The sequence below is a fragment of the Flavobacterium psychrophilum genome, from assembly GCA_001708385.1.
Classification (GTDB): Bacteria; Bacteroidota; Bacteroidia; order Flavobacteriales; family Flavobacteriaceae; genus Flavobacterium; species Flavobacterium psychrophilum_A.
Window position 1 is genome coordinate 2,479,877 of record CP012388.1, and the last position, 230,686, is coordinate 2,710,562.

Annotated in this window: 199 protein-coding genes, 2 tRNA genes and 6 pseudogenes (2 of these 207 cut by a window edge); 109 read left to right on the forward strand and 98 right to left on the reverse strand. The window is 39.7% G+C overall.

The features are described from left to right. Together ALW18_10795 and ALW18_10800 are read right to left on the reverse strand one after the other, a co-directional pair. On the reverse strand, positions 1 to 1,117 hold the 5' portion of the coding sequence (locus ALW18_10795) for a hypothetical protein (GenBank protein ID AOE52958.1). Its footprint begins 209 nt before the window's first position; only the first 1,117 of its 1,326 coding nucleotides appear in the window; it begins with the start codon at positions 1,115 to 1,117; its stop codon lies beyond the left edge, outside the window. Positions 1,118 to 1,166: 49 nt separating this feature from the next. Continuing rightward, positions 1,167 to 1,634: pseudogene (locus tag ALW18_10800) on the reverse strand (hypothetical protein). A gap of 203 nt (positions 1,635 to 1,837) precedes the next feature. Here ALW18_10800 and ALW18_10805 point away from each other — a divergent pair. The 3 genes from ALW18_10805 (at position 1,838) to ALW18_10815 (ending at position 3,844) form a co-directional block, all read left to right on the forward strand. Beyond that, a complete protein-coding gene (locus ALW18_10805; protein ID AOE52959.1) occupies positions 1,838 to 2,506 on the forward strand; it encodes an RlfA protein in 669 nt (222 codons plus the stop codon). Between the two features lies 1 nt (position 2,507). Next, positions 2,508 to 3,014: a hypothetical protein gene (locus ALW18_10810; GenBank protein ID AOE52960.1), complete on the forward strand. Its 507-nt coding sequence runs from the start codon at positions 2,508 to 2,510 to the stop codon at positions 3,012 to 3,014. Between the two features lie 530 nt (positions 3,015 to 3,544). After that, positions 3,545 to 3,844 (forward strand): hypothetical protein, encoded by a 300-nt coding sequence (locus tag ALW18_10815; GenBank protein ID AOE52961.1) that lies wholly within the window; start codon positions 3,545 to 3,547, stop codon positions 3,842 to 3,844. Between the two features lie 362 nt (positions 3,845 to 4,206). Here the strand turns inward: ALW18_10815 and ALW18_10820 are convergent, their stop codons facing one another. The 7 genes from ALW18_10820 to ALW18_10850 form a co-directional block, all read right to left on the reverse strand. Then, positions 4,207 to 4,662, reverse strand: a complete 456-nt coding sequence (locus ALW18_10820) for a hypothetical protein (protein ID AOE52962.1) — start codon at positions 4,660 to 4,662, stop codon at positions 4,207 to 4,209. A gap of 4 nt (positions 4,663 to 4,666) precedes the next feature. Then, the gene (locus ALW18_10825) at positions 4,667 to 5,527 is read right to left on the reverse strand and encodes a hypothetical protein (GenBank protein ID AOE52963.1); all 861 of its coding nucleotides are present in this window, start codon (positions 5,525 to 5,527) and stop codon (positions 4,667 to 4,669) included. Further along, complete coding sequence (locus tag ALW18_10830; protein AOE52964.1) at positions 5,527 to 5,772, reverse strand: hypothetical protein; 246 nt, start codon at positions 5,770 to 5,772, stop codon at positions 5,527 to 5,529. The genes ALW18_10825 and ALW18_10830 overlap by 1 nt, the downstream gene beginning before the upstream one ends. A gap of 125 nt (positions 5,773 to 5,897) precedes the next feature. Then, on the reverse strand, positions 5,898 to 6,152 hold the full coding sequence (locus ALW18_10835; GenBank protein AOE52965.1) for a hypothetical protein: 255 nt from the start codon (positions 6,150 to 6,152) through the stop codon (positions 5,898 to 5,900). Between the two features lie 129 nt (positions 6,153 to 6,281). Then, positions 6,282 to 6,530 carry a hypothetical protein gene (locus tag ALW18_10840; protein AOE52966.1) on the reverse strand — a complete coding sequence of 83 codons (249 nt, stop codon included), beginning with the start codon at positions 6,528 to 6,530 and terminating at the stop codon, positions 6,282 to 6,284. A 183-nt stretch (positions 6,531 to 6,713) separates the two neighbouring features. Then, positions 6,714 to 6,938, reverse strand: a complete 225-nt coding sequence (locus tag ALW18_10845) for a hypothetical protein (protein AOE52967.1) — start codon at positions 6,936 to 6,938, stop codon at positions 6,714 to 6,716. A 46-nt stretch (positions 6,939 to 6,984) separates the two neighbouring features. Further along, positions 6,985 to 7,299: a hypothetical protein gene (locus ALW18_10850; protein ID AOE52968.1), complete on the reverse strand. Its 315-nt coding sequence runs from the start codon at positions 7,297 to 7,299 to the stop codon at positions 6,985 to 6,987. Positions 7,300 to 7,302: 3 nt separating this feature from the next. Here ALW18_10850 and ALW18_10855 point away from each other — a divergent pair, with 3 nt between their 5' ends. The 3 genes from ALW18_10855 (at position 7,303) to ALW18_10865 (ending at position 11,075) form a co-directional block, all read left to right on the forward strand. Then, positions 7,303 to 8,160, forward strand: coding sequence for a hypothetical protein (locus ALW18_10855; GenBank protein ID AOE52969.1), 858 nt, complete (start codon positions 7,303 to 7,305; stop codon positions 8,158 to 8,160). Between the two features lie 113 nt (positions 8,161 to 8,273). Then, positions 8,274 to 9,929 carry a hypothetical protein gene (locus tag ALW18_10860; GenBank protein ID AOE52970.1) on the forward strand — a complete coding sequence of 552 codons (1,656 nt, stop codon included), beginning with the start codon at positions 8,274 to 8,276 and terminating at the stop codon, positions 9,927 to 9,929. 15 nt (positions 9,930 to 9,944) lie between these two features. Continuing rightward, positions 9,945 to 11,075 (forward strand): hypothetical protein, encoded by a 1,131-nt coding sequence (locus ALW18_10865; protein ID AOE52971.1) that lies wholly within the window; start codon positions 9,945 to 9,947, stop codon positions 11,073 to 11,075. A 183-nt stretch (positions 11,076 to 11,258) separates the two neighbouring features. On the opposite strand, the gene ALW18_10870 is transcribed toward ALW18_10865, so the two are convergent. Further along, entirely contained in the window at positions 11,259 to 11,897 is a 639-nt protein-coding gene (locus ALW18_10870) for a disulfide bond formation protein DsbA (GenBank protein ID AOE54386.1), read from the reverse strand. A 115-nt stretch (positions 11,898 to 12,012) separates the two neighbouring features. Between ALW18_10870 and ALW18_10875 the strand changes: the two genes are divergently transcribed. Next, a complete protein-coding gene (locus tag ALW18_10875; protein AOE52972.1) occupies positions 12,013 to 12,378 on the forward strand; it encodes a hypothetical protein in 366 nt (121 codons plus the stop codon). Between the two features lie 86 nt (positions 12,379 to 12,464). Here ALW18_10875 and ALW18_10880 read toward each other — a convergent pair whose 3' ends face one another. The 10 genes from ALW18_10880 to ALW18_10925 form a co-directional block, all read right to left on the reverse strand. After that, positions 12,465 to 12,791: a hypothetical protein gene (locus ALW18_10880; protein ID AOE52973.1), complete on the reverse strand. Its 327-nt coding sequence runs from the start codon at positions 12,789 to 12,791 to the stop codon at positions 12,465 to 12,467. Positions 12,792 to 12,949: 158 nt separating this feature from the next. Further along, positions 12,950 to 13,360 (reverse strand): GxxExxY protein, encoded by a 411-nt coding sequence (locus tag ALW18_10885; GenBank protein AOE52974.1) that lies wholly within the window; start codon positions 13,358 to 13,360, stop codon positions 12,950 to 12,952. Positions 13,361 to 13,462: 102 nt separating this feature from the next. After that, a complete protein-coding gene (locus ALW18_10890) occupies positions 13,463 to 14,380 on the reverse strand; it encodes an esterase (protein ID AOE52975.1) in 918 nt (305 codons plus the stop codon). Between the two features lie 107 nt (positions 14,381 to 14,487). After that, positions 14,488 to 14,772, reverse strand: coding sequence for a hypothetical protein (locus ALW18_10895; protein ID AOE52976.1), 285 nt, complete (start codon positions 14,770 to 14,772; stop codon positions 14,488 to 14,490). Between the two features lie 312 nt (positions 14,773 to 15,084). Next, positions 15,085 to 16,716, reverse strand: coding sequence for a diguanylate cyclase (locus tag ALW18_10900; protein ID AOE52977.1), 1,632 nt, complete (start codon positions 16,714 to 16,716; stop codon positions 15,085 to 15,087). A 77-nt stretch (positions 16,717 to 16,793) separates the two neighbouring features. After that, positions 16,794 to 17,210 carry a hypothetical protein gene (locus ALW18_10905; protein ID AOE52978.1) on the reverse strand — a complete coding sequence of 139 codons (417 nt, stop codon included), beginning with the start codon at positions 17,208 to 17,210 and terminating at the stop codon, positions 16,794 to 16,796. A 190-nt stretch (positions 17,211 to 17,400) separates the two neighbouring features. Continuing rightward, positions 17,401 to 18,513 carry a hypothetical protein gene (locus ALW18_10910; GenBank protein ID AOE52979.1) on the reverse strand — a complete coding sequence of 371 codons (1,113 nt, stop codon included), beginning with the start codon at positions 18,511 to 18,513 and terminating at the stop codon, positions 17,401 to 17,403. A 111-nt stretch (positions 18,514 to 18,624) separates the two neighbouring features. Continuing rightward, positions 18,625 to 19,110 carry a hypothetical protein gene (locus ALW18_10915; GenBank protein ID AOE52980.1) on the reverse strand — a complete coding sequence of 162 codons (486 nt, stop codon included), beginning with the start codon at positions 19,108 to 19,110 and terminating at the stop codon, positions 18,625 to 18,627. A gap of 131 nt (positions 19,111 to 19,241) precedes the next feature. Next, entirely contained in the window at positions 19,242 to 19,772 is a 531-nt protein-coding gene (locus ALW18_10920) for a hypothetical protein (protein ID AOE52981.1), read from the reverse strand. A 68-nt stretch (positions 19,773 to 19,840) separates the two neighbouring features. Beyond that, positions 19,841 to 20,938, reverse strand: coding sequence for a hypothetical protein (locus ALW18_10925; GenBank protein AOE52982.1), 1,098 nt, complete (start codon positions 20,936 to 20,938; stop codon positions 19,841 to 19,843). 205 nt (positions 20,939 to 21,143) lie between these two features. Here ALW18_10925 and ALW18_10930 point away from each other — a divergent pair, with 205 nt between their 5' ends. Both ALW18_10930 and ALW18_10935 read left to right on the forward strand, forming a co-directional pair. After that, positions 21,144 to 24,575, forward strand: coding sequence for an isoleucyl-tRNA synthase (locus ALW18_10930; protein AOE52983.1), 3,432 nt, complete (start codon positions 21,144 to 21,146; stop codon positions 24,573 to 24,575). A 7-nt stretch (positions 24,576 to 24,582) separates the two neighbouring features. Continuing rightward, entirely contained in the window at positions 24,583 to 24,963 is a 381-nt protein-coding gene (locus ALW18_10935; GenBank protein AOE54387.1) for a molecular chaperone DnaK, read from the forward strand. Between the two features lie 476 nt (positions 24,964 to 25,439). Here ALW18_10935 and ALW18_10940 read toward each other — a convergent pair whose 3' ends face one another. Next, on the reverse strand, positions 25,440 to 25,751 hold the full coding sequence (locus ALW18_10940; GenBank protein AOE52984.1) for an endonuclease: 312 nt from the start codon (positions 25,749 to 25,751) through the stop codon (positions 25,440 to 25,442). Between the two features lie 564 nt (positions 25,752 to 26,315). On the opposite strand from ALW18_10940, the gene ALW18_10945 reads away from it, so the two are divergent. Further along, positions 26,316 to 26,912: a lipoprotein signal peptidase gene (locus ALW18_10945; protein AOE52985.1), complete on the forward strand. Its 597-nt coding sequence runs from the start codon at positions 26,316 to 26,318 to the stop codon at positions 26,910 to 26,912. A gap of 124 nt (positions 26,913 to 27,036) precedes the next feature. On the opposite strand, the gene ALW18_10950 is transcribed toward ALW18_10945, so the two are convergent. Together ALW18_10950 and ALW18_10955 are read right to left on the reverse strand one after the other, a co-directional pair. Further along, positions 27,037 to 27,603 (reverse strand): 5-formyltetrahydrofolate cyclo-ligase, encoded by a 567-nt coding sequence (locus ALW18_10950; protein ID AOE52986.1) that lies wholly within the window; start codon positions 27,601 to 27,603, stop codon positions 27,037 to 27,039. Positions 27,604 to 27,788: 185 nt separating this feature from the next. Next, entirely contained in the window at positions 27,789 to 28,757 is a 969-nt protein-coding gene (locus ALW18_10955; protein AOE52987.1) for a succinylglutamate desuccinylase, read from the reverse strand. 221 nt (positions 28,758 to 28,978) lie between these two features. On the opposite strand from ALW18_10955, the gene ALW18_10960 reads away from it, so the two are divergent. The 3 genes from ALW18_10960 (at position 28,979) to ALW18_10970 (ending at position 34,797) form a co-directional block, all read left to right on the forward strand. After that, positions 28,979 to 30,775, forward strand: coding sequence for an excinuclease ABC subunit C (locus ALW18_10960; GenBank protein AOE52988.1), 1,797 nt, complete (start codon positions 28,979 to 28,981; stop codon positions 30,773 to 30,775). 4 nt (positions 30,776 to 30,779) lie between these two features. After that, positions 30,780 to 32,981, forward strand: coding sequence for a patatin (locus tag ALW18_10965; protein AOE52989.1), 2,202 nt, complete (start codon positions 30,780 to 30,782; stop codon positions 32,979 to 32,981). Between the two features lie 181 nt (positions 32,982 to 33,162). After that, complete coding sequence (locus ALW18_10970; GenBank protein AOE52990.1) at positions 33,163 to 34,797, forward strand: amino acid permease; 1,635 nt, start codon at positions 33,163 to 33,165, stop codon at positions 34,795 to 34,797. A gap of 107 nt (positions 34,798 to 34,904) precedes the next feature. Here the strand turns inward: ALW18_10970 and ALW18_10975 are convergent, their stop codons facing one another. After that, positions 34,905 to 35,105, reverse strand: a complete 201-nt coding sequence (locus ALW18_10975; protein AOE52991.1) for a hypothetical protein — start codon at positions 35,103 to 35,105, stop codon at positions 34,905 to 34,907. A gap of 19 nt (positions 35,106 to 35,124) precedes the next feature. Between ALW18_10975 and ALW18_10980 the strand changes: the two genes are divergently transcribed. The 11 genes from ALW18_10980 (at position 35,125) to ALW18_11030 (ending at position 46,573) form a co-directional block, all read left to right on the forward strand. Further along, positions 35,125 to 36,282: a homogentisate 1,2-dioxygenase gene (locus ALW18_10980; protein AOE52992.1), complete on the forward strand. Its 1,158-nt coding sequence runs from the start codon at positions 35,125 to 35,127 to the stop codon at positions 36,280 to 36,282. Between the two features lie 135 nt (positions 36,283 to 36,417). Continuing rightward, positions 36,418 to 37,578 carry a 4-hydroxyphenylpyruvate dioxygenase gene (locus tag ALW18_10985; protein AOE52993.1) on the forward strand — a complete coding sequence of 387 codons (1,161 nt, stop codon included), beginning with the start codon at positions 36,418 to 36,420 and terminating at the stop codon, positions 37,576 to 37,578. Between the two features lie 301 nt (positions 37,579 to 37,879). Continuing rightward, positions 37,880 to 38,647, forward strand: coding sequence for an ATP-dependent exonuclease (locus ALW18_10990; protein AOE52994.1), 768 nt, complete (start codon positions 37,880 to 37,882; stop codon positions 38,645 to 38,647). A gap of 2 nt (positions 38,648 to 38,649) precedes the next feature. After that, a complete protein-coding gene (locus ALW18_10995) occupies positions 38,650 to 39,582 on the forward strand; it encodes a tryptophan 2,3-dioxygenase (GenBank protein AOE52995.1) in 933 nt (310 codons plus the stop codon). Between the two features lie 23 nt (positions 39,583 to 39,605). Further along, positions 39,606 to 40,844 (forward strand): peptidase M23, encoded by a 1,239-nt coding sequence (locus ALW18_11000; GenBank protein ID AOE52996.1) that lies wholly within the window; start codon positions 39,606 to 39,608, stop codon positions 40,842 to 40,844. A gap of 12 nt (positions 40,845 to 40,856) precedes the next feature. Further along, positions 40,857 to 42,497 (forward strand): glucose-6-phosphate isomerase, encoded by a 1,641-nt coding sequence (gene pgi, locus ALW18_11005; GenBank protein AOE52997.1) that lies wholly within the window; start codon positions 40,857 to 40,859, stop codon positions 42,495 to 42,497. A gap of 443 nt (positions 42,498 to 42,940) precedes the next feature. Further along, entirely contained in the window at positions 42,941 to 44,026 is a 1,086-nt protein-coding gene (locus ALW18_11010) for a fatty acid desaturase (protein AOE54388.1), read from the forward strand. Between the two features lie 209 nt (positions 44,027 to 44,235). Beyond that, entirely contained in the window at positions 44,236 to 44,676 is a 441-nt protein-coding gene (locus ALW18_11015; protein ID AOE52998.1) for a hypothetical protein, read from the forward strand. A gap of 80 nt (positions 44,677 to 44,756) precedes the next feature. Further along, complete coding sequence (locus ALW18_11020; GenBank protein ID AOE52999.1) at positions 44,757 to 45,272, forward strand: hypothetical protein; 516 nt, start codon at positions 44,757 to 44,759, stop codon at positions 45,270 to 45,272. A 6-nt stretch (positions 45,273 to 45,278) separates the two neighbouring features. Then, the gene (locus tag ALW18_11025) at positions 45,279 to 45,647 is read left to right on the forward strand and encodes a hypothetical protein (GenBank protein ID AOE53000.1); all 369 of its coding nucleotides are present in this window, start codon (positions 45,279 to 45,281) and stop codon (positions 45,645 to 45,647) included. A gap of 146 nt (positions 45,648 to 45,793) precedes the next feature. Beyond that, a complete protein-coding gene (locus ALW18_11030) occupies positions 45,794 to 46,573 on the forward strand; it encodes a hypothetical protein (protein ID AOE53001.1) in 780 nt (259 codons plus the stop codon). 108 nt (positions 46,574 to 46,681) lie between these two features. Here the strand turns inward: ALW18_11030 and ALW18_11035 are convergent, their stop codons facing one another. Then, positions 46,682 to 47,782: a DNA polymerase IV gene (locus ALW18_11035; protein AOE53002.1), complete on the reverse strand. Its 1,101-nt coding sequence runs from the start codon at positions 47,780 to 47,782 to the stop codon at positions 46,682 to 46,684. 258 nt (positions 47,783 to 48,040) lie between these two features. On the opposite strand from ALW18_11035, the gene ALW18_11040 reads away from it, so the two are divergent. Beyond that, positions 48,041 to 48,697, forward strand: coding sequence for a nucleoside-diphosphate sugar epimerase (locus tag ALW18_11040; GenBank protein AOE53003.1), 657 nt, complete (start codon positions 48,041 to 48,043; stop codon positions 48,695 to 48,697). A 235-nt stretch (positions 48,698 to 48,932) separates the two neighbouring features. On the opposite strand, the gene ALW18_11045 is transcribed toward ALW18_11040, so the two are convergent. The 4 genes from ALW18_11045 to ALW18_11060 form a co-directional block, all read right to left on the reverse strand. After that, the gene (locus ALW18_11045; protein ID AOE54389.1) at positions 48,933 to 50,927 is read right to left on the reverse strand and encodes a recombinase; all 1,995 of its coding nucleotides are present in this window, start codon (positions 50,925 to 50,927) and stop codon (positions 48,933 to 48,935) included. Positions 50,928 to 51,045: 118 nt separating this feature from the next. Beyond that, on the reverse strand, positions 51,046 to 51,609 hold the full coding sequence (locus ALW18_11050; GenBank protein ID AOE53004.1) for a hypothetical protein: 564 nt from the start codon (positions 51,607 to 51,609) through the stop codon (positions 51,046 to 51,048). Then, positions 51,609 to 51,965, reverse strand: a complete 357-nt coding sequence (locus tag ALW18_11055) for a DNA-binding protein (GenBank protein AOE53005.1) — start codon at positions 51,963 to 51,965, stop codon at positions 51,609 to 51,611. Before ALW18_11055 ends, ALW18_11050 begins: the two co-directional genes overlap by 1 nt. Before the next feature lie 6 nt (positions 51,966 to 51,971). Next, complete coding sequence (locus ALW18_11060) at positions 51,972 to 52,265, reverse strand: addiction module toxin RelE (GenBank protein AOE53006.1); 294 nt, start codon at positions 52,263 to 52,265, stop codon at positions 51,972 to 51,974. Positions 52,266 to 52,376: 111 nt separating this feature from the next. Between ALW18_11060 and ALW18_11065 the strand changes: the two genes are divergently transcribed. The 10 genes and pseudogenes from ALW18_11065 to ALW18_11110 all read left to right on the forward strand — a co-directional run bounded on the left by ALW18_11065 (position 52,377) and on the right by ALW18_11110 (position 66,049). Continuing rightward, on the forward strand, positions 52,377 to 52,850 hold the full coding sequence (locus tag ALW18_11065) for an adenylate cyclase (GenBank protein ID AOE53007.1): 474 nt from the start codon (positions 52,377 to 52,379) through the stop codon (positions 52,848 to 52,850). Next, complete coding sequence (locus ALW18_11070) at positions 52,838 to 53,815, forward strand: hypothetical protein (protein ID AOE53008.1); 978 nt, start codon at positions 52,838 to 52,840, stop codon at positions 53,813 to 53,815. The genes ALW18_11065 and ALW18_11070 overlap by 13 nt, the downstream gene beginning before the upstream one ends. Positions 53,816 to 54,018: 203 nt before the next feature. After that, a complete protein-coding gene (locus tag ALW18_11075; GenBank protein ID AOE53009.1) occupies positions 54,019 to 54,510 on the forward strand; it encodes a hypothetical protein in 492 nt (163 codons plus the stop codon). A 44-nt stretch (positions 54,511 to 54,554) separates the two neighbouring features. Then, positions 54,555 to 55,625: pseudogene (locus ALW18_11080) on the forward strand (secretion protein HlyD). A 96-nt stretch (positions 55,626 to 55,721) separates the two neighbouring features. After that, on the forward strand, positions 55,722 to 58,898 hold the full coding sequence (locus ALW18_11085; GenBank protein AOE53010.1) for a multidrug transporter AcrB: 3,177 nt from the start codon (positions 55,722 to 55,724) through the stop codon (positions 58,896 to 58,898). Between the two features lie 16 nt (positions 58,899 to 58,914). Further along, positions 58,915 to 60,336 carry a hypothetical protein gene (locus ALW18_11090; protein ID AOE53011.1) on the forward strand — a complete coding sequence of 474 codons (1,422 nt, stop codon included), beginning with the start codon at positions 58,915 to 58,917 and terminating at the stop codon, positions 60,334 to 60,336. Between the two features lie 235 nt (positions 60,337 to 60,571). Then, a complete protein-coding gene (locus ALW18_11095; GenBank protein ID AOE53012.1) occupies positions 60,572 to 61,018 on the forward strand; it encodes a hypothetical protein in 447 nt (148 codons plus the stop codon). 862 nt (positions 61,019 to 61,880) lie between these two features. Next, positions 61,881 to 62,948, forward strand: a pseudogene (locus ALW18_11100) (hypothetical protein). A gap of 1,412 nt (positions 62,949 to 64,360) precedes the next feature. Then, positions 64,361 to 64,795, forward strand: coding sequence for a hypothetical protein (locus ALW18_11105; protein ID AOE53013.1), 435 nt, complete (start codon positions 64,361 to 64,363; stop codon positions 64,793 to 64,795). A 198-nt stretch (positions 64,796 to 64,993) separates the two neighbouring features. Further along, on the forward strand, positions 64,994 to 66,049 hold the full coding sequence (locus tag ALW18_11110; GenBank protein ID AOE53014.1) for a radical SAM protein: 1,056 nt from the start codon (positions 64,994 to 64,996) through the stop codon (positions 66,047 to 66,049). A gap of 297 nt (positions 66,050 to 66,346) precedes the next feature. Here ALW18_11110 and ALW18_11115 read toward each other — a convergent pair whose 3' ends face one another. The 5 genes from ALW18_11115 to ALW18_11135 form a co-directional block, all read right to left on the reverse strand. Then, positions 66,347 to 67,777 carry a pyruvate kinase gene (locus ALW18_11115; GenBank protein AOE53015.1) on the reverse strand — a complete coding sequence of 477 codons (1,431 nt, stop codon included), beginning with the start codon at positions 67,775 to 67,777 and terminating at the stop codon, positions 66,347 to 66,349. Positions 67,778 to 67,781: 4 nt separating this feature from the next. Continuing rightward, positions 67,782 to 68,270, reverse strand: coding sequence for a hypothetical protein (locus tag ALW18_11120; protein ID AOE53016.1), 489 nt, complete (start codon positions 68,268 to 68,270; stop codon positions 67,782 to 67,784). 118 nt (positions 68,271 to 68,388) lie between these two features. Beyond that, positions 68,389 to 69,135, reverse strand: coding sequence for a ribonuclease III (locus ALW18_11125; protein AOE53017.1), 747 nt, complete (start codon positions 69,133 to 69,135; stop codon positions 68,389 to 68,391). A gap of 12 nt (positions 69,136 to 69,147) precedes the next feature. After that, complete coding sequence (locus tag ALW18_11130) at positions 69,148 to 70,401, reverse strand: 3-oxoacyl-ACP synthase (GenBank protein ID AOE53018.1); 1,254 nt, start codon at positions 70,399 to 70,401, stop codon at positions 69,148 to 69,150. Positions 70,402 to 70,607: 206 nt separating this feature from the next. Next, a complete protein-coding gene (locus ALW18_11135) occupies positions 70,608 to 70,844 on the reverse strand; it encodes an acyl carrier protein (protein AOE53019.1) in 237 nt (78 codons plus the stop codon). A gap of 177 nt (positions 70,845 to 71,021) precedes the next feature. Here ALW18_11135 and ALW18_11140 point away from each other — a divergent pair, with 177 nt between their 5' ends. The 4 genes from ALW18_11140 to ALW18_11155 are packed head-to-tail and all read left to right on the forward strand — an operon-like array spanning position 71,022 to position 73,085. After that, positions 71,022 to 71,585 carry a phosphoribosylglycinamide formyltransferase gene (locus ALW18_11140; GenBank protein AOE53020.1) on the forward strand — a complete coding sequence of 188 codons (564 nt, stop codon included), beginning with the start codon at positions 71,022 to 71,024 and terminating at the stop codon, positions 71,583 to 71,585. Positions 71,586 to 71,595: 10 nt separating this feature from the next. After that, positions 71,596 to 72,057 carry a hypothetical protein gene (locus tag ALW18_11145; protein ID AOE53021.1) on the forward strand — a complete coding sequence of 154 codons (462 nt, stop codon included), beginning with the start codon at positions 71,596 to 71,598 and terminating at the stop codon, positions 72,055 to 72,057. 39 nt (positions 72,058 to 72,096) lie between these two features. Continuing rightward, positions 72,097 to 72,573: a ribonuclease HI gene (locus tag ALW18_11150; GenBank protein ID AOE53022.1), complete on the forward strand. Its 477-nt coding sequence runs from the start codon at positions 72,097 to 72,099 to the stop codon at positions 72,571 to 72,573. A gap of 14 nt (positions 72,574 to 72,587) precedes the next feature. Then, complete coding sequence (locus ALW18_11155; GenBank protein AOE53023.1) at positions 72,588 to 73,085, forward strand: hypothetical protein; 498 nt, start codon at positions 72,588 to 72,590, stop codon at positions 73,083 to 73,085. Positions 73,086 to 73,170: 85 nt separating this feature from the next. Here the strand turns inward: ALW18_11155 and ALW18_11160 are convergent, their stop codons facing one another. Next, on the reverse strand, positions 73,171 to 73,662 hold the full coding sequence (locus ALW18_11160) for a hypothetical protein (protein AOE53024.1): 492 nt from the start codon (positions 73,660 to 73,662) through the stop codon (positions 73,171 to 73,173). Between the two features lie 302 nt (positions 73,663 to 73,964). On the opposite strand from ALW18_11160, the gene ALW18_11165 reads away from it, so the two are divergent. Both ALW18_11165 and ALW18_11170 read left to right on the forward strand, forming a co-directional pair. Next, positions 73,965 to 74,897 (forward strand): sugar kinase, encoded by a 933-nt coding sequence (locus ALW18_11165; GenBank protein AOE53025.1) that lies wholly within the window; start codon positions 73,965 to 73,967, stop codon positions 74,895 to 74,897. A 70-nt stretch (positions 74,898 to 74,967) separates the two neighbouring features. Then, a complete protein-coding gene (locus tag ALW18_11170) occupies positions 74,968 to 76,866 on the forward strand; it encodes an amidophosphoribosyltransferase (GenBank protein AOE53026.1) in 1,899 nt (632 codons plus the stop codon). 584 nt (positions 76,867 to 77,450) lie between these two features. Here ALW18_11170 and ALW18_11175 read toward each other — a convergent pair. Then, complete coding sequence (locus ALW18_11175) at positions 77,451 to 78,059, reverse strand: superoxide dismutase (protein ID AOE53027.1); 609 nt, start codon at positions 78,057 to 78,059, stop codon at positions 77,451 to 77,453. Positions 78,060 to 78,179: 120 nt separating this feature from the next. Between ALW18_11175 and ALW18_11180 the strand changes: the two genes are divergently transcribed. From ALW18_11180 to ALW18_11195, 4 genes are all read left to right on the forward strand, one after another. Next, positions 78,180 to 81,320, forward strand: coding sequence for an ATP-dependent helicase (locus ALW18_11180; GenBank protein ID AOE53028.1), 3,141 nt, complete (start codon positions 78,180 to 78,182; stop codon positions 81,318 to 81,320). 64 nt (positions 81,321 to 81,384) lie between these two features. After that, on the forward strand, positions 81,385 to 82,578 hold the full coding sequence (locus ALW18_11185; GenBank protein ID AOE53029.1) for a 2-amino-3-ketobutyrate CoA ligase: 1,194 nt from the start codon (positions 81,385 to 81,387) through the stop codon (positions 82,576 to 82,578). Between the two features lie 106 nt (positions 82,579 to 82,684). After that, positions 82,685 to 84,067: a cell envelope biogenesis protein OmpA gene (locus ALW18_11190; protein AOE53030.1), complete on the forward strand. Its 1,383-nt coding sequence runs from the start codon at positions 82,685 to 82,687 to the stop codon at positions 84,065 to 84,067. Positions 84,068 to 84,133: 66 nt separating this feature from the next. Then, positions 84,134 to 86,908 carry a hypothetical protein gene (locus ALW18_11195; GenBank protein ID AOE53031.1) on the forward strand — a complete coding sequence of 925 codons (2,775 nt, stop codon included), beginning with the start codon at positions 84,134 to 84,136 and terminating at the stop codon, positions 86,906 to 86,908. Positions 86,909 to 87,054: 146 nt separating this feature from the next. Here ALW18_11195 and ALW18_11200 read toward each other — a convergent pair whose 3' ends face one another. Both ALW18_11200 and ALW18_11205 read right to left on the reverse strand, forming a co-directional pair. Continuing rightward, the gene (locus ALW18_11200) at positions 87,055 to 87,837 is read right to left on the reverse strand and encodes an alpha/beta hydrolase (protein AOE53032.1); all 783 of its coding nucleotides are present in this window, start codon (positions 87,835 to 87,837) and stop codon (positions 87,055 to 87,057) included. 356 nt (positions 87,838 to 88,193) lie between these two features. After that, complete coding sequence (locus ALW18_11205; GenBank protein ID AOE53033.1) at positions 88,194 to 89,486, reverse strand: X-Pro aminopeptidase; 1,293 nt, start codon at positions 89,484 to 89,486, stop codon at positions 88,194 to 88,196. 142 nt (positions 89,487 to 89,628) lie between these two features. Between ALW18_11205 and ALW18_11210 the strand changes: the two genes are divergently transcribed. Then, a complete protein-coding gene (locus ALW18_11210; GenBank protein AOE53034.1) occupies positions 89,629 to 90,732 on the forward strand; it encodes a cell filamentation protein Fic in 1,104 nt (367 codons plus the stop codon). Here ALW18_11210 and ALW18_11215 read toward each other — a convergent pair whose 3' ends face one another. After that, positions 90,733 to 92,094: a hydroxymethylglutaryl-CoA synthase gene (locus ALW18_11215; GenBank protein ID AOE53035.1), complete on the reverse strand. Its 1,362-nt coding sequence runs from the start codon at positions 92,092 to 92,094 to the stop codon at positions 90,733 to 90,735. Positions 92,095 to 92,273: 179 nt separating this feature from the next. Between ALW18_11215 and ALW18_11220 the strand changes: the two genes are divergently transcribed. The 4 genes from ALW18_11220 (at position 92,274) to ALW18_11235 (ending at position 96,969) form a co-directional block, all read left to right on the forward strand. Next, the gene (locus ALW18_11220; protein ID AOE53036.1) at positions 92,274 to 93,125 is read left to right on the forward strand and encodes an iron-regulated protein; all 852 of its coding nucleotides are present in this window, start codon (positions 92,274 to 92,276) and stop codon (positions 93,123 to 93,125) included. 217 nt (positions 93,126 to 93,342) lie between these two features. Beyond that, positions 93,343 to 94,173, forward strand: coding sequence for a succinate dehydrogenase (locus ALW18_11225; GenBank protein ID AOE53037.1), 831 nt, complete (start codon positions 93,343 to 93,345; stop codon positions 94,171 to 94,173). A 15-nt stretch (positions 94,174 to 94,188) separates the two neighbouring features. Then, positions 94,189 to 96,195 carry a succinate dehydrogenase gene (gene sdhA, locus ALW18_11230; GenBank protein AOE53038.1) on the forward strand — a complete coding sequence of 669 codons (2,007 nt, stop codon included), beginning with the start codon at positions 94,189 to 94,191 and terminating at the stop codon, positions 96,193 to 96,195. Positions 96,196 to 96,207: 12 nt separating this feature from the next. After that, complete coding sequence (locus ALW18_11235; protein ID AOE53039.1) at positions 96,208 to 96,969, forward strand: fumarate reductase; 762 nt, start codon at positions 96,208 to 96,210, stop codon at positions 96,967 to 96,969. A 184-nt stretch (positions 96,970 to 97,153) separates the two neighbouring features. Here the strand turns inward: ALW18_11235 and ALW18_11240 are convergent, their stop codons facing one another. Continuing rightward, on the reverse strand, positions 97,154 to 100,072 hold the full coding sequence (locus tag ALW18_11240) for a hypothetical protein (protein AOE53040.1): 2,919 nt from the start codon (positions 100,070 to 100,072) through the stop codon (positions 97,154 to 97,156). 388 nt (positions 100,073 to 100,460) lie between these two features. Here ALW18_11240 and ALW18_11245 point away from each other — a divergent pair, with 388 nt between their 5' ends. From ALW18_11245 to ALW18_11265, 5 genes are all read left to right on the forward strand, one after another. Beyond that, the gene (locus ALW18_11245; protein ID AOE53041.1) at positions 100,461 to 103,394 is read left to right on the forward strand and encodes a hypothetical protein; all 2,934 of its coding nucleotides are present in this window, start codon (positions 100,461 to 100,463) and stop codon (positions 103,392 to 103,394) included. An 11-nt stretch (positions 103,395 to 103,405) separates the two neighbouring features. After that, positions 103,406 to 104,899, forward strand: coding sequence for a hypothetical protein (locus tag ALW18_11250; protein AOE53042.1), 1,494 nt, complete (start codon positions 103,406 to 103,408; stop codon positions 104,897 to 104,899). 22 nt (positions 104,900 to 104,921) lie between these two features. Beyond that, entirely contained in the window at positions 104,922 to 106,385 is a 1,464-nt protein-coding gene (locus ALW18_11255) for a glucan endo-1,6-beta-glucosidase (GenBank protein AOE53043.1), read from the forward strand. A 67-nt stretch (positions 106,386 to 106,452) separates the two neighbouring features. Further along, positions 106,453 to 107,880, forward strand: coding sequence for a glucosylceramidase (locus tag ALW18_11260; protein AOE53044.1), 1,428 nt, complete (start codon positions 106,453 to 106,455; stop codon positions 107,878 to 107,880). Next, positions 107,880 to 110,195 carry a glycoside hydrolase family 3 gene (locus tag ALW18_11265; GenBank protein AOE53045.1) on the forward strand — a complete coding sequence of 772 codons (2,316 nt, stop codon included), beginning with the start codon at positions 107,880 to 107,882 and terminating at the stop codon, positions 110,193 to 110,195. The genes ALW18_11260 and ALW18_11265 overlap by 1 nt, the downstream gene beginning before the upstream one ends. A 107-nt stretch (positions 110,196 to 110,302) precedes the next feature. Here ALW18_11265 and ALW18_11270 read toward each other — a convergent pair whose 3' ends face one another. Then, positions 110,303 to 110,506, reverse strand: coding sequence for a hypothetical protein (locus ALW18_11270; protein ID AOE53046.1), 204 nt, complete (start codon positions 110,504 to 110,506; stop codon positions 110,303 to 110,305). Here ALW18_11270 and ALW18_11275 point away from each other — a divergent pair. Beyond that, on the forward strand, positions 110,506 to 111,273 hold the full coding sequence (locus ALW18_11275; protein ID AOE53047.1) for an amidohydrolase: 768 nt from the start codon (positions 110,506 to 110,508) through the stop codon (positions 111,271 to 111,273). The two genes, ALW18_11270 and ALW18_11275, sit on opposite strands and share 1 nt — an antisense overlap. Here ALW18_11275 and ALW18_11280 read toward each other — a convergent pair. Both ALW18_11280 and ALW18_11285 read right to left on the reverse strand, forming a co-directional pair. Next, complete coding sequence (locus tag ALW18_11280) at positions 111,257 to 112,867, reverse strand: hypothetical protein (protein AOE53048.1); 1,611 nt, start codon at positions 112,865 to 112,867, stop codon at positions 111,257 to 111,259. The two genes, ALW18_11275 and ALW18_11280, sit on opposite strands and share 17 nt — an antisense overlap. A gap of 85 nt (positions 112,868 to 112,952) precedes the next feature. Beyond that, positions 112,953 to 113,633, reverse strand: a complete 681-nt coding sequence (locus tag ALW18_11285; protein AOE53049.1) for an amidophosphoribosyltransferase — start codon at positions 113,631 to 113,633, stop codon at positions 112,953 to 112,955. 192 nt (positions 113,634 to 113,825) lie between these two features. Between ALW18_11285 and ALW18_11290 the strand changes: the two genes are divergently transcribed. The 3 genes from ALW18_11290 to ALW18_11300 all read left to right on the forward strand — a co-directional run bounded on the left by ALW18_11290 (position 113,826) and on the right by ALW18_11300 (position 116,369). Then, positions 113,826 to 115,367 carry a glycyl-tRNA synthetease gene (locus tag ALW18_11290; GenBank protein ID AOE53050.1) on the forward strand — a complete coding sequence of 514 codons (1,542 nt, stop codon included), beginning with the start codon at positions 113,826 to 113,828 and terminating at the stop codon, positions 115,365 to 115,367. A gap of 96 nt (positions 115,368 to 115,463) precedes the next feature. Continuing rightward, entirely contained in the window at positions 115,464 to 115,889 is a 426-nt protein-coding gene (locus tag ALW18_11295) for a hypothetical protein (protein AOE53051.1), read from the forward strand. Between the two features lie 3 nt (positions 115,890 to 115,892). Next, positions 115,893 to 116,369: a hypothetical protein gene (locus tag ALW18_11300; GenBank protein AOE53052.1), complete on the forward strand. Its 477-nt coding sequence runs from the start codon at positions 115,893 to 115,895 to the stop codon at positions 116,367 to 116,369. 107 nt (positions 116,370 to 116,476) lie between these two features. Here ALW18_11300 and ALW18_11305 read toward each other — a convergent pair whose 3' ends face one another. From ALW18_11305 to ALW18_11330, 6 genes are all read right to left on the reverse strand, one after another. Further along, on the reverse strand, positions 116,477 to 119,467 hold the full coding sequence (locus tag ALW18_11305; GenBank protein AOE53053.1) for a hypothetical protein: 2,991 nt from the start codon (positions 119,465 to 119,467) through the stop codon (positions 116,477 to 116,479). Positions 119,468 to 119,762: 295 nt separating this feature from the next. Then, positions 119,763 to 120,827: a thiamine-monophosphate kinase gene (locus ALW18_11310; protein ID AOE53054.1), complete on the reverse strand. Its 1,065-nt coding sequence runs from the start codon at positions 120,825 to 120,827 to the stop codon at positions 119,763 to 119,765. A gap of 194 nt (positions 120,828 to 121,021) precedes the next feature. Next, positions 121,022 to 121,444: a hypothetical protein gene (locus ALW18_11315; GenBank protein AOE54390.1), complete on the reverse strand. Its 423-nt coding sequence runs from the start codon at positions 121,442 to 121,444 to the stop codon at positions 121,022 to 121,024. 113 nt (positions 121,445 to 121,557) lie between these two features. Beyond that, a complete protein-coding gene (locus ALW18_11320) occupies positions 121,558 to 121,980 on the reverse strand; it encodes a hypothetical protein (GenBank protein AOE53055.1) in 423 nt (140 codons plus the stop codon). 207 nt (positions 121,981 to 122,187) lie between these two features. After that, positions 122,188 to 122,874: a hypothetical protein gene (locus ALW18_11325; GenBank protein AOE53056.1), complete on the reverse strand. Its 687-nt coding sequence runs from the start codon at positions 122,872 to 122,874 to the stop codon at positions 122,188 to 122,190. Between the two features lie 86 nt (positions 122,875 to 122,960). Further along, positions 122,961 to 124,757: an elongation factor 4 gene (locus ALW18_11330; GenBank protein AOE53057.1), complete on the reverse strand. Its 1,797-nt coding sequence runs from the start codon at positions 124,755 to 124,757 to the stop codon at positions 122,961 to 122,963. A 1,095-nt stretch (positions 124,758 to 125,852) separates the two neighbouring features. Here ALW18_11330 and ALW18_11335 point away from each other — a divergent pair. After that, positions 125,853 to 126,839, forward strand: coding sequence for a nitrogen fixation protein NifR (locus tag ALW18_11335; protein ID AOE53058.1), 987 nt, complete (start codon positions 125,853 to 125,855; stop codon positions 126,837 to 126,839). 160 nt (positions 126,840 to 126,999) lie between these two features. On the opposite strand, the gene ALW18_11340 is transcribed toward ALW18_11335, so the two are convergent. The 7 genes from ALW18_11340 to ALW18_11370 form a co-directional block, all read right to left on the reverse strand. Beyond that, positions 127,000 to 127,614, reverse strand: coding sequence for a hypothetical protein (locus ALW18_11340; GenBank protein AOE53059.1), 615 nt, complete (start codon positions 127,612 to 127,614; stop codon positions 127,000 to 127,002). Continuing rightward, a complete protein-coding gene (locus ALW18_11345; protein AOE53060.1) occupies positions 127,604 to 128,107 on the reverse strand; it encodes an RNA polymerase subunit sigma-70 in 504 nt (167 codons plus the stop codon). Before ALW18_11345 ends, ALW18_11340 begins: the two co-directional genes overlap by 11 nt. Positions 128,108 to 128,138: 31 nt before the next feature. Then, positions 128,139 to 128,996, reverse strand: a complete 858-nt coding sequence (locus ALW18_11350; GenBank protein AOE53061.1) for a hypothetical protein — start codon at positions 128,994 to 128,996, stop codon at positions 128,139 to 128,141. A 173-nt stretch (positions 128,997 to 129,169) separates the two neighbouring features. Next, on the reverse strand, positions 129,170 to 130,594 hold the full coding sequence (locus tag ALW18_11355; protein ID AOE53062.1) for a multidrug transporter MatE: 1,425 nt from the start codon (positions 130,592 to 130,594) through the stop codon (positions 129,170 to 129,172). Between the two features lie 257 nt (positions 130,595 to 130,851). After that, a complete protein-coding gene (locus ALW18_11360; protein ID AOE53063.1) occupies positions 130,852 to 132,057 on the reverse strand; it encodes a hypothetical protein in 1,206 nt (401 codons plus the stop codon). Between the two features lie 20 nt (positions 132,058 to 132,077). Then, the gene (locus ALW18_11365) at positions 132,078 to 132,470 is read right to left on the reverse strand and encodes a ribosome-binding factor A (GenBank protein ID AOE53064.1); all 393 of its coding nucleotides are present in this window, start codon (positions 132,468 to 132,470) and stop codon (positions 132,078 to 132,080) included. Positions 132,471 to 132,638: 168 nt separating this feature from the next. Next, positions 132,639 to 133,043, reverse strand: a complete 405-nt coding sequence (locus ALW18_11370; protein ID AOE53065.1) for a hypothetical protein — start codon at positions 133,041 to 133,043, stop codon at positions 132,639 to 132,641. Between the two features lie 338 nt (positions 133,044 to 133,381). Here ALW18_11370 and ALW18_11375 point away from each other — a divergent pair. The 3 genes from ALW18_11375 (at position 133,382) to ALW18_11385 (ending at position 135,113) form a co-directional block, all read left to right on the forward strand. Next, positions 133,382 to 133,455: transfer RNA gene (locus tag ALW18_11375), tRNA-Met, on the forward strand. A 323-nt stretch (positions 133,456 to 133,778) separates the two neighbouring features. After that, complete coding sequence (locus ALW18_11380) at positions 133,779 to 133,973, forward strand: cold-shock protein (protein AOE53066.1); 195 nt, start codon at positions 133,779 to 133,781, stop codon at positions 133,971 to 133,973. Positions 133,974 to 134,207: 234 nt separating this feature from the next. Continuing rightward, positions 134,208 to 135,113 (forward strand): hypothetical protein, encoded by a 906-nt coding sequence (locus ALW18_11385; protein AOE53067.1) that lies wholly within the window; start codon positions 134,208 to 134,210, stop codon positions 135,111 to 135,113. 51 nt (positions 135,114 to 135,164) lie between these two features. Here ALW18_11385 and ALW18_11390 read toward each other — a convergent pair whose 3' ends face one another. From ALW18_11390 to ALW18_11400, 3 genes are all read right to left on the reverse strand, one after another. Then, a complete protein-coding gene (locus tag ALW18_11390) occupies positions 135,165 to 135,746 on the reverse strand; it encodes a hypothetical protein (protein AOE53068.1) in 582 nt (193 codons plus the stop codon). Positions 135,747 to 135,818: 72 nt separating this feature from the next. Next, entirely contained in the window at positions 135,819 to 138,176 is a 2,358-nt protein-coding gene (locus ALW18_11395; GenBank protein ID AOE54391.1) for a hypothetical protein, read from the reverse strand. A gap of 767 nt (positions 138,177 to 138,943) precedes the next feature. Next, entirely contained in the window at positions 138,944 to 140,110 is a 1,167-nt protein-coding gene (locus tag ALW18_11400; GenBank protein AOE53069.1) for a hypothetical protein, read from the reverse strand. A gap of 96 nt (positions 140,111 to 140,206) precedes the next feature. On the opposite strand from ALW18_11400, the gene ALW18_11405 reads away from it, so the two are divergent. After that, positions 140,207 to 141,037 carry a cupin gene (locus ALW18_11405; protein AOE53070.1) on the forward strand — a complete coding sequence of 277 codons (831 nt, stop codon included), beginning with the start codon at positions 140,207 to 140,209 and terminating at the stop codon, positions 141,035 to 141,037. Positions 141,038 to 141,048: 11 nt separating this feature from the next. Here the strand turns inward: ALW18_11405 and ALW18_11410 are convergent, their stop codons facing one another. Genes ALW18_11410 through ALW18_11420 form a run of 3 tightly spaced genes read right to left on the reverse strand, consistent with a single transcriptional unit; the run spans position 141,049 to position 146,346 of the window. Further along, positions 141,049 to 144,588, reverse strand: a complete 3,540-nt coding sequence (locus ALW18_11410; GenBank protein ID AOE53071.1) for a hypothetical protein — start codon at positions 144,586 to 144,588, stop codon at positions 141,049 to 141,051. A 1-nt stretch (position 144,589) separates the two neighbouring features. Then, positions 144,590 to 145,675, reverse strand: a complete 1,086-nt coding sequence (locus ALW18_11415; GenBank protein ID AOE53072.1) for a hypothetical protein — start codon at positions 145,673 to 145,675, stop codon at positions 144,590 to 144,592. A gap of 59 nt (positions 145,676 to 145,734) precedes the next feature. Then, complete coding sequence (locus ALW18_11420; protein AOE53073.1) at positions 145,735 to 146,346, reverse strand: hypothetical protein; 612 nt, start codon at positions 146,344 to 146,346, stop codon at positions 145,735 to 145,737. 534 nt (positions 146,347 to 146,880) lie between these two features. On the opposite strand from ALW18_11420, the pseudogene ALW18_11425 reads away from it, so the two are divergent. The 3 genes and pseudogenes from ALW18_11425 (at position 146,881) to ALW18_11435 (ending at position 149,531) form a co-directional block, all read left to right on the forward strand. Further along, positions 146,881 to 147,120, forward strand: a pseudogene (locus ALW18_11425) (hypothetical protein). A gap of 280 nt (positions 147,121 to 147,400) precedes the next feature. Then, the gene (locus tag ALW18_11430; GenBank protein ID AOE53074.1) at positions 147,401 to 148,663 is read left to right on the forward strand and encodes a radical SAM protein; all 1,263 of its coding nucleotides are present in this window, start codon (positions 147,401 to 147,403) and stop codon (positions 148,661 to 148,663) included. Between the two features lie 91 nt (positions 148,664 to 148,754). Beyond that, positions 148,755 to 149,531, forward strand: coding sequence for a DNA metabolism protein (locus ALW18_11435; protein AOE53075.1), 777 nt, complete (start codon positions 148,755 to 148,757; stop codon positions 149,529 to 149,531). A gap of 2 nt (positions 149,532 to 149,533) precedes the next feature. Here ALW18_11435 and ALW18_11440 read toward each other — a convergent pair whose 3' ends face one another. Both ALW18_11440 and ALW18_11445 read right to left on the reverse strand, forming a co-directional pair. Continuing rightward, positions 149,534 to 151,993, reverse strand: coding sequence for an AsmA family protein (locus tag ALW18_11440; protein AOE53076.1), 2,460 nt, complete (start codon positions 151,991 to 151,993; stop codon positions 149,534 to 149,536). Between the two features lie 151 nt (positions 151,994 to 152,144). Then, entirely contained in the window at positions 152,145 to 152,966 is an 822-nt protein-coding gene (locus tag ALW18_11445) for a hypothetical protein (GenBank protein AOE53077.1), read from the reverse strand. 131 nt (positions 152,967 to 153,097) lie between these two features. Here ALW18_11445 and ALW18_11450 point away from each other — a divergent pair, with 131 nt between their 5' ends. Further along, positions 153,098 to 153,391, forward strand: coding sequence for a hypothetical protein (locus ALW18_11450; protein ID AOE53078.1), 294 nt, complete (start codon positions 153,098 to 153,100; stop codon positions 153,389 to 153,391). A gap of 248 nt (positions 153,392 to 153,639) precedes the next feature. Further along, entirely contained in the window at positions 153,640 to 154,200 is a 561-nt protein-coding gene (locus tag ALW18_11455; GenBank protein ID AOE53079.1) for a hypothetical protein, read from the forward strand. A gap of 186 nt (positions 154,201 to 154,386) precedes the next feature. Here ALW18_11455 and ALW18_11460 read toward each other — a convergent pair whose 3' ends face one another. Both ALW18_11460 and ALW18_11465 read right to left on the reverse strand, forming a co-directional pair. After that, positions 154,387 to 155,145, reverse strand: coding sequence for a short-chain dehydrogenase (locus tag ALW18_11460; protein ID AOE53080.1), 759 nt, complete (start codon positions 155,143 to 155,145; stop codon positions 154,387 to 154,389). Between the two features lie 264 nt (positions 155,146 to 155,409). Beyond that, positions 155,410 to 156,000 (reverse strand): riboflavin synthase subunit alpha, encoded by a 591-nt coding sequence (locus ALW18_11465; protein ID AOE53081.1) that lies wholly within the window; start codon positions 155,998 to 156,000, stop codon positions 155,410 to 155,412. Positions 156,001 to 156,052: 52 nt separating this feature from the next. Here ALW18_11465 and ALW18_11470 point away from each other — a divergent pair, with 52 nt between their 5' ends. From ALW18_11470 to ALW18_11510, 9 genes are all read left to right on the forward strand, one after another. Then, positions 156,053 to 157,102, forward strand: a complete 1,050-nt coding sequence (locus ALW18_11470) for a 4-hydroxythreonine-4-phosphate dehydrogenase (GenBank protein AOE53082.1) — start codon at positions 156,053 to 156,055, stop codon at positions 157,100 to 157,102. A 136-nt stretch (positions 157,103 to 157,238) separates the two neighbouring features. Further along, on the forward strand, positions 157,239 to 157,784 hold the full coding sequence (locus ALW18_11475) for a DNA-binding protein (protein ID AOE53083.1): 546 nt from the start codon (positions 157,239 to 157,241) through the stop codon (positions 157,782 to 157,784). Between the two features lie 9 nt (positions 157,785 to 157,793). Then, positions 157,794 to 157,988 carry a 50S ribosomal protein L32 gene (locus tag ALW18_11480; protein ID AOE53084.1) on the forward strand — a complete coding sequence of 65 codons (195 nt, stop codon included), beginning with the start codon at positions 157,794 to 157,796 and terminating at the stop codon, positions 157,986 to 157,988. 159 nt (positions 157,989 to 158,147) lie between these two features. Then, complete coding sequence (locus ALW18_11485) at positions 158,148 to 159,146, forward strand: 3-oxoacyl-ACP synthase (GenBank protein ID AOE53085.1); 999 nt, start codon at positions 158,148 to 158,150, stop codon at positions 159,144 to 159,146. Positions 159,147 to 159,174: 28 nt separating this feature from the next. Next, a complete protein-coding gene (locus ALW18_11490) occupies positions 159,175 to 159,654 on the forward strand; it encodes an acetyl-CoA carboxylase (GenBank protein ID AOE53086.1) in 480 nt (159 codons plus the stop codon). Between the two features lie 85 nt (positions 159,655 to 159,739). Beyond that, complete coding sequence (locus ALW18_11495; protein AOE53087.1) at positions 159,740 to 161,086, forward strand: acetyl-CoA carboxylase; 1,347 nt, start codon at positions 159,740 to 159,742, stop codon at positions 161,084 to 161,086. A 115-nt stretch (positions 161,087 to 161,201) separates the two neighbouring features. Continuing rightward, positions 161,202 to 161,618 (forward strand): hypothetical protein, encoded by a 417-nt coding sequence (locus ALW18_11500; GenBank protein ID AOE53088.1) that lies wholly within the window; start codon positions 161,202 to 161,204, stop codon positions 161,616 to 161,618. A gap of 89 nt (positions 161,619 to 161,707) precedes the next feature. Continuing rightward, the gene (locus ALW18_11505; protein AOE53089.1) at positions 161,708 to 162,166 is read left to right on the forward strand and encodes a hypothetical protein; all 459 of its coding nucleotides are present in this window, start codon (positions 161,708 to 161,710) and stop codon (positions 162,164 to 162,166) included. Between the two features lie 362 nt (positions 162,167 to 162,528). Beyond that, positions 162,529 to 162,936 (forward strand): hypothetical protein, encoded by a 408-nt coding sequence (locus tag ALW18_11510; protein AOE53090.1) that lies wholly within the window; start codon positions 162,529 to 162,531, stop codon positions 162,934 to 162,936. A gap of 52 nt (positions 162,937 to 162,988) precedes the next feature. Here the strand turns inward: ALW18_11510 and ALW18_11515 are convergent, their stop codons facing one another. The 4 genes from ALW18_11515 to ALW18_11530 all read right to left on the reverse strand — a co-directional run bounded on the left by ALW18_11515 (position 162,989) and on the right by ALW18_11530 (position 168,612). After that, positions 162,989 to 164,569, reverse strand: a complete 1,581-nt coding sequence (locus ALW18_11515; GenBank protein ID AOE53091.1) for a glutamate synthase — start codon at positions 164,567 to 164,569, stop codon at positions 162,989 to 162,991. A gap of 185 nt (positions 164,570 to 164,754) precedes the next feature. Beyond that, a complete protein-coding gene (locus ALW18_11520) occupies positions 164,755 to 165,351 on the reverse strand; it encodes a hypothetical protein (GenBank protein ID AOE53092.1) in 597 nt (198 codons plus the stop codon). 70 nt (positions 165,352 to 165,421) lie between these two features. Then, positions 165,422 to 166,624, reverse strand: coding sequence for an aminopeptidase (locus ALW18_11525; GenBank protein AOE53093.1), 1,203 nt, complete (start codon positions 166,622 to 166,624; stop codon positions 165,422 to 165,424). 80 nt (positions 166,625 to 166,704) lie between these two features. Then, complete coding sequence (locus ALW18_11530) at positions 166,705 to 168,612, reverse strand: peptidase S9 (protein AOE53094.1); 1,908 nt, start codon at positions 168,610 to 168,612, stop codon at positions 166,705 to 166,707. 211 nt (positions 168,613 to 168,823) lie between these two features. On the opposite strand from ALW18_11530, the gene ALW18_11535 reads away from it, so the two are divergent. The 5 genes from ALW18_11535 (at position 168,824) to ALW18_11555 (ending at position 173,766) form a co-directional block, all read left to right on the forward strand. Then, entirely contained in the window at positions 168,824 to 170,053 is a 1,230-nt protein-coding gene (locus ALW18_11535) for a C4-dicarboxylate ABC transporter (protein ID AOE53095.1), read from the forward strand. Positions 170,054 to 170,086: 33 nt separating this feature from the next. Beyond that, entirely contained in the window at positions 170,087 to 170,824 is a 738-nt protein-coding gene (locus ALW18_11540; GenBank protein ID AOE53096.1) for an alkaline phosphatase, read from the forward strand. After that, positions 170,824 to 171,933, forward strand: a complete 1,110-nt coding sequence (locus tag ALW18_11545; GenBank protein AOE53097.1) for an FAD-dependent oxidoreductase — start codon at positions 170,824 to 170,826, stop codon at positions 171,931 to 171,933. The genes ALW18_11540 and ALW18_11545 overlap by 1 nt, the downstream gene beginning before the upstream one ends. A gap of 190 nt (positions 171,934 to 172,123) precedes the next feature. Further along, complete coding sequence (locus ALW18_11550; protein AOE53098.1) at positions 172,124 to 172,825, forward strand: peptidoglycan transglycosylase; 702 nt, start codon at positions 172,124 to 172,126, stop codon at positions 172,823 to 172,825. Next, complete coding sequence (locus tag ALW18_11555) at positions 172,822 to 173,766, forward strand: hypothetical protein (protein ID AOE53099.1); 945 nt, start codon at positions 172,822 to 172,824, stop codon at positions 173,764 to 173,766. The genes ALW18_11550 and ALW18_11555 overlap by 4 nt, the downstream gene beginning before the upstream one ends. Positions 173,767 to 173,978: 212 nt before the next feature. Here ALW18_11555 and ALW18_11560 read toward each other — a convergent pair whose 3' ends face one another. The 12 genes and pseudogenes from ALW18_11560 to ALW18_11615 all read right to left on the reverse strand — a co-directional run bounded on the left by ALW18_11560 (position 173,979) and on the right by ALW18_11615 (position 186,470). Next, the gene (locus ALW18_11560; protein ID AOE54392.1) at positions 173,979 to 176,084 is read right to left on the reverse strand and encodes a prolyl endopeptidase; all 2,106 of its coding nucleotides are present in this window, start codon (positions 176,082 to 176,084) and stop codon (positions 173,979 to 173,981) included. 64 nt (positions 176,085 to 176,148) lie between these two features. Then, the gene (locus ALW18_11565) at positions 176,149 to 176,526 is read right to left on the reverse strand and encodes a DoxX protein (protein AOE53100.1); all 378 of its coding nucleotides are present in this window, start codon (positions 176,524 to 176,526) and stop codon (positions 176,149 to 176,151) included. A 181-nt stretch (positions 176,527 to 176,707) separates the two neighbouring features. Beyond that, positions 176,708 to 177,277 (reverse strand): type 1 periplasmic binding fold superfamily protein, encoded by a 570-nt coding sequence (locus tag ALW18_11570; protein ID AOE53101.1) that lies wholly within the window; start codon positions 177,275 to 177,277, stop codon positions 176,708 to 176,710. A gap of 20 nt (positions 177,278 to 177,297) precedes the next feature. After that, positions 177,298 to 179,682 carry a hypothetical protein gene (locus tag ALW18_11575; protein ID AOE53102.1) on the reverse strand — a complete coding sequence of 795 codons (2,385 nt, stop codon included), beginning with the start codon at positions 179,680 to 179,682 and terminating at the stop codon, positions 177,298 to 177,300. Positions 179,683 to 179,907: 225 nt separating this feature from the next. Next, complete coding sequence (locus ALW18_11580; GenBank protein ID AOE53103.1) at positions 179,908 to 180,252, reverse strand: hypothetical protein; 345 nt, start codon at positions 180,250 to 180,252, stop codon at positions 179,908 to 179,910. 498 nt (positions 180,253 to 180,750) lie between these two features. Continuing rightward, positions 180,751 to 181,152, reverse strand: a pseudogene (locus tag ALW18_11585) (molecular chaperone Tir). 85 nt (positions 181,153 to 181,237) lie between these two features. After that, on the reverse strand, positions 181,238 to 182,227 hold the full coding sequence (locus ALW18_11590; GenBank protein ID AOE53104.1) for an aspartate-semialdehyde dehydrogenase: 990 nt from the start codon (positions 182,225 to 182,227) through the stop codon (positions 181,238 to 181,240). A gap of 154 nt (positions 182,228 to 182,381) precedes the next feature. Next, positions 182,382 to 182,780 carry a mechanosensitive ion channel protein MscL gene (locus tag ALW18_11595; GenBank protein AOE53105.1) on the reverse strand — a complete coding sequence of 133 codons (399 nt, stop codon included), beginning with the start codon at positions 182,778 to 182,780 and terminating at the stop codon, positions 182,382 to 182,384. A 57-nt stretch (positions 182,781 to 182,837) separates the two neighbouring features. Next, positions 182,838 to 185,267 (reverse strand): alanine racemase, encoded by a 2,430-nt coding sequence (locus ALW18_11600; protein ID AOE54393.1) that lies wholly within the window; start codon positions 185,265 to 185,267, stop codon positions 182,838 to 182,840. A gap of 8 nt (positions 185,268 to 185,275) precedes the next feature. Further along, a complete protein-coding gene (locus tag ALW18_11605; GenBank protein AOE53106.1) occupies positions 185,276 to 185,566 on the reverse strand; it encodes a hypothetical protein in 291 nt (96 codons plus the stop codon). Then, positions 185,563 to 185,808: a hypothetical protein gene (locus ALW18_11610; GenBank protein ID AOE53107.1), complete on the reverse strand. Its 246-nt coding sequence runs from the start codon at positions 185,806 to 185,808 to the stop codon at positions 185,563 to 185,565. Before ALW18_11610 ends, ALW18_11605 begins: the two co-directional genes overlap by 4 nt. 41 nt (positions 185,809 to 185,849) lie before the next feature. Then, positions 185,850 to 186,470 carry a thymidine kinase gene (locus ALW18_11615; protein AOE53108.1) on the reverse strand — a complete coding sequence of 207 codons (621 nt, stop codon included), beginning with the start codon at positions 186,468 to 186,470 and terminating at the stop codon, positions 185,850 to 185,852. 101 nt (positions 186,471 to 186,571) lie between these two features. On the opposite strand from ALW18_11615, the pseudogene ALW18_11620 reads away from it, so the two are divergent. Further along, a pseudogene (locus ALW18_11620) lies at positions 186,572 to 186,895 on the forward strand (hypothetical protein). A gap of 1,137 nt (positions 186,896 to 188,032) precedes the next feature. Next, positions 188,033 to 188,761, forward strand: a complete 729-nt coding sequence (locus ALW18_11625; protein ID AOE53109.1) for a 16S rRNA methyltransferase — start codon at positions 188,033 to 188,035, stop codon at positions 188,759 to 188,761. 115 nt (positions 188,762 to 188,876) lie between these two features. Here ALW18_11625 and ALW18_11630 read toward each other — a convergent pair whose 3' ends face one another. Continuing rightward, on the reverse strand, positions 188,877 to 189,068 hold the full coding sequence (locus ALW18_11630) for a hypothetical protein (GenBank protein ID AOE53110.1): 192 nt from the start codon (positions 189,066 to 189,068) through the stop codon (positions 188,877 to 188,879). 221 nt (positions 189,069 to 189,289) lie between these two features. Between ALW18_11630 and ALW18_11635 the strand changes: the two genes are divergently transcribed. Further along, on the forward strand, positions 189,290 to 190,987 hold the full coding sequence (locus tag ALW18_11635; GenBank protein AOE53111.1) for a recombinase RecJ: 1,698 nt from the start codon (positions 189,290 to 189,292) through the stop codon (positions 190,985 to 190,987). A gap of 96 nt (positions 190,988 to 191,083) precedes the next feature. Next, positions 191,084 to 191,437 carry a hypothetical protein gene (locus ALW18_11640; GenBank protein AOE53112.1) on the forward strand — a complete coding sequence of 118 codons (354 nt, stop codon included), beginning with the start codon at positions 191,084 to 191,086 and terminating at the stop codon, positions 191,435 to 191,437. 8 nt (positions 191,438 to 191,445) lie between these two features. On the opposite strand, the gene ALW18_11645 is transcribed toward ALW18_11640, so the two are convergent. Then, a complete protein-coding gene (locus ALW18_11645; GenBank protein AOE53113.1) occupies positions 191,446 to 192,198 on the reverse strand; it encodes a UDP-2,3-diacylglucosamine hydrolase in 753 nt (250 codons plus the stop codon). A 334-nt stretch (positions 192,199 to 192,532) separates the two neighbouring features. Between ALW18_11645 and ALW18_11650 the strand changes: the two genes are divergently transcribed. Both ALW18_11650 and ALW18_11655 read left to right on the forward strand, forming a co-directional pair. Then, positions 192,533 to 193,468, forward strand: a complete 936-nt coding sequence (locus ALW18_11650) for a hypothetical protein (protein AOE53114.1) — start codon at positions 192,533 to 192,535, stop codon at positions 193,466 to 193,468. 21 nt (positions 193,469 to 193,489) lie between these two features. Next, positions 193,490 to 195,355 (forward strand): cell envelope biogenesis protein OmpA, encoded by a 1,866-nt coding sequence (locus ALW18_11655; protein AOE53115.1) that lies wholly within the window; start codon positions 193,490 to 193,492, stop codon positions 195,353 to 195,355. A 256-nt stretch (positions 195,356 to 195,611) separates the two neighbouring features. Here ALW18_11655 and ALW18_11660 read toward each other — a convergent pair whose 3' ends face one another. After that, positions 195,612 to 196,064: a 6-pyruvoyl tetrahydropterin synthase gene (locus ALW18_11660; protein ID AOE53116.1), complete on the reverse strand. Its 453-nt coding sequence runs from the start codon at positions 196,062 to 196,064 to the stop codon at positions 195,612 to 195,614. Between the two features lie 107 nt (positions 196,065 to 196,171). On the opposite strand from ALW18_11660, the gene ALW18_11665 reads away from it, so the two are divergent. Continuing rightward, positions 196,172 to 196,798 carry an oxidoreductase gene (locus tag ALW18_11665; protein ID AOE53117.1) on the forward strand — a complete coding sequence of 209 codons (627 nt, stop codon included), beginning with the start codon at positions 196,172 to 196,174 and terminating at the stop codon, positions 196,796 to 196,798. Here the strand turns inward: ALW18_11665 and ALW18_11670 are convergent, their stop codons facing one another. Further along, positions 196,799 to 197,569, reverse strand: coding sequence for an enoyl-CoA hydratase (locus ALW18_11670; GenBank protein ID AOE53118.1), 771 nt, complete (start codon positions 197,567 to 197,569; stop codon positions 196,799 to 196,801). 120 nt (positions 197,570 to 197,689) lie between these two features. On the opposite strand from ALW18_11670, the gene ALW18_11675 reads away from it, so the two are divergent. The 3 genes from ALW18_11675 to ALW18_11685 all read left to right on the forward strand — a co-directional run bounded on the left by ALW18_11675 (position 197,690) and on the right by ALW18_11685 (position 199,453). Then, positions 197,690 to 197,763: transfer RNA gene (locus ALW18_11675), tRNA-Ala, on the forward strand. 357 nt (positions 197,764 to 198,120) lie between these two features. Next, positions 198,121 to 198,474: a hypothetical protein gene (locus tag ALW18_11680; protein AOE53119.1), complete on the forward strand. Its 354-nt coding sequence runs from the start codon at positions 198,121 to 198,123 to the stop codon at positions 198,472 to 198,474. A gap of 16 nt (positions 198,475 to 198,490) precedes the next feature. Continuing rightward, positions 198,491 to 199,453 carry a 23S rRNA methyltransferase gene (locus tag ALW18_11685; protein ID AOE53120.1) on the forward strand — a complete coding sequence of 321 codons (963 nt, stop codon included), beginning with the start codon at positions 198,491 to 198,493 and terminating at the stop codon, positions 199,451 to 199,453. 2 nt (positions 199,454 to 199,455) lie between these two features. Here the strand turns inward: ALW18_11685 and ALW18_11690 are convergent, their stop codons facing one another. From ALW18_11690 to ALW18_11710, 5 genes are all read right to left on the reverse strand, one after another. Beyond that, positions 199,456 to 200,217: a hypothetical protein gene (locus ALW18_11690; protein AOE53121.1), complete on the reverse strand. Its 762-nt coding sequence runs from the start codon at positions 200,215 to 200,217 to the stop codon at positions 199,456 to 199,458. Positions 200,218 to 200,394: 177 nt separating this feature from the next. Further along, positions 200,395 to 202,944, reverse strand: a complete 2,550-nt coding sequence (locus ALW18_11695; GenBank protein ID AOE53122.1) for a TonB-dependent receptor — start codon at positions 202,942 to 202,944, stop codon at positions 200,395 to 200,397. 223 nt (positions 202,945 to 203,167) lie between these two features. Continuing rightward, positions 203,168 to 203,878, reverse strand: coding sequence for a hypothetical protein (locus ALW18_11700; GenBank protein AOE53123.1), 711 nt, complete (start codon positions 203,876 to 203,878; stop codon positions 203,168 to 203,170). A 22-nt stretch (positions 203,879 to 203,900) separates the two neighbouring features. Beyond that, a complete protein-coding gene (locus tag ALW18_11705; GenBank protein ID AOE53124.1) occupies positions 203,901 to 207,491 on the reverse strand; it encodes a diguanylate cyclase in 3,591 nt (1,196 codons plus the stop codon). Between the two features lie 149 nt (positions 207,492 to 207,640). Next, the gene (locus ALW18_11710) at positions 207,641 to 208,918 is read right to left on the reverse strand and encodes a chloride channel protein (GenBank protein AOE53125.1); all 1,278 of its coding nucleotides are present in this window, start codon (positions 208,916 to 208,918) and stop codon (positions 207,641 to 207,643) included. A 252-nt stretch (positions 208,919 to 209,170) separates the two neighbouring features. On the opposite strand from ALW18_11710, the gene ALW18_11715 reads away from it, so the two are divergent. From ALW18_11715 to ALW18_11760, 10 genes are all read left to right on the forward strand, one after another. Next, entirely contained in the window at positions 209,171 to 209,575 is a 405-nt protein-coding gene (locus ALW18_11715) for a hypothetical protein (GenBank protein AOE53126.1), read from the forward strand. A gap of 119 nt (positions 209,576 to 209,694) precedes the next feature. Then, positions 209,695 to 212,502, forward strand: a complete 2,808-nt coding sequence (locus tag ALW18_11720) for a TonB-dependent receptor (protein ID AOE53127.1) — start codon at positions 209,695 to 209,697, stop codon at positions 212,500 to 212,502. 6 nt (positions 212,503 to 212,508) lie between these two features. Continuing rightward, complete coding sequence (locus ALW18_11725) at positions 212,509 to 213,567, forward strand: 3-phytase (GenBank protein AOE53128.1); 1,059 nt, start codon at positions 212,509 to 212,511, stop codon at positions 213,565 to 213,567. A gap of 285 nt (positions 213,568 to 213,852) precedes the next feature. Continuing rightward, entirely contained in the window at positions 213,853 to 214,248 is a 396-nt protein-coding gene (locus ALW18_11730) for a hypothetical protein (GenBank protein ID AOE53129.1), read from the forward strand. A gap of 13 nt (positions 214,249 to 214,261) precedes the next feature. Beyond that, the gene (locus ALW18_11735) at positions 214,262 to 215,107 is read left to right on the forward strand and encodes a hypothetical protein (GenBank protein ID AOE53130.1); all 846 of its coding nucleotides are present in this window, start codon (positions 214,262 to 214,264) and stop codon (positions 215,105 to 215,107) included. 1 nt (position 215,108) lies between these two features. Then, complete coding sequence (locus ALW18_11740; protein ID AOE53131.1) at positions 215,109 to 215,471, forward strand: hypothetical protein; 363 nt, start codon at positions 215,109 to 215,111, stop codon at positions 215,469 to 215,471. A 13-nt stretch (positions 215,472 to 215,484) separates the two neighbouring features. Next, positions 215,485 to 216,036 carry a hypothetical protein gene (locus ALW18_11745; GenBank protein AOE53132.1) on the forward strand — a complete coding sequence of 184 codons (552 nt, stop codon included), beginning with the start codon at positions 215,485 to 215,487 and terminating at the stop codon, positions 216,034 to 216,036. Between the two features lie 7 nt (positions 216,037 to 216,043). Then, on the forward strand, positions 216,044 to 216,568 hold the full coding sequence (locus tag ALW18_11750; protein ID AOE53133.1) for an ankyrin: 525 nt from the start codon (positions 216,044 to 216,046) through the stop codon (positions 216,566 to 216,568). 21 nt (positions 216,569 to 216,589) lie between these two features. Beyond that, positions 216,590 to 217,360 carry a hypothetical protein gene (locus tag ALW18_11755; protein ID AOE53134.1) on the forward strand — a complete coding sequence of 257 codons (771 nt, stop codon included), beginning with the start codon at positions 216,590 to 216,592 and terminating at the stop codon, positions 217,358 to 217,360. Positions 217,361 to 217,522: 162 nt separating this feature from the next. Beyond that, complete coding sequence (locus tag ALW18_11760) at positions 217,523 to 218,020, forward strand: hypothetical protein (GenBank protein ID AOE53135.1); 498 nt, start codon at positions 217,523 to 217,525, stop codon at positions 218,018 to 218,020. Here the strand turns inward: ALW18_11760 and ALW18_11765 are convergent. From ALW18_11765 to ALW18_11775, 3 genes are all read right to left on the reverse strand, one after another. Then, on the reverse strand, positions 218,017 to 221,436 hold the full coding sequence (locus ALW18_11765; protein ID AOE53136.1) for a hypothetical protein: 3,420 nt from the start codon (positions 221,434 to 221,436) through the stop codon (positions 218,017 to 218,019). The two genes, ALW18_11760 and ALW18_11765, sit on opposite strands and share 4 nt — an antisense overlap. Before the next feature lie 252 nt (positions 221,437 to 221,688). Beyond that, a complete protein-coding gene (locus ALW18_11770; GenBank protein AOE53137.1) occupies positions 221,689 to 222,942 on the reverse strand; it encodes an aspartate kinase in 1,254 nt (417 codons plus the stop codon). A gap of 12 nt (positions 222,943 to 222,954) precedes the next feature. Beyond that, positions 222,955 to 223,428 (reverse strand): GNAT family acetyltransferase, encoded by a 474-nt coding sequence (locus tag ALW18_11775; protein AOE53138.1) that lies wholly within the window; start codon positions 223,426 to 223,428, stop codon positions 222,955 to 222,957. Positions 223,429 to 223,539: 111 nt separating this feature from the next. Here ALW18_11775 and ALW18_11780 point away from each other — a divergent pair, with 111 nt between their 5' ends. Continuing rightward, a complete protein-coding gene (locus tag ALW18_11780) occupies positions 223,540 to 224,550 on the forward strand; it encodes a fructose 1,6-bisphosphatase (GenBank protein AOE53139.1) in 1,011 nt (336 codons plus the stop codon). Between the two features lie 147 nt (positions 224,551 to 224,697). Here the strand turns inward: ALW18_11780 and ALW18_11785 are convergent, their stop codons facing one another. Further along, positions 224,698 to 225,129: a fructose 1,6-bisphosphatase gene (locus tag ALW18_11785; protein ID AOE53140.1), complete on the reverse strand. Its 432-nt coding sequence runs from the start codon at positions 225,127 to 225,129 to the stop codon at positions 224,698 to 224,700. A 165-nt stretch (positions 225,130 to 225,294) separates the two neighbouring features. Between ALW18_11785 and ALW18_11790 the strand changes: the two genes are divergently transcribed. From ALW18_11790 to ALW18_11800, 3 genes are all read left to right on the forward strand, one after another. Next, entirely contained in the window at positions 225,295 to 225,885 is a 591-nt protein-coding gene (locus tag ALW18_11790) for a HupE / UreJ protein (GenBank protein AOE53141.1), read from the forward strand. Between the two features lie 61 nt (positions 225,886 to 225,946). Continuing rightward, on the forward strand, positions 225,947 to 226,393 hold the full coding sequence (locus tag ALW18_11795; GenBank protein AOE53142.1) for a CMP deaminase: 447 nt from the start codon (positions 225,947 to 225,949) through the stop codon (positions 226,391 to 226,393). Continuing rightward, a complete protein-coding gene (locus tag ALW18_11800; GenBank protein ID AOE53143.1) occupies positions 226,383 to 227,957 on the forward strand; it encodes a peptidase S41 in 1,575 nt (524 codons plus the stop codon). Before ALW18_11795 ends, ALW18_11800 begins: the two co-directional genes overlap by 11 nt. 111 nt (positions 227,958 to 228,068) lie before the next feature. On the opposite strand, the gene ALW18_11805 is transcribed toward ALW18_11800, so the two are convergent. The 3 genes from ALW18_11805 to ALW18_11815 form a co-directional block, all read right to left on the reverse strand. Continuing rightward, the gene (locus tag ALW18_11805) at positions 228,069 to 228,677 is read right to left on the reverse strand and encodes a pyridine nucleotide-disulfide oxidoreductase (protein ID AOE53144.1); all 609 of its coding nucleotides are present in this window, start codon (positions 228,675 to 228,677) and stop codon (positions 228,069 to 228,071) included. Positions 228,678 to 228,680: 3 nt separating this feature from the next. Continuing rightward, entirely contained in the window at positions 228,681 to 228,878 is a 198-nt protein-coding gene (locus ALW18_11810) for a hypothetical protein (GenBank protein AOE53145.1), read from the reverse strand. Positions 228,879 to 228,947: 69 nt separating this feature from the next. After that, a complete protein-coding gene (locus tag ALW18_11815) occupies positions 228,948 to 229,523 on the reverse strand; it encodes a hypothetical protein (protein AOE53146.1) in 576 nt (191 codons plus the stop codon). Positions 229,524 to 229,805: 282 nt separating this feature from the next. On the opposite strand from ALW18_11815, the gene ALW18_11820 reads away from it, so the two are divergent. Continuing rightward, complete coding sequence (locus ALW18_11820; GenBank protein ID AOE53147.1) at positions 229,806 to 230,393, forward strand: hypothetical protein; 588 nt, start codon at positions 229,806 to 229,808, stop codon at positions 230,391 to 230,393. 245 nt (positions 230,394 to 230,638) lie between these two features. Beyond that, positions 230,639 to 230,686, forward strand: partial view of a ribonucleoside-diphosphate reductase gene (locus ALW18_11825; protein ID AOE53148.1) — the 5' end (the start) only. 930 nt of this gene lie beyond the right edge of the window; only the first 48 of its 978 coding nucleotides appear in the window; the start codon lies at positions 230,639 to 230,641; the stop codon falls past the right edge of the window.

Here is a 230,686-nt window from a genome sequence, read left to right on the forward strand (position 1 = left end):
AAATTTCTCCGGCAAGCCTGTTGGTAATCATCTCAGCCATTTTAATGGAACACTGACTCTTCAGGTTATCAAAATTGGGTTTTACGAACGTTGTACCCTCACGCATTTCAAGAGGTGACGAGTTGTTGACAAATCCTTTGCATTTAAGAAAGTCGACAACGCCACCACCAACACCGTCTTCATCGGCAATAATGTTAGACAGCGCAATGCCGTGTTTCGACTGTAATATTCGTGCCCTGCCCACCACCTCGTCGAGTCCGCTTTTGGCAATTGATTCCCGTTTTATGCACACCCACCCGTGCCAGATGCGGAACACCGTTTTGTCCCTGCCCTTTCGGGCGACATCTATGGTCATGAATTTAGCACCGGAGGGCGAAAGGTGAGTTGGTGTGAAATAGTCGGCAATGCTGTCGTGGTCAATTAGGGTAGCCGGGTCATCGTCATACTCCCAATTGCCAAAATAAAGGCGTTCGCGACTGTTCTTGTCGAGTCGCAAAAGCGATTGCAGATAACTCGGGTGCAGGTACGGATTATCTGTCGGTAAGGACTGAATGAATTTGCGGTAGGGGGCAAGCCTGCTTTCGCGTGTGGTTTTGTAGAACTCTTTGTACGTCCAATTTTTGGCGGGGTTGCAACTGCCCAGCATTTTTGGGATGAGGTTAAATTCGGTAAGTTTGTACCTGATTCGGGATTTAACGATCTGCCATGCCGAATAGGCTACCTGATTGCATTCGTCTATAAAAGCACCTGTAATTTCCAGCGATCCCAAACTGTCGAAATTAGGATCTGAAGGATATAAAAACAGGTCTTTCAGAATGATCTCACTGCCATTTTTCCAGTAAACAATATGATCGGTCGACTTATACGTAAACTGACCGCCCAGCTTCAGCATCGTAGCCAGCTCAAAGAAGGTATTGAGCGTAGTTTCCTTTAGGGTTTTTAGCTTGCTTCTGCCCATAAGCCAGCGTGTGCCGGGGTATTTCTGGCACATTTCCATAAGCCAAAGGCAGCCCAGGGCACTCTTGCCGCCACCGGCAGCACCGCCGTAAAGTACCTCTTCGGTTACATTGTCTTTCAGAAAATAAATGGCATGTTCCTGCTTAATCAGCAGTTTCATAAGGATCAAGGCCGGAGCCCAGGTTCAAGGTCACGGCTTTATCGTGGGCATCGTCATCGTCAGAGTACTTGTCGCTCCACAATTTAGGGTTGCGGTTCTTAAGCCAGAACTGCTGACTCCTAAAGTCGGCCGGAATGTGTTTTTCTACTTCCACGATCTCTACGCGTTCCTTCTCTACGCGTTTGCCGTTATCGTCATAATAAATCTCTTTGCATTTTATAGCCTGCTTGGTGGTAATAACCCTGTCCAGCGTTGCCTGGTACAAACTGGCTGCGACTTCCATATCGGCGGCTTTTTTGCCGCGGTTAATAGCATCGGAGAAGTCGGCATAAGTGCTCTTCCAGTTGAGGATGGTCTTACGGCATACGCCGAAAAATGATGCAAGGTCACGGTCCTGAACGCCAAGCAAACACAGTTTATACGCCTGCGCCGGATATTCGTCGCGGTACTCGGTTTTGGGTCCGGTTTTGCGGGCTTTTCTAACAGGGGAAGCTTTTTGGATTATTGCTTCGTTCATTAGGTGGGGTTGAGGAAATATTGGGGGTTAATTATTTATTTTACGATTGATTTGGAATAGTATTTCAAAAATCCATATAATTTTTCTGAAGGTGGTCAAGTTTTAACCATAAACTTCTAAGATATTCTTCTCTATTTTAGTATTGCCTTTTATATTATATGATTGTTCTATATTTGATATTCTTAATATAAACTAAACTATAAATGAATAAGACATTTAATATATATTGTGACGAAAGTTGTCATATTGAGAACGATCATAAAGCTTATATGTTCCTAGGGTCAATAAGTGTTGCATATAATCAAGTTAGATTTCATACAGAACAAATTAATCAACTAAAGAAAAAACATAATTTTTATGCAGAAATAAAGTGGTCGAAAGTTTCAAAATCGAAATTAAGATTTTATTTAGAACTCGTAGATTACTTTTTTAATACAGATCTACAATTTAGATCTGTAGGTGTTAAAAAGGAAAAGATTAACAATGATGCATTTAATCAAACATATGATGACTTTTATTATAAAATGTATTATTATCTTTTAAATCATAATTTAAACAGTCTTTATAATTATAACGTATACCTAGATATCAAAGATACTCTAAGTGCGTATAAGGTTAATAGGTTGAAAAATATACTGAACACTAAATTTGGTGTTTTTAGAAATGTACAAAACATACGTTCTCACGAAAGTATTTTGATTCAAATAGCTGATTTTATGATGGGTGCAATTTCTTATTTGCACAATGACGAAAACAAGCAGAACTCTGCTAAGATGCAAATAATTGACAAAATCCGAAGTCACTGCAATGATCAATTAATGCAGACTAATTATTCAAATAAAATGAATCTTTTTTTTATAGAACTGAGATAATATGCCGTTGAATCTGCTAAAAAGATATAATGACTTGCTAGATATCACTGGCTTGCCACAAGGACAAAGAGTTGTTACTTTAAAAAGTGTTTTTGATAGAGATATTACTCATAATCAAAGATTCACCTTTTTAAATAAACAAATAACTCCTACACCACAAGATGGAAGAATCGAAATGGAAACATTGTTTAGACATTTAACAACAGTTGTTGTAGAACCTAAAACTAAACAAAGAGATTTCGATATTCATAGATCCCAAAGATTACATTGGGTTAAATTTCATATTGAATTAAAAAAAGCAGATAACATTCTTCATTTCACGGTAAAGGAACCTGAAGGGTATAGAACCTATATTTATGATATTGATGAAAAATATGTTATAGTGTTGGAGCCTAAATATAATAATACAATATATTTTTTATTGACAGCTTATCATCTTAGAGGGCGAGACGCAGAAAGAGATAAAATGCTTAAAAAATATAAACGAAGAATTGACGCAATATTATAAAAAGCAAAAAACGCAGAGCATCTAGGCTTGCGTTTTTCGATTTCCTTTTCTCAACTGAGAAATGAACTCATGTGCAAAAGTACACTTTTTATTTAGAGTACAAATTTTTATTATAAGTTTTTAACAATTTAAATTAAGCGCTTTATTTTTAACGGTTTACGATATATGATGAATTGCAAAAATTGTGCCGAATTCCTGTTTCAGTTTATGTATTTTTAATTTTTCAAATCATTATTAGTTGTAATTTGTTTGCTAAAAGATTAATATTTTGTTTAAACTTTCAGGAGATAGCTTGCTGTGATAGTTGGATACCATCCGCCGATTAGTCCGTACTTCGCGTTCCGTAATAGATCCTTCCTTTGTCAGGATAACAGAGCTGCCTGTTGAGATTGCCGCGTCGTTCCTCCTCGCAATGACAGCCTGTTGAATAGAAATTGCCACGCTCCGTTGTACTTCCTCGCAATGACAGCACGAATGTAAATCCGCGGTCATCTGCCCAGATCCGTGTCATCCGCGTTCCAATACAGTCTTTGTTCAGCATTTCCAGAACGACTACAACACCTATACTTTTTAACTTTTTTCATTTCGTCATAATTTTTTATTTTAGCTTTAAAGCTATTTACTATGAAGATAATATATGGTTTTATATACTGTTAGACGACGGTTTTGCTGTGCCGGGCGGATATATCCGCTGGGTTTGGCTGGGTCGTAAAGAACCCTTTATTGAATACATTAAACGCAATAGCGCGGTAAATTACGCTATAGGATTTATACTGCTGTTTTTGCTTTTCGCAGTTTGCTATATTGTAAAGACAAGATTTATATCGTAAACCCAAAAGGGGTTTAATTTTCCCATGCGGGAATAACTTTGTTGTTTCAGTATGTCAAAGAACTATCAATGCTTTTAAGTGTGCTGTGTCATTCCGAATGCAGCGCAGCGGAATCGAGACTTGAGGCTTTAGCCGACTGGCGAAGCAAATCTCTATTGAGTAGAGAGATCCTTCCTTCGTCAGGATGACAGAGCTGCCTGTGAGATTGCTGCGTCGTTCCTCCTCGCAATGACAGCGCGTAGATAATCAGCGGTTATCCGCCGAGATCCGCGTCATCCGCGTTCCTATTTGTCAGACATAGCAGTGCTACGTCTCTACAAGAAGCTTCCAACAACAAATAATTAAATCCACGAATAACCAAATCAACTTTTCTTACTCTTCGCTGTCCATATCCTTTGGAAGTTGCGGGAGTAATTGAACTCATCGCGACTGGCGAAGTCGGCATGGTATCGTAGTGCCTGTTTTTCGGCGAGGCGGCAACGTTCTTCAAAATAATCCCTAAAGAACGTGAGCACTTTGGATATCGACAGGCTCTCGTAAAACTCCCCGTAATGCCCTGCAATTATCTTTCGGAATAAAAAGGCAAGGTCGCTTATCTTAAGGCTGTAGAATTCGTCGGTTACCTCTATCGCACACAGTTCTATCTGGTCTTCGCTCATGGGTTTGTTCAGGTTCAATATGTCGTTTAGGTACACCAGCCAGCCCATTACGAGTCCGATCGTAAAATCACGGCTCTTTTCTCGCTGTATGGTGCCCAGTGTGGGGGCAGGGGCATTCATGGCAACGTCTATCGAGGTGAGCTTACCTGCGTGCAGCATGCAATTAACCGGACTGTATACGGCCAGCAATTTTTCCTTTGAAAGCATCGCTATAGGTAGCTTTGCCTTTTCCGGAAGGATGTTTTGTTCCATGCGGCTTCACTTCAAAAAATCCTTTCCAGCCGTTCGCCATGCTTTGGTGCATTATGGCTATGGCAGCGGCTTCATCATACTTTGAAAGATTACCAAGTTCTGATAGGGCGGCTTGTTCGCTGGCCATGGCTTTGTACTTAAAACCGTCTTCTTTGGCTCTGTACTCTTTCCATACGACCCATTGCTGTGCAAAGGTGTCGCTGTCAAACGGGTAAACAATTTGTGGTTTTTCCCCCGTACCCCCTTTTCCATTATCAATAACAATTGAATTTACAATTTCATCTACATCTCCATTTACATTTACTATATGTTCAAGCATAGCTTGAAGCAGGGTTTTTGGGTCTTGATGTTTAGTAATCCAATTAATATATAAATCCTCGTTGTTTAGGCATAATTTACCAATCTGAGTCTTTAACTTTTTCTGTTCACCTTTAGTCAAAAGTTTATAAGCTCTTTTATAAAACTGCCCTACTTTTCCATTTATAGACTGTCCTTCTTTAAAAGAATTTCTTTCTTCAGTAAGTATTTGCATTTTTCCGTTTTGCCAACCTGTATCGGTAAGTATAAACTTAGCTTCAAGGGTAGCTAGTAAGGTAGCTTCATCTATGCCTGAGCAGTACATTTTAAGCCTTTTTATATCGTTTGGAATATATCCATTATGCTGATGCTGATAAATCAATAAGTCGATAATACATGCTCTTTCTTCAGGAAGCATTGTCCGTGTGCCCTCATAGAAATCTTTACCGTAAAACAAAAAAGCAGGATCTTTCATTACACCCTTACTAAACTGTCAATTATCACATTATTGTATGTTCCTTTTGATCCCGAAATGTGGAATTCAAGCTCGGCCACATCGCCGGGTAAAAAGTCGCTTAGCACTTCTATTTTTGTGCCAAGGGCAGAGGGATAGAACATTCTGCCGGTTTCCTGTTCAAAGTGCAATTGCTGCACTGCTGTGCCTAATTTTGTTGTTTTTATGTCGCCTATGGCGGTGATAATGCCTTTTATTTTGTACATGATTTCCAGGTGTTTATTTGTTTATTTGGGGATTCGGTTATTCGTCCCCTGTTGAATTGTTTATGATATGATGTTTAGTAATTTTAAGTGAGTTTCAAATAACCAAAACCACGAATAACCGAATTTTACTCTTTCACAACTGCGTTCTGAAAACACAGCCTGTTGGCAATGTGGTTAAAGTCGAGCGTGCCAATTTCTTTTTGGGTTAGCTTGCTGTATACAACGGTGGGTACAAGGTTGGCCAGTGCGTGGAAAAAGTCGGCTGCATTGGCGTTGTCTTCCAGTTCTTTAAGGGCTATCCTGTTTTCGTTGCTATCTTCAAACAGCTGTTGCAGCTGGTCTAATATTTTTAAAGTATATTCTTCCTGTTTTGATTCCATAATCCTGACTTAAAGATTAATAATTGAAATATTGAATCCTCACCCCCAGCCCCTCTCCGAAGGAGAGGGGAGCAAGCTTCACTCAGTATGTCGATGAGGATGAGACTGCTGACTGCGACTGTAAACTGATTACTGAATTACCTCCTGCGCAACGAGGTTGTTGTACTGTATGCCGCTGTTTTTAGATATTTTACCTTCAAGGGTTACGTCTACAGCTATTTCGTCGTTTTCTTTGTAGCCGTTAAGCTCGTCCATACGCCTGCCGCGGAATTCTACAAATGCCCTCTGCCTGTGGTCGGGTACAAGGGTTACTACTTTTTTCTCATGTCCTGCGGTGTTGCGGTACTCAATGTTTTCGATGGTTCCTTTAATTGTCATGGTCTTTTTTGTTTAATAATTGAAAACTGAAGTCTTGATGTTGGTGGTTTGTTTTGGAATTCGGTTGGCCGAAGTCCGGTGTTTGTCGGTATGTCGTTCCGACGAATGAAGGAATCTCTTAATCCCGGTAAACTTGTTGAGATTCTTCGACTCCGCTGCGCTGCGCTCAGAATGACAGTGCCCTTAAGCAGTCAACTGCAAACTGTGACTGATCACTGAATACTTCCCCCTTAGCTTTTCGAGTTTTCTCATAACAGCGGCGATATCTTTTTGTTGTTCTGCCTGTTGCTTAAAAAGGGTATAGTAAGGCAGGGTTTTTAGGTTGTCAATCTGCTTTTCGCATTCGCGGATGCGTTTTAATAGTTTTTTCGGTGATATGTGAATTTGGTTATTTGGAGTTTCACTCATGCTTAACAGGTGTTCCGAAACCAGATAACCATATCCACAAATCCACTTATTCGGTAATGGTGAATCTCTTGTCTTTGTTAAAGTGGAGTATTGCATTTTTTTCATCATTGGTGTGTATAATGGTTGTTGTTCTTATTTTGCTGTATTTTAATTGTTTCTGACTGTTAATCAGTGTCTTTTCTGCGATAGATTCCAGATGTAATGCTTTTAACGTTTTTCCGATTTCGACTCTATTATGTTGTATTTGAGTGGTATTTTCCACTTCGGTTAAACTTCTGTGTGAAGCCAGGTAATGGTTGTATGCTGATAATATTGCACTTAGTTCCACAATTTCTTTAGTTATGATGTCTAAGTTTCGCATTTTATGTTTACCTTTGTTGAATACAGTGCAAAATTATGTGGAATATTCCACATTTCAAAATTAATCAATGTTAAATTTTACACTTTTGGTGTGAGTTTTCATTCTGCTATAGCTAAAGTTTTGATTATGGACGGATTACAGATTAAACAAAAACGCGAAGAGCTTGGGCTTACGCAAAAGGAATTGGCCGACTTAATTGGTGCCAGCCGCGAAACGATTATCAACTACGAAAAAGGAAAACCAATTCCGAAGTCGAAAAGTGAAATATTAAACAAAGTACTCGAGCAAGGTGCTGTGTATCGTAAAAATGTACAGCAGGAGGAAATAGTTCGTATTGCTGAAGATTTTGAGAACAAGAACGGCAACAAGTTCATAGAGCTGCCTAACGGTCAATACTATATGCTTATGCCGCTGGCAGAATTCAACATACAGGCAGGCTTTTTAAGCACCTATCAGGATGCCGATTTTCTGATGGACCTTAGTCAGCATGGTATATTGGTAGACAAGCCGGTGCAGGGGCGTTATGTTGCTTTTCGCGTTAATGGCGATAGTATGGACGATGGTTCCAGCCTTGCCATTACCCGAAACAGCATAGTATCTACGCGCGAGTTGCAACGCCATCATTGGAAGGGCAAGCTGCGATACCGCGATTTTCCGTACTGGGTTATTTATACCACCCAAAGTAAAATGCCGCTGCTTAAGGAAATTATAGATCATAATGTAGAAGAGGGTACCATTACCTGCCATTCGTTAAACGACAGTCCCGAGTTTACCGACTTCACCCTGCACATGAATGATATTCAGGCATTGTTTTATGTAATAGATGTAAACAGGACGGTAAGTAAGAAGAGTTTTTATTAGAAGGCTTTCGGTGGTGGTAAGTGGCAAATTATCAAAGGTTAATGTGTCAAAAGATTTTGAAATTAATCTTATTAATCCTACGTTTGCAGCAATTAAATACCAAACCAATCCCAATGAAAAAACTTTTACTAGCCGCTGTGGTTACACTGCTGTTTTCTTGCAGTAATGATGATAATGCTTCGGTAATCGATCCTGTAGAAGAAAACCCCGAATTTCCGGAAAATTGTATTTCAGATACAGGATATTTTATCAAAAGTCAGGCTGATGTAAATCTATTAGCTTTCAGCAGCATTTGCAAAATAGAAGGGGATTTGTATATCGGTTCAGATCTTAGATCGCCGGCTTCTGATATAACTGATTTATCTGGCCTAAGTACCATCCAGGAAGTTACAGGTAAATTAGTTATAGTTATTAACAATGAATTGCAAAATCTCCATGGCCTTGAAAATATTAAGAAAGTTGGGGCGTTAGAAATAATAGACAATAGTAAACTAACCAGTCTTGAAGGTTTAAGTATTGTTGAGATAACCGGAGTAACAGATAGCAATAATCAGAAGAGTGGTCTTTTGATACTTCGTAACGACGCGCTTACTAATCTTAAAGGTCTCGAAAATCTTACATCTGTACCATCCGTAAAATTAAGTCAGAATAAAGCTTTAAAAGATATCACTGCGTTAGCAGGATTAGAAAGTTTACCTGAATTAGAACTAATAGAAAATTACGCCTTAATTAATTTGGAAGGGTTTAACAACCTAACCAATGTTGGTAGCATTAGGCTGGAAAGTAATCTGTTGCTAAACTCATTAGGAGCTTTTGATAATCTTACTGATTTAGGTAGCTTTTATTGTGGAGGGAATCCAATGCTCCTATCTTTAAAAGGCTTTGAAAAACTTACCAAAATAAATGTGTTAAGTGTCTTACAATCTCAATTTACCTCTTTGGAAGGGATTCAAAATGTAAGGTCTATAGACTATCTAAGGATAGAGTCAAATCCAAAGCTTAATAATATTGCACAATTAGATAAACTTACCTCGGTTCATAGCGTGGATTTAAGAGATAATCAAAGTTTGGTGTCCCTTCAGGGTTTACACAACCTTAAATCATGTATATATAAAATAAATATTCAGGAAAACAACGCTCTTACTTCTGTTTCTGCGTTAAGTAGCCTTGAAAGTATCGATGAGCTAGAGATTAGAGATTGTAATGCGCTAACATCTTTACAGGGGCTTGGTGCCATTAAACAAATAAACAATTTAAGGATAATAGGTGTACCCCTGAGTTCTATTGATTATGTTGGAAATATACATTCATTGTCGATTCTACAGATATCCGACACACAAATTGCTTCTCTTTCAGGATTAAGCGGATTAACCGATTTAAAAATCTTTACAATGTATGATAATAACAATCTTACTTCATTAAGTGGCCTGGAAAACATTACAAGCTTAACAAGTCTATCAATCTCAAATTGCCCAAATCTTACATCCATACAGGCTCTTTCGAATGTAGATGCATTTTCCGAATATTTTTACGAAGGATTGTTACATAAAGGAGCAATATATATAACTAATACAGGCTTAGCATCTCTGGATGCCCTTAGTAACGTAACTAATAGCCCTTCAAATCTTGTAATAGAAAACAATCCCGAGCTTAGTAATTACTGTGGATTGGAAAATTTAAATATGGATACTCTGGAATATGTGAGTATTGTTAGTAATCAATATAACCCCACAGCAGAAGATATAATCGCAGGTAATTGCGCCCAATAATCCAAACCAACCTCAATGAAAAAACTTTTATTAGCCGCTATGGCTATGCTGTTGTTTGCTTGCAGTAGCGATGATAATGTGTCTAACGATTCATTGGCACAATGCGCATTCACAGGCGATGTTACCCTTACTACTCAGGCAGAAGTTGATGCTTTTGCTGCCAATAATTATTGTGTGGTAAACGGTAATCTAAAGATAGTATCTTCAAACTCTGAAGAAACAAACATAACCAGTCTTGAAGGTCTGGCAAGCCTTGTGAAGATTGAGGGAAACCTTGTAATAATCAACAACCCGTTATTAAATTTACATGGACTGCATAATATTAAGCAGATTCGTAATCTAGACATAGAGAGTAATAGTCACCTTATTAATTTACAAGGGCTTGAATCATTACAGCTTGTGGGTAATATTGGTGTTAACAATACAGCAGGTATTGTTGTAAAAAATAATGAGTTGTTGAAAAACTTACGAGGAATTGGGCCGGTAAAGGAGTTAAACTTTTTAGATGTTCAGGAAAATGCATCACTTTTAAATGTAAGTGGTTTAAATACAGTTACAAAAATATATCAAGGCTTAAGATTCTATAGAAATGATGAACTTGAAAATTTAGAAGGTCTTAATAATGTTACTTCTATTGATTTGGTGATGTTGATCAGCAATTTTAAGCTTGTTTCTATTGAAGCCCTTGCAGCGCTTGAAAATGTAGCAACATTACAAATTAATGATAATGATGCATTACTTACTCTTAGAGGACTTGAAAGTATTCTTGAAATTAAAGAACTGCAAATTACAAATAACTCATACCTTAAAAATCTAGAGGGATTGCAAAATCTAAAAAAAGCGGAAAAGTTTAAACTTATAAATAACTATCGTCTGACTTCAATAAGCCACTTAATTGGCTTAAAAACAATTGAAGGTGATGATGCTCCGCAATTTCATATTGACAGTAATACTTCATTAGAAACAGTAGACGGATTGCAAAATCTTGCTCTCATTAATGGCAATTTCCTGATACAAAATAATAGTATTACAGATTACTGTGCTATTACAAATCTGGTTTTGACTAATATCTATCCGATGTATTTTGTTGATAACACCTATAATCCAACCAAAAATGACTTTGCAGCGGGCAACTGTAGCCAGTAATAAAACGAAAAACCGCTTTTTTTCAGAGCGGTTTTTTATAGGTTTTTGTTATACTAATGCACAAAGCATCTATAATGCGCAGAGGTTTTCACTCCACTGTGTTATGTTCAGAAGGACAGAATGTTTCAATGCATACCACATACTGCACACTGCGACTGAAGACTGAACACTATTTATTGCAAACTATTTCCCTTCGGCGAATGCCTTTTCTAATGTATCAAGAAACACAGCAGTTTCCTGTGCACCGCTAATAGCATATTTACGGTTCAGTACAAAAAACGGAACCCCGCGAATGCCCAGTTCCTGTGCTTCGGTAATATCTGCCATTACATCTTTCGTATAAGCACCGCTGCCCATTACGTTGGCAAGTTTGGTTGCATCAAGGCCAAGCTCGGCGGCAAAAGCCAGTAGGGTTTGAGCATCGTCAATATTACGGCCTTCGGTAAAGTAAGCAGCAAATACTTTTTCTTCGGCTTCACTCTGTTTGCCATATTGTTTGGCGAAATGTATAAAGCGGTGTGCATTAAAGCTGTTGGCAACAACGGTCTTGTCAAAATTATAGGTCAGTCCCACTTTGGCAGCCATTTCTGCAACATAGTCGTTCATGCCTTTGGCTTCCTCAACCGAAATGTTCTTATGCTCGGCAAGCATCTGGTTAATGTTCTTAGAGGGGTCTGTTTTAAGCTCCGGAGAGAGCATAAAACTCTTCCATTCTATCTCTACCTCGCTTTTGTTGGCAAATTGCGCCAGTGCTTCATCAAATCGTTTCTTGCCTATGTAGCAGAACGGACACATAATGTCGCTCCATATTTCTATTTTCATCTGTATCGTATTTAATCGTTCTACAAAGGTCGCAAACATTTTGCAAAGCACATAGGTCTTTGTGTATTTCGGCTGTTTTTACTATATTTAATCTGTAAACCAATCAATTAATAAAATGAAAAAAGTTGTAACCCTGTTTGCCCTGCTGTTTGTCATAACAGCGGTAAACGCACAAACCGCCGAACAGCTCGTTGGAAAATGGAAACTCGTAAAGTGGACCAAAGGAGGCAAAGAAAAAGACATTCAGGATAAATTTAAAACTACCGAAGTGTACCAGGTTTTTGATGCCGATGGACATTTTACCAGCATAATTGCCGATAAAAGCCACGAGGGAAAATGGGAACTTAGTAAAGATAATAAAAAGCTGACCATTACTGTAGGGGTTATTGTAAGCGAAACTTTTACAATTGATTATTTTGATGCCAAACGAAGGGTTATCTCTCTTCCTTTGCTCGGTGTGCTTGAATATGAAAAGCAATAAATATAGAATTGTAAAAAACAAAATGCCATCCCGTTAAGAGATGGCATTTTGTTTTCGTGTGTTTTTATATTTTTTCAGGGCAGGTGTTACACAGCCGGAGCCTCTTCAGGTCCTTCGGTAATAACGTCTTCTTCAGCTTCAATAAGTGCTTCTTCTGCCTGGTTGTAAAGCATTTCAATTTCGTCTTCTGTTAAAAAGCGAACGTCTTTGTGTGCTACTTCAACAAGGCTTCCTGTGTTAGCATCTTCAATAAGGGCATAGAATTTCTCGTTTCCTTTTTTGTCGGCATTAGTACCCCAAATGTGGAAGTAACCAATTGCTTTTACTTTTTTAGAAGTCGATTTTTTGCTCTTTTTGGTTTTTACCTTTTTGGTTACAGAATATTGTACCAGTCTTAAGTCTGTCCTGTTCATGGTTGCGAGGGTTTTATTTACAATTACGTAACGCAAAATTAACATATCGTAACTGAAAAAGACCGTTTTCAATGTTAAGGATTACTGGGTAGTGCGAAACTTAACATTAGAATGAAATTTAAAATAAATGGGAACGCGGATAAAACGGATTAGGCGAATCAACGCGGATTTTTTAGCACTATATTCTTTTTATTACTGTTGCTGAAAATTTTACGAATAAACTCCGGTTCTTTCCCAAAATTAAGCAACAGACCAACTTCGCAATTGGTGCTTTTTAAATAATTTATGAGTTGATATTCAAATTCTTCTACGATATAATCGCAGGCTTTCAGTTCCAATATTACGGTATTGTTTACTATAATATCTGCGAAATAGTCACCTACCACAATTCCTTTATAGTAAACAACGATTTTCTTTTGAGCTTCAACATTGAATCCTCTGGATTGTAATTCTAAAAACAGCGCATTTTGATATACTCTTTCTAAAAAGCCATAACCAAGATCATTATACACATCGTAAAAGGCTTTTATTATTTCAGAGGTTAATTCTTTATGGAGTAGTTTATCCACGAATGTAAGATTTTAGCTAAACTAATAAAATTATCTTTTCAGAGGTATTAAAAATCTGCGCAAATTCGTACCATCTGTGTCATCCGCGTTCCAATACCGACTTTACCTGCAAAAATCATATTCAGCATATTTGCTGCACTCTTTTCCTGTAGCTACAATGGTATGGCTTTGCTGTTTTTCGCCTTTAAGCACGGCTTTCATAAAGTCGATGGATGGCTGATAGTCCTTCGTAAACAATTCGGCGCTGTATTCATGGCCTCCACCGCAAAACGTTACCAGTTTAACATTGCCTTTCAGGTCGGTAATATGGTTGAAAATAGAATACGATCCAAACAGCATCAGCCAGCCCGGAGTACCCGGTTCGCAATAATGGTGGGCTGCTGTTCCGTAAGGCACGGTAACATCGCAGCTACCGTGAAACAGCATGGTTGGGATGAGGTTTTTCGGCGTAATAAGATTGATATCCATAATTGCCCCGGCTCCCGAAATGATTCCTGCATATTTAAAGTCTGCCGGAAGCTGCCCCGGATACATTTTCATCATTTTTTTATCCCAGAAAGCGGCGTGAAGTACAGCTTCGGCACCGGCACTGCTTCCCGAAATAAAGATCTTTTTTGTGTCTATGTTGTAATTATCCTGATTCTTAATAAAGTAAACAACGGCCTGTTGCATTTGGTTGGCAGCAATTTGTATGGCTTTGATTTTTTCCGGTAATATACCGTCGCAGCTAAAGCTTTTACCCTTCATATACAGTGTGTAGCTAATGTTGGAAGCCACGAATCCCTGTGCTGCTGCCTGTTTTGTAAAAGCATGGTCCCATTTGCGTTCGCCAACAGCAAAGCCGCCTCCGTGAACGTGTACTACAAGCGGCAGTTTTTCTTTGCTTTTGTTTTTTGGGATAAAAATATCCATCTCCAGGGCAAGAGTATCGTTAGCAAAATAGGTAACGGTTTTAAATTCCTGCGCATAGGCAGATGTAAATAGTATAAAGGCGAGTAAAAATGTAAGGTGCTTTTTCATTTGAAAGAAGGATTGTTTTTACAAATTTACAATTTTGAATGCAGATGAACCAGGGAAGATCTGCGTCATCCGCGTTCAATTGAACTATATCGGTTTAAATGGCTACTCTAATGAAAATGCTTGTTCCAGTTTTGTCCCAGCCACGTCTTCATTTCAGACCGGGTATTTATCTTTTCGGGCATGTATTTACAGATCAATTTTTCGAGCCTGTGCATAGAACTCAATGCAAAGAGCCCGTTAAGTAATAAGAAACGGTTTATGAACTCGAGTATCTGGTAGCCGTTATTGCGGTCGATTACATCATCCAGATGTATAGATCTGAACGTTCTTGCAAGTGAATCTTCGTCCCAGTTATAGGTATATCTTAAGTCTTCTTTTTTAAATGGGGGCATAGTTAATGGTTTGAATAATACAATGGGGCTGTTGTAAATTCAGTAGTGGATGCATAACAAATGTACCATCTATATAATTTGTTTTTAGGCAAATAAAAGTTAAAAGGTGAAGATGAGAAACTTAAAAAATGTTTGACTTATATTATCCCCGGAAGGTATCGCAGTTTAGCTGTAATATGTAAAAAATAAATCCCCCAATGCAGTAGGGAAGCAGCGGGGGACAGGAGTAAATGATATTCGAGGGAATATATTTTAGTGCGCAAACATAGAACAACGAATCGGACTATGCTTACAAACGGTGTTTTGTTTACGTTAAACCAGCGGTAAGAAAATACTAAACTCCGTACCAATGCCCGGCTGACTGCTTACACTTATGCCGCCATTGTGGTTCTCTGTAATTTTTTTGCAAAGGGCAAGCCCAATACCTGTTCCCGGAGTATTGCCAAGGCGCTTAAACATTTTAAATACCTGGTCGCCATACTGCTGTTCAAAACCCTGCCCATTATCTTTAAAGATAATTTTAGTATAGGTTAATTTCGGCTGCAGGAATTGATGCTCCCCGAAATCTTGATCCGACGGACTTTGTGCCGATATACTAAGTACAGGATTTGCACTGCTAAATTTTATGGCATTGCTTATAAGGTTTGAAAAAAGCTGGTGCAGCTGAATGGGAATGCCTTTAATTGAGGGCAGATCGGTCATGTTTACAATTGCTTTTTTCTGGTCAAGTGCCAGGTCAAAGTCTTCCAGTACATATTGAAGTACTATGTTAAGATGGGTAGTTTCAAAAAGTTCCTCGGTACTGGAAAGCTGCGAATATTTAAGTACGTCTTTAATAAGAGTAGTCATTCGTGCTGCGCTGGCATTTATTTTATCGAGGTAGCGTTTAATAGTTTCAGGGTCATTAAGGCTTTCCTGGAGCATCTCGCCAAACACCTGTATTTTGCGCAACGGCTCCTGCAAATCGTGCGACGCTATATAGGCATATTCCTCAAGCTGTTTGTTCCTGAATTCTATATCGCGGGCATAAATGGCAAGTCGGTCGTCAGACAGTTTGCGTTCGGTAAGGTCGCGGGTTATTTTAGAGAAGCCTATAAGGTTCTTATTGTCATCATACATAGATGTTATTACCACCTGCGCCCAGAATTTGGTTCCGCCCTTGCGCAAACGCCATCCTTCGTTTTTGGCCCGGCCGTTTACCGAAGCCTTATGTATAAGCGTTTCCGGTAAATTGGCTGCAAGATCTTCGTCCATGTAAAAAATCCTGAAATTCTGCCCAATAATTTCCTGTTCAGAGTACCCTTTAATTTTCTCTGCACCTTTATTCCAGTTCAGTATGTAACCGTCGGGGTCGAGCATAAGAATAGCATAATCCTGCATCTCGTCGATCATCCTATGATAGCGTTCTTCACTCTTTTTAAGGTTCAGGCTTTTTTCTTCAACTGTTTTTTCCAGTGAGTCAGATATCTGCTTATAGTTTACAGCATCGTTAAGCGATGTGTGTTGCTCTTTGTTTTTTGCTGTGATATCTGTAAGTACATTTATAATTCCGGTTACATTACCTGCAGTATCATACAACAACGAAGGATTAGGCTGAACATTTACAAAAGTATTGTCGGGGCGTTCTAAGATAAAGGTATCCATCGGCAATACTTTACCAATGTTTATCATCTGCCCATAGGGGCAAAAATCTTCAGAAAGCAAGGTTCCGTCTTCTGTATAGCCTTTAAACCCGCCGCACCAACGGTCGTTGCCCAATGTAGGCTTACGTCCCCATAGCTTTAAAGCGGCATTATTAAAGTAGGTTATATATCCTTTATTGTCGCAGGTATATACTGCAACAGGCAAGGCGTTAAAAATAGAGGCATTAAAACCCGGACTCATGCTCGGCGCAAAAGTTTCGGTTTCTTTAACTGGGTCTTTAGTGCTTTCCATAATGAACATAATTTGTGTAGATAGGTAAAGATAGTTAATTTACCAGAACATAAATTTATTACGCTAAAAAATTGAAAATAAGTGTGTTAATTCACTTCTGAAAGCAAAAAAGGCAGATCGTTTTTCGTAAAAACATCATTTAATAACTGAGACAGAACGACAATGCTTGTGGGTTTAACGAGATAATGATCGGCACCCAGTTTTTTGGTGTCGTTAATATCTGTACTGTGCGACGATGTGGTATATACAATAATTGGAACACCTTCAAAACGTTTTACCCTTTTTAGGGCAGAAAGGCAATCGCGACCCGATACCATCGGCATGTTTAAGTCTATAAAAATATAGTTGGGTACAAAATCAGAATTTGCCACTATATCCAGGGCATCTCTTCCATTTTTTGCCATACTGCATACAAAATCGGCATTGGCCTTTTTAAGTGCCATTGCAAATATCTCGCGGTCATCTTCGTCATCATCAATCAAAAAGCAGGAGCGTTGGCTCATGGAGTTATTGTTTGGGGGCAATAGCCATTAAAAAGATTGTTAAAACAAATGTAATATAAACCTTTTTAATAAAAGAAGGACATTATTTACAATGTTAAAATAATCGACAAACGGAATAATAAATTTAATGTCAGTCCAAAAAAAAGCCCCTCATCGCTGAAAGGCCAGTGTACTATTTTTAAGATATCAATTAGTCGATACTGCAATTCGTGCCTGCCGCAACATCCTGTGCGGTTGGATTATACAGGTTCTTGTCTATAATCGGTGCTTTTTTCATGGTACCATTTGCTAAGATGTTTTGTGCATCGCAAAGGTTGGTAAGTGCAGCATTGTCACTTATCTGAACCTCGCCCGTAAAAGCAGTTATGTTCTGGAGGCCGTTTAATGAAGTAAGTTTGGCGTTATCCCTAATGTAAAAGTTATTTCCGCTAAAGCCTTCCTGTTGCATTATAGCTGTCATGCTGCTAAGATGCTCCAATGTTGTTAGCGAAGAATTACTCCAAATAGATATATCATTAACCGATGTAAGGTTATGAAGACCTTCAAGTGACGGAAGTATAAAGTTGAACTCTACTGCTAGTCGGCTTAAAGTTGTGATGCCTTCTAAACCTTTTAGTGATTGTAGTTTTTTATTGCCCGTTATTGCTAAGTTGTTTATTTTTCTCAGGTTGCTTAGTGGTAACACATCGGTCAGCTCAAAATTATCACTGATACTTATAGCATTTGCTTCAGACAATTGGTTTAGTCCATCTAATGAACTAAGAGCTTCATTGTATTTTAGCTGCATTTGTCCAACGGCTTTAAGGTTTTCTAATCCGTTAAGGTTATTCAGCAATTTATTATTTGATATGATAAGTTGGTCGGCATAAGTAAGGCTTTCCAGACCATGCAGTTCTGCCAACGATTTATTATAGCTAACAGTAATAGTATTTTCAAAATGCCCAAGGACAGGCATTCCTTCAAGGCTTTGCAACTCAGGATTAATGCTGATTTCAATAAGTCCTGCAATGCTTTTTATATTCTCCAGCCCATGCAGGTGCTTAAGTTTGGCATTATTGCGTACAACCAGTACACCTTCAATTTCTTTAATAGTGCTCAGTCCCGAAATATCTGTGATATCGCTGCTTTGCTCAATATAAACAGAGCCTGTTTTAGTATATCGTTTAGCGGCAAACTCGTCTACTTCTGCCTGGCTATGTAATGATATTGAATAATTGTACTCTGTTTCTGCGGGTTTAGTGTCGTCGTCGCTGCATGAAAATGCAAGAGCAGCTACAAAGCAAGTAAGTAATAATTTTTTCATTTGGTTTAGATTTGATTGTAGGTTTAGTTTTATGAATGTACAATTTTTATGCCAAATGATTTACAATGTGAGTGTTAAAAGAAAAGCCTTTCATTGCTGAAAGGCTTCCTGTTATATTTCTTTAGTAAACAGCAGTGCATTGTTGCGCCTGCCGTTTTCTTTAAATCCTGCGTCTTCGTAGGCTTTTATAATTGTGGTGTCTGCTGCAGGAACTTCTGCCCATACAATATCATGCCTGCGCTGCGCTGCAATTTCCAGTACACGGTTAATTACTTTGTTGGTTCCTTCGTCTGTAGACGGAATGGTTTTTTCTATAAACAGCGGTTTGCTTCCTTTAATCTCTGTAGGTATGTGCGCCGAAACCAGTTCTGCAAAAGAAAGCGGCTCTTCCTGCCTGTCTTCGTCTTCTCCGGTAACATCAAAGCTCATAAGCCACTCGCGGGTAAAGGAGTTGGCCTTATCCAGGAAGTTAAAAACCGAATATTCTTTATCGATATCTATATCTTTTACCACTTTTTTAAAGTGCTGTTTTGCTATCTGCGACACCTTGTGGGCGTTCTCTTCATTACTAACGATAAATTTTACTATAACGGGCATAGACTGTATTTTTTGGATTGTATCTATACAAAAGTAACAAATTATAACCGGCATTGCTTGCAGTACGCGGTGTATTATTTGTACAAATTACGCATTAACGGTATGGCGTGATAGTAAAAAACCGGCTGCGGTTACTTTATCAAAGCAAACGATGCGAAGAACTGTTTACAATCGGCGTTGTCTTTCTTTTTAACAGATGTATATACCATTAGCCCTACGTGATAGTCTTTTACAAAAAATGTTTTAGAGCGTATTATGGTGGTGCCGTTATTGGTAGTCATAACAGCTTCCATAGCCGGGCGGCCATCCATCATGATGCGCCTGGCATCTATAAGGGTGGCTTTATTGTTGCGTACCGATCCTTTTACGCCTTTCATTAAGGCGTCGTAAGTGTCTTCAATGTCGCGTGACCTGTTTTTAGGAACAGCGGTAATAGAGGCAAGATATTTTTTATTGGCTTCGGCATCCGATACTGCGTTATATACTGCAAAATGCGCCTTTAGAACGCCGGCTTTAGACGGTATGTCTTTTACCGTTGTGGCAGGCGCAGCAGGAAACCGAACCGTAAATACCTTAAACGGATCTTTGTACGTATGCCAGTCTCTCGCCGAAACGGTAAGCGATGTTAGTGCCAGAAACAATAACGGAAGCAGTTTTTTCATTACCCTTAAATTTTTGCAATAGTAATAAAAAATTTAAAATGAAAACCCCACTGTTAGGTGGGACTTTATTAGTTTAAGCTACAGTTACCGCCTTTTATATCTTCAATGGTTGGGTTAAATGGGTTCTCACTAATAGTTAAGTTAATGGAGTTACTATTGGCTACCATGTTTTTTAAAGCGCAGAAGTCGTTAAGCACTGTGTTATTACTAATGACGATTCTGCTAAATCCAGCCGTAGCGTTTTGCAACCCGTCCAAAGATTGCAATGCATTGTTATTGATTATATGCAGGTCAAAGTAATATTCGCCGGTACCCTCAATTTTTTTCAGCGATGAAAGGCTGCTTATTGATGTAAGTTTTTTGTTTTGTGTAACATGAAGCGTGTTAACAGTGTCTAGATTATCCAGTCCGTTAAACGACTCCAGGTAATCGTTACTGGATAAGCGAAGATATTTGAGTGTAGTAATATTTTCAAGTCCGGAGAGGTTTACTAATTGACTATTCATGATCTCTATAGTCTCTGCGATATTCACATTTGCTAACAGTTGCAGGGAAGATAATACACCGCCTTGTATGAAGATATTTTTTATATAAGTAAGGGAGTCAATCCCTTCTAGGGATAATAATTTATCGTTTAGTGTTATATTTAAAATATTTATAGTTACGAGGTTATTAATTCCCTGCAATGTGTTAAGATTGTTATTGTAGCTGATGTCAAGTTGATCGATAGATGTAATTCCCTCCAGACCTTGTAAATTAGTAAGGGCGTAATTAGAGTATAGGCCAAGACTCATAATGTCAGATAATTGGCGTAATCCTTTTAAGTCTTTAAGCGAAATATTGTTGTTAATTATCAGTGTATCAACTTTCTGTAGATTTTCCAGTCCTGCAAGATCTTTCAGGTTTGGATTTTCGACAATGTCAATTCTATTTGCTTTTTTGAGATGCTTTAAGCCTGCGAGAGATGTAATATCGGTTGCGCCTAAGCCAATAAATCCGATGCTAAGTTTTTCGTTAAGTTCAGTTAGTCCAAGGGCGGCAAATGCGTCAACTTCTGCCTGGCTTTTTAATACTATTCCTTTTGGATACTGATTGATAGTTTCTGAGTCATCACTGCTGCATGCTGCAAAAATCATAGCGATTGCTATAGCTAAAAGTTTTCTCATTTGGTTGTAAAATTGGTGGGCGCAAATATAATCGATTATCAGAATTATAAATCAAACATTTATTTTTAGAAAACTTTTACCGATTTAACAAAAATTCTCCGGCCCTTTTTACGAAACCGTTATTCTGCCTGTATATTTTTCTATTTCTGCTTTCGCAAAGAAAAAATTGTTACTTTCGCAAATCAATTTTTTTGAACGTAGTATAATGAGTAATAAGTTTACTGAGTATAAAGGACTTGACCTGCCTACAGTGGCTGGCGAAGTGCTTGATTTCTGGAAGAAAGAGAATATATTTGACAAAAGCGTTACTACCCGCGAGGGCAAACCGCAATATGTGTTTTTTGAAGGGCCGCCGTCGGCAAACGGCCTGCCCGGTATTCACCACGTGATGGCACGTGCTATTAAAGATATTTTTTGCCGTTACCAAACCCAAAAAGGATATCAGGTAAAACGTAAGGCAGGGTGGGATACCCACGGCCTTCCGGTAGAACTTGGTACCGAAAAAGAACTGGGCATTACCAAAGAAGATATCGGTAAAACCATATCGATAGAAGAATATAATGAAGCCTGTAAGCGCACTGTAATGCGTTACACCGACGTGTGGAACGACCTTACCGAAAAAATGGGCTATTGGGTAGATATGGAAGACCCATACGTTACCTACAAACCCAAATACATGGAAAGTGTTTGGTGGCTACTGAAACAAATTTACGATAAAGGCCTTCTTTATAAAGGCTACACTATACAGCCGTATTCGCCTAAAGCGGGTACAGGACTAAGCTCTCACGAGGTTAACCAGCCCGGTGCCTACCGCGACGTGACCGATACTACCATCGTGGCGCAGTTTAAAACCGTTGCCGATTCATTGCCTGAAGTACTTAAAGGCTTTGGCGATATCGACATCATGGCATGGACAACCACGCCGTGGACACTACCAAGTAATACAGCATTAACCGTAGGGCCAAACATTGATTATGTTTTGGTACAGACGTATAATCAATATACTTTCCAGCCTATCAATGTTGTTCTTGCTAAGAACCTTGTAGGCAAACAGTTTGGTAAAAACTTTGTGGAAACCAGCAACAACGCCGATTTCGACGCGTACAATGCTGGCGATAAAACAATTCCGTACCGAATAGTTGCAGAAGCAAAAGGTGCAGCTCTTGTTGGCATCCGTTACGAACAGTTATTGCCGTTCGTACTGCCTGCACAGAATCCGCAGGATGCGTTCCGTGTTATATCGGGCGATTTTGTTACTACCGAAGACGGTACAGGTATCGTGCACACCGCGCCTACTTTTGGTGCAGATGATGCCAAGGTAGCTAAAGAAGCTAAACCCGAAGTGCCGCCAATGCTTGTGGAAGATGAAAACGGAAACCTTATTCCTCTTGTAGACCTTCAGGGTAAATTTACGTCGCACCAGGGCACTCTTGACAATCCTAACGGACAGCCGCTTAAACTTGCGGGCAAGTACGTTAAAAATGAATATTATGATGCTGGCACTGCTCCCGAAAGATCGGCAGATGTTGAAATATCGATCTACCTTAAAGAGAACAACAAAGCCTTTAAAGTAGAGAAGTACGTTCACAGCTACCCACACTCATGGAGAACAGATGAGCCATTATTATACTACCCTCTTGACAGCTGGTTCATTAAAGTGACCGATGTTAAAGACCGTATGTTCGACCTTAACGATACGATCAACTGGAAGCCTAAAGCTACAGGTGAGGGCCGTTTTGGTAACTGGCTTAAAAACGCTAACGACTGGAACCTTTCCCGTTCTCGCTATTGGGGTATTCCGCTTCCGATATGGAGGACTGAAGACAAAACCGAAGAAGTGCTTATCGGTTCTGCCGAAGAGCTGTATAGCGAAATAGAAAAAGCAATTGCTGCGGGTGTTCAGGATACAAATCCGTTTGCAGGCTTTACACCGGGCGATATGAGTGATGCAAATTACGACCTTATCGACCTGCATAAAAACGTGGTAGACAGCATTACGCTGCTTTCGCCATCAGGCAAACCTATGAAGCGCGAAAGCGACCTTATAGACGTTTGGTTTGATAGTGGGGCTATGCCGTATGCACAATGGCACTATCCGTTTGAAAACAAAGAACTGATTGATAACAACGTTGCTTTCCCTGCCGATTTTATCGCAGAAGGGGTGGACCAGACACGTGGATGGTTCTATACGCTGCACGCTATCGGAACATTAGTTTTCAATCAGGTGGCGTACAAAAATGTTGTGTCTAACGGACTTGTACTCGACAAGAACGGACAGAAAATGTCGAAACGTCTTGGCAATGCCGTAGATCCTTTTACCACCCTTGCCGAATATGGCCCAGATGCTACGCGTTGGTACATGATTGCCAATGCCAACCCTTGGGATAACCTTAAGTTCGATATTGAAGGTGTGGCTGAGGTGCGCCGTAAGTTCTTTGGTACTTTATATAATACGTACTCTTTCTTTTCGCTTTACGCGAATATCGATGGTTTCTCATACGCAGAGCCGGAAGTGCCGCTTAACGAAAGGCCGGAGATTGACCGTTGGATATTATCTGAACTGAACACGCTTATAAAAGATGTAGACAGCTTCTACGCCGATTATGAGCCTACAAAAGCTGCCAGGGCTATATCTGATTTTGTTCAGGAAAATCTGAGTAACTGGTATGTGCGTTTATGCCGCCGCCGTTTCTGGAAAGGCGAGTATGCACAGGATAAAATTGCGGCTTATCAAACGCTTTATACCTGCTTACTGACTGTGTCTAAACTTGGTGCGCCAATTGCGCCATTCTTCATGGACAGGCTGTATAAAGATTTAACACAAGCTTCACAACAAGAATCTTTTGAAAGTGTACATTTGGCCGAATTTCCAGCGTATGGTGATAACTTTGTTGATAAATCACTTGAAAGCAGGATGCAGAAGGCGCAGACCATTTCGTCGCTTGTACTTTCGCTAAGGAAGAAGGAGATGATAAAGGTTCGTCAACCGCTGCAAAAGGTAATGATACCGGTACTTGACGCAAATCAGAAAGCTGAAATTGAGGCTGTTGCCGAACTTATTAAAGCTGAGGTTAACGTTAAAGATATTGAGCTTATGGATGATGCTTCGGGTGTACTTGTTAAGCAGGTTAAACCGAATTTTAAAGCATTAGGACCACGCTTTGGTAAAGATATGGGTCTGATTTCTAAAGAGATACAAAATTTTACTCAGGAGCAGATCAACACTATAGATAAAGAGGGTAATCTTGATGTTGTAGTGTCAGGAAAAAGTGTTAATTTAACATCTGAGGATGTAGAGATAACATCGCAGGATATACCGGGGTGGCTGGTAGCAAACGCAGGCGGTATTACCGTAGCGTTAGACATTACGCTAACCGATGACCTTAAGAAAGAAGGTATTGCAAGAGAGCTGGTTAACAGGATTCAAAACATCCGGAAAGACAGCGGCTTTGAAGTAACCGACAGAATTAAGGTAACCCTGCAGGACAATAAAATCTTACAGGATGCCGTTATGGCGAATGAAGATTATATTAAAAGTGAGACACTTACCGATGAGCTTATATTTGGACAGGATGTAGCTGACGGTGTGGAAATAGAATTTGATGACATTAAAACCTTATTATTAATTTCAAAATAGATTGACAATGGTAGATGAGCAAATACGATACTCTGATGCTGACCTTGCAGAGTTTAGGGAATTAATTAGCAAAAAAATTGAGAAAGCTAAAGCCGATTTAGACCTGATACGCAGCGCTTATATGAACGACCTTAACAACGGTACCGACGATACGTCGCCTACGTTTAAGGCTTTCGAAGAAGGCAGCGAAACAATGTCTAAAGAAGCGAACTCACAATTGGCTATCCGCCAGGAGAAGTTCATCCGCGACCTTAAGAATGCGCTAATACGTATTGAAAACAAAACGTATGGCATTTGCAAAGTAACCGGAAAGCTAATCAACAAAGAAAGGCTAAAATTGGTTCCCCATGCTACAATGAGCATCGAAGCTAAGAACATGCAACGATAACAAGATAGAAACCGCCCCAACAAGGGCGGTTTTTTGTTTTTATAAGGTTCGGTCATTCTGAATGCAGCGCAGCGGAGTGAAGAATCTCTGTTATTACGAATAGATCCTTCGTTCCTCAGGATGACAGACAGTGCGAGTTATAGGGTTCTGTCATTCTGAATGCAGCGCAGCGGAGTGAAGAATCTCTGTTATGACAAATAGAACCTTCGTTCCTCAGAATGACAATCAGTGCGAGTTATATGGTTCTGTCATTCTGAATGCAGCGCAGCGGAGTGAAGAATCTCTGTTGTACGAATAGATCCTTCGTTCCTCAGGATGACAAACAGTAAGTGTTATTGGGTTTTGTCATTCTGAATGCAGCGCAGCGGAGTGAAGAATCTCTGCTATTACGAATAAATCCTTCGTTCCTCAGGATGACAAACAGTACGTGTTATTGGGTTCTGTCATTCTGAATGCAGCGCAGCGGAGTGAAGAATCTAATCTATTTCATCATTCAGAAATTTCCAATCAGGATTAAATTCGCTTATTAAAGCATCCTTTTTCGCTCTTATCCACCCTTTTATTTCTTTTTCACGATCAATTCCGGTTTCTGCATCCTGATAATGCTCCCAATACACAAGGTGCCAACATTTATATTTGGCTGTAAAAGCTTTAGAGTGCGGCTCAGGATTCTGGTGATAATGAAGTCGGTTTTTTAATTTATTTGTAAATCCCGTATACAATACTGTTTTTGTTCTGTTTGTTAGTATGTAGACATAATAATTATGTGTGCCTAAAGTCTTTTGCATCAATTCTGGTTTAAAGTATAAAAATATAAAATTTTAGATTCTTCCTTCGTCAGAATGACAAACAGTACGTGTTATTGGGTTCTGTCATTCTGAATGTAGCGCAGCGGAGTGAAGAATCTCTATTATTACGAATAGATCCTTCGTTCCTCAGGATGACAAACAGTACGTTTTATTGGGTTCTTTTATTTTGAATGCAGCGCAACGGAGTGAAGAATCTCTGTTGTACGAATAGATCCTTCATTCCTATGGATGACAAACGGTGAGTGTTATTATGTTCTGTCATTCTGAATGCAGCGCAGCGGAGTGAAAAATCTCTGCTATTACGAATAGATCCTTCGTCCCTCAGAATGACAAACAGTAAGTGTTATTGGGTTCTTTTATTTTGAATGCAGCGCAGCGGAGTGAAGAATCTCTGCTATTACCAATAGATACTTCGTTCCTTAGGATGACAAACAGTGCTGTCGTAATGAATATTAAAAAGCCTATATAATTTTGTGCCAATTCATGTAATTTATAACTGCAATACAAATAATTCCATTATTTTTGCGGGTAAAATTTTAATAAATGTCCTTAAAGAAAGCCTATCTTATTGTCATTCTTATATTGGTAATAGACCAGATCTCTAAAATATACATCAAAACCAACTTTATGCTTAATGAAGAGGTTAAGGTTTTTGAGTGGTTCAGGATTCGCTTTATAGAAAATGAGGGCATGGCATGGGGTGCACAGATACCGGGATCTTACGGTAAACTGATACTTACACTTTTCAGGCTGGTAGCCGTTTGCGGAATTGGCTGGTGGCTGCACGATTCGGTTAAGAAAAGGCTTTCTCCGTACCTTATCGTTTCTATCGCTTTAATTCTTGCAGGTGCGTTTGGTAATATAATCGACTCTGTTTTTTACGGATTGATATTTGACCATAGCCACGGGCAGGTTGCCACGTTATTCTCAGATCATCCGTACGGAACCGTATTTCACGGTAAAGTTGTAGATATGCTTTATTTTCCGCTATTTGATGGTACTTTCCCATCGTGGTTTCCAATCTGGGGAGGTGAACACTTTAACTTCTTCAACGCTATCTTTAATATTGCCGATGCCGCTATCTCTGTAGCAGTTGGTATATTGATAGTGTTTAATAAAAAGGCATTCGCGAAGAGCTAGAATTAGTTGCCAGTTGATGGTTGTCAGTTAATAGATTTCCACAATTACGATCTTTACCGTCTTTCTCGCTATTCTTTGACTCATAGTAACTGATTGTCATCCGACAACCAGCAACTGACAACTATTAACCAAAAGAATACACTTTCAAAGGCGTTACACAGTAATCCATAGGTACATCGGTGGTATTAGTTTCAATAGCTTCTTCTTCGGCTTCAAAGAAGGATAAGCCGATTGTTACAACATCCTGTTTGCATTCGTTTAGGAAACGGTCGTAAAAGCCTTTTCCGTAGCCTACACGCTGTCCGTTATTGTCAAAAGCTAAAAGAGGCACAAACACCACATCAATCTTATTAGAAGGCACTTCTATACCATCTACAGGCTCTGGTATGCCGAACTGGTTCTTCATCAGGCGCGTATTATCCGTCAGCAGAAAATGAATCATAGTATGTGTTTCAAAATCCGAACGTGATACAATCACCTCTTTATCTTTTCCGGCAAGTATATTTAGGATGAATTCCGTATGCACCTCACGCTGTTCTTCCATTGTAAGGAACAGGTGAAAATAGATGTTATCCCATATATCCATCTTTAAAAGATTGTTGGCGATAGCAAGGCTTTTGTCTTCAATCTCATCAAGTGACAATGCCTGGCGCAGGTTTTTATAATGAAGGCGGAGGTCTTTTTTAAGCATTGTTTATTTGTAGATTCGTGGATTTGCTTATTTGTTGCACAGTTGTTTCACAAAGATACACGAAGAAGGCGCAAAGATTCGCAAAGAATAGGGGTTGGGGCGTGGGTACTTTTGATTGTAGGTGGCAATATTCTTAAAAGTCACAATCAAATCTATTAAATAACCGCATCACCAAATAACCAAACCTAAAATCTATAACTCTGCGTGATGTGAAAAATGGCATCGCCCTGATACACGATCGGAGCATCGTTGGCATTGATAATATAGCCGCTGTTTGGTGCTTTAACTTTGTGTTCTACTTTTCCGAAAGGGTCGGTTATAAGCGCAATTACATCGCCTTTGGTAACAAAATCGCCTGCAATAGCCCTGTGCTGGAATAACCCTGAAAAACGGGCACGTACCCATCCCGACTTATCAATGTAAATAGAATTGTTGTTGGCTACAGGTGCTTTCTTTTGCGGATTCAGCATATCGAAATGTTCAAGGAAACGCTTTGCTCCCTGAATACCTTCCTGTGTGATATTATTGTTAATATCCAGTGATTTTCCGCCCTCAAACAAAAGCATTTTAACGCCCAGTTTTCCGCAGGCACTTCTAAATGATCCGGTTATGTTCTTTGAATATAGCGTAAAAGGCGCATTAAATACGTCTGACAGTTCTTTCAATTCGGGGTTATTGGGTACAATGCGAATTTGTGGCGCGTTGAAACGGCTGGCACCACCGGCATGAAAGTCGATACAGTAATCTACATTCGGAATCACCTCTTTTAGCAGGTAATAGGCAAAGCGGCTGGCAAGCGATCCGTTTTTGCTTCCGGGGAAGACGCGGTTAAGGTCGCGACCATCGGGAAATTCCCGGCTTTGGTTTACGAATCCGAAAATATTAATAACAGGAATGCAGATAATCGTTCCGCGCTTAGGTTTGTTGATCTTTCGGGCAATCATCTGGCGGACAATCTCAATCCCGTTAATTTCGTCGCCATGCAGCCCGGCACTAAACAATACTGTTGGCCCTGCCAGTTTAGAACGCTCTACAATTATTGGGATTTTAAGTTTTGTCATGGTATGCAGGCGGGCAATTTCCATTGTAATGGTTCTGCTTTCGCCGGGTAAAACTTCTTCGCCAAGTATCGTGATGTTCTTATTTATCGCCATAGGGTAGTATGAAAGGATAAAAGTAAGGAATTTTTGAGATATGGAATATGATTGCAACGCGGATGACGCGGATCTGGGCAGATTTACGCGGATTGGTAATGTAGCGAAGCTGCTCCCTCTCCTTCGGAGACGGCATCCTGCTTAGGACTTTAAAAACAATTAACACAACTCTCTCACCATTCCACCGTCAAACATTCGCTATTTGTTTTTAACTTTGCAGTATGCGTACTCCTCTTGAACTTCAGATACAAACCCTGCCCGACAATCCGGGTGTTTACCAGTATTTTGACAAAGACGACAAGCTGCTTTATGTGGGTAAGGCAAAGAACCTTAAAAAAAGGGTGATGTCTTATTTTAATAAAGTGCACGACACCGGGCGAACTAACGTGATGGTGCGCAAGATCGTATCTATTAAACACATTGTTGTGCCTACCGAAAGTGAAGCCCTGCTGCTTGAAAATAACCTTATCAAGAAACTTCAGCCGCGCTACAACATCATGCTTAAGGATGATAAGACGTATCCGTGGATATGCATAAAGCGTGAGCCGTTTTCGAGGGTGTTCTCTACCCGAAAGGTGATAAAGGATGGGTCGGAATATTTTGGGCCTTATACCAGTTTCAAGACCGTGCATACGCTTTTGGATCTGATAAAAGAGCTGTATCCGTTGCGTACGTGCAATTACGACCTTAACGAGACAACCATACGTTCCGGAAAATATAAGGTGTGTTTAGAGTACCATTTAGGTAACTGCAAAGGTCCGTGTGAAGGTCACGAGCCATTGAGTGTGTACCAGGACCATGTAGATGCCATCCGTCAGATATTAAAAGGAAATTTTAAAGAATCGCTTAAGGATTTCCGCAAGCTGATGCAGGATCTGGCAATGGATATGCGCTTTGAAGAAGCCCAGAAAATAAAAGAAAAGATAGAAGTACTGGAAAATTACCAGGCACGAAGCACGGTTTTTAACCCTAAAATATCTAACCTCGATGTGTTTACAATAATTTCAGACGAAAGTATGGCCTATGTAAACTTCATTCAGGTGTCGCATGGTGCAATTATCCGTAGCCATACGATGGAAATTAAAAAGAAGCTCGACGAACCCGATGAGGAAATCTTAGAGCTGGCCGTGGTAGAACTGCGCGACCGTTTTAAACTGATGTCGAAAGAAATACTGGTTCCGTTTCCTATAAGTGTAGGCGAAAATATAACGGTTACCGTACCAAAGCTGGGGGACAAAAAACAGATTCTTGACCTTTCGGAGCGTAACGCGCGTTTCTTCCGAATGGATCAGCTGAAGCAGATTAAGATTGTTGACCCCGACCGCCATACCAACCGTATTATGGCGCAGATGAAAGCCGACCTTCGCCTGCCCGAAGAGCCACGCCATATAGAATGTTTTGATAACTCGAACATTCAGGGAACAAACCCTGTTTCGGCATGTGTGGTGTTTAAAGATGGTAAGGCAAGTAAGAAAGACTACCGTCATTTTAATATAAAAACCGTTGTTGGCCCCGACGATTTTGCTTCTATGGAAGAAGTTGTTTTTCGCCGTTACCGCAGGCTGCTTGACGAAAACGAACCATTGCCGCAGCTGATAATTATCGACGGTGGAAAAGGTCAGTTGTCCTCTGCATTAAAAAGTATAGATGCCTTGGGGTTGCGTGGGAAAATTACTATATTGGGCATTGCTAAACGATTGGAAGAAATTTTCTATCCGGGCGACTCGATTCCGCTGTATCTCGACAAGAAATCTGAGACGCTGAAGATCATTCAGCAATTGCGAAATGAAGCGCACCGTTTTGGTATTACCTTTCACCGCGATAAGCGAAGCAAGGCCGCGCTGCAAACATCGGTGGAAACCATACCCGGCATAGGCGAGAAGACTATGGTGACACTGCTGAAGCATTTTAAATCGGTAAAGCGGATGACCGCCGCACCCGAGGATGAAATTGCCAAAGTTGTGGGGCCGTCTAAAGCCAAAAAAATAACTGAGTTTTACAAAGACAAGAATAAATAACCCAATGAAAAAACTGCTTCTCCTGCTAGTATCGCTATCGGTTTTCGGTTCCGTCATGGGACAGGAGAAAAAGCACAAGCCAAAAGTGGGTGTAGTGCTTAGCGGGGGCGGGGCAAAAGGCCTTGCGCACATTGGTGTGCTTAAGGTGCTGGAAGAAGCAGGTGTTGAGGTTTCTTACATTGGCGGTACCAGCATGGGTGCTATTGTAGGCGGATTGTATGCTGCGGGATACTCTGCAAACCAGCTTGATTCTATTTTTAGCTCACTTGATCCCGATGCGCTGTTGCGCGACTTTACCCCAAGAAGCTCTAAGAACTTTTTTGAGAAGCGTAACGACGAGATCTATGCGCTTTCGCTTCCGTTTAAAGGATTTAAAATTGGTTTTCCTACTGCCTTTTCTAAAGGGCTTTACAATTATACTACCGTTTCAAGGCTAACAGACCATGTAAGGCATATCCGCGATTTTGATAAGCTGCCCATTCCGTTTGTGTGTATCGCTACCGATATAGAAACCGGACAGGAAGTAGTGCTTCGCGAAGGTGTGCTACCCGATGCTATTTTGGCAAGTGGGGCATTTCCGTCGCTATATTCTCCCGTTGCCATTGGCGAAAAACTGCTTATAGATGGCGGTGTTACTAATAACTATCCCATAGAACAGGTTAAGGCTATGGGGGCTGATATTATTATTGGGGTAGATGTTCAGGACCCATTAAAGAACCGTGACCAGATTAAAGGTGCTACCGGTATTCTTATCCAGATCAATAATTACCAGATGATCCAGAAGATGGAAGGTAAGCGCAAAGAGACAGATGTGTATATTAAACCCGATATTGCCGGGTTTACAGTTATATCTTTTGATGAAGGGCGACAGATAATTGATAAGGGCGAAGAATCTGCCCGCAAGATGATCGACAGGCTTAAAGCATTGGGCGTAGGGCATTCGCTTGAAAAGCAAAAAATACAGCCCCGTGACTCTATTTGTGTGGACAACATTCGCATAAGCGGACTTAATAACTACACGCGCTCGTACATAATTGGTAAGCTTAATTTTAAGCCCGGTACCAAGATCAGCTACAAAAAGCTCGATGACGGTATTACAAGGCTTAATGCTACCCAAAACTTTAATACACTGGGCTACAATTTTACTACAGGCGGCGATGGCGAAACGCTTCGGCTTAATGTTGTGGAGAACCCTATAGACCGTTACATTAAATTCGGACTGCATTACGACGGGCTTTATAAAAGCGCAGTGCTGGTTAATTATACCCATAAAAACCTGCTATTGCGTAACGATGTGGCATCGTTAGATCTTGTGCTTGGCGATAACTTCAGGTATAATTTTGATTATTATATAGATAATGGCTTTCACCTGAGCTATGGTGTGCACTCGTACTTTAGTAGTTTCAACAGGAATATTAAAGCCGATTTTTCTGCCGATGGTAGTTTTAGTAACATGCTGGGTACAGGTTCGGCCAATATCGATTTTACCGACTGGACAAACCAGGCGTACCTGCAAACCATTTTTGCCCAACGTTTTCTTTTGGGCGGAGGTGTAGAATACAAGCACCTGAAAGTAAAATCGGAAACGGTAGATGTAACGCCTGTTTTTGATAACAGCGATTATCTTTCGGTATACGGATATCTAAAGTTCGATTCGTATGACGATAAATATTTTCCCAGTGAAGGCTGGTTCTTTTCGGGAGAAGCCAAATCGTATCTCCTGTCTTCGAATTACACAGGCGGATTTAACCGTTTTAGTATCATAAAAGGTGAAATATCTACGGCGCAAAAATTGTTTAGCGGACTTACGGTAGAGCTTCAGGCTGAGTCTGGCTTTGCATTGGGCGAAGAAAGTGTACCTACCTTCGATTTTATTCTTGGGGGCTACGGATTTCACATGACAAATAGTTTTCGTCATTTCTACGGATACGATTTTCTAAGCATATCGGGTAATAGCTACATAAAAGGTGCGGCAACGCTGGATTGGGAATTCCTCAAGAAAAACCACCTTAATTTTACAGCTAACTTTGCCAATGTAGGGCGCAACCTTTTGGATGAGGGCGAAATGTTCTCTATCCCAAAATACAGCGGTTATGCTTTTGGCTATGGTATGGAAACCATTATTGGCCCAATAGAAGTTAAACATAGCTGGAGCCCTGATACTACAGAGCACTATACCTGGATAAGCGTTGGTTTCTGGTTTTAATAGCAGTGTGTTTGGTTATTTGGTTATTTGATAGGCGAATCTGTAGGTTTAGCTAGTGAAAACAAATAACCGCATTACCAAATCCCCGAATAAATCCTTATTAAAAAGACATTTTTCGTTAAAAACTTCATAATTTTTATAAAAACCCTATATTTGGGACTTCAAAAATTAAATATACTCTATGTCTATCTGGAAAAGAAAACCATTAAATGTCCTGTTGGACGAAGCTGGCGAGTCTGAAAAAGGTCTTAAAAAGACACTTACCGCAAGCGGTTTAACAGCGTTGGGAGTGGGCGCCATTATTGGTGCGGGTCTGTTTTCTATAACAGGTCTTGCCGCAGCGCAAAACGCCGGCCCGGCAATTACCATTTCGTTTCTTGTAGCGGCTTTAGGCTGTATTTTTGCCGGTCTTTGCTACGCCGAATTTTCGTCTATGATACCCGTTGCGGGTAGTGCCTACACCTATTCATTTGCCACTATGGGCGAATTTGTAGCGTGGATTATTGGCTGGGACTTAGTTCTGGAATACGCAGTGGGGGCTGCTACAGTATCTATAAGCTGGTCGCGGTACCTCGGTAAGTTTCTCGAGAGTTATGGTATTTATTTAGATAAAGACTACATGTTATCGCCGTTTGAAGGCGGTATTATTAATATACCTGCGGTATTCATTGTAATGGTAATGTCGTTTGTGCTTATGAGAGGTACAAAAGAATCGGCGTTTATCAATGGGTTAATCGTAATGCTTAAAGTAACTGTAGTTTTAGTGTTTATAGCACTGGGATGGCAGTATATAAGGCCGGAAAACTTTACACCTTATATCCCTGAGAATACAGGTACATTTGGTGAGTTTGGTTTTAGCGGTATTATTCGTGCGGCAGCTATTGTATTCTTTGCTTATATTGGTTTCGATGCAGTATCTACAGCAGCACAGGAGGCTAAAAACCCGAAAAGGGATATGCCAATAGGTATTCTTTTATCGTTAGGTATCTGTACATTACTATACATATTGTTTGCACACGTAATGACGGGAGTTGTAAACTACCAGGCATTTGCAGGAGCAGACGGTATTGCACCGGTGGCTATTGCGATTGACGCTATGGGTCCTGTTGGCCCAAGCGGATTGATAACGCCAGCATACCCGTGGCTAAACAGTGCAATTTTACTTGCTATTCTTGGTGGATATGCATCGGTAATATTAGTAATGCTTATGGGGCAGAGCCGTGTATTCTTCTCTATGAGTAAAGATGGGCTTATGCCAAAAGTATTCTCAGACGTTCACCCAAAATTCCGTACACCTGCTAAAAACAACATGTTGTTTATGGTTGTGGTAAGCCTTTTTGCAGCGTTTGTACCGGCAAGGGTAGTAGGAGAGATGACAAGTATTGGTACATTGTTCGCCTTTATTCTTGTATGTATTGGTGTGTTGATAATGCGTAAAAAAATGCCGGAAGCACCAAGAGCATTCCGTACACCACTAGTACCGCTAGTGCCTATTTTAGGTGTTGCAGTATGTTTATTCATGATGGTTTTCCTTCCGCTTGATACATGGATTCGTCTGATCGTTTGGATGATGATAGGATTTGATCTTTACCTTTTCTACGGAATGAAAAATAGTTTCCTTAATAAAGGGAATTTTACAGCAAGCAGCTTTAAAACCGTTTCGGCATCGGGTATTGGTATGGTTGTAGCACTTGCAATTGTGGCATTTATCCACCATCAGGGTGCTGATGATACAGGCTTGTACTATTTCTCTCTTGCTTTTGCAGCAATACATGCTATAGTATATGCTGTAAGCTATACAAAAACTAAGGCTTAAACAACAAACACATATATTGCTAAAAATCCCAATGCCGAAAGGTGTTGGGATTTTTTTGTGGTCTTAACCCAACCCATTTCCAAATACCGAGAGGGGTGGGGTGAGGCCTACTTTATAACTTTGCAGCTTTGTAACGTTGCAACTTCACGCTGTTTATTCATTTTTTCGCAAAAACTCAGCCATAAAATTAAATTTTTACGATATTTGTTGCTATGAATGTACAGTGGCATGGATTGCTGAGTTATCTGAAGTTCCTCATCAAGAGAAATCCTGAGTGAGGCGCTATGCGTTGGAATAAATTCATTCATTAACAAACAAATTTCTATTATGCCTATATATCACAAAGTGGGTAACATCCCGCAAAAGCGACATACGCAGTTTGAGAAACCCGATGGCGGCCTTTACTACGAGCAGCTGTTTGGTACAGAGGGCTTTCACGGGCACTCATCTTTACTGTACCATGTGCACAGGCCTACACAGGTAAAAGAGATTGTAAAATCATACTCTGTTGAGCCTAAGATTGCTATAGATAAAAACATAAAGTCGTTATTGCTTAAAGGTTTTGAATTAAAACCGGAAGACGATTTCCTGGATAGCCGTAAAGCTATGCTTGTAAACCGCGACTGTATAATAGGCCTTGCGGCACCAAGAAAATCGCTTCGCGAGTACTTCTACAAAAATGCCGATGCCGACGAAATGATCTTCATCCATAAAGGAACAGGAACGCTAAGAACGTTTATGGGTAACATACCGTTTGAATATGGCGACTACCTTATCATTCCGCGTGGTATGATCTATCAAATCGATTTTGATACTGAAGATAACCGCCTTTTCTATGTAGAAAGTATCGCGCCGTTCTATACGCCGAAGCGCTACAAGAACCAAAGCGGACAGCACTTAGAGCATTCACCTTTCTGTGAAAGGGATTTTAAACTGCCTACAGAAATTGAAACATTCGATGAAAAAGGCGATTTCCTAATTAAGATCAAGAAAGAAGGCATGATGCACGAGGTTGTATATGCTACGCATCCGTTTGATGTAATAGGTTGGGACGGTTATAACTTTCCGTACGGCTTTAGCATACATAACTTTGAACCAATAACAGGCAGGGTACACCAACCGCCTCCGGTACACCAGACGTTTGAGACATCTACATTTGTAGTATGTTCATTCTGCCCAAGGTTGTACGATTATCACCCTAAAGCTATTCCTGCACCATACAATCACAGTAATATAGACAGTGATGAGGTATTGTATTATGTTGATGGCGACTTTATGAGCCGTAACAACATAGAGCAGGGACATATAACGCTGCATCCTAAAGGAATTCCTCATGGGCCTGCACCGGGTGCTATGGAGCGAAGCATTGGTAAAACAATTACCGAAGAGCTTGCTGTAATGGTAGATACCTTCCGTCCGCTAATGGTAACGGAGGTTGCTATGGGCTTAGACGATGGGCAGTACTATAAATCGTGGGTTGAGTAAACCGAAAATCCTCACCTCAATCATCTCCTTTTGGGAATTTGTTGGGTGTGAGGCAAAAGAGCCTTCGGGCATGAATAAAAACAAAACAAAAACTAATACTTTTTCCGCGCAGGCGGAACAGAAATACAGAATATCATGAGCAACGAAATAAAAAACGTAGAATACGGACTTGAAAAGATATTTGAAGGAGCGCAGGATTTCCTTCCCCTAATGGGAACTGATTATGTAGAACTTATTGTGGGGAACGCTAAACAGGCGGCTCATTTTTATAAAACAGCTTTCGGTTTCCAGTCATTGGCATATGCCGGACTTGAGACAGGACTAAGAGACAGAACATCTTACGTTCTTGTGCAGGATAAGATTCGTATCGTGCTAACTTCACCACTTACGGCAGACTCGCCGCTTAACGACCACCTTGCAAAACACGGTGATGGTGTAAGGGTAGCAGCCCTTTGGGTTGAAGATGCAAGAAAATCTTTTGAAGAGACTACAAAGCGCGGAGCTAAAGTATTTATGGAGCCAACAGTTGAAACTGATGAGTTTGGTGAAGTAGTTCGCGCAGGTATCTATACGTATGGCGAAACAATACATATGTTTGTAGAGCGTAAAAACTATAATGGTGTTTTCTTACCGGGCTTCAGGGAATGGAAATCAGATTACAACCCGGCATCTACAGGTCTTAAATATGTAGACCACATGGTAGGTAACGTGGGTTGGAATGAAATGAATATATGGGTTAAGTGGTATGAAGAAGTAATGGGCTTTGTAAACTTCCTTTCATTTGATGACAAACAGATCAACACGGAATACTCTGCACTTATGAGTAAGGTAATGAGTAACGGCAACGGAAGGATTAAATTCCCTATCAATGAGCCGGCAGAAGGTAAAAAGAAATCGCAGATTGAGGAATATCTTGATTTTAATGGTGGACCGGGCATTCAGCATATTGCTATCGCTACTGATGATATCATTAAAACGGTATCAGACCTTAAGGCTCGTGGAGTAGAATTTCTTTCTGCACCACCGCAGGCTTATTATGATGCAGTACCAGGCCGTCTTGGTCAGCATAAAGATGCTTTTAAAGAAGATATTCAAAAAATTCAGGAGCTGGCTATCATGGTGGATGCTGATGAAGAAGGGTATTTGTTACAGATATTTACAAAACCGCTTCAGGACCGTCCTACGCTTTTCTTTGAAATCATTCAGAGAATGGGTGCCAGGGGCTTTGGTGCGGGTAACTTTAAAGCCCTTTTTGAGTCGATTGAACGTGAGCAGGAATTAAGAGGTACTTTGTAAAAAGGCTGAATTTCTGAGAATAATATAAAATAAGGCCAAAATTGAGAGCTGTTTTTGTGAAATATTTGTTAAAGTGAAATTTTAGCATATAAATTTGCAGAAAGTTAATACCTTTGCACTCGCAAAAAAGGAGGTGTTCATAGACCTCCGATTGAGCAAGGTAAATTTTTCATAATTTATAGTTTTTTGGTTGGTTAATAGCATAAAAACCCGGTCATTGTTTGACTGGGTTTTTTTGTTTTCTTAACTTTGGAACAGAAATTGCATTTATTGGCTCTAAACACCAACAAAAAAAATTAAAATGAAGAAACTGATTGCATTTTTATTGCTTTTTACTGCTTCTAATGCTTTTTCACAGAGCGCTTATACCACGGGGGAATACTTTAAGTTCAGGATACATTATGGCGTCGTGAATGCCGGGTATGCCACACTGGAGGTAAAAGATGCAGTAAAGGACAACAAGAAAGTGTACCATGTTGTAGGGAAAGGTTATACAACCGGAATGACGAAGTTTTTCTTTAAAGTGCAGGATGAGTACGAAAGCTATTTTGATAAGGTTACCAACAAACCTTACCAATATGTGCGAAAGATAAACGAAGGCGGATATACCAAGAACCAGGAAGGTTTTTTTAATCAGGATAACAACACGGTTACCGTTAAAGACTACAAGCACAAAAGCCAGAAAACATTTTCTGTAACCGAAAATGTTCAGGACATTGTATCTACCTTCTATTACTTAAGGAACCATCCCAAAGTTGATAAGCTTAATGTAGGCGAGTCGATAAATGTTGACATGTTTTTTGATGATGAGGTAGTAAAATTTAAGCTTAAATTCATTGGCAGGGAAGATTTAAAAACTAAATTTGGAACCGTTTCTACAATGATATTCAGGCCGCTGGTTCAGGCAGGCCGTGTATTTAAGGAAGAGGAGAGTTTAACTGTCTGGATTTCAGATGATGACAACAAAGTTCCGCTAAGGATAAAAGCAAGCCTTGCGGTAGGATCGCTTAAAGCCGATCTTGAAGAATATAAGGGGTTAACGCACCCGCTTAAAGTAAAAGCAAAATAATAATGGAGATTACAAACCCAATACAGGAAAAGATAGAGCAGCTGGATGAAAAGTTCAAAGCTATAAATCAAAAAACTGAAACCCACCTTGAAGGCCTGCTTTGGTCTAAACCTATTACTTATTGGGATTATATACAAACCGATGCCCTGCTTAACCTGCAAATACAACGCACTACGCTACCCGATGAAATGGTTTTCATCATGTACCACCAGGTTAACGAGCTTTTGTTTAAAATGATACTTTGGGAGGTAGAGCAGCTTTGCCACAATGCTGCACCTACTACCTCTTTCTTTACAGAAAGGTTAATGCGCATTAGCCGCTACTTCGACATGCTTACCACATCGTTTGATATTATGGGCGATGGTATGGAAATAGACCAGTACATGAAGTTCAGGAATACGCTTACTCCGGCAAGTGGTTTCCAGAGCGCACAATACAGGCTTATTGAATTTGCATCTACAGATCTTATCAACCTTATAGATTACCGTTTCCGTGCTACAATAGATCGTAATACGCCATACGAACATGCACTGGAGCATTTGTACTGGCAGGCAGCAGGTAAAGACCACAAAACAGGCGAGAAATCGTACCTGTTGGCAGAATTTGAGCGTAAGTACAAGGGCGAGTTCCTTCGCTGGATGGAAGAATACAACACGATTAACATTTGGCAGAAATTCAGGCAATTGCCGGAAGAGAGCCAAAACGACCCTCAGCTGGTTAAGGCAATGCGCCACTACGACTATACGGTAAATGTTACCTGGGTTATGGGACACCTTAACACCGCTAAGAAATATATTGAAAGCCAGTCTGGCCCGCAGGAAGCTACCGGCGGAAGTGACTGGAAGAAATACATGCACCCTAAATACCAAAGGAGGATATTTTTCCCTGAGCTATGGTCTGAAGAAGAGCTAAAGACATGGGGTGAAAATGTATAACCGATAAAACTGCACTACACAAATTGAAGTACTTAACCGTCATACTGTTACTATTTAGCTTAATCGCCTGTAAGAACGAGGAAAAAGATACCGCAAAACCCAAAAAAGCTGCCATAAAAAAGGAGCCTGTAATTAAAGAGTTTGGATTTACCCTAAACGACTTTAAAGTGGTGCACGACACCATAGAAACCGGCGACACTTTTGGTAAAATTTTGGGTGATGAAGGATATAGTGCTGCCCAGGTGCATGCTGTAACCGAAAAGATCCGCGATTCGTTTGCTTTAAGGGATATACGAATAGGTAAGCCGTTTACTTTACTTAAAGACAAGAAGAATCCAAACAAACTTCAGGTTTTTGTGTATGAACCCGATGCTACCAGTTATTATGTGGTAGACCTTCGTGACTCAATCGCAAAAGCGTATAAGCATGTAAGGCCAATGACCATTAAAAGAAGGCTTATCGTAGCCGAAATTGAAGGGTCGTTGTCTGAAACACTGGCAAATGCAGGGGCAACACCAGCCCTGGCACATGAACTTTCTGAGATTTATGCATGGTCTATTGACTTCTTTAAAATTCAGAAAGGCGATAAATTTGCTGTTGCGGTAAACGAAAAATACATAGACGGCACTACCTACGCCGGATTGCAAAATATTGAATCATCGTACTTTGAATATAAAGGAAAGCGTATTTATGCATTTCCATTTCAGCGTGACCCTAATTCTAAGAAAGTTGACTTTTATGACGAAGAAGGAAAAGTGCTTAAAAGCATGTTCCTGAAAGCGCCGCTAAAATTCAGCCGTATTAGTTCAAGATTTTCGCCGAGGCGTTTCCATCCCGTACAGGGACGTTGGAAAGCGCATAACGGTACCGATTATGCCGCTCCGCATGGTACACCTATTATGACTACCGCCAACGGTGTGGTAGAGCGTACAGGCTATACCGCCGGTAACGGTAACTTTGTTAAGGTTAGGCACAATGGGCAGTATTCTACCCAGTACCTGCATATGAGTAAAATACTCGTAAGGAACGGGCAAAGGGTATCGCAGGGCGATGTGATAGGTAAGGTTGGCAGTACCGGCCTTGCAACAGGACCGCACGTATGCTACCGCTTCTGGAAAAATGGGGTGCAGGTAGACGCGCTCAGAATGAAACTTCCAAGCTCTGAACCTATGAGCTCTAAAGATAAGCCGCGCTTTGAGGCGTATATGACTCCGCTTAAAAAGGAGTTAGACAGTATATCAGACATCAAATTCTCAAAATAAATTCACATTATAATGGCACTAGAAAACATCAATCCTTCGGGTACTGCTGCATGGCAGGAACTAACGCAGCATTTTGCGGAGATGCAGAATGCATCTATGAAAGACATGTTTGCTTCGGATAAAGGCAGGACAGCAAAATTCAATATTCAGTGGAACGATTTTGTAGTTGATTATTCTAAGAATATCATCAGCGAAAAAACAGTGCAGCTGCTTCAGGATCTTGCAAAACAGGCTAACCTTTCGGGTGCTATTGATGCTTATTTTGGAGGAGATGCTATAAACCGTACCGAAGGCAGGGCTGTATTGCATACTGCACTTCGTGCGCCTTCAACTGCCGATATTAAAGTAGACGGCGTTAATGTAATGCCGGAGATCTATTCGGTTAAAAACAAAATAAAACAGTTTTGCGATGCTGTCATCGGCGGAAGCAAAAAAGGATATACAGGCAAGGCGTTTACCGATGTGGTGAATATTGGTATCGGTGGATCTGATCTCGGCCCTGCTATGGTTGTAGAATCGCTTAAATTCTACAAGAACCAGCTTAATGTCAGGTTTATATCTAACGTAGATGGCGACCATGTTATGGAAAGCCTTAAAGGGCTTAATCCCGAAACTACATTGTTTGTAATTGCCTCTAAAACATTTACAACGCAGGAGACACTTACCAATGCAGAAACTGCAAGGGAATGGTTTCTTAAAACAGCTTCTCAGGAAGATGTGGCGAAACATTTTGTGGCGGTATCGACGAACATTCAGAAAGTAACCGAATTCGGTATTGCTGAAGACAACATTTTCCCGATGTGGGACTGGGTTGGCGGACGCTTTTCACTTTGGAGTGCTGTAGGACTTACAATTGCACTTGCAGTAGGTTTTGAAAACTTTGATAAATTACTGAAAGGTGCTAACGAAATGGACGAGCATTTCCGCACCGAATCACACGATAAAAACATTCCGGTAGTGCTGGCATTGCTTAGCATCTGGTACAACAACTTCTTTGGTGCCGAAAGCGAAGCGCTGATTCCGTATACACAATACCTTCAAAAGCTTGCGCCATACCTTCAGCAGGGAATTATGGAGAGCAATGGTAAGAGTATAGGCCGCGATGGCAAACCTGTTAATTACCAAACGGGCACAATTATCTGGGGTGAGCCGGGAACTAACTCCCAGCATGCTTTCTTCCAGCTGATTCACCAGGGTACAAAATTGATTCCAACAGATTTTATAGGATTTATTGAGCCGCTTCACGGCAATAAAGACCACCACGATAAACTAATGTCTAACTTCTTTGCACAGACTGAAGCGTTACTTAACGGTAAGACGGAAGCACAAGTACAGGCGGAGTTTGACAAAGCGGGTGTAGCTGCTGATAAAGCAGATTACTTACGTCCGTTTAAAGTGTTCAATGGCAATAAGCCAACAAATACATTATTAATTAAAAGGTTAACGCCGGAAACACTTGGTTCGCTTGTAGCCTTATACGAGCATAAGATATTTGTACAGGGTGTTATCTGGAATATATTTAGCTACGACCAATGGGGTGTAGAGCTTGGCAAGCAATTGGCAAACTCTATTCTTGACGAAATAAACTCAAAAGACATCAAAACACATGACAGTTCTACAACTTTCTTATTAGAGAAGTTTTTAGGGAAATAGTTGCCGGTTGATAGTTGTCGGATTTCCGATACTGAAAAACACCAAGCCCTGAAGAGTAATCTTCGGGGTTTTGTTTTTTATATTAATCCCTATTCTCTTCGAGGGGAAGACTCAGGTTGCCTCAAATGTGTTGGTCTATTTTAAGCATAATTACTTCCGGATTCCTCTCTTTTGAGAATGGGTTTGGGGGTGAAGTTAATAGGGTAGCTTTTTTTAAAAATTAATCATAATAAATAATATCACAGTGACAATTTGTAAGTATAAAAGTTAAATAATTAGTTTTTTTAAACTAATGGCGTGAATATTGCGTTTATATATATACTACAGCTAAGGAGGTCTTCCGAAAAAATTCCGGTATCCCGATAATATAGAAATCCCCCCTGTCATCTGGTTATGCATATTACTGCATGACCGGTATAAATCGTTGTGGTGATTCTACGCTTATGAATACCCGATTAAAATTTAAAAGTGCATCCAAATCCCTTTTTATGGCAACCATCCGTGAAAGGGTAGACAACTATTTTGAAACCTCAAGCAAGTCCTGCAATGCTAACACTACCATGTGGGTTAAAACCGCGATTTTTCTTGGTGGTTTTGTGTTATTGTACGGACTGATTATATCTAACGTATTTACAGCGTGGGCGATGTTGCCAATGGCGATGCTTCTTGGTATGTTTTGTGCCTTTGTAGGCTTTAATATCTGCCATGATGCAATACATGGGGCTTTTTCCTCTAATACAACTATTAACAGGATATTCAGTGCTGTATTTAATCTTGTTGGTGCCAATCCGTATGTGTGGACAATTACCCACAATGCAGTGCATCATACCTATACTAATATTCCAGGTCACGATGAAGACATAGATGTTGCTCCCGGGCTGATACGAATATCTGATGAAGAACCTGTAAACAGGCTTCAGCGTTATCAGCATTGGTATGCTTTTCCGCTGTATAGCCTAGCGTCGTTGTCGTGGGTTTTTAGAAAAGACTATAAGAAATTCTTTCAGCCAAAGGTAGGACAGACAGTAGTAAAACATCCAAAGATGGAATACTTCAACCTGTTTTTTGCAAAAGGTGTGTATTACTTTCTGTTTATTGTATTGCCATTACTGGTGCTTGATATAACGTGGTGGCAGTTTATGATTGGTTTCCTGGCATTGCACGTTGCACAGGGGCTTACTATGGGGTTGGTGTTTCAGTTAGCGCACGTTGTGGAGGGAACAGAGTTTCCCATGCCGGATAATGCGACAGGAAACATAGAAGAAGCCTGGGCAGAACACCAAATGCGTACTACAGCTAATTTTGCTGCTGATAGCCGCATCGCTGCTTTCTTTTTAGGGGGCTTAAATATGCAGATTGAGCATCACCTTTTTCCTAAAGTATGCCATGTGCATTATGGCAAAATCAGCAAAATTGTAAAAGTTACCGCTGCCGAATTTGATATACCCTATATTGAGAGCAAAACCTTTTTTGAAGCGTTAAGATCGCACTACAGAATGCTTAAAAAATTTGGTTTAGAGGCATCTTAACGTTAAAAAACGGTTTGCTAAAAGTGCAAAAACTGAAAACTTAACATTGGCTTTTTTATGGGTGTAACCCCTTTACCTCTCGGGGCTTAACGGTGTTAATTGCTTCTTAGACAGGCTCTAAATAAGCGTTAACAACTAATTAACAGGGGTTTTTAAGGTCGTTTTTATACGTAATGTGTTATATTTGCGTTCCTAATAAATACAAAACTATGTACAAGGGTATTTTAGACCTGCACTCTTACTGGGCATTTGCCGTATTAGTATTTTTATTCCTGGCTGCGCTTAATGCGTTTGTAGGTTTATCTCAAAAAAGGGCGTTTCTGCCAAAAGACAGACAGATTGCACTTATGGCTTTAATTTTTACCCACCTGCAGTTTGTATTTGGTTTAGTGTTGCTTTTCGTGTCTCCGTATATGGAAACAGCAAAACAATTAGGAATGGGCGCAGTTATGAAAAACGCCGAAATTAGAAAGATGATCGTTGAGCACCCGCTTATCAATTTGATAGCTATTGTTCTTATAACGATAGGGTGGTCTACACATAAAAAAGCTACAGAAAGTAGCGTTAAATTTAAGAAAATTGGAATTTTTTATGCCATAGGTTTAGTACTGCTTTTAAGCAGGATTCCGTGGAGCCAATGGCTTAGCTAAACCTTTTTAAAAAGCCTCCCGAAGGCTTTTTGTGTCTCATGGCATGTTATTTGTTAAACTACGGGAAAATTATAATAATTATGAAGAATAGTATTATCGTTTTTAGTGTTTCATTAGTCTTACTAATAATAACGGGCTTTACAACTGGAAGTGAAACAGCTTCCGAAACAAAAAAAACAGAAAAACATCTTATTGCTACGGTTTTAGATTCTACCGAAACCATTACAGCAGAAGATGCCGCTGCAAAAGCAGCCGAAAAAGCAAAACCTGCAGAGCCAAAACTTACCCTGTATAAGGACAATGTAATGGCAACCTACTACGCAGATAAATTCAACGGCAGGAAAACCACCAGTGGTGAGCGTTTTCACAATCACAAATATACTGCTGCCCACATGAAACTGCCTTTTGGCACGATGGTAAGGGTTACTAACGAAAGCAACGGAAAGTTTGTGGATGTTAAAGTAAACGACCGCGGGCCTTTTAGCAAAAAGCTGGAAATAGACTTGACAAAAAAAGCCTTCATGGAAATTGCCTCTAAAAAAGGTACCGGTAGCTTTAAAGTGAAAATGGAAATCATTGACGCTGCTGCTGAATAATTTATGATGAAGCGCATACTTATACTATTACTTCTAACAGCCCTTGCGGGCTGTTCGTCGTCTAAGGGAGATTTCAGTTCGTATGACAGGAGTGCGAAGGCCTCGTATTATGCGGCAAAATTCAACGGAAAGAGTACTGCCAGCGGCGAACGCTTTAGCAACAGTAAACTTACTGCAGCACACAGAAAGTTACCTTTCGGGACAAAAATTAAAGTTACTAATCTTAGTAACGGCAAATCGGTTGTTGTAAAAGTAAACGATCGTGGTCCTTTTTCAGGAGGGTTTGATATTGACCTTTCTAAAAAAGCGTACATGCAGATTCGCGACAAAAAGAGCCGTGGCCATATGATGGTTTCTATTGAAGTTGCTAAATAGTGGTAATCAGTAATCAATCATAGTTTTGTAGTTTCTTTTTCTAACAAACTCTTTTCTGTAGTAAAATACTTTCTGCCAAAATAACCGCGGCATGCATTTTGATTTAATTTCATTATATTTGAAATGCAATTAAACTCACACAATCGATGGAACTAAAATCTAAAAACCCATTTTTAAGCAATAAGTCCTTTACAAAAGGAACTCCCCAGGTGTATGACGCACAGGGTAACGCGCTTATAGACTTCAACAACACCATGACTGTTAGTGGTGCAATGAACAAAAGCTTTATACTTTTATTATTGCTTCTTACAGGTGCCTTTACCGTATGGTATATGATTATGAATGGAAGCAATCCGTTTCCGTTTATGATTACAGGTGCAGTAGTTGGACTAATTATGGTAATCGCTTCGGCCTTTAAACCACAATATTCACAATATCTTGCTCCGGCATATGCCTTATTTGAAGGTTTGTTTATTGGAGGACTTTCGGTAGTTATAGACAGTATGTATCCGGGAGTTGCATTGCAGGCTGTTGGAGCTACATTTGTAACTTTTGGAGTATGCCTTGCATTATACAAGTTTAAGGTTGTAAAAGTTACAGAACAATTCAGGTCGGTAGTTATAGCGGCTACAATTGCTATTGCTACGTACTATATTATAAGTTTACTGGCATCATGGCTGTTTAATTTCCAGATGGTAGGACGCGGATTTAACGATAGCTCATGGATGAGCATTGGTATAAGCGTATTTGTAATTGTAATTGCAGCGCTTAACCTGTTTCTTGACTTTGACCTGATAGAAAAAGGCGCAGAACAGCGTCAGCCTAAATACATGGAGTGGTTTGGTGCAATGGGGCTTATGGTTACCCTCGTATGGCTTTATGTAGAATTTTTAAGGCTATTTGCTAAGCTTTCAAGCAGGGATTAATTTCCTCTTAATTATATTGAAAGGCTATCCGGAAGGATAGCCTTTTTTGGTTAGCTAAAATTGAATCTTGACTATAGTAAGTTAGTGTGTTACTTAAATATCTGACTTTTAAAACTCAAACTTCAATTGTACCGCTACTGGTTTTTTAACGCCTGATTCTTCGGTATTAAGGTTCGACAGTGATATGCCTAATAGTCGTACCGAATCTTTTGGTTTTTCCTGATAGAGCAATTCTTTTACAGTTTCCAGCATCAGGCTTTTGTCCGATATAAAATAGGGAAGGGTCTTGCTGCGTGTCTGCTGCGTAAAGTCGGAATACTTTATTTTAAGGGTTACGGTTTTACCCGCAATCTTTTTCTTTTTCAGGCGACGTTCCAGTTCGTTGGCTATGTCATCGAGTTTTTCCAGCATAAACATCTCAGATACCAAGTTCTCAGAAAAAGTGTGTTCAGTCCCTACAGATTTTACCAGCCTGTCGGGTTTAACCTGTCCGTTATGTATACCACGCACCACGTAATAATAATATGCACCCGATTTACCAAAATGTTCTGTAAGGTATTCAACTGTTTTTAGTTTGAGGTCAGCGCCCGTAAATATGCCCAGTTGGTACATTTTTTCTTCGGTTACTTTACCTACACCATAAAATTTACCAATTGGCAGGTTTTCGAGGAACTCCAGGACTTCATCAGGGTTTACGGTTTTCTGTCCGTTAGGCTTGTTGTAGTCGCTGGCAACCTTGGCAATAAATTTATTGATGGATATACCTGCCGATGCCGTTAAGCCTGTCTTATCGAATATCTTCTGCCTTATCTCTTTCGCAATAAGCGATGCACTTGGGTTGCCTTTTTTATTTTGGGTGACATCGAGGTAAGCTTCATCCAGCGAAAGCGGTTCTACCAGATCGGTATATTCAAGAAATATCTCGCGTATGCGTTGGGATATTTCACGATAGCGTTCAAACCTGGGGCGAACGAATATTAAATGCGGGCATTTTTTCTTCGCCAAAAAACCGCTCATAGCACTGCGAACACCAAACTTACGCGCCTCGTAGCTTGCGGCTGCCACTACGCCACGGCTTTCGCCACCGCCTACAGCAAGTGCCTTGCCCCTGAGTTCGGGGTTGTCGAGCTGTTCTACCGATGCGTAGAAAGCGTCCATGTCTACATGGATTATTTTACGCAGGTGTATTTGGGGTTCGGGCGATTCCATAATGCAAAATTACAACATAGCTGTTATTGTTGGAATGCGGATGACGCGGATTTAAGCGGATTATCACAGATTTAACTATTGCAAATAGTGTATAAGTAGTCACTACTAGCAACATTTACTAAAAAAGTTGTTGTCCTCACCCGAGCCCTTTTCAAAGGAGAGAGTCGGGGTGAGGAATGAAGAAACTCTGTCTGCAACTGAAAACTGACTACCTCAATTATTTTTCGTACCTTCATGTGGACAAACAGACAACTTACTATGAAAAAATCTGCCATATTATTAGGAGCAAGTGGTGGCGTGGGTAGCGAGCTGCTTAAGCTTTTGCTTGCCGATGACCGCTATGAGACGGTAAAGCTTTTTTCGCGAAGCAAAAGCGATATAAACCATGCGAAGATAGAAGATCATGTAATTGACCTGTTTGAACTTGAAAAATACAAAGATGTTTTTACTGCCGATGAAGTATATTGCTGTATTGGTACTACCAAAGCGAAGACTCCGGACAAGGAAACATACAAGAAAATAGATTTTGGAATTCCGGCGACTGCCGCAAAACTGGCCAAAGAAAACGGAATTTCAACTTTTTTGGTAATCTCTGCCATAGGCGCCGATGCTGATAGCAGCATTTTCTATAATCGCATAAAAGGGGAAATGCAGGATGCTGTACTTGATGAGGGAATAGCTAAAACCCATATCCTTCAGCCTTCGCTGATTGTTGCCCATAGAAAAGACAACCGCGTCATGGAGAAAATAGCCGAAGGTTTTATGTGGCTGCTTAATCCGCTGTTGGTTGGAAACGCTGCAAAATACAAAAGCATTAAGGCCGAAACCATTGCCAGGGCTTTAATTAAACTTGCTAATAATGGTTATAGGGCTGTTATTGTAACGTCTGATAAGATTCGGACGTTAGGGAAATAATGTTCTTTTGTCTTGAAACAAAAGAAACAAAAATTCAAGGCTCTAACTTCTTAGGCTACAAATTGCCTTCATCTGCTAAACCATTCGAACTCGCTTCGCTCAAACAGCGAATGCTTTTTAACGCCGATTCAGGTAATTTGCTTTACGCCACAAAGTTTAATGCCTTAGCTCGCACTTGTTTAAAATCTGTGGTTTTTGCTAAGATCTGCGTTATCCGTGTTCAATCAAGTGTCAATCAATCCCTGCTCTTTGTCCTGAAATTAGGAAAGAAAAACGAACCTGGTTTTTGTTTGAAATGTTTCCATATGGACGCGGCTACAAGGCGTATTTCGGATAACGGAATGTTTCGTGAACGGAATGCCAAACCCATAGATAAGCCAAAACTTACCAAAAAGTTTACCATACCAATTATAACAATACCAACAACACCCCATATAATAGCATCGGTGGCTACATTCCAGTTGGCACCATACAATCCTAGTGCAAGATTTCCGCTGGAAAAAGTGATGTGCCTTACATCAAGATCCAGTCCCAGAAAAATACCTATAGACGCTGTGGTACCCATAAATACACCAAACCAAAAGTTGGATATAATACCTGCCCATTTCTTCTCGTACACTTTGGCAAGCTTCTTGGTTCGGGTACGCCCAAGGCTCATTTTTAATACCGGATGCTCCTGTATACGGTAGTACATATGCTGATGTTTGTCGCGGTTGGCAACGGCACCGGCTATAATACCCGAAAGGAAAAGATATACCCCTGCGATAGCAGCATGCAGTACGGCCAATGAGTGTATAGGGCTAAGGTCGTTTATAAGGGTAAACCATTTGGTTAGTGCCAGGTTGTAGTTAAAGGTGATGTCTATTAACCAGATTAGTAATAACGGAACGCTAAATGCAGTCATAACGTTACCTACAAAAGCAATAAACTGGCTACGGAAGACACGTGCAAAGAACTCAGCGAATACGCGGTGTTTTTCATCGTCCGGGAGATCTTTGTTTTTACGGTCGGCTTCCAGCGCGCTAATTAATGCCGATGCAGTCATGGCGGGCTGTTTGGTTGCCAGTGTAACCCCCAGAACATAAATGGCAATAAACCCAATAGAATAATTAAGGCTGTAAAAAAAGGCATGCCCAAAAGCACTGGTGTCCATTTTAGACAAGAAGACTTTAATAATACAAAGTACTCCTACAACGGCACCACCCCCAAAGGCGCGCCAAAACATCCTGAAATATTCTTTACGGTCTTTGGTAATATAATGCTCCCCGGTTTTGGCAGTGTGCTGGGTAACCTCGTATGATAATAGCTGTGTGCTCTCGTTTATAAGCTTACGAACGTTGGTCTTATTACAATTATAGGTAATAAGATCCATTGCAAGCTCTATAGTGTGTTGTTTTCCGTCTTCGGCTGTCTCAATGAGCAAAAGTGGTAAAAGTGTGTCTAAACGCTGTAATTGCTGCCTGATGCGCAACAGGTTCTGGTTTACACGGAGTGATATTCCATACTTATCGCTGTTGCGGAAAGCTATGCGAACATAATCCAGACACTGGCGGTGCAGTATCATAAGCTGTTTGTAGCCCAGATCTTCCGAAGTGATGAAGTTACGTCGCTCTTCCTGAAGCTTTTCCGATATAAGGGCAAATTCTTTCTGGAAAGCCAAAAACGGACTCTCGAGGTTTTCATACTCGGGAACCATTTTAATTACACTTGTTTCCAGTGCGCGTCCTGCAATACGGTGTATGATAACTTCCATTGCAAAAAGCAGCTCTGCCAATGGGCTTCCGGGTTTACTGGTAACGTAAATGGCATTAAAGTTAAGCAGGTCGAACAATTCGCTTATCTGTTCCTGCGGAATGATACGCAGCCATTTCGGGTCAGACTTCATGAAAAAGACCTGGTTCAACAGGTATTCCAGTGTGTCTTTTTCAGGTTGTTCGGGAATCAGTTTTGCAAAAAGCCGTTTTTTTACTTCGTATATAAAATCAGAGTCGGTTAGTATTCCGGCATCGGTCAGTATCTTGCTGAACTTTTTGTTTTTAAGAATGCCCTTTATGTACAGTGACAAACCATTGCGGTAATGCTCGTTGCCTTCAAGAAGCAATAACAAATCACTCAGGTCGACCGATAATATAGTTTTTAAATTCTTTGGGCGTATAAGGTTAACCAGTTCTGCAAGCAGATCGGTTTCTTCGGCTTTGTATTCCCATAAATTCCTCTGGTCAAAATTGATCTGAAAGAATTCTGCGAGGGTTATGCGGGCTTTAGTTTTTTTAAACTTCATGTGCGGAGTGCGGGCTAATTCGTAAAAATACGAATGAAAACCCGGATAACCTTGAAGAACGGGAATTTTAAGTTTTGGTTAAGACTATATGTTCTCTTCCAATTGTTCTCATTTCATTAATCAGTTTCTGAACATTCTTGCGATTATTGCCCCAGGAAGTTAGAGACGATTTTTTGTCGGGATCGCAAATACTATTTATATAAATAGTATCATTATTCATTATAATCGTGACCTGCTCTCCCCAACCCCTTGATAAAAAACCGTTGTAAACTTTTGCAACAATGTAATTATGATCTTTAGAACTTATTTTCCATTCTAATTTTCTTATTGCCTTATTTGCAATGGCGAATGTTTCGTCTTTTGGAAATGACATGACTATTTTTTTGAATCTTAATCTTTTCGTTTGAAGCCACTTGAAAAATAATGCAGATAGTATACCTAAGAAAAAGAAGAATAAAGCTTTTCCAAGGTTCAATGGTTTGTTAAGAATCAGTTTTTCTGAAATTACATATAAAGGGACTACTACTAATGCCAAAGACATAAGTAGTACACCGTAATGGGTAAACTTATGATTAGTAGAAAGTTGAAGGTTTCCCGTAATAATAGATTTTTCGACTTGATTTTGTGTCATTAATATACCTGTATTAACACATCGGTAGGGATGTTTAACCTGTCATGCAATTGACGAATCATTTCTAGTGACAATTTCCTTTTTCGGTTTAATATTTCGCTGGCACGACTTTTTAGGCCAATAATTTCAGCAAAATCAGTTTGGTTATAACCTAACTGTTCAAGCCTGAATTTTATGGCTTCAACTGGATCCGGTAAGTCAATTGGGAAATGTTCTTTTTCATATTGGTCGATTAAAATACCCATTACTTCCAGTTCATCACCTTCAGGAGTTCCTTTTTTGGCATCGAAAATTATTTCAAGCCTTTCCATAGCTTCATTATAATCTTTTTCAGTTTTAATGGCTTTGATTGTCATTTCCCTTTAAATTTCGTTAGCATTTATTTTATCGTATTCCGCGTGGGTACCAATGAACCGTATCCAGACCATCTGATAATCGTAGCTTATCCTCACAATTAACCTATAGTTATTTCCTTTAATATTAAAAACGACCCGATTATCTACAAGTATACTGGCACTAGGATATTCTTTTTTTACATCCGAAGGGTTTTTCCATTGCGCACTCGATGCCTCTTGAAACCATGATTTCAATTGCTGTTCACAATCAGCATGAGCTTCCCAAAAGTCCCTAAGTGTTCTCCGCGTAATAACTCTCAATACAATAATTTTTACGAAGTTACAAAAAGTTCCCGAATTGGGAAATATTAATGCAGATTTTTATCAATAGCCTCCCCACAAATTCATACCTTAGCTATTATTTACAAAAACATGATTGAGATTGAACGTAAATTTCTTGTGCTTTCTGATGCCTATAAAAATGAGGCAGTTACCCAAAAACGCATTGCACAGGGCTACCTGAATTCTAACCCCGAGCGTACCGTTAGAGTACGCACTAAAGGCGCACAGGGTTTTTTAACCATTAAAGGCAAAAGCAACGACAGCGGCACCAGCCGTATGGAATGGGAAAAAGAAATTACGGTAGCAGATGCCGAACAACTGCTTGCGCTTTGCGAGAAAGGCAGTATTGACAAGATTCGCTACGAGGTTAAAATAGGCAGCCATACGTTTGAGGTTGATGAGTTTTTTGGTGATAATGCCGGACTTACCATTGCAGAGGTTGAGCTGTCGGATGAAAATGAAAGCTTTGAAAAACCATCATGGCTTGGCGAAGAGGTTACAGGAGATGAACGCTACTATAATGCTTACCTGAGCAATAATCCGTATTCGGCATGGAACAAGTAACCTACGACCTTATCATTATCGGCGGAGGCCCTATCGGGCTTGCGTGCGGTATCGAAGCACAACAAAAAGGACTCAATTATCTTATTATAGAAAAAGGCGCGTTGGTGAACAGCCTGTTTAATTACCCGCTGTATATGACGTTTTTTTCTACTGCCGAAAGGCTGGAAATTGGCAATATTCCGTTTAACTGTATTGCACCGAAACCGGGCAGGCAGGAAGCGTTAGAATATTATCGCAACATTCACCGCCATTTTAACCTTAACATGAACCTGTTTGAAACGGTTGAATCCGTTAACAAGCAAGAGGATGGGATATTCAGTTTAAAAACAGGCAAAGCAGAATATTCCGCTAAAAATGTGGTTATTGCTACAGGTTTCTATGATATCCCTATTTACATAGATGTGCCGGGCGAGCACCTTCCGCATGTGCGTCATTATTACAAAGAAGCACACGAGTACGCTTTTAGAAAAGTGGTTGTGGTCGGTGCAAATAATTCATCTGTAGATGCCGCGCTGGAATGCTACCGAAAAGGTGCCGATGTAACTATGGTTATCCGCAAGGGTGAAATTAACGACAGGGTAAAATACTGGGTGAAGCCCGATGTTGAAAACCGTATTGCAGAAGGCAGCATTAAAGCCTATTTCTATTCGGAAATTGTAGAGATAACCGAGAACGAGGTGATTCTTAACACGCCTGACGGCGAAGTATTGGTTGAAGCCGATTTTGTTCTCGCACTAACGGGTTACCGACCGGATATTGACTTTCTGCGCAATGCCGGTATCAGCATTAACGACGGATTGAATTGCGTCCCTGAATATAATCCGGACACAATGGAAACTAATGTTGATGGACTGTTTCTGGCTGGTGTGGTTTGCGGTGGTTTAGAGACACATAAGTGGTTTATTGAGAACAGCAGGGTGCATGCTGCGTTAATTGTTTCAGAAATTTTGAAAAATCGCTCCTAAGCTGTTTTTCATCTCTAAAAAATTTTATTTTCAATAGTACCCCCTGTAAACACTCCACTTTTTAAATTAGGTAACTAACTGACTATTTCGATTTCGACAGATCGTATTCCTTTTCTTAACAAAATATTAACAAAAACTTTAGTTCGGTTAGTTCGGTTCAAGCCGAACTAAGTTATATCTTTGCGTCAAATTTTATAAATTAGATGTCAGATTTTAAAAAAGAACGGGATGAATTGGTGGAGATGTTTGGAGTCCATTTCGAGACTGTACATCATTTACCGCCATTAGGGTCGCGAATTTTCGCCACCTTAATTTTGGATACGTGTGATACCAAGATATCTTTTGAAGATTTGGTTGAGCGTATGGGTGCAAGTAAAAGCTCGGTATCTACCAATCTTAATATGCTCCTTAAAATTGGAAAGATAACCTACTATACGTTACCCGGCGACCGAAAAAAATACTACAAGCCTACAGCCTTTAGCGAGCGTTTTGATAATTATCTTAAAATGCTTGACCTTGAGAAAAAAATACTTGAAAAAATGGTTGTCTACAGGCAAAAAACCAGTAGCTGCCCAAGCTCTAAGAATGATCTTGGTATGGTAAAAGTGTACAGGGAACACATTCTGGAAATGGAAAGGGTTGTACTAAAGAGTATCAATGACTTTAAAGAAATAGAAAAAAACGATCCAATATAAATCACTTTCACTCAAAAAACGAACAATAATCCAAGTCCACACAAATGAAAAATAGATCTTTTATAGGTGCCATCGCGGCCCTGGTGCTATTAGCATCATGCGGAAAAAAAGAAGAACAGGCACCTGCACAACAGGGGCCGGCACCTTTTCCGGTACAAACGGTAGCCAAACAGGATGCTACAGTATATGAAGAATATACAGCTAACCTTGAAGGCCAGCAAAATGTTGAGATTCGCCCGAAAGTAAACGGTTTTATCCAAAAAATATATGTTGATGAAGGCCAGGTAGTGCGCAAAGGCCAGTTGCTGTTTAAACTGGAAACACAAACACTTAACCAGGATGCCGCTGCTGCAAAAGCAAATGTTACTGCTGCGCAGGTAGAGGTAGACAGGCTTAAACCACTTGTAGACCGTAAAATTATATCTAACGTTCAGTTAGAAACAGCCAAAGCAAAACTGGCTCAGGCTAAAGCATCATACAGTTCTGTTGCTGCAAACATTAACTATGGTACTATTACCTCTCCGGTAAATGGTGTTATAGGCAGCCTTCCATACAAAGAGGGTGCACTTGCAAGCGCTACAAGCGAAATGCCGCTTACTACAGTGTCTGACACTAAAGTAATGCGTGCTTACTTTGGTATGAACGAAAAGCAAATGATAAGCTTTAGCAGAGAGTTTAAAGGGGCATCGCTTCAGGAAAAACTTAAAAATACTCCTCCCGTGAGTCTTATATTGGTTGATGGAAGCGAGTATGAAGAAAAAGGACGTCTTGCTGCTGTTACCGGTTTAGCTAACGCTGCTACAGGTACAAGCCAGTTCAGGGCAGAATTTAAAAACCCGGAAGCTGTATTAAGAAGTGGCGGTAAGGGTACGGTTCGCCTGCCAATACAAATTAAAGATGCTATTGAAGTGCCTCAGAATGCCGTGTTTGACCTTCAGGGAAAACAAATGATTTATGTTGTAAATAAAGACAACACCGTAAAATCTAAAATTGTTGAGGTGTTAACTACATCGGGTTCAAACTTTATCATTAAAAGTGGTGTCGAAGAGGGAGAAGTTATCGTTGTAGAAGGAACTTCAAAGCTTAAAGACGGTATGGCTATAGCGCCACAACAGGCTAAGGCGAAAGAAGAAGCTCCTGCAGCACAAGATTCTACAGCTACGGCTAAAACTACATCTACAGAAAACGCTACCAAAAAATAACGAGAACAAATGCTAAAAACTTTTATAGAAAGGCCGGTACTGAGTACCGTAATTTCGATAATCATAACCATTCTGGGTGTATTGGGGCTATTATCGCTGCCAATAGAACAGTACCCGGAAATTGCGCCGCCTACCGTACAGGTAACGGCAACCTATACCGGTGCCAATGCCGAGACTGTACTTAACAGTGTGGTTATTCCACTGGAAGAAGAGATTAACGGTGTTGAAGGGATGACCTACATGACATCGAGTGCTGCTAATGATGGTTCTGCCAACATAAGTGTATTCTTTGAACTTGGTGTAAACCCCGATATTGCTGCGGTAAACGTACAAAACAGGGTATCGCGTGCCACGGCAAAACTGCCGCAGGCGGTAGTGCAAACGGGTGTTACAACGGTTAAAAGCCAGACGAGTGCCTTAATGTTCCTGGCACTATTCTCTAAGAATCCTGAGTATGATGCAACATACGTACAGAATTACGCTAAAATTAACCTTGTGCCTAAACTACAACGTGTTAAAGGTGTAGGTCAGGTAAACGTATTTGGTGCGAAAGATTACTCAATGCGTATCTGGATCGATCCGGAAAAAATGTCATCATTTAGCCTTACACCAGCCGATATACAAGCTGCATTACAGGAACAGAATGTTGAGGCTGCTCCGGGTAAATTCGGTGAAAACGCTGAAGGTGTTTATGAATATGTAATTAAATATAAAGGGCGTCTTTCTGAGGTTAAAGACTATGAGAATATCGTAGTTAAATCGACAGGTGGAGGTAATTTTGTTCACCTAAGCGATGTCGCTAAAATCGAGCTTGGTGCGTTTAACTACGGGCAGAAAAACTTTGCGATGGGTCAAAATGGTGTGGCTATTGGTGTTTTCCAGACATCAGGATCTAACGCTAACGACATTATCGACGAGGTAAATTCGATCTTAACTACAAGTAAAGCAAATTTCCCCGAAGGTATAGACTATGTAGTTCCATTTGATACTAAAATATTCCTTGATGCCTCTATACACAAAGTAATATCTACCCTAATTGAGGCTTTTATACTTGTATTTATAGTGGTATTTGTTTTCCTTCAGGATTTCAGGTCTACTTTAATTCCGGCAATTGCCGTTCCTGTAGCTATTGTGGGTACATTCTTCTTCCTTCAACTTGCCGGTTTCTCGATCAACATGCTTACGTTGTTTGCAATGATCCTTGCTATTGGTATTGTAGTGGATGATGCCATTGTCGTCGTCGAGGCGGTGCACGCCAAACTCGACGAGGGAGAACAATCACCTAAAAAGGCTACCCTATCTGCCATGAGCGAAATTCAGGGTGCTATTATATCTATTACCCTTGTAATGGCGGCGGTATTCGTACCGGTATCGTTTTTAAGTGGCCCTTCCGGGGTGTTCTATAAGCAGTTTGCTATTACACTTGCGGTGGCTATTCTTATCTCAGCAGTAAATGCATTAACATTAAGCCCGGCGCTTTGTGCCCTTTTCCTTAAACCGCACAAAGATCATGACGGACACGAGCATAAAAAGAAAAATCTAAAAGAGCGTTTCTTTACCGCATTCAACACCGGTTTTGACGCTATGAACAACAAATATGTTGGTTCCCTAAAATTCCTTGCAAGGAAAAAATGGATAACTGTTGTTATACTTGCGGTATTCTCGGGTATTACTTACCTGCTATTTGTTACCACTCCGTCAGGATTTATCCCGAATGAAGACCGTGGTATTATCATGGCCGACCTTACGCTTCCTCCGGGAACAACCCTTGAAAAAACACAGCTTGCAGTAAATGAGCTGGACTCCATACTTAAGTCGATGCCATTGGTTGAAGCAAGGATGAGCGTTGTAGGTTTCAGTTTATTAAACAGGGTAAACGGTGGTTCATACGCCTTTACCATTATTAAGCTGAAAGACTGGAGCCATCGTAAAGAAAAAAATCAGAGTGTAGATGCTATTGTGGGTGAACTTTTTGCACGTACAGCGGGTATGAAGGATGCTAAGGCGTTATTCTTTACGCCGCCAAGTGTACAGGGCTTTGGTACTGCCGACGGTTTTGAGCTTAAAATTCAGGATACAGGCGATGACGACTGGGCTACTGTAAGTAAAGTAACCAACGAGTTTTTAGGTGAGCTGATGAAGCGTCCTGAAATTCAGTACGGTATCACCAACTTTAACCCGGGCTTCCCTCAGTATCAAATGGATATTAATGTGGAAAGGGCAAAAGATGCAGGCGTATCTGTAAGCAACATCTTTAACACTATGCAGGGTTACTACGGCGGACTGTATACTACCGACTTTAATAAATTTGGTAAGCAGTACCGTGTAATGATTCAGGCTACGCCGGAAGAAAGAGCCGATGAAAAATCGATAGACAAGATCTATGTGCGTAATGCAAATAACCAAATGGTTGCTATTAGCCAGTTTGTAGATTTCAAGAAAATATATGGTCCTGAAGCTGTAGCGCGTTTCAACATGCTAAAAGCGGTTAACGTGAATGGTAAATCTAACCCTGGCTTTAGTAGTGGAGACGCTATTAAAGCAGTGCAGGAAGTTGCTGCACAGCACTTGCCAAAAACCTACAGCTACGAATTCTCTGGTATGACACGTGAGGAGATCCTTGCGGGTAACCAGGCAGCAGGTGTATTCTTATTGAGTTTGATATTTGTATACTTCCTGTTAAGTGCACAGTACGAAAGTTATATTGTTCCGCTTGCGGTAATCTTATCGCTTCCTGTGGGTATTGCCGGAGCTATTGGCTTTGTGAAGCTTGCCGGACTTGAGAATAATATTTACTTCCAGGTAGCACTGATAATGCTAATAGGGCTCCTCGCCAAGAATGCCATCCTTATTGTGGAGTTTGCCATGCAGCGACGAAAGCATGGCCTCGGGCTTGTTGAATCGGCAATTGAAGGTGCTAAAGCACGTTTAAGGCCAATCTTAATGACATCGTTTGCCTTTATATTGGGTCTGTTACCATTGGCACTTGCCAGCGGAGTAGGTGCAGTGGGTAACAAGTCAATTGGTATGGGTGCAGTAGGTGGTATGTTGGTAGGAACCATATTTGGGGTGTTTGTAATACCTATCCTGTTTATCATATTCCAGGCGTTGCAGGAAAGAATTTCAGGCAAGCCGACAGATGATAACGACAATCACACAGAGAATAAAGAAACAATAACAGCATAGCATAATAACAGTATATATGAAACTTGTAAAGACATCATACAGAGTTGCTGTAATTGTAGGGGCGGGCATACTGCTGCAATCCTGCTTTGCTGCAAAAGAATATAAGAAACCCGAAAACATTAAGGCAGAGAACCTGTACAGGTCGGAAATCGTATCTCAGGATACGGTTTCTATGGCCGATGTTTCGTGGAACAAAATGTTTACAGATCCTATCCTTCAGGGATACATTACAAAGGGATTGCAGAACAACTTCGACATAAGGATTGCAATCCAGAATGTTGCAGCTGCTCAGGCAAACCTTAAGCAGGGTAAAGCAGGATACTTTCCTACGCTTAGCCTTGGGGTAGACTGGACACATACAGAACAGAGTAAAAACAGCCAGATTGGCCGAATTGTAAGCCAGACCGGTGGTAACACCAACTTAGACCAGTACCAGCTTTTAGGCAATTTTGCATGGGAAGCCGATATATGGGGTAAAATACGTAGTAACAAACGTGCATTTAGCGCTGCCTATATGCAGACTATTGCTGCTAACCAGGCAGTAAAAACACAGGTTATTACCGATATTGCTGCAAACTACTACCAATTGCTTTCGCTTGATGCACAGCTAAAAGTAGCAGAGAAGACGCTAACTAACCGTAACCAGAGCGTAGAAACAATTATTTCGCTTAAAGATGCGGGTAGCGTAAATGAGGTAGGTGTTAAGCAGACCGAAGCACAGAAATATGCTACAGAGATTATTATCGAAGATTTAAAAAATAATATAATTCTTGTAGAAAACTCATTAAGCATATTGCTTGGCGAGCCGGCTAAAAAACTGGAGCGTGGCACATTAGAGAACCAGAACCTTAACCCGGCACTTCAGGTTGGTGTTTCTACGCAGTTGCTTAGAAACCGTCCCGATGTTGTTGCGGCAGAATATGGTTTTATTAACGCCTTTGAGCTTACCAATGTGGCACGCAGTAACTTTTATCCTCAGTTTAGGATTACAGCTACAGGCGGTTTACAGAGTATTGACCTAAACGACTGGATTAATACTAACTCACTATTCGCTAATATCGTTACAGGACTTACACAGCCTTTGTTTAACGGCAGGCAGATACGTACACGCTACGAAGTGGCAAAAGCGCAAAACGAGCAGGCTCTGGTACAGTTTGAACAGGCATTGATAACAGCAAGCCGCGAGGTGAGTGATGCCCTTGCCAACTACAATAACGAGACCAGGAAAATTACCATTAGAGAAAAACAGGCCGACGCCCTTACTAAAGCAGCAGACTATTCGGATGAGTTATTAGAGTACGGACTTGTAAACTACCTTGAGGTACTTACAGCAAAAGACAACGCGCTTAATAGCCAGTTAAACCTTATAGATAATAAATATCAGCAATACCTTGCTATAATAAACCTGTATAAGGCACTAGGCGGCGGATGGCGCTAAAAGCATAGTTTGGGATATCTTTCCAGATTATTTTAGATTAATTGTTTGTTTTATGTTTGCTCCCCGGTATAACCCTATATACCGGGGAGTTTCTTTTTTATGGTAGGGTAAAACAAAACATAGCTGTTTATGTAATGTGTGTGAAAGGTTTTCTTTCTGATGATAAGACCGCCCGGTACTTTAAGGTATCGGGCGTTTTTTTATTATTTTTACGATTCAATCAATCCATCAAACAATGAAAATCATACTTAAACCTACGCTGCTACTTTTAGTTCTTCTTGCTTCAGGTTGTGCCAAAGAACAGGCCGTTACTATAGATAACAAGTCTAAAACCGAATTTTACGTTATGAGTGAAAAGGAGGCAAAGCATATTACTGCCGAAAAGATATATAACATGCATTCTTCTGGCGAAATAGAGCATCTTGACACAAACGGTAGCTATACCCGGATAAGTACAGGAGAATACCTTAAAAGGTTTCTGGTAGACAGTAGCTATGTGTTTTATTTTATAACAGAAGCCGATGTAGAAAAACCAACGAAAGGTAAATCACGTCCGGAATATAAAACACTTACCATTCCGGCGGAAGACCATGAACATTTATCCGCTGTGGAAATTCACATAAAAGACAGTTTAAATATACCTGTTTTTGAATCTGCGATTAAATATAAGAAAGGTATATAGTATAAAAATATATCGGCAATTTTATACACTTAAGGTAAATATGACTTTTTTGAAATTTTATTGAGAGAAAATTCTCAATTCTGATATCTTAAAACTGCCATTTTTACCAATCTAAACGCAACGTTTGCCGTTTTTTTAACATCTTAAATTTATAATTGGTAATAATTAGGAGTAAGAATGCGTCACGCTTTTTCATGTTTAGTTTTGTGCAAACGTACCTCAATTCTAAAAAAAGTCTGCTACGAGATGTAGTGGACTTTTTAGTTTTATAAGATTATTCTCCCCTACGTGTGCCCCACAAATACTCGTAATCTTATCTTTTTTGTAAGCTAATACCTATTTTATCTAAAAAATAATTATACTTCAATAGTTGTCTGTACAAACGTTTTATACGGCGTATCAACTTTATGATTTTGATCGATTAAAGCACTATATATATCGATGAAATGCTTGTTAATTAAATGTTAAGTGTTAAAAAGTGCTTTTTTACAATTATTTTTTAAATATTTTTGCTTTGCAGTTTTAGCGATTGATGTTCAGTTAGTTAATCGATAAAAATTAACATTTAATCGGATAAATTACAACGTTTTCGATGTCCAAAAATGTTATGCATGCATGGTGTCCCCAAATCCAAGGCAGTAAACAGCCCGTATGTGTGCTTGTGTATCAATCAATTATAGCTTCTGTTTCCTGGACAGATTATAGAAGTTATATCAAACCAAAAGAAAGATTGTACAGTGTAATCAACTGTGCAACTATGTTTAGTGCATCCTGCAGTCGGGAGATGTAGAAGAAAGGTTAGGAAAAGCTTTAAGAGTTAAAGCACCTGTTCTTTTATCCCAAGACTGCAAACAAATTGATAATGAAACACACAAATTTTCTGGTGTGCCTTTTATGCCTTCTTACTACTACAGGCGTACTGGCACAACAGGACAACAACTGGTATTTTGGCCGAATGGCCGGATTGAACTTTAGCAGCGGAAAAGCTGTAGCTGTTAGTAACAGCGCGATGACAACAATGGAAGGAAGTGCAACGATCTCTGACGAGAACGGCGAATTGCTTTTCTACACCAATGGCGTTTATGTTTGGAACAGGCTTCATAAAAGAATGCCTCACGGAACAGGATTACTGGGCGACCAATCTACTACGCAGTCGGCTGTGATAGTCCCTAAACCAGGCTCTAAAACACGTTTCTACATTTTTGCGGCAGATGATGCCGGCGGTCCTAACGGGCTTACCTATTCTGAAGTTGATATAACTGCCGATAATGGTAACGGAGATGTAGTTGCAGCAAACACGAAACTGGTAACTCCCGTTACCGAAAAAATTACTGCCGTATATGCAGATAATAACAAAGACGTTTGGGTAACAGTGCATAAATGGGGCAATGATGCCTTTTATAGCTACAAAGTTACTGCAGATGGTGTAGTTGCTACTCCTGTTATAAGCAATACCGGTATGGTTATAGATGGTGCCGACAATTCTGGACATTACGCAGGATGGATGAGCATTTCGCCAAATGGTAGAAAGCTCGCCGTTGCCAACGGACTTTTATCTGTAGAGTTGTTTGATTATGATACTCACACGGGTGTAGTAAGCAACGGCAGAATTATTAAGTCGCCCGCAAAAAGCTATGGTGTAGAATTTTCGCCAAACAGTAAATTACTATATGTTACAAGCGAAAATATGCTGCTTCAGTATGATACTACTGCACAGGATATTCCTTCTACTCAGGTTACAGTTGGTACCATTGATGTTGCAAGCTCTATAAAGCTAACACCAAATTCTAAAATATTTGTGGTAAACAAATATCTCTCTAATACTTTATCGGTAATACGTAAACCCAATGTTCCAGGTGTTGGCTGTGAATTTGTGCTTGACACCGTAAATCTTAACGATAAAGAAACCTTCGTAGGGCTGCCTAACTTTGTGGTAGAGCCATATTACCTTTTTGATATAAAAACAAAGAGCGATTGTACCGACACGGTTGTATCATTCTCGACAGAAGGTACAATGAATGCCGATAGCGTTATGTGGGATTTTGGAGATGGAAATACTTCTATAGATACAGAGGTATCGCATGAATATGCAAAATCGGGAACTTATACAGTAAAGGCCAGAGCAAAAAGCGGAAGGGCTGTACGTTATTACTTTAAGGATGTGACGGTGTATAGTGCTCCTACAGCATTTCAGCCGGAAGATGTTGCTACGTGTGGTGATGAAAACGGTAATGGAACATTTTACCTGAAAGATCAGAATGTTAATGTACTTGCCGAACAACCGGCAAATGATTTTACAGTGAGTTATTACGCGTCGCGATTGGATGCCGAAAGCGGAATTAACGCACTGAATTTAAGTTATACAGTTCCGGTTGGCGAGTATACTATATATGCAAAAGTAATTCGTAATGGCGGAACCTGTTTTGATATCACAAGTTTTACCGCTACCGTTATTGCTTCTCCTGAAATTGAAATGCCCGATAGCTACAGTTTTTGCGAAGGATCTTCGGTTAAGCTTCAGGCTCCAAAAGGCTTTGATACCTATACATGGAGTTTTGAAAATAAAACCATAAGTGGTACAAGCGATCAGGTTGTGCATAAAGCAGGAGAATATACGCTTACTGTTACAAGAGCAAGTGGCGATATTATTTGCGATGCTGCTAAAATAATTACAGTATATGAGTCGCACGATCCGGTTATAAAAACGGTTGAGGTTAATGACTTAAACGAAAACAACAACACTGTAAATGTGGTTATGGCCACAGAAGGATATTACGAGTTTTCTATAGATGGTGTTAACTGGCAGGAAACATCATTTTTTCAAAATGTACATGCTGGCCATTATGAAATTATGGTAAAAAACGGATGTGGTGTTACATCTCAGGATGTGGCTGTGCTTATGTATCCTAAATTCTTTACGCCAAACGGAGATGGTTACCATGATAAGTGGCAAATAGATCACGCTTTCTATGCGCCCGATATAGCTGTTACTATCTACGACCGCTATGGAAAGATACTGGCATCATTTAAAGGCACAAGCCCGGGTTGGGACGGAACACTAAACGGTTACCAGCTTCCGGCATCAGACTATTGGTTTGTGGCAACACGGGCAAATGGAAAAGAATATAGAGGACACTTTTCTATGATGAGGTAAGTATACATTTACAAAATAAAGAGGCTGTGCATATTGCACGGCCTTTGTTATTTCGATAAATGTGCAGTTCGTCGTTTTTTTTGGTAGTGTGCAGAATAAGAGTTTATAAACCGGAAAATTTAATAGTTTCGCAATGTTAAAAAAAACTTAATTTTCTAAATTTGTTATAAATTCTAATACCGTTCCCCATGCATAACTACATTCTATTTATTGGTCTTATGGCGGCATTTATGTTCTTTCTTATAGATAAGAATTTGCTACCCGGTACGTTGATTGCGAAAAAGCAGATACTTGAAAGGCTTGCAAGTAATAAACAGAGGGATGTAGAACTTCGAACTGCGTTTGAAAATCTTGTGGCGTTTAATAGTGCGTGGTCGCTTATCGCTTTTCCTGATAGCGATGTTACCTACGCAGAATATATAGACCTGCTGAATGAGAAAGCAAGTATGGAATATGCAGATTTGGAGTTTGAAAATCTTAGGTCGCGCAGACTGAACAGGCGTGAAACCGCCGATTATCTTGAAAAGATAAAAGGACAGGAAGATGCACTTCAGGCACTTCAGGCCGATCTTAATTTTCAAAAGAAGCAGTTCAGACAGGTAACGTTACTTTCGGCGTCTTAAATTTCTCACCGCTATCCTTTAAGAATTCTATGGCTTATGTAAGAGTCATAAGAGTTTACATGCTAAAAAAATAACAGCCACTTTTGTATGCCCTTTATTTATTGGGCAATGCATTTTTGTTGATAACCTGCCGCGCAGTTTAACGCAAAAACACATCGCTATTTCTTACTTTGCTTCGGGTAAAAAGGAGGCAAAAAGATGGAAAAGAATAAGATAAAAGGACAGGGAGCGGTAACAAATATTCATAATCACTTTATTAAGAACCGCTACGAAACGTCTATCTATCAGGATGATTACGAAGAGGAAATTGCCAAAACCAAAGTGCTGGAGGTTTTTCCTAAAACGATTGTCAATCCTGTAAAGAGCCCCGATCTTTCTATGGCCTATTCTATGAACCCTTATCAGGGATGCGAGCATGGCTGTGCCTATTGTTTTGCGCGCCCAACACATGAATATTGGGGATATAGCGCGGGCGTAGATTTTGAGCGTGTTATTATGGCAAAGAAAAATGCGCCACAGCTCTTAGAAAAGTTCTTCCAGAAGCGTGGCTATAAGCCCGAACCTATCTTAATGTCCGGTAATACCGATTGTTACCAACCCATAGAGCGCAAGCTTGAAATTACCCGTGCACTTTTGCAGGTGTGTCTTGATTACCGGCATCCGGTCAGCGTGCTTACTAAGAATGCGCTTATTACCCGCGATATTGATATACTTGTAAAGCTAGCCGAAAAAAACCTTGTAAACGTATCGCTAAGCATTCCGACAATAGACGAGGATTTAAGGCGTAAACTCGAGCCGCGCACATCTTCCGTCAATACAAAGCTAAAAGCGCTGGAAACGCTTTCTAAAGAGGGAATTCCTACCCATGTAATGGTCGCTCCGATGATACCCGGACTAAATACGCCCGAAATTCTTACGATAGTAAAAACTATTGCCGAAAAAGGCGCCCAAAGCTTTGGGTATACACTTGTTCGCCTTAACGATACAGTTGAGCCTGTTTTCATAGACTGGCTAGAAGAGCATTACCCCGATCGTAAAGATAAAGTACTACACCAGATAGCCTCAATGCACGGCGGTAAGCTTGGCGAAAAGCAGGTTTTTAAACGCCGCACCGGCGAAGGAAACATTGCGGATATGATTCACACGACTTTTAAAATTGCCCGCCAGAAATTCTTTTCAGGTAAAGACCCGGTGCAGCCCTTGGCAATTCATCATTTTGATGGCACAAAAGGGGAGCAGCTGAGTCTTTTTTAGGATCAGACCTTGCACGGCTAAATAGTCATTATAGGTCAATTTATCTTACTTTAACAGATATATTAGGCTAAAGCCATTAAAATAGACTTCTATACCGGGATTTATTTTATGTTTTGCCGCTGGCTTTAGCCAGAGGATGAAAGAATTCATTATCATTTAAGCTCAAATAACAAAACCTGTGTGGTAGCAAGTAGAAAGAAACAATTTGTGCAACTATTGGCGAAATTTTCCAAATAAAAAAAGCCACCCTTTTCAGGACGGCTTTTTAATAGATATTCTTTTTTGGAAAGAAAGCTGTTACTCGATTTCAGATACCCTTAGGGTGTTAACCATACCTTTATCTACAACAGGCATTGCTGCAAGGTTGATAAGGAAGTCACCTTTTTCAACAAATCCTTTTTCTTTAGCAATCTGGTTAACGTCTTCTACGGTTTCATCTGTACTAGAGAATTTGTCGTAGAAAAATGCATTAACACCCCAAAGAAGGTTAAGCTGTGTAAGGATAGTTCTGTTAGATGTAAATACTAAAATAGGTGCGCTTGGCCTCCATGCAGAGATCTGGAATGCTGTATACCCACTGTTTGTAAGTGTACAGATACCTTTAGCTTTAATTACGTTAGCCATTTGTGCTGCGTGGTGACAAATTGTTTTAGTAATAAAACGTTTTGTACGAACCTGTGGTGTGTTTTGTGGTACAGTAATTAGCGGAGAATCTTCAACAGCTTCAATAATCTGTGTCATTTTCTCGATAACCTGAACCGGGTAGTTACCTACAGATGTTTCGCCTGAAAGCATTACGGCATCAGCACCATCCATTACAGAGTTGGCAACGTCGTTTACTTCAGCACGTGTAGGTGTAAGGCTAGTAATCATTGTTTCCATCATCTGGGTAGCAACAATTACAGGTATACGTGCCGTTTTAGCACGGTTGATAAGTTTTTTCTGGATAAGCGGAACCTCCTGTGCAGGAATTTCAACACCAAGGTCTCCACGGGCAACCATAAGTCCGTCACAGAAAGCAACGATCTTGTCGATGTTCTCAACACCTTCCGGTTTCTCGATCTTAGCAATAATCGGAATTTTATGTGCAGAGTGCTCGCTGATAAGGTCCTGAAGCTCTTCAAGGTCTTTTGGCGTACGCACAAAAGAAAGAGCGATCCAGTCTACCTTTTCTTTACATGCAAAAATAGCATCTCTGATATCTTTTTCTGTAAGCGCAGGAAGCGATACTTTTGTATTAGGAAGGTTTACACCTTTTTTAGATTTAAGAGGGCCACCTTGTATAACCATGGTTTTAACCTCGTCACGACGGTTTGTTTCAAGAACCTCAAACATAAGTTTACCATCGTCAAGAAGTATTTTCTCTCCTGGGTTAACATCGTTAGGGAACTCTTTGTAGTTCATGTAAACTCTTTCTGCAGTACCAGGCACGTCTTCAGCTGTCTGGAAAGTGATAATATCACCCCTGTTTACAATAACATCCTCTTTCATTACCCCAACACGAAGTTTAGGGCCTTGTAAATCGGCTAATATAGAAGTGTTGTAGCCAAACTCGTCATTAAGGCCTCTAATCATTTCTATACGTTCTTTAACGTCAGTATAGTCAGCATGAGAGAAGTTAATCCTGAATACGTTTACACCTGCATCGATCATATCTTTCAGTACTTCCCTTGTACTGCATGCAGGTCCTAATGTTGCTACAATTTTAGTTTTTTTTCTTGTCGGCATTCTTTTAAAAAATTAAATTGTTTTTAGATTTCAATTTCTTGTGATCAATAGTATAGGCTGTGGTAATCTGGTTAATGTGCAATAGTTTTTCAACTACTTCATCGGGCTCAAAGAGCGACGGCACATTTTCAATCTTTAGCACATAATCCACCTTTTTAAGTTCGGGCATCAGAAAAACGCTTGTTTGTATTGACAAGCCCGTGTCTTCAAATAAAGAGGTTGTTGTGTTGCTTTGCATAGACATTACCCTGTTCTTGTTTTGTATCAGGTTCCATGCGCTTTCGTTACCGGGGTCTTCAAAGATAAACCTTGAAAAACAGCTTTCCCCTTCGTTAATGGTGACCCAAATATCATTCGGGCTCTTCTCAAGCAGTATAGATAATTCCCTGTTTATAAAATAGGCAAGCCTATAATCCTCAAGGGAAGAATGTATGGCAATCAATTCGTAATCGACTGTAACAAAATCGTCAATCATTAATTTGTAAGTAGCCATAGTTGATACTAAAATAACGACCGTAAATATACAACTTAATGTTAAGAATAAAGACCCTAACTCATTAAGTTTGTGCTATTTTATTCACGAAAACGTTATAGTTTGATGTGAACTTGCCTTATTTTTTGTTAATTTTTTCCTGAAATGCAAAAAAAGCGCGTTGAGATGCTTTCTCTTCTGCCTTTTTCTTAGAAGTGGCTCTGGCGCGTGCAATTATCCTGCCGTCTATTTTGAGTTTTACAGCAAAATGCTTCTGTCCTTCAGTACCATTGTCTTCGTAAACCTCGTACTGAAAGCTTTTCTTTTGTTTTTGGCACCATTCTATAACAAGGCTTTTGTAGCTTATAACCTTGCCTTCCAGTTTAGGAATATCTACATAAGGGGCAATTACTTTTTTCTGGATAAATTTCTCGCACCATACAAAGCCGCGATCAAGATAGATAGCGCCAATAAGGGCTTCAAAAAGATTGCCGTGAATGTTTTCGCCAAAATGCTGTGCCGATACTTTGCTCTCTACCCATTTTATAAGGTTAAGGTCGCGGCCAAGCTCGTTAAGATGCTCGCGGCTCACAATTTTAGAACGCATTTTGGTAAGATAGCCTTCGTCTCCTGTAGGAACTTCGTTAAACAGGTGTGCGGCAATTACAGAGCCTAACATAGCGTCGCCCAAAAACTCCAGTCTCTCGTAATTTACGGGATGCCCGTTTTCGTCCAGCTTGTTAGACGACCTGTGGGTAAATGCCCTGCGGTAGTGGGTAATTTCGGTTGGCTGAAAGCCAAGTATTTTGGTCATCTCCTCAAAAAAAATCCCGTCTTCCGGAGAGAGACGGGTATTTTTAGAGAATATTTTTTTAATGATACCCATAATCTGGTATTATTAAAGATCTATTTTTTTCACAAGTACACAAGCATTGTGTCCGCCAAACCCAAAGGTATTACTCATTACCACTTTCATGTCTCTTTTCTGAGCCTTGTTAAAGGTAAAGTTAAGCTTAGGGTCTATGTTCTCATCATCCGTAAAGTGGTTGATAGTTGGTGGTACAATACCGTGTTTTATAGACAGGATAGAAGCTATAGTCTCGATGGCTCCGGCAGCACCTAAAAGGTGGCCTGTCATAGATTTTGTAGAGTTTAGGTTAAGGTTGTAAGCATGTTCACCAAAAACTTCAATAATAGCTTTAGATTCTGCTATGTCGCCAAGAGGTGTAGATGTACCGTGCATGTTAACACCGTCTACATCTTCCGGTTTTAAGCCGGCATCCCTTAAGCAGTTTATCATAACATTGCGTGCGCCAAGCCCTTCCGGGTGTGGAGCAGTAATGTGGTGTGCATCGGCACTCATACCTCCGCCGCCAACTTCGCAATATATAGTTGCGCCCCTTGCAATAGCGTGCTCATACTCTTCAAGTACAAGTGCACCTGCCCCTTCGCCAAGAACAAAACCTTCACGGTCTTTATCCATTGGGCGGGATGCCGTTTGCGGGTCGTCGTTTCTTGTAGAAAGTGCGTGCATAGCGTTAAAACCGCCCATGCCCGCAATTGTAACTGCTGCTTCACTACCACCGGTAAGAATAACATCTGCATGTCCTAACCTAATGTAGTTAAATGCGTCTATCATAGCATTGGTAGACGATGCACAAGCAGAAACCGTTGTAAAGTTAGGTCCCCTGAAGCCATATTTTATAGAGATGTGGCCTCCGGCAATGTCTGCAATCATTTTAGGGATAAAGAATGGGTTAAATTTAGGTACTCCCGGTCCTTTGGCCCAGTTGATAACTTCCTCCTGGAAAGTTTCAAGTCCGCCAATACCAGAGCCCCATATTACGCCAACTCTGTCTTTATCTAAAGTGTCAAAGTCAAATTTTGCATCTTTAACCGCTTCATCTGTAGCAACAATGGCATACTGAGCGTAACGGTCCATTTTTCTTGCTTCTTTACGGTCTATAAAATCTTCAACATTGAAATTTTTTACCTCACAGGCAAATTTAGTCTTGAAGTTAGTCGTGTCGAAATAAGTAATAGGGGCAGCACCGCTTACTCCGTTAATAAGCGCATTCCAGTATTCTTCAACGTTATTTCCTATAGGTGTAAGTGCTCCCAGTCCTGTTACTACAACTCTTCTTAATTTCATAAGGTCAATTTTATAGTTTCAAATTTATAGAACAATACCCATGTGCTCTACTAAAAGATAAGAAAACATGGGCATTGGTGATATTTTTTTATGAAAGTGCTTTATCTTTAAAAGACTCTCATCTTTTTTCGGGTGATTTTGGCCTTAATTTTCCAATAAATAATAACATCCATGTAATTAAGCACTACATGGATGTTTAATATTTATTATTTTTTTGCTTCTTCGATGTAAGAAATAGCCTGACCAACAGTAGAAATGTTTTCTGCCTGATCATCCGGAATCTGAATGTCAAATTCTTTTTCAAACTCCATAATAAGCTCAACAGTGTCTAATGAATCCGCTCCTAGATCATTTGTGAAGCTAGCTTCTGTTACAACCTCGTTTTCGTCAACACCTAATTTGTCTACGATAATCGCTTTTACTCTTGATGCAATGTCTGACATAATCTTTAATTTTAGAATTTAAATTGAATGGCAAAAATAAAAAACTTTATTTTAAAACCGCATCTTCGTCAAAAAATGTAGCACTAAAGTAGAAAATTAATTTTAGAATGTTCTTAAAACGCCGTTATTTTGCAGGATATTAAACTTTTTCGCGTACCGTAAAATTCTTTCCAAAAAATGAAAAAAATCATCCTTTTTGCTTCAGGTGGGGGCTCTAATGCAGAGCAGATCATGCAGTATTTCGACGAGAAACAGGGTTATGCCGTGTCTGCCGTGCTAACAAACAACCCAAATGCGGGAGTTATAGAAAGAGCAAAAAAGTATAATATACCTACATATGTATTCGATCGCGAAGCTCTAAATGAAGGAAAAGTGCTTCAATGGGTAAACGAAATCACCCCGGACCTGATAGTTCTTGCCGGATTTTTGTGGAAATTCCCGTCAGACATCATAGGTCACTATCCTCATAAAGTAATAAATATACATCCGGCACTGCTTCCAAATTATGGTGGAAAAGGTATGTACGGAATGAACGTGCACCGTGCGGTTCATGAAAATAAAGAGAAAGAAAGTGGAATTACCATTCATTATGTAAATGATAATTATGACGAAGGCAATGTTATTTACCAGCATGCCGTTGCGATAGAAGAGTGTCTTAGTCCCGAAGAAGTTTCGCTTAAAGTGCTAGCATTAGAGCATGAGCATTTTCCGAGGGTTATTGAGGAGATTTTAAGTCAGTAAAATTTTGAAAATGAAACGATTTGAAAATTTGAAAATTTTAGGGGTCGTCATAATTATGATGATGTTGTTTGTTAGCTGTGATGATAACAAAAAGACAGTGAAAATGCCTATATCCTTTAAGCAGGAGAACTGTGACGCTGATTTCGATATATTCTTTAAAAAGTTCGCTTCGGATAGTGTTTTTCAAAAGCTCCATGTAAAGTTTCCTTTGAGAAACAGTCATCTCAATGATGATTACAATGATATGATTAGGAAAGATATTCCTCTTTCAAAATATACATTTATAGATTTCGGTAGGCATAAAGACGCGATGAAAAATGAATATGATAAGTTTAATGTAGAGGTTAAAAAGAGTAAAGACAGTGTTTTCTACTTCATGAAAGGCTACGATAACGGAATAATGACAGAGATGAAATTTTATTACGATGGAAGTTGCTGGAAGATGGTAGAAATAGTTGATCAGTCGACGTAACAAATAACCAAATCTACAAATAACCAAACCGCCAAGAAAATGCATACAGTACATATATATACAGATGGCGCAGCCAAGGGAAACCCTGGTCCCGGAGGCTATGGCGTGGTCATGGAGTTGGTGGGGCAATCCTACCGTAAGGAGTTTTACGAAGGTTTTCGCCTTACGACCAACAACCGTATGGAGCTGCTTGCTGTAATTGTAGGGCTTGAAAAGCTAAAAACACCGGGTACCAGTGTTCTTGTAATATCAGATTCTAAATATGTGGTTGACTCTGTGTCTAAAGGCTGGGTTTTTGGCTGGGAGAAAAAAGGCTATAAAGACAAGAAGAATCCCGACCTTTGGAAGCGTTTCCTTATTATATACCGTCAGCATAAAGTCGACTTTAAATGGATAAAGGGGCATAACAACCATCCTCAAAATGAGCGTTGCGACCAATTAGCGGTTATGGCATCTACCCAGCCGCAACTGAATATCGATGCGTATTATGAAAATATAGGCAGGCACGCTCAATAACTAAAATCAAAATAATGAATATTACCTCATATACATCTATTGACAATTTAAGCTTTACAGACTCTTACGATACAGTAAAATCTAAACTTGAATACGACTTCGAAGAAAATACTACAGAGATTATGGATATTATCTATCCGGTATCATATGTAGAAGCCTTAGATATGGTTATTCAGTTTAGTGTAAATGGTTCTGGAATTCGATTTTTTGAGTTTTTCCAGCCTAAAATGGAGCTGCTTTGTGGTGATGCAAAAGTTTCGGGTAATTACGTAGAGGTGTTACGCCAGGTAAGGGAGATTGATGAGGATATTGAACAGGATAATGATGGCTTTGTTTCGGCTAAACTTGGTATTACTGTTAACCGTCAGCTTGAAGGCGGACTTTATTCCAGCAAGGTAGAAGGTCTTATTGTTTTTAGTAAAGATTACTTTGAAGAGCCTGAAGCAGACGAAGACGATTTTTTAAAGTTTTACCTGGGTTATAATCCGTTTGATGGGGAAGGTGAAGAGTAATTATTGTTTTGGTTTGTTTTTGTAATTCTACTAGGCATAGTGCAGCAGTTCTACGTCTAAAAATCCAAAAATCAGATTTTCCAATCTACCATTTAATCTCAGCATCGAGAATTTTGGTGAGTGCTTTTCTTGCTTTTTTGTTCTCGCTGTTAAAGCCGGCATTTATAAGTCCAATGCCAATAGCTAATAATATCGTAGGTATAAGTACTGCTGTTTTAGATCCGCCTTTATGAAAACCTGCAAGAGAAATTAATATTATGCCTAACGTTAAACCTCCCAGCCATAAAATCATGAATTTTGTTGCGCTGTTGCTTGGTTTAAGCTTAAGCTTAATACTGGTGCCATTATCGGCTTCCTGAAATTCGCCCGATATCTCCGGGAAATACATACTGCTGTTCGTAATACTACGTTTTAATACAAACGAATTGTTTTCCATTAGGCCTTCAAAAACATGCTCCTCTGTTTGCGGGAAAGCGCCATAACCTTGTGGTAACACATGGTTGTTAAGACGCTCAAACACCAGTGCTTTAGTAAGCGGTGTTTGCAGGGTTAGCTGTTCTGACGGTAATAAATTCATGTAAAAGGAGTATTTTTACAGACCTATGGTCGTATGTCAGTAATTGGTAATGTTTTTGTAAATATAGAAAAAGATTTATATTGATATCTGCAAATCGTTGTCAATATTTTATGTTTTATGATAGGTTTATAAATATTTAATAATGTTCTCTTAATACTGCGTCTCGTTATAATAACGTTATCGTAAAATATAATTGGTAAGGTATTGATTTTGTATATGATAGCATAGTAGAATTTGATAACCAATTTTTTGTAAGTATTGAAGATATAGAGTATCTTTGCGCCTTCAATTTCATCACTTTTATGAATAAATTACTGATTGTAGGTACCGTAGCTTTTGATGCTATAGAAACGCCTTTTGGCAAAACCGGTAAAATTCTTGGTGGCGCCGCCATGTATATAGGGTTTTCAGCATCATTTTTTAAAGTTAAATCGGCTATCGTATCAGTGGTAGGAGATGATTTTCCTCAGGAATACCTGGATCTTTTTACGGAAAGAAATATAGATATATCTGCACTTGAGGTAGTAAAAGGCGGTAAAAGCTTTTTTTGGAGCGGCCGTTACCATAACGACCTTAATTCCCGCGATACTTTAGATACACAACTTAACGTACTGGCTGATTTTAAGCCTGTAGTTCCTGAAAACTTTAAAGATTCTGAAGTGGTTATGCTGGGTAACCTGCACCCTTTGGTTCAGATAAGTGTTTTAGATCAGCTTACTGCAAAACCTAAGCTTGTAGTGCTGGATACTATGAACTTCTGGATGGACTGTGCTTTGCCGGAACTTCTTGAAGTTATTAAACGTGTAGATGTTATTACTGTAAACGATGAAGAGGCACGCCAGCTGACGGGAGAATATTCTTTGGTTAAGGCTGCTGCTAAAATACAGGCAATGGGGCCTAAGTTTGTGGTTATTAAAAAAGGAGAGCACGGCGCTTTACTTTTCAATGACAAACAGGTGTTCTTTGCGCCGGCACTTCCGCTGGAAGAGGTGTTTGACCCAACAGGGGCAGGCGATACTTTTGCAGGTGGATTTGCAGGTTATATTGCACAAAGCGAAAACATATCGTTTGACAATCTTAAAAATGCTATTATATACGGTTCTAATATGGCTTCTTTCTGTGTAGAGAAGTTTGGGCCGGAACGAATGATACAACTCCAGAAAGAGGAGGTGCTGGAGCGCCTACAGCAATTCAGGGCTTTAACGCAGTTTGATATTGCGCTGGAAAATGAATAATGAAACACTAAGCCCAATTGCGGGCTTTTTTTAATAAGAATACAACAACAACTACACACAACACACTATTATGAGTGACGCTTTAAAACATGAATGCGGTATTGCGCTGTTAAGATTATTAAAGCCATTAGAATACTACAAAGAGAAATATGGTACTGCTTTTTACGGTATACAGAAAATGTACCTGCTTATGGAAAAGCAGCACAACCGCGGACAGGACGGTGCCGGTTTTGCCAGTATTAAATTAGATGTTAAACCGGGACAGCGATACATCAGCAGGGTGCGCTCTAACCAGCAGCAGCCTATACAGGATGTGTTTAAGCAAATCAATGAGAGAATCAATGAAGAGCTTACAGAACACCCTGAATATAACGACAGCGTTGCGGCGCAAAAAGAAAACCTGCCCTATATTGGTGAGGTATACTTAGGGCACGTGCGTTACGGTACATTTGGTAAAAACAGCATAGAGAGCGTTCACCCGTTCCTGCGCCAGAATAACTGGATGCATCGCAACCTTATTGTAGCCGGTAACTTTAACATGACAAATGTTAAGCAGCTTTTTGATAGCCTTGTAGATCTTGGCCAACATCCTAAAGAGCTTGCCGATACCGTTACTGTAATGGAAAAGATAGGTCATTTTCTAGATGGTGAGGTTGCAGACCTTTACCAGGATTGTAAAGCCGAAGGGTATACAAAACAAGAAGCTTCTCCTGTAATATCAGAACGATTAAATATTGCTAAAATACTTAAGCGCGCTTCTAAGCAATGGGATGGCGGTTATGCTATGGCAGGAATGATTGGTCATGGTGACAGCTTTGTTTTCCGTGATCCTGCAGGTATACGTCCGGCATACTACTATCAGGATGATGAGATTGCAGTTGTAGCATCGGAAAGGCCTGTTATCCAGACGGTATTTAATGTTGCGTTTGAAGATGTAAAAGAATTAGATCCGGGCCACGCTTTCATCGTTAAGAAAAGTGGTAAGGTATCGGTAGAAGAAATTATACCTGCACTTCCTAAAAAAGCATGTTCTTTTGAAAGGATCTACTTCTCAAGAGGTAGTGATGCAGAAATCTATGAAGAGCGTAAAGAACTTGGAAGGTTAGTATTGCCTCAGGTGCTTGAAGCTATTGAAAGTGATACAGATAATGCTGTTTTCTCGTACATTCCTAACACGGCAGAGACGTCGTTCTTTGGTTTGGTTGAAGCGGCGCAGGATTTCCTTAACCAGCGTAAGAACAAGCATATTCTTGAACACAGGAACACGCTTACAGAGCAAACGCTTGAAGAGCTTCTTAAGGTTAAGATACGTACAGAGAAGATAGCAATTAAAGATGCTAAGCTTAGAACGTTTATTACTGAGGACAGCAGCCGTGACGACCTTGTGGCTCACGTATACGATGTTACTTACGGCGTTATTAAGCCGGAAGATAACCTTGTTATTATAGATGACTCTATTGTTAGGGGAACTACCCTTAAAAAGAGTATTCTTAAAATGATGGACAGGCTTAATCCTAAGCGTATAGTGGTCGTGTCTTCTGCACCGCAGATCAGGTACCCTGACTGTTATGGTATTGATATGGCAAAGCTTGAGGGCTTAATTGCTTTCCAGGCTGCACACGAACTGCTTAAGGAAAGAGGGCTTTCTCATATTGTAGATGAGGTTTATAAAAAATGTAAGGCGCAGGAAAACCTGCCTGATACAGAAGTGGTAAACCATGTAGTAGATTTCTATGCACAGTTTACAGATCAGGAAATTTCAGATAAAATTGCAGCGATGCTTAGTTCTGAAGGTATTAGGGCTGAGGTTAAGATTATCTTCCAAAGTGTGGATAACCTTCACAAGGCGTGTCCTAAGAATCTTGGTGACTGGTACTTTACAGGGGACTATCCTACACCGGGTGGAAACCGTGTTGTGAACCGCGCATTTATAAACTTCTACGAAGGAAACGACGCAAGAGCATACTAAATTTCGGCTTAACGAATTTTACGGTATTTCATCGGAAAATTTTGCCGGGGTTTGAAATTATATATACATTCGCCTCAGAAAATAGCATTAGTAAAATTAATTTTTACAGTATTTTTGGGGGCAGAGAAAGGGAAAACGGAAACGTTTTCCCTTTCTTATTTTAGAACATATTGGTAATATACCTGTTGGTTATATTTTAATAGTGTAGGATAAATCGTAAATGTTAACAAAATGCATTTTATCTATTTTTTGTGTATTTCAACGATTTTGCATGCAGTTTGTCTAAATTTTTTGTGTAACTGTCGATAAGACTATATGTTTACAGTAAGAAAATAGCATTAGTAAATTAATTTTTACGGTATTTTTGGGGGCAAAAAAAGGGAAAATGGTAACGTTTTCCCTTTTTTATTTACAATTCTTAGAGAATAGTGGCAGATATGCTCTAACTTCTCAAATATTCTATATTGTTATAAATAATAACTGATTATGCTTATTTTGCATTTCAATCTAAACTCATATAATTAACAGTACAAAAAAACGGATGCCTTTTGGCATCCGTTTAGATATAAGAATTTTAATGTATCTTATTTTTCAAGAGCATAACGTCTTGCAACTTCTTCCCAGTTAATTACACTAAAGAAAGCTTCAATATAATCAGGTCTTCTGTTTTGGTAGTTTAGGTAATAAGCATGTTCCCAAACATCAAGTCCAAGAATTGGAGTGCCTCCGCAGCCAATTTCCGGCATTAGTGGGTTGTCCTGGTTTGGTGTGCCGCAAACTTCAAGTTTACCACCTTTATGAACGCAAAGCCAAGCCCATCCAGAACCAAACTGAGTTGCAGCAGCTTTAGCAAATTTTGCTTTAAATTCTTCAAAAGAACCAAAAGCTTTATCAATAGCCTCTTCAAGTTCGCCTGTTGGCTCGCCTCCGCCTTTTGGCGAAAGAATAGTCCAGAAAAGGTTGTGGTTGTAAAAACCTCCACCGTTGTTTCTAACAGCAGCGTTAGAAAGGTCAAGGTTAATAAGTATATTTTCTATAGTTTTACCTTCAAGATCTGTTCCTGCAATTGCAGCGTTTAAGTTGGTTGTATACGCATTATGATGCTTTGTGTGGTGAATCTCCATTGTTTTGGCATCAATATGTGGTTCCAGGGCGTCATATGCGTATGGAAGTTTTGGTAATTCAAAGGCCATAATATCGGTAGTTTAAAAGATTAATATTAATTTTAAATCCAAATTTACAGATTTTAAGGTTTACAATAAATAACTTTTTGTTATAATTTCCTGCTTTAAAATTTAAAACATTCATTATAAGTGCATAAAACTGCTTTTTCCATATATAATGCTTCGGCTGGTTCGGGTAAAACCTACACTCTGGTAAAAGAGTACCTGCGCATACTTTTACAAAGTTCAACAGATGATGCTTACCGAAAAATTCTTGCCATAACGTTTACCAATAAAGCGGTGCAGGAAATGAAGGGGCGTATTATTCTAAATCTTTCCGATTTTTCTAAAGAAGATTCGGGTACACGTGCCGATGCCTTAATGAAAGTACTTTCTGCAGAGACAGGATTGTCTATCGCTACAATAAAAGATAAGTCGCGATCTATTATAAAAAACATCATCCATAATTATGCGGCGTTTGATATTTCTACGATTGACCGTTTTACGCATAAGGTAATACGAGCTTTTGCACACGATCTTAATTTATCGGTATCTTTTGATGTGTCTTTGGAGACCGACAGCCTTTTGCAGGAAGCGGTAGATGCCATCATCGCAAAGGCGGGAGAAAATGATGTTCTTACTGCGCTTTTGGTTGATTTTTCATTAGATAAAACCGACAACGATAAAAGCTGGGATGTTACGTACGAACTTTTTGAAACCGGAAAACTACTGATTGACGAAAATAACCGTAATGAATTAGGTCAGTTTAAGGATAAAACTATTGAAGAATTTCTTTTTATAAAGGAGAAGCTAAAACAATCTGTAGCTGCGCTTGAAGCAGATAATGTTGCTGTTGCTACAGAAATGCTTGCCTTAATAGATAGCAGGGGGATAGATCATAAGTCTTTTTCGCGGGGAACATTTCCAAATCATATTGGTTATATCCGTGATAATACATTGCAAAGCAGCCATAAGCGTTTTCATGAGTTTGACGATGTCCAGATAAACAAAACAGCAAAAGACCGTGATGTTATAGAGAGTATACTGCCGGAACTGCTTGCATTACTTTTAAAAGCATATAAAAATTACGAGAAGCGTAACTTTTACCAGGCATTCCTTAAAAATATTACGCCACTATCGCTGCTTAATTCAATAGGGCAGGAACTGGAACGTATCCAGAAAGAACAGAATGTACTTTCGATATCAGAATTCAACGCAATAATTCACAGGGAAATTCAGAATCAGCCGGCTCCTTTTATATATGAGAGACTGGGTGAACGCTACCGCCACTTTTTTATTGATGAATTTCAGGATACATCGCAAATGCAATGGAATAATCTTGTTCCGCTTATTGACAATGCGCTTTCATCTGAAGATTTATTAGGCGACCGCGGATCGTTAATGATTGTGGGCGACCCTAAACAGTCTATTTACCGTTGGCGCGGTGGTAAGGCAGAACAGTTTATAGAGTTGGGTAAAGAAGAGTTTAACCCATTCTCAAATCCGGATAAACAGATAGTAAACCTTGCGTCTAACTTTAGGAGTTACAGCGAGGTGATTGACTTTAATAATAAGTTCTTTTCTTTTCTTTCGGGAGAATTTGAGAACGATGACTATAAAACAATGTATGCTGCCAGCGGGCAGGAAGTTAATCCTAAAACCGGGGGCTATGTAAATATATCCTTCATTCCGGAAATTCAACAGGAACTGGAGGAAGAGACTGATAAAGACACTTTTTATCTTGAAGCTACATTGGCTGCCATTAATAAGGCTATTGCTAATGGGTTTACGTATAAAGATATTGTGTTACTAACGCGTAAGCGAACGCCCGGAGTTCTTTTGGCAAATTATCTTACCGAGCAGAACATACCTATATTATCATCTGAAACACTACTTATTGAAAATGCCACCGAGGTTAAGCTGATTGTTAACCTGTTGCGCTATCTTAAGACTAATGAAAATATAGAGGCAAAAGCACACTTTTTATACTTTGCAGCAACTACTCAAAGTAGTATTGCTGTACATGATTTTATAGCCGAAGGTATGGCGCAGCCTACCGAGGAGCACCTTGAAAAATGGCTGGCGTTATACAATATAAATATATCGTTTAAAAATTGCCGTAAGCGATCGCTGTATGAAGCGGTAGAAACCATTGTTGATGCTTTTGTAAAAGAGAAAAGTAACCAGAGTTATGTGCAGTATTTCCTTGACCTTGTGTTGGAGAGGGATATGCGCACGCAATCTGGTATTGCAGATTTTCTTGATTACTGGGATAATAACGGATCGCGATTTAGTATTCCTTCGCCGGAAGGTAACGACGCGGTGCGTATTATGACTATTCATAAATCTAAAGGTCTGGAGTTTCCGGTGGTTATCTTTCCGTTTGCCGAGGAAGATTATAGCCGTTCGCCACGCAGCAAGATGTGGCTGGAACTGGATGATACTACGTTTGAGTTTCAGAAAGCCCTGGTAGACAGTAATAAGGATGTTGCCCAGTATGGCGAGAAAGCATCAGAACTTTACTTTATTAAATCGCAGGAAGAGTTGTTGGATAACATTAATATACTATACGTAGCGCTTACCCGTGCTGAAGAACAAATGTATATTATAAGCAACAGGAACTTTACCAGTAAGGGAGAGCTGACCAATAATATGTCGTCTTACTTTATAAAATACCTAATGCAGAAACAGCTTTTTGATAACCAGGTGGCCGATTATGAGTTTGGAGATAGTAAGAAACTATCTGATCAATCAGAAATTCAGGAACAGCAGAAAAACATTAAGGTAGTAGCAGAACGCTTTAGTCCGCGTGGGGTTAAAATCGCGCAGCGTGAATCGCTTATGTGGGGTACGGCAAGACTACAGGCTATAGAGTTTGGTAATGTAATGCACGAAATACTATCCTTTATAAAAACGGAGAATGATATTCCGTTTGCGCTGATAAAGGCTATCGAAGACGGATTAATAGTACGCAGCCAAAAAGATGAGGTCGAGAAAACCTTAAAAGCGGTTATATTCCATCCGGAACTGAATGTTTTCTTTGCTGAAGGTAACACCATTTATAATGAACAAAGCATTATCCGTCATGAAGTGCAGACCATAAAACCCGACAGGGTTGCTATAAATGGTACAACCGCCTTGCTACTGGATTATAAAACGGGAGTACATCAGGCAAAGTACGCCGCTCAGCTGGCGTCTTACCAACTGGCACTGGAAGAAATGGGATTGCAGGTGGTGAAAAAAACACTCGTATATATAGGTGAAGATATAAATGTGGTAAATTTGCCGTAGCGTAGGATTTTTTGTCAGGCGTGGCGCACAACAAACTTAGTAAAACAACAAACCCAAAATAAAAATGTACGGAAAGATCAAAGAACATCTGGCTGCCGAGCTGGATACAATAAGAGAAAACGGACTTTATAAAAAAGAGCGTATTATCGCTTCGCCACAAGGCGCAGAGATTACATTAGATTCAGGACAGAAAGTATTAAACTTTTGCGCCAACAATTATCTTGGGCTGTCTTCGCACCCGGAAGTAATTGAGGCTGCAAAAGATGCACTGGATACACACGGATTCGGTATGTCTTCTGTACGTTTTATTTGCGGTACACAGGATATTCACAAACAGCTTGAAAAAGAGGTTGCTGATTTTTACGGAACAGAAGATACTATATTATATGCTGCAGCATTTGATGCTAACGGTGGTGTATTTGAACCTTTATTAGGAGAAGAAGATTGTATTATATCAGACAGTCTTAACCATGCTTCTATTATAGATGGTGTTCGCCTTTGTAAAGCAGCGCGTTACCGTTATACGAATAACAATATGGAGGAGCTGGAGCAGCAACTTATAAAAGCTACTGAAGAAGGCCGTCGTTTTAAACTTATAGTTACAGATGGTGTTTTCTCTATGGATGGGCTTGTAGCTCCGCTTGATAAGATTTGCGACCTTGCTGATAAATATGATGCTATGGTAATGGTAGATGAATGCCATGCTGCAGGTTTTATTGGTGCTACCGGAAAAGGTACACTTGAAGCTAAAGGTGTAATGGGCAGGGTAGATATTATTACAGGTACTTTTGGTAAGGCACTTGGTGGTGCGATGGGTGGATACACAACTGCTAAGAAGGAAATTATTGAAATACTAAGACAACGTTCAAGGCCGTACCTTTTCTCAAACTCGCTTGCGCCGTCTATTGTTGGGGCTTCGCTAAAAGTGTTCGAACTGCTTAAAAAAGATACAAGCCTTAGGGATAAACTGGAGTGGAATACCAATTACTTTAAAGAAGGTATGAAGAAAGCCGGCTTTGATATTATTGATGGAGACTCTGCAATTGTGCCTGTAATGCTTTACGATGCAAAATTGTCTCAGACAATGGCTGACGAACTACTTAAAAAAGGAATATACGTAATAGGGTTCTTTTTTCCTGTAGTTCCAAAGGACAAAGCAAGGATAAGAGTCCAGCTTTCAGCGGCTCATACACAGCAACATTTAGACCATGCAATTGCTTCGTTTACAGAAGTTGGGAAAGCGTTAACTATAATTTAACGACATTTTAGAGACATACGTAGGATAAATTTTAATAAAACGTTTTGCTGTTCGATTTTAACAAAGTAAATTTGTCATCATATAACCTTTGTAATTAAAATAAAGTATGAAACATCTTAACAAACTATTCGTTGCTGCACTTATGGCTCTGAGCTTTAATGCACAGGCGCAGGACGAAGACAATCCATGGGCCATCGGCTTTGGTGTAAATGCGGTTCACACTCGTTTTGGAGCTGCTACTGAATTTCAGGATAAGTTCTCTAAATTCTTCAAAACTGAAGAATGGAATGTACTTCCTTCAGTATCTTACATTACTGTGTCAAGACACGTAGGTGACAATTTCTCAATTGGTTTAACAGGGTCTGTTAATAAAATAGACAAAGTTATCTCTCCTACAGGTGGAGGAGGTCTAAGACTTGATAATGTTGACGATCTTACTTATTACGGAGCTGACGCTGTTATTAAATACAGCATCCTTCCTAAAAGCTGGTTTAACCCATTCATCCACGTTGGTGGAGGTTACACGTGGTTAGATAACCAAGGTAACGGTACAGTTAATGGTGGTATTGGTTTTAACTTCTGGTTTACAGAAAATGTTGGACTTACAGTACAATCAACTTACAAACATTCATTCGAAGATCAGGCGGAAGCTAATGTACCAAGACACCTACAGCACTTTGCTGGTCTTACATTCAAATTTGGTGGAAAAGACACAGATAAAGATGGTATCTATGATAAAGACGATCTTTGTCCTGAAGTACCAGGTCTAAAAGAATTCCAGGGATGTCCTGATACAGATGGTGATGGTATTCCAGACAAAGATGACGCATGTCCTGAAGTAGCTGGTCCTAAAGAATTCCAAGGATGTCCTGATACAGACGGTGATGGTATTCCTGATAAAGATGACGCATGTCCTGAAGTAGCTGGTCCTGCTAGCCTACAAGGATGTCCTGATACAGACGGTGATGGTATCGCTGATAAAGATGACAAATGTCCGGATGTTGCTGGTCCTAAAGAAAACGCAGGTTGCCCTTGGCCAGATACTGACGGTGACGGTGTACTAGATAAAGATGATCTTTGTCCAGATGTTAAAGGTACTGCTGCTAACCGTGGTTGTCCTGAAGTAACTGAAGAAGTTATCAAAAAACTAAACGAGTACGCTAGAACTATCCTATTCAACAGTGGTAAAGCGACTTTCAAAAACGAAACATTCGCAGTTCTTGAGAATATGAACAAAATATTCAAAGAATACCCAGCTTCAAGATTTATCCTTGAAGGACACACTGACAGTGATGGTAGCAACGCACTTAACCAGACGCTATCTGAAAACAGAGCAGCTGCAGTTAAAACTTGGTTAGTTGAGAATGGTATCGCTGCTGACAGACTAAGATCTGTAGGATTTGGTGAAACTAAACCAATTGCATCTAACAAAACTGCAAAAGGTAAAGCTCAAAACAGAAGAGTTGAAGTTAAGCTTATCAAAGAATAAGTAAACATTCAAAATAAATAAGGAAGCGTCCCCGATTTTTCGGGGACGTTTTTTTATTTTTACCCCATGGCAAATGTAACTTTCCTTGATAAGCTCAGTACACAACTAATTCATGATTTTGGTAATAACCTTCCCGATGCAGTAGTAGTACTGCCTAATAAAAGGGCAAGGATATTTTTGCTTGAAGCCCTTAAAAAGCAATTGGATGTTACCGTGTTTGCTCCTGAAATCATCAGTATTGAAGATTTTGTGCAGAATGTATCGAGTATCCGCTCTATAGATGCTATAGAATTGTTATTTGAATTTTACTCGCTTTACATTGGCCTTACGCCAAAAGAAAAGCAACAGCCTTTTGAAACCTTTGCCAACTGGGGTAAAACACTGCTTCAGGATTTTAACGAGATAGACCGTTATCTTTTAAATCCGGCGCACGTGCTTACCTATCTTGAAAACATACAGGAAATAGAACACTGGGCGGTAGATGTAGATAAACGCACTACCATGATAGAGAATTATCTGGAGTTCTGGAAACTGCTTCCGTCATACTATAATTCACTTTATGCGCATTTGTTAGAAAAAGGTGCAGGTTACCAGGGATTAATTTACCGTGAAGCCGTAAATAACATCCACCACTTCTCTAATGCCTTTACAAAAGGGCAAATGGTATTTGCCGGATTCAATGCGTTAAATGCTGCCGAAGAAAAAATCATACAACATTTAATGTCTGTTGGGCAGGCAAAAATATATTGGGATATCGATAATGCTTTCCTGAGTGATCCGTATCATGATGCAGGGTTGTTTATACGTCGTTTTAAAAAAGAATGGAAACAATACTCATCGCAATCATTTGAATGGATTACAGATGAATTTAGCCAGCCTAAAAACATACACATTATTGGTACGCCAAAGACTGTTGGTCAGGCTAAGATAGCGGGAGAGCTGGTAGAGCAATTTCAAAACGAAGGGCACAGCCTCGATAAAACAGCGCTGGTACTTGGTGAAGAAAGTATGCTTATACCCTTACTGTATAGTTTGCCAAAAAGTGTTGGTGCACTTAACATTACTATGGGTTACAGCAGCCGAAACAATCCGGCGCAGCTTCTTATACAAAAGCTGTTTAAGCTGCATACCAATGCTATTAACCGAAACGAAAAAAGCTATACGCTATATTACCGCGAAGTACTCGATGTACTTACGCATCCTTTAGTTGAGCCTTATTCGGGAGCGGGTGAGCTTATAGAAGCTATTAACCGTAATAACTTTACCTTCTTTTCGCATAGTAAGCTTTTTGAGCTTCATGCGGATGCATCGCCGTTTTTCCGATTGTTATTTGAGCGTTGGGATACAAGTGTAGTAGATATATTGGCGCGATTGTCTGATATTCTTGTAGCACTTAAGGGGTTTATGAGCAGTGATGAAGAAGAGGATAAAATAGCCAAGGCATTTTTGTATTCTATATTTAAGGTAGTAAATAAGCTTATTAATTATCACGAAGCGCATCCGGAGATGAGCAATCTTACGGTGCTTTATTCTATTTACAAACAGGTTATTGATCTTGCTGAGGTTTCTTTTGAAGGAGAGCCGTTGTCGGGATTGCAGATCATGGGGGTTTTAGAAAGCCGTGTGCTTGATTTTGAGAATGTAATTATTACATCTATGAATGAAGGAAAATTCCCGGCGGGTAAAACGCAGAATTCTTTTATTCCTTATGATGTAAAACGCGAACTGGGATTGCCAACCTACAAAGAAAAAGATGCTATTTACAGTTTTCACTTTTATCACCTTCTTATGCGGGCTAAAAACGTGTACCTGCTTTACAATACCGAGAGTGAAGGTCTTGATGCTGGTGAACGCAGCCGCTTTTTGACCCAACTGGAAATTGAAAAGAAACCAAACCATAACCTGACTACCGAAATTTACAATGCAGTGCTTCCGCCAAAAGCGTATGAACCTATGGTGGTGCCAAAAACCGAAAAGGTTATGGAACGCCTTAAGGAAATTGCGACAGTAAAAGGATTTTCACCATCGGCATTAACGGGTTATATTCGTAATCCTATGCAGTTTTATTACCAGAGAGTGTTGCGTATCCGTGAGGCAGAAGAGGTAGAGGAAAGCATAGCTCTAAATACGTTGGGAACAATTATTCACGGTGCCTTAGAGAAGCTGTACACGCCATATATTGATAAATTTCTTGCGGTACACGATATTGACAACATGGCTACCCTTGCCGATGATGAGGTTATGGTGCAGTTTAAGGATGTGTATAAGGAAGGTGAAATTAAAAAAGGGCGTAACCTTTTGGCCTTTGAAGTTGCCAAACGTAACGTACACAATTTCCTGAAACAGGAAAAAAACAGTATTGCCGGCGGCGATGCTATTAAAATATTGGCGTTAGAACATAAATATGACCGTTTGTTAGAAGATAGCCGCTTGCCATATCCCGTAATGATATCGGGTAATATTGACCGTATTGAAGAACGAAACGGTCGTGTTCGTATTACCGACTATAAGACCGGAAAAGTGGAGAAGGGCAATCTGGTGCTTAAAACTTGGGATGGCCTACCGGCAGATCTGAAAAATGAAAAGATAATCCAGTTGCTTACATACGCTTTTATGCATGAGCCGTTAGGTAAAGGGATGGAAACCGAAGTTGGTATCATCTCTTTTAAAAACATGAAAAACGGATTCATGCATTTTTGTTTTAAGGATGGTTTCGACAGGTCGGCACCAGTTCAGGATTTTATTGATTCAGCTATGCTTGAAGAATTTAAAACCCAATTGGTAATACTGATAAATGAGATTTTGAATGCAGATATTCCTTTCGAGGAGAAGATACAGTAGCGAGTGTTCAGTTTTCAGTATTCCCATTGGGACGCGGATGACGCGAATTCGGCGTCATTCTTTCATTTCAACGAGGAGAAATCTCTTTTAGATTCTTCGACTCCGCCGCGTTATGCTCAGAATGAAGAGTTGGGGGATAAATAATATTAACACCCCTTAAAAAACTCAAGGGTTTGTTTTAGCAAATCCTCCCTGCATTCAATATGGCTCATGTGTCCGTATGGATGGGTAATGAGTTTAACCTCGGTGCCTTCAATCTGGTCGACGTGTTCGTCATAAACAAGACTTTGGTCGTGTTTGCCAAGAACTAAAAGAATAGGGTAGGGTGCAAAGTGCAGTATTACTTCGCGGTCTTTGCGTATTTTCATGCCTTCTAAGGCGGCAACAATACCCTGAAGCGGGGTTTTTACAGCCTGCTCACGTAGTGCTTCTATATCGGCAGCAAATCGTTCTCTGTTCTCTTCGCTAAAGAGGTTTGCAATGCTCATGCGTACAAAAGCAGTGTAATTCTGTTTTACAGCTTTAATAGCGCGGTCACGATTAGCTTTACGATCATCACTATCGGCACGTGCGGTAGAATTCTGCAATACCATGCCTTTAATCATATCGGCATATAATTCGGCGAATGCCAATGCTACATACCCCCCCATAGAGTGTCCCATGAATATGGCTTTGCGTATACGCAGCTCGTGTAGAACCGCATGTACTGCATCGGCCATGTCTTCCATTGTGTGAACATAGCCCAGGCATTCTGTTTCGCCATGTCCAAGAAGGTCTATGGTGATAACCCTATATTTTTTAGTATACTGATCTACAAAAAAATCCCACATGGTACTGTTTTCCAAAAAGCCATGCAGCATAACAATAGCAGTACCTTTTCCGGTATCGGAATAAGCGAGGTTGATATTTTTGTAGTTTAAGAGTTTCAATGTTGTTGAGTTTATGGTTTCATCCAGTTCGTCATTGCAAGGAGGAACGACGAAGCAATCTTTTTAGATTGCCGCACTCCGCTGCGCTGCGTTCGCAATGACATACTGTGTGGATAATACTGTTTGCAAAAATACTTCATTCATATGAATTAGAATACTAACAAAAACAAAAAACGGCTCACAATAGTAAGCCGTTTACTGTCTAGTAGGGACGTTGCATTGCAACGTCTCTACAGTATGGAATTAAAATTATTTAAAAGATTTAGATTGCCATACTCAGCTTCGTTGCGGTCGCAATGACATCAGCTTCGTAAAGAATGAGTAAAAGCAAACTGCGACTAAATATTGCAAACTAATTAAGCGTTCATCAAACTTTCAATTTCTTCTGCTTCAATAGGTATATTACGCATTAGGTTGAAAGGTTCGCCGCTTGGTTGGATAACCACGTCATCTTCAAGACGTATACCAAAGCCTTCTGCCGGAATATAGATTCCCGGTTCAACGGTAAATACCATGTTAGCTTCCATTGGTTGTACTAAAAGCCCGTAATCATGCGTGTCAAGTCCCATGTGGTGCGATGTACCGTGCATAAAGTACTTTTTATATGCCGGCCAGTCCGGGTTTTCATTCTGAACGTCAGCTTTGTCCAGAAGTCCAAGGCCAAGAAGTTCAGATGTCATTATTTTACCTACTTCAAGGTGGTATTGTTTCCAAAGTGTACCCGGAACAAGCATTTTTGTCGCTTCATTCTTCACGCGAAGCACTGCGTTGTAAACTTCTTTTTGTCTTTCTGTAAAACGGCCGTTAACCGGAATAGTACGGCTAAGATCGCTTGAGTAGTTGGCGTATTCGGCAGCAACATCAAAAAGGATAAGGTCACCGTCTTTACATTGCTGGTTGTTTTCTACATAATGTAATACGTTGGCATTGTTGCCAGAAGCAATAATAGGCCCATAAGCAAATCCTTTAGAACGGTTACGCACGAACTCATGAAGCAATTCTGCCTCAATTTCGTATTCCATAACACCCGGTTTTACAAAACCAAGAATACGGCGGAAACCTTTTTCGGTAATAGTACACGCTTCTTGTATCAGGTCAATTTCTTCGGTTTCTTTTATAGAACGAAGCCTTTGCAGGATAGGGTTACTTTTGGCAACCTGGTGCGCAGGATATTTCTCTTTCCACCACTTGATGAAACGGTCTTCTCGCGTCTGTGTCTGAACCGACGAACGGTAATGCTCGTTGGTATTGATGTAGATAATATCGCAGTACGTCATAATTTCGAAAAGCACTTTTTCAAAATCCTGAAGCCATTGGATGTTTTTAATGCCTGAAACTTCGGTAGCACGCTCTTTAGTTAGCTTTTCGCCTTCCCAAATGGCAATGTGCTCGTTGGTTTCGCGAACAAAAAGTATTTCACGCAGGTGCTCGTAGGGAGCATCCGGGCAAAGCAGCAATATACTTTCTTCCTGGTCGGCGCCACTTAGATAAAATATATCACGGTGCTGTTGGAAAGGCATTGTGCTGTCGGCGCTTATAGGGTAAATGTCGTTAGAATTGAATACCGCAACGCTTTTAGGTTTCATCTCTGCCATAAATTTTTTACGGTTCTTGATGAACAGGTTACGGTCTATCTGATGGTATTTCATGATATAAAGTTTTAATCCGGATACCAAAAGTACTAAGATTATCGTGAAGTAGACTCTTAAAATTTATTATGCGGAGAAAAAGGATATTAATCTCCGCATAATTTGCGGAGATTAATCGTATATTTACCGCAAAGCTTTATTTATGAGTAAGTATATCTATCAAAACAAAGACTGGCCAGTGTTTAAATGGAACAGCGAATCACTACTTCCGCTTTTAGGAAAAGTGAGAAGTTTGCAGGGTAGACTTATTGGTAAGATGGACGGCTTAGGTTTCGATCTTAAAAATGAAGCTTCGGTTGAAATAATTACTCAGGATGTACTCAAGTCTTCTGCAATTGAAGGAGAATTGCTTGATCCTGCACAAGTACGCTCATCCATTGCAGTGCGGCTCGGTGTTGAAATACCGGGAATTATTGCATCTGATAGAAATATAGATGGGATAGTTGATATGATGCTTGATGCTACGCAGCATTTTTCTGAAGAATTAACTGAAGAAAGGCTTTTCGGTTGGCATCATGCAATGTTTCCATCGGGAAGGAGTGGTTTGTATAAAATAGTTTCGGGAAACTGGCGAGACGATGCCAACGGCCCTATGCAGGTTATTTCAGGGTCATTTTCAAAGCAGAAAGTGCATTTTGAAGCGCCACCGGCAATATCTATTTCTAAAGAAATAAAGCTATTTATAAACTGGTTTAATGACAACATTGAGCTCGATGCTGTTATTAAAGCGGGTATCGCTCATTTGTGGTTTGTGACATTGCATCCTTTTGATGACGGTAATGGAAGGATTGCACGGGCGATAGCAGATATGCAAATGGCGAGAGCCGATGGCATACCGCAACGTTTTTACAGTATGTCGTCGCAAATACAAAAGGATAGAAAAATATATTATGAAATTCTTGAGCGTACCCAAAAAGGTGATCTTGATATAACAGAATGGCTTGAATGGTTTCTTTTACGGTTATATGATGCTATAGAAGCGTCAGAAATCACCCTAAATAGTATAATGTTTAAGCATAGATTCTGGGATACAAACCGTACACAGATTGATAATAAACGTCAGCAATTGATGCTTGAAAAAATGTTAGATGGTTTTGAAGGTAGCCTTACTACTGCTAAATGGGCAAAAAATACCAAGTCTTCTCCTGACACTGCCTTACGTGATATAAACGATCTTATTGCAAAAGATATTTTGCGCAAGGCTGAAAGCGGTGGAAGAAGTACTAATTATGAACTTGTAAAATAACTACTCCACCCATTTGTAATACCTTGCGCCTATTAAATTCGGAATTTCTTTTTCTATACTGTCTAGTACCCATTCGCCTGATGGCGCAAGCAGGCTTTCTTTCTGTTCCTTTTTGTGGAGTTTCAGGTATGTTTCAAAATCAATCTCGTTGCTTCCGGCCAGGGTTTCAAATAATTGTGCGTTTTGCGCGGCAATTTTCCATCCTTCCTGTAAAGTTCCTTCAAATACTTTTGATTTCGATCCGCTGCCGTAAGCAAGGAAGCCGATCTTTTTTCCTGTAACATCTGTCCCTTCAGTTGCAAAGTGGCTTAAAGCTGACAGTAACCCCATAAATACAGAACCTGTATACAGGTTACCTATAAGGGATGACGCAGGTTCGGCGGGCTGTAGTTTCTGATTAACGAAGTTTCTATAATCGTCAGATTTTGCTATTTCTTTTACTTTTGTTTGATAATTTACTGCATCTTCATTACCTGTAAGCAGTGGAGTGTCCGCGTCGAGCGCGAAGATCTCAGAGAACATCCTTCGTCCCTGATACGCGTAGGGAAGGTGCATAATGATGCTTTCCCATGTATTATATAAAGAGCCTTTAGTGTTTGTAGCTTCTTTAAAACGGTAGTAGGCTTCGCGGGTACGGTCGGTATAACATTGGTTAGAATATTGCCCGTCAAACACCGGTTGGTCTTTATGAATTTCTATTTCGGCTTCAAGATTGTCAAACCAAGGCTCATTAGTGTTGTTTCCACTAATTTCTTTTTTGCTGATAGTTCTGTATGGCTTAAAGAAATCAAAAACACCTTTAGTGCTTACAGCCCATTCGTCGCTTATGCTAATAATTCCTGGGTTAGCCGTAACCAGCATAGCCAATGCTCCTGCGCCCTGTGTATATTCTCCCGTTGATTCCAGATCATACTTTGCGATGTCTGTAGTAACAACGATAGCTTTTTTGGTTGGGTTTAGTTTAATAAAGTCCAGGCAGTTTTGAAGGGCGTCTACACCGCCAATGCAGGCGAAGGTAAAATCTACCGTATCGCAATTACTAAACGTGCCTTCGCCAAATTTTTGCTCCATCAGTGCCGTTAAGAAAGATCCAATAGGCTTAGAGCTGTCTATTCCGCTTTCGGTACCCACATAAATCCGCGCAATCTCAGCCGGATTGATATTATTTTGGGTGATAAGCTTAGTAAGTGCATTTGCGCCAAAAACCACAGCGTCCTGATGCGTGTCGGGTAGCGTCATTTTTAATAATCCCAGTCCTTTTTCAAGTTTATCAGGATCTATTTTTCTGGCTTTTGCCAATGTTTTTATAGGTAAGTGAAGTTTGGCAATGTCAAAAGCAATAGCGTCTATTCCGGTGGTCATTCGTGTAGGTTTAAGGGGCAAAATTAATTATCAGGAATTACATAGAAGGTGTTAAAAAAGGTTAATGTTTTATTTTTGGCAATTCCTGAAAATTTAAACTTTATTTTTCGCAATTATGCAAATTATCAACCGTTGATAATGCCTATTTTTGCATTGCAATTATTACAATCAAATCTATTATGAAATTATATTCTCTTATAGCGGTTATAGTGTTTACATCTTTTGCCAGTGCGCAGGACAAACAGGCGTATCAATTATTCGATAAAAAAGGAAAAGCCACTACCTATAAAAAGTTAGTAAAAACTGCCGGAGATGCAGAAGTTGTATTTTTTGGCGAACACCACGATAATTCGGTTATTCATTGGCTGGAGCTGGAACTTACTAAGGACCTTGCCGAAACAAAAAGCCTTGTGCTTGGCGCGGAAATGATAGAAGCCGACAATCAAAAACAACTGGATCAATACCTTAAAGGAGAAATCAATCAAAAAGTATTCGACTCTACAGCGCGTTTATGGAATAACCATAAAACCGATTATAAGCCATTGGTTGACTTTGCAAAAGAAAAACACTTTCCGTTTATAGCTACCAACGTGCCCAGGCGTTATGCGAGCAAAGTTTATAAAGGCGGTTTCGAATCGCTTGACGGTTTATCTGCCGAAGAAAAAACATGGATTGCCCCATTACCAATTGCTTATGATGCTACTTTACCGGGCTATGTAAAAATGCTCGAAATGAGTGGTGGTCATGGTGGTGGTAACCTGCCTAAAGCACAGGCGGTTAAAGATGCTACTATGGGTTATTTTATCGCAAAAAATCTAAAACCAAATACAGTTTTCGTTCATTATAACGGAACCTACCATAGTGATAATTTTGAGGGTATAAACTGGTACCTTAAAAAGGCAAAACCGGGAGTAAAAATTGTTACTATTGCGGCAGTATCTCAAAAAGATGTTTCCAAACTTGAAAAAGAGCACCTTAATCTTGCCGATTTTATACTGGTTGTAGATGAGGATGTAACCAAAACCTACTAATAAAGTATTGATTATTGGATGGTAAAAATTGACATATGTTGCAGATTTTTAGGTGTTTTAGGTGTAAAATGATCTCAAATGTATTTTTAAATTAAAAATACTTCATAAAAACGCCACTTTATACTCATTATAAATTACCCTCAAAGGTTGTAGTGAATACCTTTTTAGCCTTATTTTTGTTTGATTTTTTAAAAACCTTATCTTTTAATCAAATACTATGGCAAAATCTGCACTATTGAAGTCGTCCATTGCTAAAAAATACTGGATGGCTCTGACAGGTTTATTTCTCTGCCTGTTCCTTGTCGGGCACTTAATCGGGAACCTTCAATTAATTTATTCGGATGCACTGCATTTTAACCAGTATGCGTTGTTCATGACAACAAATCCTGCAATTAAGGCGCTTTCGTATCTAACGTACATTTCTATCATTTTTCACGCGATAGATGGTATTTACCTTGCGGTGCAAAACCAAAAAGCAAGACCGGTTAAGTACGTAATGAACAAGCCGGGCAAAAACACCATCTGGGCTTCCAGAAATATGGCTGTTTTAGGTACGGTAATATTAATTTTCATTGTTACTCACATGGTTAGCTTTTGGGGAAGAATGCATTTTGATAAAGCAATGCCGCTTCAAACGGTAACGATAAATGCGGGAGGTGCGCCTCAGGAATTTTATTTAACTACCAACGGATCTTACGTACCTAAAGCACAGGTTGAGCAGGGACTGGTTAAAATTGAAAATAGGACTGAGTTTTTTGATGCAGGTGCCGGTGTAAAGGTTAACGAAGGTTACAAAGATCTTCACAAGATTACGGTTGAATTCTTTAAGGATCCTAAATTCGGACTTATAGCTACTATACTATATACAATATCAATGATAGTTCTTGGGTTTCACCTTTACCACGGTTTTGGCAGCGCATTCCAGTCTATGGGTGCCAACAATCCAAAATACAACGGACTTATCAAAAATTTCGGAAAGAGCTTTGCAATCATAGTTCCTCTATTATTCGCTATCATTCCTATTTATATTCACTTTTTTATAAAATAATCAACATCAGTAATTATGTTAGATTCTAAGATACCAGAAGGGCACATATCCGAAAAATGGACTAAATACAAAGACCATTTAAAACTTGTTGCCCCAAATAACAGACCTAAAATTGATGTAATTGTAGTAGGTACCGGCCTTGCGGGTGCTTCGGCTGCTGCTTCACTTGGCGAAATGGGGTATAACGTTAAGGCGTTCTGCTTTCAGGATTCACCACGTCGTGCGCACTCTATTGCTGCACAGGGTGGTATTAATGCTGCGAAAAATTACCAAAATGATGGTGACAGTATTTACAGGCTGTTTTATGATACAATAAAAGGAGGCGATTACAGGGCACGTGAAGCTAACGTTCACCGTCTTGCAGAAGTTTCAGGAAATATTATTGACCAGTGTGTTGCTCAGGGGGTTCCTTTTGCACGCGATTACGGCGGGATGCTAGACAACCGTTCGTTTGGTGGTACACAGGTACAACGTACATTTTATGCTGCAGGACAAACAGGTCAGCAGCTTTTGTTAGGTGCTTATTCTGCTTTATCAAGACAAATTGGTGTTGGTAACGTACAGATGTTTAACCGTCACGAGATGCTTGATATCGTTAAGGTAGATGGCAAAGCGCGCGGAATTATAGCACGTAACCTTATTACAGGTGAAATTGAAAGACATTCAGCGCACGCGGTAATCATCGCTTCAGGTGGTTATGGTAACGTATACTTCCTTTCTACAAATGCAATGGGAAGTAACGTAACGGCTGCTTGGAAAATACATAAAAAAGGAGCTTATTTTGCTAACCCTTGCTTCGTACAGATTCACCCTACATGTATTCCTGTACACGGTGAGAACCAGTCTAAGCTTACCCTTATGTCTGAGTCACTTCGTAACTCAGGGCGTATCTGGGTTCCTAAGAAAAAAGAAGATGCTGAGGCTATTCGTGCAGGTAAAATGAAGCCGACGGAAATTGCTGAAGCTGACAGGGATTATTTCCTTGAAAGAAGATACCCTGCTTTTGGTAACCTTGTGCCACGTGACGTAGCATCGAGAGCTGCTAAAGAGCGTTGTGATGCCGGTTTTGGTATCGAAGCAAATGCTACAAACGAAGGTGTATACCTTGACTTCTCTTCAGAGATCATTAGTAAAGGTAAACAAACTGCTTATGCAGCAGGTAATCACCATCCTTCGGATGAAGAGGTTATTAAACTTGGTAAGGCATGGTTAGAAGAGAAATATGGTAACCTTTTCCAGATGTACCAGCAGATTACAGCTGAGAATCCTTACGAATTACCAATGAAGATTTACCCTGCGGTTCACTATACTATGGGTGGTGTTTGGGTTGATTATAACTTACAGAGTACTATTCCGGGCTGTTTCGTAGCCGGTGAAGCTAACTTCTCAGACCACGGTGCTAACCGTCTTGGTGCATCTGCACTAATGCAGGGTCTTGCAGATGGTTACTTCGTGCTGCCTTATACTGTATCTGATTATCTTGCTAACGACATCCGTACAGGTAAGATATCTACAGACCTTCCCGAATTTGTGGAGGCAGAAAATGCAGTTAAGTCACAAATTGACTCTTTCCTTAATAATAACGGTACTAAATCTGTTGATTACTTCCATAAAAAACTTGGACACATTATGTGGAACAAAGTTGGTATGGGCCGTAATGAGCAGGGACTAAAAGAAGCTGTTGTAGAAATTGATGCTTTAAGGGCTGAGTTCTACAAAGAAGTTTATGTACCGGGATCTGCTAACGAACTTAACCCAGAACTTGAGAAAGCAATTCGTGTTGCCGACTTTATGGAACTTGGCCAGCTTATGGCAATGGATGCTTTACAACGTAAAGAATCTGCCGGCGGTCACTTTAGGGAAGAATATCAGGATTCTGAAGGTGAAACCCTTCGTGATGACGTGAACTTTAATTTCGTAGGTGCCTGGGAATATGGTGGCAGCGATATTAATACTGAAACACTTCATAAAGAAGTGCTTAACTACGAGTACATTAAAATTGCCGCAAGGAACTACAAATAAAATACAAGAGAGATGGCTTCTAATAAAAATATAAATATACACCTTAAAATATGGCGTCAGAAAGATGCCAAAACCAAAGGTAAAATAGAAACGTACAAGCTTGATAACGTTTCTACCGACAGTTCATTCCTTGAAATGCTTGACCAATTGAACGAACAACTGGTTAACAACAGACAGGAGCCTGTAGCTTTTGACCATGACTGCCGTGAAGGTATTTGTGGTATGTGTTCGCTTTACATTAACGGTCAGGCTCATGGTCCGGCTAGTAAAGTTACAACATGTCAGCTGCACATGAGGTCGTTTAAAGATGGTGATACTATCTATGTTGAACCATGGAGAAGTAAAGCTTTTCCTGTAATTAAGGACCTTGTGGTAGATAGAAGTTCGTTTGACAGGATTCAGCAGGCAGGTGGTTTCGTTTCTGTAAATACTTCTGGGCGAACTATTGATGCTAACGCTACTCCGGTACCTAAACACGATGCTGACAGGGCGTTTGAAGCTGCCGCGTGTATTGGTTGTGGTGCTTGTGTTGCAAGCTGTAAAAACGGTTCTGCTATGCTATTTGTTGGTGCTAAAGTTTCTCAGTATGCATTGCTTCCGCAAGGTAAAGTTGAGGCTTCTCAAAGGGTACTTAACATGGTTAGGCAGATGGATGAAGAAGGATTTGGTAACTGTACAAATACAGGTGCTTGTGAGGTTGAATGCCCTAAAGGTATTTCACTTGAGAACATTGCACGTATGAACAGGGAATACCTTTTTGCAAGCGTAAAATAATACGATCAAGGTTAATTATACTGAAAACGCCTCCGTTACCGGAGGCGTTTTTTTATGAAGTTTTTGTCACAAATTTTACGAATTGCCACTAATTTATTTGCTATAGCTATAAGGCAAATGACAGATATATAATTCTGGTTTGCTATCCCTTATCGGAGGGTCGGTCTGTTAAACGAGAAAGATATTAAACTGTTTCTTCCGCTGCGGTAGCAATACCTTCAAGATAGGCTACAAAGTTATCTTCATGGGCTACTTCCAGCTTTTTCCGGATGCGGTAGCGGGCGTTTTCTACACCACGTAATGAAATATTAAGCAACGGCGATATCTCTTTATTAGTAAGATTCATCTTTACGAAAGCGCATAGCCTTAGTTCCCGTTTGGTAAGAGTAGGGTTCAGTTTTTTGAGTTCTTCGAAGAAGTTATGGTGTATCTTTTCAAAATTGACATCAAACACCTCCATGTATTCCTCACCGATCTTGTGTTGGTTCAGCTTCTGGAAGATCTGAAATAGTTTTTTGCGGGAATCATCATTTTTAACATAGTCCTTTAATTCTTTAAGGTCGTTGGTTATCTCGTTGAAAATATCCTTTTTCTTAATAAGCACCATCGTGTAATTTGCCAGTTCCTTACTATTGTTAAGTACTTCTTCCTGCAAATGTATCTTGTCTTTGTTAATTTGCTCCTTATCTCTTTGCAGGCGTAGCTGCTCAAGTTCCAGTTCCAGTAGTTTTTTTGCCTTTTGCGCCTCTATTTTGGTTTTTAGGTGCTCACGTTCTATTCTCTTCTTAATATAGCGCACAATGGCTATAATAAGCAATACGGTTATAATAGCATACAACGCGAAAGCAAGGTTGGTCTGATACCATTTAGGAAGAATAGAGAAGTTATAAACCGTTTCTTTTCCTATTAGTCCGGCGGTATTGCGGCTGCGTACTTTAAAAGTATAATTGCCGGGCCTTAGGTGAGTGTATTCCTTATATGGAATATTCTGCCACGTCGACCAGTTGTTGTCTACATTTTCAAGCATATAACTGTACTGAACTTCTGTGCCGCGTGTCATTTTCGGTGCTGCGAACTCAAAACGTAAAATGTCGGTCTGGTTGGGTAATACTTCTGCATCATCCGTTTTTGACGTTAAAGGGAGCAGGTTAAATTCCTGATCCTGGGAATAGGATATTTGTGTAAGCACGGTGTTTATAGTACTGCTTGCTCCCGGATTGGCTACGGAATATAAAAACAGTCCGTTTGTGGTGCCAAATAGTACATTGTTTCCTGCAAGGTTTACAATGCTTTCCATTCCGCGGTTAAAGCTGCCTTTCATATTTAAGAACAGGTCTTTGTGAAGTTCCGGTTTTTTCTCTGCCGTATAAAAATAACCAGCTTCATCATCCTGAACAAACCATGTCTTATTGCCGGACTGCATCAGCTTACGGGTATTCTTTTCGGGATCAAGAATGCTATTTAGTGTTTTATGGGGAATAAATTTATTCTGCTTAATATCAAACTTGTAAATACCTGTATTAGTGGTAAAAACAATCTCATTATTCCAACGTGTAACATTTACGTTGAAGGAGGATAAAAGTCCGTTTTTATTGGTGTAGTGGTCTACAGAACTTATCCGCGTATAGGATGGATTAATACGTATCCTGAAAACACCTTTATAGCCGTGACATACCCAATAGGTATAGGGCTCGTCGGCAGGGAGTATATCCCTTGCGGACTCATCAAAACCGGTAAGTTTTTCATGAAGTAACCATTGGTCGCTATTTTTTTCCAATAGATATAGTCCGTTGTAGTGCGAAGCCAAATAGAAATTAGGCTTGCTTTTAATGGGTGTAATCTTCCAAAAGCCGCTAACGGTGCCAATGCGTTCTGCCAGGTTGTTTTCTATTTTAAAAAGGCCATTATCGTGGCTAACAATTATATCGCCATGCAGTTGTTGTATGGACCATGCCTGGCCGTGCAGGTTTTCTATCTTTTTAAAGTCATGGGTGGCGGATGGATTCTTGCCGTTAAAATAGGAGTAATATACGCCCTGATTGGTTGCCAGATAAATGGTGTTATTATAAGTTAAAGCGTCATACACCGAAGCTTTATTAAACAGGTATGTATATGGCGACATAAAGTCGATATATGCCAGGCCATTATTTTGAAGGATCCAGATATTACCATCTGAAGCTGTTTCTAACTTGTGAATTACAGCATCCTGAAGGTTTTGAAAGATAGCAGGGCTTAGTAAGATCTGCCCGTTGCTGTTCGCCATTATTATTTTTGAACTTAACGTACCAATAAACAAATCGCCGTTAGGATATTTTATTGCTGACGATACATAGTCATGCTGCCCCTGGCTAAACACATTACTTAATAGCTGCAATGTACCTGTAGTTGCGCTTCCCTGATAGATGTTTCCCATTTTGGTGATAATCATCACAATGCCTTGCGAATTACCGGGAAGTATAGATACTATCTCTTCGTTGTTATATTGCTCACGCGGAAATGCTACAACGGGTTCATTGCTACCCGGACTTACTTTTAATATTGCATAATTGGAGTCCTGAATATAATATTCTTTACCAATAAGATTGGAGTAAATAAAAGATGTATTAGCTGGGATATGTGTTGCTATCTTATTCTGAATAATAATAAGCTCGTTGAAAGAACGGCAAAGAACCTTGTCGCCAACAGCGTGAATGTCCCAAATGTTTTCTACATTCTTCCCTTCCAGCTGCAATTCCTCCATAAGCGAATGGTAACGGTATTTTCCGCTTTTGCTTTTTAGAAGGGTTCCGACTTCGTTATACCCGCCTGCATATATAGTTCCGGTAGCATCTATTTCCAGACTTCGTACAGATGAATTATTTGGAAGATTCAGCTTTTGCCAGTGCTCTCCGTCATAAATTAAAACCCCATCATTATTTCCGAAAAACACATTGCCGTGCCTGTCTTCGCACATCGACCAAAATTGTGGATCGGCACTAAAATCGGATCTGGAGTACTGTTTTATCTTTCCCGATAATTTTAATTGTTCTGCAGTTGCGTTTTGAGCAACTAAGCAGAATTGAAAAAAAAATAGTGAGAAAATAAGGATAAAGTATTTTTTCATGCTGTTTGTTAAATCTTCATTAAGGCGGTGTTAATGGCAAATTTACCGCAAACGTTGTAAATTGATGCTGTAAATACTAAAAATCATAACCTGAAGTGTACAAAACTACTCAAAATATTTTTAATATAAATTTTTGTTATACAAATAGTTGTAAAAAAAAAGTAACTAATTGAGAGTACACTTTTTGTAAATGGTGTAACCAAAGTGTATTGTCTTTTCCTATTGTTAAAGTATGTAGTGATAATTTGGCTTATCTAAAATTTGAATCGAAAACGATTGAAATTATGTTGAAATTGACTAATTCGCAATTTGCCCTTTAAGAATTGGTAATAATGCATAAAAAGGTGGTTTTCACAAGTTTAAAATTAACCCTAACCCAACAAATCTTATGCGATTTAAGAACTACTTAATTTTAATGTTTCTGTGTTTCTCAGCAGCAACTTTTGCCCAGGTAAAAGGTACTGTTACAGATTCAGGAACAGGTATGACCCTGCCAGGCGTTAATGTACTGGTAAAAGGAGGTCAGGCTAATGCGTCTACCGACATTGATGGTAACTTTACCATTGATGCAAAACAGGGCGATGTTTTAGTATTCTCCTATATTGGATATGCTTCGAAAGAAGTAACTGCAACGTCAGGTACAGTAAACGTAACACTTGCCGAAGATGCCCAACTGCTACAGGAAGTTGTTGTAGTAGGATATGGTGCTCAAAAGAAACAGGATATTACAGGTGCTGTTGCAGTTGTAGATGGCAAGAAATTTGAAAACCGTGTAAACAATCAGGTAAGTAGCCTTTTGCAAGGTCAAACTGCCGGAGTACAGGTAACTGCTAATGGTGGTAAGCCGGGTGGTGGTTTTAGTGTACGTGTACGTGGTACAAGTTCAATTAGTGCGGGTAGCGACCCTATCTACGTAATTGACGGTGTTATTACTTCGGATACCCGTTCTCTTAACCCTGCCGATATAGAAACAATGTCTATTCTTAAAGATGCTTCATCAGCGGCTATCTACGGTTCTCAGGGTAGTAATGGTGTTGTAATTATCACAACTAAACAAGGTAAAAGCGAAAAACCGGTACTTACTTACGAAACATATGTAGGATTCCAGTCGTTCTGGAAAAAACAAAGTGTATTGAATGCTGAACAGTATAAAGATCTTCAAATGGAAAGAGGTCTTGGTACTACTCCTGGTTTTTGGGATCAGTACAATAATGACATAAACTGGCAGGATGAAATTTTTAGGACAGGTTTTTCTAACAGCCACCAGGTTTCATTATCTGGAAAAAGCAATAAAACATCATATTATTTAAGTGGTGGTGTTGTTAACCAAGAAGGCGCTGTAAGAAGCTCTGACATGGGGAGAAAAACATTTAAAGTCAACCTTTCTCAGGAAGTAACAGATTGGTTAAAAATCGGAACTAATCTAAATTACGTTGATTATAATGATGTCGATGTTACTGATAACTCAGGTGTTGGTAACGGTGGTGTAATTCTCGGAGTTTTAAACACACCTCAGAACATTGCACGTTATAATGCAGATGGTACATTTACAAGTAACCCTTTCCAAAACTGGGAGAATCCATTATCTAATACAGACGGATCTGAAAGGGCTTACAGAAACCAACGTATTTTTGGTAATGTTTATGGTGAATTTAAATTACTTAAAGGACTTACTTTCAGAACTGCTCTTAATATAGATCATAATGACGCAGCTACAGATTATTTTCTTGATCCGTACAGAACAAGTTATGGTAGGGCAATGAAAGGTATAAGCCGTTATAACACAAACCGTTATAACTATTATATGTATGAAAATACATTTAACTACAAACTTAATATTGCTAAACATTCAATTGAAGCAGTAGCAGGTACTGTATACCAAAAATCGTTGTGGGAGGACTCAAGCCTGGAAACAAGAAACTTTGCGGGAGATGGTGTGCAAACCCCTAATGCAGGATCTACTATTGCAAGTGCTACAGCTACAAAAGCTGAAAAATACAACTCTTCGTTCATTTCAAGGATTAACTACTCTTTTAATGATAAATACCTTTTAACTGCAAACTTTAGGGCTGATGGTTCAAGTGTGTTTGGTCCAAACAATAAATGGGGTTATTTCCCATCGGTTTCCGGAGGTTGGAGAATTTCAAACGAGGAATTCCTTAAAAATGTTGAATCGATCAATGAGCTTAAAGTAAGAGTAGGATGGGGTCTTGTTGGTAACGATAACATTGGTAACTACACATGGTACCAAAGGATAACGCCGGGATCTAACTATCCAATTGGTGGTACAATTCAGCCGGGTAACTATCCAGCATCAATCCAGAATAGTGATTTGAAATGGGAAGCTTCTGAGCAGACTAATATTGGTATAGATATCGCTCTTTTCAAAAACAGGGTGCGTTTTAGTGCAGATGCTTATAGAAAAAGAAGTAAAGACCTTCTATTAAATGTACCACTTCCAAGAACTTCAGGATTTGATAACATCACGATGAATGCCGGTGAAATCGAAAACAAAGGTTTGGAGTTCCAATTAAGCACTGTTAACTTTGACGGTGCCGATTTTAAATGGAATACAGATCTTAATATTTCATTCAACAGAAATAAGGTTATAAATCTTGTTGGACAAAAAATTAACGACGGTGGAATTGCCGGTAGAGGTGATGCTGTTCTTCTTCAGGAAGGTCAGCCATTAGGTCAGTTCTTCGGTTACCAGTGGGGTGGTGTAGATCCTGGTACAGGAAATGTATATTATATTGCTGCTGATGGAACGTCGACATTTGATCCTACGGAAGCTGATAAAAAGATAATAGGTAACTCTAACCCGGATTTCATATATGGCATTACAAATAACTTTAGCTACAAAAATGTTAGCTTAAATTTATTCTTCCAGGGGTCTCAAGGTAATGATATCTTAAATGCTACACGTTTTGATACTGAAAGCATGATCGATTCAAGAAACCAGACTACTGCAGTACTTAGAAGATGGCAAAATCCAGGTGATGTTACAGATGTACCGAAGGTAACCACTGATGGTAGTACTAATAACTCAAGGATATCATCTCATTATATAGAAAATGGTTCTTATTTAAGACTTAAGGCTATAACATTAGGTTATGATTTCTCTAAAACTGCACTTGACAGAATTGGATTAAGCGCACTAAAGTTATATGCTACGGGAGAAAATTTATTTACAATTACTGATTATTCCGGTTTTGACCCAGAGGTTAACTCTTATGGAAACAATAACCGTGTAGGTGGTATTGACTATGGTACATACCCTCAGACAAGGAATATAATATTTGGTATTAGAGCTTCATTATAAAAAAACTGAAAATGAAAATTTTAAATATAAAAACAATTGCTGCATTTATGCTTGCATCGATGATGCTTGCTTCTTGCGATGACAATCTGGATACAGTGCCACTTTCTGAAGGGGTTGCGCAAAACTCGTACGAAACAGGTGACCAGCTTGAGGCAGCACTTACGGGTGTATATGAGTCTTTTCAGGGTAATGACTATTATGTATGGGATCACGTATTGTTTTCAGACGTACGTTCAGACAACCATTATGCAGGTGGAGATAACCCGATGATCTTTCAATTAGACAACATTAATGTAGATGTTAATAATGATAGAGTTTACAATGCATGGTCTGCTATTTATAACGCTATTGCTAAAGCTAACGTAGTTATAGAACAGGCTCCAAATGTGCAAAGGCTTATCACAAACGAAAGAAGAGAGCAAATTATTGGTGAAGCTTATTTTTTAAGAGCTTACCATTATTACACACTTGCTAAACTTTTTGGAGGTGTTCCATTGGTTTTAGAGAGTGTTAAGTCCGGTGATCCTTCGGTGGTAAGAGTACCAAGAGCTACTGAGGAAGAAACGTATAATCAAATTGTTGCCGATCTTAAGTTTGCAGCAGATAAACTACCTAATAGCTATGGTGGTGATGCATCTGTAAACAAAGCACGTGCAACTAAAGGTGCAGCGTATGCAGTATTAGCTAAAGCTTATGCACAACAGCCTGTTCCAAACTGGGCAGAAGTGCTTAATTATACTAACCTTGTTATAACAAGCCCTGCCGGTTACGACATATTGGGTAGCTACGATCAGTTATTTGATGGTGCGCACTATAACAATATGGAGTCAATACTTGAGATACAGTTTTTAGGTGGAGTAGAAGGTTCATGGGGTCCGCAAATGCATTTACCGGAATCTGTGAGTGGCGATTCTTGGAGAAAATTTGTTACTCCTTCTCATGATCTTATAAACGCTTATGATTCTGAAGGTGATGAAATTCGTAAAAATGCAACAGTACTTTTCGAAAATGCACCTTGGGCAGATGAGTTTTGGGGTAATGCCGTAGGAAGTAATATTCCTTTTGCTTACAAATGGAAACAGGCAATGTCTTGGCAGAGTTCAGACCATATTTACTTATTACGTCTTGCTGATATCATTCTTTTAAGAGCTGAAGCACTTAATGAAACGAACCAGCCCGGTCCTGCTGCAGAATTAGTAAACAAAATTAGGTTCAGGGTAAATCTTGACGAACTGCCTGCTAATGTTGTAGGTTCACAATCGGCTATGAAAATAGCAATCCTTAAAGAAAGAAGGCTTGAACTTGCTCAGGAAGCTCACCGTTGGGATGACCTTGTAAGAAACAATGTTGCTGTACAGACTATGAATGCTGTTCAGGACATTGACCTTAGAAGCGGTAACCCTGTTAATTACGGTATGCAGGAAACAGATGTACTGCTTCCTATACCACAAAGGGAACGCAACAGAAACCCTAACCTGGGCCAGAACGACGGTTACCCTCAATAATAATATACAAAAATAGTTCACCATGAAGAAATCGTTTGTTTATATAAGTCTTGCTACAATACTGTTTTCCTGCTCGGGCGGTGAAGATGGCGCCGGTAACACAGCACCTCCCGCACCCGTTTCCGAAATAGGAAATGTTATTGGCATTGCTGATGTTTGGATTACAAATGGAAGCCAGACAAAACTTTTAAGCAAACAGGCTACAGGTGCTTCTATTTATGATAATAATGCGACCGAAGATCCTTCAATTTCTATTGATTTCTCTCAGCAGTATCAGGAAATTGAAGGCTTTGGTGCCGCATTAACAGGTTCATCGGCAATTGTTATCAATGCTATGACACCTTCCCAAAAAGATGCACTGCTTAAGGATCTTTTCAGCCCGACTGAAGGGATTGGACTTAGCTACCTGCGCCTTACAATGGGAGCATCTGATTTTTCGGTTAACAACTTTAGCTACAACGACGTTGCCGCAGGACAAACCGATGAAGACTTAGTGAATTTTTCTATCGCGAAAGATGAAACAGATGTAATTCCGGTGCTAAAGGGTGTTCAGACCTACGCGCCAAATATTAAAATTATGGGTAGCCCCTGGAGTGCACCGGCATGGATGAAAACCAGCCAGAGCATGAACGGCGGAAGCCTAAAACCGGAGTGGTTCAACAGCTATGGCGACTACTTTGTAAAATATATTAATGCCTATAAGGCACACGGTATTAACATTGATGCGGTTACACCTCAAAACGAGCCACTTCATGAAGTTACTACCTATCCTACGATGAAGATGACGGCTATAGAACAGGCCAGCTTTATTAAAAGCAGCCTTGGTCCTAAACTGAAATCAGCGGGAATAAATACCAAAATTATTGCATACGACCATAACTTCGATATGCCTTCATACCCAATAGAAGTGTTAAACGACACCGATGCAGCGCAGTATGTTGACGGTTCGGCTTTTCATGCATATGCAGGTAACCCATCGGCAATGACGCAGGTACATGCTGCTTTTCCTAACAAGAACCTGTATTTTACAGAAATTTCGGGTGGAGAATGGAGTACCGATTTTACCAGCAACCTTAATTACAATGTGGGCACTATTTTAATTGGTACCACACGTAACTGGTCGAAAAACGTATTGTTATGGAATCTTGCGCTAAACACTAATTTTGGACCTACCAATGGCGGATGTAAAGACTGCCGCGGTGTGGTTACCATAAATTCGTCCGGCGTAGTAACAAAAAATATTGAATACTATTCACTGGCACATTTCTCAAAATTTGTAAAGCCGGGTGCTAAAAGAGTTAACTCAACAACGTTTGAGAATTCTGTAAACATGCAGAATGTAGCTTTTGTAAATACAGATGGTTCTAAAGTACTTGTTGTGCTTAACCAGTCATCAGTAACAAGAAAGTTCGCAGTAAAAATTGGCGATAATAAGATTTCTTATTCTATTGAGCCTAACGCTGCAGCAACTATTATCTGGAAATAGTCCAGCTAAAAAATTGAAACTATAATTAAAATTTGGGAACGGTTTTACACCGTACCATGAGATTACCATGCTTAAAAAAAAGAAAAATTTACTATCGGGACTGGCATTGTCATTGGCTGTAGCAGCTATGGTGACAGGTTGTGCATCTACTAAAGGCGGCAAAAATGCCGCAGGATTATGGATAACAATGCCCGATAAATCTGCTGTGCTGCAACAACAGCCGGTAAATGTGTCATCAAATCAATCAAAAAATAATAACAATATTCAGCTAAACATCAATACCGGTACTACTTACCAGGAAATGGATGGCTTTGGATACACCCTTAGCGGAGGCAGCGCGATGCACATTGCTAAAATGAGTGCGCCGGCAAGAGCCAAGTTTTTACAGGAAATTTACGGTACAGGTGTTAACGACCTTGGATCTAGCTATATAAGGATAAGCGTAGGAGCATCCGACCTTGACGAAAAAGTATTTTCATATAACGACCTTCCCGCAGGGCAAACCGATGTAAACATTGAGAAGTTTGACCTTGGGTACGACAAATTATACCTTATACCTGTATTACAGGAAATACTTAAAATCAATCCATCGATAAAAATATTAGGTTCGCCGTGGTCGCCACCGGTTTGGATGAAAACCAACGGAGATACAAGAGGCGGAAGCCTTAAGCCTGAATATCAGACAGCGTATGCTAAGTACCTTGTAAAGTACATTCAGGAAATGAAAAAGAACGGTATTATCATTGATGCACTTACGGTGCAGAATGAACCGCTTCACCCGGGTAATAACCCAAGCCTTTTAATGGTTGCAGAAGATCAGAAGATTTTTGTACGCGATCATTTGGGTCCGCAGTTCGAAAAGAACGGCATCAAAACTAAGATTATAATATACGATCATAATGCAGACAGGCCAGATTATCCTATAACTATCTTAAATGATAAGGAGGCTGCGAAATACATTGACGGATCTGCTTTTCACCTATACGGAGGAAGCATTGATGCGATAACATCTGTACACGAGGCACACCCAAACAAGAACCTGTATTTTACAGAGCAATGGGTTGGAGCTCCGGGCGATTTTGCAAAAGAGCTTAACTGGCATATAGAAAACCTTATTATCGGTGCGCCGAATAACTGGTGTAAAACCGTTTTAGAGTGGAACCTTGCCGCCGATGAAAACCAAAACCCACATACAGATAGGGGCGGGTGCGACCGTTGCCTTGGTGCTGTAACCATTACGGCAGACAAAGTAACACGTGAGCCTGCGTACTACATTATTGCGCATGCATCTAAGTTTGTGCGCCCGGGATCGTTAAGGGTACAGTCTAATGTTATAGAGGGTCTTCCTAACGTAGCCTATAAAACACCAAACGGTGGTACAGTAGCTATCATTCAGAATACATCAAAAGAAGATAAAACTATAGATGTTAACGCAGGTGCTAAAAACACGACGATAACGCTTAAAGCGGGTGCTGTAGCTACCCTGGTATTATAATGCATATACAATTTAAACATATTACTTTAAGTATAGTAGCGGCAGTAACTTTTGTTTCGGCGAATGCTCAGAACAAAACAGCAGATACCGATAGAAAAGTAGAAGCGCTGTTAAGCAAAATGACGCTTGAGGAAAAAATAGGGCAGATGACCCAGATTGCGCTTGATGTAATTGGCAAAGGTAACGACCGTTACTCAAGCTTTGTTCCGTTTGCACCGGATCCGGCTGAAATGAAAAAAGCCCTTGGCGACTATCATATCGGTTCGGTATTAAATACAGCCAGTAACCGGGCACTTACCACCAACGAGTGGTATGCTATTATAAGCGAAATCCAAAAAACATCTATTAAGCTTAATAATCACAAAGTCCCGGTTATTTATGGCGTAGACGAAGTACACGGCGCAACCTATACTGCGGGTGCCACGATGTTTCCGCAGCAGATAGCGCAGGCAGCAAGCCGTAACCTGGCACTTATAGAACAAGGCGCAGCCATAACGGCTTATGAAACCCGTGCGGGTAACATTCCGTGGACGTTTGGCCCAGTGCTTGATTTGGGTATGGACCCGCGTTTCTCGCGTATGTGGGAAACCTTTGGTGAAGATCCGTATCTGGGATCTGTAATGGGAGTGGCTATGGTTCGTGGTTTTGAAGGGAAAGATGGTAATGTGGGGCATCCGGAAAAGATTGCTACCAGCCTTAAGCATTTTTTGGCGTACCATACAACAGTATCGGGTAAAGACCGTACGCCATCATACATTTCACAGGATGCACTTCGCGAATATCACCTGCCGGCATTTAAGGCAGCAATTGATGCAGGCGCACATACAATAATGATAAACTCAGGCATTATCAACGGGGTTCCGGTGCATGCCGATTATACTATCCTTACTACGCTTCTTAAAGAAGAGTTAGGCTTTAAGGGGCTTGTTGTTACCGACTGGGCAGATATAGAAAACCTATACAGGCGCGACAGGATTGCAACCAGCGATAAGGAGGCTATTATGCTTTCTATCAACGCCGGTATAGACATGTCTATGGTGCCGTACAAGTATGAGGTTTTTTGTGATAATTTAATTGAACTTGTAAAAGAAGGTAAGGTAAAACAGGAAAGGATAGATGATGCCGTAAGAAGGATACTTAGAGTAAAGTATGCACTGAACCTTTTTGATAGACCGAATACCAACCCGAAGGACTATCCTAAATTTGGAAGTAAAGAGTTTGAAAAGGCATCTTATAATATGGCTGCCGAAGCAATTACTTTACTTAAGAATGAGGGGAATATCCTTCCGTTGAAAAAGAACATAAAGGTATTGGTTACGGGGCCTAACGCTAATAGTATGCGTACCCTTAACGGTGCATGGACGTACTCATGGCAAGGAGACAGAGCGGATGAATTTGGTTCGCAGTACAATACAATTTTAGAAGCAGTACAAAACGAAATTGGTAAAGCCAATGTTGCTTATGTACCGGGTGTTAGTTATAAGGCAGGCGGGCATTATTTTGAAGAGCTTGCCGACAAGATGGGCGAAGCTATCGCAGCTGCTAAAAACAGCGATGTAATTATACTTTGCCTTGGCGAGAACAGCTACGTAGAGAAACCGGGTGACCTTAATGATCTATACTTATCTGACCTGCAGACAGAACTTGCTAAAAAACTGGCAGCTACAGGCAAACCGGTTGTTTTGGTGTTGAACGAGGGCAGGCCAAGAATTATAAGTCGTTTTGAACAGGATATGAAGGGCATCGTTCAGGCTTACTTGCCGGGAAATTTTGGGGGAGATGCACTGGCAGATGTTTTGTTTGGCGATGTAAACCCTTCAGGTAAACTGCCGTATACGTACCCACGTTTTCCGAATGCTACGATATCGTACATACACAAACCGTCGGAAGAGCAGAAAAAAGCTGAAGGTGCTTATAACTATGAAGCCGATTATAATCCGCAATTCCTTTTTGGTGAAGGATTAAGCTATACCACATTTGGTTACAGCAACCTTACTATAGATAAAAAGGAACTTAAAAAAGGTGATAACCTTACAGTGAGCGTAACCGTTACCAACACAGGTAAAATAACAGGTAAAGAGGTAGTCCATTTATTTACGTCTGACCTGTATGCGAGCAGCGTAACACCCGATGTAAAACGCCTGCGCCGTTTTGAAAAGATTGAACTTAAGCCCGGAGAAAGTAAAATCGTAACGTTTGAGCTTAACCCGGCCGACCTTAGCTATGTTGGGCGTGACGGAAAAACCATCCTGGAAGCAGGAGATTTTGAAGTAATGATTGAAAAGCTAAAGGGCGCTTTTACATTGATTGAATAAGTTTTTTTCAATATAAAAATTGTTTAGAGTTTTAGGTTAGTTAAGCCGGGGTTGTGCCCGGCTTTTTTTATGCTGATATTTGTCTTGAAACTGGCGGCTAAAAAAATTCAAGACTCAACTTTATAGGTGTAAATTATCACTTTCAATACGCTACAAATTTTGATGCCTTGAACTTCAATGGCAATAGAGGAGCCTGACTCGACTTCTTTAGAAGCGTGAAACGCGATGTAAATTGAGTTTCGTTTTTCCTGCTTATTTCTGTAGTTTCCGACAAATTTCTTTTTGTTATTTTTACAGAAATCACCCACCAATGAAAATAGCCCTTATTCAAACCTCCCTTTCTTGGGAAAGTCCCGAAGATAACCGTGCAAACTTTACCAAACTTATTAATGGAATTGCGCAAGTCCCCGATCTTATAGTACTTCCCGAAATGTTTGCAACCGGATTCACTATGAAACCTGAACGTGTTGCGGAGACTACGGAAGGTGATACGGTAAAATGGATGCAGAAAACAGCAAGAGATAAAGGCTGTGCTATTACCGGAAGTTTGGCAATTAAGGAGCAGGGCAATTATTATAACCGCTTATTTTTTGTGCTGCCGGATGGCGAAATACATACTTATGATAAAAGGCATCTGTTTTCGCTGGCAGGTGAAGATAAAGAATATACAGCAGGCGCCGACAGACTCGTTATAAGCTATCGTGACTGGACTATTTGCCCATTGGTGTGTTACGACCTTCGCTTTCCTGTTTTTTCGCGTAATACGGAAGATATTGACCTTTTGCTGTATGTGGCCAATTGGCCTACCGTTCGTGTTGCCGCATGGAATGCTTTGCTTAAAGCCCGGGCTATAGAGAACATGTGCTATGTTGCAGGCGTAAACCGTACAGGGCAGGACAATAATGGGCACGATTATCCCGGCCAGTCGCAGGTTATAGACTGCCTGGGTGCATACGCAGAACCACCATCTGCGAACGAAGGTGTGTTAGTTGTTGAACTGGATAAAGAAAATATGCTGGCTACACGTAAAAAGCTGGGCTTTTTAAACGACAGGGATAGCTTTAGCCTCCAAGGTTAAAGGTCTCTTCGGGGTCCCAGTTGGCGCGCACGTCAATTTCTCCCGGACGGTAGATAACTTCTTCGGGCTGGCGTTTTAGCATATAGTCGCCCGTATCCCATTCTTTGTTCTTATTGTCATCATAATACACACGTAGCGTGTATTTATTGGGCAATACAGCATCAAAGTTTATCTGGGTTTCTCCTTCAGAATAATACGATTCCAATATCTGGCTTTTAGAGTCTAAAACCTCCAGCATCAGCGGGAACCGCTTCGCGTTAGTCAGGTTTATGCGCAGGTTTCCGTAGTCGGTATATTCTTTGGTGGCGAGTTTATAGCTTAGGGTGTCGTTTTCTTTTTCGTAAAAATCTTTTAGTGCGCCCGGCATAAGGGTAACTGTATACTTTTCGTTTTCGGCTTTAGGAAAATCAAATACAAGCTCCTGCTTAAAATCGTCGTAAGCGAGGCTGTATTTTACCGCAACTGAATCTTTATTGATCAGGCTTATCTTGGTACTGTCAATTCGTGTAAGCGGTGTCGTTGGTATCAGCGTAAATTTCTCCCTAAAATGTAATCCACCCTTTTGTACCGCCTCAACGGTTAGTGAATCGGATGGTTTAACTTCCTTGAATTTTACGGTAAAATTCTTAATAGAATCCCTGTGCGTAACGGTTACCTTAAGCGAATCGGTAAGCTTTCTGGGTAGCCATACATTAAGTGAATCCTTGTCCTTTACTTTTGTTATAACAGAAGGGATATCTTCCGTACCAGCACCATTTTTAACCGACACCTTCATTCCCCTGTAATCGCCTTCATAGGGTGCAAAAAGCCTGTTAGAGTTTTCCTGTACCGGTTTTAAAGCTTTAAACTTTGGCTTAGCTTTAAATAGTTCAAGGTGGTAAACGGTATCATTAGGTACGGTGATGGACTGGTTTAAAAAACCGATCTTATCGCTTTTTGGTTCGTATTTATAATTGTTATTGGCGTCTTTAAGCGCTATTATCTTGTACTTGCCTTCCTTAAGATTTTCCAGTTTAAATTGTACCATACTGTCCAGCGTATTGGTAACATAGCGTGGACGTTCTTTATAAATGGTAGAATCGGTAAATTTCTCGTTGTCTTCATACAGCATTACGGTTACAAAGTTATCCGTCTCTTTGTTGTATGCATCCCTTATGCGTCCGTTAAGCGCAAGCGAGTCGATATAGCTTCCGGTAGAAAACACGAATTTAAACTGTGAGTACGGGTTACCTTCGTTATTATCGGTAATACTCTGGCCGAAATTAAAACTATAAGTGGTATTTTCCTGAAGTGTATCTTTAATCTTTATATTAATGAACCTGCTCGCACTACCCGTAGGCACAATATTAGGTGCGGTATTCATTGGCGGAGAGATGATCAGCTGTTTATTGATGTCTTTGATTTTAATATATTCATTAAAATCTATATGTATCTCATTGCCTTTAAAGTTGGTACTCATATTAGCCGGTGAGCTTCCGGTAATATATGGAGCAATAGTATCTTTTGCGCCTCCGGTAATACCACCTCTTTTTGCGCAACCTATAGCAAAAGCTGCGATAAACAATATATACAGGAGAATTCTATTTTTCAGCATATTGTATTCTTTGACTGCACAAAATAACAATTATATTCACTGTAAACGAAATGTTTTTAGAAAATGTTGCATGCCCGGCGCGCATCTAATGTGCGAAGGCAATTGTAATAATGCTCACCCTTGCTCCCGGTATCTTTAAAAGTGCTCTTCCACAGGCTTCAAGTGTAGCTCCGGTGGTAATAACATCGTCAACCAATAAAAAATGTTTGCCCTCATGATTGCCGGCAGATTCAATATCAAAAGCATCGCTTATAATTTCTGCCCTTGCTTCAAGATTTTTATTGGTCTGGGTACGGGCATAGGTTTTTCTAACCAGTAAAGTATCGTTGTAATTGGTGCCGAGCCCTTTAGCTAGTGCCATGCCAAATCCGGCAATCTGGTTGTATCCTCTTTCTGCTAATCTTTTTTTGTGTAATGGAACAGGGATAACATCGGTAACTGTTTTTAGGCTCTCTACTTCCTGGATATCCTGTGCATACCATTCGCCAATTAATCTCCCAAGATCTTCAATACCTTTATATTTTAAGTTGTGGATGACACCCTGTACAATACCTTCTTTATGAAAGTATAGTGCAGAAGAGGCATGCTCCAGCGGTAGCCGGCCTGCAAATCTTTTTGCGGTTTCGTTATCTTCATACAAATGGTGCTGTGTAAAAGGCATATCATGCCTGCAGTGAGTGCATAACAATTGCTCGGTTTCCAGCAGCGGATTGCTACAGCCCGGGCAATTTTGTGGAAACAACAGATTAAGTAAAGATTTAAACATGGGGTTTTTGTGATAAATGTATGTAAATATGTAGCTTTTTTCTTTTAATTTAACCAAACATTAAAAATTATTGCAGTAATTTTTTAGAATAACGATGTAGTTAGCGTGTATTTGCTAAAGAGTTTTGATTTATTTATTTTTTAAACAGTTAGTATAAATTTATAGTAACCCTTTTTATATTTTTGCAACACTATGGCAAAACAAGAAGATTTATTTAAGAATGTGATTTCGCATGCAAAAGAGTACGGATTTATTTTTCCGTCGAGCGAAATTTATGATGGATTAAGCGCTGTGTATGACTATGCTCAGAACGGTGCCGAATTAAAAAAGAATATCAGGGAATACTGGTGGAAATCTATGGTGCAGATGCATGAAAATATTGTGGGTATTGATGCCGCAATTTTTATGCACCCTACAACATGGAAAGCATCGGGGCACGTAGATGCCTTTAACGACCCTTTGATAGACAACAAAGATTCTAAAAAAAGATACAGGGCAGACGTGCTTATCGAGGATTATGCCGAAAAGATAAACCAGAAAGCCCAGAAAGAAATAGAAAAAGCAAGAGTTCGCTTTGGCGATGCATTTAACGAAGAAGAATTCATTACGACAAATGCACGTGTTGTTGAATACCTTGCTAAAAAGAAGCAGATTCTTGAGCGTATGGCGCGTTCACTGGAGACAGAGAACCTTGCCGATGTAAAAGCACTTATTGAAGAGCTTGAAATTGCCGACCCTGAAACTGGTTCTAAAAACTGGACAGAGGTACGTCAGTTTAACCTTATGTTTGGTACCAAGCTTGGTGCCGAAGCCGCTACTGCAATGGACTTATACCTTCGTCCGGAAACGGCACAGGGTATTTTTGTTAACTTTTTAAACGTACAGAAAACCGGCCGTATGAAAATACCTTTTGGTATTGCGCAAACGGGTAAGGCTTTCCGTAATGAGATCGTTGCAAGGCAGTTTATTTTCCGTATGCGTGAGTTTGAACAAATGGAAATGCAGTTCTTTGTTCGTCCGGGCGAAGAAATGAAATATTATGAGTACTGGAAAGAAACAAGGCTTAAATGGCACCTGTCATTAGGACTTGGCAGGGAAAACTACCGTTTCCACGACCACGAAAAACTGGCGCACTATGCTAACGCTGCTGCCGATATTGAGTTTAATTTCCCGTTCGGCTTTAAAGAGCTTGAAGGAATTCACTCAAGAACTGATTTTGACCTTAAAGCGCACGAGCAATTTTCAGGTAAAAAACTTCAGTATTTTGATACAGAGGAAAACAGGAACTACACGCCATACGTAGTAGAAACTTCTGTTGGACTTGACAGGATGTTCCTGGCGGTTTTCTCTAACTCGCTAAAAGAAGAAACCCTGGAAGACGGTTCTACACGTACTGTGCTTGCACTTCCATCGGTATTGGCGCCTACTAAGGCTGCTGTGCTTCCGTTGATTAAGAGAGACGGACTTCCGGAAGTTGCAAGGCAGATCATTGAAGACCTTAAGTGGGATTTCAATGTGGCTTACGACGAGAAAGATGCTGTTGGACGCCGTTACAGAAGACAGGATGCCCTTGGTACCCCATTTTGTATCACAGTAGACCACCAGACACTGGAAGACCAAACGGTAACCATCCGTCACCGCGATACAATGCAGCAGGACAGGGTTGCAATCTCTGAATTGAGAGGAATAATAAACGATGCGGTTTCAGTAAGAAACTGGCTGATGAAAATGTAATAAAAATCAAAGCTGTCTGAAAAGGCAGCTTTTTTATTTTACTTAAATATGAAGGCAATCATTTCTATTTTATTATTAGTTTTTAGTGGGTTTACTATGAGTTCGCAAACTGTTTTGGATACGGATGGACTTAATAATGTAGATAATGTATTTTTATATGCATTAAAAGAATATTGTAAAACCTTAAACAGGGACGTAACAAAAAATGTCTATGTTAAAAAAGAATATCCTGTAGGTGAAAGCTGGCCTAAAGAAATCGAAGGTTTAGAGATAGTATATCTTTCTACTGGAAAAGAATATAGAAATGCGATTAAAAGTAATGGAGGCAATATCAGAGTTGTAGGTATAAATTCACTTGATCTAAGGAAGGGCGATTTTTACGTATCCGTCATTCCATTTAGTGTAATTTATAAAAAAGGAGCAACACATTTCACTAATGGAGGCGGATGGATTGTATATTTTGATTATGACAGTGAAAAAAGAGGGTTAGTATATAGATCAAAGAAAAATTTTGGAATCTAATATATGTCTAAAAAAATGGAGACAGTTATTCTTAAATCCGACAAAACTAAAACTGAGGTTATTTATCTTTTAAAAGCCAATTCAGAATCATGGCACCGGGACGGATCGAAACTTCCTTTAGAAGGTACGATAGATGATGAGGGTAATTTTTCTTTTAAGATGGCGTTGGATGAAACCGTATATCGTCAAGAAGATGCAGGCTTAACATTTATGGGACATATATTTGAAGAAAATGATAAAACGATAATACAGATTAGTCTTAGGGTTCTACCTGCTATTTTCATACTTGGCGGGTTAATGTTTTGTGGCGGTATTGCATTGATGCTATATTTTTACACTACTACTCAAACGAAAAGCGAAACACAATATCCGGGATTTTTACCTTTTCTCTTTCTTGGAGTTTTTCCGGTTGTAAAGTATTATTTCACTTATACAAACGTAAAAAAGAGAACAATAAAGACGATTAGGAATATCATATAGTATCTAGATATTAGTGGAATCTCTATTGGAAAGTGTTGGGATTCTTACTTATTTAGAATGACAAATTGTTGCTGTAAACCCATCATCCTTGTGTCCATCACATCATCCTACTTCAATTCCAGCCTTGCTAAAATATCCTTTTTTTTGTTAATGATTGTCTCGTCTGCTTTCTCTTTCAGGCGTTCTTTATCGGTAAAGTAATATTTGTATTTGGCTTTGGTAAGGCTTATTTTAAAATCTTCCATATCGCCTTTAATATCTACACCTGTCTTAAATGGTATGGGTGATTTTAATACCGACACATGATAATTATACGTCATGTCCAGGTTTTGTATGCCACCTACGGCCAACTGATAACGGTCTATTTCCACAAGCGCAGGAAGTATCTCCATGTGGCTTTTTTCAACTATCATTTCCATATTCAGGGTCTGGATAGTATTGTTCTTTTCCCTGTCTTTAAACATAAACGTTTTAGCCATTTCCTTAAAGGTTTCGCTATCCAGTACCATAATGTCGTGTGCTTGAAGAGCGGCAATACTTTGTACCGAGGATACAATAACATCCATTTTTCTGTTCAGTTTGGTGCTGCCTTGCATTCTTAAGTTTGCCCTTCCTGTAAATGATTTTGTCATTGGGAAAAGGCTGTCCATAGCGGGCATAACTTTGGCAATGTTTGCCATTTCAATGTCCTTTAGGCTGATGTCGAAATCCACTTTAGCCCTCTTGCCATTGGCAAGGGTAGAGTAATTAAGGCTGGTCGTTAATTTTGCAGCGAGGGTTGTCAGCTCAAAATGATTCAGTTTTAAGTGTCCGTCTTCAATTTTAAGCAGCCCTTTAATATCTTTCATGTCCAGCGCACCGTAATGCAGCTTCTTGATGTCGCTGTTAAAAGTCAGGTTGATATTTTCAGGGATCTTGAAAACCGTTTTACTATCGCTCACCTTCTTAGGTTGCTGAACTTTGTTTTCTGCTACTTCTTTGAAATCAGGCTGTTCTTTCGGATCTTCTATATTAAGAATCTTCATGATCTCGTTAGCATCAATAAAGTTTGAAGTAAGCGTAAGCGTTGCGGTGACCTGCTTATCCGGTGTTTTCTTTGCCAGCAGGTTGTTTATCTGCCCGGTAAGGGTAACATCAGAATTACCAAAGAATAAATGCGCATTACGCAATGTAATGGCTCTGTTATTTATAGATATTTTAGAATGCTCCATACGCAGTGGCATGGCAAATTCGGGCGTGTAGGCATACAGGTTGTTGAACTCTACATAACCACGCGGCATCCATTTGTCGTCCCTGTTCTTTTTAACGACGAATTTATAATTGCCATTTTTAATGCCCACAAACTTTTTATCCTGCCATACTCCGGCACTGTCTACACTGAAAGTTGTATTAATAACCGGGTCCGTCTTTGTGCTTTTCGGGTTAAGGTCGGCCATAGCATTGGCTTTTCGTATTACCGCCCTTAGCTTATTGGCACCATTGTATTTAAGGTTCGATAAACGTATATCGGCACTCATTGCAGAAACCGAATCTTTTAGTTTTTTAGCTTTCAATTTTACATCCAGTCCTGCCAGGGTAATGTTGTGCTGGCCTTTATAATTCAGTTTCAGGTCGGTTACATTAATCTTTCCGAATGCCTTTTTTGAATCGGTTTCTGCTTTACGTCCAAAAGCCAGTTCTGCTCTTTGTGTCTGAAGGAAAATGGTATCCTTAGGATCGCTGATAAGCAGATTGGTAAATACCGAATTCCCTTTTAGCTTCAGGTTGTTAAAGTTGTTTTCCATAAGATCGTTGGCTTTAAAATCGGCATTGATGTCGATATGCGCCAACCCTTTAGCAACGATGTCTTCTGCAATGGGGAATTTCTTTTTAAGCGTGGTAAGGTCAAGATCGCCTTTAATGTTTGATGTAATATGCGGATCTTTAAGCAGGTTCTCTACTATGGCATCACCTTTAAGGTCTACACCCGTACCTTCAAGGTATAGTTCTTTTATGATAAGGTTAGACCTCGCCGGGTTGTCATAATCTACAATAGAATGCAGGTCGGCTTCAAGATGGCGTATCTCCCCCGGGAACTTTTTATATTTTAAAACACCGTTGTCAATTTTAAATAGTACATCAAAAACAGGTAACCTTTTCTTGCTGTATACACCCTTTGCAGTAGCCTTCAGCATCACATTGCCTTCTACGTCAATCTCTGCCTTTTTAACGATGTGTTCGGGTACGGCAGCCCATAATGTTTTAAGCGAAGGAACTTTCATCTCAAGTGCTACATTGGTATGTATCTCATTGGTGATAGTATCTCTCCTGAAATGCCCTTCCGTAATAAAGTCTATATCGTTAAGCTTCATTTCGCTGTTCGAAAAATCAACTTTATGGTTCTTCTTGTCGTAGTAGATATCGGTTTTAAAGTCCGCCTTTAGCTTTCTCATAAATCGGTAGCCGTCCATTGAGAAACTAATGTTTTTTCCCGATGCATCGGTAGAGAATACCAGTTTATCATCTGTGTTGGTCGCTTTAAGGGTTATGTTTAGACTGTCGATACGTCCACGGGTTTTAGTAGCAAAATCGCGGTAATTTATTTTTGCATTCTCAATATTCAGGCGTTTAATATGGATATTGTTAATCTCGAACGAAGTACTATCCTTTACTGTTGTAGTGTCTACAGCAGTTTGTTTAACGATGTTCCAATTGGCTTTACCGCTTTCGTTGATAATAGCTCTTATTTTGGGTTCGGTAAGGGTGAGCTTATTGATGATAAGGTCATGTTTCTGCCATAGCCTTTGTGCATTAAAAGAAGCACTGCAATACGCAAATTGTGCAAGCGTATCATTCTTTTTGCCGGTTGCCGGACGCGTAACAACGCTGCCGTTTTTAAGCTTCACACCAAAATGCGGAAAGGAAGAAAAGAAAGTAAGCTCTATGCTCTCGCAGTCTACTTTCGCGTCTACATTCTCATTGATTATTTTTAGTGCTTCGGGAGTTATTCTTTCGGGCGTAAAAATAAAATTCAGCAGAACGGTTACAACAATAAGAAGAAGGGTAATTATTGAAGCAAGGAATATAAGCGATCGTTTAAGTACTTTTTTAGCTGTCATGAACGTGGTATTGCAGGAAATTTGGCCGAACGCCTAAATTAATAAATCTAAACCAAACGCCTATTGTTTTTATACCAATAGCGGGTTTCTGTCTACTAAACGTAAAAAAGGAAATGCAATTGCATTTCCTTTATATATCATGTGCATTGTATGTCATTTTGAGCGTAGCGCAGCGTAGTCGAAAAATCTCAGGATAAGATTAGGGATTCCTCAATTACGCTGCACTGCATTCGGAATGACAAACTGCATGGAATGATTATGCGTGTTTTATACTGCAAACGGCAACTAAACACCCCTACTGCTCTGCGTCTTCGTCGGTAGAAAGTGCGTTCCATCCTCTTGCTTTAAGCGGAATTTTAGTATTGGCACGGGTAATAAGGTGAATACCTTCGCTTTCCTGTGTCATGTGACCTATAATTGTAAAGTTGGGATTACCTTTTATCTTGTCGAAGTCTTCCATCTTAATAGTGAAAAGCAATTCATAATCTTCGCCACCGTTAAGGGCAACCGTAGTAATATCTATATTGAACTCCTCGCATACATTGATAAGCTGCGGATCTACCGGGATTTTTTCTTCGTAAAGGTTACATCCCAATGCCGAGTTCTTACATAAGTGAATAATCTCAGATGATAAACCGTCAGAGATGTCAATCATAGCTGTAGGGTGTATTTCAAGGGCTTTTAAAAGCTCTTTTACGTCTTTACGTGCTTCGGGCTTCAACTGGCGTTCTATAAGGTAGCTGTACGCGTCTAAATCGGGTTGGTTGTTCGGGTTAACCTGGAATACCTGCTTTTCACGCTCTAATACCTGTAATCCCATGTATGCAGCACCAACATCGCCGGTAACCACAAGAAGATCGGTACTTGCAGAACCGTTACGGTAGGTGATCTCTTCGGCTTCTGCCTCACCAAAAGCAGTAATACTTAAGATCATGCCTTTTTGGGACGAGGTTGTATCGCCACCAATAATGTCTACACCGTATATTTTAGCAGCATGCTTAATACCGTCATACAATTCATCAAGGGCTTCAACCGGAAAACGGTTAGATACCGCGATGGAAACCGTAATGTGCGTAGGTACAGCATTCATAGCGCAAATGTCGCTTACGTTTACCACTACAGCTTTGTAGCCAAGGTGTTTTAGTGGCATATAAGCAAGGTCAAAGTGTACACCTTCTACCAAAAGGTCGGTAGAAACAACCACTTTTTTATCTTTAAAGTCAAGTACGGCACCATCGTCTCCAATACCCTTAAGGGTTGAAGGCTGGCTTGTTTCTATATTTTGGGTAAGGTGTCCAATAAGGCCAAATTCGCCTAGCGCGCCCAGGCTGGTGCGCTGCTGGTTTTTATCTTCTATCATTTTTGTGAGTTGCAGAGTTATAAGTTTGCAAAGTTACAAAGTTATGGGGTAGGAGTGGCACAACCTTAAGTGTTTTTGAAATCCTGTAGATTTAAATAAAAAAGACCTGCATGGTTTTCTAAAAACCATGCGGGTCGAAAAATATAATTATCCTATCCCCAGCCCTTTCCCAAAGGAAAAGGTGCGAGAAGCGGTTACTCTATCTCGGGGATTACGGCATCACGCCAGTAATCGGCAATTTCCTGAAGGGTTTCTTTTAACTGGCGCATGTCGCTGGTTTTGTGAAAGTAACCCTGAATGTTACGTTTAAAAGCTTCTTCAACCGTATAGCCGTTGCCAACAGTGGTAAAGAAGATAAACGGAACCGTTTTAGCGGTAAGTTCGGGGTCTTTTAAAATTTCATCGCGCATCTCAAAGCCATTTATTTTTGGCATGTTGATGTCTGATATTACCATGAATGGCTTAATATGTTCCTGTTGCAGGAAAGCAACAACTTCTGTACTGTCGCTTAAAAGTATAATTTCGTTAGGCAGGTTAAGGCTCTTTAATATTTCTTCAAAAATAAGCCTGTCATCCTCATCATCATCGATAATAATTATGGGTCCGTCTTTTTTCATAGTAGAGGGTGTTTCGGCTGCAAAGGTATTGCCTATTGCGGCCAACCCATAACACATTAGCCTTTCTATAACAAAAAATCCCTCTGTTAGGAGGGATTTAGTAGTCTTTTGTATTAATCTTTATCAGGCACTTTTGCAGCTTTCCAATACTCGATAATCTTTTTTACGACGCTTTTATATTCGTCATAATCCGTAATCTTGGTAAAGAAACCCTGAGCCGCCTTTTTATAGGCTGTTTTAATAGTTTCAGGGTCGCTGGCGGTACTGAAAAAGATATATGGAACTGTTTTGTCGTGCAAATCCGGATCGGCAAGCACAAGGTCGCGCAGTTCGTAGCCACTCATTTTTGGCATGTTTATGTCAGAGAAAATAAGGAAAGGAGCAACTTCCGCCTTTTTTAAGAACTCCATTACTAGCGTACTGTCCGGCAGAATTATTACTTCGTTATCATATCCTAAGTCGTCGATCACTTCCTTTAGGATCTCCCCATCGTCCTGATCATCTTCAATTATAATTATCTGTCCGTCCTTCTTCATATGTAATCTGGTTTAAGGCGATAAATATAAGAATGTTTCTATTAATTAAAAAGTTAAGAAATTCTTAAAGCATTTGCCCGCGTAGTGAGAGTCCATATAGGAAGTGCTTTAATTATTGGTTTTAGGGAATTGGAAATTAGGGTGAAGTTATTGTCATACCTTAAATTTACGGAAGGCCTGTATCATTTCGTAGATGCCGATTACCTGTCAACGGCTATATGTTTTTACGATTTTTTCATCTTCAATTGTCAAAGTAATTTTACTTTTTGTAACAGTATCAATTGTAACACAGCTTCTTAATCCTTCAGGGTATTCTTTATAACATTTTGAATTTTTGAAATCGTTTACATTTACCTCTTTTTTGTTCAGTATGTCGTAAATTTTTAGTTGCTCATCGGTCTTATGAAGATTACTTATATAAACTAAGATCTCATTGTCTTCATTGCTGTCAACATAAACTCCCGATTTAATTTCTTTTCCGGTTTTCTTTTCAATCAGCTGAAATTCATGTGGGTTGCCAGATCCGAACGATTGTACGAAAAGGAAGGAGTTTGTAAAGTCGGCAGCGATATATCCCAGGTTCTTATGAAGCGTAGGGCGATTTGTTTCATTGAGAATCGTGATGTCTTCATTTCCTTTCACCAGTGTGAGATTTTGCAATGGCTGATTTGTTACGCTGTCATTGTATATTCTATAGGAGAGATGGTAACCTCCTTTCAATATTGTGTCAAAGTCGTAGGGTTCGTACTCAGTTTTGTTGATAGGTTCGTCTGCAATTTCAGTAGAAACAGCAAACTTATCTGTATCTTTTTCAGTACTTTCATTGTTAGTCTTCACCTTTAAACAAGAAAAGCAAAGCATACTTACAATTATAATTACAGTTAGCTTCTTCATGGGTAAATTGGTATATGGGTTTAAAATTAAACAAAAAACCCGGCACAAAAGCTCCGGGTTCTATATTCTAAAATCTCGGTAAGAGATTAATCATTTAATTTAAGTACAGCCATAAACGCTTCCTGCGGAATTTCTACGTTACCCACCTGGCGCATACGTTTTTTACCTTTCTTCTGTTTTTCAAGAAGTTTACGTTTACGGGAAATATCTCCACCGTAACATTTTGCGGTAACGTCTTTACGAAGTGCCTTAACGGTTTCACGCGAAATTACTTTCACTCCAATAGCCGCCTGAATCGGAATATCAAACTGCTGGCGTGGTATAAGCTCTTTTAGCTTTTCGCACATTTTTTTACCAATGTTGTACGCGTTATCTTCGTGAATAAGTGCAGACAGTGCATCTACTGGCTGTGCATTTAACAGTACGTCAAGACGCACAAGTTTAGATGTACGCATCCCGATAGGAGAGTAGTCAAACGAAGCATAACCTTTAGATACCGTTTTTAGCCTGTCGTAGAAATCGAATACGATCTCGGCAAGTGGCATATCAAAGTTAAGCTCAACACGCTCTGTAGTCAGATACGTCTGATTAGTAATCAATCCTCGTTTTTCAATACAAAGGCTCATTACGTTACCCACAAAGTCGGCTTTGGTAATAATGGTTGCTTTAATGTAAGGCTCCTCTACATGGCTTAGCTTAGATGGCTCAGGCAGGTCGCTCGGGTTATTTACTATAAGAGCTTTTTCCGGTTCTTTTTTAGTGTACGCATGGTACGATACGTTGGGAACCGTAGTAATAACGGTCATGTCAAACTCACGCTCTAAACGCTCCTGGATAATTTCCATGTGAAGCATTCCTAAGAATCCGCATCGGAAACCAAAACCAAGTGCTGCCGAACTCTCCGCCGCAAATACGAGCGAAGCATCGTTAAGCTGAAGTTTCTCCATAGAGTTACGAAGCTCTTCGTAATCTTCGGTGTCTACCGGGTAAATACCGGCAAATACCATTGGTTTAACGTCTTCAAAGCCGCTAACCATATTTTGTGTTGGGTTTTTAGCATCGGTAAGTGTATCACCTACTTTAACCTCTTTAGCTTCTTTAATACCCGATATAAGGTAACCAACATCTCCTGCGCTAACAACCTGTTTCGGAACCTGGTTTAGTTTTAGCGTACCAATCTCGTCGGCAAAATATTCATTGCCTGTAGCCATGAATTTAATTTTCTGGCCTTTGGTGATAGATCCGTTAATAACCCTGAATATAACCTCAATTCCACGGAACGGGTTGTAAACAGAGTCAAATATAAGTGCCTGTAATGGCTCATCGGGATTACCTTTCGGTGCCGGGATACGCTCAATAATAGCAGCAAGAATTTCTTCTACCCCAAGGCCGGTTTTACCCGATGCAGGAATAATGTCTTCCAGCTTACAGCCTAAAAGGTCAACGATATCGTCGCTTACCTCTTCAGGGTTTGCACTCGGAAGGTCAATTTTATTAAGTACCGGAATAATTTCCAGGTCGTTTTCTAAGGCAAGGTAAAGGTTGCTTATGGTTTGCGCCTGTATGCTCTGTGCAGCATCTACAATAAGTAGTGCACCTTCGCAGGCAGCAATAGAACGTGATACCTCATACGAGAAATCTACGTGTCCGGGAGTGTCAATCAGGTTAAGGATGTATTCCTCTCCTTTGTAAGTGTACTCCATTTGTATGGCGTGACTCTTAATGGTAATACCTCTTTCGCGTTCAAGGTCCATGTTGTCAAGCAGCTGTGCCTGAGATTCACGTTTTGTTACCGTTTGGGTAGCATCAAGCAGGCGGTCGGCCAGGGTACTCTTACCGTGGTCAATGTGGGCAATAATGCAAAAATTCCTAATATGCTTCATCTTCGTCTGTTATCATGTTTTTTTGGGCGTGCCCATTCCGCTTCGCTTCAGGTCGGGCTATCCGCGGCACACGGTGCCATGCTCCTATCCCTCACGCATATTACACGTAAAGGTAGCAAATTTAATCGGCAAATATAGTTTAAACTTAGCGAGTTGCAAACGGATGTGGCTAAATAAAAAAACAGCACTCGTTGGGGGGCATCGCGTGCTGTTTTTTAAGCCTGAAAATAGCGTAATTTCTAATTTCAAAATGTTTTATCTCTAATTAAACAGGGGGCTGTTTTTTAACTAAAGGTTAAATATTTTTTAAAAATTACGGTGCAAAGGAAATACAAAATTTCTAATGGAGATATGTTTTTGCATTAAATTTTACCAAAACCGAATTAATCCTACAAATATCACGTTTTAGTATTCGAAAATTCCGACATAAAGCACTGTAGTTGTGGATGGTGCAATGGTTTATTGACAGGGATAAATAGGAAAAATTCTATATCCATCGTCGACAAAGTGCTAAGTATCTCCGATTAACGGCGTTAAAATTTTAGTTTAAATCGGTTTTTCCCAGAGTGAAGAGAGGCTTCCAAAACCTATTTAAAATTTGCATAATGTGCTTAAAAACAGAAATGTGCATGAAGAAGACCCTCATACACATTTCATAACCAATCAACCAATCTAAATTTTAAATATCATTTTCATTTTACTGTCAGTACAGTAAAACTGTTATAATTATATCTTAACTAGTACAAATATACAACGCATATCTTTATCATTATAGTATCTAATATCTCTATTTTCTATGCGTGCATATATTTTATCTATGCAATTTTTTAAAAAGGCGCACGTAGCAAGCATGCGCCTAATAAGCAGTAAGTCGTGGTTTAATCCGTTTTTTCGTATGCCAATGGGGATCAGGTAACATACAGCTTTGCGTATTATTTTATGCTTAGCGGCGTTTAGGAAAGTACTGCTTTCTTCTTCTTTTTCAATATGTCGTTGTTAATTCTCTAATGCCTAGTACTCTATGTACGTAGTAACTCTGCTTTTGGTTTCAGTAGATATCATTAAAATATTGTAATTTTGCACAAAATGAAGAAGATGGTAAAGATTGGCAACATAGAACTGCCTGAATTCCCGCTATTGCTGGCTCCAATGGAAGACGTGAGCGATCCTCCTTTCCGCAGGTTATGCAAGACCCATGGCGCAGATTTAATGTATAGTGAGTTTATATCCTCAGAAGGGTTAATTCGCGATGCAATGAAAAGCCGTATGAAGCTGGATATTTTTGACTACGAACGACCTGTGGGCATACAAATATTTGGTGGCGACGAGGAAGCTATGGCGCTTTCTGCAAAAATTGTCGAAGCCGTAAACCCCGATATTGTAGATATAAATTTTGGCTGTCCCGTTAAAAAGGTAGTTTGCAAAGGTGCCGGTGCCGGTGTCCTTAAAGATATCGACCTTATGGTGCGCCTTACCAAAGCTGTTGTAAACAGTACGCATTTGCCTGTTACCGTTAAAACGCGACTTGGCTGGGATGACGATTCTATTAATATCGATGAGGTTGCCGAAAGGTTGCAGGATGTTGGTATTAAGGCATTAACCATTCACGGGCGTACCCGTGCCCAGATGTATAAAGGTGAAGCCGACTGGTCTCATATTGCGCGTGTTAAAAATAATCCGCGTATTAACATTCCTATTTTTGGCAATGGCGATATCGATAGTCCCGAAAAGGCGCTTAAATATAAAAACGAATATGGTATAGACGGTATCATGATAGGCCGTGCGGCAATTGGCTATCCGTGGATATTCAATGAAATAAAACATTTCTTTGAAACCGGAGAACACCTGGCTGCACCAACCCTTGAAGACCGTGTTGAAGCTGCCCGTAACCACTTAACGTGGGCTATAGAATGGAAAGGTGAAAGGGTAGGGGTTTTTGAAACCCGCCGCCATTACACCAACTACTTTAAAGGTATCCCTAATTTTAAAGAATACCGCCAAAGAATGGTAACCCAGGATGCTGCCGCAGATGTTTATGCCGTTCTTGATGAGGTGCTGAATGTCTTTGGATCGGTAGTATAGTAGCCAGTTAATGGTTGTCTGATAGCTGATTATAATATCAAGGGGTGTGATAGCTAACTATCACGCCCCTTCTTTTTTAAATATCAATTTCATTAAAGGTTGATGTGTTGTACGGTTGCCAAAATCCGACAACCGACAACTATAAACCGTCAACCAAATATTACTCCTCGTCCAGCTGGTCCAGCACCGCTTTAACCTGATTAAGGTGTTTACCATAAAATAGTCGTGGTATTATTTCTGCCACGGCGAAAGAAAATATAATAAGTCCTATTATTATGGCAATAGCAATGGCTAGTCCGGATTCGTTTTTATCCAGAAAGTTAGTTATTGTATTATTGTTATCTGTAACAGATCCTGCCAGTACACCAAACGAGAATCCCAAAAAAAACATGATGTAAGTGAGGGCTTTGTATAATTCTATGCTCAGCTTTAACTCGTAGAAAAACCAAAGCAGGTTCTTTCGGCTGTCAAAAGTCATATCATACGACTTTTTATAGAACACATAAAATTTGTAATAGTAGTAAGATGTAAAGCCCAGCATAATACCATAAAATGGTATAAATAATGCGGTAAGCTTATCTGTAAAGTTAAGTAGCATTGGTGTAAATGCTATAAATATCATCATAAGAACCTGTATGAAAAATTCATTTTTCATTTTTTTACGCACTTTGTCAATAGGCGTCTGCGCTTCTCTTAATGTGTCTATATTGTTGGGAATACGAATCTTGTCTGTAGGTTCGTTGTTCCATTGATTTTGCAATTCGTTAAAATTCATAACCCTGCTTTTTAATAATTTCCTGTAATTTGTCTTTGGTGCGGTTTAGCTTTACGCGGGCATTTACCTCTGTTATACCCAGGTTGCTGCCTATTTCTTTGTGCGACTGCCCTTCAAGGAAAAGAAATATCAGTGCCTTTTCTACCTGGTTTAGTTGTTGCACGGCTTTATAAAAATAGTCAAGCTGTGTTTCCCTGTGCGATTCCTCAATGTCGTCTTTAACATCCATTTCGGGATGCATCCTTGCGTTGTCCGGTTTCTTCTTCTCTCTCTTAAAAAAGGTAAGCGCGGTATTTACGGCTACCCGGTACATCCAGGTAGAAACCTGGCTTTCACCCCTAAAGGATCCATACGATTTCCAGAGTTGCAGTACGATTTCCTGAAACAGGTCTTCCCTGTCTTCCGGTTCGTCCATGTACATCCTGGAAACCTTATGCAATAATCCCTTATGCTTTTCAATAATCGATAGAAACTCCTGTTCGGTGGTTTTCAAATCTATTGCGGTTTAGGTTGGTATTGATTTGTTATTTTACCGGGGTCACTTTATATCCTTGTTGTTTAAGCAGTTCAATCAGACCTGTTTCGCCGTAAAGGTGACCTGCACCTACTGCAAAGAAAGTACTTTTGTCTTTTATTATAGTTGGTATTTTAACAGCCCATGCTTTATTTCTGTCGGTAAGTATAAGAGCTTCTGCTTTTTCATCCATAAAACGCCTGTCTCTAACGGTGTTATGTAGTTCGGGCAGGTTTTCTTCAGTGTAGAATTTTGTCATGTCTGCAAATACCTCGGCATATTGCTCTCTGATCTTTATCTGTTGTAATACTTCCTGAATAGAATACGATTTATCCAATGCTACCAGCTGGCTTTCCAGTGTTTCCAGTCCGCCAATGGTTTTGTGCTGTGCCTGTGCTTTTGCAACAAATTCATATTCGTAGAATTTCATTTCTGTCGGTTTACATGGAAGAACGCTGAAAATAGATGAGCTTAACAAATTAGAAGGAGAAATATGATCGGCCTGCTGAAGCGTAATACCAATTTGAGAAGTAAGAATGCTGTTGGCTTCTACTCTTTCTGCTTCGGTTAGGCGACTGGAAAGGGTAACATCGCTGTGCATCATTTTTTGCATTGCCTGTGCTTCGTTAGGATCGGTCATGTTTATTTCCAGTACCAGGTTAGATGTGCTGTCAAAAGCAGTAATTACTTTTTGTTTGATCTCAAAATCAGTTGCACACATAAAATGTATTGTGCCATACATGTACGATGGTGTTGCAAGTCCGTTGCCTTCAATTTTCCAAAGCAGAGAGTTAGATTCTGTAGTTTGTTGTGCGTTGCTAAAGAATGCTGTTAAAAGGGTTGCGATTAAAAAGGTTGCTTTTTTCATGATGTTTCGTTTTTTGATTGTGATTATAAACAGTATGTAAGGCAACTTTTAATTCGTTACAAAAAAAAGTTTAGAAATTTTCCTGAAACTAAAAAAGAGCCTGTAAACACAGGCTCTTTGAAGAGTAAAATATTTTATTTTTTTCAGGCTATAGTTTGGTGCGCAACCAAAATTTATACCTGAATACGTTTCCAGCGTCCTCTTTTAAATAAAATGATGGTGGCAATAGTCATTGCGGTCTCTGCAACGGGTATTGCCCAGAATACGCCGGTCGGTCCCCATTGTAAATGTTTCGCCAGGAAAAATGCCATTGGTATCTGGAATAGCCAAAAGCCAAAAAAGTTGACCCATGTAGGTGTTTTGGTATCGCCGGCACCGTTAAAGGCGTTAAGCAGTACCATGCCTATACCGTAAAATATGTATCCGGCACTAAGTATTTGTATTGCTTCTACCGCAATATCATGTACATCGGCATTATTGGTAAAGAACCACATCATGGGGTCGGCGGCCAAAAGGCACACCACCATAATGACTCCCATATAAATAACGTTGAATTTTGCAGTCACAAAAACCGATCGCTCGGCTCTGTCGGTTAGCTTGGCGCCAAGGTTCTGACCTACCAGTGTTGCGGCAGCACCGCTTAGTCCCCATGCAGGAAGCATAAAGAACATCATTATACGCAGCGCGCTCTGGTATCCCGCCGACCCTTCATCGCCGCCGGTGGTTGCAACTACTTCCGCCAGAAATATCCAGCTGCCGGATGCTATAACAAATTGCAATACACCGGGTGCAGCAATTTTTACCAATGCTTTTATTTGTTCCATATCCGGAATAAAGTACGATGCTGCAACCTTAAGCATGCCTTTGCCGTTAAACAGGTTGTATAACTGATACAGTACACCAATGGTACGGCCTATGGTTGTAGCAATAGCTGCACCTGTAAGTCCCATAGCTGGGAATGGTCCCCATCCCGGAACTAAAATTGCGCAAAGTATAATGTTGAAAAAGTTGGCTATCCAAAGGCTACGCATCGCGATAGCGGCATTACCCGCCCCGCGGAAGATTCCGTTGAAAAGAAACAACAGCATAATTACAAAGCTACCGCCCATCATGATCTGCATAAATGGTGTGCCAAATTCTGCTGCATGGCGGGATGATCCCATTAATACCAGTATATCGGTGGCGTATATGAATCCGAAGAATGCTATGATCACATTTACGCCAATAGCTATAACAATAGCCTGCATGCCTGCTTTAGAGGCTGCTACCGGATCTTTCTCGCCTACACGGCGGGCAACAACTGCTGTTGCAGCCATGCTCATACCTATAGCGATAGAATAGATTATGGATAATACCGATTCGGTTAAGCCTACGGTCTGAACAGCAAAGCTGCTGTTTTCAAGGTGCCCTACAAAATAAAGATCGACCAGTGCAAAGACTGATTCCATCATCATTTCGAGCATCATGGGTATGGCTAGCAAAAGTACAGCACGGCGAATGCTGCCTTGCGTAAAGTCTATATTTTCTCCTTTAAGGGATTGCTTGAGCAGTGCGAAAAATCGGGATACTGCACCGGTAGGTTTTATTTCCTGTGTCATTTTAAATGCGTTTGATTGGGGTGTGATTGATGAAAAAGGTGAACCAGGCAACTATCTGATTGCCTAAAATTTATGTGCTGAGGTGGTTAATCCCTAACGGATAGAGATAGCGAAAATTTTCATGGTTCGTAAAGAATATATAGCAAAGAAAAGTATTTTTTTGCGGATTGCAAAAATCGACTGGCAAAAAAATAACATATTGTCAGTTCGACCAAGTTGAATTTCAGTAAAATAAGGTTATTGGCTGAAAGTGACTTTTAAGAAGAGTGATCCATCAGTTTTTTGTTTACCCTGGCGGCAGCAATTCTTGATGCAAGTATCCCCAATGTGAAAATAGTAGCCAGTACTACAAGAACATTAGCAGTATTAAAGTCTACGGGGTAGGCCATAGATCCGGTAATCATAACAACCGAATAGTGCTTTTGTATAAGTATAATTGCGGTGCCCAGTGCAATGCCAAACGTTGCGCCTATGGTAGTTATAAAAAATCCCTGATAGAAAAATATGCTACGCAGGCTTTTAATCTCGGCGCCTAGGCTGTAAAGGGTTTTTATATTTTCTTTTTTGTCCAATATAAGCATGATCAATGCTCCCGCAAGGCAGAATAATGTAAGCACGATTACCAGCGAACAAAACAGGTACACTACAAGGTTCTCTGCGTTAAGCATCTTATACAAAGAGTCGTTAAGCTGCTCCCTGTTCTTTAGTACCACTTTACCTTTAAAAATAGTTTCTATTTTTTGGCGGATGTCTGCTTCGTTAGCTCCGGGAGTTGCCTTGAACTCTAAAGAGCTAAACTGGTTCGGTTTAAACTGAAGTAACTCCTGTGCTAAAGAAAGGTCTACAAAAACATATTTACTGTCCAGGTCGTCGTTTATAACATAATACCCCATAGGCACCAGTACCGTTTTTGTAAAAGCATCATCCGGATTTTGTATCGCTCCCTTTCCCGCTTTGGGTACAAATACCTCGAAGTCGCGGTTAAAATCAAACAACGCCATAGACAGCTTTTGCATAATGGTAGCTCCTGCTACTGCCTGTATTGTTCTGGGTTCAAGCCATTGACCAGTTATATGGTTTTTTATGGGTATAACAGTAGAGAAAACACTGTCTACACCTTTCATGTAGGCCACCTGTTCTTTTCCGTCAAAGTAAAAAAGCACACGTTCTTCGGCTACCTTACTAAAAGCTGCAATGCCTTTAATGGCTTTAAGCTGCTGTTCCTGCTGTGCTGATACAAAAAACGATTTTCCTGCCGATGGTGTAAGCATCAGGTCAGGGTCAGTTGTGTTTGTAAAGGAGAGGCTGTAATCCTTTAGTCCGCTAAATACAGAAAGTATAACAAATAGTGCTGCTGTACTTACTACAATACCCATTGCTGCAATGCCTGTAATAATATTAATGGCAGTGCTTTTGGTACGTGTTATGGTGTACCTGCGGGCTATGTATAAAGCGAGACTCAAATTAAGATGAGGTTAGCAGATTACGACTTTTTACGTCTTATAAGTAGTTCAGGATTGGTAATAGGGTTGTTTTCTCCCTTAAGTTCCTGATCCAGCTTTTCAATCTGATCCAGTGAATCGTCAATATAAAATACCAGGTTAGGCACTTTACGAAGCTGAAGTTTTACACGCTGTGAAAGGTCATGTTTAATAAGCGGTGCATTAGAGCGCACTGCCGCAAGTATTTCGCCACCTCTTTCAGATGGGAATACGCTAAGGTGTACTTTCGCTATTGAAAGATCTGAAGTTACATTAACTTTAGATATAGAGATGATAAGGTTACTTATACCGTTTTTCCTTATTTCGCCCTGCAATATGTCTACAAGGTCATTTTGTAGTAAGGCGCCTATCTTTTTTTGCCTGTTTGTTTCCATGATGCAAAAGTACTTAATTTATGGTTTCAAGTTTAAGGTTTAAGGTTTAAAGTTTTAGCGAGGGGCGAAAGTTGTAGCGCTATAAGGCTTCAAAATTGTAAAGTGTCAGGTTGCTACGCCTCAAAGTTTAAATTTTAGAGTTAGCCTTTCGGTATGATGAGCTTAAAATTAGACAGGTATTTCCTGGCAAAGCTCTATAAGTACTCCGTTAGTGCCCTTAGGGTGCAAAAAGGCTACAAGTTTATTATCTGCGCCACGCTTTGGGGTTTCGTTAAGCACGGTAAACCCTTCAGCTTTAAGGCGCTCAATTTCAGAAACAATGTCTTCTACGTCAAAAGCGATATGATGTATGCCCTCGCCTTTCTTTTCGAGAAATTTAGCGATAGGGCTATCAGCGTTGGTGGCTTCTAACAGTTCTATTTTGTTTGGGCCATTCATGAAGAATGAAGTTTTAACCCCTTCGCTGGCTACTTCTTCCATTTTATAGGCAGGTGCGCCAAAAAGCTTTTCAAACAAAAGGTTAGAAGTATCAAGGTCTTTTACGGCTATGCCTATGTGTTCTATTTTTCTCATGCTACAGTTAGGTTTGTATGGTAAAAGTAAAAAATTAAAATGTAACCGGATTTATATAAAAAGAAAACGCTCGACTGTTAGGTTGGGCGTTTAGTAAGGTGATCAGTTAAATATTGGTTGTTGATAGGTGAACATTACAAGAAGTCTGGATAAATTCAGAAAAATATTGCTAACTTTTAACTTTTGTTCGTGGCCGAATTATTTTTTTTACTGAAAAATACAAATGCAAAATATTAATAATCAATCAGTATTATTGTTTGCACTGAAATTGTTGTGAGATTACTTTAAAATAATTTGCATTGAATTAAAAAATGCTGTAATATTGCAACCTCGAAACCGGTCCTATAGCTCAGCTGGTTAGAGCACCTGACTCATAATCAGGTGGTCCCTGGTTCGAGCCCAGGTGGGACCACAGGTTTTACAAACCCTTTACAGCAATGTGGAGGGTTTTTTGTTTTCTATCATTTTCAAAAAAGATGGAAATGTATTTCGAAAACATTCACTTTTGCGAAACTAGACCATTTTAATATTTCATTTTCCTTTAAATTTATCCCTGAAATAGTATTTTTTAGTTAAAATGCGAAAGCGTTTATAAAATAAACATATCCTGATTATGCCGTTTTTAGGGGTCATTTTACTGAAATTAAGCCTATTTTGCATTTTTTGAAAAGAAAAGTCAAAAAAAGTTCGGTTTAATCATTTAATTATTACACATTTGCGCTTTAATTTATTTTTATGAAATCAGGAGTTGTAAAGTTCTTCAACGAAGAAAAAGGATTTGGATTTATTGTACCGAATGACGGAACTGCAGATGTGTTTGTACACATTTCAGGTGTAGTTGATCGTATCAGGGAAAATGATTCAGTAGAGTACGAAGTGGAAAATGGCAAAAAAGGCCTTACCGCTGTTAACGTTACAGTAGTAGGATAATTAGCCGAAAATATATTTTCGCGTTCCTATACTGCTAAGATTAATGAAAGCCTTCACATATATGTGGGGGCTTTTTGTATTTAATAGCGTTTTGGCATCTGTAATGAATTAAGTACAACAGGGTGCGATAAACCAAATGCTTTATGTAGCTTTTGTGTTATTTGCTTCTTAAACTAATGACGGCGGATATATTCACATTACTTTTGCACCGCTTTTAGCATAATAAAATACAATATGAATAATTCGTCACTTACAAAAGGTGTTATATTGGTTAGCATCGGTGCTGCCAGTTATGGCATTCTGGCAACGCTTGTTGGCCTTGCTTATAAAGAAGGGTACAGTACAACCGAAGTTGTTACTTCTCAATATCTAATCGGTCTGTTTGTCATAGGCCTTCTTGCTTTATTTAACAAAAATACACGACAGCCGGAAACTTCTCCTGAAGATAAATATACAGTCTTAAAACTTATGGCCGGTGGTACGACCTTTGGGTTAACAGGTTTCTTTTATTATCTGTCGGTTAAATATATTCCGGTTTCAGTTGCCGTAGTACTGTTAATGCAGGCTATATGGATGGGAATTGTTGCTGAAGCACTGCTTACACGTAAATTCCCCGATTTTTATAAATTCATTGCCGTTATAATGGTATTGTTTGGTACATTGCTAGCTACGAATGCAATTAGCAGTCTAGATACACTAAATATCACGGGCGTATTATGGGGTTTACTTGCTGCGTTAACGTATACTATAATGTTGATGGTGTCCAGTGGGGTAGCGCGTAATATGCATCCGCAGAAAAAGAGTTTCTGGATTTTGCTTGGAGCTAATATGGCTGTTCTTACTGTTGGGTATTTTAATATGCCGGCAGAATATCATTTCTCTATATTCTATAAATGGGGATTGCTTGTAGCGTTGTTTGGTACGATACTGCCGCCGTTGTTTTTTAATGCAGGTATGCCTAAAACCGGAATGGGGTTGGGGTCTATCATTATTTCTATAGAAATTCCTGTATCGGTAAGTATGGCCTATTTTCTGTTGCAGGAACAGGTTGTAGCGGTGCAGTGGATTGGAATAGTGGTAATTATATTGTCGGTAGTGCTTATAAACATAAGAGAGCTAAAGGCTACTTTTAAAGAATAGCGATTTACATAAAGACATAAAAAGGCTTCCTTGTTAGAGGAAGCCTTTTTGTTATTTGGTGTTGCCGTTAAGTGTTTTTTCTATCAGGCTAAAGTGTCTTTTGATATATTCAGACGATCCTGACCTGATCTTATAATTGATATACCCCTCGGTTGTTTTGATCTTTATTTTTGTAATAGCTACTTTTTGCATCTTTAAAAAGTTCTCTTTCATTTGGGTAGCAGACGATCCTTTAGGAGCAAGTGCAAAGGCAGCTTTAAATGCCTGAGGGCTGCATTCTGTATCAGATATCTGGAAACATTGTATTTCGGTTCCGTCTTCCAGTGTTATTAATGCATTGCTTTCACCTTGTTTAATACATCCCAGTTTATTGTTGTCGTGAAACATATCCAGGTCTATAAAATACGTTTCAACTTCTTTATTCTGCACGTTGGTTTTCTGGTAGCCGACTGAAAAAAAGGCAAGGCCTGTTTTTACGACGGTATCATCGGGAACAATTGTAGTTCCAGCATGATTCTTAGTCATTATAATTCTCGTGCCTGTAGCGGCATCGGTTGTATTTACGGCTATTTGTTGCGCTAATGCTGCATTTCCTGCAAGTAACAGCAATAGGAATAATTGCTTAATTTTCATTTTAAGTAATAGTGAGGTTAATAGTACAGCAAATATATGAGATATGCCGATATTGTGTATTAGCCTCTAAAATTAATTTAATGGGAAGTAGATATTAAAAGTTGCGCCTTCACCCGGATGGGATGATGCATTTAGTATTGCCTGATGATTTTCGGCTATCTTCATACAAATAGCCAAGCCAATGCCTGTTCCTTCATACTCTGCTTTACCGTGTAGCCTTTGGAAGACCTCAAAAATACGCGAAGCATATTCAGGGCTAAAGCCAATACCGTTATCGGTAACAGCGATGTGGAGGTAGTCTTTTTCCGAATTTGCATTAGGGTTGTCTATGTCTGCACCTTTGCTATATGATGAGGTTATGGTAATAACCGGATCGGTATCTTCTTTGCTGAATTTAAGCGCATTAGACAGGAGATTGTTGAACAGTTGTCGTATCTGGAACGGTATAGCATTTATAGTTGGCATTTCGCCAATAATAAGAGTGCCGTTTTTGTCAGATATACTGTCCGAAAAATCAGCTCGTACTTCCTCAAGCAGTTTATTAAGGTCTGTTTGCTCAAAGGTTTTTTCGGCAGCGTTCGACTTGGAGTAGGTAAGCAAATCCTGTATCAGCTTGCTCATACGTGTGGCCGCCAACTGCATACGTGAGAAATTTCGCTTACCGCCTTCGGAAAGATTATCATACTCGTTAGACATAATGATACTGCCAAACGTATGTATCTTACGTAATGGCTCCTGTAGGTCATGACTTGATATATAAGCAAACGAAGATAATTCTTTGTTCATATTTTCCAGTTCATGGTTGGCTTTTTTAAGCTCGTTAGTACGCTCTTCAACAAGGGTTTCCAGCCTTTTTTGGAACGTTTTCTGATCATGGATATCGTTACTAGTACCAACCCATTGCATTATTTCGCCTTTATCATTTTTCTGGGCAATAGCCCTGCAAAGATGCCAACGGTATTCGCCATCATGGCGGCGCATGCGGTGTTCTATAACAAACTCTTCGCCTGTAGCGAAAGAGTGCTGCCATCGTTCCTTATTGTGTTCTCTGTCGTCTTCGTGAACCATTTCAGGGAAAGCCCCTGCAAGAAGCTCTTGGGGCGTATGGCCCGAATATTTTACAAGCGAATCGTTAAAGTATTCCAGTTTTCCGTCGCTATTCAATGTCCAGATAAACTGAGGGATGGAGCCGGCAAGCAAACGAAAACGCTCCTCGCTGGAACGTAGAGCATCATCGGTTGCTTTACGGTCGGTAATGTCAATCATTACTTTAGTTGCGCCTATGATCTCGCCATTATCATTGTATAACGGCTGAGGGTGTACAATAACATGGCGGCGTTCGCCATTTTCGCGGTGCATATAAATTTCTTCTTCTATAGAACGGCCTTCTTTAAAAGCCATTGCCATAGGTGAATTCTCATGCGCTATCGGTATGCCGTCTAAAGTTGAGAGCTTATATGATCCGCACCAGCGTTCCTTGCCAACTTCGGGTTTGCGGCCCCAAAGTACTTCGGCAGCTTCGTTGTATAGGTCTATATAGCCTTCTGCATCAATGGTATACATTGCTACAGGAAGTGTTTGTATAAGATTTGCCTGTTTTTTTTGTGCAGCTTTTTCTGCTTCACGGGCAGCTACGCGATGGGTGACATTGTTCACCGTACACATAATGCCGTTAACCGATCCGTCCAGATCGTATATAGGGGCATACTCGTAATCAAGGTAATAGAGGTTACGTCCGTCGTGGGAATCGACATAGGCAGGCGACTCTGATGCGCGGTGCGGAACGCCGGTTTCCATTACCTGTTTTAGCAGGGCGGGATAATCCTGTTCGTATAATTCGGGGAAAACCTCCAGTAGGCTTCGGCCTACAACTTCTTTAAAGTCTTTACGCCACAGTTCGTTAAGCATTACTTCGTTGGCAATGTCTATAATAAAATCGTGGCCTTTAAGAATGGTAATTGCAATAGGCGACTGCATTACGATATTACGGAATTCCTTCTTTTTAATAGTGAGATCGGTCTTGGCTTTTACAATTCCGGTAACTTCGGTACATACTACGATGATGCCCGAAACAGATTTATCTTCCTCTAAAATAGGTTGGTAGACAAAATTGAAATGGCATGATTCCAGCTTGCCGTTGCGCAGAAGGTAAACGCCAACTTCATCACCAACATAAGGTATACCAGTGTTGTATACTTCGGTCAGCATCTCTTTAATAACCTGTTCGGTAAGTTCCGGCAGGGTTTCAAACAAGGATTTGTTTAAAAAATCAGCTTCTTCTTTATCAACCAGTTGCAGGTATAGCGCGTTTGCAGCTTCTACTACCATATCAGGTCCTTTGAGTACGCAGATACCAACAGGAGCCTGCTTTAAGTAGGGGTGTAGTTTTTCTTTTGAATTGCCATTACCTGCCTGATAGCGAGCATTTATACTCTCAATACCACGAGTAAGGTCATTCTGATGTGTCCACGCAGAAGTATCCATTTTTGCGGGGAGCTCATTCAGTTTAAGGTCGGCTAATTGTAATTGTAATAGGTGATTATCAGCTTTAAGTTCGAAAATTTCAAGGCTGCTACGTGCTTCATCGGTATTGCCGTCATCGTAAAGTCCGATGATTCTTGCGGCGGCATCGATCATAGCCGCACCTGATTTTTCAAGGTTTTGAAGGATTTCAGCGTATGCTTCCGTTTGCTCTTCGCTGAAAAATGAACTGTAAGGAATCTGGTAATCAGAAAGTATAATGTTTGTTTCATTGCCTGATACATACTGACTTACCGCTTCTTTCAAAGAAGTAGTGCGCCGCATTATAGCAGTAAAATTCATTTCCTTATTGTATTCCATATAGTAAGTAAAGCCCGCTAATTGGTGAACTTAGCAACGCTAAGATATTTTGTTTATCGCAAATAAATAGTTAAAAGAAACATATCATAACAAATCGTGCACAATATTATAAAGGCAAAAGTAGTTCGGTCAGGAGTTGTTAATGTTGCACTTTCTGTATTCAAAACGCTGTTTTTTAGCGTAAAATTGTCTTTGCCTACGTCTTTAACAATCAAGGTTTTGAAAAACAATGTTACACTTTTGGTTTTTCAATAAAAGCCGGATTTTTGAGGTGTGAATCCGGAGTTGAAAATCAAAAAAATACCCCAAAATTTCTTTCAGGGTAATTATTCAAAAAGTAAAGGCTGAGCAAAAATTTATGCTGTTTTTACAACAGCCAGTTTTCGGTTTCGGGAGATAACGACCATAACGATCACTACACCCGTTAATGCCATTGCTACACCAACAAGGTTTGGCGAGGCATAGTTGTAACCCATAACTAGTGGTAATCCGCCAAGGAAGGCTCCAAGCGCGTTACCCATGTTAAACCCGGCTTGTAGCGAAGCTGAAGCTATCATCTCTGCACCTTTCGCTGCTTGTATCATAAGCATTTGTACCGGTGCAACAACGGCAAATGACAGGCTTCCGGTGACGAAAACCAATATGAGCGATACAATCTGGTTGCCCGATAAAAAGTAGACACCTAAAAGGTTTATCGCCATGATTACCAAAATGGTAAGTACTGTGGTAGCAGGGGAAAAGCGGTCGGCAAGATGGCCTCCGATAAAGTTGCCCACTACCATTCCCAATCCGGCCAGGATAAGGATGTAGGGTACATCTTCGGCTTCAAAATGTGATACCTCCGTCAACAGCGGCGAGATATAGCTTATCCAGCAGAACAATCCACCTGTCCCTATGGCAACGATAGCTATGATAAGCCATGCGTCAAGCTTGGTGAAGAATTGCAGTTGGGATTTAATATTGCCTGCTTTTTCGGAAGCAACGTTTGGCATCCACATTAGCAGGGAGATAAATGTGATTAAGCCTATGGCTGTTATGAGCACGAACGTATAACGCCAGTCGAAATTATGGCCGATGTAAGTGCCTACAGGTACGCCCACTACATTAGCAATAGTAAGTCCCGAGAACATAATGGCTATGGACTGCGCTTCTTTTCCTTTGTCGGCAAGACGGCTGGCTACAACAGCACCCACGCCGAAGAACGCACCATGCGGAAGCCCTGAGAAGAATCTCGATGCAAACAACAGGTTAAAACCCGGTGCTACGATAGAGAGTGCATTGAATATTGTTAGCATTAGTGCCATTGCTAAAAGCATTTTTTTAGGAGGGAAGTTACGCCCTGCGATAACCAATAGGGGGGCACCAATTACTACACCCAGCGCATAGGCCGAAATAAGGTAGCCTGCCTTTGGTATGCTGATATCCAGATCGGTGGCAATGTCGGGCAGCAGGCCCATCATTACGAATTCGGTTATGCCTATGGTAAGCCCGCCCAGGGCAAGCGGTAACAGACTTAATTTCATGTGTACAGATGTTTTAGATTTTTGGAAGTGCAAATGTACGATACAACCTGTTTAAAAAAGTTGTAAATTTGCGATACATGATTGTAACTATGTGATATGAAAAAACTAAGTCAGTTTGAGACCCTGGTTATTGATGAGTTTGAAGAAGAGAAATTTCACCTGCCATCGCACAGCCATACCTACTATGAGCTGATCTACATTGTGAGTGGCGAGGGTATACACCAGCTGAACAACAACCTGATAGCATATACTGCGGGCGACCTGTTTGCGATTTCTCCCGATGATGAACATTACTTCGATATACAGAAACTCACGCGCTTTGTGTATATAAAGTTTACAGATAGTTACTTTACTTCTAAGAAAAATCTGGCTACCGACGACCTGCTTATCAACACGCCGTACCAGTTTATGCGCGAAAAACTACTTAAGGAAAGCGTGCTGAAACTAGACGAGCCCTGCCGTACCATCTTAAAAAACACGGTAGGTAATATCACAGCCTACAAATGCCGTAAGGACGTTTCAGTTTCGCCCATAGTGTTTTACCAGATCCTCTCGATATTCGGACTGATAAAAGAAGCCATGAAGGGTATGGAACTTCCGGCGCAGGGTTGTGACTTTAACAACAAGCAGATCATTGCCTACATACACCAGAATATTTACAGTCCGGCGCAGGTGCAGGTTAAGGCTATTGCCACGCATTTTAATATTGCCCAAAGCTACTTCAGCGCCTACTTTAAGCGCAACTTTGGCATGACCTATCGCGACTACATCAATAACCTGCGTACCCAGCTTATCGAAAAGCGTATTGCCGACCGCAACATGCCCATTAAGCAGATTGCACACGAGTTTGGCTTTACCGACGAAAGCCACCTTTCCAACTATTTTAAAAAACGGAAGAATATTAAGCCGAGCGAGTTTGGGAAGTAGTAATAACATATTTATAGATCAAGTTGTAATGTTCTTTTTAAAGCACTTTTAAAGTTTAAAGGTTTTGAAAGTGAATTTATAAAACTCTCTTTTGATTTTTCCATCAAGTTATTAATGTAAAATAAGTCTTCTTCTTTTTTTAATAACAAAGATTTTATTTGATAAAGTATATTTTGAACGTCACTAAATATTTTTGGGTTTAAAGCGGAAAGATTATATATATATGAATGATAAAAATTTCGAATTTTGTGATATGCAAAAACATCATCATGTCGACTAAAAATTATGAGATACAGTTTTTTGAGGTAATTGATACCTTCGATATTATTATAGCTTGAAAAATATTCTTCATTTAAATAAAGTCGATCATCATGAAGAAATTTCATAATATATTTAATTAATTCCGCATGATTAAACTTACTCAAAACATCTAATGAATTTGTAATATAGTATTCATGCCTGCCGTTGAGATATTCCAAAGCTTTATCAATTATAAAATCACTTTCAATTTCCTTTCTTATCATGATTTTAATTGCAGACCAACAAATACTCATATTAATATCTTGGCAACAATCTTTTAAAAAGTCTGTATCTTTTGATGAATCAATGAATTTGGACAATGTTGTTTCATCATTAAAAGTCCATTCATCTTCTAAAAAATATTTTTTTATTATATCATACGTTTCTTCGATTTTGTTGTCAACTGAATAATTAAAATGATTGATGGTAGAAGAAAAGGATAGGTTCGATTCGTGCATATTTTTTACAATTATATGTTTCAAATCAGAGATGTCTAGTTTAGATTTTATTAATTCAAAAATATTTTCCCCATCGATTTCGATATCGGAAAACTTGACGCTTTTCACTAAAAAATCATTTGACAGCTCAATATCAAACTTTTTAGTAAATAAATAGATTGTTTTTAATTTTTTATAGCTTTGATTTTGGTATTGTACTTTTTCGAAATCAAAATTGTTTGATGTGAATTTTGTCCACTCTTCAATATATTTTTTTTGCTCAGAAGATATTTTTAATTCAGAACTGTTTTTAGCGTGATTATCTAATTGATTTGCTAGTTCAGAAACCATTACGTAATCATCTTTTAAAAGATCTTCAAGATCTTTTAAATTAACAATGTTGCTTTTTCTAATAAAGGTATGTAATAGTTTTATAGAGGAGTCAATAGCAGTGTTCCAATGTCCATTTTTTTCATACCATTCTGAGTCAATCTGATAGACTATATTTCTATTAATTACTTTTGTTTTATATAAAGTAAATATTTTATTTATTTCTTGCACCAATTCATCCTTCTTAAATAATATGTCAAAATTTTCCTGAATCTTCTTCTGAAAATTTTCTCTTAATAAGATAATATCAGATTCAGTAGAGACAACTTCATTAAATTTGAAGCCTTTTAATTGCATCAAAGAATCAAATTTTGCTGCTAAAGTTCGATTATTAATGTTTCCTATATAATTTCTGAAGATTTCTACATCTTTACTTTCTACAGTTTTAAGGTCTATATTCTCGACTAGAAATTCAATAATTTCATCATTTGCAATTGAGGCTAAAAAAAACATAATATCATTAAAATCCAATTCTCTAAAAATATGTTTTGCCACAATGAAATTAGTACTCGAACCGTTTATTATCTTTGCTAACGGCGTTTCGTTTAATGAATATTTAAATCCGTTCTTGACTAAATCAATTAATTTTATAATGAAATCTTGATTGTCATCTATAAATTTGATGCATTTAAGGTATATTTTTTCGCTAAATTCAAAATCGAATTTGGAGGAATATTGATAATCGAAATAATACCTTATTATTTCAAGAAAGTGGTCAGGATTTTTTAACTTCAAAATAAGTTCTTCCGATAATTTTTGAGAAGAATATATATGATTAATCTTTTCACGATTAGTTATATTATTGAGTTTTAGGAATTCACTTTTTATGAACTCAAACATCTCATCTATATTTTCGTAGTCTAAAAGAAGACTTTCTAGATTGTTTGCAATTGAAGCGTCGTCATTGTTTGAAAGTGTTTTAAAAATTAAATGTAGATAATTGCTGTCTAAGTGCAAATTTTGAAGTTTAATGAAAGTTAATATTTGTGATAAAATGTTAATCTCCAAGTTATCATCATTTAATTGTATAATCAAATTTTCTTTCAATTCTTGGCACAAAGTTTTTGGAATGTCCATGTGTGACATTAATTCATAAGCAGATATAATTGCTCTAAAATGAGATGTTTTATTAGAAACTACCGCTGTTAAATACTGAAAATTTTCTGAACAATTGCCGAATTTTGCTACTTCCTCAGCAAAAATATTTTTATTCTGGGTTATCCAAAAGGTGTTTTCGATACATTGTGTTTGAAAATATTTTTGAAAAACCTGAATACGTAAATAGTTAGTTAACCTGTCTTTATCCATTTTAAAAAGCACTTCGATTTGGTTTGTTATTAACCAACTAATTAGTTTTTCAAATTCCGGGTCGTCATTTTTAAACAAATTGATTAAAAATGATATAGAATTAAAAAGCGAAGGATGTATTGAGTTAGTATTTTCAATTTTTATAATTGAAAGTATTTCATCAAAGGATTTGTTAGTAAGTGCGGAGGCAACAAAATATTCTTGAATTTGACGATGTTTAAAAGTCCAATTCTTAGAGTTTTGTAAAGGAGTAATTAACGGATTTTCTAAAAAATCTAAATGTTTTTCACCTAATATTTTGTTTAGTTCTTCTTCAGTCAAATAATTCTGCTGCATTAACTCATTAACAAAAGCAACTTTTTTTAGATCTTTTTTGGTTTCAGGAATATTTAATGTGTATTTTTTTATTTGTTTTACTTTATGTTCTTCTAGAGTAGAATTTATGTATAAATCCCACATTTCAGCATTTGATTCTGGTAATTTGCCATTCAATTTATAAAACTTTGCAAAAATACCTAAGAAGAATGGATTTTCAAGATAGGTATAGTTGTTGTCAAAACGTGAAAAAGTTAGTTTTAAATCAAATTGATTTTGCAAAATATTCAGTGCTTGATCTAAAGTTAATTTTCGTAAAAATAAAGGTTCAAATTTAATACTCTTGATGATATATTTATCGTAAATATTTGTTCTGCAGCTGATTACAAATTTAAGGCGTAAGCTTTTATATTTAGTTATAAAAATCTCCAAATCAGAAATAAAGCTATGTATTTCAGAAATTTCGTCTAATCCGTCGAAAATAAATATGATACTATGTAAATCTCTCCAATTTTGATATGGTATGAGGTCTTCTATTTTGTAGTTACTTCTATAATTTTTTAAATTTATAAAAAATGGAAGTAATAATGTTTTGTCTTTTGATTCCCATAATTTACCGAATAAGTTTTTTAGTTCTGTAGTTTTCCCAATACCTGGTTCGCCTAACAAAACAATTTTATCATAGTCATTTACATATTCTATTAATGTTTTTTCTTCAACATCATCATTGAAAAAATCAGATAATGAAATATTTTCAAATCTGCTTAAAAATCTATTTTCGTAAAAATCTGAAATTTTCATATCAATTCACTATAAAATCATCTCGTTTTAAAATCATCTTTTGTGTAGGTCTATCCTTTCGATAAATATTATGCCCTTTTAATATGTAAGTACCATCTGGTGGCGCAGTTTCCACATCAGCAGCATAAATTTCTTTAGACGAAATGTATTTTCTAGGAAATATAGATTCGATTGCATATTTTTCAATATCAATGTCAATTATTTGATATCCGGTTTGATAAGGTTCATTAGTTTCACCAGGATAATTTAAAGCTGCACGGCCGCGTAATCCTACGCAAGCACTTATAGAACTTACTTCCATGATTTGTTCATGTTTATGGCTATGTCCATATAGCATCAGCTCAAATTCATGATTCGTTAAAATTTGTTTTATTTTTTGCTGTTCACGAAGATCTGCAAGGTTATGATGAAGGAGCACAATATTTAGTACTGTATTTTCTCTTTCTAGTGCATTTTTGCCATCGTAAAATTGCTGAGTTCCTATATAGTGAGTTTCATCGAAATCTCTAATCCTACATGTTGAACATCTCCACGAATCATTAATCATTAAAAATCCTATTTTTTCATCTTTATAGGTGTGTATGTAAACAGATTCATTATTGCTGAAAATATAGTTTATATTATCTTGATGATATCTATTTTCAAACTGTTTAAAAGATTTAATTCGCTCATTGTTTTTATTGAAATCAAATTTATTTTCTTTTAGGATCTTTTCTATATTATCATCATTCAGTTCTTTTATAAGTGCTTTCTCATTTACCCAAAGTATTTCATTTTCATCAATGTCATGATTTCCAGGGACAAATAAGAACTTATCTTTTGAGATTTTCAATTTTTTGCAAATGGGTTCTATATAAACTTTTTCAAAAAAATCATAAGGATCAGTTGACTGTTTGTAGTCATCAAGCTGTTTAAGAGAATGCCCTCCTTTATCTATCAAATCACCTGTGATTAATATTAAATCTATTGGTTTCTCGGATTTATTAAAGTGTGTTAAATCATTAATCAAAGCATTATGACAAGAATTTTTAAATTCTGTATAATTGCTCGCTGATAAATGTATGTCAGATAGATGCACTAATCTCATTCCATATCGATATTATTATCAAATGTAAGATTTTTAGTTGGATATTATTAACAATTTTCCTACCCCAACATCACATCCTTAACCGGGCTGAAATGTCCAGTGCTGCTTTCCAGTCGTTTTAATATGGTAATGCGGTCGCACAGCCATTCGTCGTGGTAGTCAAAAGCGGTAAGATCTTCAATACGCTCAAAGTCGGCCGTAGCAATAGTGCGGGCAATGGTAACGTGTGGGTGTATTACCTTTTTTGCGCGTGGTGCCTTATCCAGAATACTTGTTTGACGGTAGCTTTTTTTTGCGATGGGTTTCGGGTCAAGCAGTTCAACAAGGTTGTTTACCGGATCCGGGTTTTCAATTTTCAGGCACAGCGTACGCGAAACACCGCCGTGTTTCAGCACCTCGTGTCCGTCCAGCTTAATGGTAAAAGGCTCCTGGCTTGAAGCCACCTTTTTAACCAGTTTCAGTACCTGGTTATCGGCTGTAGCCCTCATCTTAAACAACGATACATGCGCAACCGACTTACGATTGTAATCTTCCAGTCCAATAAGCGTATGCAATTGCTCCTTTAGCCCGTCTACCGCTTCTTTTATAGCGTCGGAAGGCGAGAGCAGCACGAAGTACTCGTACACATTCTCGTTGAAAAGGGTTAATTGCGCGTTGTTCTTTTTGGCCATTGTTTTTACTTGTGGTGCAAAAATAGAAATAAGTTTAAAGTTTAAGGTTTAAATGTTTAAAGTTTTGCCATTCTTGTGATTTACTTAACGGTTAACGGATTTTAGAGGTTTGAGTCTTCCCCTCCTTTGGAGGGGTGCCTGAAAGGCGGGGTGGTTTATAATAGTGATTAATGGGATGCGGATAACGCGGATCTACGATAGTAACGTTTCTTGCTTCATTGTGAGGTTTATGAGAGATTTCTCCATTCCGCTGCAGTTCAGTCGAAATGACAGAGCGTTCTAGCTCCCTTTTCCTTTGGAGAGCCTTTCTCGCCTTGGCGGAGGGCTGGGGGTGAGGACTTTTTTGTAACTTAGTACATCCAAAACATCCAACCCAGAAACATGGAAACAGTTAAACAACTTCTCCCTACTAAAATACTTTCCCGAAAAGACGAGATCACTGCCGATTTCATAGCCCTTGCCGAAAACCATATCTCCAGACTTATGACAGGTGCCGATACAAAGCGTTTAAGTGCTTCCGACTTTGGGAAGCGGCTGTTTATTAATCCGCGCCACCTTACCACGACGCTTAAACTGACAATGGATTCGTCGGTATGCGACTATATGGAAAACCGTTTTACCGAAGAAGCCCAAAAGCTACTTACCGAAACCGACCTTTCCATCGCCGAGATCGGACTCCGTTTTGCCTATAGCGAAGCAACAAACTTCACCAAATTTTTTAAAGGCATGACGGGACTTACACCGTTGCAGTACCGTAAACAGTTTCGGGTTTAGAGTTTCGGGTTGATTGTGTTGTGTGTTTTGTCATTCTGAGCGAAACGCAGTGGAGTCGAAGGATCTCTTATAGATAGATATTTGCTTCGTTAGTCTGTCTAAATCCTTAATTTTCATTAAGCTACGCTTCAGTCGAAATGACAGAACGTCCAGCGAAGGGCTACTACCGTTCTTCGATCCTCTCTCCTTAGTAGAGGGGCTGGGGGTGAGGAAATTTTAACAATTGTTCAATTTCCATCAATCCTCTTATTGCGTATTTTTGTAAAAAACAAGGAAGCAAATGTACGATAGGATAAGAGAGAAATTGAGCATTCTTGCAGACGCGGCAAAGTACGATGTGTCGTGTTCTTCCAGTGGCGGAAACCGTAAAAACGACAACAAAGGTATAGGCGATAGCTCTGCCAGTGGCATCTGCCATACGTATACCGAAGACGGTCGTTGCGTTTCCCTTTTAAAGATTTTGCTGACCAATCATTGCATTTACGACTGCGCTTTTTGTGTGTCGCGTAAAAGCAACGACGTTCAACGCGCTGCTTTTACCGTTGATGAGGTTGTAGAACTTACCATGAGTTTTTACCGCCGTAATTATATCGAGGGATTGTTCCTTAGTTCGGGTATTTTTAAGAATGCCGATTTCACAATGGAACGCCTGGTGCGCATCGTGAAACGCCTTCGCCTTGAAGAGCGCTTTAACGGATATATCCACCTAAAAACTATTCCCGGGGCGAGTCAGGAATTGCTTACCGAAGCCGGATTGTATGCCGACCGTATGAGTATTAACCTTGAAATGCCGACCGAAATAGGTCTGAAGCTTCTGGCACCGGACAAATCGCACGAAGATGTAAAGAAACCGCTGGCTTTTATTCAGGAGGGTATTACCAAATTTAAAGACGAAAAGAAAACCGGACTTATAAAAAGCGTTCCGAAGTTTGTGCCTGCGGGTCAGAGTACTCAAATGGTAATTGGTGCCACACCGGAATCTGACATGGAGATCATGTACAGTGCCGATGAATACTATAAAAACTTCTCACTAAAAAGGGTGTATTACTCGGGGTATATCCCAATTAGTTATGATACCCGCATGCCTGTCATTGGCAGTCAACCACCATTATTGCGTGAAAACCGTTTGTATCAAACCGACTGGCTAATGCGTTTCTACGGCTTCAACGTAAAAGAACTGCTGAATACTAAGAATCCGCATTTAGATACCGATATCGACCCGAAACTAAGCTGGGCATTGCGTAACCTTGACCAGTTTCCGATTGATATTAATACCGCCGATTATCGTATGATACTTCGTGTTCCGGGGATAGGAGTGCAGTCGGCCAATAAAATTGTGCAGGCACGTAAGTTTTGTAAACTCCGTAGCGACCAGTTACAGAAAATAGGAATTGCCTACAATCGTGCAAAGCACTTCATCCGCTGTGCTGATAGCCCAATTTTGCTTAACGAACCCGATGCACCGCACCTTAAGAACATCATCCTTGCCGATAGCAACAGCAAATACCTGAAAGTACCGCAGAATCAATTGAGCTTGTTTTAGTAAGTAAGCTAATCGCCCTATTACAAATAGTAAGGCTTGACTTTTTGTTTCTTTTGCGTTAAGGCAAAAGAAAAAGATAAAAAAGAGATTTATGACAACCTACGTCTTTGATGGTTCCTTTGAAGGGCTTCTTACTTCCATTTTCGAGTTTTACGATAGGAAGGAAAAGGCTGTGCAGTTAATTTGGGATAGGTATTACCAACCCTCAATGCTGGATGAAGCCCTGGAAGTAATAAACGATGAAGCAAAAGCGAAACGTGTTTGGGACGGACTAAAAAAGAAACTGTCACCCGACTGGCGTACCCGTTTTTATAAGTCGTATTTAAGTGAAGACCCGCAGACTTTTCAGGATTTGTTCGATTTTGCCCGCTATATTTTTGACAGTCCGGCAGGTGCCGAAGCAAACTTTGGTAATCCGTATGTTATGGCGGTTTCTAAAATGGATAAAAAGGTCAACCGAGAAAGGCACCGCATGAAAGCGTTTATACGTTTTCAGCAGACCGCCGATGGTATTTACTACTGTCCGATTGAACCCGACTTTAATGTACTGCCACTTATCGTTTCGTTCTTTAAAAACCGTTATGCCGATCAGCAATGGATTATTTATGACGTTAAACGTAAATACGGACTCTTCTACGACCTGCACACCGTCCAGGAAATTACATATGAATTTGTTTCGGAAATAGACACTAAGAAGATAGTACTCCCAACAGAATTGCTTGACACCAAAGAAGAGCTGGCATCAATACTTTGGAAAGATTATTTTAATAGTACTAATATTCCTGCCCGTAAAAACATGAAGCTCCACATTCAGCACGTTCCAAAACGCTACTGGAAGTATTTGAATGAAAAAGAAGGGAAGAACTAAGACTACTTATCTTCTTTCTTTCCGCCAAGTTTAACGCCCACATTGCCGTCTTTGTCGTCTTCGGCTGTAAGGTGTACCACGATACCGCGGTTACGGCGTTTTGCGAGTTCATCCTTGTCAGTGATGTCTTTATCTTTTTTAGGGTTACGTAGTGGTACATCTACATAAATTTGCGTGCCTTTGCCAAACGAATAGATACCTTCAATATCCATATTCAAGACACTCGAATTGATTTGCATCGGGTGAATGGTAACTTTCTCTCCGGCGATATCAAGATCGCCTTTCAGGTTGTAAAATTCAATATTGTTCATATCACGGAATGGGAATGCAAACTTGCCCACCTTACGAACCGGATCAAAGTTTATCAGTTTTCCTTTTTTTAGTCCGAAGAATACTTTACCATACATTGATTTTGGCACCATAGTACCTTTGTCGGTTATCGTTCCTGCCATATTAATATCGGAAGAAAACAAACCTTCCAGGTTCTTATGGTCCAGCGTTGTCATTCCGAAGTTATTAAACGCATAAAAGAATTTCCTTATATCCACATTACTTACAGCGGCATTCAGTTTAAATTGGTTGTTCTTACCCTTTTGCACCATGCTGCCATTCATTACCAATGAGCCGTTTGCATGTTTTAATCCGGCATTTTTCAGGATAACTCCCGTATCAGTAAGCAATACATTCGCTTTTACACCGGTAGCAAGGAATTTATTGTAGTACAATTTATCTACTACAAGCTTCATATCTACATTGCTTTTCTCAAAGATCTCGTTCATCTCTTTGGTAAAGTTGCCTTTTTTATTCTGGCGAATGGCGGCCTGCGCATTCTGCCTGCTGCCTAAAAAGCTCATGAACTCGCCCAAGTGCAATTGTGGGCTATAAATGTTCCACGTAAGCACCATTTTTTGAGGATCGGTATAATACAGGTTCAGGAAGTTTTTAACCGAACCTTCCATGTTAACCGTGCTCTTTCCGCTTTTCATGATGATCTGGCTTATGTTGAGGTCATCCTGAGTAAAATCAAGTCCCACAGATACATCTTTAAATTCCAGCTTACGGGGTACATAGGTAACATTGGCATCTTTAATATTTACTAATCCGGTAAAGTAAGGTTTAGATATTTTGAAGTTTACAATATCTGCTTTAAAGTTTACTTTCATATCGGCAGTACCTTTAGTAAAGGTGAGCAGGTCTTCATCGATAACATTTTTAAGTTGCGACATTTCAAAGTGCGAACTAAAATCGCCAACAGCAACAGGAGTATCAAGGTTAAGGATAAAAGTTTTCTTCATGTTTACGGGAAGCCCGGCATAATTACCCCGAAAATTATAAAGTTTTATAGCCGAATTGGCATCGGTCATGCCCTTATCTTTTATATGGTTGTTGGTAAAGATACCCGTGAAGCTGCAATCAGAAACTACACCGCCGGGGGTGTCCAGTTCGTTGTTTTTTATGAAGGCATTAACACGGATAAGCGGGTCACCCTCGTCGTTAAAATCGCCTATAAGGTCGCATTTTACAGCTATAGGTTCTTTCAGGGTAAACATATCAAGCTTTTCGCTGATGTTGGGTGATAGCAAATGCGATGCGTCGCGCCAAAGTATACTTTCATTGCTAATGTTTATGGCAAAGTCTGACGAATCATCTGCGATCTGGAATTTAGCACCAATGGTAAAATCTTCGCCGCCTATTTCTAAACGGTTAGGGGCAAAAACAATATAGTCATCTTCATATACAATCTCAAACGTGCCGTCAAGAGTTTTGTCTTTAATGAAACTTCCCCGTTCGGTATTAAACGCCATACTATGCGCCATGCCTTTAAGGGTTGCATCTGCTTCCCAGCCAAAAAGGGAATAATCTACATTCGCAGAAAGATCATCCACCGTAAATTTATACAGCTTATGCCTTTGGCGGTTGTCTATCGCAAGGGTTACATTTTCAAGGTCTAGCTTTCGCAATTGTGGAAACATGCCGCCGCCACCTTCTTCGCCTTTTGTTTTCTTTTTCTTTGCAATGGCAGTATTGCTGTACCCTTTTTCATCGGTGTACATATCTATTGCAGCATTGCGAATGCTTATCTTTTTTATTTCTATAGTTCCTCGTAACAGCGCAACAATATTTACGGCAACTTCCAGTTCGCCTGCTTTTAATAGCGTATGATTATGCTGTTTAAAAAGACTGTCCTGAATAGTAACATTTTCAAGCCGAAGCGACACACGCGGAAATCCTTTTAAAAAGGTTGGTTCCATATTGCCAACGGTAAGTTTGCCGGTTAGCCCGCCGTTAAGTTCTTTTAATAGTGAAGCCTGAACTTCTTTTTTATGAGTGTTTATATACCATGCAAGGCCTATATAAAGGGCAATGGTAAGTATAAACAGTGTTAGTATAGTACCGCAGAGTAGCCGCGCCCATCGGGGTAGGTGTAGTTCTGATAAATACTTTCTTGCTTTGGCGATCATAGTTTAGGGGATTGAAGTAATAGGGCTGCTTCCAGCCAAACATTAAATTTACTGCATAATTGTTTATATTTTTTGTTAATTTTTGAATAGCTGTTTAATGAAACAAAAAATGCGGCTTTGTTGGCCGCATTTTATAAAATTCTGAATTGGTTTATTTCCAATATGTGGTATCAACAGTAAAGCCAATACCTGCAATGCTTAGTTTTTTCCATTCTCCCTGGCTTGTGTCGCGCGATATTATAGGTGTTGCCAGCAGTGCCGCCGAAAAGTATATTCTTCCGGGAGCATCTTCAATCCACTCCAGGCTCACAAAAAAATCGTCTTCTACCATAATGTTGTATGGTATAAGGTCTACCGTGAGCTTGCCCGAACTTCTGGGCGCGGTAACAATTATATTTTCTTTGGTAATAAGCGCATCGGGCATACCTTTCTTAACGCTGTAAAAGTTGAGGCGCATTTTTACTTCCGGATTTTTATCAGAAGCTATAGAGGCTGAAAAGGTTTTAAGCAAGGTGGGCGATCCTTTTATCCGCATAACCATACCGACTTCATTACCCAGTTTATTAGAGGTGAAAGAAGCGGTAACACTTTGCGATTCGGTTTTATTGCCCAGCAGTTTTTCTTTTTGTTTTCTGTTGGTTACCACTATCTCTTTAAGCTGCGTTGCTTGCTCTTTAAGCTGAATGTCTCGATTTGACGACAGTCGGCTGGCGAGGTCAGCTACAATAAAATCCCTCGTTGCATAACCTATCATAGAAATCCTAACGGTATCTGCCGAATGGCCTTCGGGTACAGGCAGGGTAAATTTTCCGTTTTCGTCAGATACGGTTCCTATATTCTTTTTTACCACTCCCACATTTACATATGGCAGGGGTTCTCCCGTTTGGGCATCTTTAAGTGTTCCTTTAAGTGTTTGGGCACTTGCGGCGGCTACTGCCGAAAGAAAAATAAGTGTAGTTATAAAGTGTTTCATTGGTAGTGGTTTAACTAGTAAACGAAGAATCGTAATAAATGTTACCGGAAAGCAAAAAATACTCGGCTACATGACTTTTGTCATAAAATAGCGAGTGGCATAGATGTTACTTTGCGTATAAAACTTAAGTTATGCAGTACTGGATAAAACTAACGAAACAGCCCCGCACCGAAAGAATACAAGCTGCCCTTTCCGAAAATGTGAACTTTTCTACCGATGCCTCTCTTGGGTATCCTGCCTCCAAGCTGAACGGTAAAGTATTTTACGATGATGCGCCCTTTCTTAAAGATGCGCCGGTGCTGCAAACTTTTGTTGCTAATCCTAATCACATAGGGCAACAATCACTGGTACAAGATCGTGGTGATGGATCATGTGGAGACCGACCATCTTGCAAAGTTTTCCAATGCACTTCGCAATCATCATGATGAGGTAGCTGCACAATCTCTTCAACAGGACAATGTGCTTACGACATAGTACAGGACTTAGTTATCGATTAAAAAAATAAAAACTACACTATAATGAGAACACAATTAACCAATCGTTTTTCTGCACAGGGAACTGCCGCAGCCTATTTTGCCCATGCATCTTTACAGCATGAGGATGAAAAAACAACCACTTTAGGTGACGAAGTGAAAGAGGATAAGGCTTATATTTGTGATAAACAATGCCACAAATGCAAATGCCTGACGAAAACCTCTACTTTATAGCGCTTATTCCGCATGATGATGTGGCTGATGCCGTAACCGGATTTAAAAACGATTTTGCCGAAAATTATAGCAGCAGCAAGGCATTAAGGAGTATGCCCCACATTACGTTGAAGGCACCCTTTAAGCTTGCTAAGAGAGAACATAAGCAGTTGCAGGAATGGTTTAAAGGCATTCGCCCGATGGTGGAGTCGTTTATGGTGGAACTGGAAGATTTTGGGAGTTTTCCCAATAAAGATAATCCCGTTATATATGTAAAGCCGGTAATGACGCCAAACCTGGAGCGATTGCAGAAAGCAATACTTAATTCTTTTGAACACGCTTACCCGCAGATAACGATACCGTATACAGAGCGTACTTTTCATCCGCACATGACCATTGCGTACCGCGATTTAACACCCGATCAGTATGCCCGCGCTATAGATATATACCAGCATAAAAAGTACAGTGCCTTTTTTAGGGCAGATAAGTTTTGCCTGCTTCAGCACAACGGTAAACAATGGAATGTTATTTTAGAGCATTCTCTTTAGCTGTTGTTGGTGATAGTTGGTTGTCGGTTGTTGGTTTTCGGAAGCTTTCTGAATGAAATTGAACGAAACTATTGGCGCAGGACAATAGCTGTATATTACTATAAAAAGGCGTAAAAAATTAAATCTTTACGCCTTTTTATGAATCTATCAACCGACAACTATCAACCACAATTATTGCCCGGCTAATTATAAAAACATCCCTCCGGAAGCTTCTATTCGTTGCGCATTTACCCATTTGGCATCTTCGGTACAAAGAAAGGCAACTACGCTGCCAATATCGTCGGGTAAACCTACACGTCCAAGAGCGGTTTGGGATGCTAGGAATTTATTAACATCATTATTGTCACGTACCATTCCTCCTCCAAAATCGGTTTCTATAGCGCCCGGAGCTACGATATTGCTACGTATTCCCCTTGCGCCAAGTTCTTTCGCCTGGTATTTGGTTAATACTTCCATACCGCCTTTCATAGATGCATACGCTGCATAGCCAGGGGTGCTGAAACGTGCAAGACCGCTAGAGATGTTTACAATACCTCCGCCATCTGCAAGTATAGGCAATGCTTTCTGTGTAATAAAGAAAGGTGCTTTAAAGTGGATGTTTACCAATGTGTCAAACTGCTCTATAGTTGTATCTGCAAATGAGGCATGGATACCAATACCTGCATTATTTACAAGGTAATCGAACTTATCTGCGTCGAAAACAGAAGAAAGCGTTTTAGCTACCGCTGCAAAAAACGGATCGAAATTAGCTGTATCGCTAACATTAAGCTGAAGTGCAGCTGCTTTCTGGCCCAGTGCCTCAATTTCGGCAACAACTTCATCAGCTTCTTCTTTTTTGCTGTTGTAAGTAAGTATAACGTCGAGGCCTTTTTTTGCAATGGCAACAGCCATATTTCTTCCCAGTCCGCGGCTACCGCCGGTAACAAGTGCTATTTTAGTAGACATAGTATTTATTTTATCCTCACCCCGGCCCTCTCCAAAGGAGAGATAGGAGATTGGTGATTATTTATATTACAAAGTTAGGAGAGGGTAATGCGTTAAAAATGGTGGAGACTTCAGTATTTTAAGTAGCAGAGTTTCAAAGTAGCAAAGTTCTCTCAACGGTTTCAGTCCCCTCTTCTTCTGAGAGGGGGTGGGGTGAGAACAAAAAAAGCGCGGAAATTATTCCGCGCCTCTATATTATCATGGTTATATTCCGACAACCATTAACTAGTTTCTTAAAGCATTAAGCCTTGCTACATATTTGCCAACCACATCAAATTCAAGGTTTATAACAGTTCCTGCTGCAATAGCATTAAAGTTAGTGTGTTCGTAAGTGTATGGAATAATTGCCACGCTAAATTCGTTTGCTTTAGAATTTACCACAGTAAGACTAACACCATTAACAGTGATAGATCCTTTTTCTATAGTAATGTTGTTGGCTGCGGCATCATACTCAAAAGTGTAATACCAGCTTCCGTTAGCATTTTCAACCAATTTACATACTCCTGTCTGGTCTACATGCCCCTGAACAATGTGCCCGTCGAGCCTGTCGCCAAGTTTCATGGCACGCTCTAAATTTACAATTCCGCCCACTTTCCAGTCGCCAAGATTGGTTTTATCCAGTGTCTCCCTTATTGCGGTAACCGTATAGTCATCGGCGTTAACAGCTACTACGGTAAGGCATACACCATCGTGGCTTACGCTCTGGTCTATCTTAAGTTCGTGGGTAATAGCAGAAGTTATGGTAAAGTGTATATTGTCGTTATCCTTAATTATTTCTTTTATAGTTCCCTGTGTTTCTATAATTCCTGTAAACATGCTGATTTATTTTACTAAATTTGTAGCTTCAAAAGTACAATAAAACAGCATCATGACAAAAAAGGCAGAAAATGTGATTTTGGGTATATCTATAGGTGACCTTAACGGCGTAGGGCCTGAGGTAATTTTAAAAACCTTTGAAGATGCCCGAATGCTGGAATTTTGTACACCGGTTATATTTGGTAACGTAAAAGTGATGTCTTTCATCAAGAAAACATTCGAACTTACCTGTAACCTGCACGGTATAGACAGCCTTGACCAACTGGTTGTTGGCAAGATAAACGTGCTTAACATTTGGCGTGAAAGCGTAAATGTAGAGTTTGGTAAGAATGATGAGGTTGTAGGGCAGTACGCTATTAAGTCGTTTACCGAAGCCGTTGCTGCATTAAAAGAAAAAAAGATAGACCTGCTGGTAACGGCGCCTATTAATAAATACAATATACAATCGGAAGAGTTTAAGTTTCCGGGGCATACTGATTATCTTGATAAAGAGCTTGAGGGCGATGCGCTTATGCTTATGGTTCAGGATAACCTTCGTGTTGGCCTGTTAACCGACCATATTCCGGTAAATGAGGTTTCGGCACATTTAACCGAAGCACTTATCCGTAAAAAGTTACTTACCGTAAACCATTCCCTTGTACAGGATTTCGGAATCAACAAACCTAAAATTGCCGTGCTGGGTGTAAATCCGCACAGTGGCGATAATGGTGTTATTGGTAAGGAAGACGATGCTGTGGTGAAACCGGCATTAAAAAAACTGTTTGAGGAAGGCGTGCTTGTTTTTGGGCCGTTTTCGGCAGATAGTTTCTTTGGAAGCGGGCAGTATGAAAAATACGATGCTGTAATTGCAGCTTACCATGACCAGGGACTTATACCGTTTAAAACCCTTGCTTTTGGCGGAGGTGTTAACTACACGGCAGGGCTTGAGGCGATAAGAACATCGCCCGATCATGGTACGGCTTATGATATAGCAGGTAAGGGACTAGCAGACTATAATTCGTTTAAAGAAGCTGTATATATGGCAATTGATATATATCATTCGAGGGCGCAATATGCAGAACTGACTGAAAACCCTTTGAAAATCAGGGAAAAACAGTTATAAACAAAAAAATGTTCATAACCGTTTTGGAATTGCAATAATTTTATATCTTTGCACGCTCAAAACTGTTGTAACGAAATGAGTTGCGGTAAATTAGGCCGTAAATATTGAGTTTAACAATTAAAAAAACCGACTGGAAATGAAAGTGAACAAAGAATTTTTAATTCCGTTTGCGGGATTGAAACAAGGAAAGCACCAGTTTGAGTTTGAGATTAATAAAGCGTTCTTTGATGACTTTGGTTTTGATGACTATAACGATGTCAACATCAAAGTAAATCTTGTTCTTGAAAAAAAGATCATGATGCTGGAGCTTGGCTTTAAGCATAAAGGTACGGTAAACGTGCCGTGTGATACTACAAATGAGGATTTTGACCTGCCTGTTAAAGGTAAGCTGGATCTTATAGTGAAATTTGGAGATGAGTATAACGACGACCACGACGAAATACTTATCCTGCCGCATGGTGAGTTTCAGGTAGACGTATCGCAATATATCTATGAAATGATTGTATTGTCGGTGCCTTCAAGAAGGATACATCCGGGAGTTAAAGACGGTACAATTGCCGTTGATATATTAGACAAACTGAACGAGCTTTCTCCGAAAGAAGAAAAGCAGGTAGAAGAAGATAAAAAAGAGAATACAGATCCCCGTTGGGACGAATTAAAAAAACTATTAACGGATAAATAATATAGTAAAATGGCACATCCTAAGAGAAAGACCTCGAAAACCAGAAGAGACAAGAGAAGAACACACTATAAAGCGTCTGTTCCTCAAATCGCTACATGTCCTGTAACAGGAGAAGCGCATTTATATCACAGAGCTTACTGGCATGAAGGCAAAATGTACTACAGAGGCCAGGTTGTAATAGACAAAGCAGAAGCTGTAGCATAATTGCGATAAAAAATAGGGTAAAACTCTCACACCGTGAGAGTTTTTTTGTTAAATACCCATTTTTTTAAATTAACGGGGCTTATTGCAATTCTATCTATGATTTTTTTGTAATTTCCACCACTTTTCAAATTCCTCAACTGAGATTGAAAAATTTATCCTATGAGTAAAATAACAGCCGCCATTACAGCAGTGGGGGGATATGTTCCTGACTTTGTTTTATCTAATAAAGTTCTGGAAACAATGGTAGACACTAACGATGAGTGGATTACTTCCCGTACTGGTATTAAAGAAAGGCGCATTCTTAAAGATAAAGATAAGGGTACATCCTTTTTAGCTATAAAAGCAGCCGAAGACTTACTTGCTAAGTCTGGCACAAACCCGGCAGAGATTGATATGGTGCTTTTAGCAACCACTACTCCTGATATGCCGGTTGCAGCAACAGCAGTTTATGTTGCATCACACATAGGCGCAGTAAACGCCTTTGCCTACGACCTGCAGGCAGCATGTTCCAGTTTTTTATACGGTATGAGTACCGCAGCGGCCTACATTGAGTCTGGTCGTTATAAAAAAGTTCTTGTTATTGGAGCAGATAAAATGTCTTCTATTATTGATTATACCGACAGGGCTACCTGCATTATCTTTGGAGATGGTGCCGGAGCAGCATTGTTTGAACCTAATACCGAAGGTCTTGGACTTCAGGATGAAATTTTAAGGAGCGACGGTATTGGCCGTGAATTCCTTAAGATCGAAGCGGGAGGATCTTTACTTCCCCCGTCTCAGGAAACTATAGACAACAGACAGCATTTTGTTCACCAGGACGGTAAAACAGTATTTAAATATGCTGTATCTAATATGGCAGACGTTAGTGAGAAGATTATGAATAACAATAACCTTACTAACGACGATGTTAACTGGCTTATAGCGCACCAGGCTAACAAGAGGATTATAGATGCTACAGCATCACGTATGAATCTTGATGAAGCTAAAGTGCTTGTAAACATAGAAAAATATGGTAATACAACATCTGCAACACTGCCTTTGTTGTTAAATGACTTTGAACACCTTTTCAAAAAGGGAGATAATCTTATCTTTGCCTCTTTTGGCGGAGGGTTTACATGGGGTTCCATTTACCTTAAATGGGCGTACGACAAAAAATAACAAAACAAACTATACAAAAACGGAAATTATGGATATTAGAGAAATTCAAAACCTAATCAAGTTTGTAGCAAAATCCGGAGCTACAGAAGTTAAGTTGGAGATGGATGATATTAAGATCACCATAAAAACTACAGAAGCAGGCGCTTCTGAGCCTACAACTTACATTCAGCATGTTCCGCAGCAACAACAGAATTTTGCTCCTGTTGCTCAGGCTGCTCCACAGGCACCGGCTGCTCCTGCTGCACCAGCAGTAGACGAGAATGCAAAATACATTACTATCAAATCGCCTATTATTGGTACACTATACAGGAAACCATCTCCGGACAAACCAGTGTTTGTAGAAGTTGGAAGTACTATCTCTAAAGGAGATGTAGTTTGTGTTATCGAGGCTATGAAATTGTTCAACGAAATCGAGTCTGAAGTTTCTGGTAAAATCGTTAAGGTTTTAGTTGACGACGCTTCTCCGGTAGAGTTTGACCAACCACTATTCTTAGTAGACCCGTCTTAATAATTTTAAATGATGAATTTTGAATGCTGATTTAGTATTCAGATCAATCTAAAAGTTATAATTCGAAATTTAAAATACTAAAGACATGTTTAAAAAAGTACTAATTGCAAACAGGGGAGAGATTGCACTACGTGTAATAAGGACCTGCAGGGAGATGGGTATTAAAACAGTAGCTGTTTATTCTACTGCAGATGCCGAAAGCCTTCACGTTAAGTTTGCAGATGAGGCAGTTTGCATTGGCCCACCGCCAAGTAACCTTTCTTATCTTAAGATATCGAACATTATTGCTGCTGCAGAAATTACTAATGCAGATGCTATACACCCGGGTTATGGTTTCTTATCTGAAAACGCTAAGTTTTCTAAGATATGTGCAGAACACGGTATTAAATTTATTGGTGCTTCGCCGGATATGATTGACAAAATGGGAGACAAAGCTACGGCTAAAGCTACCATGAAGGCTGCCGGTGTACCTTGTGTACCGGGATCTGACGGACTTCTTGATTCTTACGAGCATGCCGAACAACTTGCAAAAGAATTTGGCTACCCTGTAATGCTTAAAGCTACTGCCGGTGGTGGTGGTAAAGGTATGAGGGCTGTATGGAAACATGAAGAGCTTCTTAAAGCGTGGGAAAGCGCAAGGCAGGAAGCTGCTGCATCTTTTGGTAACGACGGTATGTATATGGAGAAGCTTATTGAAGAGCCTCGCCACATAGAAATCCAGATCGTTGGTGATTCATTTGGTAAAGCATGTCACCTTTCTGAGAGGGACTGTTCTGTACAAAGACGCCACCAAAAGCTTACTGAAGAAACACCATCTCCGTTTATGACGGATGAGCTTCGTACCAAAATGGGTGAAGCTGCTGTTAAAGCTGCTGAATATATTAAATATGAAGGTGCCGGTACGGTTGAGTTTCTTGTAGACAAACACAGGAATTTCTATTTCATGGAAATGAATACACGTATACAGGTAGAGCACCCAATTACCGAGCAGGTAATTGATTATGACCTTATCCGTGAGCAGATACTTGTTGCTGCAGGTGTGCCTATTTCAGGTAAAAACTACCTTCCGCAGCTTCACTCTATAGAGTGCCGTATTAATGCTGAAGATCCATATAACGACTTTAGGCCGTCTCCGGGTAAAATTACTACCCTGCATATGCCGGGCGGACACGGAGTGCGTTTAGATACTCATGTTTACTCTGGGTATACTATTCCGCCGAACTATGATTCAATGATCGCTAAGCTGATAACTACTGCCCAGACCAGGGAAGAGGCTATTAACAAAATGAAGCGTGCACTTGATGAGTTTGTGATTGAAGGGATCAAAACTACGATACCTTTCCACAGGCAGTTAATGGATGAGCCGGATTATGTAGCCGGTAATTACACCACTAAATTTATGGAGTCTTTTAAAATGAAAGATCCCGCATAATAAAAAAAAATTAACCCACGTATACTAGCGTGGGTTTTTTGTTTTATATTAGTATCTGCAAAAAATGGTATGATACTTGTTTTTGCCATAATCTATAAACCAAAAATAATAAGCAATGTTAAAAATGATTATTTCTGCAGCTAAAACTATGGTAGGTGTTACTGTTATGCTGCTTGCATTTACAACAACGGTATCTGCACAGGATCGCACCGCTGAAGGTGCTAAAAGAGCAACTGATAAAATGAAAGCCGAACTTTCTCTAACAGATGCACAATACCCTAAAGTTGAAAAAATCAATAAAGATTTTATCGCAAAAACTCAGGAGAACCGTGCGCTTACGAATCAAGTTGAAAGAGAAAACAGTGTAAAAGCACTTAGTGAAGACAGAGATACACAATTAAAAGCTGTTCTTACTGAGGAACAATTTAAGGCATATAATGCTAAAAAAGCTGCAAGGTTAAATACTATTAAAGAGAGACGTGCGGTTAAACAAGGCACAGAGCTTCGTAAGCAGGAAATAAAGAAATCATAATTAGAAGCCTCCCAATCGGGGGGCTTTTTTGTGTTTAACGTGATATACCCTAAACTAAATTACTGTTTAAACAGATATTTTTTTGCAATATGATGGGCGATACAATTTATCGTATATTTTTGCGGTTATATAGTATTGTAAAACATAAAACCTCTAAAATAATGATGATCAAAAAATTTACTTCAATTGCGAAAAGAATGCTAGGTGCAGCTGCATTATTACTTGCTGTGACTACGACAGTCTACGGACAGGAAACAGACAAAATTGCGGATGCCAGTAAAACGGTAGCTTCTCAAATGAAAATGCAACTTACACTCAACGATAACCAATACACGCAGGTTGTAGAAGTTAACAAGGCTTATTTAAAAAAGGTTAAAGACTGTAAAGCATCAGGTGATACTGCTCCTGCAAAAGCAAAAAAAATGCAGGTACTTAATGAGGAAAGAGACGGAAAATTAAAATCTGTACTTACGGAAGTTCAATATAAAAAATATGGTGCTGGTAGGGCAGAGAATATCAAAAAACTCAAAGAAGCTGCCAGTATTTAAAATGTAAGGTCTCACGTAAGTGGGACCTTTTTTATTTAATTATTAAATAATATTACTACTCAGATCTAGTAAATCGCCGAATTATCTTGATATAATAGACATTGTTAATACTTTGTCAGGACAATTTCAACAGGCTAACAGCTGATTTAATCGATGAATTGCAAATAAAATCCATTTGTCTTACAGTCAATACGTTAAACTTTTTTATCTAATTAAAACAATCTCAGCGCATTATGCGTTACTGTAAGTTTAAACTTAGATAAAGTTAAAAATATCACAATTAAATTGTAGGGTTTTTTTGCATTAAACTGTTTCTTTGTGTGTGAAAAAGAAATAATAACTGTTTTTAAATTGTTCTGAGTATGGATACGGATATGTCGCCACTGTTTAATAATAGCTGTGGAAAAATATTTAATGATAAGGTAATTTTAGCTTCTCCTAACAGAGAAAGCCATGTGAAATTTGATTCTATTGAAAAACTGGAATTTAAAACACGTGTAAGTTTTAAATCGTTGCTTTGGGTTCTTATATCTTCATCTTTCTTTTTGATACTTTATCTTGAAAGAAATCTTGACGGATGGCTTTATGCGCTTATTGGTGCTGTAGCATTGGGCTTTACTATTTTGTCGCTTATAATGGTTGAAAAAAACCACCATATTATGCTACAGCTTAACGATGGTTCGAGAACAAGGATTAACGTTGCCAAGGATAATAAAAAAGACGCTAAGAAATTTGTTGACATCGCTAAGAAAAAGAAGATGGCAGCTTAAGTAAAATATGCTGATACTAAAAATGCCCGGATATTTTCCGGGCATTTTTAGTTTAAAACTTTTCTGCAGATGCTTTTTTCCAAAAGTATAACCACTTTGCGGGAACTGTGCCTTCATGTACAAGACAGCCCTTTTCAAGCTCCGGGTACGTTTCAAGAAACGTTTCAATTTTTGTCCTGTCTACCCTCATGCTTACCACACTCCTGTCCACTTCGTCAGGATGTTTTATTCCGGCAGATGCCATAAGTTCCATTGCGCTTTTTACAGTTTCGTGCTGAAAACGGAAAACGCGTACGCTTTTTTCTGCAGGAACAAGCCCCTTAACGAGTTTTGGGTCTTGAGTGGCAACTCCGGTAGGGCATGTGTTAGTGTGGCATTCAAGGGCCTGTATGCAGCCCAGGGCGAACATCATACCACGTGCCGAGTTACATAAATCTGCTCCGGTTGCCAAAGTTTTAATTATATCAAATCCTGTTACGATTTTTCCGCTACAAATAATTTTTATTTGATGCCTTATGCCAAAGCCAACAAGTGAGTCATGTACAAAGGCAAGCGCATCGCGTAAAGGCATACCTACGTGGTCTGAATATTCCTGTGGCGCGGCACCTGTACCGCCTTCGGCACCATCTACAGTAATAAAGTCAAAATAGGTTTTGGTTTCTACCATCGCCTTGCAGATTGACATAAATTCCGATTTGTTTCCAATACAAATCTTCATGCCTATTGGTTTGCCTTCAGATCCCTGTCTCAAAACTTTAATAAATTCCATTAATTCCAATGGAGTAGTAAATGCCGAGTGGTATGGTGGTGATATAATATCATGCCCTTTGCCTACAATACGTATATTGGCAATTTCATCGGTTACCTTTTCTTTCGGAAGTATACCCCCGTGGCCCGGTTTTGCCCCCTGCGAGAATTTTATCTCGATCATTTTTACTTTGTCCAGCGTAGCCCTTTTAGAATATTCTTCATAAGAGAACCGGCCTTCACTATCGCGGCAGCTAAAATATCCTGTACCAATATTCCATACTACATCACCGCCTTCAAGGTGATAAGGCGATAAACCGCCTTCTCCCGTGTTGTGGTAAAAATCACCTTGCTTTGCGCCTGCATTTAACGCCTGTATGGCATTTTTACTTAATGAGCCATAACTCATAGCGCTAATGTTAAATAGACTGGCCTGGTAAGGCTGTGTACATTGTTCTGATCCAATCCTAACTCTTGGATTATGATCGATGGTTTCAAGAGGCAACGCTCTTATGCTATGGTTTATCCATTGATAGCCCAGTTCGTATAAATCTAACTGGGTACCAAAGGGGGTAGTGTCGGTTTCTTTTTTGCTTCGTTGGTAAACAAGGCTTCTTTCTAGGCGGTTAAAAGGTTTTCCATCAAGGTCTTTCTCTATAAAATACTGGCGTATTTCGGGTCCGATAGATTCCAGTAGATAACGCATCCTGCCCAATAGCGGGAAATTTCTGCGTATCGATTTTTTAGACTGGTACATATCATAGAATCCCATTGCAATTAACGGAAGGAAAATAAGCAGCAACAGGATAGACTTCCAGTTGATGTAGGTAAGCAGCGCAATGATGGATAGCGATGTAATAGTAAAGAGAAGAAAAATTTTTCTCATAACTGTTTAAGTATTATGCTTTCTGAGAGTAAAAGCGGTTAGTTTTTGTTTATTCGTAAAAAGGGCAGGCCTTTCCTAACAAATATAGTAAGTATTTGTAACCTCTATTGCTTGAAACGGTCTAAATAAGATACTAAAAATCCCGAAGCGTTAACTCCGGGATTGGTTATTATGAAGTTGTCTGATTAGAATGTATAGCCTAATCTTAAGTGAATATCTAATGCAACATCAGACTGGTCTCTGTAAATATTATTGTCTGATATATACCATAAATAGCCAACCCCTATGCCGGCTTCATAATTGAAGTTACTTTTGGCGATAGCACGGCGAATGCCCCATTTAGGGATAAAGCTCATTTGGTTAGGGATGTAAAGCTGATCGGGTCCGCCAATTTTGAATAAGTCAGGATAATATTTAACAGCAAGCGTTACAAAGTTTGCACTGTTGTTCTCGATGTGTTTTCCTTTATTGGCACGTTTTTTAAGGTTGTAATACCATCTTGGCTCAATACTTATGCTTGGTGCCAAAAAAGATCCTTTGTCGCTTTCTTCCCAACTGTTCCAGTTAAACGTTTCGTAAAACCAAAGGTCAAGGCCTACTTCGGTACGTAGTGCCCAACGGTCGCTCAGGCGCGATTCATTGCTGGCATAAATGCCAATTGCGCCTGCCTGTACGTTAAATAATGATTTTTCTACCGACGCAGAAGCGGCAGGATCTTCCTGCGCCTTAGCAGCACCAAAGCATAGAAGAGATGCTAAAAGAATGTAGTGTTTTTTGATCATGATGGTTGGTTAAAAAAATCCCGAAGCGTTAACTCCGGGATTAGTAAGTAAAAGTAAGATGAAAAGCAGTTTACTGCTTTATGTCAAGTTTTTTTGCAATAGCCGATGGTATACCGCCTTTGTTAAGAAGGATAGCGGTAGACTTATATTTTACAAAGTTTTTAGTCATATACATATATCCTTTGTAATCGTTAGTTGCACCCCATGAGTTTTTAATGATATAGTATTCTTTACCGTTTTGGTCTTTAGTAAGGCCTACAATGTGCATACCGTGGTCATCCTGTGTGTTGTAGTTGTCAAATGCTTTCTGACGAAGTTCTTCTGTAATTTCAAGTTCTTCTTTAGGACCTGCGAAAAGGCCTTCTTTTTCTTCAGCAGTCATATCAGCTACGTTTTTAGCTGGTATGTAAGCCACACCGTTTTTCCAGCTGAAACCTTTTTCGCTAACATCACCGGCCCATCCTACAGAGTAACCTTTTTTAAGCGCATTATCTATAATGTCTGTAAGCTCATTAAGTTTAACGTTATATACTAAGTCAAGCGACCAGTTGTCCGGAACCATAAGTACAAACTTAGAATAATAAGGGTGATCTGAGAAAGATGATATCTCTACGTAATCGTCTGGGTTGATACCTACAACTTCTTTAGCAAATGTTTGCGGAGTATATTTCTTTCCTTTGTAATCAAATGATTTAGGAACTTCTCCAAGATATGAGTCTATTACAGATGTATATGCTTTAATCCAGTTAGGAGAAAGCTCGCCGTTAGGGTTTTTTACAACAGCTTCAAGAACACCTTGGCCCATAGCCTGCATTTCGCCAAATTTATTGTTGGCAGTACCGTAATTAAGGCCTGTATACACACTTTGCGGTAATGCACCATATTGGCGGTACATGTTAATAACATCGTGTAACGCACCACCATCACCTAAAGTAATAGCACCGTGCATACGTACATAGTTTTTACCTTTTTCTATGTAAGCATTACGTGCAGTATATATCTGAGATATTTCTACCGGCTGCTTGCCCATACGTATCATTTCTGATTCAACGAAAGAGTTTGCAGAATAGCTCCAGCAAGTTCCTGATGATCCCTGGTTTTTAACCGGAGTGTTCTCGATGTTTACAACATCGGTAAATTTAAATGCAGCAGCACTGTTAGCGCTCTGATTGTTTTTTAATGAATTTACAAGATAGTCCTGTGCAAAGCCTCCCTGCATTCCCGCAAATAGCATAGCAGTAGCTATGAACGGTTTAACTGAAAAATTATACATCTTTAACAATAGTTTTTATTAAATTTTTGTGAAGGCTAAAATACAGAAAATTTATAAAATAGCCTCTTTTTTTGAAATTTCTATAAAGTTTCGGTTAACCATTTGAAAAACTCACGTTGCCAAACCAATGCGTTTTGTGGCTTAAGCACCCAGTGGTTTTCTTCCGGGAAAAGCATAAAGCGGCTCTTAATACCTCTTAACTGCGCCGCCTGAAACGCTTCCTGTCCCTGCCCGATCGGTACACGGTAATCTATACCACCCTGGATAACGAAGATAGGTGTGTTCCACTTGTCTACATTGTTAATTGGGTTAAACTGAGTGTATGTTTTTTGTGCCGCAGCATTATTTTTTTCCCAGTAAGCACCGCCACTATCCCAGTTGGTAAAGAAAACTTCTTCGGTTGTGCCATACATGCTTTGCAGGTTAAATACACCACAATGAGAAATTAATGTTTTAAAACGGTTGTTGTGAATTCCCGCAAGATAGAATACAGAATATCCTCCGTAGCTGGCACCAACAGCACCAAGCCTTGCTTTGTCAACATACGATTCCTTTGCTACGTCATCTATAGCAGCAAGATAGTCGTCCATAACCTGGCCGCCCCAGTCTTTACTGATAGCTTCATTCCACTCTACACCATGACCCGGCATACCGCGGCGGTTGGGTGCTACAACAATATAGCCCTGTGCCGCCATAACCTGAAAGTTCCATCTGAAAGAATAGAACTGTGTAAGCGCACTTTGTGGTCCGCCCTGGCAGTAAAGTAGCGCAGGGTATTTCTTTTTAGCATCAAAGTTTGGAGGAAGTACCACCCAAACCAGCATCTTTTTACCATCGGTAGTGGTAACGTAACGCTTTTCGGTTTTGCTCATTGCAATTCCGGCGTATGCCGCATTATTCACTTTAGATAGCTGAGCCCATTTTTTCTTCTTAAGGTCGTAGCTGTAAATTTCAGAAGCGTGGTTCATGTCGGTACGCTCTACAATAACTTTATCACCGCTAAATCCGGTAATACCGTTGATGTCAAAAAAGCCGTCGGTAAGCTGTCTTACGGTAACTGCAATTTTAGTCAACCCAGGGAAGTTTACTTCAAACAACTGTTTTGTTCCATCGGTAGGGGCAAGAAAATAAACTTTCTTTCCGTCCGGGCTCCATGTAAAGCTGTCTACAGTGCCGTCCCATGCAGCGGTAAGGTTAATGTCTGTGCCTTTAAAGCGTACAATAATATCATTTTTATCGGCCTCATAACCATCGCGTTTCATTTGCAGCCATGTAAGGTCGCCTTGTGGCGAATACGCAGGCTGGGTGTCGTAACCCGGGTTGTTTGGGGTAAGGTTTACCGTTTTTTTAGTGTCCAGGTTATATTCGTAAAGGTCGGTATTGGTGCTTGTAGCATACGCAGTACCTGCCTTTTTCTTACTTACGTAAACGATGCTTTTACCATCGGGAGACCATGTGTAATCTTCTTCGCCGCCAAAAGGCTTCTGTGGAGAATCGTATGGTTCGTTAGGCATAATGTCTACAAAGCTCTTTTTGTCGGTGTCGCCTACGGTAGTGTAGCCAACGTGGTTGTGGGTGCCATCGTTCCATGTGTCCCAGTGGCGATAATCCAATCCATCATATACCTGAACATTGCTTTTGTCAAGCTCAGGATAAAAATCTTTACCATGTACTTTGTCTACTTTTACTTCATTAGATGTAAGTGCCCATTTGCCATCGGCAGATACATACTTGTCGGTAAGCAGGTTTTTATATTCGGTAACTTCGGTGGCTGTGCCTCCGTTTACCGGAATAGTATAAAATTTTGAGGCCGATTTATTTTCCTCAATATTTGGTACAGATACTTTATAGACAATGTTTTTGCCATCTTTAGTAATGCCCAGCGCGCTTACGCGACCCAGTTTCCAGAGCTGTTCGGGTGTCATGACTTGTTGTGCCGAAGCGGATAATCCCATGATGCTTACAGTTAGTAGTAGAAATTTTTTCATTGGTAACAGTTTTAACGGGGCTAAAAGTAATGATTTTCTTTGATTTGACCCGATTTAACGAATGTTGATGCGTTTACTGCTTAAGCTGTAAAATAAAAATGCATTTTGTGTTAAATGTTTGTGAATGGTGCAAAATAATATTGTAAAAACCATATGGAAACCCTCATTTCAAAAAATATGAGTATTTTCACGCACTTAAAACCTAACATTAGTGAAGAGCAACAATAAACTTTTTATTGCTATAGTGGCGGGCCTTATCCTGGGTGTAGCCCTGGGCGGCCTTGTGCATTATCAATACACAGAAAGCGTAGAGGGTTTTGCTAAAAACATCAAGCTGCTGGGTACCATATTCATCCGAATGGTACAAATGATCATTGCGCCACTTGTTTTTTCTACCCTTGTGGTAGGAATTGCAAAAATGGGCGACATGAAAATGGTGGGCCGTGTAGGTGGTAAGGCAATGATATGGTTTATTACCGCATCATTAATGTCTTTATTATTGGGTATGGTGCTTGTAAACTGGATAGAACCGGGTAAAAATACAAGTATCTCTATGGCCGATGTTAAGCCGGCCGATGACTTAGTAAGCAATACGCATGCCTTTTCGTTGGAACAGTTTGTAACGCATGTTGTACCCAAAAGCATTTTCGAGGCACTGGCAACAAACGAAATTCTTCAAATTGTTATCTTCTCAATACTGTTTGGTATAGCATTATCATCAATTGGTAAAATTGCAGAACCTATTATAAAAGTGCTGGATACATTGGCGCACGCCATTTTAAAAATGGTTGGTTACATAATGTGGGTAGCACCAATAGGTGTTTTTGGGGCAGTAGCTGGTGCTGTTGCTATTTATGGCTTTGATATATGGAAGCTGTACGCTAACTACCTTGCCGCATTTGCCTTTGGTATACTTTGCCTTTGGATAGTATTGCTGGGTGTGGGTTACCTTATTTTAGGCAACAGGCTGTGGACGCTTCTTAAAAGGCTTGCCAGTCCGCTGCTTATTGCGTTTTCTACAACCAGTAGTGAGGCGGTTTTCCCTAAACTTACAGAAGAATTAGAAAGATTTGGGTGCGATCCTAAAATAGTTTCGTTCACTTTACCGTTAGGGTATTCGTTCAACCTTGATGGCAGCATGATGTACATGACCTTTGCGAGTTTGTTTATCGCCCAGGTGTATGGAATAGATATGCCGCTTGAAAAACAAATTTTAATGCTGCTGGTACTTATGTTGACCAGCAAAGGGATTGCCGGTGTTCCCAGGGCATCTCTTATTGTGGTTGTGGCAACCTGTGCTATGTTTGGCATTCCGCCCGAAGGTATAGCGCTGATTTTGCCAATAGACCATTTTTGTGACATGGCACGTAGTATGACAAACGTGTTGGGCAATGCATTAGCTACAAGTGCTGTAGACAAATGGGAAACAAAAAAGAATTAATTCACACACGATCAATCAAAGACACAAATCATTATGGACAGTTTTCACTGGACGCAGTTAATCAATCCGGAATTTTATATTAATCTCCAGATAGGCGGGGTACCGGTAGGTATCTACGTAGTTTTATTTATAGTTTTTGCCGAAACAGGCCTTTTTGCAGGGTTCTTCCTGCCGGGCGACAGCCTTTTATTTCTTGCAGGTATATACAGTACAGAGCTTATGGCTACACTGTTTACTATAGAAGGCGAATTTTTAAACGTACTGCTGCTATCGGTTCTGGTAGCGCTTGCAGGTATTGTGGGTAATACTTTTGGTTACTGGTTTGGTGCCAGGAGCGGAAGCTACCTTTACACAAAAGAAGACTCTTTCTGGTTCAAGAAAAAATACCTTGTGCAGTCGCATGAGTTTTTTGAAAAACACGGTGGACGCGCAATTATCTTTGCACGTTTCCTGCCTGTTATCCGTACGTTTGCCCCAATTATTGCGGGTATCGTAAAAATGGATAAGAAAAAGTTCATGCTGTTTAACGTTATCAGTTCTTTCCTATGGTCATGTACGCTGATATTTGCAGGGCGTTATTTATACAAGCTTTTCCTTGATAAATTTGAAATTGACCTTAAATCTCACATTGAGATCATCATCATAGGTATTGTACTTATTACAACAGTTCCTTTAGTTATCAATGCGCTTAAAGGTAAAAAGATTACCGAAGAAGAAGCAAAGAATGAAGCGAACGACGGAGACGATTCTAACATCATGCCTCCGGTGTAATGTTCAGCTATTGGGAAATAAAGAACTGGTTTACTAATGTAGACTATACAATTGTTGGTAGTGGCATAGTGGGTCTTCATGCCGCACTGCGCCTTCGCGAACGTTTTCCGAAAAGCAAGATACTTGTTATAGAAAAGGGGCCGCTTCCGCAGGGAGCAAGCACCAAGAATGCCGGGTTTGCCTGTTTTGGAAGCCTGTCTGAAATCAATGATGATTTAAAAACCCATACTGAAGAAGAAGTTTTATCGCTGATACAAAAACGCTGGGCAGGTTTGCAGCTTTTGCGCAAACGCCTTGGCGATACGGTTATCGACTTTAAGCCTTATGGTGGCTATGAACTTTTTCTGAAAGATGATGTTGCGGGTTACGAAGAGTGCCTTCGGCGGATGCCTTTTGTAAACGAAGTGTTGAAACCGCTTTTTAAAACCGATGTGTTTGCAAAAGAGGTAGATCGTTTCGATTTTATGGGTATCCATGAATATTTAATTTTCAATCCGTTTGAAGGGCAGATTGATACCGGGAACATGATGCAGGCATTGTTGAAAGAAGCAGTGTCTAATGATATTCTTATCCTCAACAGCCAGACGGTTACTGCCATTCACGAAAAAATCGGCGGGGTAGATGTAGCGTTGGGCGACTTTAGCTTCTTCACTAAAAAGCTTTTGTTTACTACCAATGGCTTTGCTTCTGCAATTACCAAGGGTGCTGTTAAGCCCGCAAGAGCGCAGGTACTTATTACCGAGCCAATCCCTAACCTTGATATAAAAGGGACTTTTCATATTGATCGCGGGTATTACTACTTCCGCAATATAAACGACCGTATTCTGTTTGGCGGAGCACGTAATCTTGATTTTGAAGGCGAAACAACGACTGAATTCAAGACGACTGAACTCATTCAGAACCAGCTGGAAAAAATGCTGCGTGAAGTCATCCTTCCCAATACCGACTTTACCATTGCCCACCGCTGGAGTGGAATAATGGGTATGGGCAATCACAAGAAACCAATTGTTGAGCAATTGTCAGCGCATACCTATTGTGGCGTTCGCCTGGGTGGAATGGGTGTCGCTATCGGTAGCATAATTGGCGCAGAATTAGCGGAATTGGTTTAATGAATTAATATGCTAAAACCTAATCTCAAAAATATACTTCTCTTTATCTTCGTAAAGCATATTTTGTCCAGCCAACTATTTAAATGGAATATATAATGCCTTAATAGGAGCTATTGTATTATTGCTGTTTTTTTATAAGAGTGTAAGAAGCAAGGCAAAAACATATCCAACTAATTCGTAATTTCGCCAACTGTTAACCAACTGTTGTATGTTTAAAAAAATAGCCCGTTTTCTTTTTAAGGCGCTTTTGTGGTTTATAGCCCTTTCGGTATTCTCTGTAATTGTGTTCCGTTTTGTTCCGGTTCCGTTTACTCCACTTATGATTTCCAGAGCTTTTGAGCATAAAGAGTCAGGCCGCGAAATGACAGCCAGCCATGACTGGGTGCCGATAGAGGAAATCTCGCCAAACCTTCAAAAAGCGGTTATTGCCAGTGAGGACGATCTTTTCCTGACGCACAATGGCTTTAACTTTGATGCCATGTACAAGGCATTCAAAAACAATAACAAAGGTAAAAAGCTTAAGGGCGGAAGTACGATATCGCAGCAAACGGCTAAAAACGTTTTCTTATGGCAGGGGAGAAGCTACCTTCGTAAAGGACTGGAAGCTTATTTTACCGTGTTGATAGAAATGCTTTGGAGTAAAGAGCGTATTATGGAGGTGTATCTTAACAGCATAGAAATGGGCGATGGTGTGTACGGTGCACAGGCTGCTGCTCAATACTGGTATAGTAAAGACGCTAAAGACCTTACCAAATACCAGGCTGCAGGTATTGCAGCTATCCTTCCAAATCCAAGAAGATTCAAAGCCGTTAAGTCTTCCGGTTATACCGAAAGGCGTAAGGGCAGAATTATAAAATTAATGCGTTACGTTAAGCTGGATTACGAACAGTGAAAAAAATCTATGCCATAACCGCATTACTGTTTTTTGTACACTCTTACGGACAGAAACCTGCTGAGATTGGCCTCATAACCGATAACGATTTATATACTTCGCCAATAAACGACCAGTACTATACTGCCGGGATGGAATTTTTTTACCGATACCTTAGCGATCATCAAAGCGAAAAGGTAGCTAAAAAAATATACGATTTCAGGGTAGGTCAGTATATTTATAATCCGCAGTCGGTTCGTGCGGAAGATATCAATGTAAACGACAGGCCTTTCGCCGGATATCTGTTTGGTGAATTCGGTATCAATTACTTTTATACTAATGAAAGTGTTCTTAAGCTAAATGTTCAGGGTGGCGTTGTTGGTCCTGAAGCAGGAGCCGAAGCCGTACAAAAAGGACTGCATAAACTTATAGGATACCCAACTGTTCGTGGATGGCAGTACCAGATAACAACTGCCGTAGCTGCCCAACTAGGTGTTTACTATTCGCATAAAATATTAGGCGGACGTTTTAAAGAAAAAGTCGATTTTCACGTCCTGGGCGAGTTAAATGCCGGAACGATATGGAATAGTGCAAGTATTGGCGGAATGATGCGTATAAGCCTTAAAAGACCGCTTCAGGCGATGTATAATTCCAGCCTTCACAACGCCGTGCTGAATAAAGATAAAGAATCATACAAACAGCATCGCGAACTTTTCCTGTACCTGAATCCAAACGTTCAGTACATGCAGTATGATGCCACTATAGAAGGCAGTCATTTTAACGATACGAGCCCGGTTACTTTCCCGCTGATACCTTTCCGTTTTAATGCAGAAGTCGGCGTAAAATACCGCTATAACAATTGGAATTATTCGTACTCTTTTAACTACCGTGGTAAAGAGCTTTCTAATAATGTTATAACCGGTTTTTATTACGGATCTATACAGGTGTCTTATCTGTTATAGTTTATGTCAAAAGCCCGTTGTGTATTAGAGCATAAAGTTTTTAAGCACTCAGGGTTCTTTTCTTATTACAGCAGAATAGCTTCGAGCATCCCTATGTAACGGCATTCAAAAGGGAATAAAAAAAATCTACTACTGCACCTTTAAAGTGCAATAATAGATTTTTGTTTTATAATAAGCTATTCAGGTTCAAGTTGCCTCTGCGTACTGAACTCTTATTTCTTCACATTCGGAGTAACCCCCATGTTGTATAGTGTAAATGCCTGTACGTCGCTGTATTCGTCGATCATTTGAGCAATAGATTTTCCTGCGCCGTGTCCTGCTTTAACGCCAATACGTATAAGTACAGGGTTATCGCCCTGATGCTTGTCCTGAAGTTCGGCAGCAAATTTAAAGCTGTGTGCAGGTACAACACGGTCGTCATGGTCGCCCGTTAATACCATTGTAGCAGGATATTTAGTGCCTTTTTTTACATTGTGTACAGGAGAGTATCCTTTAAGGTAATTAAACATTTCTGCATTGTCTTCTGCAGTACCGTAGTCGTATGCCCATCCGGCGCCTGCCGTAAATGTATGGTAACGTAACATGTCAAGTACACCCACCGCAGGTAAGGCCACTTTCATAAGGTCAGGACGTTGTGTCATCGTTGCACCAACAAGCAATCCACCATTAGATCCTCCGCTTATAGCAAGGTAATCTGATGACGTAAACTTATTTGCGATCAGGTATTCACCGGCAGCAATAAAGTCGTCAAACACATTTTGTTTTTGCTGTTTTGTTCCTGCATCATGCCATTTTTTGCCGTACTCACCACCACCACGAAGGTTTGCAACGGCATAAATACCGCCATTTTCCATCCATACCGCATTAGAAATGCTAAAGCTTGGCGTAAGGCTGATGTTGAAACCGCCATAACCGTAAAGTATAGTTGGGTTTTTGCCATCCAGCTTAATGCCTTTTTTATGAGTTATGATCATCGGGATCTTCGTTCCGTCTTTTGACGTGTAGAATACCTGTTTCGATTCGTAATCATCACTATTGAAATCTACTTTTGGTCTTTGGTATAGTTCTGATTTACCCGATTTAGCATCGAATGAATAAATGGTTCCCGGCGTCGTATAATTTGTGAAAGAATAATAAAGTACCTTCTCTTCTTTTTTACCTCCAAAACCTCCGGCAGTACCTAGTCCCGGTAATGTCACTGTGCGTACCAGTTTGCCTTTATAATCGTATTGTTTTACAACAGATACCGCATCCTGCATGTATTCTGCAAAGATAAAGCCCGATCCTGTAGAGGCAGAAAGTACATTCTCTGTTTCAGGGATAAGGTCTTTCCAGTTTTTTTGCTGAGGATTGGCTGCATCAACGGTAACCACCTTCATGTTTGGCGCGTTATAGTCGGTAGCAATATACAGTGTGCTGCCATCATTGTCTATGATGTTGCTGTTAGAATCAAAATTATCTACAATCGCAACAAATTTGCTGTCCGGTTTGGTAAGGTCTTTAATGTAAAGCTCACCACCTGAAGTTGAATTTGCAGCCGATACGATCAGGTAACGTAAATCTTCGGTTACACCTCCGCCAACGTAGCGTCTTTTCTGGTCAAGCCCAAAAATTACTTTATCGTCTTTTTGTGGGGTGCCCAGTTTGTGGTAGTACAGTTTGTGTTGGTCTGTCTTTGCAGAAAGCTCGCTGCCTACCGGCTTGTCATAGCTGGAATAATAGAAACCTTCATTGCCATACCACGAAACACCACTGAATTTTACATCAACAATAGGGTCGCCGATAAGTTTTTTTGTTTTGGTGTCCATAATAAACACCTTGCGCCAGTCGCTTCCTCCTTCAGAAATAGAGTAAGCCATCAGGTCGCCTTTTTTCGTAAAGTTGGTTCCGCCTAAAGAAGTTGTTCCGTCTTTAGAAAGCGTGTTGGGGTCAAGAAAAACTTCTTCTTTACCCGCTTTATCTTTTCGGTATAAAACCGATTGGTTTTGCAGTCCGTTGTTTTTAAAGTAATAGGTGTAATCGCCTTCTTTAAAAGGAGCACCTATCTTTTCGTAGTTCCATAGTTTTTCAAGGCGTGCCCTTATAGCAGCGCGAAACGGAATTTTAGATAAGTAGCTATAGGTAACCTCGTTCTCTGCTTTTACCCATGCGGCTGTTTCGTCGCTTCGGTCGTCTTCCAGCCATCGGTATGGGTCGGGTACATTGGTTCCAAAATAAGTATCAACATTGTCTGCCTTGCGGGTAACAGGGTATTTAAGTGAAGTTTTGCTATTGTTGTGCATTTGTGCATTAATGGTAAGGCTGCAGGCTGCAGCCATCAAGGTTAGCGCTGTTTTCATTTTTTAGCTGGGTTTGATACACAAAAATAGCAAAACCTTTGACTTATGATATAAATAGCGGCCTGTATTTCTGCCTGTTCTTGTATAATAAAATTCCGTTTAATATAACTACAAGCAATGCTGTGCCTATTGCAGGGATATCCAGGAACAGGTGAAACAGTAATATATTAAGTGAAATAGGTATAAGAAGCAGTAGTGCAAATGGTGTCCAGACCCTGAATAATAAAAGCAATCCGATGATGATTTCCGCTAGTGCTACCAGTGTAAGTATATAACCGGTATTTGCGAGAGAAGTTAAAAAAGAAGCGGCTTCGGCCGGTGGTTGTGGTAATGGAATAAAAGGATAGATTTTGTTAGCACCGAATACGATCAGGATAAGGCCGAGGGCTATCCGTACAATTTGAGTAAATTTAGAATCCATAGGCTAATGTGTTTAAGTTTGTGAATTAAAGAACATTAGCTTAAAGTTAATGAAAATAACTATTACGTTTTAGTAAAAACGATATAAATATTTCAATTGTAAAAAGTTAGCCACGAAACAATGGGTTATCTGCCTTCAGGAGTTGTTTTAGCAGACAATCTTGTTTCGTGGCTAAAAATAATTATTGTACGCTTACGCTGAAAGTAACTTCTGCATCTGTACCGCCGCCTGCATTAGCAATGTTTCCGCCAGAAACGCCTTGGCCATCTTTGTTAGGCTCGTGTCTAAGCGTTAAAGTAAGGTTGCCTGTTACAGGAGTTGCAGATGCTGTGTAGGTAAACCTAAGTCCGATTGGCTTTCCGTTGACGTCCTGGTCTGCATAAACAAAAGAACCAAGGTTTGTTGACGACTGGAAGAATATCTGGTGCTCATGGCCTTCCTCTTCAACTTCGGCAGTAATATTGTCTGCAGGGCTTTCAAGCTCGTTTAAAAAAGTAACAGCACCGTTATAAACTTTACCTGCTGCAAAATTACCCGATACGGTAACTACAGGGGTATTTGGACCGTCGCCGTCTAAATCCTGAGATTTTAGTACAATAGGTGTACCACCATCAGTTGGGGTAAGGGTAGCCGTTATTGTAGTAATCACCTCTTCTTCGTTTACAATAGCAGCAGTGTTGTCGTCGTCGCTACAAGAAGTAAAAGTTAATGCTGTTAGCACTGCTAATGCTGAAATTCTTAGGTTTTTCATTTTGATAGATATTTAAAAAATTAGTAATTGAACTTTAGTTGTAATTGAAAATTGCGGCCTATATCGTCGGTATATAAGCGTTGGCGATTAAGATAATCACGGTATGTAGTGTCGAAAATATTAAGGATAGAGAAGCCTACCGATAGTGCTGTATTGGTTGATGTTTTGAATGTTGCGCCCGACCCAAAATGAAGCATGTGATAGCCTTTCGGCGGAGTGCTAATGTCTACAAGGGTAGGAGTCAGCTGGCCGTTTACAAGTACATCTGCCGTAAAATTATTGTCGGGGTAGCGGGTTTGTTTAAATATACCTTCGCTACGCACTTCTAAGTATAATTCATGCCAATTCTGTTTTGTATAACGTATTGTATTTAGAATGTTTAAGGGGGGCATGTCTATTAGTGGGAGGTTATTTGTGTTGTCCTGTCCGTAAATGTAAGCTCCTGAAAAACTGTGCTGCCAATGGTCGTTAATTTTCCAGTTGGTATGCAGGTCCAGTCCTGCCATTAGAGCATCGGCCTGGCGGTAGCGGTATACCGGAAACGCACCTCTTATCGTATATTCAATGTTTGTGGGCAATAGGTATATAAAATTGTCAACCATGTTAAGGTAGGGAGTGGCTTCAAATGTGAAATCGCCATGTGTTTTTAAAAGTGTTGCTGAAAGCTTATAGGCTTTTTCTTTTTGAATACCCAGATTACCAAGTTCTATAGTGCCGTTAGAATGGTGGAGGCCATCGCTGAAAAGTTCCGACGGATTAGGGTTACGCATTGCCAGCCCTGCATTGGCCAATAATTGGTAGTCGTAGCCTAATTGTTTGCGGATACCCAAACTTGCCGATATGTTATGGAATGTGAATTCGGGATTAGTAAGGTATTGCGACCCTGTGTTTTGCTGTATAAATTTATCGTATACTCCTTCGTAACCTAAATCTTTCCAACGCGAGATCTGGTAATATTTAGATGCGTCCATTTTAGAAAAGTCGTAACGTACTCCTGCTTCGGTAGTCAGGGAGTTAGATAAAATATAACTCGCAATACCATACGCTCCTGCATCAAACCTTTTATAATTAGGAATAAGCGGACGGATATCGGTTAACGGATCGGCAGTGTTTTTTTGCATTGAGCCACTTGTCCCCGCTTTCAGGGTAAGGTTATCCATCTCTTTTTTCCAATCGGCCTGCGCCGAATGGGTTATAAGGGTAAGGTCTAATGCCGGTTTGTTTTTGAAATCGCCACGACGAATATCAAATTCCTGACGGCAGTTGTGCTGAAATGCATACTGTATAGATAATGATGAATTGTCATCTAACCTCTGGTTAAAGTTTATCTTAGCAAGGTGATGGGTAACTTCCTGTCTTGGGGCATCAATTTTATACGTAAAAGGTTCAATAACCGATGGCTGCCTACTATTTATGGCACGAACCAAATCGGCAGTATTGCCAATATGTGTTGCTTTGGCTATGCCAATAGTCGCGTCATATAAACTATACGAAGCTATAATGTCATAGTTGTTGCCAATGTACTTAACATCACCTGCAAAGTTGCTTTCACGGTTACCGGTGTTAGAAAGAATATAATCAGGCGACTGCCTGTCGCCAAAATATTTAAACGTACCTGCAGCGTTCCATGCCCAGCCTTTTTCTGCTCCCTGATGCAGGCTCGATGAAATACTTCCGCCACGGCCGTTGCTTGCCATGTTCATTATTGTTTTCCCAAAAAGGGTGTCTTTTAAAACACTTACAGGTTCTACCAACACCAGTCCGCCAATAGCGTCGCCCCCATATTGTAGTGCTGATGCACCTTTAATAACCGATATTTTCCCGGCTGAATTAATATCAAGATTGGGTGCGTGTTCCGTTCCCCATTGCTGGTCTTCTAACCGGACATTGTTTGATATAACCGGAACTCTACTACTATGAAGCCCATTGATTACCGGCTTAACAATAGTGTTGCCTGTTTTTAGGCTGTACACCCCTGCAATTTCTTTTAAGGCATCACCGAGCGAAGCATTGCTGTATTTTTCAATGGTTTCGGTCTTAAGTTTATCTTCATTTATAGCATTTTTGGGGAAAGTGTTGTTTTCGGTCAATACTACTTCTTCAAGCTGCTCTGCCTGAGGTTTTAATTTTATATCAAGACGTACATTGCTGGTAATGTAAACCAGCGTATCCAAATTTCTATAGCCAATGTAGGACACCACAACATGCTGCTGTCCCGAAGGGGCATTGTGCAAGATATATGTGCCATCAGGATTGCTAATGGCATGCAATTGCTCCAAATGGATGTGAGCACCCTCAAGAGGTGTGTTTTGTGCTGTGGTTACGTTACCGCTAATGGTATTTTGGGAATACGCACACAGGCTGCCTGCCATAAAAACCGACAGGAGTAAATAGTAAAATCGCATAGAAATGTTTATTCAGTAATGAATGTAGTAATTCAGTTGTCCCGATTGTAGACGCTCAATTAATCCTCACCCCCGGCCCATCTCCGAAGGAGAGGGGAGCCAGAGCGGAATTATAATATCTAAATAATGTATACCATTTGTCAATGTACCATTGACAATGCTATCTGTTTCAGAGTAAGCGTGCTGAGTGTTCCTCTTCTTTGGAGAGGGGGTCGGGGTGAGGACTTACGCCAAAGATGGCGGACCCCTGTGGGAAAACAGGCTTCCGGCGAATGCCGAAGCACCTTCTACGCTGTTAAAGCGATAGGGTATTTCTGTAAAAGGAAAATCTAGCCTAAGGCAGAATTCCTGCGGCTGGATAAAGTAGTCAAAATGGAAATCGCAGACAGAACAGTCTTCTTCGTGCTCATGGGTATCGGCACTAAATTGTTTTGGCGATTTTTTTGCCTCGTGGTCATGATGTTCAAAAACTTCATGGGTATGGCTAAAAGCATGAAAAGACTGGTAGGCGATAGTGAGCTGCACTAATGCCATCAGGGCCAGGTTAAATATGGCGAACTTTCTTTTCATGCTGCAAAGGTAAGAAAAGAATTTTATTAATTGCAATAAAGTTGCATTTAGAGAATTTTAATTAATTCCAATTTCATTAAAAATTTTAATAATTTCATTAATTGAGATGATGTTGGATTTGAATTTTTCGCCTAAGGAATTAGTAATTAAAGCTCTAACGGTAGTTTCTAAAGACATCTTTTTCCAAATATCAATTGATTCCGCTTTTAGGTTATATGTTACAGAAAAAGATTGTCCATATTCTAATTTATGTGGAAATTCAAGAGGTAAAAGTTTGTCGATTAAATAAAAAGTATTAGTTCCGGAATCTTCAAAATTATTACTAAGTTCAAAATAAGGCTCATTCACATATCGATGCTCTTTTTGTCGATTGGTAAAAGTGATCCCTAGCCCAACTCCATTTATATTGTAATCTCTCGCAATAATCTTTATACCTAGATATACGGTTTCTTCTTCTTTTTGCTGGTTTTCTGTTATTGGAACCGATGGCTCTTTTTCCAACTTTTTTATGATTAAATGAGCAAATTCTTCAGGCGTTACTTTTCTTAGATCGATAAAACCTAGAGTTGGTCTGATTCCATCAATTTCGGTATCATCAAACTTTGCAGGTAATATGTATTCTACATTTGTTTCAATCGCTCGAGCGATGGCTGTTTTGATTTCATGGTTGGTCCATATCTTTTTCTTATAATTTTCAGAAATAAATGGTACGCAATATTTAGCACCTTTGCGGTACACATAATCAAAGTGGACACCGAGGTCTTTTCCCCATAAATCTACTTCTTCAAATTTATCATAAAATACTTTTATATTATTTTGTTTGAGAACTTTTGCTACCTCGTCAACATATTCTCTGTCTTCACCAGCAAAAGAAAGGGTCACATCATATTTATATTCCATATCGCAAAATTTAAAACCAAATATACAAAAAAGCCTACAAGATAAAGTCTTGTAGGCTTTTATATAATCTTATAATTTTCTAATGTTATACTAATCCATTCGCCACCAAATACTCAGCAATTTGTACCGCGTTTGTAGCAGCACCTTTACGAAGGTTATCGGCAACAATCCACATGTTAAGGGTGTTGTCCTGGCTTTCATCACGACGGATACGTCCAACAAAAACATCGTCTTTACCTTCAGCATAAAGTGGCATAGGGTAAGAGAAGGCCTCAAGGTCGTCCTGAATTGTGATGCCCGGTGTGTTCTCAAGGATAGAACGTACTTCTTTTATATCAAAATCGTTAGAGAATTCTACGTTAACTGCTTCACTGTGTCCGCCTACAGTTGGTATACGTACAGTAGTAGCTGTTACTTTTATAGAATCGTCGCTAAGGATTTTTTTAGTTTCGCGCGTCATTTTCATTTCCTCTTTGGTGTAGCCGTTGTCTTCAAAAACGTCTATCTGAGGGATAGCATTACGGTGAATAGGGTATTTGTATGCCATTTCGCCTTCAATGCCTGCATATTCGTTCTCTAACTGTTTTACAGCCTTAACACCTGTTCCTGTAACCGATTGGTAGGTAGAAACAACTACACGTTCAATATTATATTTTTTGTGTAGCGGTGCCAGTGCCAATACCATTTGTATGGTAGAGCAGTTAGGATTAGCTATGATCTTGTCTTCTTTGGTAAGCTCACCTGCGTTAATTTCAGGAACTACCAGTTTTTTGGTAGGGTCCATTCTCCATGCAGAAGAGTTATCAATAACAGTTGTGCCGGCTTCGGCAAATTTAGGAGCCCACTGTTTAGAAGTGTCGCCGCCTGCAGAGAAAAGCGCTATTTGCGGCTTCATGCTCACTGCAGTAGCAAGGCTTACCACCTTATACTTCTTTCCCTTATACTCAATTTCCTTACCAACCGACTTCTCAGAAGCCACAGGTATTAATTCAGTTATCGGAAAATTTCTTTCTGCCAGTACTTTTAGCATTACTTCGCCTACCATTCCGGTAGCGCCTACAACAGCAACTCTCATAATATTAATGTTATTAATTTATTGTTTGAGGCAAAATTAGTTATAAAACTGTTTCAAAACACAAAAATATAACAAAGAAAAACCACCCATTTCGGGTGGTTTTGTTAAACAATAGAATATATAGCGTAGCGGATACGTCTTTTATAACAGCGAGTTACACACGTGGGCCGTTGTTGGCTTTAAGTGCATCGCGAATTTCCATAAGCAGTTTCTCTTCGTTAGATGGTGCCGGTGGCGCAGCAGGTGCTGCAACCTCTTTTTTACGGGCAGAATTTACCAGTTTTATAATAAGGAATAATGCAAATGCTACGATTAAGAAAGAGATTATGTTAGAGATAAAGTTGCCGTATTTAACCCCGGCTCCCCATGTAAGTTCTTTTATATCTTCAAGGCCTGCTCTTTCTAAAAGCGGCGTTAATATAAGTGGTGTAATTATGTCTTCCACTAACGATTTTACAATAGCGCTAAAAGCAGCACCAATAACAACACCGACTGCAAGGTCCAGTACATTGCCTTTAAGGGCAAACTCTTTAAATTCTTTCATTAATCCCATAAGCTTTAATTTTAGATTAGTAATAATTGGGTTTAAAGCTAATTTACAAAAAACAATCTATTCTTTGTAGAAAACTCTCTTAACCCGTTGTGAAATGCTCGTTAAAATCTCGTACGGAATTGTGCCCAGCACCTCCGCTATCTCAACAACAGAAGGGCTTTTGCCAAATATCACTGCCCTGTCGCCTTCCTTACAATCTATGCCGGTAACGTTTACCATCATCATATCCATAGATATGGTTCCGGTAATTTGTGCCTTTTTACCGTTAATGCTTACATAGCCTTTCTGGTTACCCCACGCCCTTGGAATACCATCGGCATAACCAATAGGCAGCGTAGCAATGCGAATATTTTCGGTAGCGATAAATCTGCGGCTATAGCCGATGCTTTCTCCGGGTTCAATGTCTTTTATCTGAAGGATAACGGTTTTAAGCGTGCCTACTGTTTCCAGTTGTTTGCTTTCGGTTTTGTCATTGCCTACGCCGTACAACCCTATACCCAGGCGTACCATATTGTATTGTGCTTCGGGGAAATTGTAAATGCCCGACGTATTTAATATATGACGGATAGGGTCAATTTCCAGTTCGCTTATCAGTTTCGCCGACCAGCGTTCGAAGTTATTGATCTGTCCTAAAGTAAAATCACGATACTCGGGAACATCGCTGGACGATAAGTGCGAAAAAATACTCTTTACCGATACCAGGTTATTGTTACGCAGCAGGTCGATCAGTTCATCCAGTTGATTTTCCATAAACCCTAACCGGTGCATACCCGTGTCGAGTTTAATATGGATAGGGTAGTTAGAAAGATTCTTTTGTTGTGCCACTGCAATAAACGTCCGTAATTCTTTTGCCGAATAGATCTCGGGTTCTAAATTATACGCAGCCATTGCGGCAAACGCACTACGTTCCGGATTCATTACAATAATCGGAGTAGTTATGCCTGCATTACGAAGGGCAATGCCTTCATCGGCGAATGCCACACCCAAATAATCTACCTTTTGGTGCGAAAGGGCTTTTGCAATTTCATAGCTGCCACTGCCGTATCCAAATGCCTTAACCATTACCATAATCTTGGTTTCGGGTTTCAGGCGGCTTTTATAAAAGTTCAGGTTATGTACAATCGCGTTCAGGTTTATCTCTAAAACCGTCTCGTGTGTCTTTTCTTCAAGAAACACTACTATCTCATCAAAACGGAAACTTCGTGCGCCTTTTATCAGTACCGTTTCATTTTCAAACGAACCCGCTTTATAATGCGTAAGAAACTCCTGTGTTGTGTTATATGGAAAGAAATTGGGAAAGTCGGCGAGTTCACGGCTTATGGTTTCTCCAATACCTATAACCTGGCTAATATTGTGTCCCGAAAGCAGTTTGGCAACTTTGGCGTAAAGCTCTTCGGTTTCAAATCCGCTTTGAAAAACATCAGATAGTATAACCGTCTTTTTTTTGTGCGTTTTATGCTGCTCTAAAAAGTCGAGCGCAATTTTAAGGGACTGATAGTCGGCACTGAAACTGTCATCTATAAGAGTGCAGCCGTTGATCCCATTCTTTACCTGAAGGCGAAGCTCTACAGGGTATAGACCGGCAAGGCGTTCTTTGATTACTTCATGGCTGTAGTCAAGGTTTAGTAATACCATCATGCTATTAACGGCATTTTCTACCGAAGCATCATCTGTAAACGGAATCTCAGCTTCAAAGCTGGTAGCATTGTGATTAACAGTGAGTGTTGTCTTTCCTAAACTCTGGCTTTTGCCGATGGTCACATCTGCACCTTCAGAATAATCCCAGGTAAAAGTTTTTATGTTTGGGTTTAGCAATGTAGAAACTGCATCGTCTTTTCGATAGATGAGCGTTTTTATTCTGCTGAACAACTTTAATTTTTCTTTGATCTTCTCTTCACGGCTGCTGAAGCCTTCGTCGTGTGCGGTACCAATGTTCGTCAACACTCCAATATCTGGACGGATGATCGGTTCCAGTTTTTCCATTTCGCCGGGTAAGGAAATACCGGCTTCAAAAATACCCAGGTTATGTTTTTGGTTAATGCCAATGACAGAAAGCGCAACGCCTACCTGAGAGTTATAGCTGCGCGGACTCCTGATGATAGTGTAATCCGGACTTAGCAAATAGTTCAGCCATTCTTTTACAATCGTCTTCCCGTTGCTTCCGGTAACGGCAATAACAGGAAAGCTGAACAATTGCCTGTAGTATATCGCAAAATCCTGAAGGGCATCGAGCGTATTCTCAACAACATAAAAGTTGGCTTTGCCTCTAGTATCCACAGGTATGTGTGTCACCACAAAATTGAGTACACCCTTATTTATAAGTTCATTTATATATTGATGACCGTCGCGGTTTTGTCCGCTAAGGGCAAAAAACAAAGTGCCGCTGTTGTTTTGCAGCGAACGGCTGTCGATTGAAACATTATCAATCAGACCGTCGGGCCGTATCCCATCAAACCGGGAATGCAGCGCGGGGATTATATCCTGGATTTTTACGCTCAAGGGTTAATTTTTTTAGGATTTCGCTTTGTGTTGAATACTCTAAGAATGTAAATAGTGTTTTCTTTAATCGTGTAAATGATCTTAAAACTCCAAATTACTACAAAACGGACATTAGGATTATTAAGTGTAGGTTCTACAGGGTATTTCTCAGGGAATACTACGAGAGAATTCACCAATTCGTATATTTTATTGAATACCATAATAGCATTCTGAGGACTATCTTCTTTTATGTAATTGTAAATTCCATTTAGGTCATCTGAAGCCTTTTTTTGCCAAAGAATTTTCATGAGCCTAAAATTCTTCGTTTTACTTCGTCACTTGTATAGGTTTCAAGATTATCTTCTTTGAGTTCCAGCAATGCAGCATTTATATCCTGGATATAAGATTCATCTGTCACCGGATTACCTTCCGCATCATAGCCAATGATATTTTCCTCATCCAGCAAATGTGCTATTTTCTTTAGAAGTTTATCGTTCGAAAGATTTAAAATGCGTTGCGCTACACTTATTTTAAGTTTTTCCGATTTCATGGGCTAAGTTTTATCAAATATAAGTAATGATGTTCTAAGAATCACAAAGATTCAGCCTTATCCTCATTTCCTTTAGAGGCTGTTGAGTTTCTCATCGCCGCATAATAAGCCGCCCTGCTTAAAGGTTCGTATTCTTCGGTTTCGCCCAGCAATACGAGATTGTCATTATTGGCTTTACGGAAGCTATAGTTGGCAAGGTTGCCGGTGCGGGTACAAACGGCGTGTACTTTGGTAACATATTCGGCAGTAGCCATAAGCGCAGGCATGGGGCCGAAAGGATTTCCTTTAAAGTCCATATCCAGTCCGGCAACAATAACACGTATGCCGCTGTTGGCAAGGTCGTTACAAACCGTTACAATCTCATCATCAAAAAACTGGGCTTCGTCTATCCCTACTACATCGCAACCCTGTGCCAAAAGCTTCATCATGGCCGATGAAGTAACAGGTGTAGAACGTATCTGGTTGGCATCGTGAGATACCACCATTTCTTCGTGGTAGCGGGTTTCTATGGCAGGTTTAAATATTTCTACTTTCTGACGGGCAAATTTTGCCCTGTTCAGCCTGCGTATCAGTTCTTCGGTCTTTCCCGAAAACATCGACCCGCAGATAACCTCTATCCACCCGAATTGTTCTTTATGATTTACTGTATTTTCAAGAAACATTTTGTATTTTTCAGGGTGTAAAACTTAAATGTTTTGTTTTACTTTGTATAAAACAAATTTATTAAAAAACTATTGCGCCACTCCCTATAATTCTAAAAGTTATGAAGAAAAGATTAGAAGCCGAACTGATTAGCATTGCTCACAGGATACTAAAATTAAAGAACAGGGCCGAACTTGACCAGTTACAGCAGGAAACACTGAAGCTGTATGAAAAGATATCTGTGCTGCGCTTTGTAGAAGATAATTTTAGTGAAGTTAAGCCTACTATAGGGTATGCATCGGCAGAAGAGACTTTAGAAGAAATATATGGTATTGAAGAGCAGCCTGAAGTTAAGGCTAATGAGGTAGAAGCTAAAGAAGAGGAAGCCAGGACAGAGGCAAAAGAAGCTAAAAAGGCAGAAGCTAAAACCGAAGAGCCGAAAGAAGAAAATAAGGAAGAAGCCAAAAGTGAAAAGGCTGAAGAGGAAGCGGAAGAAACAGGCGAAGGTGTAACTGCCGATGCGGAAAAAGCACCGGTGTCTGAAGCTGAGAAGGAAGAAACAGAAGAGCATTTTGATGAAGAGGTAGTTGCTGAAGAGTCAGAAGAGGAAAGTGAAGAGATAGAAGAGGAAGCTGAGCCAAAGCCGGAGGATGCAAAAGAAGAGCCTGCGGTTCAAGAAGCTGTAGCTGAAGAAGAGGAAGATGAATCTTCAGAAAAAGATGATAAGCCTGAAGAAGAAGAAAAACCTGAAGTTGAGGAAGCTGAAAAAGAGGAAGAGAAAATAGAAGAGCCTGAAGTAAAAGTTGAGGTTGAAAAACCGGCTGAAGAACTTAAGGCAATGGAGGAAGGTGCGGCTGCTGTTTTTGAAAAGGAAGACCAGAGTACGATTGAAGAAGAAGAGAAAGCTGCTGATGCAGAAATTAAAACGATAGAACCGGATGCGAAAGCGAAAGTTGAGGACTCGGGACTTAGTTTTGATTTCGCGTTTGAAAGGCCTGCTGCTCCTGAAGAGCCGGTAAAACAGAAAGAAATTACATTCGAGGATTATCACGATTATAAAGAACCCGAATTTGTTAAGAAGGATGAGGCAGATAAACCTAAAACGGAAGACGCTCCGAATGAAACCGGACAGTCTAAACAGGAATATAGAGACTGGAGAGATTGGGAGCCTTCTAAATCTGAACCTGCTGAAGATGCGCAGCCTGTAAAAGAAGAACCGAAGAAAGAGGAACCTAAAGCAGAAACGCTAAGACAAGGGGCGCCGAAACAGGAAGAAAGCATTGTGAAAGGAAATATCGCTTCACGTACCGATTTCGACAGGCCAAAATCGTTAAATGATTCTTTCGGTAAAAGCATAACGCTTGGTCTTAACGACCGTATAGCGTTTGAGAAAAACCTGTTTAGCGGAAGTGCCGACGATCTTAACCGTGTTTTGTCTCAGCTTAACACCATAAATACATTCGACGAAGCAAAAGAGTTTATTACCGACCTTGTAAAACCCGACTACAATAACTGGAAAGGTAAAGAGGAATATGAAGAGCGCTTTATGGCTATCGTTGAGAACAAATTTAACTAACGATTGATGTCTAAACTATATATAGTTCCTACACCTATTGGTAATTTAGAGGATATGACTTTTCGCGCCATTAAGGTGCTTAAAGAAGTAGACCTTATCCTTGCCGAAGATACCCGTACCAGCGCCAAGTTGCTTAAGCATTTTGATATTGGTACCCACATGCACAGCCATCATATGCACAACGAGCATAAAACGGTGGAAGGTATCATAGGTCGTCTTAATGCGGGTGAAACTATTGCGCTGATATCAGACGCAGGAACGCCTGCAATATCAGACCCCGGTTTTTTGTTAACCCGCGCCTGTGTAGAAAATAATATTCCGGTAGAGTGCCTGCCCGGTGCTACGGCTTTTGTGCCTGCACTGGTAAACAGCGGCCTGCCAAACGATAAGTTTGTTTTTGAAGGTTTCCTTCCCGATAAAAAAGGAAGGCAGACGCGCTTTTTAGCGCTTGCAGAAGAAACCCGGACCATGATATTCTATGTGTCACCACATAAACTGGTAAAGACATTAGCTGAATTTATACAGTATTTTGGTGAAAGCCGTCCTGTATCGGTATCCCGTGAGCTGTCTAAGCTGCATGAGGAAACCGTTCGTGGTACTGCGACTGAAGTTTTAGCGCATTTCGAAAAGAAAGAGCCTAAAGGCGAGATTGTAGTTATTGTTGGTGGATTTGTAACGGAAGGGAAAGCTGCTAAGAAGAAGTATAATAATAGCGAAGAGGAGCAGTCAAAGTAATCGGTAGTTTAAACTTAATTAAAGTGTTATGATTTTTAAATAACCCAAGGATTAAAACTTTACATTTCTAATTTCAAAACGATATAATTTAGAATAAATAGGTGAGATCTTAATTCTAATCCTTTAATAGGATTAAAGTTCGTATCATTTTATTAATCTCTCTTGTTGCTAATATTTCTTTTCCTGCAATCGATAATATGCTTAGCCTTAATATTTGAAGGGTGAATATTAAAAGCATATTTAAAAATTTAAAAACGTATTTACCCATTGTTAAAACTGCTGCCATATATGAAATTATTTCAACCATTACATTATCGATTTTAGCAAATCTATTTTCACTGTTCCGGAAAAATTTTGATATGAAAAATGACTAGGTTTGCTTTATAAGTGCAAACTTACTTTTCAATTGAAAAATAAAATAGGACAGCTTGTTTTTGAATTTTTCTTTGATAAATCGTTTAATAGTTGCATTTAATTTAAATATTATTTGTTTCTGCTAAATAGTATATAATTCGTTTAATCTCCACTATGCGCTGGACCCTTACACCAAAACCCGACCCTCTTAAAGTAAAACATCTTTCCGAAGCCCTTAATGTAGATGCTGTTGTAGCAACATTATTAGTGCAGCGCGGTATTGAGACGTACGAGGAGGCTCGAACATTTTTCCGCCCAAAACTGGAAGACCTGCATGATCCCTATCTGATGAAAGATATGGACAAGGCGGTGGCGCGCATTGAAGCCGCTATTGCAGCCGTAGAAAACATATTGGTGTTTGGTGACTATGATGTGGATGGTACAACAGCTGTTTCTTTGGTGTCTTCATATTTGCGATCGTATTACCCTAATGTAGCCACTTATATTCCTGACAGGTATAAAGAGGGCTATGGCGTGTCGAATGCCGGAATTGATTTTGCAGACGATAATGGGTTTACCCTCATCATTGCATTAGATTGTGGTATTAAATCAATTGATAAAGTTGAATATGCCAAAGAAAAAGGCATCGATTTTATTATTTGCGATCACCACCGCCCGGGAGATGTATTGCCTGATGCCGTTGCAGTACTCGACCCAAAACGTGCTGATTGTTCCTATCCATATGATGAACTCTGCGGATGCGGTGTTGGCTTTAAACTGATTCAGGCACTCGGAGTAAACAAGGGTGAGACTATAAATCATTTTGTTCCGTATCTTGATCTGGTGGCAACAGCAATTGCGGCAGATATTGTCCCCATTACAGGAGAAAATAGAGTACTAGCCAAATTCGGACTGGATGTTATCAATACATTTCCAAGGCCGGGTATAAAAGCGCTTATTCAGAATGTAAAGAAGCAAACCCTTACCATAAGCGATGTAGTGTTTATTGTAGCACCACGCATTAATGCCGCCGGACGTATTAAACACGGTAACCATGCGGTAGAGTTGCTTACGGAATTCAGCCTAGAAGAAGCCGAAGGTTTTGCTTCGCAGATTGAAGGGCTTAATGCTGACCGTAAAGACCTGGACAAACAAATTACTATCGAAGCTTTACAACAAATAGAGCATAATAGCGATCAGGATCGTTTTACGACTGTTGTCTATCAGGAGGACTGGCACAAGGGTGTAATTGGTATTGTGGCATCGCGGCTCATAGAAACCTACTACAGGCCAACATTGGTGTTTACTAAAAGTGGCGATAAATTGGCGGCATCGGCGCGGTCAGTGAAAGATTTTGATGTGTATAATGCACTTGAGGCGTGTGCTGAGCATATCGAACAATTCGGGGGGCACATGTATGCTGCCGGATTGACGCTTAAAGAAGAACAGTATCCTTTATTCAGACAAAAATTTGAAGAGGTAGTACAGCAAACCATACACCCTGATTTGCTGACACCCGAAATTTCAATTGATGCAGAAATTGATTTTGATGACATCACACCGAAATTTCATCGCCTGTTAAAACAGTTCGAACCTTTTGGTCCGGGAAATATGTCGCCCGTGTTCATGACACGTAACATTAAAGATACCGGTTATGGCAAAGCAATAGGGTCTGATGAAACGCACTTACGATTGTTTGTCAGGCAGGGAGAAACCGGTGGTTATGCAGCCATTGGTTTTGGATTGGCTAAGAAAAAAGATCTTGCCTGTGATGGAGAATATTTCGATGCTGCTTACTCTATAGATGAAAACGAGTGGAACGGTCAGGTAAGTTTGCAGTTGAGGTTAAGGGATATCCGCTGTGAAGAATAATTCTAAATCTTTAAGTTGAAAATCTTTTCAAAATAATCTACTTTTATTTAGAATGATTTTAAATAATTAGTATTTTTGTTTGAAATCAATCGTAGCATGAGAGAAGTAGAACAAATATATTATAATGAATTTGGTGTCGCCTTTCATTGGAAAAAAGGTGATCATGTACTTACCGAAAAAGTTCAGGTGGTTTTTAAGGAAACCGGCTTTTATCTTTCGTATGAGGAAATAAAAGCTTTTGCACAGATAATTGACAATACCTGCGAAGAAATGAACTGTGGAGGTTGCTGTCATAGAAGCCGCTGCCACAAGTTTTTGCTTAAAACACCACTACAACAGGTTGATCTTGCAGTATCGCGCAGCGAATTACTGCAAATAAAAGACCTTGTACAGGGAACTTTGTTTAATATGGACTTATATGACTATATAACTACAGTATGCAGGAATTAATTCCTGCATTATTTTTTATATTCCTTAAGCTCAAAGTTTTCGCCATTAAAAATGCCATACGTAAAATAACCTATCCAGTCGCCAAGATTGATGTACGATGAATTTTCGCCTACTTTAATAGCCATAGGCAGGTGGCGATGGCCAAAAACAAAATAATCGTAGTGTTTTGTTTCCAGCTTTCTTTTAGAATACAATACCAGCCATTCATTCTCTTCGCCTAGAAACTTAACATTGGCATCGCCTGATATTAATTTATTCTTTACCGAAAGATATTGTGCAAGTTTAACACCAATATCCGGATGCAGCCATCGGAACAGCCATTTAGAAAAAGGATTTATAAACACCTTTTTCATACGCTTGTAGCCCTTGTCGCCGGGGCCTAATCCGTCGCCGTGACCAATAAGGAAGGTTTTATTATTAAAGGTGAATTCCTGGGGTTTATGATATACGGGAATATTCAGTTCTTTTTCAAAGTAATCGCTCATCCATAAATCGTGGTTACCGGTAAAAAAATATATGGTAATGCCACTATCGCGCAATTCTGCAAGTTTTCCCAACACCCTTATAAAGCCGCGGGGTACAACAGTTTTGTATTCAAACCAAAAATCAAACAGGTCGCCAAGCAAAAAAAGTATGTCGGCGTCGTGTTTAATCTCATCGAGCCATGCTACAAACTTTTGTTCCCTTGGAAAACTTAGTTCAGGAGTTGGTGCTCCAAAGTGCTGGTCTGAAGCAAAATATATGCGCTGAGGTGTATTCATAGTGTATAAAAGATGGGCCAAAGATATAAAGACTATTTCTTTTGTCAGCTATTACAAATAGGTTGCAATTATAAATGTAGTTTTTGTTTGTAATTTCATAACAAATAGATGATAATTTGTTTTTTCCACATTGTTTTTAAATTATCATTAACATTTATTATGATTTAAGTATATATTTACGGTTAAGAATGTTTTATTAAAATAATGCAGATTTTTTTTATTTCTGATTAAACCTTTTGAAATTTATTAAGTCTAATACTTTAGTAAATGATTTTTTAAGGGGATCAGGTTGAAGATCTGGTCTGTATTTTGCAAATTAACCAACACACATTACATGAAGAAACTTTACCTTGCAGCACTATTGGCGCTGGGCGGCCTTGCGGATGCTACTGCACAGCAGGATCCTCATTACACACAGTACATGTATAACATGAACGTGATTAACCCGGCATACGCCGGTAGTAAGGAAAACCTCTCTTTCGGGTTATTATACCGTAAGCAGTGGGTTGACATTGAAGATTCACCCACTACGATGACCTTTTCAGGGAGCAGCCCTGTAGGCAAGAACGTAGGTTTGGGGTTATCAGTTATCAATGACAAGATTGGCCCTGTAGAAGAGACCAATGCATACGCAGATTTCTCTTACACGCTAAACTTAGGTGGCGAGCACCGTTTGGCATTAGGGTTAAAAGCGGGAGCTACTTTCCACAAAGTAGGTTTATTTACAGACATTGGCCGTGACAATGTACCGCAACCGGGCGACCCTGCCTTTAGCGAAGATATCAGCAGGACTTATTTTAACGTTGGCGCAGGTTTCTTTTACTACACACAGAAGTATTATTTAGCGTTCTCGGTACCAAACATGCTTAAGAGCAAGCACCTTGATTACAGGGATGTTAATGGTACAAGACAATTCGGATCAGAGACATCACATTACTTCTTAACGGGAGGTTATGTATTCCAGTTGGGCGATAACCTAAAGATGAAGCCATCATTCATGTTAAAATCATCATTTGATGTATCACCATCAGTAGACGGATCTTTAAACTTCTTATTCTTTGAGCGTTTTGAGATAGGGGCAACTTACAGGCTTGATGATAGTTTTGGAGGAATGGTAAACTTTGCCATTACACCAAACCTAAGGATAGGTTATGCGTATGACCACATCGTGTCAGACCTTAATGTAACTACGCCTGCATCACACGAGGTAATATTACTGTTTGACCTGAACTTCCCTAAAAAAGTATCACGTTCACCACGTTATTTCTAAACCTAAAAGCGACTTAAGAAAATGAAGAATCTATACATTACACTTGGTTTTATGCTCGCCACTATGGCTGTAACAGGGCAGACAAAAGAAACCGAAAGAGCCGATAAATTATACGCACGCCTTGATTATATGGATGCTGCCAAAGAATACCAGAAACTGGATGGCAGCCCATATGTTTACAAGCAGATAGCTGACAGCTATTATAACATATTCAACTCAAAAGAGGCAGTGCAGTGGTATGCTAAGGCAACCGAGACACAACAGGACTCAGAGACATACTACCGCTACGCACAAATGCTAAAGGCAGAAGGCAAGTATGAGGAGGCCAACGTTCAGATGAAGAAATTTGCATTGTTAGCACCATCAGACCAAAGGGCAGTATTGTTCAACCAGGACCCTAACTACCTTCCAAAACTAAAGAACCAAACAAAACTGTTTGATGAGAAAGTATTGGACATCAATGATGACAAATACGGATCATTCGGTGGTGTGCTTGCAAATGATAACAGCTTCTATTTCTCATCAACCCGTAACACGGCAAGAAAGAAATACGGAACTAACGAAGAGCCATTCCTTGACATCTATACCTCAACTTACAATGCAAACGGCACCTTCAGTGAGCCGGTACCGGTATCAGAGGTAAATACCAAATGGCATGATGGCCCTGTGGCAATCAGCGCCGATGGCAAGACAATGTACTTTAACAGCGAGAGCTTTAACGAGAAGAAGCAGTTTGAGAGAGATAAGGAAATGAACCTTAAATTAGGGCAGGTGTTCCTTTACAAAGCCGTAAAAGAAGGCGACAAATGGGGCGAGGCACAATTGCTACCCTTTAACAGCAAAGAATGGTCAACACAAAACCCATCGATCAGCAAAGACGGTAAAACACTTTACTTCTCCTCTGACAGGACAGGTACAATGGGTGGCCAGGATATCTGGAAGGTAGAGGTAAAAGCAGACAACACCTATGGTGAGCCTGTAAACCTTGGTCCAAAAGTAAACACAGAAGGTAAAGAAAGCTTCCCATTCATTACAGATGATAACAAGCTATACTTCTCATCAGACAGGCCAAAAGGCTTTGGAGGGTTAGATGTATTTGTAATCGACCTTAACAAAGGTACAGAAGCAACAAACGTAGGTGCACCGGTGAACACACCGAAAGACGACTTCGCCTTTAGCTTCAACACGACAAAAAACATCGGGTTCTTCTCAAGTAACCGTACAGGTGTAGACAAGCTTTACCTTGCAACACCGGTATGTGGTGTAGAGGCACTTGTACTTGTAAGGGACAAGAAAACAGGAAAAATACTTGGCAATGCGAAAGTTGCAATACTTGATGAGAGAAACAACGTAATTGAGACAAGGACAGCAGGTGCAGACGGCAAGGTAGATTACAGCATTGACTGTAACAGGGCTTACACAGTTCAGGCATCCATGGAAGGCTATGCTAATGGCAGCTTCCCTGTCGCTAAGACAAACGGCGGTGTTGTAAACGTAGCAGCAGACCTTGACCCAATTGAAACCATTGTAACACCAACAGACGTTGTACTTAACGATATCTACTTTGAATTCGATAAGAGCAATGTAACGAGGGAAGGCGCATTTGAACTTGACAAGTTAGTTGAGGCAATGAAAGCTAACCCTACAATGGTTATCATGGCTAAATCGCACACTGATAGCAGAGGTTCAGACAAGTACAACATGAACTTATCAAACCGCAGGGCAAAATCTACAGTTCAGTATGTAATATCAAAAGGTATTGCTAAGAGCCGTATTTCAGGCCAGGGTTATGGTGAGAGCCAGCCTAAGGTAAACTGTGGTGGCGACTGTACAGAAGAGCAGCATGCACAAAACAGGAGAAGTGAGTTTATCATCGTTAAGAAATAATCAAGACGAGATACGATAAACAACCTTTATCCACCTATATAGAAACTCCCGCCATTGGCGGGAGTTTTTTTGTTTGGGGCTTAAGCAGATCATGAACAAACAACAACCAAACCTCTTAGCCCTGATAGAGCCGGTATACCCGAAGCTGCCCTAGCAGCCAGGGATATAGGCGAAAGCAGGACGGACGCTGACTGAAAAGCGCTTAGCCTACTGCTTAAAGAGCATAAAAAAGCCTCCGGTTAGGAAGGCTTGTGTATTATAAGTTGTCGCTTTGAAACCACTCTGCAAAGGAAGTTTCCGTTTCCTGTAAGCGCAGTGAATGTAGTAATATGTTGGCGGGTAATCGGCGTTTAATTTTATCAGCAAAATCTATCACCATGTTTTCACTTGTCGGTTGGTAATCTACCAATATAACGTGGTGGTCGCGCTCTTTAAGCTCTTTTGCCAGTTCTATGTGTGGTGTGTTCTGGTTGAATACAGTTGCATGGTCAAAAACATCTACGATGTCTTCTTTAACGATCTTTTTCAGGTCGCCAAAATCAATCACCATTCCGTACTTAACATTCGACACATCAGTGATAGGAGAACCGATAACGGTTACCGAAAGTTTGTAACTGTGACCGTGTACGTTTTTGCATTTTCCGTCGTAGCCATAAAGGGCATGTCCGGTTTCGAAAGTAAACTGTTTGGTAATCCTGATTTTGCTCATTGTAATCGTATTAGGGCGCAAATTTACTAAATAATATGCCTCGTTGTGATTTATTATAAACGTATTGGTTTTCAAAGTATCTTTGATCGCTTTTTATACGCAACGCGATGGACGAATTACAGCTGAATCCGCTATATGAGAAGGTTATAGATGACCTTATGGAGAAACAATTTAGTATTGTTGACGATTTTTTTTCGAAGGAGGAAGTGCTTGCACTGCGTGGCAGCCTGCTGGAAAAATATGACGAAGACAGGTTTAAAAAATCGGCTATTGGTAACCAGGCAAATGAAAAGATCATCGATGCTATAAGGGGTGATTTTATTCTTTGGCTAAACGAAGAAAATGCCAATGGTGCCGAACTTCAGTTTTTTACAAGAATCAACGACTTCAAGGATTACCTTAATCGTACCTGCTTTATGGGTATAAATGAAGGGGAGTTTCATTATGCACTGTATCCGCAGGGCACGTTTTATAAACGCCACCTTGATACATTTCAGAACGACAGCCGCAGAAAACTATCTATGGTGTGTTACCTTAACGATGAAGACTGGAAGCCGGAATATGGGGGCGAGCTTACTATTTACCTAAACGAAAACGGAACAGAAAAGGCAATAAATATTTATCCTGTGCAAGGCAGGATGGTGGTTTTTGAAAGCCAGATATTAGAGCATGAGGTAAAACCTGTACAGAGGGAGCGCCTTAGTATTACTGGATGGCTAAAAACCAGGGGCTAGTTATTTTTTAAACTGCCCCAGTGCATTTTTAGTAAAATCTGATAGTACAAGACGACCGGAGATCTTCGCTCTTTCTGTAAGCAGTTTATCCCAGTTTTCTGTGCCTTCCCATAATACTTTTTTCATATCGGCTAATGCCTCAGGATTATAGCCAGCCAGTTTTTGGGTAAAGATGTCGAACTCTTTATCCAATTCTTTTACGTCTGTAAAAACCTTTGCATATAGCCCTTTTTCCTGAGCCCAGTACGCATTTTTCCACTCGTGAGCAGCCAAAGTCATTTCGGCCAGCGCTGCCACTCCCATTTTTCTTTCTACAGCCGGCGCTATTACAAACGGACCTATACCGATAGTGAATTCAGACAGCTTTATCGCGCTACTCTCTGTTGCTAAGGCATAGTCGCACGCAGCAGCAAGGCCAACACCTCCACCAACTGCTTTTCCGTGTATACGCCCTACAATTAGCTTAGAACAATTACGCATAGCATTTATTACGTTGGCAAAACCGGAGAAAAACACAGCACCTTCCTTAAGGTCTGATACTGCAAGTAGTTCGTCAAAAGATGCTCCCGCACAGAAGGCACCATCGCCTTCGCTCCTTAAGATGATAAGGTTGATATCTGGGTTTTTGCTAAGCAGGTTTAATTCATCTGTTAATCGCTGTAAAAGCTCTCCGGGAAAAGAATTACTCGCCGGATGTCCGAATTCTACCGTAGCGATTTTGTTGTCCATTTTAGTATATAATGAGCCATTAGGCCTGGTGGTGGTGGTCATGTAAAATTATTTTAGGGTAAAATTAATGAAATGTTATAAAGCAGCGTACATTTTTTAAAAGTTTGCATTTTGAAATTTGTTAATTCGATAGTATTTACATTATATTTGCTCAAACTTAATGGGGATGTAGCTCAGCTGGCTAGAGCGCTTGCATGGCATGCAAGAGGTCGTGGGTTCGACTCCCATCTTCTCCACTTTTAATTAATTTTATGCTTTTCAAAAGAAATTAAAATTTTCAAAAAGTATCGTAAAACCTGCAAAAACCAACGTTTTGCAGGTTTTTTTGTATTAACGTTGGTGGAGCAAATTTTTTGGTAGAGGTTGAATAAAATAAATAGAAGTATGCTTGTTACAGACACAAGACATAAGGGCGATTATCCTACGGGGTGAGGATCGGTCGGAATAAGTGCAAAAGCTAAAGTAGGTGTGACGCGTACAATTACCTATACACCTTAAGGTTTTATAATTGGGAGATATTCTAACTTTGGAGGTGGATTATCAGCTGGTGCACTCCCATTCGAAGCAGCGGGGGGAAGTAATACAATCATAATATGGCAGCAGGAAGAATAAAAACTCTTTTCGTAGTAGCAATAGTAATCATAGGGTTATTTGTGGTAGCACAAATATATTCACGAAAACGAGGTGCAGAAAACTACACTTCGTTTAATAGTGCATACATTGATGGCGTACTCGAAAAAACTTATTTCAAATTTAAGGGTGTAGGATTTACTATGGAAGATGGAAGCGAATATGTATTCTATCCGTACAAGTCAGAATTAAATAGCTTCAAGAATTTTGATAGATTTGCATCTAAAGGAGACAGGGTATTGAAGCTAGCTCACAGCGATACCCTTTTTTTATTTAAGGAAGGGAAAAGGTATAAATTTACATTCATAAAGTTTTAACTATTGCAACGATAACATGCCAGAAAAAAAACCACAGGAAAAAACAACCCTTCATCCCAGAAATAAAAACAGGGATAGGTATGATCTGACAGCATTAATAGCTGCCGAGCCTGCATTGGGAGCATATGTTAAGCCCAATAAGTATGGCGATGAGTCGGTAGATTTTTCAAGTCCTGTTGCTGTGAAACTTTTAAATAAGGCACTTCTCAATCATTATTACGGAATAGAGAATTGGGAGTCTCCCGATGAAAATCTGTGTCCGCCCATACCCGGAAGAGCAGATTACATTCATTATATAGCCGATTTAATTGGTGAAAGTAATTTTGGCAGGATACCTTCAGGTGAAAAAATTACCTGTCTGGATATAGGTGTTGGGGCGAGCTGCATTTATCCAATTATTGGTGTTACCGAATACGGTTGGCATTTTATTGGTGCTGATGTTGCCGAAAAATCTATTGCTTCTGCTGAACAAATTATAAACGCAAATACATCGCTTAAAGGTAGGATAGAACTCAGACTACAGCAAAATGCATCGTCTATTTTTAGAAGTATAATTAATACGGAAGAAAAGATAGATGTTACGATGTGTAATCCTCCTTTTCATTCTTCTGCAGAGGATGCAAACAAAGGAACACAAAGGAAAATAAAGAATCTGTCGGGGAAGAGAGAGAAAACGCCTGAGTTGAATTTCGCAGGGGTAAACAATGAACTTATATACGATGGAGGTGAGTCTCAGTTTATCAGGAATATGCTAACAGAGAGCGTTAAATTTGCGAAAAACTGCTATTGGTTCTCAACCTTGGTGTCCAAACAATCAAACCTAAAAGGAATTTATAAAACCCTTGATACGCTTGCTGCCACTCAGGTTAAAACTATACCTATGGGAACGGGAAATAAATCGACACGCATTGTGGCATGGTCGTTTCTTTCTAAAGAAGAACAAAAAGTATGGAGAGACACCCGATGGAAAACTAAATAACATTAATCTTTACTTTCCAGATACCAACGACCAATTTTTACGGTTTGCAGGTCCTTCCAGTATTTTTTGGTAACCCTGTAGTACTCAATGGTGTATTCTGTTTCCTGCTTTACTTCTTTTTTACCGTCGGCAGCAATTGAAAGTACATCTTCGACATTTTCTTTGCTAGTTTTTAATTGAATTTTAGCATCTTCTGTTTCCCATTCCAATACCTTAGCTTCATTATCTTTAGAAAGCTGTTTTGCAGTTCCATATTTCTTACTGAGGTGATTGACCAGTTTAGAATAGTTAGCATTTGAGTAGGATTCGTTTGTAGCTTTCACTGAAACAAGCTTGCCATCTTTTGTTTCAAACATATTTAACGTCTGAAAATAAATTCCATTTAAAACGGCAAGGCTATCTGTTTTACTCCATGAAATAGTGCTGTAAGTATAGCCATATATTCCATCATGTTTTTTGTTTCGGTGTCCGTAATCAGACTTACTATGTATGTGTTGTCCGTCAAATGCGTCCGAGGTATAATAGCAAAGCGTATCTTTTCCAAAAAAGTTCTCATCTAGCTTTTTCATCGCTTCTTCCCTTGTCATACTGGTGGGAGGGGTGGCAATTGTTTTATTGGTTTGTTCTATTTTGTCTTTAAAGAATTTGCCTGCGTTAAAATCAGACCCTACTTTATCGAGATCCGGTATTTTATCCACTGCAGGTGAGCATGAAAATAGAAGCACAATAATTGCGGCTGCTTTATATAGTTGAAGGTTTTGCATAATAGATAGATTGGTTGTTTGTTTAAATATACTACCTTCCGCAGATATAAAATTCTTACATCATATAAATTAACTTTTTATAAAGATTGTTCTTATAACTTTGCCCGATAGTCGTTTACCGTCAATAAAAGAACCTGCTTAATTATTTAAGCAGGTTGGATTTATTTTTTAACTTAATTATATTGAGTAACGAAGTGTTATGCCATAGGTTCTTTGGTCGCCCAGTACACCTGCATAATGGCCTGCATTTCCTGCACCGGGTAATAGCTGTTCATAATAATCTTTATCAAAGATGTTACGCCCCCAAAAGAATGCGCTGAATTTATCGCCAACTCGGAAACCGAGCCTTGCATTTACCAATGAATACCCCTGTACTACAAGATAGGCAGACGGTGAGGGACTAGAGGAGAATTTAGACCTGTGGTAACTATCTGCAGCAAAAAAGAATTTTCCTGTCCTGCCTAAAAATTTACCATTAAAAGAAACTTCACCACCTAAAGATCCTGCCCATTTCGATATTCCCGGAAGCTGGCTTCCCGATATGTCTTTAAAGTTTGCACTTCCGGTTTCTTCTAATGGAACAGGAGCATTCTTAAAAGATTTATAGATACCGTCGGTGTACGCTACGGCACCGTAAAATCCAAGAAACTCACTTATGTTGATGTTAGCATCTACTTCTGCACCCTGCACCCTAACTTTTTCCGCATTAGACAGATATCCCCTGTTTACAGAAAGATCGGCTGCCTGTACCTGCGTCTGGTAGTCTTTAATGGTTGTATTATATACGACAAGGTTTAGGGTAGATTTTAAAGTTGGCCTTGTTTTTACACCGACTTCAAAGTGCGATACCCTTTCCGGTTTTATAACAGCAAGTTCCGTCATGGGTTGCCCATTAGCGTTTGGTAAACCGCCAAGGTTTAATCCTACAGGTTTAAAAGCAGTAGAGAAGGTAGCAAAAGTATTCACCCTTTCGGTTGCTTTATACGCAGCAGTTAGCTGACCGGAAAAGTTAGTGTCATCTATTTCTTTTTTAAATGCCTGATTGTTATAAACGGAATTTTTTAATGCTATCAGTGCCGGGTCATCTGTTTGCAGACCGCCATAGGTTTTCCTTTTAAAGTCTACTTTCTTTTTATCGTAATTTACACGTATGCCGGGTAATATGCTAAACTTGTTGGTTACGGCCCAATCCAACTGTCCAAACACCGCTCCGCTAAAGGATTTCATTTTCGGATACGATTTTATGCCATACCCCTCGAGCAGTCCCGGGGTTTGCCACAATTCGCTGGTGCTGTTTTGCGAGAAACGCCACTGATCCCTGCCTGCCTCTTCGGTATGCGCACCATCCGGTTTTAAATCCTGACCAAAAAGAAAAACACCAAATACGCCACTAAGATTCGACGATAACGAACCTGCCCATCGCACTTCCTGCGACCATTGCCTATGTTTAGAAGGTGCTTCAGACAAAGCAAGTCCCTGCAATCCGGTAAAGTCCCTGTCGTTCGATGGATCCCAATCCCAGAAACGCCATGCAGTGGTAGAGGTTAAAGTACCCGATCCTACTTTTAAATTAAATGTAGCCGATGCACCTCCCAAATCCTGGTATGAACGCCACGGGGTATCATGGTCTATTACCCTGTCAAAAGCATTTTTGCTCGGTAGTGTATAATTAAGATCTGCAATAATCTGGTTAAACTGACTGTACTGTGCACGTTGCGTTGGCGCTACACCTGCAATAACCTGTGCATATCCGTCAGGTCGCTGGCGTGTATAGTCAAAAGCCAGTAATACGTCAAAGTCGTTGGATGGTTTATATAAAAACTGGGCTCGTGCCCCAAGGTTGTTCAGGTCATTTACCCTTTTTTGGGTGGCAACGTTATACAATAAACCGTCGCGCTGGGTGCCCGAAAATGAAAAGCGTGCCGCTATATTTTTGGCTAACGTTCCGGTGACAGATGCTTTGGCCTGCACAAAACCATAATTACCATAGCTGCTTTCTACCGTTGCACCATAATCAAAACTGGGCTTATGGGTAGTAATATTAAAAGCTCCGGCAGTAGTGTTTTTACCAAATAGTGTACCCTGCGGTCCGCGCAACACTTCAATTTGCTCGGTATCTATAAAATCTAATGTTGTAGCGGCAGGGCGTGCATAATACACACCATCTACATAAAAGCCCACGCCTGAGTCTATGCCGTCGTTGGTTAAACCAAAAGTAGTTCCCATTCCTCTAATGCTTAAGCCTGTATTTCTTGGGTTGGATGAGTACAGCTGAACCGATGGTACAAGTTCTTTTAAGCGGTTTACGTTAAAAGCCCCCGCATCTTCGGCAAGCTTACCGCTTATAACAGATATTGGAATAGGTACCTGTTGCGCATTTTCTTTACGTCGACGGGATGTTATAAGAACTTCGTCCAGCTGTTTGTCAAAGTCGGCTGTAAGTGTTATTTCAATAGCAGATAATGGAATTTCATTTACAACGATCTCCATTGTTTTAAATCCTGTTGCCGTTATTTTTAATGATAATGGAAACTGGATTTCGGCAGGAAGTATAAAAGTACCGTTGGCATCTGCATTGTAAAAAACACCCGTTGATGTGTTTAAAACCGATGCCCCGGGTATAGATATTCCATCCATATCTTTTATTGTTCCTGTAATATTATCCTGTGAGAATGATAATTGGGCAACGAGCAATACTAAAATTTGTGTGAGTAAAAAATGCTTCATGGTTTGATTTTATGGTTGATAGCTGTTTTAGGCAGCTTGTTTTTTTGAAGCCGTAAATATATTAATAAAATATAAAGTCTATGGTTTTAGTAGACTATTAAAAAGTGAAAATTACAAAAAAATATTGACCGATATTTAGCTTGTTATTTGGATAGGGGAAATACAAAAAGATCCACTTTACAATTGTAAAATGGGTCTTTTTGTATTTATATCGATTATATTGTTATCTCAATTCCGGAAAGTCCTGCTTTAAGGCATCTTCCATAATAGTGAACTCTGAGTTTAAGATAGCTGCAAGTTGCGGTATATCAACAGTGTCAATTTCATAAGTAAGTTTATTACATATGTCTTTTGCAGTGGCATTTTCAAGCATTTCAAAAGAAGGCTTAATATTATGTGCAATAGCACCGATGCCTTTAAGGTCGTTATCGGCTACGGCCGTTTTAAGTTCGTCCATCTTGCCACTTACGGACGAGATAAACGTTTTTAAACAGTCGATAAGAAACTCCTGATTTCCTCCCGAGATGGTTTCAAGGTATTCCAGTGAATAAACTTTGTCGTCCGATGGTAACGATTCTGGATCTGCAAGTTGTTTTAGTGCATTGATGCTATTGGCTGTAAAGGGTTTTTCAAGAAACGAATAGCCTTCAGGGGTGTTTCCGTTTCCGGAAGTTCCTGTTTTAGTTATTGCAACAGGCAGTTCGTTTTTTAATTCCTTTCTTATATAGTCAAAAGTCTGGTAGGCATTAAGAGGCGTAGCACCTTCTGCAATAACCAAAATTGCGCCTTCATCATTTTTTTTTATCCATTGAATGGCTTCGTAGCTGCTGGTAAAACCTTGCACAATCCAGTTTTTATTTTCCGCTAAACGGATAAATTCTTCTCTCTCGGCAGCATCACTTTCTACCAGTAGTATTGTTGTATTCTTATTCATTATCGTAATCGTATAATTCTAATTAAGACGGCAGGTTCTTTTTTACAAAGGGTTCTACCATATATTTTCGTATAACATCCTGCAATGCATCATAGTTAATAGGCTTAGTAATATAATCATCCATGCCCAGTCGTAAACACTCTTCTCTTTCGCCTAAAAGCGCCCTTGCAGTGATGGCTACAATAGGTATGTGGGTGCCCGGCCTTTCAATAGAACGTATCTTTTCCGTAGCTTCAAAACCACTCATTTCCGGCATTTGTATGTCCATAAAAATGACATCCAGTTCCTGAGCTTCGTATGCTTTTACGGCCTCAAGTCCGTTTTCTGCTAACTGAATGTTGGCATTCGGAATTATTTTCTGGATGATGGTTTTAGCCAGCATTTGGTTTACAGGGTTGTCTTCTGCAATAAGTACCTTAAACGGAGCTTCAAAGCCTGTGTTAAGATTGATAACTTCGATATCTTCTTCCACAGAATCAGCACGATGAATGTTATTCAGTAATTCAAACAGCTGGTTGCTCACTATAGGTTTGGTTACATTAAAGCGTATATTTAGGTCTATACATGCCTGAATTAATTTTTCATCATCAATAGAACTGTGCAGTAGCATAACCGGTAATTTATCGGCACCCAGGTTTAGGGTTTCCCTTATTTGCTTAACAAGCTCCACACCATTAAGGTATGGCATGTTATAATCAATAATTGCCAGGTCGTAATTGCTGTCTTTTTCCAGCAATTCAATAGCTTCAATACCGTTAGATGCAAGCGTAGTATCTATGTTACGAACAGCAAGCATATCTTTAAGTATGGAAAGATTGTTGGCGTTATCATCAACAACAAGTACATTTTTTACATCAACCTTAGTCTTTTTAATGTCTGTTGTATCTGCTTCTGTCTTTAGTCTAATTCGGAAGGAGAAAGTGCTGCCTTTATTTACTTCACTTTCTACATAAAGGCTGCTGCCCATTATGGCTAACAGCTTATTGCTTATAGTTATTCCAAGGCCTGTACCTCCATATTTTCTAGTGGTAGAAGCATCTTCCTGATCAAAAGCATTAAATATTTTTTCTATGTTTTGCGGTGCTATACCTATGCCTGTATCACGGATAGAGAATGAAAATATCATTTCATCTTTAGAATCAAAACAAGGCATAGACGTTACCTTAAGTTCAATTTCTCCCTTAACGGTAAACTTAACGGCATTGCCCAAAAGGTTTACAAGTATTTGCCTAAGGCGAATAGGGTCGGCATGTATGAAACGTTTAATGTTTGGCTCTATATTCAATAATATTTCTAGCGATTTGGCATGCGCCTGATGCTTAACAATATCTATAGTTTGGCTGCAAAGCTGCAATAGGTCTGTTTTCTCCTGATCCAGTTCAAGCTTGCCGGCTTCTATTTTTGAGAAGTCAAGAATATCGTTAATAATATCTAATAGTGAATGTGCCGAAGTATTAACCATTTGCATGTATTTCTTTTGGCTGTCATTCAGTTCAGTCTTCATTAACAGGTCGCTAAACCCAATAACACCATTAAGCGGTGTCCTTATCTCGTGGCTCATATTTGCCAGGAATTCCGATTTCGACCTGCTCGCTGCTTCGGCTTTGTCTTTAGCGGTAGTTAAGGAAGATTCCATGTCTTTAAGGCGCGATATATCGGTAGCAATACCGAGGTAACCTGTAATTTCTCCTTTATGGTTTAGTACAGAGGTTATTACCAGGTGTACAGGGAAGGTGCTGCCGTCTTTACGTACAAATGTCCATTCGCGGGCATCAAATTTACCAAGCCTTGGTTTGTAGGTAAAAATGTCAAAGCCCGAGAAAGGCCTTCCATACTTTAGTTCGAGCTCTCTTGCACGTTTATTAATCTCCTCCTGTATATGAAATATCTGGACTTTCTGCCTGCCTATAAGTTCGTATGCACTATAGCCCAAAAGGTTTTCTGCACCTTTATTATATTTAATGATATTTCCATTGGTATCAGACTGAATTATAGCTACCTGTGTAGTAGCATTTAAAAGCCCTTCAAGCTCGTTAAGGCTTTTTTGCTGATTTTGTTCGGCATGTACCCTTTTAGAAATATCATTTATCTGTGATATAAAGTATAGCGGATTACCCTCTGCATCGCGTATTAACGATACATTAAGCAGTCCGTAAACCAGTTTTCCGGTTTTATGTATATAGCGTTTTTCAATACTATATGTAGTTCTTTTGTTTTGAAGCGTTTCATTAAGCAAAAGAAGATCGGCATCAAGATCGGCATCGAATGTCATATCCTGAAACGTAAGGCTCAAAAATTCATCGCGGGTGTAGCCAAGCATTTGCGATAAGGTTTCGTTTACCATCTGCCATTTCCCGTCCAGCCCTACTAAGGCCATTCCGTTTGGCGAATATTCAAAAGCACTTATAAAGCGGTTTGAGTTTTCGGTAGATAGCTCTTCCAGTCGTTTGCTAATCGTTATATCTTCTACCTGGGTAATCATAAGATCGTCATTGCCATCTTTCCCCTTAACCATAGATGTATTTACCCTGCACCAAATAGTTGCGCCGTTTCTCGTAAAAAACCTGCATTCTATGGTATAGCTTGGTATTTCTCCTGCAACAAGGCGCTCCCTGTATTCAGTTGCCATTTCAAGATCGTCGGGGTGCACCGTGTCGCGATAGGACATTGTGTTGAGATGGATCCTGTCATCCTCTGTAAAACCAAATATCTCAAGGCTGGCAGGATTAGCCATTAGTACCTGGCTGTTGGTGTTTACCAGTACAATACCTATTGCAGAATTGGTGTATATAGTCTCAAAACGTTCTTTTGTAAGCAGGTAATCCAGCTCTTCGAGTTTTTTTGTGTTTATATCCTGAAGCGCGCCATAAACCCTTACACAAATGCCATTTTCGATTTCCGGTTTCCCGAAAAAGCGTATCCATATTTCGTTGCCCTTTGCAGTAACAATTTTAAGTTCGGTGTCAAAAGGCTCGCCTGTTTCTAAAGCTTCATTAAAAATAGTAACGATGTTATCTCGGTGAACCCCTTCTTTAAAAAAGCTGATGCCTTCTTCTATAGTAGGGTTAAAATCATGGCATACTTCATGAATATCTTTAACAACATCTGTCCAGGTAAGTTTGCGGTTTACCATGTCTACTTCCCATCCGCCTATTCGGGCTATTTGGTTGGTAGACTCATATATTTTATTGAGTTTCTTTCGTTCTTCAACTTTATTTAAAAGGTTCTCTTTATAAATGCCGTCTTCCTTCTTAAACTTAAGAATAAGTCTATTCCCATCGGCGGTAGGAATGAATTTTCCAAAAGCATGAAGTGCAATAATCTTATTATTGGCATTTTGAAAAGCAATGATTTCGTTAAAATCAGTAGAATGCTTTTCGAGAAGACCAGTTATGATCTCCAAAAAAACATCATTGTTTTCGCTTCGTGCGATGTCGTAGTTCTCCGGATTGTAACCAAGCGTCTGCAAGAATGCATCGCTTAGGTATAACGCATCGGGCTTTGCACTGTTGCAAAACCACAAGCCATGTAAAACATCTGCTGTTATCCAGTTAAATAACTGGTCATTTTGTTTTAATAAATCCTGAAACTCGGTCTTTAGTAATCTTGACATAGTCGTGTATTAACAGGATTCCCCCCAAGCAATAAAAATATGGCAATACCTACTGAAAACCAAATAATTCACAATAAATACTTTAAAGCGTAAATAAATACGGAAAACTGCATTAATTGCTGTCATATAGAGTATTACAGGCTTATGGTTTAGATTTGCTTCCGGGCTCTAAGTTTAGTATATGTTAAGCTTTTGAGTCCGCCAATAATCTGGGAGCTGTATATGCCGGTTGAGCCGGAAAAAAAATAGGCAGTAAAGCAGGCAAGGCCTATGTAAATGCCGCAAGATGGGCCGAAGATTTCCATGCCCATTATAGTACAGGCAATTGGAGTATTTGTAGCACCTGAAAATACAGCGACAAATCCCATTCCTACCAGTAATGCCAGTGGCAGCGGAACAACCAAAAATAAGGCATTACCCAGTGTGGCGCCTACAAAGAAAAGCGGTGTAACTTCTCCGCCCTTAAAACCTGCCCCAAGAGTAAAAGTGGTAAGCAATAGTTTTAAAAGAAAAGCATAAGCAGGCAAATTATCTGTAAATGCAGCTGTTATGGTCGGTATGCCTAAGCCTACATATTGTGTTGTACCTAAATACCAAACTGTAGCCGCTATAAAAAATCCACCGATAAAAGGGCGTAACGGCGCATATGATATAAGGAACTTAAATAAACTTCCGTAAAAATGTACCAACTTAGAAAATAGCATGGCGGTTAATCCGAACGCAACACCACACCCAATAGTGAGTATAAGGTTAAAAGCTGTTATTTGAGGAATTTGCGGTATAAAGTACTGCGTATGCAAAACATTCCAGGCATGGCAGGTATAATGTGCAATAAAGGCAACAACTAGTGACGGTAATAGTGCTTTATATTTAAGGCCGCGTATAACCATAACCTCCAGGGCAAAAATGGCGCCGGCAAGCGGAGTGCCAAATACCGATGCAAACCCTGCACTTATTCCCATGATAAGGATTATTTGCCTGTCGTTATCAGACAGTTTAAAGAGATGGGTAAACTGGTCGGCAATCGCACCGCCCATTTGTACTGCTGTTCCTTCGCGTCCTGCAGATCCGCCAAACAAGTGTGTTGCCAGTGTGCCAAATAATACTAATGGTGCCATTCTGAAAGGTATTATTTGCTTAGGCGTATGAACTTCTTCCAATAACAGATTATTGCCCTTTACGACCGATTCCCCATAGTAGTGGTACATCAACCCTATAGCCAATCCGCCAAGTGGTAGTAGCGCTATAATCCAAACATGGCTTTCACGCCAGTTAGTTACCCAATTTAATGACGTGAGAAAAAACGCAGAGGCAGTACCAGTAAGTGCCCCAATAACAACAGCCAGTAACAGCCATTTTACAAGGTATTGTAATGTGAAAATTTGCGATACTTCTGCAATGTGTCTCTTAAAGTGTAGTGTTTTCATTTGTTTGCCTGATTAAATACATCTATTGTGGCATAAGCCATTGTATAGACGTCATCAGCTTACGGTAGATACCGTTGGGCGGTTCGGGGCAGACATCATTGCCATTAGAATTACAAATTTATAAAAATAAGTTTACATCTTTTACGGTATTCATATTTTAACTTCATTCGCCAAATTTTCACTGTTAATCTTGTTATAATTAATATTTAGTATAGTTAAAATTTGACTTAACTTTAAGTAAAATAGAATGTTATGGAGGTTTATTTTGTGGTTTTAAAGCTGCCAGGCAGTATAGAACTAAAATTTACAGATGGTAGCAGCCCCGAGAATTTTTGGGCACATGTTGCACAAATTATTAAAAACGGAGAAGCTAAAATTGTATCTGCACGTACAGATACCGGTGTGTCTGAAGAGCTAAGAAGCCACATAAACTGCAATTGTTTTGAAACCTATTTTTTATTTTACCTTATGTCTAATAAAAGTGAAATTAAAAATCACGAGTTGATTTTTGATAAGGCAAACGACCTGCTAAAGGTGGGAAATTACGAATCCGTTATTGACTGTAACGATAATTTTCAGCTTGTAACTTTAGACTACCAGGATATAATAGATCCTTCCATAAATTCCGGAACCGGTAATCCGTTGTTATCGGCATAGATAGTAAATCAGGTAACCTTTTCTTGTTATTATAGATATCTAAGGGTAATGCCAGGTTAACGTTTGCTTTATGTTGGCACACTACTTTCGCGCCAACTAATACAAACACAATTTTATTGATGAAAAAATTACTTATGCTGTTACTAATAATAACAGGTTTTTCTGCATATGCACAAAAGGCAGGTGTCATATCAGGAAAAATAGTAGATGCCGAAGGAAACTTTTCGCTTCCTGGAGCTACCGTAAGATTAGCAGACTCTAATCGCTACACAGTATCAAACCAAACCGGAGATTTCGAATTCCTTACCATTCCGGCAGGTTCTTATAAAGTAGAGGTGCTTTATTTAGGTTACCAGACACAATCGCAGGATGTAACGGTAGAAGAAGGTAAACATGCTGTTGTAAACTTTATACTTTCCAGCGGTTCTGAGACACTTAATGAAGTTGTTTTGGTAGGAGATGCACTTAGAGGACAGGCAAGGGCATTAAACCAGCAGAAAAACAATAAGAATATTACCAATGTAATATCATCTGACCAGGTAGGGCGTTTTCCCGACTCTAATATAGGAGATGCGTTAAAGCGTGTGCCTGGTATTACAATGCAAAATGACCAGGGCGAAGCACGTAATATTATCATCCGAGGACTTGCACCATCATTAAACTCGGTGACACTTAACGGCGACAGGATTCCTTCTGCTGAAGGAGATAACAGAAATGTACAGATGGACCTTATTCCATCGGATATGATTTCAACTATCGAAGTGAACAAAACACTTACTCCCGATATGGATGCTGATGCAATTGGTGGATCCGTTAACCTCATTACGCGTGCAACACCAAACGGAGAAAGAATATCTGCAACGCTTGCCGGCGGATACGGTCCTATAAGAGATCAGGGTATATATACTGCAGGTTTTGTATATGGTAACCGATTTGTTAATAACAGGTTAGGTGTTGTTGCCAGCGGATCGTACAATAACAACAACTTTGGGTCTGACAATATTGAGGCAGTTTGGGCTAAAGACGAATTTAATAACACCTATGTGCAGGAGCAGGCTATTCGTAACTACGATGTACAGCGTGTAAGAAGAAGTGTTGCTTTGGCAACCGACTTTAAATTTGACAACAACAATACTATTTATGCTAATGCTATCTATAACTGGAGAGACGACCGCGAAAATCGTTTTGCATTAACGTATGATGATATGGAGCCAATATACAATGGCGAAACAATTACAGGTTTTACAGGAAATGTAAAGCGTGAAAATAAGGGTGGTATAGATAGTAACCGTGGCAAAAGCCGCAGGCTTGAAGTACAGAAAGTACAGAACTATGCACTTCGTGGTGAACATCTTCTTAACTCTAAATTAGATTTAGACTGGTCTATGAACTATGCAGAGGCAAGCGAGAAAAAACCAAACGAGCGTTATATTGAGTTTGAACAGGAAGAGCTTGAAATGAGCCAGAACCTTAGCAACCCTAGAAAACCTTTTGTAACAACTACAGGTGAAGACTTATCGTCATTCGGTCTTTCTGAACTTACGCAAAGTACAGATGATACCAGTGAAAAAGAATTTGGTGCGAAGGTTAATATCCGTATTCCATTTTCTGTATTTGAAGGTCAGAAAGGAAGATTAAGAACAGGTCTTCGCGTACGCTTAAAAGATAAGGACAGAAACAATAGTTTCTACTCGTATGAGCCACTTTCAGGTGATGTTAGCCTTGCAGATGTACCTACTGTATATCTTGGAGGTAACGGTTTTAACCCTGGCAGCCAGTATGTAGGTGGTAACTTTGCTACGGCAAAATACCTTGGTGGGTTAGACCTTAATAACCCAACGCTATACAACAGGGAATCAGATCCGTCTGAATTCCTGGCGGTAAACTACAAAGCAAAAGAAAACATCTACGCAGGTTATGTGCGTTGGGACCAGGATTTTAACGACAAACTATCTATGATTCTTGGTGTTCGTATAGAAAATACCCACATAGATTATACAGGTAACAGGGTACTTGACGAAGAAGAGCTTGAAGGTACTGTTAACAATACCAACTCGTATACTAATGTATTGCCAAGTATTTCATTTAAGTACGATGTAAATAAAGATTTTGTACTTAGGGCTGCGGCTACCACAGCGTTGGCAAGGCCCAATTACTATGCGCTTGCACCGTACATTAATAATATTGCTGCTGATTCTGAGATACAGGCGGGTAACCCAAATCTTGATGCGACTTACTCATACAATTTCGATTTAATGGCAGAGAATTATTTTGAGTCAATTGGTCTTGTATCAGGTGGTGTGTTTTATAAAAACTTAAAAGACTTTATTTATACTTACAGTAATAACCAGTACTCTACAGCAGATTTTGCTGCTGATTTCCCAGGACAGGCAAACCCGGTTCCGGTTGGAGAAGAGTGGACATTTGTTCAGTCAAGAAACGGAAATAATGTAGATGTATATGGTTTTGAGGTGGCTTTTCAGCGTCAGCTTGATTTCCTTCCAGGATTCCTGAAATATTTCGGAGTATATGCTAACTATACGTATACCGATAGTAAAGCAAAAGGTATTACGAATGAAGATGGTGAAGAAAGAAAAAATGTTGGCCTTCCGGGTACTGCACCACACATGTTTAACGGATCGTTATCATGGGAGAACAGCCGTTTCTCTGCAAGGGCATCTGCTAACTTTGCATCAGATTACCTTGACGAACTTGGATCGGACGATTTTAATGACAGCTACTACGACAAGCAGTTTTTCCTTGACATAAATGCATCATTTAAGGTTACGAAAAACCTGAGCATTTTTGCGGAAGCAAAAAACCTTACCAATCAGCCGTTACGTTATTATCAGGGAATATCTTCACGAGTAATGCAGTTAGAATATTACCAGGCACGTTTTAACCTGGGCGTTAAATTTGACCTTTAATAGATTATGAGAATTAGAAAAATTATAGCCGCTTTACTGTTTGTAGGACTGTACTTTTCATGCAGCACAAAACTTGCATCGGTAAGGGCAGATGCTCTTAAACCCGCTGTCGTAACACAGCAAACACTACACGATACAGACGATCCCGCAATTTGGATAAATCCACAGGATGCTACAAAAAGCCTTGTTATTGGTACAGATAAAGATACCGATGGCGGATTGTATATGTACGACCTTAATGGCAAAATCGTTAAAAAATCTATCCCGTTATTAAGACCTAACAATGTTGATATTGCGTACGGACTTATAATCAACGGTAAAAAAACAGATATCGCTGTTACTACCGAAAGGCTTAGCAATAAGATACGAATTTTTAGCCTGCCCAATCTTGAGCCGATAGACAATGGCGGTATTGAAGTTTTTACAGGCGAAGCAGAGCGCGACCCTATGGGTGTATCGCTTTATACACGCCCTTCAGACAATGCTATTTTTGCAATTGTAGGAAGAAAAACAGGTCCTTCGGGAACATATTTATGGCAGTATGAACTTTCCGGATCTACAGGAAAAGTTACTGCTAATGTGGTAAGGAAATTTGGAAAGTTCAGCGGTAAAAAAGAGATAGAAGCCATAGCTGTAGACAACGAGCTGGGGTACATTTATTACTGTGATGAACAGTCCGGTATTCGTAAATACATGGCAGACCCGGCCCTTAAAAACGATACTGAGATCGCCTTTTTTGGCACTACAGGTTTTAAAGCAGATAACGAAGGTATAGCCATTTACAAAAAAGATGCTAAAACAGGTTACATACTTGTGTCTAACCAACAGGCAAATACATTTATGGTATATCCGCGTGAAGGCGCAAACGGTAACCCTAACGAGTACCCGCTACTGGCAGAAGTTCCTACATCTACCATAGAGTGTGATGGTGCCGATGTTACCAATGTAAATCTTGGCGGTAAATTTCACAACGGAATGTTTGTAGCCATGAGTAACGGTATGACGTTTCATTACTACACATTGGATGATATACAAGCCCGTATAGATTTGCAAAAAAAGAAATAAAGATAGTTAGTAGGTTTAGTTTAGTTAAAAATCCTCTTTCCATTCGTGGAAAGGGGATTTTTTTATTTCGGCATCTGCCAAAAGCCGTTTCTCGACAGTACCACTCCAATTCTAGGTGATACACGGCGAATTCTAAATAGCCGTTTTTTAGCCTGGTTTATTAATTAATTTCGACACTTCAATAAATATTGGCTAGTAAAAAGCGGTGTATTTATTAAAACACAATGGAAAGTTTAAGAGTGTTAATCTGTTGCTTTAAAAGTGATTAATTGATTGAGTTAAATAATGAAGAAGAAAACCCTGAAAATTTCTGCCGTAGTAGCACTTATTATTATAGGAAGCCTTTTGTATGGCTACTACGGTTTTTTGTATAAGTCTGCCAGAGATATAAGCAGCGAAACATCTGCATTTACAGTGCCTGCACATGGTCTTGCGGGAGAGTATGCTGCTAATGTTAAAACTGCAGATGCCAAATACCTTAACCAGGCTATAGAAATAAATGGAAAAGTTACAGAAATACGTGATTCTTTGGTAATACTGGACGCTAATGTGGTTTGTGGATTTGATGCCCTTCCTGCCGATGCCGCTGTAAATAAAAATGTAACCATAAAAGGGAGATGTATTGGGTTTGATGAACTTTTTGGCGAAGTAAAACTCGATCAGTGCACTATTAAACATTAACTAATTAATACACATGAAGCGATTTTTTTTACTAACAGCATGTTTGTTCGGTTTGGCAACAGCCTACAGCCAGGACGACCTGCTAAATGAACTGGATTCTACTCAGGTATCCGATACTTATGCCACAGCCGCCTTTAAGGGCTTGCAGATAGTTACGTTGCAAACCACTAAAATGCCTGCAAAAAAAGAATTTTACTTTGTAGTATCCCACCGCTTTGGTACGGTAAAAGACGGTATTTCTGAGTTTTTTGGACTTGACCACGCCACTACAAAAATAGGAGGGGTTTATGGTATTACCGATTGGCTTTCGGTTAGTGCCTCACGCCATACTTTGCTTAAGGTATATGAAGCCGGACTTAAATACAGGGTGGCAAGGCAGAGTGCCGATTTTCCGGTAGATATTGTAGGGTATAATACTGTAGACGTAAATACTTTTCTTGAAAAAGAAAACTATCCGAAGATTGAATTTGCCGACAGGCTTACTTACATCTCGCAGATATTGATATCAAGAAAATTCTCTGATAAGCTTTCATTCGAACTGATTCCCTCATATATACATAAAAACCTGTACAACCCTGCTATAGAAAATGATAGTCAGTTTTCATTAGGAGCAGGAGGCAGGATGAAACTTACTAAAAGGCTTTCGCTTAATATGGAGTATATGCAAAATTTTGATAAGCCTTCTTTCTATACCAATCCGCTGTCGGTTGGACTGGATATAGATACCGGCGGACACGTATTCCAACTGTTGTTCACCAACTCGCAGGCAATGACGGAAGGTGGTTATGTAACAAATGCTGCGGGCGACTGGGGTAAGGGCGATTTTTTCTTTGGGTTTAATTTATACAGGGTTTTTTAATATGAAAGCGAAAATATTTTTAGGGATATCACTACTCATTGCTGGTTTATATAGTTGCGATTCGCATACGTATGAAGAAATTGAAGATGTGCCTGTAGTAGTAGAGAGGGTAACTTATAATGCCAACATAAAATCTATTATAGATGCTCAGTGTACCAGCTGTCATGCAGCAGGAAGAACAGCATCGTTCAGGCCACTTACAAATTACGCAGAGGTAAAAGATGCTGTAGAAAATGCAGGACTTTTGCAGCGTATTCAGCTTGAAAATGGAGAACCAGGTGTGATGCCTCAGAGTGGACGTATGCCGCAGGGACGAATTGACCTGATACTACAATGGAATACACAGGGATTACTGGAAAATTAATAGAAAATATATTATGAAAAGACACATAGAATTTACAATTTGCATTGCGTGCCTGTTGCTATCGGCAGTAATTTACGGGCAAAAGTACAGTACAAGAACCGGAAATATTAAGTTCGAAGCTTCTGTGCCTTCGTTTGAAGAAATAGTTGGAGAAAACAAATCTGCCTCTGCTGTGCTGGAAGCGTCTAAGGGTGATTTTGCCGTACTGGCTTTAATGAAGGGATTCCGTTTTAAAGTTGCCCTTATGGAAGAACATTTTAACGAGAATTATGTAGAATCAGACAAATTTCCGAAAGCTACCTTTAAAGGAAAAGTAGAAGGATTTGATGCTGCTAAACTTTCGGCGGAAGCTAAAAGCTTTACCATTTCGGGCGACCTTACCCTGCATGGTAAAACAAAAAAAATAACTGATACTGCCAAGATAAGCAAGTCGGGTAACACTATTACTGTTGTCGGTTCCTTTACTGTAAAACCTGCCGATTTTGATATTGTCATACCTTCTTTGGTGAGTAAGAAAGTATCAGATAAAATAGAAGTGAGTTATAACTTTTCGTTAGCTAAATAATATTCGTATGAAAAAACTATTCTCCCTGCTGCTATTGTGTTCTGCACTTTGCAGTGCACAGCAAAAAGCTAAAGATGTATTTGATGTTGCCCGCTCGGGCACCGTTGAAGAAATGAAAGCATTAGTGCAAATAAAAAAGGACACAGTAAATTCGGTAAATGCCCATGGCTATTCTACTCTTATACTGGCGTGCTATCGTGGTAATAAGCCTGTGGCAGAATATTTGGCTTCAAAAGTAGATAATATAAACTACAACAGTAGTAGTGGTACTGCACTTGCCGCTGCAGCAATAAAAGGTGATGTTGCAACGGTAAAGATCTTACTGGAGAATAAAGCTAACCCGGATCTTGCGGATGCTAATGGAATGACTCCATTGATGTTTGCATCGCAATTTGACAATAAGGAGTTGCTTCTTTTACTGCTAAAATACAAGGCTAATGCAACAGTTGCAAACAGCGAAGGTAAGTCGGCTATGGACTATGCAGTACACAATAAAAACCAGGAAATTATAAACCTGCTCAAATCAAAATAAAACAATCTAAAACTAATGAACATGAAAAGAAAATTACTAATATCAGCCTTACTTTTAGGCGTTGCAGGTTTGCATGCGCAGACTAAAGCAACAGCTGTAGTTACGTTGGGTAATGGAGGTATGACGGCTAAAATGGAATTAAATAACGCTACAACCACCGCAACACTTACACTTACGGGTCCGTCTGACAGATGGTTTGCACTGCAGATAGGAAACTTTTCAAACGGCGCGGGTATGCAGGAAGGTACAGATGTAGTGTACTGGAACGGAACAACGTTAGTAGATGCTGTACAGTCAGGAATTGGAGGAGCTCCTACTCCTGATACTAACGATTGGACTGTTACGTCAAATACTACTTCTGGCAGTACACGAACTGTTGTAGCAACAAGAGCTTTTAATACCGGTAGTGCAGATGATTATGCTATCGCATATACAGATGCAAATATTGATTATGCATGGGCAAGAGCCAGCACTGCTACAAATAACTTATTAACTCATGGCAGCAGCCGTGGCTACAGCCTGAACGTTGCTTTTGCAGATGTGTTGGATACTCCGGGCTTCACACTTCAAAATCTTCAGGTATATCCTAATCCTGTGATTGATGTACTTACGCTTTCTAATAGTGAAGCAATAACTGAAGTACAACTAATAAATATGTTAGGACAGGTGGTTATTTCACAAAAAACAAATAGCAACAATGTTGAGGTTAATACTTCTCAGTTGCAAAACGGTAGTTACATCCTTAAAGTGTCTACTGCATACGGTACGGCTTCTAGCAAAATATTGAAGTAACGTGTTTCTTTTTGAGCTTGGTTTTAAAGGTCTTCCGTATTACGGAAGGCCTTTTTTAATGAATAAAATAGGGATAGCTATTTTTTAAAGGATTTATGGCACGAATTTGGTTTTGAAATGTTTAATTTGTTGTTCGATTAAAATGCTACACCTTAAAGCCATATGAAGATATTTTCGCTGCTACTTGTTTTACTTTTTGTGAATTCAAATAATTATGAACTGCCTGTTGTGCGCCAAAAGTATGTTAGTGCTGCGGTATCTCAGGAAAGTGCCGATACCTTTCACGAAAGCTTTGCAAATGTTAGTGAAGACCATACCAATTCTACTTTGGTGGCTTACAAGGCAGCATCTAAAGTACTGCTGGCAAAATATGAAGATGGTGTTTTTGCCAAGATGCGTTTTTTTAATCAGGGTAAAAAATTACTGGAAGCAACAATTAAAAAAGCCCCCGATAATTATGAGGCGCGCCTTATACGTTTAAACATTCAGGATAATGTGCCGTGGATAACAGGCTATACATCTAACATCAAAGAAGACAAAGCTTTCCTGATGAAATATTTTACCAAACAGCCCGAAGACCTCAAGATTTTTACACAAAAATACATACTTCAGTGCGATGCTTTTTCGGCTAAAGAAAAAGCAGTGTTTAAATTAGACTAAAAATAAGCCCTTAGCTGAACGCTTCCGGTATGTATTGCTTTGCTGGTTTCGCTTTTGCGCCCCTGGTAGCTTACGTTTACATCCAGAAACTGAGTCAGGTTCTTTTGCAGTAATAAGCGCCATGTAAGGTTTTGTCCGGCCTGTAATCCTTCAAGCATTTGATATGCGGCAGGAGAAAGTTCGTTTCCTGTAAAATCATTTTTATACAGCGAAAATTCACCATTAGCAGTAAACTGTTTTTCTGAAGCATAACTAAACGATGTACCTATGCGTTGCTGATTAAGTAATTCAAGATCGCCTATCTGGTTTTCTTTCTTCTTGTATTCGTAGAAAATATCCCAACTTGCGTTACGCGAAAAAATATACGATATCTTGGGCATAAGTCCGTAGCCTTCAACTTTAAAGTTCTTGCTTCCGTAGTTTTCTGATGCAGATGCCGACTCATTGGTTTGTCCTGAAAAGCTAAACAACCATATTTTTTTAACCAGATGTGCATACTGTAGCTGATGGCTGTTATTGCTGTTTTCCTGAGAACCCACCGTAAGTAGGGTCTTTGCCCGGTTCTTAAGATATGTATATGTTACCGAATGGTCTTGTTTTCCACGGTTGTAAAATAAACTGTTGCGTATGCTTGATGATAAACCCAATAGGTTTTCTTCACTTGATGAAAACGGGTTAAGGTCGAAATTATCACTATCACGTTCAATTTTTCTATCAACAAGGAAAGAGGTTTGATTGTAGAAATAAGAAAGTAGTTTTTTAAATCCGCCTTCATTTTGCCATTGGTTGGGGTTAAGCGTAACCGACTGCGAAAATTTGTTCTGGTGGGTGCGCACAAATACCTGATTGGGCACAAATACCCTTACAAAAGTAGCCTGATCGGGAAAAGGAGCAACCTCAAATTCCTGTAATTCCTGAATGCCGTTGCCGTTATAATCATTCCAGGTGTATACTCCCTGACCGGGTTCTACCTGTAAATAGGTAAACTCCTGTTGGGCGATGGTTCCCGATGTGGTTTCGTACGCCGTATTTACCTGCACCAACTGATCCCAATAACGGTCGTTATACAAAACCCTTGAGTTAAGCGAAGGTTCGCTTTTAAGCGTTGCGTCATCAAATTTAAGATTACGGTAGTTTACAAAAACAGAAAGGTCACTTTTTTCTGTTTGCAATAGCCTCGATTTTAGATAATAAGAACGGGATGTATTTACTTTTTGTATCAGTCCGTTTACAAGGCTGTCGTTAGCACGCTGTAGGTAGCCCAATTCAACATAAACCTTTGTGCTGTCGCCACGGCCAACAAAAGCACCAAATTCGCTAAAGCGCTGGCTTAACGTAGTAAATTGTTGTGTTGCTTTTATCTTCTCGCGGTTATCTTCAAGGCGTACGGTACCTCCAACCCAGTTCTTGCTGAAATGGTATTTTGCCAACGCCTCATTTCTTACAAAAGTTGAAGTAGAATAATCGCTGTCGCTTTGCAGCCAGCTACCGCGGTTTTGTACTAAAAGCTGCTTAAAGTTAAAGAGGCCGTCAACAACGTGACGGGTTCCGCTAAAGGCATTAGAGAAATCAAGCTTTTCTACCTGATAGTTTAACTGCCCCTTTTGCGGCAGGCGGAATGTTGTGCCTGCTACCAGATAACTCTGGTCACCATCGGTTGTAATAATATTGGTGAGGTTCCAGTCACGGTTAAATTCAATGTTGAATAATCGCTCAATAGTCCTGAAATCTTTTTGTATAAACTGATAGTTGGCAAAAGCGTCCAGTTCCCATTTGTTTGTAGTAAATAACCGTTGTTTGGCGTTTAGCTTTCCAGCTATGCCATTGTTATCGCCATCATCTATAGGAGAGAAAAGGTTGAGGTCGTTATTGCTTATACCGGCCTCAAAATCAATTATGGTTTTTTCACCAGGGTTGTATTTACCCATTAGGGTTGCAATCTGAATTTTGGTAGGAGCCGTAAGGCGCACAATAGGTTCATAATTACCCTGCGGTATACCGTTTACAGGGGCTACATATTGATAAATACGACCCACGGCGGCGGCATTCGCCAAGATGTAATTACCAAGGTTATTGCCTACAAGGCTAAAGCGCACATTGTATAATTCATCTGCCGGATTGTTAGAATATTCGAATACTTCAACCCCGCTGATGTTTACTTTTTTATACAATGTTTTATTTTCGGAATAGGAATCAACAAATGCGGAAGGCGCCGTCATTTTGGTAACGTCATCTCCTGCCTCACGCAATATTGCAGCCTGTTCGGGCGAAAGGTTTTGCTGCAACGGCTGATTTTTAACGTCGTTTTCAGAATATAAGTATCCGCCAATACTCCAGGTGTCGGCTTCGTGTGTAATACCGCCATAGGTTACAAAACGGGTATAGCTGCGTTCGGAATATTGATATTCTACATTGATACGCATCTCTGACGTGATCGGGAAGAGCGAAGTAAAGATGATCTCGCCGGCGTTATAGTCGATGATGTAGTCATTATTTTCACCGCGTTCCAGCAAAATACCATTTACAAATACCCTTTCAGATCCTGATATTACCAGTACATATAATTCCTGGTTTGGTCCTCTTAGTTTATAGGGACCCTGGTTACCTTCCTGGCCGGTAAATGTACTTTTTGCATATTGCCCACGCACCAATGCCGCCGCAGCGAATATAGATGTTTTATTACCTTCATCGCCAAAAGTAAAAGCGGTTGAAAGTCCCTGTACTTTTTTATTGAAATTCAGGAAACGCGATTGGCGGTTTTCAAGGAAAAGGTCGCCCGCGCGTATGCTCCATTTATCGGTAAACATTTCAATGAATATCTGGTCGAATTCATCCAGCTTCTGCGAATAGCCACCTTCCTGTAATGGAATGTTAGTGTCTTGTATAGAGGCGCGAAGGGTTACGGTTTCAGATATTTTCCCGGTTATCTGTAAATCAAGGTTAGAATTTACAACAGCATTCTGGTTGTTACCAACAGTAATTCCTCTGGTAATACTACCCGATGTGGTAAGGCCGTCAAACGGTTTAAAAGTGTTGAGCGGGCTACGCGCTACAGTGTAGAGCCCGGTGGTGCCGGCGCTATTCTGTACAACGCGGCTTTCATCGTAAATGCTGTATTTTTTAGTAAGGTATTCGGGGTAGGAGAGATAACGAACAGTAAGTGTATCCTGAGAAGTATATCCGTTACGGAAAACTAAAGTACTATTACGAAAATCGACTTTATAATAGGTGGTGTCAACATCGTTGCCCTGCCTGTCCTGAAGCTTAAAAAACGCTTTGTTAATGCTAACACTGTCAATTTTTATAGTGTCCTGTGTTGCCGTAATTTTCCGGTTTTTATACGGCGTATTTATCTCCTGCCCATAAAGTGCAGAAACACAACATAAAAACACCATTAAAAGCCCGTTTTTCAGCATAGTACACTATAAACTCAAAAAAGGCAAAAGTAGTGTATTTAAAGGGAAGATTTAAGAGAGGGAATGTTGTAATTACAAGTAGGTTAATAGCCGCAGCGCGGCGACATATTTATAGAAAGCTGATTGAATACATAAAAACTCCGAAAGAGTGGTATATGTACCCTCCTTCGGAGTTTAATAATTTTTATTGAGGTTTCGGCTACGCTGTATTCTCCTAAAAGAACAGAGAACCCACTGGAAACTGTTTATTGCTTAAGCGTCTTTAGTTACTAACTGTAACGTTTCACGACTTATCTGTTTTACCAATACCTCTTTGCCCTGTGCTACTGCATCGGCAGAAGTTTCGGTAAAATGGCGAATGGTATATAGCGATACATTCTCGTTGTAAGTAACCTGGAATTTCTTAGAAAGTATGCTTTTCAGTTCCGGGAAGTTGCCAAATTTGTCTTCAACACATACAGAGAAGCTAATAGCTGTATTCTGAATAAGTGTAACCTTTATGTTATATTTATGAAGAAGCAGGAATATCTCGCTTATGTTCTCTTCCATAATAAAAGAGAAGTCAAGCGATGATAATGAGATAAGCAGCTGGTTCTTCTTAACGATAAAACAAGATGTATGCGGCTCAAGATCTGCGCCTTTGCTAACACTTGTTCCTGCCAATAACGGATTAACAAATGATTTTACGTAAAGGGGAATCTCTTTTTTCTGTAATGGCTGTAATGTTTTTGGGTGAATAACCGTAGCCCCGTAAAACGCAAGCTCGATAGCTTCACGGTACGATATCTGGTTAAGCAATACAGCATTTTCAAAGTAACGCGGATCGGCGTTAAGAACACCCGGTACATCTTTCCATATTGTAACGCTGTCTGCATTTAGGCAATACGCGAATATGGCAGCAGTATAGTCAGATCCTTCTCTACCAAGAGTGGTTGTGAATCCGTTTTCGTCAGATCCCAAGAAGCCCTGTGTAATGTTAAGCGTCTTTTTCTTAAGCGCTTTTATATTTTTCTGTGTCAGGTCCCAATCAACAATCGCATCGCGGTAAGTTGTATCTGTTTTAATGTACTCACGTACATCGATCCATTGGTTTTTAAGTCCTCGTGAATTAAAGTAGTGACTCACTACTGTTGTAGAAAGTACCTCACCAAGACTAACAACCTGATCGTACACAAAGTTATAGTTAGGCGATTTGTTGTGCTGAAGGAAACTTTCAAGATCGGCAAAAATAGCGTTGATAGCGGCAAAAGCAGCATCGTTCTCGTCGTCAAACAGGTCTATTAAAATCTGGTTATGGTACTTCTTTACTTCCTGTATAGAAGCCTGCAGCTCCGGTGATTTATCAAAGTAGTTCTTTATAACCGCCTCGAAAGCGTTCGTGGTTTTTCCCATAGCAGAGATTACCAGCAGCACGTTTTCGTGGCCAACTTTTTCTAAAACATCATACACATTTTTAATACCATCGGCATCTTTAACTGATGCGCCTCCAAATTTGAATACTTTCATCCTGAAAAGTGTTTATAGATCTAATGTAAACTTTGTAATTCCTTCTTCGTTCATCTGGACTGTAAGCCAGTCCTGAAATATTGTTGCTCCCGAGCGTTCGTAAAACTGTATGGCATGCGTATTCCAGTTAAGCACCGCCCATTCGGCACGGCGAACACCTTCCTGCTTTGCAAACTTCATTACTTCTTTGTAAAGTGCGCTGCCTGCACCGGTACCGCGTTTTTCCTGTTTCACAATCAGGTCTTCTAAATGAATGGTCTTTCCCTTCCATGTAGAATAACGATAATAAAACAATGCCATACCTATAATTTCTCCATCCTGTTCGGCTAAAAAAGTATGGAATAATGGATTGTTTCCAAAACCATCGCGTTCAAGCTCTTCTACCGTTACCACTACAGCGTCGGGTTCATTTTCAAAAACCGCAAGCTCGTTAATAAGCTCTAAAACTGCGGGCATGTCTTCTCTGCGTCCTTTTCGTACTAACATGTGCCAAATTTGCGCAAAAATACACGCAAAATACCTTATAAATAATAATTTATTTTCATATCACAAAAATATCGATATTTGTGCCCTCAACACAACTACAACGTTATAGTAATGGAAGAACGCAACAAAACATTAGGCGAGTTCATCATTGAAAAACAAGAAGACTTTAAATATTCTTCGGGAGAACTATCAAAACTAATCAACTCCATAAGGCTGGCAGCCAAAGTGGTTAACTACAAGGTAAATAAGGCCGGGCTGGTAGACATCATCGGTAAGTTTGGAGAACAGAATATTCAGGGTGAAGACCAACAAAAACTGGATGTTTACGCTAACGAAATTTTTATCCAGACGCTTATAAACCGTGAAATTGTATGTGGTATAGCTTCAGAAGAAAATGACGACTTTATCACAATTCAGGGTAATGACGGGGCACACAATAATAAATATGTGGTGCTTATAGATCCGCTTGACGGTTCATCTAACATCGATGTAAATGTTTCGGTGGGTACTATTTTCTCTGTATACCGCAGGGTGACACCTGTTGGTACACCGGTAACACTTGAAGATTTCCTTCAGCCGGGGATAAACCAGGTAGCGGCTGGTTACGTTATTTACGGAACATCAACAATGTTAGTTTATACTACCGGTAATGGAGTGAACGGCTTTACGCTTAACCCCGCGATTGGTACGTTTTACCTTTCGCATCCAAAACTGAGTTTCCCGAAAGATGGCATAATCTATTCTATCAATGAAGGTAACTACGTGCATTTTCCGCAAGGGGTTAAAGATTATATTAAATACTGCCAGCTTGAAGAAGGCGACAGGCCCTATACGTCACGATACATCGGAAGCCTGGTTTCAGACATTCACCGTAATATGATAAAAGGTGGGATATATATTTATCCAACAAGTTCTAAAGCACCGAACGGTAAGTTAAGGCTGCTTTATGAGTGCAATCCTATGGCATTTATTGCCGAACAGGCAGGCGGTAAAGCGTCTGATGGATTTGGAAGGATCATGGAAATTCAACCTACTGAACTGCACCAGCGTGTGCCGTTTTTCTGCGGAAGCGAAAACATGGTTACAAAGGCTGAGGAGTTTATGGGAAAATACGGGAGGTAAGTCATAAATTCTTAAGGTCGAAAGTCACAAAGTCAAAAGGTAGAAGACAAAGAAAAACATAGAAATAAAGAAATCCCGCAATAGCGGGATTTCTTGTTATGCTTGCATGGAGCTAAGAAACTAAGTGTCTCAGCACCTAAGCAACTTTTATTTATTCATGTGCTGCATTTCGTAAAGGAAAGTATCCAGGTCTACATTAAGTACAAGCAATGATAATGCTTTATCTACAATGTAATGTACGTTGCCCGGTGTAAAACCTAAAGCGAGTGCAAAACGTGTAAGTATTTCTTTTTGTCTTGGCCCAAGTATGTGATCTGCATATACCATTCTTGAAAGGTCATACAAACGCTCAAGTCTGTGTACGTGAAGGTACGGCGGGTTAATAGGGTATCTTAAAGGGTTTTCGAGGATCTCACTGTACTCTTCGGGTGAAATTTCAAGCTCTTTAGCCAGCTTGTCAAGAAAGTGGCGCTCTTCTTCAGAAAGGTGTCCATTTTCCATGGCAACCCTTACGATTGCAGAGAAATGTCCTTTGTTCCTGTTCTTAAAGCCACTATCGAATAAATCTGAAATGGACATGTTTTTTCTGTTAAAATTAAAACGCAAATATACTTCTATATTTTAGGTGGATATAATTTTTTAAAAGATTTTAGCTAAACCTGCGTTCTTTTATAACAGTTTTGGGAAAGGATAGTTTGTAAAAATACCGTAAGTTTACGGTTTTAATAATTTATCAGTCGCATCATGTCAGAATTTTGGCTATATTTTGAAACGGGCCTGCGCCACGTACTGGATATTAACGGCTACGACCATATCTTATTTATTGCAATGCTTGCTGTGCCTTATACTTTTAAGGACTGGAAGAATGTTATACTTCTTGTAACCCTGTTTACTATTGGGCATACACTATCCCTTATACTCTCTGTATTTGGTATAGTTACCGTAAATGCCACTATGGTGGAGTTTTTAATACCTATAACCATTCTAGTAGCTGCAGTTTATAATATTATAAAACTGGGTAAAAAGACATCAAAAAACAACAGCATTAACTTTATTGCAATTACAACCCTGTTTTTTGGTATCATTCACGGTTTGGGCTTCTCAAACTATTTCAAGCTTTTGTTAGGCAAACATGCCGATGACAAAGTACTTCCGTTACTGGAATTTGCTTTAGGAATAGAAGCTGCGCAAATAATGATTGTATTGGTTGTACTTATATTAGGATATATATTGCAGGAGTTCTTCCGCATGTCAAAAAGAGACTGGGTGCTTATAACTTCGGCTTTTGTAGCAGGGGTTGTTGTGCCGATGATTATAGGTAGTGAAATTTGGTAATTTTTTAACAGTATAGAAATGCCGATTGCTTTATTTTTAAGCGTCGGGATTTGCACGGATGATGAAAGAAAAAAAACAGAACAAATACGACAGGGCATATTTAAGAATAGCCAGGGAGTGGGGACAGTTATCGTACTGCAAACGCAAAAAAGTTGGCGCAATTATTGTTAAAGACAGAATGATAATATCTGATGGTTATAACGGGACACCATCGGGATTTGAAAATTGCTGCGAGGATGAACAGGGTCTTACCTCATGGTATGTACTGCACGCCGAAGCAAATGCAATATTAAAAGTTGCCCGTTCAACACAGTCGTGCGAAGGCGCAACGCTCTACATAACCATGTCGCCCTGTAAAGATTGCAGTAAGCTAATTCATCAGGCGGGAATAAAAAGGGTTGTATACCTGGAGGGTTATAAAGATAATTCGGGTATAGACTTTTTGCTGAAGGCTGGGGTAGACGTGGTGCATATTGCCGATCTGGAAGCTGATATAAATGAAAATTAAGAGGATTTATTTACCTATTGTTCTATCACTGGCGCTTGCCATAGGGTTGCTTATGGGCAGTTTCCTTAATTTTCCTGCTACACAGCGCGGTATTATATCCAGCTCGAACAAGAGCAAACTCAATAAACTTATCGATTTTATAGACAGCGAATATGTAGACAATGTGAATACCGATTCTATTGTAGATATCACTGTAAACAGCATATTAGAAAAACTCGATCCACATTCCGTTTACATCGCCAAAAACGAAATGGAAGAGGTTGCCCAGAGCATGAAGGGTGACTTTGTAGGTATCGGTGTAAATTTCTATATGTATAAAGACTCTGTTGCGGTTATAAAGCCGATTCCGGGTGGCCCCTCAGACAGGGCCGGTATTAAAGCCGGAGACCGCATACTTTTTGCAGATAATAGTAAGTTGTACGGAAAAAAACTGCCTAATGATACACTTTTCGCCAAGCTTAAAGGTGCAGAGGGGTCTAAAGTAAGGCTTACTATTTTCAGGAAAAGCGAAAACAAAAAATTCAATGTAGATGTTCAGCGTGATATTGTACCTATAAAAAGTGTAGATGCTGCTGTTATGGCTTCGCGCAATACAGGTTACATAAAAATAAACCGTTTTGCAGAAACTACAGGAGATGAATTTCACCGTGCACTTATCAATCTAAAAGCGCAGGGTGCCACACAACTTGTGGTAGACCTTCGCGATAATGGTGGGGGGTATCTTGAGAAAGCTGTACAGATTGCCGATGAATTTTTAAAGGATGGCGACCTTATAGTTAAAACAAAAAATAAAAAGAACCGTGTAGATGAAACCTTTGCCACTAAAAAGGGTGATTTCGAAACGGGTAAACTTTATATACTTATAAATGAAAATAGTGCTTCAGCAAGCGAAATACTTGCAGGTGCAATTCAGGATAATGACAGGGGGATTATAGTGGGCAGGCGCTCTTTTGGTAAAGGGCTTGTGCAGCGCGAAATGCCGTTGGGTGATGGTAGTGCAGTTCGCCTCACCGTTGCGCGTTATTATACGCCATCCGGCAGATCGATACAAAGAAGCTATGATCATGGTGGAGACGAATATTTTAATGATTTTGAAAAACGTTTTGAAAGTGGCGAGCTGTATGCTGCCGATAGCATAAAAGTAGCCGATACGCTTAAGTTTAAAACAGCTAAGGGGCGTATTGTATATGGTGGTGGTGGTATTATTCCGGATGTTTTTGTTCCGATGGAAGGCAAACATGGCGATGAGGCTATTGCGCTGATAATGCAGAGTGGTATTGTGAGTTATTTTGTATTTGAACAACTGGATAAAGTCAGGAGCGGATTTAAAGGACTCAAAGCTGCGGCCATAGAGGAGAAAGTAATAACAACCGATAAATATTTTAATGCCTTTGCGGCTTACCTTGCTAAAAGCGGACTGACCTTTAAGCTTGAAAAAAGTAAGGACAGGGTAAAGCACTATCTGGCTGCTGAGTTTGAACGACAACTGCTTAGCGAAAGGGCGTATTACGAAATGATTATAAAAGAAGATAGTATGGTGAAAACCATTCTAACCAAGAAATAGTTTACAGTGATTGATCAATAGCAGAGGGCAGTAAAGCTTCACTCCAATAAATTAAAAAAGACCAAACAATTATTTGTTTGGTCTTTTTTAATTTATACGGGCAGCTGTAAACTACTTTTTTATACTGTCGTGGTACTGCGTTGGTTTGCCATCATTCCATAAAGTAAGAATGTCGGTGCCAATTGCTGCGCCGCTTCCTGCAGCAATAGCAAGCTGGCTTCTGTGACCTGCAAGAGTTCCTGCAGCATAAATACCTTCGGTAACCAAGTGGTCTTCGTTTTTCAGCTGAATGCGGTTTTTCTCCGGCATCGCTTTTTTGTTCGGAATTACATATTCCAAAAGGCCTTCAATTGCAAAAGTATTGGCAGAGCCAATGGCAAGTACAACAGCTTTCGCCTGATAGGTGCATTTGTTAGTGGTAACCGTAAAGTTACCTGCTTCACCTTCAACAGCCATAACTTTTTCGTTAGGAATTTGTTCCATTTCCGGGTACAAAGTCGCAAGCTGTTCAAGCGTAGTATGCATCAGGTCAGAACCTAATGTTCCGGCAGGAATGCCATACGCATTATTAAAAACAGCATTCTCTAAAGAGGTAGCTTTTTGGTGGGTTAAAATTCCGGCTTTTTTGCCTTCGGCATATGGCCTTTTTAGTGCAGAACCTACTATAAGTGCACAGGAAACGCCAGATACGCCTCCTCCAATAATTAGAACGTCAAACATAATTTATCTTCTTGTTTTTTCTTCAATACTTTTAGACATCTTGAAGATAATCAGTATACAAACAGCACATAACGATGCAATGATGCCTATTAGTGCTACAAGGCTGTTTCCTTCAAAAAGATTGTCGAAATCAAGGAGAGTGATGTTGAAAACTATTAGCGCAGCTGCAATAGTTAATAGTGTGTAAATAAAAATCTTCATTATATAATTCTTAATGATGTAGTGTGTGTAGTTGCTTGTATTTCAGAAATGTAAAATTATGAAATATTATTACGCAAACAGTTGTTTAACATTTGCTGCAAATAATTTAACAGCGATAGCAAGCAGGATAACCCCAAAAACTTTGCGGATAACCCCAAGCCCGTTGTTGCCTAATGCTCTCTCAATACGTGCAGAAGATTTTAATACTATGAAAACCACAATAACGTTAATTACAATGGCTACTATAATATTTATCTTCTCGTATTCTGCTCTTAACGAAAGCAGGGTAGTCATTGTTCCGGCACCGGCAATAAGCGGAAATGCTATGGGTACTATAGAGGCAGTGCTTGGGTTGTCTTCCTTATAAAGGCGAATACCTAAGATCATTTCTAAAGCAAGGAAAAACAATACAAACGAACCTGCTACGGCAAATGAGCTGGCATCTATACCTATAAGCTTAAGGATTTCTTCTCCAACAAAAAGGAATACGATCATGATAATCATCGCAACGATGGATGCTTTTTCAGATTGTATATGTCCCAGTTTGTTGCGCAGGTCTACAATAATAGGAATGCTTCCTACTATATCTATTACCGCAAAAAGAACCATGCTTACCGTAAATATTTCTCTCCAGTCAAAACCCATTGGCTTGTTTTTTATGAATGCAAAGGTATTAATAAATACTATAAGTTATTGTTACAAAACAGGGAAGTTTGTTGCTGAAAACAAGCTGTCTCTTATCTGTTTAGCCGGATTTTAAATAAATATAACGCAATGATGTTTAAAAATTGGCTTTACTAGTGTTTTATACCGCTTTTCGTATTAAAAACAATAAGTGTGGTTTATGCTGTAATTTGGAATTAGTTAAAATTATTGAGAGAATCGCAAAAGGGTTTGTGTGGCTTAAAGTTTGCGTATCTTTGCGGCATGTTTCAACTGGGAAAAACAATTGTGTCTGAGGACATACTGGAAAAGGAATTTGTATGCAATCTTTCTGCATGCAAGGGTGCGTGTTGTGTAGACGGCGATGCCGGAGCACCACTAAATGAAGAGGAGACCAAAATACTGAAGGCTATCTATCCTAAGGTAAAACCTTTTTTGAGAAAAGAGGGTATTGCAGCGATAGAAGCACAGGGAACATGGGTAACAGGAACCGATGGCGATCTTGAAACGCCACTTATTGATAATAAAGATTGCGCTTACGTAATCTTTGATGGCAAAACCGCACTCTGCGGTATAGAGCAGGCTTACAATCAGGGTATAGTAGATTGGAAAAAGCCGGTATCATGCCATTTATATCCAATACGCATAAAAGACTTTACAGAGTTTGCCGCGGTAAATTATGACAAGTGGGATATTTGCGACGATGCATGTTCACTTGGTAAAGAACTTGAAGTGCCGGTATACAAATTCGTGAAAGAAGCGCTTGTAAGAAGATTTGGCGCCGACTGGTATGCAGAGCTTGAAAAGGTAGCTGCCGAATTAAAGGAAAATCCGGTGCAAAGACGCCGCTAAGTCCCTAAAACATACGTTTTCGCTGTGTTTTTTTAGCAATTTTTTTGTAAATTTATATTTCGCAATATATTCATTTTCAATATGTTGTAAAATACCTGTGAGTTTGTAAGAATTTTTTCTGTTGTTAAAAACTCAGGGGAATTGTGAATAAGTTTGGCTTTCATTTATTGATTCAAATGCCAATCTTTGTATTCCCCCTCAAGATTAAGTTATCTATTCTTTAATACTATAAAAGTCAAATCAATATGTCTGCAATCGAACCGATATTACAGGAAAATAAAAATCGTTTTGTG

Bases quoted from the DNA above. Each gene is read 5' to 3' on its own strand.
- ALW18_10805 (AOE52959.1), top strand. From the start codon at position 1,838: ATGAATAAGACATTTAATATATATTGTGACGAAAGTTGTCATATTGAG.
- ALW18_10810 (AOE52960.1), top strand. From the start codon at position 2,508: ATGCCGTTGAATCTGCTAAAAAGATATAATGACTTGCTAGATATCACT.
- ALW18_10820 (AOE52962.1), bottom strand. From the start codon at position 4,662: ATGCTGCACGCAGGTAAGCTCACCTCGATAGACGTTGCCATGAATGCC.
- ALW18_10825 (AOE52963.1), bottom strand. From the start codon at position 5,527: ATGAAAGATCCTGCTTTTTTGTTTTACGGTAAAGATTTCTATGAGGGC.
- ALW18_10830 (AOE52964.1), bottom strand. From the start codon at position 5,772: ATGTACAAAATAAAAGGCATTATCACCGCCATAGGCGACATAAAAACA.
- ALW18_10835 (AOE52965.1), bottom strand. From the start codon at position 6,152: ATGGAATCAAAACAGGAAGAATATACTTTAAAAATATTAGACCAGCTG.
- ALW18_10840 (AOE52966.1), bottom strand. From the start codon at position 6,530: ATGACAATTAAAGGAACCATCGAAAACATTGAGTACCGCAACACCGCA.
- ALW18_10845 (AOE52967.1), bottom strand. From the start codon at position 6,938: ATGAGTGAAACTCCAAATAACCAAATTCACATATCACCGAAAAAACTA.
- ALW18_10850 (AOE52968.1), bottom strand. From the start codon at position 7,299: ATGCGAAACTTAGACATCATAACTAAAGAAATTGTGGAACTAAGTGCA.
- ALW18_10855 (AOE52969.1), top strand. From the start codon at position 7,303: ATGTTTACCTTTGTTGAATACAGTGCAAAATTATGTGGAATATTCCAC.
- ALW18_10860 (AOE52970.1), top strand. From the start codon at position 8,274: ATGAAAAAACTTTTACTAGCCGCTGTGGTTACACTGCTGTTTTCTTGC.
- ALW18_10865 (AOE52971.1), top strand. From the start codon at position 9,945: ATGAAAAAACTTTTATTAGCCGCTATGGCTATGCTGTTGTTTGCTTGC.
- ALW18_10870 (AOE54386.1), bottom strand. From the start codon at position 11,897: ATGAAAATAGAAATATGGAGCGACATTATGTGTCCGTTCTGCTACATA.
- ALW18_10875 (AOE52972.1), top strand. From the start codon at position 12,013: ATGAAAAAAGTTGTAACCCTGTTTGCCCTGCTGTTTGTCATAACAGCG.
- ALW18_10880 (AOE52973.1), bottom strand. From the start codon at position 12,791: ATGAACAGGACAGACTTAAGACTGGTACAATATTCTGTAACCAAAAAG.
- ALW18_10890 (AOE52975.1), bottom strand. From the start codon at position 14,380: ATGAAAAAGCACCTTACATTTTTACTCGCCTTTATACTATTTACATCT.
- ALW18_10895 (AOE52976.1), bottom strand. From the start codon at position 14,772: ATGCCCCCATTTAAAAAAGAAGACTTAAGATATACCTATAACTGGGAC.
- ALW18_10900 (AOE52977.1), bottom strand. From the start codon at position 16,716: ATGTTCATTATGGAAAGCACTAAAGACCCAGTTAAAGAAACCGAAACT.
- ALW18_10905 (AOE52978.1), bottom strand. From the start codon at position 17,210: ATGAGCCAACGCTCCTGCTTTTTGATTGATGATGACGAAGATGACCGC.
- ALW18_10910 (AOE52979.1), bottom strand. From the start codon at position 18,513: ATGAAAAAATTATTACTTACTTGCTTTGTAGCTGCTCTTGCATTTTCA.
- ALW18_10915 (AOE52980.1), bottom strand. From the start codon at position 19,110: ATGCCCGTTATAGTAAAATTTATCGTTAGTAATGAAGAGAACGCCCAC.
- ALW18_10920 (AOE52981.1), bottom strand. From the start codon at position 19,772: ATGAAAAAACTGCTTCCGTTATTGTTTCTGGCACTAACATCGCTTACC.
- ALW18_10925 (AOE52982.1), bottom strand. From the start codon at position 20,938: ATGAGAAAACTTTTAGCTATAGCAATCGCTATGATTTTTGCAGCATGC.
- ALW18_10930 (AOE52983.1), top strand. From the start codon at position 21,144: ATGAGTAATAAGTTTACTGAGTATAAAGGACTTGACCTGCCTACAGTG.
- ALW18_10935 (AOE54387.1), top strand. From the start codon at position 24,583: ATGGTAGATGAGCAAATACGATACTCTGATGCTGACCTTGCAGAGTTT.
- ALW18_10940 (AOE52984.1), bottom strand. From the start codon at position 25,751: ATGCAAAAGACTTTAGGCACACATAATTATTATGTCTACATACTAACA.
- ALW18_10945 (AOE52985.1), top strand. From the start codon at position 26,316: ATGTCCTTAAAGAAAGCCTATCTTATTGTCATTCTTATATTGGTAATA.
- ALW18_10950 (AOE52986.1), bottom strand. From the start codon at position 27,603: ATGCTTAAAAAAGACCTCCGCCTTCATTATAAAAACCTGCGCCAGGCA.
- ALW18_10955 (AOE52987.1), bottom strand. From the start codon at position 28,757: ATGGCGATAAATAAGAACATCACGATACTTGGCGAAGAAGTTTTACCC.
- ALW18_10960 (AOE52988.1), top strand. From the start codon at position 28,979: ATGCGTACTCCTCTTGAACTTCAGATACAAACCCTGCCCGACAATCCG.
- ALW18_10965 (AOE52989.1), top strand. From the start codon at position 30,780: ATGAAAAAACTGCTTCTCCTGCTAGTATCGCTATCGGTTTTCGGTTCC.
- ALW18_10970 (AOE52990.1), top strand. From the start codon at position 33,163: ATGTCTATCTGGAAAAGAAAACCATTAAATGTCCTGTTGGACGAAGCT.
- ALW18_10975 (AOE52991.1), bottom strand. From the start codon at position 35,105: ATGAATGAATTTATTCCAACGCATAGCGCCTCACTCAGGATTTCTCTT.
- ALW18_10980 (AOE52992.1), top strand. From the start codon at position 35,125: ATGCCTATATATCACAAAGTGGGTAACATCCCGCAAAAGCGACATACG.
- ALW18_10985 (AOE52993.1), top strand. From the start codon at position 36,418: ATGAGCAACGAAATAAAAAACGTAGAATACGGACTTGAAAAGATATTT.
- ALW18_10990 (AOE52994.1), top strand. From the start codon at position 37,880: ATGAAGAAACTGATTGCATTTTTATTGCTTTTTACTGCTTCTAATGCT.
- ALW18_10995 (AOE52995.1), top strand. From the start codon at position 38,650: ATGGAGATTACAAACCCAATACAGGAAAAGATAGAGCAGCTGGATGAA.
- pgi (AOE52997.1), top strand. From the start codon at position 40,857: ATGGCACTAGAAAACATCAATCCTTCGGGTACTGCTGCATGGCAGGAA.
- ALW18_11010 (AOE54388.1), top strand. From the start codon at position 42,941: ATGAATACCCGATTAAAATTTAAAAGTGCATCCAAATCCCTTTTTATG.
- ALW18_11015 (AOE52998.1), top strand. From the start codon at position 44,236: ATGTACAAGGGTATTTTAGACCTGCACTCTTACTGGGCATTTGCCGTA.
- ALW18_11020 (AOE52999.1), top strand. From the start codon at position 44,757: ATGAAGAATAGTATTATCGTTTTTAGTGTTTCATTAGTCTTACTAATA.
- ALW18_11025 (AOE53000.1), top strand. From the start codon at position 45,279: ATGAAGCGCATACTTATACTATTACTTCTAACAGCCCTTGCGGGCTGT.
- ALW18_11030 (AOE53001.1), top strand. From the start codon at position 45,794: ATGGAACTAAAATCTAAAAACCCATTTTTAAGCAATAAGTCCTTTACA.
- ALW18_11035 (AOE53002.1), bottom strand. From the start codon at position 47,782: ATGGAATCGCCCGAACCCCAAATACACCTGCGTAAAATAATCCATGTA.
- ALW18_11040 (AOE53003.1), top strand. From the start codon at position 48,041: ATGAAAAAATCTGCCATATTATTAGGAGCAAGTGGTGGCGTGGGTAGC.
- ALW18_11050 (AOE53004.1), bottom strand. From the start codon at position 51,609: ATGACACAAAATCAAGTCGAAAAATCTATTATTACGGGAAACCTTCAA.
- ALW18_11055 (AOE53005.1), bottom strand. From the start codon at position 51,965: ATGACAATCAAAGCCATTAAAACTGAAAAAGATTATAATGAAGCTATG.
- ALW18_11065 (AOE53007.1), top strand. From the start codon at position 52,377: ATGATTGAGATTGAACGTAAATTTCTTGTGCTTTCTGATGCCTATAAA.
- ALW18_11070 (AOE53008.1), top strand. From the start codon at position 52,838: ATGGAACAAGTAACCTACGACCTTATCATTATCGGCGGAGGCCCTATC.
- ALW18_11075 (AOE53009.1), top strand. From the start codon at position 54,019: ATGTCAGATTTTAAAAAAGAACGGGATGAATTGGTGGAGATGTTTGGA.
- ALW18_11085 (AOE53010.1), top strand. From the start codon at position 55,722: ATGCTAAAAACTTTTATAGAAAGGCCGGTACTGAGTACCGTAATTTCG.
- ALW18_11090 (AOE53011.1), top strand. From the start codon at position 58,915: ATGAAACTTGTAAAGACATCATACAGAGTTGCTGTAATTGTAGGGGCG.
- ALW18_11095 (AOE53012.1), top strand. From the start codon at position 60,572: ATGAAAATCATACTTAAACCTACGCTGCTACTTTTAGTTCTTCTTGCT.
- ALW18_11105 (AOE53013.1), top strand. From the start codon at position 64,361: ATGCATAACTACATTCTATTTATTGGTCTTATGGCGGCATTTATGTTC.
- ALW18_11110 (AOE53014.1), top strand. From the start codon at position 64,994: ATGGAAAAGAATAAGATAAAAGGACAGGGAGCGGTAACAAATATTCAT.
- ALW18_11115 (AOE53015.1), bottom strand. From the start codon at position 67,777: ATGCCGACAAGAAAAAAAACTAAAATTGTAGCAACATTAGGACCTGCA.
- ALW18_11120 (AOE53016.1), bottom strand. From the start codon at position 68,270: ATGGCTACTTACAAATTAATGATTGACGATTTTGTTACAGTCGATTAC.
- ALW18_11125 (AOE53017.1), bottom strand. From the start codon at position 69,135: ATGGGTATCATTAAAAAAATATTCTCTAAAAATACCCGTCTCTCTCCG.
- ALW18_11130 (AOE53018.1), bottom strand. From the start codon at position 70,401: ATGAAATTAAGAAGAGTTGTAGTAACAGGACTGGGAGCACTTACACCT.
- ALW18_11135 (AOE53019.1), bottom strand. From the start codon at position 70,844: ATGTCAGACATTGCATCAAGAGTAAAAGCGATTATCGTAGACAAATTA.
- ALW18_11140 (AOE53020.1), top strand. From the start codon at position 71,022: ATGAAAAAAATCATCCTTTTTGCTTCAGGTGGGGGCTCTAATGCAGAG.
- ALW18_11145 (AOE53021.1), top strand. From the start codon at position 71,596: ATGAAACGATTTGAAAATTTGAAAATTTTAGGGGTCGTCATAATTATG.
- ALW18_11150 (AOE53022.1), top strand. From the start codon at position 72,097: ATGCATACAGTACATATATATACAGATGGCGCAGCCAAGGGAAACCCT.
- ALW18_11155 (AOE53023.1), top strand. From the start codon at position 72,588: ATGAATATTACCTCATATACATCTATTGACAATTTAAGCTTTACAGAC.
- ALW18_11160 (AOE53024.1), bottom strand. From the start codon at position 73,662: ATGAATTTATTACCGTCAGAACAGCTAACCCTGCAAACACCGCTTACT.
- ALW18_11165 (AOE53025.1), top strand. From the start codon at position 73,965: ATGAATAAATTACTGATTGTAGGTACCGTAGCTTTTGATGCTATAGAA.
- ALW18_11170 (AOE53026.1), top strand. From the start codon at position 74,968: ATGAGTGACGCTTTAAAACATGAATGCGGTATTGCGCTGTTAAGATTA.
- ALW18_11175 (AOE53027.1), bottom strand. From the start codon at position 78,059: ATGGCCTTTGAATTACCAAAACTTCCATACGCATATGACGCCCTGGAA.
- ALW18_11185 (AOE53029.1), top strand. From the start codon at position 81,385: ATGTACGGAAAGATCAAAGAACATCTGGCTGCCGAGCTGGATACAATA.
- ALW18_11190 (AOE53030.1), top strand. From the start codon at position 82,685: ATGAAACATCTTAACAAACTATTCGTTGCTGCACTTATGGCTCTGAGC.
- ALW18_11195 (AOE53031.1), top strand. From the start codon at position 84,134: ATGGCAAATGTAACTTTCCTTGATAAGCTCAGTACACAACTAATTCAT.
- ALW18_11205 (AOE53033.1), bottom strand. From the start codon at position 89,486: ATGAAATACCATCAGATAGACCGTAACCTGTTCATCAAGAACCGTAAA.
- ALW18_11210 (AOE53034.1), top strand. From the start codon at position 89,629: ATGAGTAAGTATATCTATCAAAACAAAGACTGGCCAGTGTTTAAATGG.
- ALW18_11215 (AOE53035.1), bottom strand. From the start codon at position 92,094: ATGACCACCGGAATAGACGCTATTGCTTTTGACATTGCCAAACTTCAC.
- ALW18_11220 (AOE53036.1), top strand. From the start codon at position 92,274: ATGAAATTATATTCTCTTATAGCGGTTATAGTGTTTACATCTTTTGCC.
- ALW18_11225 (AOE53037.1), top strand. From the start codon at position 93,343: ATGGCAAAATCTGCACTATTGAAGTCGTCCATTGCTAAAAAATACTGG.
- sdhA (AOE53038.1), top strand. From the start codon at position 94,189: ATGTTAGATTCTAAGATACCAGAAGGGCACATATCCGAAAAATGGACT.
- ALW18_11235 (AOE53039.1), top strand. From the start codon at position 96,208: ATGGCTTCTAATAAAAATATAAATATACACCTTAAAATATGGCGTCAG.
- ALW18_11240 (AOE53040.1), bottom strand. From the start codon at position 100,072: ATGAAAAAATACTTTATCCTTATTTTCTCACTATTTTTTTTTCAATTC.
- ALW18_11245 (AOE53041.1), top strand. From the start codon at position 100,461: ATGCGATTTAAGAACTACTTAATTTTAATGTTTCTGTGTTTCTCAGCA.
- ALW18_11250 (AOE53042.1), top strand. From the start codon at position 103,406: ATGAAAATTTTAAATATAAAAACAATTGCTGCATTTATGCTTGCATCG.
- ALW18_11255 (AOE53043.1), top strand. From the start codon at position 104,922: ATGAAGAAATCGTTTGTTTATATAAGTCTTGCTACAATACTGTTTTCC.
- ALW18_11260 (AOE53044.1), top strand. From the start codon at position 106,453: ATGCTTAAAAAAAAGAAAAATTTACTATCGGGACTGGCATTGTCATTG.
- ALW18_11265 (AOE53045.1), top strand. From the start codon at position 107,880: ATGCATATACAATTTAAACATATTACTTTAAGTATAGTAGCGGCAGTA.
- ALW18_11275 (AOE53047.1), top strand. From the start codon at position 110,506: ATGAAAATAGCCCTTATTCAAACCTCCCTTTCTTGGGAAAGTCCCGAA.
- ALW18_11280 (AOE53048.1), bottom strand. From the start codon at position 112,867: ATGCTGAAAAATAGAATTCTCCTGTATATATTGTTTATCGCAGCTTTT.
- ALW18_11285 (AOE53049.1), bottom strand. From the start codon at position 113,633: ATGTTTAAATCTTTACTTAATCTGTTGTTTCCACAAAATTGCCCGGGC.
- ALW18_11290 (AOE53050.1), top strand. From the start codon at position 113,826: ATGGCAAAACAAGAAGATTTATTTAAGAATGTGATTTCGCATGCAAAA.
- ALW18_11295 (AOE53051.1), top strand. From the start codon at position 115,464: ATGAGTTCGCAAACTGTTTTGGATACGGATGGACTTAATAATGTAGAT.
- ALW18_11300 (AOE53052.1), top strand. From the start codon at position 115,893: ATGTCTAAAAAAATGGAGACAGTTATTCTTAAATCCGACAAAACTAAA.
- ALW18_11305 (AOE53053.1), bottom strand. From the start codon at position 119,467: ATGACAGCTAAAAAAGTACTTAAACGATCGCTTATATTCCTTGCTTCA.
- ALW18_11310 (AOE53054.1), bottom strand. From the start codon at position 120,827: ATGATAGAAGATAAAAACCAGCAGCGCACCAGCCTGGGCGCGCTAGGC.
- ALW18_11315 (AOE54390.1), bottom strand. From the start codon at position 121,444: ATGAAAAAAGACGGACCCATAATTATTATCGATGATGATGAGGATGAC.
- ALW18_11320 (AOE53055.1), bottom strand. From the start codon at position 121,980: ATGAAGAAGGACGGACAGATAATTATAATTGAAGATGATCAGGACGAT.
- ALW18_11325 (AOE53056.1), bottom strand. From the start codon at position 122,874: ATGAAGAAGCTAACTGTAATTATAATTGTAAGTATGCTTTGCTTTTCT.
- ALW18_11330 (AOE53057.1), bottom strand. From the start codon at position 124,757: ATGAAGCATATTAGGAATTTTTGCATTATTGCCCACATTGACCACGGT.
- ALW18_11335 (AOE53058.1), top strand. From the start codon at position 125,853: ATGGTAAAGATTGGCAACATAGAACTGCCTGAATTCCCGCTATTGCTG.
- ALW18_11340 (AOE53059.1), bottom strand. From the start codon at position 127,614: ATGAATTTTAACGAATTGCAAAATCAATGGAACAACGAACCTACAGAC.
- ALW18_11350 (AOE53061.1), bottom strand. From the start codon at position 128,996: ATGAAAAAAGCAACCTTTTTAATCGCAACCCTTTTAACAGCATTCTTT.
- ALW18_11355 (AOE53062.1), bottom strand. From the start codon at position 130,594: ATGACACAGGAAATAAAACCTACCGGTGCAGTATCCCGATTTTTCGCA.
- ALW18_11365 (AOE53064.1), bottom strand. From the start codon at position 132,470: ATGGAAACAAACAGGCAAAAAAAGATAGGCGCCTTACTACAAAATGAC.
- ALW18_11370 (AOE53065.1), bottom strand. From the start codon at position 133,043: ATGAGAAAAATAGAACACATAGGCATAGCCGTAAAAGACCTTGATACT.
- ALW18_11380 (AOE53066.1), top strand. From the start codon at position 133,779: ATGAAATCAGGAGTTGTAAAGTTCTTCAACGAAGAAAAAGGATTTGGA.
- ALW18_11385 (AOE53067.1), top strand. From the start codon at position 134,208: ATGAATAATTCGTCACTTACAAAAGGTGTTATATTGGTTAGCATCGGT.
- ALW18_11390 (AOE53068.1), bottom strand. From the start codon at position 135,746: ATGAAAATTAAGCAATTATTCCTATTGCTGTTACTTGCAGGAAATGCA.
- ALW18_11400 (AOE53069.1), bottom strand. From the start codon at position 140,110: ATGAAATTAAGTCTGTTACCGCTTGCCCTGGGCGGGCTTACCATAGGC.
- ALW18_11405 (AOE53070.1), top strand. From the start codon at position 140,207: ATGAAAAAACTAAGTCAGTTTGAGACCCTGGTTATTGATGAGTTTGAA.
- ALW18_11410 (AOE53071.1), bottom strand. From the start codon at position 144,588: ATGAAAATTTCAGATTTTTACGAAAATAGATTTTTAAGCAGATTTGAA.
- ALW18_11415 (AOE53072.1), bottom strand. From the start codon at position 145,675: ATGAGATTAGTGCATCTATCTGACATACATTTATCAGCGAGCAATTAT.
- ALW18_11420 (AOE53073.1), bottom strand. From the start codon at position 146,346: ATGGCCAAAAAGAACAACGCGCAATTAACCCTTTTCAACGAGAATGTG.
- ALW18_11430 (AOE53074.1), top strand. From the start codon at position 147,401: ATGTACGATAGGATAAGAGAGAAATTGAGCATTCTTGCAGACGCGGCA.
- ALW18_11435 (AOE53075.1), top strand. From the start codon at position 148,755: ATGACAACCTACGTCTTTGATGGTTCCTTTGAAGGGCTTCTTACTTCC.
- ALW18_11440 (AOE53076.1), bottom strand. From the start codon at position 151,993: ATGATCGCCAAAGCAAGAAAGTATTTATCAGAACTACACCTACCCCGA.
- ALW18_11445 (AOE53077.1), bottom strand. From the start codon at position 152,966: ATGAAACACTTTATAACTACACTTATTTTTCTTTCGGCAGTAGCCGCC.
- ALW18_11450 (AOE53078.1), top strand. From the start codon at position 153,098: ATGCAGTACTGGATAAAACTAACGAAACAGCCCCGCACCGAAAGAATA.
- ALW18_11455 (AOE53079.1), top strand. From the start codon at position 153,640: ATGCAAATGCCTGACGAAAACCTCTACTTTATAGCGCTTATTCCGCAT.
- ALW18_11460 (AOE53080.1), bottom strand. From the start codon at position 155,145: ATGTCTACTAAAATAGCACTTGTTACCGGCGGTAGCCGCGGACTGGGA.
- ALW18_11465 (AOE53081.1), bottom strand. From the start codon at position 156,000: ATGTTTACAGGAATTATAGAAACACAGGGAACTATAAAAGAAATAATT.
- ALW18_11470 (AOE53082.1), top strand. From the start codon at position 156,053: ATGACAAAAAAGGCAGAAAATGTGATTTTGGGTATATCTATAGGTGAC.
- ALW18_11475 (AOE53083.1), top strand. From the start codon at position 157,239: ATGAAAGTGAACAAAGAATTTTTAATTCCGTTTGCGGGATTGAAACAA.
- ALW18_11480 (AOE53084.1), top strand. From the start codon at position 157,794: ATGGCACATCCTAAGAGAAAGACCTCGAAAACCAGAAGAGACAAGAGA.
- ALW18_11485 (AOE53085.1), top strand. From the start codon at position 158,148: ATGAGTAAAATAACAGCCGCCATTACAGCAGTGGGGGGATATGTTCCT.
- ALW18_11490 (AOE53086.1), top strand. From the start codon at position 159,175: ATGGATATTAGAGAAATTCAAAACCTAATCAAGTTTGTAGCAAAATCC.
- ALW18_11495 (AOE53087.1), top strand. From the start codon at position 159,740: ATGTTTAAAAAAGTACTAATTGCAAACAGGGGAGAGATTGCACTACGT.
- ALW18_11500 (AOE53088.1), top strand. From the start codon at position 161,202: ATGTTAAAAATGATTATTTCTGCAGCTAAAACTATGGTAGGTGTTACT.
- ALW18_11505 (AOE53089.1), top strand. From the start codon at position 161,708: ATGATGGGCGATACAATTTATCGTATATTTTTGCGGTTATATAGTATT.
- ALW18_11510 (AOE53090.1), top strand. From the start codon at position 162,529: ATGGATACGGATATGTCGCCACTGTTTAATAATAGCTGTGGAAAAATA.
- ALW18_11515 (AOE53091.1), bottom strand. From the start codon at position 164,569: ATGAGAAAAATTTTTCTTCTCTTTACTATTACATCGCTATCCATCATT.
- ALW18_11520 (AOE53092.1), bottom strand. From the start codon at position 165,351: ATGATCAAAAAACACTACATTCTTTTAGCATCTCTTCTATGCTTTGGT.
- ALW18_11525 (AOE53093.1), bottom strand. From the start codon at position 166,624: ATGTATAATTTTTCAGTTAAACCGTTCATAGCTACTGCTATGCTATTT.
- ALW18_11530 (AOE53094.1), bottom strand. From the start codon at position 168,612: ATGAAAAAATTTCTACTACTAACTGTAAGCATCATGGGATTATCCGCT.
- ALW18_11540 (AOE53096.1), top strand. From the start codon at position 170,087: ATGGACAGTTTTCACTGGACGCAGTTAATCAATCCGGAATTTTATATT.
- ALW18_11545 (AOE53097.1), top strand. From the start codon at position 170,824: ATGTTCAGCTATTGGGAAATAAAGAACTGGTTTACTAATGTAGACTAT.
- ALW18_11560 (AOE54392.1), bottom strand. From the start codon at position 176,084: ATGGCTGCAGCCTGCAGCCTTACCATTAATGCACAAATGCACAACAAT.
- ALW18_11565 (AOE53100.1), bottom strand. From the start codon at position 176,526: ATGGATTCTAAATTTACTCAAATTGTACGGATAGCCCTCGGCCTTATC.
- ALW18_11570 (AOE53101.1), bottom strand. From the start codon at position 177,277: ATGAAAAACCTAAGAATTTCAGCATTAGCAGTGCTAACAGCATTAACT.
- ALW18_11575 (AOE53102.1), bottom strand. From the start codon at position 179,682: ATGCGATTTTACTATTTACTCCTGTCGGTTTTTATGGCAGGCAGCCTG.
- ALW18_11580 (AOE53103.1), bottom strand. From the start codon at position 180,252: ATGAAAAGAAAGTTCGCCATATTTAACCTGGCCCTGATGGCATTAGTG.
- ALW18_11590 (AOE53104.1), bottom strand. From the start codon at position 182,227: ATGAGAGTTGCTGTTGTAGGCGCTACCGGAATGGTAGGCGAAGTAATG.
- ALW18_11595 (AOE53105.1), bottom strand. From the start codon at position 182,780: ATGGGATTAATGAAAGAATTTAAAGAGTTTGCCCTTAAAGGCAATGTA.
- ALW18_11605 (AOE53106.1), bottom strand. From the start codon at position 185,566: ATGAAAATTCTTTGGCAAAAAAAGGCTTCAGATGACCTAAATGGAATT.
- ALW18_11610 (AOE53107.1), bottom strand. From the start codon at position 185,808: ATGAAATCGGAAAAACTTAAAATAAGTGTAGCGCAACGCATTTTAAAT.
- ALW18_11615 (AOE53108.1), bottom strand. From the start codon at position 186,470: ATGTTTCTTGAAAATACAGTAAATCATAAAGAACAATTCGGGTGGATA.
- ALW18_11625 (AOE53109.1), top strand. From the start codon at position 188,033: ATGTCTAAACTATATATAGTTCCTACACCTATTGGTAATTTAGAGGAT.
- ALW18_11630 (AOE53110.1), bottom strand. From the start codon at position 189,068: ATGGTTGAAATAATTTCATATATGGCAGCAGTTTTAACAATGGGTAAA.
- ALW18_11635 (AOE53111.1), top strand. From the start codon at position 189,290: ATGCGCTGGACCCTTACACCAAAACCCGACCCTCTTAAAGTAAAACAT.
- ALW18_11640 (AOE53112.1), top strand. From the start codon at position 191,084: ATGAGAGAAGTAGAACAAATATATTATAATGAATTTGGTGTCGCCTTT.
- ALW18_11645 (AOE53113.1), bottom strand. From the start codon at position 192,198: ATGAATACACCTCAGCGCATATATTTTGCTTCAGACCAGCACTTTGGA.
- ALW18_11650 (AOE53114.1), top strand. From the start codon at position 192,533: ATGAAGAAACTTTACCTTGCAGCACTATTGGCGCTGGGCGGCCTTGCG.
- ALW18_11655 (AOE53115.1), top strand. From the start codon at position 193,490: ATGAAGAATCTATACATTACACTTGGTTTTATGCTCGCCACTATGGCT.
- ALW18_11660 (AOE53116.1), bottom strand. From the start codon at position 196,064: ATGAGCAAAATCAGGATTACCAAACAGTTTACTTTCGAAACCGGACAT.
- ALW18_11665 (AOE53117.1), top strand. From the start codon at position 196,172: ATGGACGAATTACAGCTGAATCCGCTATATGAGAAGGTTATAGATGAC.
- ALW18_11670 (AOE53118.1), bottom strand. From the start codon at position 197,569: ATGACCACCACCACCAGGCCTAATGGCTCATTATATACTAAAATGGAC.
- ALW18_11680 (AOE53119.1), top strand. From the start codon at position 198,121: ATGGCAGCAGGAAGAATAAAAACTCTTTTCGTAGTAGCAATAGTAATC.
- ALW18_11685 (AOE53120.1), top strand. From the start codon at position 198,491: ATGCCAGAAAAAAAACCACAGGAAAAAACAACCCTTCATCCCAGAAAT.
- ALW18_11690 (AOE53121.1), bottom strand. From the start codon at position 200,217: ATGCAAAACCTTCAACTATATAAAGCAGCCGCAATTATTGTGCTTCTA.
- ALW18_11695 (AOE53122.1), bottom strand. From the start codon at position 202,944: ATGAAGCATTTTTTACTCACACAAATTTTAGTATTGCTCGTTGCCCAA.
- ALW18_11700 (AOE53123.1), bottom strand. From the start codon at position 203,878: ATGAATAAGAATACAACAATACTACTGGTAGAAAGTGATGCTGCCGAG.
- ALW18_11705 (AOE53124.1), bottom strand. From the start codon at position 207,491: ATGTCAAGATTACTAAAGACCGAGTTTCAGGATTTATTAAAACAAAAT.
- ALW18_11710 (AOE53125.1), bottom strand. From the start codon at position 208,918: ATGAAAACACTACACTTTAAGAGACACATTGCAGAAGTATCGCAAATT.
- ALW18_11715 (AOE53126.1), top strand. From the start codon at position 209,171: ATGGAGGTTTATTTTGTGGTTTTAAAGCTGCCAGGCAGTATAGAACTA.
- ALW18_11720 (AOE53127.1), top strand. From the start codon at position 209,695: ATGAAAAAATTACTTATGCTGTTACTAATAATAACAGGTTTTTCTGCA.
- ALW18_11725 (AOE53128.1), top strand. From the start codon at position 212,509: ATGAGAATTAGAAAAATTATAGCCGCTTTACTGTTTGTAGGACTGTAC.
- ALW18_11730 (AOE53129.1), top strand. From the start codon at position 213,853: ATGAAGAAGAAAACCCTGAAAATTTCTGCCGTAGTAGCACTTATTATT.
- ALW18_11735 (AOE53130.1), top strand. From the start codon at position 214,262: ATGAAGCGATTTTTTTTACTAACAGCATGTTTGTTCGGTTTGGCAACA.
- ALW18_11740 (AOE53131.1), top strand. From the start codon at position 215,109: ATGAAAGCGAAAATATTTTTAGGGATATCACTACTCATTGCTGGTTTA.
- ALW18_11745 (AOE53132.1), top strand. From the start codon at position 215,485: ATGAAAAGACACATAGAATTTACAATTTGCATTGCGTGCCTGTTGCTA.
- ALW18_11750 (AOE53133.1), top strand. From the start codon at position 216,044: ATGAAAAAACTATTCTCCCTGCTGCTATTGTGTTCTGCACTTTGCAGT.
- ALW18_11755 (AOE53134.1), top strand. From the start codon at position 216,590: ATGAAAAGAAAATTACTAATATCAGCCTTACTTTTAGGCGTTGCAGGT.
- ALW18_11760 (AOE53135.1), top strand. From the start codon at position 217,523: ATGAAGATATTTTCGCTGCTACTTGTTTTACTTTTTGTGAATTCAAAT.
- ALW18_11765 (AOE53136.1), bottom strand. From the start codon at position 221,436: ATGCTGAAAAACGGGCTTTTAATGGTGTTTTTATGTTGTGTTTCTGCA.
- ALW18_11770 (AOE53137.1), bottom strand. From the start codon at position 222,942: ATGAAAGTATTCAAATTTGGAGGCGCATCAGTTAAAGATGCCGATGGT.
- ALW18_11775 (AOE53138.1), bottom strand. From the start codon at position 223,428: ATGTTAGTACGAAAAGGACGCAGAGAAGACATGCCCGCAGTTTTAGAG.
- ALW18_11780 (AOE53139.1), top strand. From the start codon at position 223,540: ATGGAAGAACGCAACAAAACATTAGGCGAGTTCATCATTGAAAAACAA.
- ALW18_11785 (AOE53140.1), bottom strand. From the start codon at position 225,129: ATGTCCATTTCAGATTTATTCGATAGTGGCTTTAAGAACAGGAACAAA.
- ALW18_11790 (AOE53141.1), top strand. From the start codon at position 225,295: ATGTCAGAATTTTGGCTATATTTTGAAACGGGCCTGCGCCACGTACTG.
- ALW18_11795 (AOE53142.1), top strand. From the start codon at position 225,947: ATGAAAGAAAAAAAACAGAACAAATACGACAGGGCATATTTAAGAATA.
- ALW18_11800 (AOE53143.1), top strand. From the start codon at position 226,383: ATGAAAATTAAGAGGATTTATTTACCTATTGTTCTATCACTGGCGCTT.
- ALW18_11805 (AOE53144.1), bottom strand. From the start codon at position 228,677: ATGTTTGACGTTCTAATTATTGGAGGAGGCGTATCTGGCGTTTCCTGT.
- ALW18_11810 (AOE53145.1), bottom strand. From the start codon at position 228,878: ATGAAGATTTTTATTTACACACTATTAACTATTGCAGCTGCGCTAATA.
- ALW18_11815 (AOE53146.1), bottom strand. From the start codon at position 229,523: ATGGGTTTTGACTGGAGAGAAATATTTACGGTAAGCATGGTTCTTTTT.
- ALW18_11820 (AOE53147.1), top strand. From the start codon at position 229,806: ATGTTTCAACTGGGAAAAACAATTGTGTCTGAGGACATACTGGAAAAG.